Genomic DNA, 211,011 nt, shown 5'->3' with positions numbered 1-211,011 from the left:
ATCAGACCAAATTTACCCGGAAACCCTATGACCGCCCAAAATCTGACTGTCCGCTCGTTGTCGGCAACGCCTATCGCTGTGCCCATGGCCCGGCCACTCATCACCAGTGCGCAAACGATAAGAACCGCGCCGTTGCTGCTCATCGATCTCCAGACCGAGGAGGGGATTACCGGGCGTGCCTATGCGTTCTGCTATCTTCCGTCCGTCGCGTGCGCGCTGCAACGCGTGGTTACGGATCTCGGCGCATTCCTTGCGGGTCAGGCGGTCGCACCACTCGCGTTGTCGAAAGCCATCACGCGCTATTTCAAACTGACCGGGCTGAGTGGCCCGCTGGCGATGGTAGCCTCGGCCGTCGACGTAGCCGCATGGGATGCGTGCTCGATCGCCGCCGACATGCCGTTGGCGCGTTTTCTCGGTGCGAGTATGGATCCGGTGCCGGCCTATAACAGTAACGGCCTTGGTCTGATCGGTGCGCAAGCGGCGGCGGACGAAGCGCAAGAGCTACTCGAGGGCGGTTTCAAAGCGGTCAAGATGCGCATGGGTCGACCGAATTTTTCTGACGACCTTGCCGCTGTCAGGGCGGTTCGCAAGCGGCTCGCGGGCGACGTCGCGTTGATGGTGGATTTCAACCAGGCGCTCACGTTCGCTAAAGCCATGCAATATTGCCCGGCGTTGGACGGGGAGGGTGTTTATTGGATCGAAGAGCCGATCCGACACGACGATTACCAACACGCTGCGTTGATCGCCCAGGCCACCGAGACACCGATCCAGATCGGCGAGAATTTCCTCGGACTTGCGCCCACGCTGGACGCGATCAAGGCGTCGGCGTCCGATTACGTGATGTTCGACCTCGATCGTATCGGCGGGGTCACGGGTTGGCGTCATGCGGCAGGGATTGCGGCCGCCTGTGGACGAGAAGTGTCTACGCACCTCTTTCCTGAGGTCAGCGCCCATCTGCTGGCGGCGACACCGACGGCGCACTGGCTGGAATACGCAGACTGGATCAATCCTGTCGTGCAGGAGCCGTTGAAGATCGTCGACGGCAACGCCGTGATCCCGGACCGGAGCGGGAATGGCTTGGTGTGGGACGATGCGGCGGTGGCCAAATACAAACTGGCCTGACCCCACGACGCCCCGGAATTTAATGGGACCTGGTGACGCGCTTGTTTCTCAATGGACTTTTAGCAGGCGCAGATCCGTCGAGCAGTGCGGTGATGGGCTTTATCAGGCCTTCCAATAGCACCCGTTCAGGCCGAACACGCGCGAGCACTCGAATCGCCAAGAAAACGCCCAGCAACAGTCGCCCCAGATCTTCCGCGCTCTGCGCGCTCGAAATTGTACCGGCGCACTGGGCCGCCTGTACGCAGCGACGGAAAAAGTCTTCGACCCGGACAAGCACCTTGGCAATCGCACGCTGAAATTCCGGGTCGTGCGGTGCAACCTCCAGCGCGGAGTTTACCAACATGCACCCTTTGCGCTGGGCGTCGTTCAACGAGGTCTCTACGATTTCCCTGAAAAACGCATCAATGGCTTCGCGCGGAGGAAGGTGTCCTTCGAAGCGTTTAACTCGATCGCCGAAGCTACGCTCGACATAATGATCGAGCACACGCCGATACAACGAACGCTTGTCACCGAACGCGTTGTAAAGGCTGGCACCGGTAATACCCGTATTTTCAGCAAGGTCGCGCATAGACGTAGCCTGGTATCCGCGATCCCAAAAGCATTGAGCGGCGGCATCAAGAACGGCGGATTCATCGAATTCTCTGGGTCTTGCCATTCGTGCTATGCCTCTCCGTACAGAGGCAACACGACGTCGCCACTTTATTTCATGTAGTATATTCTAGAACAATCGTTCTAGAATATACCAATCAAAAACAAGCGCCAGCTAGGTGATGGACGCAGTCTATATGCATCACGAGACGCCCGGCGGACGCGGATATCCTCGCGGTCTCACACAACACGATATTCCCGCTGCTGCGCGCATCGTCGGGATCTGCGAGGCCTTCGATGCGATGACCAGCAACCGCCCTTATCGTCGGGGCATGCCGGTTGAAAAGGCGCTTGGGATCATTCGCGAAAACCTAGGCCGCCAATTCGACTCCCGGTTTGGCGAACAGTTCGTCCAACTCGGCGAAAGCGCGGAGTTGCACCATATCGTGGGTCACACCGATGAAGGTATCCCGCTGCAAGAATGCTTGATGTGCGGCCCGACGATCGTGCTGCAGCGCGATAGCGTTGCCGGGGACAATGTCTATTGCCGCGCCTGCGGCAGTGAGTATCGGCTCGAAGGAGCCGCATCTGAGCTCCATCCGGTGTTGACAGGAAAAAGAGGCAGCGCCTCGGCGCTCGAGGCTAAGCCAGATCACGATCTCATAGCGCGGTCGGTGTCGGTGTCGGTGTCGGTGTCGGAGTCGGAGTCGGAGTCGGAGTCGGAGTCGGCGCGCGCTCTGCATTTCGCAGCCTGAGGCAGGAGGTGTCGTGAGAACAAGCGATCGTGTAATGCTCGCCCGCGATGAAGCTGCGCCCTGCGAGCCGCCGATCGAGCACGCCGTAGAGTCGATTTGTTTCATTGACGTAGCGGGTGATCGCATAGGGTATCGTCTCTGGCTGTTCACGGAAAATCGGACGCAAATATCGCTATCGAGAGTTGCCATCTCGATGGCAGAAGTATATTCTAAATCGTTCGTTCTAAAATAAAACGCATTAATGTCGCAATCCGTTTTCCTTGGTGCGGCCGATCGAATCGGTTAGCACGCAAGCGGCGCGCGATTCGATCGGAGCAGGCACAAATGGGACTGGAAAAGGAACTGACCGACTTTCGTGTCGAGCATATACGCACGATGCCGGCCGGCCGAGCTGAACTATACGACGCGAAGGTTGAGGAGTTACGGGCGAACTTTCTCATCGAAAATACGCCAGCAATGGGCAGCGAAGCGCCGGAGTTCGCGTTGCCCAATGCGCAAGGAAAATCGGTTTCACTATCGCAAGCGCTGCGCGACGGCCCGGTGGTTGTCACATTTTATCGAGGTGCTTGGTGCCCCTACTGCAATCTTCAGTTGCGCGCTTATCAACGCTCACTGCCGGAGATCACGGCGCTGGGCGGCCGCCTGATGGCGGTCTCGGCACAGTTGCCGGACAAGTCGCTGTTCACCGTCGAACAAAATGCGCTGGAATTCGATGTGCTCAGCGATGTCGGCAACCGCGTGGCACGCGCGTTCGGGCTGGTGTACACGCTGCCCGATGAACTACGTGCGGCATTGATAGCGAATAATAAGGCGCTGCCCTTGTTCAACGGCGACGACAGTTGGGAGTTGCCGGTACCTGCGACCTATGTGATCGGGCGCGATCGACGTATCGTACTGGCCTCTGTCCAAATCGATTATCGTCAGCGGCTCGCTCCCGAAGCGATTGTCGCATCGCTGCAAAATATTCGAGCGGCCGGTACTCGCACCTCATGAGTCCAACTCGTGGTGGCGCTTCCCGATAGATCCACACAGCAGGCGAGGCGCTGTCCTCACCATACCCTCCCATAGACCATTCCGATTAGAGAGCGACATGATCCGTTTCTACTTTCACCCAACGCCGAATCCAGCCAAAGTTGCATTGATGTTGGAGGAGACGGGTTTAACGTATGAAGTCATACCGGTCGATACCAGCAAGGGCGAGCACCACACGCCAGCTTTTCGCTCGATCAACCCGAATGAAAAAGTGCCCGCGATCATCGATACGGAAGGCCCAGGCGGTGTCGATGCCCGGGTGTTCGATTCGAGCGCGATCTTGTTGTATTTGGGCGAGAAGACCGGACGTTTCATGGGATCGCCGGTCGACCGCCCGGAACTGTTGTCGTGGCTGTTTTTCCTGAGCAGCGGACTAGGGCCGTTCTCCGGACAAGCCGTGCATTTCCAGCACGCGGCGCCGGAAAAACTGCCCTATGTGATCAACCGCTATCGGCGCGAGGTCGAGCGGCATTATCGCGTGCTCGATCGGTCTCTGGCCGAGCGCGAGTACTTGGTCGGCCACGATTATTCGATCGCGGATATTTCGGCCTGGGGTTGGCTGGACCGCGTAGGCAGAGTACTGCCGGGCGATGCCGACCCGCTGGCCGAGTTTCCGAATCTGAAGCGCTTATTTCAGACCATCGATGCGCGGCCCGCGGTGCAGCGCGCACGTCAGGTCGGCAAGAACCACGTTTTCAAGAAAGAGATGGATGAAGAGACCCGTCGCGCGCTGTTCCCGTCGAATTATCCCGTGGTGAACTAAGGGAGCGCATCCGAAGGGCTCGTCGAGAGCGACGCGCTCAATTCACTGTCGTAGGTAGTGGTGCGCCAGCCGGCGGCGCAGCACTGTTCGCTGCGAGGTCGGATTGGACATCGCGAGCGACCTGAAGCAGCGCTGCACGGTCGATCCCTCCGGTTACGGCATAGCCGTAGTTACCGGCCATCCAATGAAACACCTTTACGGGGCCGTCCTTGTAAAGCGCGAACCCCGTCGTTACGGTACCGTCAGTCTTTCGACGCGAAATGCACAGTGTGACCCGCTCGCCTTTCTCGCCGTTATAAGTGAACTGTACAAATGGACCCTCACGTCCGGGCAACAGTCGTCCACCCATCAGCTTGTAACCTGCGTGCATCAGTACCGGCGGAACCACGTCGGTGCCCAGTTTTCCCGACACCCATTTGCCGAGATCGCGCTCGTGTTGCGGATCGACTAGCGCGGGGCGCTCCACGTCCGGGGAATACATCACATGCGCAAGCGCGGACTGCCGTGCGAACCCGGCAAGGCCGTCATCGGCGATGAGATGCGCAACGCCATCTTCATCGCCCCCCTGCGGGAACATGCTCAACACGTGTGTGCCGATGCCGATACCGAGCAAAAGTGCTGCGGCCATTCCCGCGAATCGAGGCATATTTGCGGCATCGAACCACCGGCGTTTGCTTGTCAGCTGCAAGCGCGGCGGCACAGGCTCGCGCAATACATGCACATGACGTTCGCGTATCATTTCGTTGAGCATGCGGTTATGGTTGACCCGCCGCTTGGCTTCGGCATTGGACGCAAGCATTCTGTCGACGTCTTCGCGACGATGCTCGGAAAGTAAGTCGTCGACGTACGCGTGCAGATCATCTTCGGTAACGGGATCGTTCTTGCGGTTCATGACACCACCTTTCTTTTTTCGCCGTACTCCGAGTCGGGCATCAACTCACGCAGGCGTTCACGAGCACGGGAAAGTCGCGACATTACAGTCCCAATCGGGATCTGTAGAGCGGATGCGACCTCGGCGTAGCTCATCTCATCCAGGGCGACCAGCAAGATAACTTCGCGTTGCTCTGTTGAAAGCTTCTGCAGCGCATCATCGATGTCACGTACTTCCAGCGACTGCGAATGGTTATCGTAAATTGCAAATTCGCTTTCCGCGACCTCTTCGACCTGTACGTGCGGGGCGTGCCATGCCAGTTTGCTGATCTGATTTACAAACACGTTGTGCATGATAGTGCTCAACCAGGCACGCAAATCGGATCCAGGACGAAACCGCGCCGTATTCCGTAAGCCGCGCTCGAGCGTATCTTGTACCAGATCGTCCGCGAGGTCGTGATCCCTGACCAACGCTCGCGCGTAACGCCTCAATCGCGGCACGTGCTGCATGATTTCTTCACGGACTCCCATCAAACATCCTTAACGAGTTGCTGACATCTTTCTTAAGTAGCACGTGATCGCAGACCAAACGGATGAGCTGCGCTCACTGATTCGAAGGCCACAACCGTTTCCTGAGAAATCCGTCCACGGCGAATGGCCCCGCGCCGCCCATGACCAGGGCGGCGAGGCCGGCCAGGTACAACAAGTCGGTCTCGTATCCGGGCCGCCCGAATTGGGGGCCGGCGGCGGTTACCGACATCAATTTGATCGACGTAAAGCCGAAGGGTAAATGCACCGTCAATATTGCGACCAGGAGCACGGCGGCCATCGGCACCGTCACAAGTGGAACAAGGGCGCCCAGCAGCACCGCCGCTCCTCCGAGTAGTTCGGTGAGGATGGTGACCCAAGTCATAAGGTGAGGGGCGGGGACGTGGAGCGCATACAAAATGGCGGTAAATGAATCAGGGCCTTTGGCCAGTTTGGCCAGTCCGTGGGCCACGAATCCGTAACCGACGATCAAACGGATTGGAATCGGCACCCAAGGTGCGAGATTCCAACTTCTCGGTAATCCGAAGGGAAGGCGAAGCAAACTGCTTTCCCCTTGAGTGGCTTGGTGAAAAGTTTTCATGCGGTGTAACCTCAAATTGAGATGTCCTTGGATGCGTTTCGGAACGAACGCGCAACTATCCGTTTAGGATAATTCGCTTGCTTACCAATATCGGTTACAGCAGGTTCGAAAAATTAATCTGTGTGCAGGACATCCGAGTGATAACGGCCAATCAAGAGCCAAAATAAGGGGTGCAAAAACTCACGGGTCCCACGCAGCCGTTCGCTTGGCTGTTGGTGGTGGGTATTGACGTGCAGCCCACGCAGAGCAGGCTGACAACGCCTACAAAAAACACCGCTCTTGCCGCGTGCAGCCTTTCCGATCGACGTTCGATCGGGGTCGATCGAAGGTCAGGTTGTGCGTTGAAATTTCTCATATGCTTACGCCTTGTAATGGGATGTGGAGCACACGCACCTTGAAATATCGTGTCTGTACTAATGCTAACCAGACGACGAGCGAACTTATTCCAATTCGGTATCGGCGACGAAACCTGGGGAGCGTATTCGCTCGTCGACTATCCGCAGATCGTGCTGGGGATGATCACAATCGGCGCCCTAGGTTTGACGTGGGCGGCGAGCCGTTCCGCGCTCTGGAAGGTGTCTCTTTGGATATTTCACCGGGCGAATTTGTCTCGATCATCGGGCCGGCCGGCCAGTGGCGCACGATAACCCGCTGGTTCGAGATTCTCATGCGCGAGCCGGCAGAGACAAATCAGAACCGCGTACGGATACCCACTCGACCGACGGCTTGATGTGGATTGGTCGACGGCGATACTCCGGCCACATTTGCCACTGCGACGCCGCCGGTCGAATCGCGTCCGCTGACCGTCTGGTAGTCGAGTACCGCATACACGTCCGTGCGCTTGGACAACGTGTAGTTCGCGCCGATGGCGAATTGGTTGTAATTCACGCCACCGACCTTGCCCGTGACCTCGCTGCCGCGCGTGTAGTTATATGACACGCCGGCCAGGAAGGTTTGCGTCAAGCGATACTGGAAGCTCGCTTCTGCATCGTTGAAGACTGCTGTGCTGCCTCCTAGCGCGGCGATATTTGCGAATCGGACATTCGAGTAGGTCGCACCGAGGACGGCCGCACCTAACGTATATGAGGCGCCGGTGCCTATCACTTGATACGACGTCGCTGTAGCGTAGCCGCTGTACACGGGCGTGGCCGTCAGTCCATTGGACGCGGCGGTATCGCTGGGGTTGCTGCCGAACAGCGAAGCCGCAGGGTTTTTCACGTTCAGGTAGGCGACCCCCAATGCGAGCGGGCCTTGCTTGTATCCTGCGCCCAATGAGTACACCTGGTTGGTAGTGAGCGACCCGGGTACACCGCCCAGGCTATACACGCCGCCGAACGTCAGCCCTGCGTAGTCGATACTTTTGAATTTGATCGCGTTATTGGTGCGGCGGCCGTTGTTGAAGTTGTCCAGGTCGCCAGGGTGCGCCGAGTGCCCGGTGCCGACGCTAGAATCACCGAATTCGAAACCGCCGAGATAATCCACCACGCTGTCGTACTGGCGGCCAAGCGTAACCGTACCCAGTTGGCGGCTGCTCAGGCCCACGAAGGCTTGTCGCCCGAATTCGGCGCCGCCCTGGCCCAACTTTCCACTATTGAGTTCAAAACCGTTCTCGAGCGTGAATACCGCCGCGAGGCCGCCGCCCAGATCCTCGGTACCTCTGAGGCCCCAGCGCGAACTGTTCAAGCCGTACGTCGCATCGAGTCGATATTGATGTCCGGTACTGCCCGCTACGTTCGTATTATTTATCGCTTCGAAACCCTCATCGATCAGGCCATACAGCGTCACGGTGCTTTGTGCATGTACAGCCCCGACAAGCGGGCACAACGCCACAAAGGCGAGAATATGTTTCTTCATTGAAGTCGTCTCAAAATGCTTTAAGTTTTCTTATGACTTTTCGTACCTGACCCGAAGTCGGGTAACTCCTTGCTTGCTCCTGGCGCGCCGTCTTCTGATCCCGCGTCGATCTCTACCTTCTTCAAGAACTGCAAGTTTTACGATAGGGATGGTGTTGCCGGTACGCTTTAATTTACTAAATTAGTAAAACTAAATATATTTTTAATTTCTATAAATTCCATAACCATCACGACGTGATTTTTCTCCCGAAATATGCCAAAAAAAGATGGCACTTGGTTTTGAGGCCAGTACCATCCAAGTCCAACTTCTCGCAAAAATACTTCGTTAAAGCATTACTACGGTGCTACGTTACTGCGGTACTTACTCTACTTTTCCACGTTCCGTTCTGAAGGTGCTCCGATGCCGGACAGAAAACTGTCCTGAAAGCGCCAACTAGAACCGATGCCGGATCGCAGCTCGGGCGACCGCCTGGTGGTTATTCGACGAGTCGCCGAGGTTGCCGATATCCGCCACCGCGATGGAGCCCAGGGAGTTGGTCCCGCTTGCCTGCTGGAACGTACCGAGTAGATAGACGTCGGTCCGCTTGGACAGCGCGTAATCGAGTTTCATCGAGAACTGGTTGTATTTTTGGTCACCTGTTTTTCCGGAGACGGCATTCCCCTTCGTATAGTTGTAATCGCCCGCTACGTAGAGCGACGGGTTGAATTGATATTTGGCGTTCAGTTCAAAATTGTTGATCGTTGCGGTGGCGCCGTGGAAAGCCCCGATGTTCAGGTACTTTGTGTTCGTATAAACCACACCCAATTTTGTCGCACCGATTTCGTAGCTGCCGCCAACGGCAATATTCTGCTGGGCACTGGCGGGGTTCGTTCCGAGATAACCGGCATTAAACGAATTCAGCGCCTGCAGTCCTGCCACGTTGTCGTTGAGAATACCGCCCGTCGCTGATGGCGATTTGAAGAACTCGTAACCAGCGCCTAAGCCCAGCGGGCCGCGATTATAAGCGGCGCCCAGCATATATGCGCTTGCCTGCGAAACCTGGCCGGCGACACCGCCAAGGCTTGCAGCACCGCCAAAGGTCAGGCCGTTGAAATCGGGACTGGTGTATTTGATGGTGTTGTTCAAACGGAAGGTATCGTTGATGTCATCGGTATTGCCCACATGCTCGGTAATCGAGCCGCCGTATGCCAGCGCGAAGCCAAAGGGGCCGACAAAATCCTTGATGCTTGTGTATTGGCGCCCAAGCGTTACCGTCCCAAACTTGTCGCTTCCCAGTCCAACGTATGCCTGACGCCCGAACGGCGTATTGCCTTGACCAAATGCGCCGTTGCTGAGATTCACCCCAGACTCCAAGGTGAAAACGGTGTGCAACCCGCCACCGAGATCTTCCGAACCCCGCAGGCCCCAACGGCTACCGTTGGTCCCCGAGACCGAATCGATTTGCAATTGCCGGCCGCCTATGTTCGTTCCGTTGACTACGTTTTTTGCGTTGGTGTTGAGCAAGAGGCCTTCGTCGACCAATCCGTACAGCGTGACGCTGCTTTGGGCGTGAACAGCACCGGCAGACAGGCACAGGGGCGCCAATACGAGAAGCATTCCTTTCTTCATTACATCGTCTCCGTCATTGCATTGATCGTTACCAATGTGCATGCGGCATTCCGCCATGCACATTGTTATCAACCGATGCGGGCAGGGGTTTATTCCGACGACAACGAGAAATTTTTAAAAGCCGGCGTTGCAAATCATTTTTTTTGGAAAGCGGGAATAGCGAAGGCCTGGGTCGGGTTTATTGATTTGCATACCGCACAATTTATGGAGTCGAAAATGAATAAATTCGCAATTGCAATTCTTCTGGCTACTCTCGCGTCGAGCGCATTTGCACAAGGGAAAACGCGTGCCGAGGTGTACCAGGAACTGATCGAGGCGCAGCAAAATGGCCTGAACTACGTCACGGATAACTCGTATCCAGACATCAACCCGATCTACGCGACAGTGGTTGCACAAATGCAGAAAGAACGCATGGCCCAGCAAGACGCAGCGAAGCAGCACATGGCGCAGCAGAGCGCAGAGAAAGCGACAAGCGAAAACAACTAGGTCGGCGTGTCGCCGCAGCGTTGACTTGACTGAGGATGCCGCGGCAACTTTAACTCTGGGGCGTCGCGACGTCAGCCTTTGAAGGATTTTCCCCCAGCCTGAAGATCGACACCATCTCGCGTAGTGTGCTGGATTGCGCTGCCATCGACTGCGCCGCGGCAGAGGCTTCTTCAACCAATGTGGCGTTTTGCTGTGTCACCCGGTCCATCTGTGCGACGGCGGTATTGACCTGCTCGATGCCAGTATGCTGTTCGAGAGACGCTGCAGTAATCTCCCCCATCAGGTCAGACACACGTTTGACTGCTACGACGACTTCGCCCATGGTCGTGCCCGCTTCTTCAACCAGAACCGAGCCGGCCTTCACGCGGTCAACCGAGTGCGTTATCAGCTCCTTGATTTCCTTGGCGGCACTGGCACTTCGTTGCGCGAGGATGCGTACTTCCCCGGCGACCACGGCAAAACCGCGACCCTGATCGCCAGCCCGCGCTGCCTCTACCGCTGCGTTGAGCGCGAGAATGTTGGTCTGAAATGCAATAGCTTCGATCACAGCAATAATATCGGCCACCTTGGTCGAGCTCTCCGCTATGGCTTGCATGGTATCGACCACCCGACCCACGACGTCGCCACCACGTTGTGCGATCTCGGAAGCGTTTGTTGCTAGCGTATTGCCTTGCCGGGCGCTTTCGGCATTTTGCTTGACGGTAGAGGTCAGCTCTTCCATGCTCGCTGCGGTTTCTTCAAGCGACGCAGCCTGTTCTTCGGTGCGCTGGCTTAGATCCGTATTGCCCGCCGCGATCTGCTCAGCGCCCGTAGCGATGCTCTCGCTGCCCGACCGTACGCGCCCAACCACTTCTGCGAGTCTCTCATTCATGTGTTTTAGCGCCCGCAGAAGCTGGCTCGTTTCGTCTTTGCCGCTCACTTCGATTCTCGAGGTCAGGTCACCTTGCGCAACCGTCTGTGCAATCTTCACGGATATGCCAATCGGAACCGTAATGGAGCGGGTGATGACGAACGCGACAACGAGGCTCACTGTGATAGCGATTGCGATCGGCACCCACGTGAACAGCAGGGCGCTGTGAAACGCGGCGGCGGCCTGTGCACTGGCGTCGTTTGCTCCCTGGCTGTTCAGCGCGATATCTTGCGCAACGAGTTCAGTGACCGCGGTGAACGCGCGCGAAGACTCGTCCCCGGCGAGAGATCGGGCGTCATTGAAATGCTCGTCTCCACTGTCGGAGAGATCGTTCAGTTTTTTGTCCAGAGAGAGATAGGTGTTCCATGCTGCCTTAATTTGGTTTGACAACTGCAGCTCCTCGGCGGAGCCTACTACCGCCTCGTACTGCGGCCACACTCGCGCAAGCTCACTAAGCGCTGCGTCATGCTTCGATCGTTGTGACTTGCGTTCCGAAGGGCTAGTTGCAATCAGATAACTTAAGGAAGTCTGGCGCGTCTCATCGGCTAGTGCCCGGATATTGCCTAGCCGCTGGACACTGGGAAGCAGGTTCGTCGCGAGATCCTGCGTGCCATCATAGATGCGAGAAGTCTGAAGCAGGCCTAGCGCGCCTACCAGGCATAGCAAAACGAGCGTTACGCCAAATCCAATACCAAGGCGAACACCGATCCTGAGGCTACCAATTGCTTTCACGTTATTTCCTTTGTTTGTCGACCGCTAGGGCGAGGGCCGATGACACGCCGGTGTCGACGGTCATGCTGGCGTTGACCGACACGCGGTTCAAGCTGGGTTACCACCGCAGGTAGACGGGAGCCAGCGCCGCGCCTATGCCGGCGGTTATGACAATCGCCAGTACATACCAGATACCCCAGAACGGCACTGACATCTCTGAGCAGTAAAGGGAGTACACAAGCACGCCCTGCGCACCAGCGAGCAGTCCAGCGCCGGCTCCCGCCGGCACAAGGCGAGTAGGGGCGAGGCCCTTCATGGCCTGCATCACCGTAGCAAGTGATGGCAGAGACAGCAGAACGACATTCGCTGTCGTTACTCGCCATGTTGTCCCCAGTATTAGCTGCAGACGATAGCCGGGTGGCGTCGCGAGCAGAATAAAGGCGGCCATAAGCAGCATGACCATGAAAGGCAGTACGGCCGCGAACCACGCAAGCTTGAGCGGCGCGCCGGGACGACCGAGATGTGCAGCGAGTTTCATTGCAGTTGCAACGATCGCTATCGGGAACGCAAGCCTTACCCAGAACATCGTCGTCAGTATCAGTTGCGGCATGTCGCTGCGGATGCCATAGAGCACCACCAGCAACGCCGTGCTGGCCGTTAGCCCGACTACCAGCGCCCGGTTGAGCCTCTTCGATACCGCATTCGATTCGACAGGAGTCAGATCCCTAGCTAGTCGAAATATCAGATCTCCAGTTTTCATGTCGCCTCTTCGTGTCGAATCTGGGAGCACTCCTAACCTGACGTCCCGCGATGGCTACATCGCTTGCCCGGTGCCGGCTGTATTCATCCGGATCATGACCTGAACGACCTGTCACCAAGCAGATAGTCAATCGATATCCGCCCCGGGCCCCAGGCGGCAATTCCCAACGCCATCGCTACCCAGGTCAGGTGGATCGGCCAGCCGTCCGGTATGGTCAGTTCGATGATGCACGTCATCAGTATCAGGCCAGCCGCGGCGAACCGGGTTCCTAGGCCAAGCACGAGCAGCACCGGGAACGTCACCTCACCGCAGCCCGACAGAAATGCAAAAACGGCTGGGGCTGGAAACGGATACGGACCACCCGGGAGATGCAACTGAAATTCCTGCGTGAACAGGTCGATGGCGGTATCGTTAAGTTGAAGGAATCCGTTCCATTTGAGAATGCCTGATTTCCAGAACGGCACGGCCAGCGCAAGCCGAAGCACGAGTTGAACAAGCCACGGTTGCGCGAACGTCTCGATCAGTCGCTTCGCTGCGCCTATCGTGGATGTGACTACATTGGGAAATGCGTGTTTTACGTCCTGTCGGTCCGACATCATGATCAATCTCCATGTTGAACGGCGGTAAACACGCCGGCTGAAATCATCCCCGCCAGGTTGGCCTGGAGATCGAAGGAAGGGGCCTCCTGGAACGCGGCCGCGACTGCTTCACCCAGTGATGCGCCATTGAGAAGATCGATGAGGAATGTCGCACCACCCGCCGGCAGGCGCGATACCATCACGTCCTGCTCGGGTCGCGTCACGAGTGCGTCCTCCGATTCGCTTGAGCACAGCGGAGAAACAGGGTCATCAGATCGGTTCATCGCAAAGATTGCGACGGCGGGATAGCGTGATCGTACGATCCGTGCGGCGGGGTGCGGCTTGAAATGCACACCCGCCAGCGACGATGGCTCGATACTTCCCAACGCTTGCACAGCAAGCACAGGCAGGTCCGCCGCATGATAGGCATCCAGCCATGCCCGCTCGATGCGCGCCGTATCCGCTAGCCAGGGCATGTCACGGGCATATTCGTAGGATTCGATGAACGCAGGGAAATCTCTTCCGTACTCGAACAGTAGGGGAGAAGCAGGGGGCGTTGCACGGGCGTGGAAACGGGCCATCGCCCTGAAGAATTCGACGCCGGTGATGCGCTGGATAGCGGGATAGACAGCAGCGAGCGCGTCGATCAGGCTGACCGTGACGTTATTGCGATAAACGTTATACCGCTTGACGACACCCTTTCCCGACGTGGCGACCACATCGTCCGGTGCCATGATCGCCGGGTCCGTCAAACCCGGCGCAAACGCCGTGGCGTACCCGCACGCACGATTTTCAAACCTCACGGCTGACCTCCTCGGCGAGTGACATCTCGCGTTCTGCCGTGATTCGCTGGGCTGTCAGTGCCTGTTCCCGCAACACGAGCCAGTCGGGAAGGTCGCTATCCCATTCGATCAGCGTTGGCTTTGGTCCAATACGTGATACGAGATCCCTGTAAAGATTCCAGACGGGATCGGAGATAGCACGGTCGTGACTGTCTATGAGCAGCAGTTCGTTCTCGTCGTCGCGTTGTTCGCTATGTCCGGCCAGGTGTATTTCACCGACCTGTTCAAGCGGGAATTCGGCAAGGTACGTTGCGGCGGAAAAACCGTGATTGGTCGCCGAAATGAAAACGTTATTAACGTCCAGCAACAAACCGCAACCGGTACGCCCCGCGACCGCTCTGATGAAATCGGTTTCACTCATTGTCGAGGATGCGAAAGCGACATAGGTCGACGGATTTTCGAGGAGGATAGGGCGCTTGATCGCTTCCTGGACCTGGTTGATATGTTCGCAAACATTCGCTAGCGTTTCTTTCGTGTACGGCAAAGGCAGAAGGTCGTTGAAGAATGTCCCGCCGTGCGAAGACCACGCCAGGTGCTCAGACACCAGCGCGGGCTCGTAGCGAGCCACCAGATCGCGAAAGCGCGCTAGATGAGTTACATCCAATGCTTCTGGGCCGCCGATCGACATGCACACGCCGTGAATGGAGAGCGGATAGTTCTCGCGAATAGCCGCAAGCGCCTGATGTGGCGGGCCGCCGGCACCCATATAGTTTTCTGCGTGAACCTCGAAGAATCCGTTGTCCAGTCCGGTCGCGAGAATCGCGCGCAGGTGGTCATGCTTGAAACTCGTCCCGGTGCGCCCCTGGGCGCCGGGCGTCCCGCCAGGGGGGCGACCCCGCTCACCAACTGCCGTAACCCTTGTGGAGTCATTCATGGTCGCCCCTATTCCGCTTGCTGTTTGCGGGATCAGGACTTCATCGGGGTGAGCGAGCCGTGGCCGCCACCCGGTACTTGGATACTCGAGCAGGTGCCGCCCTGAACGAATTTCCACGAGTTACCTTGGAAATCCACCGAGGAAGTCCCCTGACACGTGGTGCCGGGACCGGCGGCGCAGTCGTTTTGCCCCTTCAGCGCGACGCCGTAGCATTTCTCTTTGTGAGCAGCGACTGCAGCAGTGGCTTCGGCCTGCGTGAGCGGCGCTGCGTGGGCGACTGATGCGAACAGGCTCGCGACAACACCCGCGAGCAGGGCGGAGCTGACATTGATTTTTGCAGACATTGAATTTCTCCAATAGTTGGAAAGGAAGGTACCCGTGGCGGGTACGAGATCTATTTCGTGGGCGATAGAGGTTTGGTTACAGGGGGATCATTTTTTTTTGCCTTCAACGTAAGGAGCGATGAAATCAACCGTTTGATCAGTTGAATAGGCAACAGCCGAACCCTGTTCACGGAAATGCCAACCACGGAACTGGCATAGTGGTGCCGGTCGCGTTCGGCAGTTTGCTGGAGTCGTTGTTATTGCGCTGGTAGGGGGGGGACGTTGTCATCCCCTCTTGATCCGTGTATTCTAAAACGTCCGATCTAAAACGCGAAGTTTCTCCTAATGGGAGAACGTCCCGGCGCGCAGCGCCGCACACTTTTCGTCTATCGCCTATGCGGGCAGTCGGTTCGCCTAGCCGCCGCATTTTTAAAACGTGCTCTAACCAGCAGGCTCGATAAATCGAATTAAGGGGGTGGCGCGGTGCTTGCCGTTGAGGAGCGGTTGAAAGTCTTATTTGTAGCAGGCCTCGATGGAGATGCAGGGTGCTATCGCCAATTCCTGGATGATCTGAGTGGGTACTTGCGCGGGCTCTTGAGAAAGCGCTTGTATCATTTGCAGGATCATATCGAGGACATCGTCCAGGAAACCCTGCTTGCAGTGCATAACGGCCGTCATACTTACCGCGCCGACCAGCCACTAACGGCTTGGGTGCATGCGATCGCTCGGTATAAACTGATGGACTTTTTTCGAGCACGGGCGCGTAACGAGGCGCTCAACGATCCTTTGGACGATTATCTGGAAATCTTCGCTAGCTCGGATATCGAGCCGGCCGACGCCAAACGCGATATCGGCAAATTGCTCGAGCTACTGCCGGAGCGGCAGCGCTTGCCGATTGTGCACGTTAAACTGGAGGGATTGTCGGTGACTCAGACGGCGCAGCTTACCGGGTTGTCTGAGTCGGCCGTCAAGATCGGCGTGCACCGCGGTTTGAAGGCCCTGGCGGCGAAGATTCGAGGCGCATCATGAAGACACAGGATTTGGTCGCTCTGCTGGCGGCCGACGTAACGCCGGTCGACCCGCATATCATGAGCAAGCGCTTTAGCTGGGCGCTGCTGATGGGCGTGCTCGGCTCGACCGTGCTGATGGCTATATGGCTCGGCATTCGCCCCGATCTGGCACAAGTGGTGCGGACGGCCTTGTTCTGGTTCAAGCTGGCTTTTCCGCTGGCGCTGGCAGGCGCGTCGCTATGGACTTGCACCCGCTTGGCGCGGCCAGGCGCTGCGGTTGGAGCCGCCGGAGTGGCGGTGGCGTTGCCGATTGCCGCGGTGTGGCTGGTAGCCGCGTTGATGGTGCGGGGCGCGCCCGATACGGAACGAGCTGCGTTGCTGCTGGGGCAGACTTGGCGGGTTTGCTCCCGCAATATCGCGTGCCTGTCGATCCCTGGCTTGATCGCCGGTTTCTGGGCCATGCGCGGCTTGGCGCCGACGCACTTGAGGTGGGCTGGCGCGGCTTGCGGCTTACTCGCAGGCGCCACTGCGACGGTTGTCTACTGCCTACATTGTCCAGAAATGGGTGCGCCGTTTTGGGCCATCTGGTATCTATTCGGCATGTTGATTCCGACCTTGGGCGGGGCACTTCTTGGTCCTTATCTGCTGCGTTGGTAGCTGGCGGAGGGACGCGGTTAGCGAAGACGCCACGAGGGAGTTACTTAATAGTTCCTCGATCGGACCAACCAGCCATCTAGATAACCTTGTTAAATTTAACATAATACAAATTATCGAACTTTTTGTTGTAGTAGCTTTTTAGAAATGTCGTGTTCTAGCCATTTAGAAATGTCGTGTTTGGACCTCGGTAAGCTTGTCGGTTCCTCGTGGCACTACGGAGCCGGCCATGCATCGAGCTGCACTGGTGACATTGAACATGCGAGAACTCGATCGTCTGAAGATGATCCAGGCTGTTGTGGACATGGGACTCAAGCCTGGACGTGCCGCTGAACGGCTGGGCCTGACGGTGCGGCAGATCGAACGGCTAGTGATCCGTTACCAGGAATTTGGTGCGGCTGGACTGGCTTCCCGCAAGCGTGGCCGACGTGGTAACCGGCGGCTGGATGCGGAGCTCGCTCAACGGGCGCTTTCGATCGTCCGTGAGCGCTACGCAGATTTCGGTCCGACGCTGGCCTGCGAGAAGCTGTGGGAATGCCATGGCATCCGACTGGCGAAGGAAACGGTCAGGAGGCTCATGACGAACGCTGGGTTGTGGGTACCGCGGCGGCAGCGTCCACCGAAGGTCTACCAGCCGCGTGCGCGACGTGCATGCTTGGGCGAGCTGGTCCAGATTGATGGCAGCGACCATCGCTGGTTCGAGGAGCGGGCCCCGGCCTGCACGCTACTGGTGTACGTCGACGACGCGACGAGCCGGCTGATGCAGTTGCACTTTACGGCGAGCGAATCGACCTTCAGTTACTTCGAAGCGACGCGCGCGTACATCGAGCGCCACGGCAAGCCGGTGGCGTTGTACAGCGACAAGGCCAGCGTATTTCGTAGTGTCAAGGCTCACGAGACTGGTCGCAGCGTGACGCACTTCGGACGGGCGATGTACGAGCTGAACATCGACACGTTCTGCGCGAACAGTAGCTCGGCCAAGGGGCGCGTCGAGCGGGCACACCTGACCCTGCAGGACCGGCTCGTGAAAGAGATGCGCTTGCGCGGTATCAACGCGGTGGCTGAGGCCAATGCCTGGGCGCCCTCCTTCATCGCCGCCTATAACGCGCGTTTCGCGAAACCGCCAAAGAGCGACTTCGACGCGCACAGGCCGTTGCGGACCGACGAGAGCCTCGACTTGCTGATGACGTGGCGCGAGACGCGCCGTGTCACGAAGTCGCTGACCGTGCAGTACGACCGCGTGATGTACCTGCTGGATGACACGCCGGAGAACCGCAAGCTGGTCCATCGGTACATTGATGTGTGGGAGTACCCGGATGGACGCATCGAGATCCGTGCGGATGACCGTGTGTTGCCCTGTCGGCAATACGATCGGCTGGCCGAAATCGATCAAGGCTCAATCATTGAGCACAAACGACTCAGCCATGCCTTGCAGGTTGCACAGGCTATCCAGGCGCAGCGCGACAACCGGCGTATATCTGGCTCGCCATCGCGCACGAATCAGGGGCAGCCGGTACGCGCAATAGAACGTCTGGACGGCACGAAGAAACAACGCGAATTCACGCAGGGCGATGTCGAGCATGTAATTGTGGATCTTGCTCAACGCAGACAGCCAAAATCATCCAGAAAACCTGGCCGCCGGTCTGCGAGTACCGACTGAACGGACGTAAGCGCCCTGCTAGTTCAGGCTCTGTCCTTCAACAATATGTGATTTGTAACCCCTTAAAGGCACTTCTTTTAACCCTAAAAACACGACATTTCTAAATAGCTACCGCTGCGACATCTTGAAATGGCTACGACATTTGTTGTAGTAGCTTTTTAGTAATGTCTGGTTTTAGCTCATTAGAAATGTCCGCTTTTACGCAGCGTAAGCTGACACAAAGTCATCCAGTCGGTCGCTGACGGTTTGCTCAACCCCTGGCGTGCCGCGCAACGGCTTGAGCTGACGACGCGCCAGGTTCGTCGCTTGGTGGCGCGGCTGCGCGAACACGGGGCCGCCGCGCTGGTTTCTGGTAAGCGAGCCAAGCCCAGCAACGATCGAGTCGACGCCGGCATGACCGTGCACGCGCTGAGCAAGCGGGCGGAGATCACGGCGGCCCCAGGCGTGGCGCAATTCGCGCACGCCTTGTCTGAGCCATGGCGGTCAAGTTTTTGCCTCTCGCGCCGTTAGACAAATGATTGAAGCGAGCAGCGCATAAGCACCGAGTAAGCCCTCCAAATAAGAAACCTGGCGACCTACACCATGGCAACCGTATCCCCATTGAACGCTGCGCCCCTTCTGGCAAATGCCCTATCAGTACCTGCATCTCCCCTCCCCGTATCAACAAGCGCACTGGCACCGCCGAATCCAGCATTGCCAGAACCATCGAGCATCGTCACGATCGCCCCGGGAAATCTCACAAATTCACAACCCACGTACTCCATACCAAGCCAATTGACATTTTTGCCGCCCACCGTAACCTGGGCAAACGACTCAAGCGATGCAATTTCAGAGGCAATGGCAGGCGCTTACAAAACCGAAGCTATCACCAACCAAGCATTTTTTGGACTGGGAAACGTTGGGAGCGCGCTGCTGGATCGACTCGGGACCACCGATGGCGACTTTTCGCAGTCGCTGCAGGTGACGCCGGCAGACTCGTTGGGCGCACTCGGATCGACAGCACAAGGTCCTCAGGCCGACATCGAATTGACCATCGAGACAAAGAGCGGCGTGGAAGTTGATATCACCCTGCACAGCGGGGCAGACGGCATGACCGTCAGCGAGCACAGCAGCGGCAAACTCAGCGCTGCCGAGCAAAGCGCGCTTGGAAACCTCTCCGGTGCGTTCCAGGATGCCATCAACGGCCTTACGGCTATCCCGCCGACTCTTGACCTCAGCGGACTGACACAATTCGACCCCTCGGTACTGGCGTCGGTGCATTTGCAGTCCAATGTGACGGGCGAACAACCACCACAACCGATCCAGTCGATCGACTTTCAAGCTAACAGCGCCACAAGAACCGTCACCGTGGGCGGGACCGCCGGTACGCTGAACGTCAACGTGGACACGGCAGAGTCCGCTATCCTGGGTAATCGGGCGCAGCAAGCGGCGGCAATTGCCGATTATCTAAAGCAATTCGACGAAGCCGATTCGCGCGGCCGAGGCGACGCATCGTTTATGGCGATGTTCAAGGACGCTTTTACCCAGATGCTCAGCGGCTCTGACACATCACCGTCGCAATCGCTTCCGGGAACGACCTATGCGCCATCGCTGGCCGAAGTCGAGCACGCCATGCTAACGGGACTGCCCGATTTCAATGCTTCGATTACCGATGCGGCGCAATCGACCAATCCGATGCGTCTGAGTGAACAGGATACGTTCTCCTATCAGGTGTCCCAAAGCACTGACATCGAGGGGAACCAGCAGGGTGGGACCATTACTCAAAAGCAACAATCCCATCTGATCGCCAGTTATCACGAGTCGCTCACGGGTATGCCGCTGGCACTGACGTCCAAGATGAATTCGCAGACTTACGATTACGTGCAAATCAATGACACGGCCAATAGCACGACCGAGATCGACAACGAAAACGGGAAGCTTGTCAAAGCGTCGTTGAGTCAATCGGCCGATCAATCCACGCGAGATTCGAAGTACGAGATGGGTGAGCTGGTGTCGGACATCACAACACCGGCTGAAGAATCTCAGTCACGCGACCTGTTAGCACTTCTGAGACCTTTCTATGACGGCCGCCAGGTGGAGCAGGATAGCGGTAAATGGCAACAAGCCCTTTCCAGTTTGCACGATATGATCTTCCTGCAGCCCAACCCCGCCGATCTAAGTGCAAACTCCTCTGAATCAATATAAATGCCCTCATCAATTCCGCCCACGCGGATTTTCATCGCATCAAGATCGTACGCACGGGGAAGTTCATTTACGCCTTCCGTATCGCCACGCGTTGAGCGCAAGCAAGGCGGCTAACAGCCCTCACCTGGCCCCTCGGTTTGCACGCATGAGTCCATGCGCAGCATCAATCCGCCACGCACTGGCGACAGGCGCGCTCTACAAATAGACCAGACTGATCGTGGCCTGTCCATTCAGCAGCACGTCGCTCGTCAGAGCCGGCAGGTTGGCCGCGCGATCGATCGAGGCTTGCACTCGCAGAACGCTGGTGAATGTAGTATGCGCCATAGGAATCGTCTCGCTGGCCGCCGCAATACTGTATAGGGTCGACGCACTATTGCCCATCCCAGTGATACGGCTTGAAGTCCAAGTGCTGCCATTCGTTGAAACCAGTCCGGTTCCCGGATTGCCATCGGCCTCGAACGAGTCCATCGTCATCGCATAGGCGCCCACGTTCTTGCCGTCGACAGTACCTAAGCCGAACGCCGGATGGTCATCTGAACCCGCCGCCCTTAGCGAGACCCAAGCCGCAGTCCCCGGTTGATTGTCGAGTACCCGGAAACCGACTTTAGTCGGAGCCGAACATTTGACCGCGAAGGTCGCCGTCTTTTCCTGTAGTTGAGTGATGGCACTGCCGCGCAGCGCATCCGACGAAATATTACTGTAGTCGAACGCCCCGTCACTTGCGAGGGTGGGAACGCATGCGCCCGGCCTTATCCTGCCGGTCACGGACACCGTTACCGATTGAGCCGAAGCACAGGCACATGCAACAGCCAGAGTGGTCAGTACAAACACTTTGAAAATCAACATCATTTTCTCCTCCAATAAAAAGAAAACGGCGATTTAATTAGTTATCCTGAATTATCTCATTGCAACCAGTCCTAAAAAATGACATCAACAAACGAGGCTTCTGGAAAAAGAGTACCACACTGATTCGGCGGCAGGTGTTCCAAAAATAAGGGGGTGGATATTGAAAAAAATCGGTGGACTCCATGCAGAATATGGTGCTGGCCATGCATGGGCGAGAAGGTTCGCCGCTCGCAATGTCGAATCTTCGGCTTTGAATGCAGCCTGGATATACTAGATCGCAGCACGTACCTCCCGCAGGATCTCGTCCGACAGCTCCGCGTCATTCACCGCGCGTGCCAATATGACGGCCCCCACCATCGTCGACAACATGCGAATCGAGTCACGCCTCGCGGAACGCTTTGACGGCCATGGAAAATGCGCGGTCAGCTTCTCGATAGTCGTTCTAACGTAGGCGGTGAATCCCGATTGCGCCATGGGTTCACGAGGAATCTCCGAGCCGAGCGCAGTCATCAGACATCCCTCGCCCGGTGTGTCGCGATGCGCCGCGCTCAAGTACTTCTGCACGTAGGCGATCATTTCCTCTGGTGACTGCTGCGCCCGAGTCAAATCCTTCAGCGATTTAGACGAGGCATGAGCAAGGCTTTCCGCCATCAACGCGTCTTTCGACGCGAAATGGTTATAAAACGCGCCATGCGTCAAGCCGGTGGCTTGCATGATCTCGCTGACGCTGACGCCGGCCGATCCGCGCTCGCGGAACAGGCGCGCGGCCGCATCCAGAATTCGCACGTGTTTTTCTGCTGTTTCAGATGCCGGGTACCGCATGCCTACCCCCATTTATTTTTGGATAAAACGCTATTGACATTAAACATTATATACATCATGCTTCGTTCAGTCAAAGCATGACGGTCGTCATGCTTACCGTGCTTAAGCATGATGTCTGTCATGTTAGGCGACGAAATGGGCTCGGACCAGACGCCAGCGGTTCGGCGAATCCCGCCCTTCATCGCCGCCGTAGCACTGTTCAACCGCATTAGTTATGGACGGGAAATACGATGAGCAATTCCACACACGATAACGGCGCAAGCGTGACCGATTCTTCCTCAACCTTCTCCGCAACCCAAGGCACCGCAGTGGTGACGGGCGCGTCTGCTGGCCTGGGGAAGATTTATGCCGACCGTTTGGCCAAACGAGGCTACAACCTGATACTCGTGGCACGCCGCGGCGACCGATTAGAAACGCTCGCGAAATCGCTACGTGCCGACTACGGCGTGGCCGTGCGCTCCGTCGTAGCCGACCTGGGCGTCGCAGCAGATTTGGAACGTGTCGCCTTGGCCATCACCAGCGACAAGACCATCACCCTGGTGGTCAACAATGCCGGCACATCGACCTTGGGCTCCGTCGCCAGCGCGGCAACGGCGCAGCTTGAATCCATGACTAATGTGAATGTGACAGCGCTGGCCCGCCTCAGTCATGCGATCTTGCCGGCATTCAAGGAACGCAACCACGGTGTGCTCATTAACATCGGCTCCGTGCTGGGTTTCCACACGCTGCCGATCAGCAGCATCTACAGTGGTACCAAGGGCTACGTCCAGAATTTCACGCGCGGGCTTCAAGAAGAGGTCGCCGGAACCGGGGTCGTGGTACAGCTCGTTCTGCCGTCAGCCACCGCGACCGACATCTGGGAAATCTCAGGTGTTCCATTGGAACAGCTCGACTCGGCCTCCATCATGTCCCCTGAAGCGTGCGTCGATGCCGCTCTCGCCGGACTCGACCAAGGCGAGACCATTACGCTGCCCTCGGTGGAAGACAGTCAGCTGTTCGCGGCATATGACGCAGCACGCACGGCGCTGTTTGCTGCGTCCCAAAGTGGCAAGCCGGCCTCGCGGTATTTGACCGGCAAGTAATGCCCCGTTTGCGCGTCGGCAGCCGACGCGCGCTATTCGCCGCAACCGCGCGGCCCAAACATCCAGGAGAAGTACCATGCGTTTTACTGACAAGACCGCCTTGATCACCGGCGGAAACAGCGGCATCGGTTTTACGGTCGCCAAACTCATGATCGCCGAAGGCGGCCGTGTGGCCATCACCGGCCGCGATCGCGCCAAACTCGATGCGGCAGCTTTGGAGCTCGGCGATCGCGCGCTCGCGATCCACGCCGATCTTGACGATCCGGCGGCTATCGATGCGATGATCGAGCAAGTCAAACAGGCATACGGTTCGCTCGATATCGTTTTCGCCAATGCCGGAATTTCCGGGCCAACGCCGCTTGGCGGCACAAGCGCAGCGGCGTTCGAGGCTATCCTGCGTACCAATCTCACCGCGGTCTTCCTCACGGTTCAATCGGCGCTGCCATTGATGTCCGCCGGCGGCGCCATCGTGTTGAACGGCTCAGTCATGCGCGAGTTGGGTTCGGTGGGGTCCGCCGCCTACTCTGCGTCGAAGGCCGGCATCACCGGCATGGCGAAGGTGTTTGCGTCAGAACTCGTGCAGCGCGGCATTCGCGTGAACACCGTGATTCCAGGCGCCACGAGCACGCCGATCTGGACGCGTGGTGCGCGCGCCGGCGCAACCCTGGAAGGCACGGAGCAAGCGTTTGCACCACGCATTCCGATGGCGCGTCTGGCCGGCCCTGAGGAAGTCGCGCAAGCGGTACTGTTCCTCGCATCGGATGGAGCGTCAGGGATAACGGCTGCGGAGATCGTCGTCGATGGCGGCACGATCGGCGCACCGTGGGGTGCGCCCGTTTTCAGCAGCAAAAAGTAAGACGAGTCGGAAATCCGGGCGTAGCGGCGTCGTGCGAGGTTTACACCTTCGCGCGACGTTGCGGCTTTGCTTGCCACATCTGGGCCACCCGGTTCATGATGCAGGGCTCTATGCAAAGGAATTAGCCGTGTCGATGATAAATACCGCTTCAACAGATTCTGTTGCCCTGAATACGCCTACCTCTGCCCACGTGCTGGATAACGTCATCTGGTCTGCACTGACTTCGAGGCACCGTTCGCTCGCCCAAGGCGACGAGCTGGCCCGGCGCTATCCGGTCGAGATCGCCCGCTTCGCGGCAATGCGTGACACGTCGGCTGCGAGCTTGGCCTCGTTGACGCGACTGCCGCTGATTCCTGGCGATCAGCTTGCGTTGTTTACCGTTGACGAACTCGTCGGCGAACTTGCGCCGCCCGCGCAATTCGAGATCGTTCTCAAGAAAACCCTGGAGCAAATGGTTGGACCGACAACGCGCGGATTCGTCGATCGTTCGCTGATCGAGCCACTTGGTGCGCCCGACGCGCATGAAATGATGGCGCTTGTTGAGCTGACGAAGCCTGGGCCGTTTGCCCTACGAACCCATGAACTCGGTAGCTACTTAGGCATTCGGGACAACGGCAAACTTGTCGCGATGGTTGGGGAACGCATGCGCCTGGAGGGTTACACCGAGATCAGCGCGGTGTGTGCCCATCCTGACTATCGCGGACGCGGATATCCCTACGCTCTGATCACGGCGTTGTCGAATGACATTCTAGAACGCGGTGAGGTGCCCTTCCTGCACGTATTCAGCGACAATCAGTCGGCGATCGCTTTATACGAGAAATTGGGTTTCACGTTTCGGCAAACGCTACAGTTGACGGTCCTTTCCACCGTCAATTGACACTTAAAAATTGCCGATCAAGTCCGACGCGGCGGTCGTATCGATACGCGGTGATCGAAGCGCGATTTCGCGATACACCGCTTCAATGGCCGTGGCGAAGCGTTTTCCATTCATCAGTGGGCTAGCTTCAAAACGACCGCGCAACGTGCGGCGTAGCTCAGCCAGCCGAGGCAAATCGGCCGCGAGCGTGACAGCGATATCGATGAATGACTGCTCGTCCAACGCGACAAGCTCCGTCAGGTCCAGGTTGTTGAGTTGACTCCATCCCGCCCTTCCGACTACTGTACGGCCGATCTGGGTGACCACCGGCACACCCATCCAATAGGCGTCCAGGCTGGTGGTATGTCCGTTAGAGGGCAAGGTGTCGAGGCACACGTCGATGCGATGATACGTTTGCAGATATTGCACTCGCGGTCGGTATTCGACGAATTCGATACGTTGCGCGGCGACCCCGTATTGAGCGAGGATCTCGAGCACGCGCTGGCGGTGCTGTCCGACCGCAGCTAACAGGATTAGCCGCGACGACGGAACCCGCGCCATCACCCTTCCCCATTGATGCAAGGTGCTGTCGGACACCTTGCAGAAATTATTCAGACACCCAAAGGTGATAAATCCCGACGACAGTGCCGGCAAGTCGTTCGGTGCCAAATTAGACATTCCCGCGGATATCCCCGCGGATGCCAGTGGGTCGTAGCACCAGAAGGTGTCGGGAAGCCGGATCGACGTCTCCGTGTAACGATCGTCGCCAAGCTCGGCGGGATCCAGCCAGGGGTCGGTCAGTCGGTAATCGATGGCTGGAATGCCTGTGGTTCCCGGATAAGCCAGCCAGGCGACCTGCACCGGTGCGGGCTTGCTGGCAAACAACATGGGCCGGCCGTTATCCATATGCATCGTCAAGTCGACCAGGATATCGATGCCATCCTCGACGATCATTTCTGCCAGTTGCGCATCACTTTTCAAATGGGTGGAGCGCCATACGTCGGCGTGGCTGCGCAGACGGCGACTGACTTCATCGGGCTGTCTCAGATCGGCATAGCAATAGATTTCGAATTGCGCATGGTCATGATTCGAGAGCAGCGGCATCGTGAACAACGATTGGCAATGACTTCTGAAGTCGGGTGAAACGTAGCCGATGCGCAAGCGCCGCTGTGGCAAGTCTTCGCGGCGATTGTCCGAGTTGGCCCGGCGAAATCTCGGCATGCCGTCCGCGCACGAATCGGCGTAAGAAAACTGTTTCGCTTCCGCCAAGATGGCTCGTTCGTCGAAGGCAGGATGGAAGCTGAGCGTAAAGAGCAGATTGCTGCGCGATTGCATATCATGCGGGCTGAGCGCCACGGCACGACGAAAGCAGGCAATGGCCTCATCGAGCCGAGCGGCCTCTTTGAGCGCGTTGCCCAGATTGTTATACGCCACGGCGAGATTCGGCTGGATTTCGATCGCCCTGCCGTAGCTGATCAAGGCGTCGTCGAGTTGCCCGAGATTGCGTAAGAGAACGTTGCCCAGGTTGCTGTGCGCCTGAAAAAAATCTGAGTTGATGCTCACCGCATGGCGATAGCTTGCCACCGCATCGCCGAACTGCCCCAGGTCTCTCAAAACATTGCCTAGGTTAAAGTGTGCGATTGCATATGCCGGTTTGATCTGCAAGGCCACGCGATAGCAGGCCACCGCATCGTCGAGCTGCCCGAGATCTTTCAACGCATTGCCGAGATTGCTGTGCGCCTCGGCAAAATCGGGCTTGATCGATAGCGCTATCCGACAGCTTGCCGCAGCCTCTTCAGCGTGCTTGAGGTTGCGCAGGAGATTGCCCAGGTTATTGTGCGCATCGGCATCATCGGGCAGCAATTCCGTTGTTCTTCGCAGTGCCGCGAGTGCGTCCTTGCCCTGCGCCTGCAGGGCTGCTCCCAACACCTTCCATAGCAATCCCGAGTCAGGATACTGTTCTAGCAGTAGACGCGTCTGGTTTTCCAGGTCGACGTGGCGACCGGCATTGAACAAGGCCGCGAGCGCATTGAATGCGACGGCTGCCGGAGCCGATTGAGTCGCGGAAGTGGATGGCACATCCTGGCGTGCCGGGCCCATCCCCTCGGTCTTACCTTGGCAGCATTTCTTGTATTTCTCGCCACTGCCGCACGGGCACGGATCGTTCCTTCCTGCTTTCAATCAAACACTCCTCGATTCGCTCTGCCGGGGCTACAGTTCCGACTTTTGACGACGAGTCATATGATAAAGCAAGCAGGCATGAGGCGCGTTCCGAACCGGCTAGGTCCGAACATCTGCGACACGAACACGAAGAAAACGGATCAGGATACGCCGTAGTGCACCGCGAGCCAGACCGTCGGCGTGTCGCCGTCGGTCCATACAACGCGATGACGGCGATGCGGGGGAATATCGACGAAATCGCCGGCATGCATGACGCGTACTTCAGGATCCCCGTCAAATGCCAAACCGGCGGAGCCGACCAGCACGACGACCCACTCGCCATGCGGCTGGTCATACCAATAACCGTCGGGGCTGCATTGCCCGGTCGAAACGATGCGCTCGATGCGCACGCCCGGACGGCTCAGGATGTCTTCGAATGTTTCTTGTGCGGTTGTGGTGCCAGGAGTCGGCAAGTCGGCTAAAAGATTGACGGGCATAGATTGACGAGCCTAGATTGACCAGCCTAAGCGGAGCCTGGGCGGCGAGGGTCACGGCGATAGTGCGGTTAGAGCTGGATCTCACCGCTCGGAGTCGGATGTAAAGGGCCTGCGTCCAAGCCGTCTTTTTTCGACCGTTTGACCGTGAATTCGTCGGAGATTGGCCCCGCGCGGGCCCCCTCTTCGGAGGACGGGTGTTCCGTCGGGGCTTCCCGCCCGCTCACTCGCAATCCATGAGTGTGCATCAAGCGATACAGCGTCGCGCGGGACACGCCGAGCTCCTCGGCCGCTACGCTCAGGTGATTGGGATGACGCGCCAGCGCTTCTTCGATCGTGTGACGCTCGGCGGCTTCGCGCGCATCGATGAGCGTAAGCGCCGGCTCATCCTGGCAATGCTCGAGCCCGAGATCGTCAGGCGTGATGATGCGCCCCTCGGTCATGATGATGGCGCGTCTGACGCGATTGATCAGTTCACGAACATTGCCCGGCCATTTATAGCTATAGAGCGCTCGAATTGCCGGCGCCGAAAAGCCGCGAATACGGCGCGGGCTATCGGAACGAAACCGTTCGAGCATGTGGTACGCGAGGATTTCGATATCTTTGCCGCGCTCCCGCAGCGGCGGCTCCACGAGCCGCAATACGCACAGCCTGTGGTACAGATCGGCACGAAAGGTACCGAGCCGCACGGCCTCATCCAGATCGACGTGGGTTGCGGAGACCACTCGCACGTCCACCGGAACGGTTTCATGCGAACCCAAACGCTGGATCTTGCGCTCCTGCAGGAAACGCAGGAGGCTCACCTGGCTTTCGAGCGGCAGATCGCCAATTTCGTCGAGAAACAGCGTGCCGCCATGTGCCGATTCGACATGCCCTATCTGGCGGTGCTGGGCGCCGGTAAACGCGCCGCGTTCATAACCGAACAGCTCGGATTGCAGCAACGAGTGAGGAATCGCACCGCAGTTGATGGCGACAAACGGCCCTTTGCAGCGCAGCGAACGCTTATGGATCGCCGCGGCAGTCAATTCCTTGCCGGTCCCGGATTCCCCGCACACCAGCACCGGGGCGTCTGTATTGGCGACTTTGCCTATGGTTCGGAACAAACCCTGCATGGCATTGCAGGTCCCGATCATGTCGGTATCGTGGAATTGTGCCCCTTCGCTGCCGGTCATATCGAGCGCGATCATGGCATACGCATGATCGATGGCGTCGACCACATGCCGCAAGGCGCCAGGCAATGTGACGAAATCGAAAAAATGCAGCTGGATCAAACGCTGCGCTTGGCTTTGCGTGCGCTGGGCCCGCGATACCGTCGTAATCCAGCCCATGCCCGGCTCGGTAAAAATGCTTTCGAACGAGGCAACCTGCTCTATCGTGTAACCGCTGTAGAAATCGAATAAACCCACCGTAGGCGCAACGTGGGCGATCAGCCGCTGCGCATCGCGTAACGATTCCGCTGTTGAAACCGTCCAGCCTCGTTCGGTTAGAAGAGCGAGCAGATCCGGGTCTGGAGCCCTGGACACGTACAGTAGGTGTCGTGCAATTTTTACATTCATTACATGCGTCCTTCTTTCGATTGCTCCGTCGACGATTTCCGATCGACCGCGGCAATCCGGGGCGGTGGCTGAAACGAGTGTGGCGTAAGTGGGCGTCGTTTCCGCCAATCAATCCACTAAGCAATTTCCCTGCCAGTATAGGTAGCTTCCCCCGTGTTTCATGGCGTGTTCGTGTAAATGGGACATATAGACCACTGGTACGCTCATTTCCGCTGATATCCGTTCAGTCTGCGGACCCATGCCCGCCTACGCTGGCACATCGCTGTGATCCCTTTGACGAGTAATGCGTCGCCGATACAAGGTCGTCCAGACCGCGAGGCAGCCATATATCGCATAGCTCAAGGACGTCGACAGCAGTGGCGCCCTCGCGTCCGCCCATGCTTGACTGATCACCGTGCGCAGCAAATCTTCCAGAAGAAGGCCCGCGCCCCAGACAGCCGTCATGATCCGAAGCGCATGCCGAAACTCGGCTCGGGTGTTCCATAGTGTCTCGAAGCGATCGCCCCGCGCGCCATGCTCGCGCACCAGGGTGCTGCGCGCGAGGTAATAGATGAGCGGTCGTCGCAGCGCCAGCGACAACAAAAACGCAATGCCGATAATGCCGCGGATCACCGGTTCCCGCGGGAGCAGCGGCCGCGTCGGGTGATCGAATGCGATGAGCACGATGGCAAGACAAATAGAAGCGATCAGCGTAGCGCTTAAAGCATCGAATTCGCGATACCGGACCAGTATGGCGAATATCCACGCGAGCATTGGCAGTGCTGACGCGGCCAGCGCCCATGTCACGCCCACATGAGGAACCATCAGGCGGTAGGTCACCCACGGCAATATTGCGTTAACGAGCAGCGCGGCGAGAAATCGGAGAATGGGTTTCATTCCATTGCGCAAAGTCAGTGAGACGCGCCCTTAATCTACACCCGATACCGCCTGCAACGTGGACTCGAAGCGGGTTTCTTGATCAACCGCATATAAGCGATGCTTATTGACATAATAAAAAACCAGTCTTGGACGTTATAACTCCGTCGGTCCATTCTTGAGTCCTGGATTCATCACCGAGGAGAACACCATGCAAGACATCATCGACGGCTTTCTAAAATTCCAACGCGACGCCTTCCCGCAACGCTCGAAGTTATTCAAACAGCTCGCGACATCGCAAGAACCGACCACCCTGTTCATCGCCTGCTCCGACAGCAGAGTGGTCCCCGAGTTGCTGACTCAGCGTGAGCCCGGCGATCTTTTCGTGATTCGCAACGCCGGCAACATCGTGCCGTCCTATGGTCCTGAGCCGGGTGGCGTGTCGGCCACTGTCGAATATGCGGTAGCCGGCTTGGGCGTAACCGACATTGTGATCTGCGGTCACTCCGATTGCGGCGCGATGACCGCGATTTCCACCTGCAAGTGCCTGGACCATATGCCCGCAGTGGCGAATTGGTTGCGCTACGCCGAGTCGGCCAAAGTGGTCAATGCCGCTCGCAAGCACGCATCTCCGCAAGCCCGCCTCGATTCGCTGATCCGCGAAAACATTCGCGCCCAGTTGGCCAACATCAAGACCCACCCTTCCGTGGCGCTGGCCCTGGAAGAAGGTCGCCTGACCCTGCACGGCTGGGTCTATGACATCGGAACCGGCTCGATCGACGCACTCGACGGCGAAAGCAATCGTTTTGTCTCGCTGGCCGAGCATCCGCTGACCGCCGCGACCTCGCTTCAGCGCGAAGCCGTGACGGCCTGATTATTATCGTTGCCCACCTTACCTAGGCATTGACGTTCGCGTTGACCTCGTGTTGACGTCGCGTGACAGCTTCACCTTAATTTTTTAACCCCAAAGGAAATATCATGTTGCAATCACAATTCTCCCAAATCCCCCGCCAAGACCTGACCGCTGTTGTCGTCGAGGCCAAGGCGCGTAAAGACCTATCGTTCCAGGAACTCTCGGAAGGCACGGGCCTGAGCATTGCCTATGTGACCGCGGCTTTGCTGGGCCAGCACGCCTTGCCGGAAAAAGCCGCCAAGATCGTCGGCGAGCGCCTGGGCCTGGACGCCGACGCGGTGGCCTTGCTGCAAGCGATCCCGATGCGCGGCAGTATCCCGAATGGTATTCCGACCGATCCGACGATCTATCGTTTCTATGAAATGGTCCAGATCTACGGCACGACGCTCAAGGCACTTGTTCACGAGAAGCTCGGCGACGGCATCATCAGTGCGATCAACTTCAAGCTGGACTTCAAAGTTGAGGCAGACCCCGATGGCGGTGAACGTGCCGTGATCACGTTGAACGGAAAGTTCTTGCCGAACAAGCCTTACTGATCGAATACCGGGTCTGCGCATTGGGTGCAAGACCCGTCTACAATTGCGACGTCAATCACGCTTATGGGACGTTACAGTGATACTTCGTCATATCCGCTATATGCTTGCGGTCGCGGAACACCGCAATTTCACGCGAGCGTCGGAGGCATTGCACGTATCTCAACCGGCGTTGTCGCAGCAGATCAAACAACTTGAAGAGACCCTCGGCGTCCAGCTATTCGATCGAACCGGTCGCACGGTACGGCCCACCGATATGGGCACCGTGTACATCGAGTATGCACGCCGCGCACTGGTGGACCTTGAAGCGGGGCGGCATGCCATTCTCGACGTAAGGGATTTGTCCCACGGGGAGCTCAGACTCGCCATGACCCCTACGTTCACCGAATATCTCGTCGCACCCTTGGTTGAACGCTTTAGCGCCAAGTATCCGGGGATTACCTTGAGCGTGTGCGAAATGACGCTCGACAGCATTGAGCTGGCGCTCAGCGATGACCGCGTCGACTTGGGTATTGGATTCGCGTCTGTACGCTCCGACGAGATCGAAGTCCGGGCCTTATTTGACGAGAAACTCACCATCGTCGTCGGCAAAGGTCATCCGTTCGCGCGCAAGGGCACCACGGTGTCGCCGCAAGAATTGGCCGATGCCCCTTTGGCTCTCCTTACCCGGGATTTCGCTACGCGCGCGCATATCGATGCCTATTTTCAGTCGCATCGACTCTCGCCGAAAATCACGGTCGAGGCAAACTCGATCAGTGCGGTCGTCAACATCGTTCGTTATGGGCGCATGGCCACTATCCTGCCTGATGCGATTGCTCGCGAACACGGCGCGCTCAATCATGTCGAGTCGTCGGCTACGTTGCCCTCGCGTACCGTCGCGCTGCTCAGCCGAAAAGGTGCGTATCGAAGTGTCGCTTCGCAGGCTTTTGCGGCGTTGCTCGATGGCGTGCACGACGGCGATTCCCTCGCCAAATTCATCGGCAAGGTTGATTCCGAGTAAATCACTGGCCTGGTCGGCAGAAGAAGCCGATCAGGTTGTCACCTATATAAGTTATCCTAATCTATTTTTTACATAAAAATGTCATTAATGGACCGGCGGAAGCACTAGATTTCTGCTGCGCTCTCGTTGAATTCAGAAACCGACGGCGTATCGTCGTCGGCGTGGCATCTCTTTCAAAAAGCGCAATACACCATTCACTAAAAGCGTATTTCATGCGCTTCTCGGCTAGGTCATACTCCGCGTCATTGATTTCATCCGATCTGATCGGATCGAAGCAAACATCGAAACCACTGAATGGATTTGTCATGAAACGCGCTTTATTGACCGCTGCACTTTTCGCTGTCTCCACGTTGGCTGTAGCCCAAACGAGTAATCTCGCCGTCTCGGTGCCCGTCAATCCGAACGTCTCCTACGACGCGGCGCCGGCGGGCAAGACCCGAGCTCAAGTGATGCAGGAACTGGTTCAAGCAGAAAAAGCGGGCTTGGTTCCGAGCACGGAAGCGAACTACCCGCCCAGCGATGATGCAGTGCGGCTCAATCGTGCACGTTATGCGGTTCAGGAAAATTGGTTCGACCATCATAGTGTCAATTAAGATTTCCTGAGCGCGGCGAGTTTTGCGCGAGGTTGGCACGAATTTGGCCCGCCTGCAGCTTTGCCCGCCAGCGAGGCAGAGCCGCGCGCAGATGCAGATCGGCGCGGCCATCTGCCAGACTAGCCGAGCGACGCGGCCGCCAGTTTGGAGCGCGCCCAGTCTTCGGCTTCGCGTGCAGGGGCGGTACTGCCGCCGTGGATTCGGTCGATCAGTTCGGCCAGGCGCTCGCCTATGCGCATCACTTCGGCTGTCACCGAGGCTTCGTCGCCCTGCCCCAGCCACTCCCGGGCGACGCTGATAATGCCGCCGGCATTGACCAGAAAGTCAGGTGCATAAAAAATGCCTCGTGCGTGCAGCACTCCATCGATATCGGCATGGCTCAACTGGTTGTTGGCCGCACCCGCGATGATGCGTGCACGCACGGTCTGCGCGGTCTGATCGTTCAGCGCCCCGCCCAATGCACAAGGTGCCAGCACGTCAACCGGTTGTATCAGGATTTCACCGGGCGGCACGGCGCGTGCCGCGAATTTTTCGCGAGCCCGTTCGGCTCGCGTAGCATCGATGTCGGACACGGTCAAAATTGCGCCGGCAGCGCGCAACAATTCGCACAAGGTCCAGCCAACCGAACCCAGGCCTTGCACGGCTACCGTGACGTCTTCGAGCGTACTGCGGCCGAGCAGCTTGCCCACGGCGACCTGAATTGATACGAACACACCCAGCGCGGTCTTGGGCGATGGATCGCCGCCGAATGCTTGCTCGCGGGTAACTCCGCTGACAAAGTGGGTTTGGCTTTGCACATGGCGCATGTCGGCCACTGTGGTGCCGACGTCCTCAGCCGTGATGTAGCTGCCATTGAGCGATTCCACCACACGCCCGAAAGCCCGGAAGAATTGGCCGCGATCGGCCGGCTCCATGCCCTTCAATATCACCGCTTTGCCGCCACCGAACGGCAGATCGGCCAGTGCGTTTTTCAGGCTCATGCCTTGCGACAGGCGCATCGCGTCATGCAAGGCGGCAGTGTCCGAAGCGTAGTGCCAATAACGGCAGCCGCCGAACGCGGGCCCGCGGGCGGTGCTGTGTACCGCGATGATGGTCTTCAGGCCCGAGATGGGGTCGCTGCGCAGCGTAACCATTTCATGGTCCGCGTCGCCGCCGGTGCCGAACAGACGGTTGTTGAGCGCGCTGATGGTATGAGTCGTTTCGAAATTCATGGTGCATCCGGATAAGATGGGGAAAAAGTGTCGCCGCGGATTGTGTCCGCGGCAACGCATCGGGCCGGGTAGGCCCAAGCGGAGTATAGAAACGCGAGCGACGGTGCGCCATGGCAAAAAGCGCCAAACTGGTTGATGGAATCGGACAGATCAGGACGGTTCTGCCGCGAGATTCCTGCTGATTGGGCGTGCGCCGCGCGTAGCGGCGGTCCGGCTGATAAAATAGTCGCCATCGCAGCGCCCCGCCGCCCCGCCCTAACCGCGTGCAATCGGACACCATGAATAACAAGACTTCTCTGGAACTGCTCGAAGAACCGAACGGACGCTATGTCCGTTTGGACGACGGACGCAATGAATGGTGGCGCGTCACGCCATCCGAGCGCGATAGCCTGTTTCGCATCGAGCACGGTTTCGACAATGGCCCGGTCGATATCGAAACGGTCGTCGATAGCGAGAACCTGATCGCGAAATTTCGCAAATGGCAGCGCGAAGGGTTCCAGCGTGAAGGCGAGGCGGTGTCGCCGGAGATGGCGCCGGACCTCGGATTCATGCCCGAACTTGCGCGACTGCATGCTTTGGCGCAAGGCGCACGCCACGCCGCGGCACAGGCCGGCGCGCATGACACATCCTCCACCGGCACGCTTAAGGGACCCTTCGCCGGCACGCTTGAAGGATCCTCCGCCAGCTCCCGACAAGTCGCCATTGGTGGCGTCAATGTCGCGATGGGCCCAGGCGGCCCGCTCACGCCACAGGTGAATCCGGCGTATCTGTTCCCGGAGCGTTTCGACGAAATCATTGAAGACATCGTCGAAAATCGCCGCATCATGCTGATCGGCCATACCGGCTCGGGCAAGACCAGTTTGATCGAACAGGTTGCGGCGCGAGCGCATTACGGGGTGATCCGTTCCAACATGAACGGTCAGACGACCATCGGTGACTTCGTCGGATTCTGGACGGTCAAGGGCGGCGAAACCGTCTGGGTCGACGGCGTCTTGCCGGTGGCAATGCGCACCGGGGCGTGGTTGATCATCGACGAAATCGATTTTGCGGAACCGGCGATCCTGGCGGTTTTGACCGCCGTGCTCGAAACCTCCGGCCGGCTGATGCTCAAGGAAAAGGGCAACGAGATCGTTGCGCCCCACCCCAATTTCCGGCTTTTCGCCACCGCCAATGCGGTCGGCGCGATGAGCCAGTTTCGGCACTTGTACCAGGGTTCGAACCTGATGAACGAAGCGTTCCTCGATCGGTGGCGCGTGTATCTGATTGACTATCTATCGCCGCAAGAAGAGGCGCAAGTGTTGATGCAAACGCTCGCGCCCGCCATGACGATGCCGATGGCGCATACGCTTGCGGCTATTGCCGCGGACTGCCGCGCCGCTTTTGCGCGCGAGGATCTGGCCAGCGCATTTTCGACGCGACGCCTGCTCGACTGGGCGCAATTGATGGTACGCACCGGCGACCCGGAACGCGCGGCCGACCCCACCATTTACGCCAAGGTCAGTCCTGCCGACGCCGCATTGATACGCAGCGTGATACGCCAGCACATTGCGCCGGCGCAATAGCGGCCATGCGTCCCACGCAGCCCTTTCTCGGGTTCGACTTCGAGTCCACGCTCACCAAGGTTGCGCGCGTGCTCACGCGTCAATACGACGTGGAGATCGTATTCAGCCCGACCGGCCCGCGCGTCGAGCCGGGGAAAATCATTATTCCCGAGCTGGAATCGACCGACGAAGCGGGTCGCGATGTGCTGGTCGGGTACCTGGATTTGCTGGTCGCGCGCGCCAAGTATTCCGAATTGAAAGCGCTCGCGAAGCGCGGCCGCGCTCTGGAACAGCGGCTCGCTCAAATTATCGAAGATCGGCGCGTATGCACATTGTTGCTGCACGATTACCCCGGCGCGCAATGGTTTTTGCGTAGCCTGCGAGCCCACGCGGATACGCAGGCCAGCGCAAAATGGGACTCTCTCTCGTGGAGTGCGCGTTATCTGTGGTTGATCGAATGCGCGCTATGGGATGAGCCGATGCAACCACGTTACGCCAGCGCGTCGCTCGATTCGGGCCTGAGCGCGATCCAGGATGTGCTGGCTGACGCGAAACGCAGCGGCTCCACGCGCGCGAGCCTGGATGCAGCACGCCGGATCATCGAGCGCGTGCGTGCGCTGGGCGCCGGCCGCGTCAACAATATGATGCTGTCGGCGGATGCCGCGCACGGCTTTGAAGCCGAGCAAGGCGGTGCGCTCGACGACGACGAGCTTGATGACTCCGATGAGGACGACGACAGCAGCTTGGCAGGTGACCCGCTAGTCGAGCCGCCCGCGGGGGGCTCGACACTGGAGAGCGAGACCAGCGAAGCCATCGGCATGAGCGCGTCTGCGCCCGGCGTGAGCCAGCTCTCGCCTCAGGCCGCAGCCGCTGCCGCCCAGCAACAGGCGGTGTATCAACGGCCGATCTTGTCGATTCCCTTGTCGACTGAATTCGACACCATTACCGACCTCACCGGCCTGGGTGTCCCCTCGGCGTGGCAGCGGCTGCGCGCGGCGGCCAGAGCCGAAACCGGAGCACTGAAAGCCCGGCTGGAACGGGCATTGCGCGCCGATGAATGGACACACTGGCGGCGCGAGCAGGAGCGCGGCGAAATCGACCGGTCCGCATTGGCCAAACTGGTCACGGCGCCTGGTTATCGGACGCCGTTCAAGGTCAAACGCGCGCGCAAAGGCCGCGACACCGCGATTACGCTGCTGCTCGACCTGAGCGGATCAATGGCCGGCGACAAGATCGCACTCGCGCGTCTGTGTGCCGCGGCGCTCGCCGACGCGCTTGTCCAGCTCGATTTCGCATGCGAAGTGCTCGGCTACAGTTCGATCGAATCGGCCGATATGCGCGCGCTCTTCGAAGCGCGCAAAGCTGCCGGCGGCGATCTGCGGGGCTACAACCGCTTGGTCGAACGGCTCGACTTGCACATCTACAAGCGGTTCGATTCGCCCGATCTTTCGGGCATCGCACAGATCGAATGCGGTCACGAAAATCCCGATGGCGAGTGCCTGGCCTGGGCGGCCGGTCGCTTGGCCGAACATCCGGCGCAACGGCGTGTCCTGATGGTGCTCTCGGACGGTTATCCCGCCACGGGCGATGGCAATCCCGCCATCTTGCGAACCGACTTGCATGCGCGCGTCGAGGCGATTGCGAAAAGCGGCATCGAGTTGATCGGCATCGGCATACTCGACGACGCGGTCGACACGTTTTATCCCGACGCGGTGGTGGTGCGCACGTTGAGTGAACTGCCCGCCACGGCGCTGTCGGTGCTGAGCAAAACCTTGTTGAAATCCGGGCATCATGCCTGACAAAGCGGTCCAGCGTGCCTGACACAGCGGGCCAGCGTGCCCGATTAACCAATCGGTCATATTTCTAGCGTAGTCTCCGTTCGGGGTATAGCTGGCACGTTTTCTACGTCCCGTTTTTCCCCTATCATTGGTGGTCGTGCGGAACGTTTAGTTGTCCATGCCTTGCTTGCATCGGCTGTCGTCGTCCTTCGTATCCTTAGAGCGCATAAAATATGACATCCAAAGACCAGGATTTGCCTGCAGACACCCCAGCAGACGATGACGTCGTTTTGAACCCGAACCGGCGCAAGATACTCGGCGGCATCGCGGCATTGGGCTTGGGTGTTGCAACATACAGCGAGGACGGGCTGGCTGCCGGTCTGCCGGCGAGCGAAAAACGCACCAACGCGTTGCTCAAACAGCATGTGAAGCACATTGTCGTGATCTATGCGGAGAACCGCAGTTTCAATAATTTGTTCGGCAATTTTCCGGGTGTGCAGAGTCCGCTTGACGATGTGTCGGAGCACCGCTCAGTGCAACTCGACCGTGATGGTCTGACGCGGCTGCCCACCCTGCCGAAAATTTGGGGCGGCTTGGTGCCCACAGCACAAACCGTCGACGGCAAGACGTTCAAGATCGGCGAAAATGATATCAGCGGGCTGGCCAACAAGCCGTTCAAACTCAGCGACGCGCAAGGCGAACCGTTGCCCGAGGCTGTCGTGACCCAGGATCTCTGGCATCGTTTTTACCAAAACCAGATGCAGATCAACGGCGGCCGCAACGATCAGTTTGTCGCCTGGGCCGACAGCGGCGGCCTGGTCATGGGGCACTACGGCAATACCGTGAATAGCCTCCAACTGGCGAAACTCGCGCGCGAATACACGCTGTGCGACAATTTTTTCATGGGCGCGTTCGGCGGCTCGTTTATGAACCACGTCTACCTGATTTCGGCGGCTCCTCCGGTTTATCCGAACGTCGCCAACAGCCCGGCAAAAAAGAAGGTCGCGGTGCTGGACGGTGACGACCCGCGCGGTACCAGCCTGAAGGTTGCCGCAAACTCGCCGCGCTCGGCGCTCGACGGCGTGCCCTTATTCGTCAACGACGGCGCAATGACCCCCGATGGGTACGCAGTCAACACGATGCAAACGCCCTATCAGCCGAGCAGCGTGCCACCAGCCAAAGGCGGCGATCCGCGTTACGCCGATCCCGCCAATCCCAACACGCTGCCGCCGCAAACCTATGCCACTATCGGCGACCGGCTTTCGGATCGCGGCGTGGACTGGGCGTGGTACGCAGGCGCCTGGCAGGCTGCCATCGATGGCGGTAACAAGAGCCCGGTGCCCAATTTCCAGACTCATCACCAGCCGTTCAACTATTTTGCCAATTACGCCCCGGGCACCGCGGCACGCGCGCGCCATCTGCGCGACGCGGGCGAAGGCGATACGGTAGCGACCAATCATTTCCTGGCCGACGCTGCAGCCGGCAAACTGCCCGCGGTGACGTTCTACAAGCCGCAGGGGAATTTGAACATGCACGCCGGCTACGCGGACGTGGCGTCTGGCGACCAGCATATCGCACACGTGGTCGAGCAATTGCGGCAAGGTCCGCAATGGCAGGATATGGTGGTCATCATTACCGTCGACGAAAATGGCGGCTGGTGGGATCACGTGTCGCCGCCCAAAGGCGACCGGTGGGGCCCGGGCTCACGAGTCCCTGCCCTGATCGTGTCCGAGCACGCACGTCGCGGCTATATCGACCATACCCCCTACGACACGATATCTATCCTGCGATTTATCTCGCGCGTCCACGACTTGCAGCCGCTTGAAGGGGTTGCGGCGCGCGATCGAGCGTTTCGAGAGGACAATCGCGAACCACTGGGCGATTTGACCGGGGCGCTCGATTTCAGCACCCGCCGCGTCTGATCTGTACTGCTGGACTATGGGTGGCGAATCTACGTCAGTCTCTTGGGGCTTGGGGGAATAACGCGGCGCGCAGCTTTCATCCGAGCGCGGCGGGATGGTAATCTTGGCTAGTCGTTCGGCGCTGTAGTGTTTCGTGCGCTGCGCTGCTGCTAAATGTTGGTCAATCCTTAGGCCAACCCTCTCGCCAACCTTTTTGTGCCCTGCCCCATGAACTCACCCGCTGGACCGGCTCCGCTGTCGCACGTCCTGTTCGAATTGATTCTGCGCGTGTGTGCTGCGCTCGCCGGTATGGTTTTCGCGGTCGCTGCGTTCAAGCAATGGCATCTGGATCCGGGGCGGGTGACGGTGTTGTTGTTGCTCGTAGGCGAGATCGCGAACGTGGTGCTGCTGTTGTGCACACGCGTGCCCAGCAAGCGTGATTGGAGCCCGCTCGCCCTGATTTCCACGCTCGTTGCCACCTATTATTTTCTTGGCGTGAACTTGCTGCCGGGTATACATCTCATTCCCGAACGCATTGCGACCGTCATGCAGGTCTTGGGGCTTGGGCTCGCGCTATACGCGAAAGTCTCGTTGCGGCGCTCGTTCGGCTTGTTACCGGCCAATCGTGGCATCGTCACGACCGGCGCGTACCGATTTACGCGTCACCCGATGTATAGCGGCTACTTCCTGAACCACGTGGCATTTTTGCTGGCGAATTTCAGTGTTCAGAATTTCCTGGTCTATGTTGTGCTCTATGTGTTTCAGGGTTACCGGGTACTTCGCGAAGAAGCCTTGTTGAGCCAAGACACGTCATACCAGGCGTATCGACGCCAAGTGCGCTTTCGCGTACTGCCGGGCGTGTTCTGAAGCCACCTCATTCAGCTCGACCCAGCCAGCTCGACCCAGCCAGCTCAACGCACCCGGCTCAATGCACCCAGCTCAACCCGCGCAACTAAACCCGCACAGGTTGCCGCTGCGGCTCGCACTCGTAGCGCTGCCTGACCACGCCGTTTTCGTCGATACTTTCCAGATGCACTGTGAACTGCCACAGGCGCGCCATGTGCTTGAGCACTTCTTCGGTGTCGCCGGCCAGCGGTCGGTTGTCCGTGCGAAAATGCCTGAGCATCAAGCTGCGATCGCCGCGCGTGTCGACCGACCAGACCTGGATGTTGGGTTCTCGATGGTGTATATCGTATTGCCGCGACAAGGCCTCGCGCAGGTATTGATACCCGGAGTCGTCGTGGATCGCCGAGACTTCAAGCGCGTTGCGCGTATCGTCGTCGAGCACGGCAAACAGGCGCATATCGCGCATCAGCTTGGGCGATAGATATTGCGCGACAAAGCTCTCGTCCTTGAAGTTGCGCATCGCGTAATGCAGGGTATCGAGCCACGGCGTGCCGACCAGTTCCGGGAACCAGCGGCGGTCTTCGTCGGTCGGGTGCTCGCAGATCCGGCGCAGGTCGCTCATCATCGAAAAACCCAGCGCGTATGGGTTGATGCCGCTGTAGTAAGGCGCGCTCACGGGCGGCTGAAACACGACATTGCTGTGCGAATGGAGAAATTCCATCATGAAGCGGTCGGCCAGCTTGCCCTCGTCGTAAAGCGTATTGAGCAAGGTGTAGTGCCAGAACGTGGCCCACCCCTCGTTCATGACCTGAGTCTGCCGCTGCGGATAGAAATACTGGCCGACCTTGCGTACGATACGGATGATTTCCCGCTCCCACGCGTCGAGCAACGGTGCATTCTTCTCGGCAAAATACAGTAGATTTTCTTCAGGCTCGGCCGGAAAACGCTCCTCGGCGTAGGGCGTGGCTTCGCCTTTTTTCTGCGGCACCGTCCGCCATAGTTCATTGACCTGCAACTGCTGATAGGCCTCGCGTTCACGTTGCCGCACCAGCTCTTTGGCCAACGAGGGTTTTTGCGGGCGTTTGTAGCGATCGACACCGTAATACATCAATGCATGGCAGGAGTCGAGCAGCAGCTCGACCCGTTCCAACCCGTAGCGCTCTTCGCACTCGGCGATGTAATTCTTGGCATAGACCAGGTAATCGACGATGGCGTGCGCATCGGTCCATAACTGGAACAGGTAATTGCCCTTGAAAAACGAGTTATGCCCATAAGCGGCATGCGCAATCACGAGCGCCTGCATCGTCATCGTATTTTCTTCCATCAAATACGCGATGCAGGGGTTGGAATTGATCACGATTTCGTAGGCCAGGCCCATCTGGCCGCGGCGATAACTCTTCTCCGTCGACAGAAAATGCTTGCCGAACGACCAGTGGCGGTAATTGACCGGCAGGCCAACCGAGGCGTACGCATCCATCATTTGCTCGGCCGAGATGATTTCGAGCTGAATCGGATAGATATCGAGCCGGTAATTGGCCGCGACCCGCGCGATCTCCTGATCGTATTGTTCGATGAGCTCGAAGTTCCAGTCGGACGGGCACGGTAACTGGGTTCGTTCCAGAGTTTTCATGTGCTGCTCCTAGGCAATACTCTCATGCAATACGTCGGGACTACGCCGCGAGCGCTACTTGACGCTCAACTCGACGTTCAACTTTGAAGCCCCGGTAAATCGAAGCGCGCCAGACCCGCCAGAAGACCGATCAGATCTGCTTTTCGAACAACTCCCTGAACACCGGGTAGATGTCCGACGCCGCGATGACCTTCTTCATGGCGAATTGACCATAGCTTTGCGCGAGCGTCTGATACTCCATCCACAGATTCTGCTCCTCCTGAGCGACCTGGATATAAGCGAAATAACGCGTGCGCGGCAATATGCGCTCGGCGAGTAAAGCACGGCATTGCGGCGAATCGTCGCCCCAGTTATCGCCATCGGACGCCTGAGCTGCGTAGATATTCCAGGCGCTCGGATCGTAGCGCTGCGTGATGATCTGATCCATCAACTCCAGCGCGCTGGAAACGACGGTGCCGCCGCTTTCCGTCGAATGGAAAAAGGTATCTTCATCGACTTCGTCGGCACGGGTGTGATGACGGATAAAAACCACCTCGATCTTTTCGTAGTTGCGCGTCAAGAACAGGTACAACAGGATGAAAAAGCGCTTGGCCAGATCCTTGCGCTGTTCGTCCATCGAACCCGATACGTCCATCACGCAAAACATCACCGCTTGACTCGATGGCGTAGGTTGACGGATGCGATTCACATAGCGCAAATCGAACGGGTCGATAAAGGGAATGCGCCAGATCTTGCCCTTCAAATGGTGGATCGCTTCCGCAAGCTCTTCAATCTCGATGCGCCGGTCGCCGGTGTCCGCCTTGATCAGCTCCAGCTCGGCTTCAAGACGCGCCAACTCGGTGACTAAGGGCGCGCCCAGCGCAATGCGTCGACCCAGCGCGCTGCGCAGCGAACGCACGATGTCGATATTGTTCGGCGTGCCCTCGGCCGCGTAGCCCGACCGGACATTTTTCACATCGGGCACGGCGCTTAGCTGCGTCTTGACCAAATGCGGTAGTTCGAGGTCCTCGAAGAAGTACTGCATGAATTCTTCTCGGCTGAGTTGAAACACGAAATCGTCTTCGCCGTCGCCCTCGTTGCTGGCCGCGCTTCCCCCTTGTCCAGCACCCCCCGTCGGGCGATCGATCTTGTCGCCTTTCATGTATTGGTCGTTGCCGGGGTGGATCATTTCGCGCTTGCCGCCCGGGCCGTGCCGGAACACGGGTTCAGAAATGTCTTTGCGAGGGATGGAAATGCTCTTGGAGTTTTCGATCTCCTTGATACTACGGTCGCGCACCGCGTCCGACACGGCACGCCTGATGTGGCTGCGGAACCTGCGCAGGAAGCGCTCACGGTTCGCAATACTCTTGTTTTTCCCCGCAAGCCTGCGGTCGATTATTTGATGCAGCACTGTAGATGTCTCCCGCGCGCAGGCGCCCGATGTGATCCGATGAGCGGCCCGCGTCCGGCGGCCCCGACTTGTTGCCACCGGACGCGATTCAGGCGAGCAAGATCAAGACGATTTGCGCACCCGCAGATACCATTCACATAACAGACGCACCTGCTTTGGAGTATAACCTTTGGTCACCATGCGGTTTACGAAGTCCTCGTGCTTGCGCTGCTCCTCGGCCGACCCCTTGGTGTTGAACGAAACCACCGGCAACAGTTCCTCGGTATTCGAGAACATCTTCTTCTCGATCACCACCCGCAATTTCTCGTAACTGGTCCATAGCGGATTCTGTCCCGCGTTGCCCGCCCGAGCCCGCAACACAAAATTGACGATCTCGTTGCGGAAATCTTTCGGGTTGCTGATGCCGGCCGGTTTTTCGATTTTCTCAAGTTCTCCATTCAACGACGCGCGATCGAAACTTTCGCCCGTGTCGTGATCGCGGTACTCCTGGTCCTGGATCCAGAAATCCGCATACGTCACGTATCGATCGAAGACGTTTTGGCCATATTCCGAATACGATTCAAGATACGCAGTTTGAATCTCCTTGCCGATGAATTCGACATAGCGCCCGGCCAACGTATCTTTGATGAATGCCAGATAGCGTTGTTCCAATTCCGGCGGAAATTGCTCGCGCTCGATTTGCTGCTCCAGCACGTACATCAAGTGCACCGGGTTCGCCGCCACCTCCGTGGTGTCGAAATTAAACACCCGCGAGAGGATCTTGAACGCAAACCGGGTGGACACACCCGTCATGCCTTCATCGACGCCGGCAAAATCCCTGTACTCCTGATACGACTTGGCTTTCGGGTCGGTATCCTTGAGGTTCTCGCCGTCGTAGACCTGCATCTTCGAGAATAAGCTCGAATTTTCCGGCTCCTGCAAGCGCGTGAGCACCGAGAACTGCGACATCATCTTCAGCGTGCCCGGTGCGCAAATCGCTTGTGCCAGCGACGAATTCCGAATCAATTTTTCATAGATCTTGATTTCTTCGGACACCCGCAAGCAATACGGCACCTTGACAATGTAGATACGATCGAGCAATGCCTCGTTGTTGCGATTGTTACGAAACGCCTTCCATTCCGACTCATTGGAGTGCGCCAGAATAATGCCGTCGAACGGAATCGCCCCGAAGCCTTCCGTGCCTTTGAAGTTGCCTTCCTGAGTGGCGGTCAGCAACGGATGCAACACCTTGATCGGCGCCTTGAACATTTCGACGAATTCGAGCAAGCCCTGATTGGCCAGGCACAGGCCGCCCGAATAGCTGTAGGCATCGGCATCGTCCTGGGCATACTGCTCGAGCTTGCGAATATCGACCTTGCCGACCAGTGCCGAGATGTCCTGATTATTCTCGTCGCCCGGCTCCGTTTTGGAGATCGCGATCTGGCGCATGATCGACGGATAACGCCGCACTACCCGGAAGCGTCGGATATCGCCGTTGTACTCGTGCAGCCGCTTGACCGCCCATGGGCTCAAGACGCTACGCAAATAGCGCATGGGAATGTCGTATTGCTGCTCGAGTATCGGGCCGTCTTCGTCGTGGTCGAACAGACCGAGCGGCGATTCGTTGACCGGCGAGCCCTTGATCGAATAGAACGGCACGCGCTCCATGAGCTGCTTAAGGCGTTCGGCGATCGACGACTTGCCGCCGCCTACCGGCCCAAGCAAGTACAGGATCTGCTTGCGTTCTTCAAGCCCCTGCGCCGCGTGGCGAAAATACGCGACCACTTGTTCGATGACTTCTTCGGCACCATAGAACTCTCGGAATGCGGGGTACACCTTGATCACCTTGTTGGCGAACAAGCGCGATAAGCGGGAGTCGTTACGCGTGTCGATCTGCTCGGGTTCGCCGATTGCCATCAGCATGCGTTCACCTGCAGTCGCATAAGCCGAGGGGTCGGTTTTACAAATATCAAGATATTCCTCGAGCGAAAATTCGTCCTCGCGAGTCTTATCGAAGCGGGCTGAAAAACTGCCGTAGATATCCATGCCACCTCCTAACTTGCACCCTACATATGCCCGGACGGTTGCCGCGCAGCCCAGGGTCGAGAGCCGCGTGTCCAACGGTGCGCAAGCATGGGTCGGTTCCCTGGTTCCCTGGGTTGGTCCCCGCCTGCGCTTTGATTGTGTCGTTTGGTATGCGGGTCAGCATCGGTGCTTTCCCGCACACGTTTTCGACTACGTCCGATACCTATACTTACCACCTTCGTAACGATGTGTTTACACGGGTCGTTGATGCATCCTAGCAAGCCGAATAATGAATGTCTGCCACTGTTACTAAAGTACAAAATAAATATTGCTTTAGCTGCATAATTCCAGCGTTTAGTTCATTATCAAGGTTCCCCCATGCGCGAACGCTATCTATCAAACTTGCGCGATACCATCGCGCAGATCAAAGCGGACGGGTTCTACAAATCCGAGCGTGTCATCGCAACGCCTCAGTCCCCACAAATTCGACTTGCGGCAGGCCAGCAGGTTCTCAATTTCTGCGCAAATAACTATCTCGGTCTCGCTGACGACGCACGCCTGATCCAGGCGGCCAAGGACGGCTTGGACGCCGATGGTTTCGGCATGGCTTCAGTGCGTTTCATCTGCGGTACGCAAAGCGTGCACAAGACGCTCGAAGACCGTCTGGCGGCCTTCTTAGGTTTCGAGGATACGATTCTCTACTCCAGTTGTTTCGATGCGAACGGCGGCCTTTTTGAAACATTGCTGGACGAATCCGATGCCGTCATCAGCGATGCGCTCAATCACGCGAGCATCATCGATGGCGTGCGGCTTTGCAAAGCACGCCGCTACCGCTATCAAAACAACGATATGAGCGATCTCGAAGCGCAACTGCAGGCGGCCGACGCCGCGGGTGCGCGCTTCAAGCTGATCGCCACCGATGGCGTATTCTCGATGGACGGCATCATCGCCAACCTGGGCGCGATTTGCGATCTGGCGGATCGTTATGGCGCGCTGGTGATGGTGGACGATTCCCACGCGGTGGGCTTTGTCGGTGAAAACGGTCGAGGCACGCCGGAACTTTGCGGCGTCGAAGGCCGCATCGATATCCTCACCGGCACCCTGGGCAAGGCCCTGGGCGGTGCATCGGGCGGCTACGTCGCGGCGCGTCGCGAAGTCGTCGAGTTATTGCGCCAGCGCTCGCGCCCTTACCTTTTCTCGAACTCGCTCGCGCCCAGCATCGCGGCAGCCTCGATTCGCGTGCTGGAGCTTCTTGCCAGCGATGAAGGGTTGCAACTACGCCACAGCGTGCGCCAGAACGCGGAACGTTTTCGTGACGGCATGAGTGCCGCAGGCTTTACGCTGGTTCCGGGGCAACATCCGATCATTCCCGTACTGCTCGGGGATGCGCAATTGGCCGGACGCATGGCTGAAGCCCTGCTGACCGAAGGGATATACGTGATTGGATTTTCGTACCCGGTTGTGCCCAAGGGACGCGCCCGGATACGCACGCAGATGAGTGCCGCGCATAGTCCGGCGCAAATCGACCAGGTGGTGGCGGCTTTCACACGGGTCGGCCGCATGCTCGGAGCGATTCCGGGAGCCTAGCGCGCCGGGCGTCACCGCATTATTACCCTCAGCACTGAATGGGAGCCCTCTACATGAGAGCACTTGCCAAACTAGAAGCCGCGCCCGGTCTCACGCTGACCCGCGTGAAGAAACCCGAGGTCGGGCACAACGATGTGATGATACGCATCCGTAAAACCGCGATTTGCGGCACCGATATCCATATCTGGAAATGGGACGAATGGGCCCGCCAGACGGTGCCGGTCCCGATGCACGTCGGCCACGAATATGTCGGCGAAATCGTCGAAATGGGCCAGGAGGTGCGCGGATTCAAGCTCGGCGACCGGGTTTCCGGTGAGGGCCACATTACCTGCGGATTTTGTCGCAACTGCCGTGCTGGGCGGCGCCATTTGTGCCGTAACACGGTTGGCGTGGGCGTGAATCGCGAGGGCGCATTCGCCGAGTATCTCGTGATCCCGGCTTTCAACGCATTCCACATCCCCGACGATATTTCCGACGAAATGGCATCGATTTTCGACCCGTTCGGCAACGCGACCCATACCGCACTGTCATTCAACCTCGTCGGCGAAGATGTGCTGATTACCGGTGCGGGGCCGATCGGCATCATGGCGGTCGCGATTGCACGCCATGTCGGTGCCCGCAACGTGGTGATTACCGACGTGAATGAATACCGGCTCGACTTGGCACGCAAGATGGGCGCCACACGAGCTGTCAACGTGACGCAGACCCCTTTGCGCGACGTCATGGCCGACCTGAAGATGACCGAGGGTTTCGACGTGGGCCTCGAAATGTCGGGCGTGCCGAGCGCGTTCGTCGATATGCTGGAACACATGAATCACGGCGGCAAAATCGCGCTATTGGGCATTCCGCCGTCCAATACCGCGATCGACTGGAACCAGGTGATCTTCAAGGGCCTGGAGATCAAAGGCATCTACGGACGTGAGATGTTCGAGACCTGGTACAAGATGGTCGCGATGCTGCAAAGCGGACTGGACCTCTCGCCTATCATCACGCATCGCTTCTCGGTCGATGATTACGAGGCCGGATTTGCGGCAATGCTATCGGGGCAAAGCGGCAAAGTCATTCTGGATTGGACCGGCTCGCCCGCTACCGCGACGGCTTGATCCGGTAGCGGGTTGGCCACGAATTTGCGGCAGATTTGCCCCGCATTTGCGGTGAGTTCGCCGTGAGTTCGCCACGCGTTTGCCCGTCCCGCTGCACCCCGATCGGCCGATTCTGCGGCAAATACCCGCATGCTGCGCCTATCGTCGTGCGCACTGGTAAAATGGCGGACGACTTTCACCGGTATCGCGTCCCGCCAGGGTCGCAGCGCAATCTCCATGTCCTTGCTTGATCTCCTGACCCCTTGGGAACCGTCCCCGCCTCTGGTCCTGCTGTTTATCGCGGCGGGGCTATTGTTCCTGCGCGGCAGTCGGCGCCAGGCGGTCAGCGTCGCTCGGCAAATCGCGTTCTGGACCGGTTTTGCACTTTTTTATCTCTCGTTGCACACCCGTCTCGATTACTACGCCGAGCATGAGTTCTTCATGCACCGGATCCAGCATCTGGTCCTGCACCACCTGGCTCCGTTGATCATCATGTCCGCTTTTCCCGGAATGGTGATGCGCGCAGGCCTGCCACGCCGCTGGCGTACTGCCCTGCGTCGAGCTGAACACACGACGGCATGGCGCCGCACCAGTGCCGTGGTCATGAACCCGACGCTGGTATCGCTGCTGTTCCTGATTTCGGTGCTGATATGGCTGGTGCCTTCGATCCAGTTCGTCTCGATGCTCGACTGGCGACTCTACGTCTTGATGAACTGGTCGGTCTCCATCAGCGGTTTGATGTATTGGTACATGCTATTGGACCACCGGCCCAGCCCGCCCGGGCGCATGCGTCCCGGGATGCGAGTGATGTCGCCCGCCATCACGATGACACCGCAGATCATCGCCGGTGCTTATATCACCTTCACGCAGACTGATCTGTATCCAATCTTTTCTCTGTGCGGGCGCGCTTATAACATGGCGCCGCTGGTCGACCAAAGCCTGGGTGGATTGATCATGTGGGTGCCCGCGGCGCTGCTCGAGGCTATTGGCGCGATGCTGGCGTTGCGACAGTTAATGCGCTTGTCGGAACGCGGGCGTATCCGTTCGCGGCGAACAAAGCGGCCCGCGTTGCGTCCGGGTTTGCCTAGCGCGCCAGCGGCTTCGGAGCCGGGCTGATTTAGCGGGCTGATTGAAGCAGCCTTCGGGCGTTCAGCCCGCGCATTCCACATCGATCCGGGTCACCTGCCCTGGCTTGTTCGTGTTTTCCATGACTCGCTTGAGCGCGTAAGTTGCCACCCCCGTTGCCACCCCCGTTGCCACCCCCGTTGCCACCCCCGTTGCCACCTCCGTCGTCCCGCCCGCCTCGGCTTTAGGCGCGAGCGGGTTGAGCGTACGGCCGTTGGCGGTCACGCGGCAAGCTCGCGCGTTGGCGAGCGTAAAGTTGGGTGCCACGTAAGTGCGCAAGTCGAAGCTCAAACCGTTCGGCTTGCGTGTGAAATCGGCGATCGAGCCGTTGGCCTGCTGGAGATAGGCAATTCCCGCGTTCGGGTCGGGCATCCCGGCGCGCGTCTCGATCACGTTGAAACGAGCCTGAGCTCCGGTGAGATTGACGTAGACGCCTCCCGGTCCTGGCGCGTAGCCAGCCACACCGACGCTATCGGCCAACTCAGGCGCCTGGCCCGGCGCGAGCCGCACCGTACGCAAATAACCAGCGTCGCGGACTTGCCATGTATCCCCGTCCCGAGCGATCGCTACGCGGTCGAAGTCGATGGCTTTGGCAGCATATTCCGATGAAAAAATAGGATTGAGCGGCTGGCGGGACAGCGTGTCGTACATCGTATCTAGTGTTTGTACGAAAGCGTACTGGCTCCCTGCTAGCATCGAGTAACGCACATCCACAGGCTCGAAACGGATAGGCTCGTCGGTCCGTTGAAACGTCGCGAGCGCGCTATCAAGACCGGAGAGCGACCCTAGCCGCGACAGCATGGTGGGTGCGCCATTGCCGTTGACCGTCGTGGAAGATGCGCTGGAAGACGAATCGGAAGACGAATGAGCGGCCATCTCGACGTTGGGTAGCGCGAATATTTTTTTCGCCGTGGCGCGCAAGGCGGGCGTCAATGTCTTGAGCGGATCTTCGTTTGAACTCGCATTGTCGACGACCGAAACCGTGGTCGGGAAACCGTATTTCTGTATCACGCGATAGAGAACGTCGCCCGAATAAACACTGCCCCACGCATCCTTGAATGCGGCTTTGCTCGTAAACCCGTCGCCATCGACGCGCGCAGTCATCAGGCGACGACCGTTCTCGGTGGTGATGTCCGGCACCGGCATCGACGGCAGACGCAAGGCCTGCTGCAACGATGCGACGGGCGGCACAATCGAACGGTCGAGCATCGCGATCGGCAGGCCCGCATCAGTCGCGTGCGTAATCCAGGCGCGCAGCGCGTCCGGGCGCGGCGAGTCGCTGTTCATTCGGACCACGATGCCGGCGTAGCGATCGCGGCTCACGTCATCGGGCAACGGCTGCGCGATGTCGGCGAATTCGGTCCGATAGCCGAGGTAACCGAGCGCAGCGGAAAGCGAATGCGGCCCGTCGGAAGTCCGTAGACCCGCAGAAGCTTCTGGACCTGCCGTGGGCAATCCGTCCTGCAAGACCAGCACACTACGTGGCATCGTTTCGATCGAGCCGAGCCCGACAGTACTTAATAGCGGATCGGTGATGTAGGGGATTACGCCCAACGCCTTGATCTTCGTCGCCGTGGCGCGGGCGCAGTCGCGGTCACCCGGCGCGCAATAGTCGATAGCGATCGCGGGCAAGCCATAGCTGTTGACCATCTTGACTTGTGCCATCAGCCAGTCGCGGTCCGCTTGCGGCACCTCGGCGTAGCGTTTATCCGCCTGATTCCAGCCTTGGAACAGCGACTCGAAAGCTACCGCATAGACCTGCTCATGAACTTGCGGAAGGATTTCGAAACCGCGATTGAAGATCAGCCGCGCGCGCGGATAGCGGTGCTTGATGGCGTTGACGACCGCTACCAGCCCGGCTTGTGCGCTGGCGCGATCGGCATCGGTTTTGGCGTAAAGCTGATAGGAATCGAGGGTGTCGAGGAAAAAGCCTCGATAGCCTTTGTCCCATAGCGGCGCGATCACATGATTGACGTAAAACTGCGGCCAGCCGGGTGCCGTCTGGTTCACCACGGCGGAGTTCCAGGCCGAGTTGGAGCCAACCAGCCAGTCCTTCGGAATGTCTTTGAAATAATCCGCGCTTGCCAGCACCTCGCCGACGCTGACATACGCAAACCATGCGGTATTCGGTGTCTGCGCCTGACGCGGATCGAAACTGCTGGTCGGCTCGACCGCGACCGCATCGAATGAGGAAAGCTCGGCCACGGGCGGATTGGCGCCATAGTAAAACGCAAACGTTGGCGCACGCACGCTGCGTCCTGCGAGCTGGTCGCTGGCGGTCGCGACGGAGCTAGCCAGGGCCAGGGCCGCAAATATGGCCACAATCCTGGCCCACCGACCAGGACGACGCGGTCGATACGCGGCGCCCGGGTCACCCCAACGGATTGCGGTTGTTATGAGATGGAGGAGATCGAGAGTCGCTGTCCGCATCGATGCGCCAGTATGCTGATCCGGTTCGCCATAGAGAACATCACGCATGGTCCGGACGGGCTGGATAGTTGAGTCTTGTCGGTTTTCCGACTTGACCGGGGCGACGCTATCGTATTACAGCCCTCCTACAATCAGGAAACATTTTTCATCGCGGCGATGGCAATAAAAACTTCCTTAGCCGCCCGTCTTCGGTGCAGCGGCTTTCTTCGCGCGCTGATCAAGCACCTCGTGCGCTCGTGCATCCAGCGCATTGGCCAGATCGGTATTGTTATTTTGCCGCGCAAAATCGGCGGCACTGATGCCCAGTTGGTTCTTCAGCGTGGGATCGGCTCCGCCATCCAACAGGACATTAACGGTCGAAACCGACCCGGCCCGGGCTGCCATCATCAACGGCGTGGTGCCATTGGGCGAGGCGGCGTCCACATACGCGGACTCATCGAGCAATAGCTTGATGATCTCGTCAGCGCTCGAAGTGGCCGCGTAATGCAGCGGCGTCCAGCCCTGTTTGTTGACTTCCGCGTCCTTGTCGATCAACGCCTTGACCAGCGGCAAGTCGTTGTTGAGCGCGGCGAACATCAATGCATTCTCTTGGGCTGCATCCAGCGCGTCGACATCGGTTTTCGGGTTGTTGATCAGCAGTATCGCGACGTCGTCGGATTTTTCGCGCGCGGCGATCATCAATAGCGGCGTCCCGGTTTTGTCCACGGTGTTCGGGTCCATGCCTTTTGCTATCGCTTGTTTGACGCCTTTGACGTCGTTAAACGTTGCGTCCTTGACCAACTGCTCGACGGGTGAAAGCGCTGCGGCGAAATCCGCATGCAGCAGCATGGCGGCTGCGATGGCCAGTGCCTGTACAGCCTTCCGACGCGGGCTACAAGTACGAGCCACGCGATTGCGCGCGATTGCGCACAAAGCTTTTATTTGAGATATTACTTGCATAATCATATCTAACCTTATGATTTATATAGATTTAATTCTGGCTTCAGAAGTGTGCTCGCCCCGCGTCGTTGAAGCTTAAGGTCAAATCATTGAAACAAGCTCCAACGGTTTGAAAAGATTGAAGAAATTCTGGCTGGTGGCAGTTCCAATCGCTTCATCCGAGCTTTCGCGCAGTTTTGCCATGAAACGCCCAACATGGCTGACATAAGCCGGCTCATTGGTCTTGCCCCGAAACGGCACCGGCGCCAGATACGGCGAATCTGTTTCGATCAGCAATCGTTCGAGCGGCACGCGGCGTGCAACGTCCTGCAGTTGTGTCGCGCTCTTGAATGTCACGATGCCCGAAATCGAAATATAAAAATTCAACGCCAAGGCGCCCTGCGCGACCTCCCAGCTCTCGGTGAAACAATGCATCACGCCGCCCGGTGCATCGGCGCCTTCCTCGCGCATAATGCGCAACGTGTCTTCGGCCGACGAGCGCGTGTGGATGATCAACGGTTTGTCGACTGCCCGTGCGGCGCGGATATGCGTGCGAAAACGCTCGCGCTGCCATTCCATTTCGTCGAGCGTGCGTCCTTCGAGCCGGTAGTAATCGAGCCCGGTCTCGCCGATCGCCACGACCTTCGGGTGCTGCGACAGTTCGACCAGTTGCGCGACGCTCGGTTCGGCGCAATTCTCGTGGTCCGGATGTACGCCGACCGAAGCGTAAATGTTCGGGTAACGCTCGGCCACCGCCAGTACCGACGGCAGAGATTCCAGATCGACGCTCACGCACAGCGCGTGGGTTACCGAATTCATCCGCATGTTGTCGAGCAACTGATCGAGTCGCTCGACCAGTCCTTCGAAGTTGATATGGCAATGCGAATCGATAAACATGGTCCAAATCCTATAAGCGTTAAACCCGCGTGCTCGCATGGAGAACGGGTTTAATCGTGTTGTCGACCCGTCGTGTTGTCGACCCGTCGACCCATGATGATCAGGTCGCGCTCGATACCGTCGAGCACCGCGACGCGCTCGAGCGTGCCCCAGGGCGTGAAGCCGAAGCTGCGGAACAGGCGCAGGCTAGGTTCGTTGTGGCCAAAAATAAAACCGAGCACGGTTGAAATACCAAGGCCTGGAGCCGCCGCCAAGGCCTGTGCGAGCAAGGTGCGCCCGAGCCCGCTGCCGCGCGCGGTTTCTGCCAGATAAATACTGACTTCGGCGGTCGCCCGGTAAGCGGGTCGGCCATAGAAGTCGGAAAAGCTGACCCAGCCGTCGAGTTGGTCGGTATCGGTGCGCTGCGCGACCCACAACGGCCGTGTCTGCGGCCCGTGCGCGTGAAACCATGGCAGGCGGCTTTCGGTCGATACCGGCTCGGTGTCGGCCGTGACGGTACGCATCGGCACGGTGGAGTTATAAATGTCGACGATGGCCGGCAGATCGGCGAGCGTTGCATCGCGTAATCGCAAATGCGCGGGCAGCGGCCGGGCAAGAGGGTTTGAAACGTCCGGATTGGGATTGTTTAGAGGCAGCATGGGGCTAGTCGTGTGTTCGCTTATGCGTGTTCGTTTAGGCTGTTTCGTTTAATGCGTAAAGACGTCTCGATAAGCGAGCATCAGTTCTTCTATCACGAGGCGCGCGTTTAACGGATGGTTTTCCGCGGCACGCTGTCGATTGACCTGCCGCACAAACCGCGCCAACAGGATCGCATCGGCTTGCGCAGCGCATCGCGCGAGCGCTGCCGCCGCGGCCGGATAGTAACGTGTTTGACCGGCGTTTTTGACCGCCATCAAATCGAACAGCCAGCGTTGCAGCCAGCCCAGCACCAGGGGGATGGGGGCTTTCTGCAGCGCTTCGCCGCATGCAAACGCGTCGCAGGCAGCGCCTGCCGCAAGCTGCTCCAAAGTCTGACGGCGCAACACGTGACTCGGCTCTCGCGCCAACGCCAGCGCACTCAGCGGCGCCTGGCCCGCCTCTGCCAACAAGCCTGCGGCGTCGTCAACGCCCTGCGCTTTTAGCCAACCCAATGCCGCCTCGGGCGCGGGTGCGGCCAATGGCCATTGCCGGCAGCGGCTGACGATCGTGGGCAGCAACCGATCGAGACGCGCCGACACCAGCAAAAACACCACACCGGCCGGCGGCTCTTCGAGCGTCTTGAGCAAGGCATTGGCTGCGGCGCCATTGAGGGCTTCAGCCGGGTACAGCACGATAACCCGTGCGCCGCCCCGGTGCGATCCCACGGCGCAAAAGCTGAGCAAAGCCCGGACCTGTTCGATCTTGATTTCGCGGCTCAGCGTCTTGGTCTTTTTCCCCGACTCGCTATCGACCGACTCGCCAGCGGTCTCGTCGACACTACCGGGCGCGAGCTCGGCGGCCATGCTTTCGGGCACGACGATCCGATAATCGGGGTGATTGCCTTGGGCAAACCAAGTGCATGCCACGCAATGCCCGCAGGGCTCGCCGTTGGCGAGCGGCGTTTCGCACAACAGGCCCTGGGCCACGTGGCGTGCAAACTCGGCTTTGCCGATGCCGGCCTGGCCATGCAGCAGCAGCGCGTGCGGCCAGTGGCTGCGTAGCGCTTGAATACGGGTCCAGTCGTCGTGTTGCCACGGATAAATCATCAGAATTCCATGTAAAAATCTAATTTTAAATTAGATACTTGCGGCAATCTGTTCAAGTTCTTTCTTGATTTCGGCTATGCTGCGGGTGGCGTCGATCTGCACAAAGCGCGAACCGGCTTCTGCGGCACGTCGCAGATATTCGTCGCGGGTGCGCTCAAAAAAGCCGTCCGATTCGCTCTCGAACTTATCGGGCGCTCGCGCGGCGCTGCGGCGCTTGCTGGCGGTTTCAGTCGGCACGTCGAAGAGCACGGTCAGGTCGGGTTGCAAACCCTCTTGCACCCAGGTCTCCAGCACTTCCAATTTCTGCCGTGCCAGCCCACGTCCGCCGCCCTGATACGCAAAGGTCGCGTCGGTGAAACGATCCGACAACACCCAATCGCCTCGGTTCAGCGCGGGTACGATCACCTGTTCCAAGTGCTCGCGACGCGCGGCGAATGCCAGCAAGGCCTCGGTTTCCAGATGCATCGGGTGATGCAGCAGCAGCTCGCGCAGCTTTTCGCCCAATGGCGTGCCACCCGGTTCGCGCGTGGTCACGACCTGCCGCCCCGAACCCGATAGGCGTTGCTCCAGCAGCTCGCGAAATCCGCTCAAGTGAGTCGTCTTGCCCGCTCCGTCGATGCCTTCAAAGGTAATGAACTTGCCGCGCGTCATGCTATTGGCCTCGAATATATTTATTGACCGCGCGATTGTGCGCTTCGAGCGTATCGGAAAATGCACTGTACCCATCGCCACGCGCCACGAAATACAGCGCGGTACTCGGTGTCGGATTCATCGCCGCCTCCAGCGCGGCGCTGCCGGGCAACGCTATCGGCGTCGGCGGCAAGCCTTGCCGGGTGTAGGTATTGTACGGACTGTCGGTTTGCAGGTCTTTTTTGTGCAGATGCCCCGCATACTCAGCGCCCATGCCATAGATGACACTGGGATCGGTCTGCAAGGGCATGTGCAGTTTGAGTCGGTTGACGAACACGGAGGCCACCATCGGCAAGTCGGACGCGCGCCCGGTTTCCTTTTCGATCAACGAGGCCATGATCAGCGCCTCGTAAGGCGAGCGGTATGGCAAGTTGGGCGCCCGTGCGGCCCATGCCTGCGAAACATGCTCCTGCATCAACTTGAAGGCGCGCTGGTATAAGTCCAGATCCGAGGCGCCCTTGTCGAACAGATAGGTGTCGGGATAAAACAGTCCTTCAGGGCTGCCATCGGTTACACCCAGCGCCTTGAGTAGCGCCTCGTCCGTCCAGCCCGCAGTGTCGTGGCGTATCGCAGGGTTGCTGTCCATCTCGGCACGCATCTGCCGGAAATTCCAGCCATCGATGAACGTCACGAGCGACTCGTTGACGTCGCCGCCGGCCACCTTCTGCAGCACCTCATACGGCGTAATACCGCTTTGGAACTCGTAACTGCCCGCCTTGAGTTGCGACGATAAGCCCATCAGGCGAGTCAACGCCTCGAACAAACCGGGATGCATGGGTAGGCCGGCGCGCACCAACTGATACGAGACGCCCCGCAGGCTGCTGTGGTTTTTCACCGCCGCATCGATCCGCACAGGGGTGAATATCAGCGGCGTATTGGCCCAGCGATAGAACGCGTAACCGGCTGCGCCGCCCGCGATCAGTATGCACAGCAATACGCGGGTAAAAAACTTTTTCAGCAGGAGCATCAGCAAAAGCGGCAGGAAGGAGGATGAGTATGAGTATGGGAAACGCTAAGCAACCAGACCTCATATAATACTTGCTTGGCGCTTCGCGCACACCAGAATCCACTTATCGGCCACGCTTATGAATCCGCTTACCGCACCCGTCGATACCGCTGCGCCGACTTATGCTGCTGCCGCAGCAGCGCTCGGCGACGGTGCCTACATGCTGCTCGATCAATACGGGCTGATAGTCGTCAGTGGCGATGATGCCGCCAGTTTTCTGCATAACCTGCTGACCAACGATATCCAGACGCTGTCGAGCGGCGAGGCTCGGCTGGCCGGTTTTTGCACGCCCAAGGGTCGGTTGCTGGCCAGTTTTCTCACTTGGCGCGACGCTCAATCGGTGTCCCTGATGCTGTCGGCCGACATCCTTGCGCCAATTCAGAAGCGTTTGTCGATGTTTGTGTTACGCGCCAAAGCGAAGTTGGTGGATGCGAGTGCGTCTACCCGCCTGATCGGCCTCACGGGGAATGTGGCGGGCGTGTTGGCGCCACTGTTCGGCGGCGAGTTACCCACACAGCCCTACGGCGTGATCCACGGCGACGCGGATGCGCAAGCCGGCAGCTTGATACGCTTGCCTGACGCGGCGGGTGTTTCGCGTTATGTGTGGGCCGTACCCGCTCAGACATGGGCGCAGTATGCCAGCGTATTCGGAGCCAAATTACGGCATGAGCCGGCTTCGACCTGGGATTGGCTCGCGGTGCGTGCCGCAGAGCCGCGTATCAGCGCGGCGACACAGGAAAAATTCGTTCCGCAAATGATCAATTTCGAAGTCATTGGCGGCGTCAACTTCAAGAAAGGATGCTATCCGGGTCAGGAAATCGTCGCGCGCAGCCAGTATCTGGGAACGGTGAAGCGGCGTGCGGTCATTGCCCATGTCACGCAGGCGGAGCCGGTGGCCGCCGGTACCGAAATCTTCAGCGTCGACGAGCCGTCCCAGCCATGCGGGATGGTTGTCAATGCGGCGGCTGTCCCTGGTACGGAAGGCCTGGCGAGCGGCATCGATTGTCTGGTCGAAATCAAGCTGGACGCCCTTAATCGCGGTACGGTCCATCTAGGGGCGGCCGATGGTAGCGAGCTCAGTTTTAGCGCGCTTCCGTATGCTTTTCCTGTGCAGGAAGCCGGTTGAATCCGCACCGGAAGCCGTACGCGAATCTGCGGATGAGTTTGCGCACGAATGCGCGGATGAGTTCGCGGATGAATTCGCGCCACCGTTGCTTGACGCCGGGCAGCGGTGTGAGCGCCATGTCGTCGCCGAGGAATGGCTCGTGTGCCTGATCGTATTCGACTGGCGCCCTCATGCGTCGCAGGGCGCGTTGCTCACGCTCGCGGCCAATCGTGACGAGTTTTATGCGCGCCCGGCGGCGGCTATGGGCTGGTGGCCCGATGTGCCGGAGCTACTCGCTGGGCGCGACCTGCAAGGCGGCGGTACCTGGATGGGTATTACCCGTAGCGGTCGCTTCGCCGCACTGACCAATTTCAGAGCGCCGGGCGCGACGAATCCGACGGCGCCGAGCCGCGGCGAACTGGTCGCGGGCTTCCTCAGGGAGCAGGCGTCGCCTGCGGACTATCTGGCCGGTTTAGGCCCACGCGCCCACCTCTACAGCGGTTTCAATCTGCTCGTCGGCGATCTGGCAAAGCGCGATCTGAGATGGTTCAGCAACTGTGCGGACATTCCGGCAGGCGGCGCGCCAGCTCTACCCGCGGGTAGTTATGGTCTGTCCAACGCCTTGCTCGATACCCCCTGGCCCAAGGTCGTAGCGAAGAAAGCGGGGATGCTCGCGTGCATGGAAGCGTTCGGGGACGCCCCCGCCGCACAACGCGATGCGCTGCTCGATCTGATGCGCGACCCGACCACGGCACCTGACGAGACGTTGCCCAGCACGGGCCTGACGCTCGAGCGCGAACGCGCGCTTTCCGCGGCGTACATCCGTCTGCCCAACTACGGCACGCGCTGCACCACCGTTTTGCAAGTGGGCAGCGGCGGTTGCGTCAACGTCAAGGAGTTGGGCGACAGCATGGCAGACGGACGGCACGAGGATACGGCGTTGCAGTCCAGTGAGTACCAGTTTCAGATTCAGCTCGCCGACCTGGCCCAAGGCTAGTCTGCCTGCGCGGCAAAGGCCCGCCGCAAAGCGGCTACGGCATCCGCATGTGCCGCACTCACCTCTGGCACATAACGCCGCATCTTGAAAAATTCGTGAATCATGCCGGCATAGTCGACGAGTTCGACGCTATTGCCGGCGTCGCGCAGCTTGCGCGCGTATGCGACGCCCTCGTCATGCAAGGGATCGTATTCGGCGACAGCGATCCAGGCGGGGGCCAGACGATCGAATGCGGGAGCGTCGCGTTGACCGTCCAGGGGTGCGAAACGCCAATCTTCGCGCTCGGACGCTTGTGATAGATAGAGGTTGAAAAACCACTGGATCGTCTGCGCTGACAACAAATACCCCTGCGCCAGGCGCTGATGCGACGCATTACGCTGGTGTGCAGAGGTGCCCGGATAAATCAGCAACTGCAACGCGAGCGGAATCTGCGCGTCGCGTGCCAACACCGCGCACACGGCGGCCAGCGTCCCCCCTGCACTGTCTCCACCCACCGCAATTCGGCCCGGTGCGATGCCCAGGGTGTCGGCGTTGCGGTACAGCCATTGCAATGCGTCGAATGCGTCGTCCACGGCAACCGGGAATCGAAACTCGGGCGCCAACCGATAATCGACCGACAGCACCTGGCATTCGGCTAGGCTCGCAAACATTCGGCACAACGCATCGTGCGTATCCACGCTGCCCACTGTAAAGCCGCCGCCATGATAGAAGACCAACGCCGGTGCGCTGCTGAACCAGTTAGGCTCGACCGGCTGGTAAAGGCGTGCGCGTATCGTGGCGCCATCGCGCATGGGCACCGACAGATCCTCCACGCGATGCATCGGCGCTGGATCGAGATCGAGGATTTGTGCACTCTTCTCGTAACTCAGGCGCGCGGCCTGCGGGCTTAGCTCATGCATCGCCGGGCGTTGGGCCCGCGCGATCATCGCCAGAATCTGCTCGATCTTGGGGTTAAGCGGCATCCATGATCCTTCAATGCGGCTTGACGTCCGGCTTATAGGTGTAGGGGTCGCTGGGGTTGCGCTCAAGGGCTAAGTCTTCGAGGCGCAATTCGATGGCCGGCTTGGCCGCCGCATGAGTCAGGATGTAAAACTGGCCGGCACCGATCGCGTCGAACGTCTTTTCGGCGACTTGCTCCGCGCTGAGCTTGCCAGCTTTCACCGCCTTGCGCAGTTGGGCGCTGGCAACCCGTTGCGAAGCGGTCAACGCCGTATCGTTCTGCAATTCAGGCGGCCGCGTGCGATCCGAACTTGCAATGCCGGTATCGAAGAACGCGGGACACAACACCGAACATTGCACCGGCGCACCGGTCATTTTCAGGTCATTGTAGAGCGTCTCGCTCAGGCCGATCACCGCATGCTTGGTCGCGTTGTACAGGCCCAGCATCGCCGGCGCGAGCAGGCCCGCGACCGAAGCTGTGTTGACGATGTGGGCGGGCTCGCCCTGCTTGAGCATGTGCGGCACGAACGCGCGCAGGCCATTGACCACGCCAAGGACGTTCACGCCCCATACCCATTGCCAGTCGTTGGCCGTGTTCTCCCAGACAAAACCGCCCGCCCCCACGCCCGCATTGTTGAACAGCAGATGGATGGCGCCAAACGCATCGAGCGTGGCCGCTGCGAGCGCGTCGAGTTGTGCGGGATCGGACACGTCTGTCACGATGCCGATCGCTTCGACGCCCTGCGCGTGCAAGGACTCGACGTTGGCGGCGAGCGCCTGGCGATCGACGTCGGCCAGCACCAGTTTCATGCCGCGCTTGGCGGCTTGGCCCACCAGCGCCATGCCCAGACCGCCCGCAGCCCCCGTGATCACCGCGACCTTGCCAGCAAAGTCTTTCATGATTTCGCGCTGTCTGACGTCGGCGGCGCGTCACCGGCAGTCAAGGCGCTCGCTTGTCGCGTAGCTCGCCCTACCGTCACGGCGCGCACATATTTGAACGTGCCCAGTGCCTTGGCAACCATGCGATTCTGCAGATCGAAAATCTCCGCTTCGCAGTAGGCCATCGTGGTCGATTTATGCAGCACACGTCCCACGCCACGTAACTCGCCACTGCCCGGTTGCATGAAATTGGTTTTCATTTCGATCGTCACCGGGCCGCAGCCATCGGTGGCGAGACTGCGCGCAGCGCCGCCCATCGCGATATCGAGCATGGTCATGATGACGCCGCCATGGGCAATGTTCCAGACGTTCAGGTGGTGCGGGTCCAGCGGCAACACCACATGCGCCTCGCCATGGATCGCGCTGACGGTACGGATTCCGAGATATTCGATGAACGGACTATGGATAGGAGCAACGATAGACTCGGTCACGCTACGCCTCGAAGTCGAGACAGTTGCGCGTCAAGCGCACTGCGGCCACGAATGGTGAGATGGCTTTATGAGCGGGATGCGTTTGATAGGCCTGCAGTGCCGCCATGTCCTCGAATTCCGAATACAGCGCAATATCGGCGGTGAGTTCTGCGCCTGCGGTGGCGGCTGTCACGACGTCAAACGCGTGCATGCCGGGTACGATGCCTCGGCAACTCTCCAGTTTGGCGGCAAACGTTTGGATATTGGCGGCTTTGTCGGCGCCCTCGGCGTGGTCCTTGAGTGTCCACATCACAATATGCTTGATCATGTTGCCTAATTCCTGAGACAAAGGTAAAGGGTGAATCGGGTAATACGCGAAGAGTCATACTACCGGTTGAAGCCGCTCCCCGCCGCAATGCGCTCGCTCAACAACGGCGCAAGCTTCCAGGCAGCACCGTTGGGCTGCGCCATAAAGCCGCGCACCGCAGCTTCCACCTTGGGCAATCCAATCGTGTCGGCGTAGAACATCGGACCGCCGCGCCCGGGGGGGAAGCCATAGCCGGCGAGGTAGACCAGATCGATATCCGAAGCGCGCGCGGCAATACCTTCCTGCAAGATCCACGCCCCTTCGTTGACTAGCGCGAAAACCAGCCGCTCGACAATCTCTTCGTCGCTGATGATACGACGCATTACACCTTGGGCTTGCGAGTGCGCCAGTACCAGCGCATCGACCTCGGGTGCACTCAACGCTTCGCGCTCACCGGGGGCGTAGTTATACCAGCCTGCCTGGGTCTTTTGCCCGAACCGTCCTTGCTCACACAGTCGATCGGCAACCTTCGGATAGACGAGCCCGGGTTGCTCCAACGCGCGCCGTTTGCGTATCGCCCAGCCGATATCGTTGCCTGCCAAGTCGCTCATCCGGAATGGCCCCATCGCGAAACCAAATTGTTCGATCGCGTGATCGATCTGCTGCGGCAACGCGCCCTCTTCCAGCATGTAGAACGCTTGTCGCACATATTGTTCGATCATCCGGTTGCCGATAAAGCCGTCGCACACGCCCGCCACCACGGCTGTCTTGCCGATCTGCTTGGCCAGTTTCATGACGCTGGCAAGCACCTCAGGGCTGGTCTGGGCGCCACGCACGACTTCGAGCAATTTCATCACTTGCGCCGGGCTGAAAAAATGCAGGCCCACCACATCGCTTGGCCGTCGAGTGAAGTTAGCGATGCGGTTCAAATCGAGGGTCGAAGTGTTCGACGCCAAAATGGCGCCTGCTTTGGCGTGCGCGTCGATCTGAGTAAAGACCTGCTGCTTGACGTCGAAATCCTCGAATACCGCTTCAATGATCAGGTCGGCATCCTGCAGTGCGTCGAAGGACAAACTGGTGGTGATTGATGCCTGGCGCTGGGCCGCGGTCGCCGCGTCAAGCCGGCCCTTGGCCAGTGCGCGCTCGTAGTAGCGTGCGATCGCGGCCAGCCCACGCTGCACTTGAGCATCGCCCGCCTCGATCACCGTGACTGGCAAGCCCGCATCGGCGAAGGTCAACGCGATACCCACACCCATCGTGCCGGCGCCTACCACCGCGACACGTTTGATCGTGCGCAGCGGCGTTGCCGAGTCGACGCCGGCGATTTTGCCCGCGGCCCGTTCAGCTAGAAACGCGTGACGCAATGCGCGGCTTTCGGATGACGCGACCAGTTCGACAAAGCAGGCACGCTCGAATTTGAGGCCGGCATCGAAGCCGTGCGACACGCCGTGCTCAATTGCCGCGATACATTTCAGCGGTGCCGGCAAGCCCCGTGCGCTGCGGCCGGCCTGGGCGCGGGCCGCCTCGAACAAGGCTGCGGCGCCGGCGAGCTCGGCGGATTCGAAGGCCCGCTCGCGTAGTTTGGGATACGCCACTGCGTGCTGCGCCGAGCGTGTTGCGGCTTGCGCGTTTGTTTGCGCCACCACTTCGCGGGCAAACGCGAGCGCCGGTTCGAGCACTTCGCCATCGACCACGCGGTCGAACAGCGTGCTATCGGCCAACGCTTGTGCGCGTCGCGGCGTGCCGCTCGTGATCATCTCGAGCGCCGTCGCAATGCCGATCGCGCGAGGCAGCCGTTGCGTACCGCCTGCGCCGGGCAACAGGCCAAGCTTGACTTCGGGCAACGCGATTTGTGCACCGCGCGCGGCCACCCGGTAGTGCGCGCCGAGCGCGAGTTCGAGCCCACCGCCCATTGCCACGCCATGGATGGCGGCGACGATAGGCTTGGTACTGGCTTCCAGCGCGGCGATCACTTCGCCCAGCATCGGGCTTGCGACCGCTTTAGGCGTATTGAATTCGGTGATATCGGCACCGCCGGAAAAAGCCCGGCCCGAACCGATGATGACGATGGCCGCAATGGCCGGGTCGCTTTGCGCCCGCTCCAGCCCCGCGACGATGCCGCTGCGCGTGGCGTGGCCGAGGCCATTGACGGGTGGATTATCGAGGGTCAACAATGCCACTTGGTAGCGGCTTTCATATTGAACTGTCATGCGTGTTCCTGATAAGAATCCTGACTATGAATACGGTTCTAATAGCAGATTTTACCAGCGGGTTTCAACACTTCAGCTTAGTATCAGGGCGCGATGCGATGCTAGGCAGCACATAGCCCTTGAACTGCTCGCGCAGCTTGAGCTTCTGAATCTTGCCCGTGGCGGTATGCGGGATCTCGTCGACAAATGCGACATCCTCAGGCGTCCACCATTTGGCGACGCGGCCCTCAAAAAAGGCGAGCAATTCGCCGGCGCTGACACTGGCACCCGGCTTGCGCACGACCACCAGCAATGGCCGCTCGTCCCATTTCGGATGCGCACACGCGATGCATGCCGCCTCGGCCACCGCCGGATGCGCCATCGCGACGTTCTCGATCTCGATCGAACTGATCCACTCTCCCCCCGACTTGATCACATCCTTGCTGCGATCGGTGATGTGCATATACCCATCGGCGTCGATGGTCGCCACATCGCCGGTCGGAAACCAGCCGTCGATTAGCGGCGAACCGGTTTCGCCGAAATAGCGGTCGATGACCCAGGGGCCTCGGACATGCAAATCGCCAAATGCCACGCCATCCCACGGCAGCTCTTGGCCCATCGCATCGACAATGCGCATATCGACGCCGAAAATCGCATGGCCTTGCTTTTCCAGAAGGTGACGCTGCGCCTCCATGGGTAAGCTCAGGTGCTTGGCGCGCAGATTGGCCAGCGTGCCCAGCGGCGACATTTCGGTCATACCCCAGGCGTGGATCACATTGACGCCATAGGTGTCCTCGAAGGTTCGCAGCATCGCGGGCGGACAGGCCGAGCCGCCGATCACCGTGCGTCGCAAGGTCGAGAACTTGAGCTCATGCTGGCAGATGTGATTGAGCAGCCCCAGCCATACCGTGGGCACCCCCGCCGAAAAGCTGACGCCCTCGCTTTCCATCAACTCATACAGCGATTTACCGTCCAGATCCTTGCCCGGCATCACCAGCTTGGCGCCGACCAGCGGCGCTGCGTAGGGAATGCCCCAGGCGTTCACATGGAACATCGGTACGACCGGCATGATGGTGTCGCGTGCCGAACATCCCATCGCGTCGGGCAGCGCGGCCCCGAAAGCGTGCAGCACCGTCGAGCGGTGGCTGTACAGCGCGCCCTTGGGATTACCGGTCGTGCCCGACGTGTAGCACAGGCTCGAGGCGCTGCGCTCGTCGAATTGCGGCCAGTCGAAATTGCCGTCTTGCGACGCGAGCCAGTCTTCATAAAAAACCACCGGCGTTTGCATGTCGGGGGCATGCTCGCGGTCAGTCAGCACTACCCACGATTGAACTTGGGGGCACTGCGCGGCGAGTTTGTCGACCAGCGGTGCAAAGTTCAGGTCAAACAGTACGAAGCGGTCTTGCGCGTGGTTGACGATCAGCGCGATTTGCTCGGGGAACAGGCGCGGATTGATTGTGTGGCAGACGGCGCCCATGCCCGACGTGCCGTAATACACCTCCAGATGCCGATAGGTGTTCCAGGCCAGCGTGCCGATCCGTTCTCCGGCCTGCACGCCCTCAGCGCGCAAGGCTTGGGCAAATTGCTTGGCGCGGATTTCGCAATCGCGATAGGTATAGCGGTGTAAATCGCCCTCGATGCGCCGCGTCACGATCTCGGTGTCGCCGGCATGGCGCGCGGCATGGCGCAACAAGGACGAGACAAGCAGGGGCACTTCCATCATGCGCGCCATGAGCGGCGGGCCCGGTACCGAGCCCGCGGATGACGGCGTCGCACGCGCTTTCGGGTCCGAATGTGCCCGAGAAGGTGCTCCCGAATGCGGCGCTGAATCGCCTTGCGTCGGCGTAGCAATAGCCATAACCCTGGTCTCCTGAGTGGTATCGCTGCGTTGATTATGTTGAAACTTCGTTTTCAAGCAGTCGTACCTGGGGATTCTTGGGGGCGCGCTACGAGGCGTCAATCTCTTTTTTGCGCCGGTGGCGCGCCGAGCGACCGGGATGCCAGGCGCTGCGACGCGCGCTGCGCAAGCTTGCCCGGCGGTGACAGCGTCCCCGGCTTACAATAGGGGCTTACCCAGGATCCATTTATGTCACAGCCTTTCCCGCTTTCCGAACCGGCCAGTTTGAGCGCACGCATCGCACAAGATTTGCCGGGCAGCTTTGCCGCGCTGGGCGACGCGTTCTACACCCGCTTGCCCGCCACGCCGATCCCTGCCCCCTATGTGGTCGGGTTTTCGAGCGAAACCGCGAATTTGTTGGGTTTGCCCGCCGATATCGCCAGCTCTCCCGAGTTCGCCGATTACTTCGCCGGCAATTTGAGCCGCGGACTGCCCCGCGCGGCTTTGCCGATCGCGACCGTCTACTCCGGGCACCAGTTTGGCGTGTGGGCCGGCCAACTTGGCGACGGACGTGCGCTATTGCTCGGCGAAATTGAGGTACCCCGCGACCGATCAAGCGGGGGGCCGGGCGAGACCGCAGTCGGGGCAGCAGGCGAAGCGCCAAGCAGCGCCTACGAATTGCAGCTCAAAGGCGCGGGGCTCACGCCCTACTCCCGCATGGGCGATGGACGCGCGGTATTGCGTTCTTCGGTCCGCGAGTTTCTCGCCTCGGAGGCAATGCAGGCCTTGGGTATTCCAACCACGCGGGCATTGTGTGTGATCGGTTCGGACTTGCCGGTGCGGCGCGAAACGCTGGAAACCGCAGCCGTTGTCACGCGCGTGGCGAACACTTTCGTGCGCTTCGGCCATTTTGAACACTTCTATTCAACGGACCGTCCCGACCTGCTTAAACAACTCGCCGATCATGTGATCGCGCGCGCGTATCCGGCCTGTCGCGACGCAGCCGATCCTTACGCAGAGTTGCTGGAAATGGTGACCTACCGCACCGCGGATTTACTCGCCCAATGGCAAAGTGTAGGGTTTTGCCACGGCGTGATGAATACCGACAACATGTCGATTGCGGGCCTGACGATCGACTACGGCCCATACGGCTTTCTCGACGGCTTCGACGCAGGCTATATCTGCAACCACTCCGACACCGGCGGCCGCTATGCGTATGCACAACAGCCGCAAGTCGCTTACTGGAACCTCTTCCGCCTGGCGCAAGCGCTGTTGCCCTTGATCGGCGGTCCGGGCGTCGACGGCGAGCGTGACGAGCAAGCGGCAATCGAAGCGGCGCAGGCGGCGCTCGAACCGTTCAAAGCGCGCTACAGCCAACAACTCGCCATGCGTTTGCAAGCCAAGCTCGGACTCGCTTCGGTGTTACCGGACGACACCGCGTTGACCGACCGTCTGTTTGCGCTCATGCAAGCGAATCGTGCCGACTTCACGTTGACGTTCCGCAATCTTGCTGCGCTTTCGCGGTACGACGCGAGCGGGGACGCCGCAACCCGCGATCTGTTCATCGATCGCCCCGCCTTCGACGGCTGGGCGGCCGATTATCGCGCGCGGCTGGGACAAGAAGCACGCGACGACACGGTACGCGCGGTGGCGATGCGCGCCGTGAATCCGAAATACATTTTGCGCAATCATCTGGCCGAGCAGGCAATTCGGCAGGCGCAGCAACAGGATTTTTCCGAACTCGCCCGTTTGCAGCGGGTGCTGAGCCGACCGTTCGACGAGCAGCCCGAAGCCTCGGCAGCGTATGGCGGCTTGCCGCCTGACTGGGCGAGTTCGCTCGAAGTATCGTGCTCCTCATGAAACCAGCGCGTAGCCGCACCGCGTTGGCATCGACGTTGGTGCCGACATCGGCACTGAAATTGACGCTGACTTCGGCACTGACGTCGGCGCCCCGGTCCGCCGCTATGCGTGTCAGGAATCGGGCGCGGCCGCGACTAACCTTTACCTGTAACCCGGATGCGCTCAAGCGGCGCGGTCCGATGAATCCGAGGGGAATAGCATGAGCGATGAAAAAACTGCCAAGGTCGTCAAGACGGATCAGGAATGGCGCGACAACTTGTCTGGCATCGAATACGAAGTGACCCGCAATGCGGCCACTGAGCGGCCATTTACCGGCCGCTTTTGGGATCATTGGGAAAAAGGCGTCTATCACTGCGTGGGCTGTGGCACGCCGCTGTTCGAATCGACCACCAAATTCGATGCGGGCTGCGGCTGGCCCAGCTACTTCAAGCCCTTGAACGGCGAAGTCATCGAAGAGAAAACTGACCGTGCCCACGGCATGTTGCGTATCGAAGTGCGCTGCAAGGTGTGTGACGCGCATCTGGGTCATGTTTTCGAGGATGGCCCGCAACCGACCGGACTTCGTTACTGCATTAACTCGGCTGCGTTACAATTCGATCCCGACCCGTCCAACCCGTCTGAATGAATGATCCGCGCCGTTTTGGCGCGGGCACTCCAGGCTCTTTCGGAACTTGCATGAAATTCTTGTTCGACCTTTTTCCGGTCATTCTGTTTTTCGTCGCTTTTAAAATCGCCGGCATTTACGTCGCCACCGGCGTGGCCATCGCCGCGACGCTGGTACAGATTGCCTGGACTGCCTATCACCATCGCAAGGTCGACGCCATGCTGTGGGTCAGTTTCGGGGTCATCGTGGTGTTTGGCGGCGCGACCCTGGCGTTTCACAACGACACGTTCATCAAGGTCAAGCCGACCGCGTTGTACTGGATCTTTGCAATCGGCCTGATGGTGTCGCAACTCGGGTTCGGGAAGAATATGATGGAAGTGATGATGGGCAAGCAGATCGAGCTACCGCACAAGATCTGGGGCCAAATTAATCTGGCCTGGGCCGCATTCTTCACGGTACTCGGCATCCTGAATTTGATCGTGGTGTTTGTGCTGCACGCGACGGACAGCCAATGGGTGAATTTCAAGTTATTTGGCTGCACGGGGCTGATGATCGTTTTTATTATCGCCCAGAGCCTGTGGCTGGCCAAATATATCAAACACGACGAGTCCTGATGAACCATTCCCCCGCTTCTAATCCCGCTTCTAATGCCATTTCTAAAGCGCCACGCGGCGAACGCGTGCAGATGATAGAAACCCGGTTGACCGAAGCGCTCGCCCCGGTTCACCTGTCGATCGAAGACGACAGCGCGAAACACGCCGGCCATGCGGGCGCCTCCGAGGGTGGCCATTACCGGGTAGTCATCGTATCGACGCGATTCTCCGGTATCAACCGGGTAGGACGGCACCGCTTGGTATATGATGCCGTCGCGGACGCGATGCAACGCGGGATTCATGCTCTCGCGATCTCCGCTTATACGCCGGAAGAATTTGAGTCGCTGAATTTGAGTTGATGAATGAGTCGCTGAATTTGCCGCTCAGTTCTTGAGTTGAATCCCCTGGGTTGAAAATCCCGGGTAGAAATCCCCGGGTTCGCGCCCTGGGCTAGATCCTGGGGCTAAACCCCTGAGTTAATCGTGCACGTTAGGACGTTCCTATGACTTTGAAAAATGCCCGTTTGTGGGTTTTGCTTGCTTCCTTTGCTGCAACGCCGGTGTTTGCGCAGAATATCGCCGTCGTGAACGGCACGCCGGTGCCCACCGCACGCGCCGACGCCCTAGTGACCGAGTTGGTCAAGCAGGGCCAGCAGGACACGCCCGAGTTGCAAAACCTGGTGCGCCAGGAATTGATCAATCGCGAAGTCCTCTCGCAGGAAGCGGCACGCGAAGGCATTACCCGGCAGCCGGACGTGAAAGCGCAACTGGCCGTCGCCCAGCAAAGCGTGATCGTTCGCGCCTTGATCCAGAATTACATCGAGAAAAATCCGGTTACGGACGCTGAGCTTAAAGCCCGTTACGACTCGCTCGCTTCGCAATTTGGCGGCAAGGAATATCACCTGCATCACATCCTGGTCGATAACGAGCAGCAGGCCAAAGACCTGATCGCGAAAATCAAGGCCGGCGGCGATTTTGAGGCCTTGGCCAAGCAATATTCGAAAGATCCGGGTTCGGCTCCGCAAGGTGGCGACCTGAGCTGGTCAGATCCGAAGGCCTACGTGCCCGAATTTGCCGACGCTGCGCTCAAGCTTCAGAAGGGCCAGATGACCGATGCGCCGGTCCAGACGAAGTTCGGCTGGCACATCATCCGGCTCGATGACACGCGCCCCGTTCAGCCGCCCGCGCTGGCCGACGTCAAAGACCAGTTGAGCAAACAGCTCGAACAGGAAAAACTGCAGCAGTGGGAGCAGACCCTGCGCGCGCAGGCGAAGATTCAATAGTTGAAGCCTACCGTCGAGGCTTGTGCGGTTGAGCTTCGACGGCTGATTTGGCCGCCGATTCAAAGGCCGATCTGAAAGCTGAAGTTCACGAAGTTCGCAGCGAAAAAAATGCCCGGTCTAAAAAACCGGGCATTTTTTATGAACCAACGCGCTGGAAAATCAACCTAGCCATTTCCGCGCATTACGGAAGATGCGCATCCACGGACTATCGCCCGCACCTTCGTGCCATCCGTGCGGCGCCCAGCTCATTTGCACCGCGCGGAAAGCGCGCTCCGGGTGCGGCATCAAAGCGGTAAAGCGTCCATCGGGCGTGGTTACGCCGGTCAGTCCTTGCGCGGAACCATTCGGATTGAACGGGTAGCGCTCGGTGAGCGTGCCTTGATTGTCGACGAAACGCAGCACCGAGCTGACTTCGCCGGCGTTGCCCTGCTGCGAGAAATCCGCGTAGCCTTCGCCATGCGAGACCACTGTCGGGATCCGCGAACCCTCCATGCCGGCAAAGAACAGCGACGGCGACGGCTGCACTTCGACTGTTGCCAAGCGCGCCTCGAACTGTTCCGACTTGTTGCGCGTGAAGCGCGGCCACGCCTGTGCGCCAGGAATCATCTCGGCCAGCGCACTCATCATCTGGCAGCCGTTGCACACGCCCAGCGCGAACGTATCGCCACGCGCGAAGAACGCATTGAACATATCGGCCAGCACGGGGTTGAACTGGATGGTCTTGGCCCAGCCTTCGCCGGCACCCAGCACGTCCCCGTAGGAGAACCCGCCACACGCAATTGCACCGGTAAAGTCCGCGAGTGTTGCCCGGCCATTGAGCAAATCGCTCATATGCACGTCGTACGGGTCGAAACCGGCCCGGTCGAATGCATAGGCCATCTCCAGATGCGAGTTGACGCCCTGCTCGCGCAAGACCGCCACGCGCGGACGAGCTCCGGTCGCGATCATCGGCGCCGCGATATCCTCGTGCACGTCAAAACTCAGCACTGGCGTCAAGCCGGGGTCGAGCTCGGCGAGCGCCGCGTTTTCGGCATCGGCGCAAGCCGGGTTGTCGCGCATGCGGGCAATCTGCCAGCTCACTTCGTTCCATGCCTGATGCAGCTCGGTGCGCGTTGCCCCGTAGATCTTTTTCGCGTCGCGATAGATTTCGATATCGTCGCGCTCGTTGGGCTTGCCGATGACATGGCTGCACGCGGCCAGGCCGAATTTGCGCAAGGCCTGCAGCACCGCGTCGCGCTCGCTGGCGTGCACCTGGATCACGGCACCGAGCTCTTCGGTGAATAGCGCACGCACGGTGGCGTCGTCGCGGCGACCGCTGGTTTGCTTGGCCCAATCCTTGGCGTCGCCATAGTCGGACTCATGGCCCGGTTCGAGCGTAAGCATATCGACATTGAGCGAGACGCCTGTGTGACCGGCAAACGCCATCTCGCATACGGTGGCGAACAGGCCGCCATCGGAACGATCGTGGTAAGCGAGAATCTTGCGCTGCGCGCTCAAGCTTTGAATGGCGTCGAAGAATTGCTTCAGGTCCTGCGCATCGTCGAGGTCCGGCGTGACGTCACCGACTTGCTGGGTGACTTGCGCGAGGATACTGCCGCCCATGCGATTGCGTCCGCGCCCCAGATCGATCGCAATCAGCACCGTCTCGCCCACGTCCGCCGTGCGACGCAGTTGTGGCGTCAGGTGCAGGCGGACATCGTCCACCGGTGCAAACGCCGAAATAATCAACGAAACCGGCGCGCTGACTTCCTTCGCGCCTTCGAGATCCTGCCATTGCGTGCGCATCGACAAAGAATCCTTGCCCACCGGTATGCCCAGCCCCAGGGCAGGACACAGTTCCATGCCGACGGTGCGCACCGTGTCGAACAGCGCGGCGTCTTCGCCCGGGCTTCCGCACGCGGCCATCCAGTTGGCCGAGAGTTTGATTTTGTCGAGGCCAGCGATAGGCGCCGCCGCAATATTGGTTATCGCCTCGCCCACAGCCATGCGGCCCGAGGCTGGCGCGTCGATGACAGCCAGCGGCGCGCGCTCGGCCATCGTCATCGCTTCACCGTGGAAACCGCTGTAATCCATCGAGGTAATTGCGCAATCGGCAACCGGGACCTGCCACGGTCCGACCATCTGGTCGCGCACGGAAAGGCCGCCCACGGTGCGGTCGCCGATCGTGATCAGAAACGATTTGCTGGCTACGGTCGGGTGCTTCAGCACATCCACTGCGATTTGGGCGAGCACCAGGCCCGTCACGTCGACCGGCGCCAGCGCGATACCGACCCGCTTCACGTCGCGATGCAGTTTAGGGGTCTTGCCGAGCAGCACTTCCATCGGCATATCGACGGGCGGAACAGCGCTTTCTGCTGAACCCGAAGCGATATCCGACTTACTACCCGACTCATTATCCGACTCATTATCTGAATCAATGAGCTGCAACTGACGCGCTTCGGTGGACACGCCCACGACTGCCACGGGGCAACGCTCGCGCAAGCAAATGGCCTCGAACGCCGGCAGGCTGGCCGGTGCGATCGCGAGCACGTAGCGTTCCTGCGCTTCGTTGCTCCAGATTTCGCGCGGGCTCAACCCGCTTTCCTCCAACTCGATCTTGCGCAGATCGAAACGCGCTCCGCGTCCGGCGCCATCGACCAACTCGGGGAAGGCATTCGAAAGGCCGCCAGCACCCACGTCATGGATACTCAGGATCGGGTTGTCCGCGCCCTGCTGCCAGCATGCATTGATCACTTCTTGCGCACGCCGCTGGATTTCAGGGTTGCCGCGCTGGACTGAATCGAAGTCGAGCTCCGCCGTGTTGGTGCCGGTGGCCATTGAGCTCGCCGCGCCCCCACCCATGCCGATCCGCATGCCGGGGCCGCCGATCTGGATCAGCAAGGTGCCGGGCGGCAAATCGAGCTTGTGCGTATGGATATCGGAAATACTGCCGATGCCGCCGGCGATCATGATGGGCTTGTGATAGCCGCGCACGCGTCCGGCAACGTTCTGTTCATAAACGCGGAAATAGCCGCCCAGGTTCGGCCGGCCGAATTCGTTATTGAACGCCGCGCCACCGATGGGCCCGTCGGTCATGATTTGCAGTGGCGACGCGATCCGTTCTGGGCGTCCGTATGCGGTGAAATGTAGGCCCGGGTTGCGCTCGCTCACGGGCTGCGCGGCATCGCGCGCGTTTTCCCAATACCGCGTGGCTTCCGGCAACTCCAGGTTCGAAACCGAAAAACCCGACAAACCGGCTTTGGGCCGTGCACCACGACCGGTCGCGCCTTCGTCGCGAATTTCGCCGCCCGCGCCCGTGGCCGCACCCGGGAATGGGGAAATCGCGGTCGGATGATTGTGTGTCTCGACCTTCATCAAGGTATGCGTAAGTTCGACGGTACGGCCGTATTGCTGCATATTTTGGCCAATACGTTGCCCCGTATTTTGCTCAATACCGCTGCGCGGGAACCAGCGCTCGGCGACCGCCCCGGCCATCACCGCGGCGTTGTCCGAATAGGCCACGATGGTGCCCTGCGGACTGAGCTTGTGGGTGTTCTTGATCATCTGGAACAGCGAGATGTCCTGCGCCACGCCGTCGATCGTCCAGTCGGCGTTGAAAATCTTGTGCCGGCAGTGTTCGCTGTTGGCCTGGGCAAACATCATCAGTTCGACGTCGGTGGGATTGCGTTCCATTTGCCGGAACGACTCCACCAGATAATCGATTTCGTCATCCGCCAACGCAAGCCCCAGCTCGGTGTTGGCGGCGATCAGCGCCGCCCGGCCCTCGCCCATGACATTGACGGTCTGCAGCGCCTTGCCCGGCAATTCGTCGAACAGGCGCAACGCGTCATCGGTGTGCGCCACGACAGTCTCGGTCATGCGGTCATGCAAGGCCGCGCTAACCTGGGCGCGGCCCTCCTGGGTCAGGGTCCGCTTGCCACCGAGCAGGCCGGTCTTGAGTATGACCGTGTACTCGATGCCGCGCTCTATCCTGCGTATCGTGTCGAAGCCGCAGTTATGCGCGATGTCGGTCGCTTTCGAGGCCCACGGCGAAATCGTGCCGAAACGCGGGATGACGAGAAATTCTTCGTGCGTGCCCTTGGCTGGCAACTCGCGCGCCGGATCGCCGTAGTGCAGCAGTTCCGCGATTCGGGTCGTCGTTTCAGTGGAAAGGGGCTCGGCGCTGTTGACGAAGTGCACGAAACGTCCGCTGATTTCGCTGATGTTCGAGTCGATGGCTTGCAGCGTTTGCAACAGGCGGGTCTGACGGAATTCGGAAAGCGCGGATGCGCCGGCTAAGCACGAGAAATGGGCCATTTGGCTAAAGCGTCTGATGAGGCCACGCAAGGCAGCCCCGTGGGGAAAGGAGACCAGAATTATACCCCGAGCGGCACCTTTGCCGGGCAGCCAGTCGCGCTATCTTGAGCTCGCGCTTTCGGCTTGGCTACTTTGGCGCTATCATGGCGCGCTCCCCAAGCACCGCGCCAGTCGCGCATCCGGTGCCGGTCAGCATTCCGATTCACCCCGTGTTCTGGAGCAGTGCCGCTTACGGCAGGTCTTTGCTATGGATGTCATCGTAATCGGCGGCGGCGTTGCCGGCGTTAGTACCGCGCACGCTTTGCGTGAAGCCGGCCACCAAGTCTGCGTGGTTGAGCGTCACACCACGCTCGCCCAGGAAGCGACCTTCGGGCGCGACTCGCTATTGCTGCCCAATGCGCTGGGCGCCTGGTTCGGCCCGGGCGTTCCCGGCGCGCGCAACTGGTTTGGTCTGGGCGGCACGCGTGGGCACAACGGTGTGTTGTATCGGCCAGGCTTTAATCTCGAGCTGCGCAACTGGGTGCACCATTGGCGCGCCGAGCGCAAACCCGAGCGTTTCACTGCGCAGTATGCGCGGCTGCGCTCGCTCAACGAACTGTCGGCGAACGCGCTTGTAGAGCTGGAAACGTCGGGAGACCTCGACTTCGAGCAGCGCACCGGCGTACTGCACCTGTTTGCCCATGCGCATGGCCTGAAGCAGGCGGCCACCGCGTTGACTCTGCTCAAGGAGACGGAGTTCCCTCATCGCATCCTGAGCGCGGCCGAATGCGTTGCACTCGAGCCGTCGATTCCCGCCCAGCAGCCTCTGGCCGGCGGCGTCTTGCTGCCGGGCGAGCGCAGCGGCAATTGTCCGCTCTTTGCCAAGCAGCTTAAACAATTGCTCAGCGACAAGGGCGTCACGTTTCGTCTGGAATCGACCGTGCTGTCGATCCAGATGAGTTCAGGCGGTGCGCGTGTGAGCCTGGGCAATCGCGAGGCGGACTCGTTGTCGGCCTATGCGCCTGGCCATCGCGGCAGTGAGGAATTGAGGGCTGACGCGGTGGTGGTGGCGGCCGGCGCGGGCAGCCTGCCCTTGCTCAACGAGGCCGGCATCCGCCTGCCCTTGCAGCCCGTGCGTATGCATGCGCTGATGGCGCCGATCCTGCACGAGGAACTGGCGCCGCACGTTACTCTGGTCGATACGGAACGCCGCATCACGATTGCGCGGCTGAATAATCGCATGAAAATTACCGGCGCGGCCGTGTTGCAGAGTCGCGCCAAGACGCTGCGCGGCCTGGACGCCGGCTTGCGCGCTCAAGCACTCGATATGCTGGCGCAAGCCGCGCACGATTGGGCGCCGGGGGCGGTGAAGTTTTCTTCGGCGCGTCACTGGGATGGTGTCAGCTTGTTGTCGCCCGATGGTTTGCCGGTGGTCAGCCGCACCTCGCATCCGCGGCTCTATCTCAATCTGGCTCACGGGCCGGTGGGCTGGGCATTGAGCAGCGGCTCGGCGGAATTGATCGCGGCCATGGTCGGCGGACAGACCGATGGAGATTACGACGAGTTGATCGCGGCGCTCAGCGTGGGACGTTTCAGCCACTAACATTGCATTGAAGCGGCGTAGGGGTTGCACCTGACATGTGCCCGTGACACAGTGACACAGTGACGCAACCATCCGTCGACGTCCTATCCGGGTTGCCCGATATCATGACTCTCGCGCCTACAGACTTGCAAACAGACCCACCTGGCGATCCGATGCCCTCTGTATTCCTGGCAAGCTCGGCGCACACCCTACCCCTCTATACCGCGGCGCAATTGCGCACGATAGAACAACACGCGATGCGCGATCTGCCCGCGCACACACTGATGCAGCGCGCAGGCACGGCCGCCGCCGATTTTCTCGCGCGACGCTATAGCACGGGCGACACGCCGCAGCGACGCGTCGTCTGGCTGGCCGCCGGCCCTGGCAATAACGGCGGAGACGCGTTGGTTGCCGCCACCGAGCTGCATCGGCGCGGCATTCCTGTCGAAGTCTTTTTACCTGTGGAATCGCGACCGCCCGACGCTCGTTGGGCATTGGCCAACGCGCAGAGCGCAGGCGTCAAGATCAGCCCGCAGTGGGACGGATCCTGCGACGGGCACGCTTACGACTGGTGCGTCGATGGCATGTTCGGCCTGGGATACGCGCGTCCACTCGAAGGCGTGTTCGCTGCGGTAGCGCAGCAACTCGCGTTACGCACACGCAACGGTGCCAAGGTACTGGCGCTCGATATACCGAGCGGCCTGAATGGCGACACCGGTACCGTTGCGCGCGGCGCGCAAGCCGTGATGGCCACCGAAACCTTGAGCTTTATCGGCGCCCAGCCGGGCTTGTACACGGCGGACGGCAAAGATGCCTGCGGCTCGGTGTGGATCGCGCCGCTGGGCCTGAGCATGGACATCGGCGCCGCTATTGACACAGGCGTCGACACGGACATCGGCACAGCAGACGCATCGTCGCATCCGCTTTGGCTCAATACGCTCTCGGTGTTCAAGCCCAGCCTGCCGCCACGTATCAATGCCAGCAACAAGGGCACCTTCGGTTCGCTGGCCGTGGTGGGCGGTGCGACCGGCACGGTCGGTGCGCCTATCCTGTCGGCACGCGCGGCGCTTTACGCCGGTGCCGGCAAAGTGCACGTGGCGTTGTTGAGCGAACAAGCGCCGCCTTACGATCCGCCGCATCCCGAATTGATGCTGCACCCCGGCACCGCCATGCCGCAGTGGGCGAGCATCAGCGCTATCGCTGTGGGCCCGGGGATGGGGCAGGATGAGCATGCGAAAGATCTGCTCGTGCAAATTATCGAACAGGAGCTGCCCACGGTGCTCGATGCCGATGCGCTGAACCTGATTGCGAGCGAGGACTCGCTGGCGACGCTGGTCGTCGCGCACGGCCGCCGAGCGGTCATGACGCCGCATCCGCTCGAATGTGCTCGTTTGCTGAAGACGGATACGGCGGCGATACAAAGCGACCGTCTAAAGGCCGCTCGCTGCCTCGCACGCCACTATGGGTGCGTGGCGGTGCTCAAAGGTAGCGGCACCATCGTCGCACGTCCGGATGGTGTGGCCTGGATCAATCCGACCGGCAATGCTGCACTTGCCACCGGAGGTACGGGCGACGTCCTGAGCGGCTTGATCGGGGCATTTTTGGCGCAAGGGTGCGAACCGCATCTCGCGGCGCTGACAGCAGTCTTTTTACATGGATTGGCGGCCGAACAACTGTGCACACTGGGGTGCGGCCCCGCCGGGTTGACCGCGGGTGAACTCGCCCCGATGGTCCGTACGCTACTCAATCGGTTGTGTTACGACGCGCCGGATCGAGATCTGTCCGGCCACTGAGCGCTTGCTTAAACGCATTCAAAGGCGCTTGATCGCGGCTCTTGCTCTTGATTCCGCTCTTCATCCCGCACTTGATTCACACCGCGCCGCTCATCGATGCTCAGGCGGTACCCGATTGCGCTGTCGGCTGCGGCACGATGCGGCCCGCCTCGATGACAATCACCTGCTCGCAGCGGCGTGCCAGTTCCGTATCGTGTGTCACCAGCACCAGCGTGGCACCGCTGGCCCGGTTCATTTCGAACATCAAGTCGATTACCGCATGCCCATTCGCCGCGTCCAGGCTGCCGGTGGGCTCGTCCGCGAACAGGATCTCGGGCCGCGTGACAAACGCGCGAGCCAGCGCCACACGTTGTTGTTCGCCGCCCGACAGCAGCCGCGGATAATGGTTGATCCGAGCGGCCAGACCGACTTGCTCCAGCAGCGCACGCGCTTGTTCGCGTGCTTCCCGCCAATCGCTGGCGCCCCCTCGGAGTTCCAGCGGCAACAAGACATTTTCGAGCGCGGTAAGATGCGGCATGAGCTGGAAGGATTGGAATACGAAACCGATCCGGCCGCTGCGCAATGCGGCTCGGCTATCTTCGCTCAAGCCGTTGAGCTCCGTGCCCAGCAAGCGAACTGAACCCGTCGTGGGGCTATCCAATCCCGCTAGCAACCCCAATAGCGTGGACTTGCCCGAACCGGAGGCACCGACGATGGCCGCGCTGCTGCCGCGCCGAATGTAGAGATCGATGTTCTCCAGTATGCTCAACGCACCGCTCGTATCCTGGACAACCTTGCTTAAGCCCTTGACTTCAATGACCGATTCGATAGTAGTGTGCATGCTTAGAGATAAGAGGATGTTGATCGTCGCGGCCGTGCGTGCTGCATCACGGGTAGCTGGCGTGGCTAGCGTGGCTAAGTGGAGGGCCGCGCGATTCGTCGATTTTATAGCGGTCGTCGTCTCTGTTTGCGTCGCATCGGCCGCGCATGCGGCTGCAATGACGGATGCGTCTCAAGTCGCCGTTGCCGCTCGCCCCACGATCGTGGTCCTCGGCGATAGCCTATCAGCGGAATACGGCCTCGCGCGCGGGACCGGATGGGTCGCCTTGCTTCGACAGCGACTGGCACAAACCGGTTCGAATTACGACGTGATCAACGCCAGCATCAGCGGCGACACGACCAGTGACGGCCGCGGCCGCCTGCCGGCAATCCTCGCGCGCGCGCATCCGGCCATCGTCATCATTGAGCTTGGCGGCAACGATGCGTTGCGTGGCATCCCGCTCGCGGTGACAGTCGAAAACCTGCAGGATTTGATCGCGCGTTCGCGTGCGGCCGGCGCCAAGGTGCTGTTGGTCGGGATGCAGATTCCGTCCAACTATGGTCCTGACTATACACAGAAATTCCGGATGCTGTATCCGCAGCTCGCGCAGCAGACTCGGGTCGCATTCGCGCCGTTTTTGCTGGAGGGATTAGCCGATCAGCCGCAGATGTTCCAGGCCGATCAAATCCATCCGATCGAAGCTGCGCAACCGAGGCTGCTCGATAACGTTTATCCGGCGCTAAAGCCCTTGCTGACGCTTCGGCGCCAATAGCACCCGTGGTCCATGATGGAGGAAATGAAGCGCGAGGCCGCTGAAAATAAATGAGGCACGGCACTGCCAAAGACAAATGAGGCGTGGCGCCGCTGGAGACAAAGAGCCGTGGTGCCGCCAAAGTCAAAGAGGCGTGGCGCCGCCCAACACGTGACGGCCCTGCAGATACCCGCGCGCTTAAGCCGGTATGGCGCCAGTCGCATGACCCTGGCGCCACAGCCGCGCGAAGCGGCTATTGATTGTCCGGACTGTCCGGCGTTGCAGCCAGCGAACCGTAATATTTGATCTTGGAACGCGCTTTCAGCGAAGCGTAGTAAGCGGTCAACTCGCTTTGCGCGTCGATCTGCGCGATTTGCTGCTGAGCGGCTGCCAGCTTGCTGGGATCCACGGCGGCAGACTGATCGATCGCGTTGATACGATAGATTGCGTAGCCGGCATCGCCCAGATCAGTGCCGACGTATTGCGGCAGATGCTCGCCATCGACCTTGAAGATCGCTTGGAGTGCATTACCCGGTACACCTTGGGCATCGGTACGCGAGACCTTGAGTACCGGCGAAAAACCGCTGGTCGAAGGTGTCTTTTGCAGCACGGCCAATTGTGCTGCGCCGGCATCGCGCGCCTGTTTCGCCGCTTGTTCCGCGACGTACTTCTGCTGAACCTGGGCCTTGATCGTATCGAGCGGCGGGACGGCCGCAGCTTGATAGTGGGTCACATGCGCCGACATCAGCGTGCTCGGTCCGATCTCGACCGCCGCCGTATTGTGCTGGGCCTTCACTGCATCGTCGGCAAATACCGCGGCGAGGAATTTCGGGTTATTCAGGGGGTCGGTCGGCGCAAGAGCCGGGTTCGGCGTGCGCGTTACGGTCGCCTGATGGATCGTCAGATGATATTTATCGGCCGCCGGCTTCAGGCTGTTCGCCGGCGCTTCATAGACCGCATTGGTAAAGCCGTCTACGCTATCGGCAAACAACTTGGCGGCTTGCTGATTACGCAAGTCGGTAACGATACTGCCCTTCACGTCGTCGAACGATTTCGTCACAGCCGGCTTCACGTCGGTGACCTTGATGATGTGAAAGCCAAAATCCGACTGCACCAGATCGCTGATCTCGCCTTTCTTGAGCGCGAAGGCGGCATCCTCGAACGGCTTGACCATCATGCCGTGGCTGAAGAAGCCAAGGTCACCGCCATTGGCGGCCGAACCCGGATCCTGCGAATCCTGTTTGGCCAGATCGGCAAACTTATCCGGATGTGCACGCACGTCGGCCAGGATCGCCGTGGCTTTCTGCCGCGCTTTGTCCAGATCGGCAGCGCTACCGCTTTTCGGCGCAACGATCAGGATGTGGCTGGCGCGCACTTCTCCATCGGTACTGTAATGAGCGAGGTTGTCCTGGTAGTACTTGTGCTGATCGGCGTCGCTAGGTTGATACGCTGCCGCGAGCGCCGTCTGGTCCAGCGTCACGTAGTCGATCTGTGCCGACTCCGGGGTCTGGAACGCCTGGCCATGGGCGTCGTAGTACGCCTTGAGATCGGCGTCGCTCGGATGCACCTGCGCTGCATAGTCGGCCGGCTTGAACGTCAGGCCCTGCACTTCGCGCTGTTGACCGGCCAATAGCGATATCTGCTGCGCAACGGTTTTCGACGCCATGGCGCTGGTCGCGATGCTTTCGCCGATCTGCTGCTCGGCGATCTCATACTGCACGCGGGCATCGAACTGGGTCGGCGTCATGCCCTGCGCTTGCAGCAATTGACGGTATTGCTCCAGATCCATCGTACCGTCCGGTTTGCGCAGTTGTGCGATGGCCGGGACGCTCAGCTCGTACTTGAGGACAGCGGCGTTCGATGCCGTCAGATTCAGACGCTGTGCTTCGTCTGCGACGATGCGTTGCTGAATCATTTGATCGAGTACTTCGGAGCGAATTTTCGGAGTATCGAAAACCTTGGGATCGAACGAGGCGCCCAGCATCTGGCGCGCGCGGTCAAGCTGGTCGCGCACCGCGCTGTCGTAGTCCTGACGCGAGATCTTGTGCCCGTTGACGCTCGCAACGTTCGCGTCGTCATCGAAGAAACCTCGGAAACCCTGAATGCCGACCAAGCCTAATCCGGGCAGGATGAACAAGGCAAGGATGGCCAAAGCCCAGCGTTGATGATTACGAATAAAGTCGAACATGCGTAAGCGGCTCTCTGATCAAAACCGCCCGATATTACTCTATCGGGCAATAAAAAAGGCGAACCTAGGTTCGCCTTTCGGATCTTGGCGGAGTGGACGGGACTCGAACCCGCGACCCCCGGCGTGACAGGCCGGTATTCTAACCAGCTGAACTACCACTCCCAAATGATGCATGATGTGCGGAACTGGTGGGTGCTGAGAGGCTCGAACTCCCGACCTACGCCTTGTAAGGGCGCCGCTCTACCAACTGAGCTAAGCACCCGTTCCGACACGCTGGGCAGTGGATTTATCCGGCGAACTACGCGATGCATCGCGTCGGAAAACCTTGTTAATCAACTGCACCAAGCCAGCTAGTTTACAGCATCCTTCAGGCCTTTACCAGCGCGAAATTTAGGTACCTTCGCAGCCTTGATTTTGATCGCGGCTCCCGTGCGAGGGTTACGGCCGGTGCGCGCGGTACGTTTGCCCACGGCGAAAGTGCCGAAGCCCACCAAGGTCACCGTGCCGCCTTTTTTGAGTGTCGCCTTGACGCCTTCTATCATCGCGTCCAGCGCGCGGCCGGCGGATGCTTTCGTAAGGTCTGCCTCGGCGGAAATGTGGTCGATCAATTCTGATTTATTCATTATGGGCACCTGAGATGGGTTGGGCGACGGACCGCAGGCCTCACCCGGGTGCTTATCGAATGCACCACGACGACGGCAGATGGGAAGCAGACCGGCGGTATTAAGCGCAGCAATTTGCTGGCGATCTGATTAGACAAGTGCGAAAAAAAGGTGTCAAGCAATTTACGCCGCTCAGGCAATACTGGCGAGGCTTTGCGTTGGTCAGCACTACTTTGTGCCGGGTCTTTTTGTCGAGCGGCTCCGGCCATGCTTCGCCGTGACCCAAAAAAAAGCCCACGGACACGCCGTGGGCTTTTCGTGAGACATCGCTCGGAGGCGATCAGCGCATCATCAATGCTTGACCACTTCCGTGCTGCCAGCTACCGGCGCGGCGGGTGTAGCCGCAGGTTCCGCTGCCGTAGCCGCTGGCTTGACTTCTTCGTCAGCCAGCGCCTCGGGCACCCGTTCCAGCGCAAGCTCGAGCACCTTGTCGATCCAGCGAACCGGAACGATCTCGATGCTGTTCTTGACGTTGTCCGGAATGTCCGCCAAGTCCTTGACGTTTTCTTCCGGGATCAACACGAGCTTGATGCCGCCGCGGTGAGCCGCCAGCAACTTCTCTTTCAAGCCACCGATAGGCAGTACTTCGCCGCGCAACGTGATCTCGCCGGTCATCGCCACTTCTGCACGCACGGGAATGCCCGTGAGCACCGACACCAGCGCCGTTGTCATCGCGACACCGGCGGACGGTCCGTCCTTCGGCGTTGCACCTTCAGGCACGTGGATGTGGATATCCTTCTTTTCAAAGGCCTCATCCTTGATGCCCAACCGGCGCGAGCGCGAGCGCACCACGGAACGTGCCGCCTCAACCGATTCCTTCATGACGTCGCCCAGCGAACCCGTACGAATCACGACGCCCTTACCCGGCATCACTGCGGCTTCGATGGTCAGCAAATCGCCGCCCACTTCGGTCCACGCCAGGCCGGTAACCTGCCCGACCTGATTCTGCTTCGCGGCCAAGCCGAAATCGTACTTGCGCACGCCCAGGAACGTATCGAGATTGCTGCCGTCGACGGTGAGCGCATGATCCGATTTCTTCAGCAGCAGGATCTTGACGACCTTGCGGCAAATCTTCGAGATTTCACGCTCCAACGACCGCACGCCAGCTTCACGCGTGTAGTAGCGGATGATGTCGCGCAGCGCTTCTTCCGCGACGACAATTTCCGATTCCTTCAGGCCGTTGTTCTTTTTCTGCTTGGGCAGCAAGTAACGTTGCGCGATGCTGATCTTTTCGTCTTCCGTATAGCCGGACAAGCGGATCACTTCCATCCGATCCAACAACGGAGGCGGAATATTCAGCGAGTTCGACGTCGCGACGAACATCACGTCCGACAAATCGAAATCAACTTCAACGTAGTGATCGGCGAACGTATGGTTCTGCTCGGGATCGAGCACTTCCAGTAACGCCGACGACGGATCGCCGCGGAAGTCTTGCCCCATCTTGTCGACTTCGTCGAGCAGGAATAGCGGATTGCGCACTCCGACCTTGGTCAGGCTTTGCAAAATCTTGCCCGGCATTGAGCCGATGTACGTGCGACGGTGACCACGAATCTCCGCTTCGTCACGCACGCCACCCAAGGCCATGCGCACGAACTTGCGGTTGGTCGCGCGAGCAATCGACTGCCCAAGCGACGTCTTGCCGACACCCGGAGGCCCGACCAGGCACAGGATAGGCGCCTTCAGTTTGTCGACACGCTGCTGTACTGCCAGATACTCGAGAATCCGTTCCTTGACCTTCTCAAGCCCGAAGTGATCCTGGTCGAGTACCTTCTCGGCATTCGACAGCTCGTTGTTCACCTTGCTTTTCTTGCGCCACGGCAGGCCGATCAAGGTGTCGATGTAATTGCGCACGACAGTGGCCTCGGCCGACATCGGCGACATCAACTTGAGCTTCTTGAGTTCGGAATCGGCCTTCTTCTTGGCTTCCTTGGGCATGCGTGCGGCAGTGATGCGTTTCTCGAGTTCTTCGAGATCCGCGCCTTCTTCGCCTTCGCCCAATTCTTTCTGAATCGCCTTGACCTGCTCGTTCAGGTAGTACTCGCGCTGGCTCTTTTCCATCTGGCGTTTGACGCGCCCACGAATGCGTTTTTCGACTTGCAGAATGTCGATTTCGGCTTCGAGCTGGGCCAGCAAATGTTCCAGACGTTCGATCACCGGCAGCATCTCGAGGATGTGCTGTTTCTGATCGAGCTTGAGCGGCAAGTGGGCCGCAATGGTGTCGGCCAGCCGACCGGCTTCGTCGATACCGGACAGCGAAGTCAGGATCTCCGGAGGGATTTTTTTGTTGAGCTTTACGTATTGATCGAATTGCGAAACGATCGCACGACGCAGCGCTTCGGTCTCAGCACTATCGGCCTGATCGGGCTCGAGCGGCATGACTTCGCAAGAAAACTGCGTTTCGCCTTCTTCGATCGAAATCGTGCGGGCGCGTTGCAGCCCTTCGACCAGCACCTTGACGGTGCCGTCCGGCAGCTTGAGCATCTGCAAGATGTTCGCTACGCAACCGACGTCATACATGTCTTTTGCGGTCGGTTCATCCTTCGCAGCCGTTTTCTGGGCGACCAGCATAATGTGCTTGCCGCCTTCCATTGCCGTCTCGAGCGCTTTGATCGACTTTGGACGGCCCACGAACAGGGGAATCACCATATGTGGAAATACCACCACGTCGCGCAGCGGCAGCAGCGGAAGTGAGGTTTGTTCCGTAGGAAGCAGCTGGGTTCCTGACATTTCATTTCCCCGTGAGTAAAAATGCTAAAGCAACTAAATTGCGACTAAAACCTTAGGTCCGACACGGGTATACACCCTCTGTCCTGAGACCTACATGCGGTCGACTACGGGTATTACAAGCCACGTTATCGCAGAAATAAGTAATTCGAAAAACAATTTTTACGCGCCGGGCACGGCGCTGTGGTTATGTGACGATTCCAGCGCCGATATCGCCATCAAACCACAGAAACAAAAAGCCGTTCACGTTGCCATGAACGGCTTTCCAGATGGGCAGCTTCCGAGTTAGTTGGATCCCGCCACTTTAGGCGTATCCGAATAAATCAGCAGCGGCTTACCTTCGCCATTGATCACGTTGTCATCAATAATGACCTTGGTGACCCCTTTCATCGTTGGCAGCTCGTACATCACATCCAGCAACGCCTGCTCGAGAATCGAACGCAAGCCGCGTGCGCCGGTCTTGCGGCGTATGGCTTTACGTGCAATTTCCTGCAACGCGTCGGGACGGATTTCGAGTTCGACATGCTCCATGGCAAAGAGTTTGTGATATTGCTTCACGACGGCGTTTTTCGGCTCGATCAAGATCGTCATCAGAGCGGCTTCGTCGAGCTTGCCCAAGGTGGCGACTACCGGCAAACGTCCGATCAGTTCGGGAATTAAACCGAACTTGATCAAATCCTCCGGTTCCACATCGCGCAATACCTCGCCCGAATCGCGTTCCTGCTTTGATTTGACTGTTGCGCCAAAGCCAATACCCGTTTTCTCGGTACGGTCAATAATGACTTTCTCGAGACCGTCGAACGCGCCACCGCATATAAACAAGATATTGGTGGTGTCGACCTGGATGAAATCCTGATTGGGATGCTTGCGCCCGCCTTGCGGCGGCACCGAAGCCATCGTGCCTTCGATCAACTTCAGCAGAGCCTGCTGCACGCCTTCGCCCGATACATCGCGGGTAATCGACGGGTTGTCCGATTTGCGGCTGATCTTATCGATTTCATCAATATAAACAATGCCGCGCTGGGCCTTGTCGACTTCATAGTTGCAGTTCTGCAGCAATTTCTGAATGATGTTTTCGACGTCTTCGCCGACATAGCCGGCTTCCGTCAGCGTGGTCGCATCGGCGATCACGAACGGTACGTTCAGCATGCGCGCCAGCGTTTGCGCGAGCAAAGTCTTGCCGGAACCGGTCGGTCCGATCAGCAGGATGTTGCTCTTCGCAAGCTCGATCTCGTCTTTACGCTCGAGATGCTTGAGGCGCTTGTAATGGTTGTACACCGCGACAGCAAGAATTTTCTTGGCGCGTTCCTGACCGATCACGTATTGGTCGAGGATATCGCGAATTTCTTGCGGGCTCGGCAGATCGGACCGGTTGATGCCGGACTCCGAACCTGTGCCTTGCGCTTCATCGCGGATGATCTCATTGCATAAGTCGATACATTCATCGCAGATGAACACCGACGGACCCGCAATGAGTTTTTTCACCTCATGCTGGCTCTTGCCGCAGAATGAGCAGTACAGCAACTTTTCGCTGGGGGCGCTCTTTTTGTCCGCCATATAGTTTCAAGCCTCCGGACATGTAATCTACATAATACGCCGATTGCCTGCTGCGGGGGCACTGGCCCCACACAGCGCAGCGATCGGGTCGCGCTAGCCGCTCTGAAATCCGACCTGGGAAATCAGGTCCGTTTGAGCAGCACCGAATCGATCAATCCGTAACTCTTGGCATCTTCCGACGACATGAAATTGTCGCGGTCGGTGTCGCGGGCGATGCGATCGACAGATTGGCCGGTATGCTCGGCCAACAGATTGTTCAGACGCTCTTTCAAATACAATATTTCGCGCGCCTGAATTTCGATATCGGACGCCTGTCCGCGTGCGCCACCCAAAGGCTGGTGGATCATCACACGGGCATTGGGCAGCGCAAAACGCTTGCCCTTGGCACCTGCCGACAACAGAAAAGCGCCCATGCTAGCAGCCAAGCCCATGCACAGCGTTGAAACATCGGGCTTGATGAACTGCAGCGTGTCGTAAATTGCCATGCCGGCCGATACCGAACCGCCAGGGCTATTGATATAAAGATTGATGTCCTTGTCAGGATTTTCGCTTTCGAGGAACAACAACTGGGCGATCACCAGATTGGCGGTCTGATCATTGACCTCGCCCACCAGGAACACCACGCGCTCTTTGAGCAAGCGCGAATAAATGTCATAGGCGCGCTCGCCGCGGCCGCTGGTCTCGACGACCATCGGTACGAGGCCCAGCGACTGAGTATCGAGAGCGGAAGATTGAGCCGCCATCTGGTTTAGCAAATCGGTGCGAAACGTCATGCAATCAGTCCTTAAATTTGAAGGGGCCCGCCGGCAAATGCCAACGAGCCCTGTCATGACAAGCATGGTCGAACAGCACCGCAGGTGCTTCGTGCCGCCTCTTCGGAGTCGGCACGAAAACCGTGGGGCATGACCCCTTAAGAAGCGGCTTGACCAGCGAGCTCCTCGAACCCGACCTGCTTGTCGCTTACCTTGGCCTTACCAAGCACGAAGTCGACGACGTTGCTTTCGACGACATAGGCTTCCATCTCGGCCAGGCGCGTTTGATTCGAATAATACCAGCGCACGACCTCTTTCGGGTCTTCATAGCTTTTTGCGAATTCGTCGACTTCGGCGCGGATCTGTTCCGGCTTCGCTTCCAGGCCATTCGCCTTGACCAGCTCAGCCAGCACCAGGCCCAGCTTCACACGTCGCTCGGCCTGATCCTTGAACATTTCAACCGGGATCGGTGCATCAGCCGCGTTCGGCACGCCGCGTTGCTCGAGATCCTGGCGCGCCATTTCGACCAGACGCTCCTGATCCTGCTCGATCAACGCTTTCGGCGCTTCGAGTTCCGAGATGCTTAACAGTGCGTCCATCACCTGATTTTTCAAGAGCGATTGGGTGCGACGCTTGGCTTCGCGTTCGAGATTGTCGTGAATTTCCGTGCGCATCTTGGCGATGTCGCCGTCTTCAATGCCCAGCGTCTTGGCGAATTCGGCATCGATTTCCGGCAAATGCGGCCATTCGACCTTCTTGAGCGTGACCGTGAATTGCGCGGTTTTGCCGGCCACATCCTTGCCGTGGTAGTCCTCGGGGAACTTCAGGTCGAACTCGCGGTTTTCGCCGATCTTCAAGCCCGTCGCCGCTTTCTCGAACTCGGGCAACATGCGGCCTTCACCGAGCACAAACGCGAAATCTTCCGCCGAGCCGCCCGCGAATGCCACGTCGTCGATCTTGCCGACGAAGTCGACGGTCACGCGATCGCCTTCTTTTGCCGCCAGTTCGCTGCCGCCATCGCCATGCTCACCGGCTTCGCCGCGAGCGTGATAGTGCACGCGCTGCTTGCGCAGGATTTCCAGCGTGCGGTCGACTTCCGCGTCACCGATCGTGGTCACGGTGCGGGTGATCTCGGCGCCCGACACGTCGCCCAGCTTCACCTCGGGGTAAACCTCGAAGGTCGCGTCGAACGTGTAGGTGTTTTCCGGCTGCTCTTCCTTGGGCGCAAAACGCGGCTGTCCGGCGACCTTGAGGTTTTCGGTGCGGCTGATCGCGAAAAATTCCTTGCCGACGCGATCGCTCAAGACTTCCGCCTCGACCTGGCCCGCGTACTGCTGAGTGACCATTTTCAGCGGTACCTTGCCTGGACGGAAACCCGGCATCTTCATATTCTTTGCCAGTTGGCGAATGCGGGCATCTACGTCCTTCAGAACCGCGTCCTTGGGCAAGGAGATCGTGATGCGACGTTCGAGTTTGCCGAGGTTTTCTACAACGTTAGTCATGAATTCAATCCGTCCTAAAGTGATCATGCCGCAGTAATGACCGTGCCTAATGCAGCCCTTCAACAGGTGCTGCGCAGGTCAAGCCGCGCCTTATTGGTGTGTCCAGTTTATCCAGGCAAGTCTGGAAAGCCTGATATTTTAGCAAAGTATTGCCTTCCCACACCGAAATCGCAGTTTTGATCGCAAACGCCCGGACTTTGTTACATTATCGGACGCTGCGTTGTTGCGCTCATTATTACGCCATGCGCCCCATTCGACTCTTCGCAACCGTCCCTTATGCCCAATATGCCGTCAGCACCGATCATCGTTCTTGCCCCTGATTCGTTCAAAGGTTCGCTGAGCGCCGAACAAGCGTGTGCCGCGATGAGCGTGGGCCTGCGCCGCGTCTTTCCGCACGCTACGCTGCACGCTTGCCCGATGGCCGATGGCGGCGAAGGCACGCTGGCGGCGCTGCTCTCGCGCGGCGGCACCACACGTCAATTGACCGTGCGAGGCGCCACAGGCGTGCTGCGGGAAGCCGCCACGGGGCTTTTCACGGATCAGGCGCAGGTCGTTACCGCGGTCGTCGAGACGGCCGAGATCGTCGGCATCACCGATCCGGTGGGCATGGCCGAGCCGATCGAAATGCGCTCGAGCATCGGCCTGGGCGAAGCGATCAAGACCTTGCTCGATGCGGGCGCGACCCGTTTCCTGATTGCGCTGGGCGGCAGCAGCACCAACGACGCCGGCGCGGGCATGCTCGCGGCATTAGGTGTGCGCTTTTATGATGCCGAGCGGCGCTTGCTCGAACCTCATCCTGCAGCCTTGGCTCGCTTGAGCAGCGTCGACGTCAGCGAGCTCGATCCTCGTCTGGCTCAAGTCGAATTGATTGCCATGTCCGATGTCGACAATCCCTTGTGCGGATCACTCGGCGCAACAGCCATTTTCGGACCACAGAAAGGCGTGCGGCCCGAGCAGGTCGAGCAGCTCGATGCGGTGCTCCAAGCGTGCGCTGACTTGCTTGAATCGGCGCTAGGGCGCAGCGCTCAACGCTCGCCCGGAGCGGGTGCTGCCGGTGGATTGGGCTTTGCGCTGCAACTGCTTGGCGCCCAATTTCAGCATGGCGCCGATGTCGTGGCGCAACACGTGGGACTGCCCGATTTGTTGCGCGGCGCCGACTGGATGATTACCGGCGAGGGGCGCAGCGATGCGCAATCTCTGCATGGCAAAGCGCCTTACGTGGCGAGCCGTTTCGCACGCGAAGCCAACGTGCCGAGCACCCTGCTTTCCGGCGCGATCGACGCGCGCGCGCTCAATGCGTTGACGCAACATTTTGCCGGGTGTTTTTCGCTGACGGCCGGCCCCATGACCTTGCAGGAATGCGTCGCACAGGCGCCGGATTTGCTCGCCAATGCAGCCCAGCAGATTGGGCTGCTATGGCAGGCGGCGCAACAACGCTAGAGATCAGTGCGCGCCACGCCACGTCAGCCACAGCATGCGCAAAGGCGTCAGGAAAATCTGCTGATGCAAGACCTGAAAGTGTGAGGCCTCGATTTCGCCTAGCGTCGCCAATGCAATCGCAGCCTGCGCCCCCAGCGTGGCTCGCGCGGCACGGGACGTGGCCGGATCCGTCCGCAGTTTGACCAGTGCGGTTTGAATCGCGTCGCGCGCGCGCGTGACCTGGAATGCCATTAGCGCTGAAAAAGCCTCGCTATAGCGGCGATTGACCACATCGGCCGCGGTTACCCCAAAGCGCTGCAACTCGTCGACCGGGATATAAATTCGGCCATGCCGGGCGTGTTGACCGACATCGCGCAGCAGTTGTGTGAGCGTCAGTGCGTGACCGAGCTGAGCGGCGGCCTCAAGCCCCGCGCTTGAGCGTATGCCTGCGCCGCGCGCTATCAGCAGCGCGCCTTGGCCACCCACCTTGAGCAAGTATTGATTGAGTCCCGCGTAGTCAAGATAACGCGCTTGTTCGAGATCCATCGCGTATCCGTCCGCCACCGCTTGCAAGGCGGCCAATTCGCTCGCGGGTTCCCGTAGATGTGCGGCTAGCGCGCGCGTCACCGGATGGGCCGGCGCGGCGCCGGCGCCACCTGCCAGGCTTTGCAGTTCGCGCTGCCACCACACGAGTTTGGCTTGCCCGACTGCGACCTCGCTGCAGGTCTCGATCGTCTCTTCGAGCTCGCGCCGATATGCGAATAGCGCGGTGAGACCGGGCCGGTCGGCAGCCTTCGCCTGGCGCAAGGTGTAATACACGGCGGAGCCGGCAGGCGCGGCTTTTTGTTGGCAATAGTGGTCGAAGTTCACGCGGTCGTGGGTAAGATAAGTGGGAAGCGGTGATGATAACCGCGGTTGGCCGCGCCATCCCACTACATGAAGTGCACCGCATGGTGCTGGATTTAGCAGGTGTTCACAGGGTATAATCTCGCGCTTCGGGCGACCGTGGCGAAATTGGTAGACGCAGCAGGTTTAGGTCCTGCCGGAAGCAATTCTGTGGAGGTTCAAGTCCTCTCGGTCGCACCACCCGAATTCCTCGATTGCTGGCAATTCTGCAATATCAATGGCGCGCGCGGCGAATTGGCCGTGGAAGTCGACGGCGTACACAGCGAGATATTTCTACGTCAATGAAAATTCGAATCTTGCTTGGAATAGTGGCCGCGTTGGCAACGCTTGCGAGCAGCGGATGCGCCATCGATCGATACTCGCTCGATAGCAGCAATCTTGCCGCTTGCAAACAAGCGGTTCAGGCAGATGATCAATGGCGCACCGACCCCGCCTTCAAGATCGTTTATGCCACGCAGAGCCACGACGGCAAGCGGGTTTTCATCGGCGCCGAGGTCGAAGGCAATTCCGGTGCGATTGCGCGATTCTTCTACTTCAAAACTCCTACCCCGAAAAAAACCGCCTCGGCGGAGTGTCTTTTCGATGGCGCCAAGTTGAGTTCATGGCACTGGGTTTCGGCGCCCCCGAAAGTCGTGCCGAAATCCGATGTGCCGGAACCTGCGCCCAAAACATCGGCAAACGAACCGATCCAGATCAAGCCCGCAGCAAAGGCATAGGCGTGAAGCGTTTTTCGAGCACCTGCAACGAATCCAAACCCCACCAGCGCTCCAGCACGGTCGCATAAATCGAACGAAAGTCGACGCCTACCGGCAAGTTGCCGCTACCGTCCAGGCTCGCCAATACGGGCGGCACGCCGTGCAAGCCTCCCTGTACCCGACCGCCCGCTACAAAATGAGGCGCGACCGTACCGTGATCGGTGCCCTCGCTTTGATTTTCGCGCGGCCGCCGTCCGAATTCCGAGTAGGTCATGATCAAGGTCGATTGCCAGCGTCCGAGTTCGCCCAGCGCCGAGCGCAGCGCGACCATACCGTCCGCCAGCTGCTTGAGTAGGCTCGCTTGTTGTCCCAACTGATTCTGATGCGTATCGAAGCCGTTGAGCGTGAGCCGGATCACGCCGACGCCCTGCCCCGCGATGGGCTGGCCTGTCGTGGTGTCGGCCGCGCCCAGCACCTGCATCGCCGTCCTCACTGAGGTACCGAATGCACCGCCAGGGAAACTGGTTTTGAATGCATATTGGCCTTCGCGCGGTCGCAGCCCGTCAGCGGCTTTCAGGATATCGTTTTCGACCAACAGGATATGTTCGAGCGAGGGATTCGTTTCGTGGATACGGGCCGGCATCGCCAAACGCGATTGCCGCAAAAATTGCTCCGGATTGACCAGTGCAATGGCACGTGCCCCATTGGCCAGCGGCCCCATCTCCGCGCTGCCGATTACCACGCCGTCAGCAGCAAAACCATGCGGCACGGCGCGCTCGGAAAAAGCGCGCGTCAACCAGCCCTGCGTGAGGAATTCGTCTGAGCGCGAACCCGTATCCCAGATCTCGATCGAGCGGAAGTGCGAAAGATTGGGTGCAGGGTAACTGACACCCTGGACGATCGCCAGTTCACCGCATTTCCACATCGGCATCATGGCCTGCAGCGATGGGTGCAGCCCCGTACGCTCGTCAAGCTGGATGACCTGCCCGCGCACAATACCTACTTTGGGACGCAGGTTGTAGTACGCCGGGTCCGCGTACGGAATGACGGTATTGAGTCCGTCGTTGCCACCCTTGAGTTCGATCAGAATCAACAGGTTGTCATAGCCGGGCGTCAAGCGCCTGTCCGCGGCGTTAGCGTCAGCGTTGGCCGCCGAAGACCAGCTCAGCGGCACGCCGAGGCTCGCTGCAAGCGCAATAAAGTCACGTCGATTCATGAAACACCTCGCTAGCACAGCACCGAGCGCCCACCCAGGCGACAGCCACGCCGGGCGTCCTATGGGTCAACAACATTTACTTGAGTTGATACGTGGGATCCATCAGCAACGCTTGCAAATAGGCTTCGCTGGTCACGCCATCTTCGACAGGATCGAACGGCGTCGTTGGCAGCACGGCCTTTTGCATCTGCAGCTCCCGCGATAGCGACGGTTGCTGTTGCGGTTGCAGCTCAAACTGCGCCAGCCACGCGTCCAGGTCGAAGCGGATGCCGGCACGCACGCTGGCCGCGCGACGTGTGGACTCCTGCGCTGCGGCGCGGGCCGACAAGCTGTTCGCTGCACTCGCTGCGACCGCGACCATGGCGGCTTGCGTACGCGCCCCCTCGCTGGCCCGCATCCATTGTTCGGTGAGCTGTTTGCGCGCGAGCAGTGTCGAGCTGTCGATCCAACTGGAACCGCCAGGCCAGCCCTTGACGTTGGGTGGGTAGAAGAGGTTTTGGCCCAGGCTGCGCATGGCATTGGCCAGGGGCTGCGTGCTGTCGTAGCTGAAATTGAATTGACGCACCGTGCCTACGACGAATTCTGCCGGCGATTTCACGAGCGCTGCGCGATTGTCGAGTGCCCAGAAACCTTTGCTCAGAAACAAGCGGCGCAACACGACCTTGATATCGTAGTGGCTGGCGCGAAACGCATCCGCTATCGGCGTCAATTCGGTGTAGTCGACAGTAGGTGAAACGAATTCACGCCACAATTTGGCGCTAATCAAGGTTGCGGTTTCCGGACGGCTGAGCAAAATATCGAGCACCTGGTCGCCATCGAAATCGCCGGTCTGCCCCAGCACGGTTTTCTCGCCCGTATCATGAAACTGAGGCCGCCACATATAAGCGAGCGTATCGGGATCGATGCTCCAACCCGTGTAGGCGCGTGCCGCTTCCTTGATATCCGCTTCGCTGTAGTGCCCTTCGCCCAGCAAGAACAACTCCATCGCCTCGCGCGCGAAATTCTCGTTGGGACGGCCTTTGCGGCTGTTCGCACCATCGAGATAGATCAGCATGGCCGGATCTTTGGCCACCGCGTGCAGCATGTCGCCAAAATTGCCGAGCGCGTCGCGGCGCAGCAGTACGTTTTGCTGATACATCAGCTGTGGGCGCCGGACCTTGTCCTGCCCGGAGGTGAAATGGTTATGCCAGAACAAGGTCATGCGTTCGGTCAGCGGCGACGGCGTCACGATCATTTCGCGCACCCACCAGGCTCGCAATTCCTCATAGCGTTTGGCGCGTAGACGCTGACGGTCGCGTACCTCATCGGGTGTGTACTTATTTCGTTCATCCCGATTTGCGGCGGGTTCGTTGACCCAATCCGGCGGCAGAGTCACGGCTCGCGTGAGCGTGCCCGTGAGCAGCCGATCGACCGCCTGCTCACGGCTCAGGCCGACAAACGGACGTACCTCGTTCTCGTCGGGCTGAAAACCGGTTCGCGCCAGCAAGAAGCGCGCGTCGTCGGTATCCAAGCCTATGGCCGCGACTGCCACGGCCTTGCGATGTGTCTTGGCCTGTCGTGCCGGTTGCATGGCAGTTGCCATCGCCGTGCCGGAAATCAGCAGGCACGCGCTAAAAAGAGCCGCGATTAATACGGTCGCTCGGTGCGATGCTGGGAAAACCTTGCTGCTCATGTTGGTCGATGCGAGGGATAACACTGACTCGGATAACATGCCCTGGATGGAGCCAAATTCGGCAACCCAATTCAGAGCCACATTCTCTTGTACGAGACTATCGAGGTTGAGTTCCGTCAGCGCTTGTAGCCTTCGCGCGCGGCGTCTTCAACGTGCTGGCGCAATAATTTGCGTTCCGCCACATTCATATGGCCGGCGCGTCGTTGCGCGACTTCCGCATCGCTCGCGTTGGTCGGGCCCGAAAGGAAGCGATGGCTGCCGGCCGTCGGCGCAGAAGCTGCGCCTGGCGTGTCTTCAGCCGCTTGTGCCGACCCTAGCCCTGCGTTGAGCACCGCTACGGATAAAATCAGAATTGCGAGGCCCAGCTTGTAATGCGCCAACATGATTAGCCTTGAAATGACTTGTCCAGCATTAAACGTTTATCAACCGGCGGAATCAATACACCTAACCGACCTGCGTGATGGAGCCACGTAGCGAGCCACCTAAGCGAGCCAGGTAAGCAGGCCACGTTTTTAACCCAAGCTTTTAACCCAGCTTCACCCCGAAATGAGTGTACGCGCCACGCCGTTTTCGGTTAGAAGTAGGCTGGTAAAGTGTGTAACCCTTTGTTACCCCTAGCCTCGCCAAAATAACGGCGGAGGCGAACCACGCTAAGATGACACTATGGAAACCAAAAACCCATCAAAAATTCTGGTCGTCGACGACGATCCGCGCTTGCGTGATTTGCTGCGCAGGTATCTCGGCGAACAGGGCTTTAACGTCTACGTCGCCGAAAGCTCCACGGCGATGAACAAACTTTGGGTGCGCGAGCGCTTCGACTTGCTGGTGCTCGACCTCATGCTGCCAGGCGAAGATGGCTTGTCGATCTGTCGCCGGCTACGCGGCAGCAACGATCGCACGCCTATCATCATGCTCACCGCCAAAGGCGAAGACGTCGACCGCATCGTTGGCCTCGAAATGGGCGCGGACGATTATCTGCCCAAGCCGTTCAACCCCCGTGAACTGGTCGCTCGCATTCACGCCGTACTGCGCCGCCAAACCCCGGCCGAATTGCCGGGCGCGCCGTCCGAAACCGCCGAAGTGTTCGAGTTCGGCGATTTCGCGCTCAATCTCGCCAATCGTACCCTGACCAAAAGCGGCCAGGAAATTTCGCTCACCACAGGTGAATTCTCGGTGCTTAAGGTGTTTGCGCGCCATCCGCGACAACCCTTGTCACGAGAAAAACTGATGGAGTTGGCACGGGGCCGCGAATATGAAGTATTCGATCGCAGCCTGGACGTACAGATCTCACGGCTACGCAAGCTTATCGAGCCTGATCCAGGCAGCCCGCGCTTTATCCAGACGGTGTGGGGCCTGGGCTACGTGTTCATCCCCGATGGCGCTGCGTGAAACCCGAGGTGAAATTCAGCGTGAAATTGAGCATCAAGATCGCATGAGGGCCCGCGTGACAGGCTGCACGGCGTCGCGGGCGCGGGTGTGGCCGCTGTCGTGCACGCGAGCGCGCGTTGCCGCGCGGACGACACCGCGTGCGGCCCTGTGTCGTAAGCGGATTTGCGCATGCTGACAGGTCGCCGTACGATCACGCTCGCGTTCGGCGGGCTTTTTTGGCGCACCTTCCTTTTGATCGCGTTGCTGATTTCGGTCAGCTTGGCGGCCTGGTTCCAGAGTTTTCGCGTGATCGAGCGCGAACCCCGCGCACAGCGCGTTGCCTTGCAATTGATCAGCGTGGTCAAGCTGACCCGCACCGCACTGCTTTATTCCGATCCCGATTTACGCCGTGCTCTATTGCAGGATCTCGAGAGTAACGAAGGCGTGCGCGTTTACCCGCGCGAGGCCACCGACAAATACAAACTGCAGCCCGATCAGTCGGAAACCCGTTTGATCGAAGCGAACGTGCGCAGCCGGCTCGGTGCGGACACCGTGATTGCGGCCTCGGTCAACGACATCCCCGGCGTGTGGATCAGCTTCAAGATCGACGACGACGATTACTGGGTGGCGCTGGATCGCGACCAGCTCGATAACGTCAGCGGCTTGCAGTGGGTAGGCTGGGGTACGTTTGCGCTCGGTCTTTCCCTGCTGGGCGCAGCGTTTATCACGAGTCTTGTCAATCGGCCGTTCGGCCGTCTTGCCTTGGCGGCCCGCAAGCTGGGCGCGGGTCAGATACCCGATCCCTTGCCCGAGCGCGGCATGGGGGTCGCGGCCGAGACCAATCGCAGCTTCAACCAAATGGTCAGTGCCTTGGCGCAGCTTGACGCGGATCGTGCGTTGATGCTGGCCGGCATTTCGCACGACTTACGTACGCCGCTCGCGCGGTTGCGGCTTGAAACCGAGATGAGCCCGGCCGACGAAGCGACCAAAGATGCGATGGCCGACGATATCGAGCAGATGGATAAAATCATCGGCTTGTTCCTCGATTACGCACGACCGGCGCAGCGCATCCCGGAAGCCGTCGACTTGTCCGCCTTGGCGGCAGACAGCGCGTCGCGGCTGGGTAGCGAAGAAGGCGTTCACCTCACGCTGGTGCTGGCGGAGCGCGCCATTATCGAGGGTGACCAGACCGACATACGACGGCTGCTGGGCAATCTGATCGAGAACGCTCGCAAATACGGGCGTAGCGCCGAGGACGGAGTTGCCCACGTAACCATACGCACGTCGGTTTCGTTTCAGAGAGTCGAATTGTCCGTGCTCGACGAAGGCGCGGGTGTCCCCGAAGACCAGCTTGAACTCCTCACCCGCCCGTTCTATCGCGTGGAGGCGGCGCGAACCCAGGCGGACGGGACGGGCCTGGGCATGGCAATCGTGCTGCGGCTGGTCAATCGCCATCGCGGCATTTTGCGCATCGCCAACCGCGATCCCGGCCCTGGTCTGGAGGTCACCGTGACCTTCCCTGCCCGGATTGGCATATAAATCGGCACATGAGTTGGCACATGACTTCGGTACAAGCGATACGTTCGTGCCCCCGAGATTGCCTTCGGATATCGTTAAACTATCGAGTGATTGATAAAAACTATTGAATACCATCATCAATAGATGTATAGTTGTCGGAGTGTAACGTTTCCGTTATGTCCACGCAGTAAAGTGGATATCCCACTTTACTCACTATCCCCAGGAGCATTTGCATGAAAACAGTTGGCGATAAACTCGAAGCGTTCAGCGTTGGTGCGGCCAAGCCGGGCTTTAACCATCACGAAGAAAATGGCGTATCGGCGTTCGAAACCATTACCGAGCAGTCGTTTCCGGGCAAGTGGAAAATCATCTATTTTTACCCGAAGGATTTCACCTTCGTGTGCCCGACGGAAATCGTCGAATTCGGCAAGCTGGCCAACGATTTCGCAGATCGCGACGCGGTTCTGATGGGCGGCAGCTCGGACAACGAATTTGTCAAACTGGCATGGCGTCGTGAGCACCCGGACCTGAGCAAGCTGAACCACTACTCGTTCGGCGACGTGCAAGGTCAATTGATCGACCAACTCGGCGTGCGCGACAAGGAAGCCGGCGTGGCATTGCGTGCGACCTTCATCGTCGACCCGGATAACACCATCCAGCACGTTTCGGTGAACAACCTGAACGTCGGCCGTAACACCGAAGAAATCCTGCGGATTCTCGACGGCTTGCAAACGGACGAACTGTGCCCATGTAACCGCGCTGTTGGTGGTTCGACGCTGTAATATAGCGAGCAGGCCCGCTACGGCGGGCTTTTTTTAACTTGGACCGATAGGAGCTTTCAATGGAATTCCTCGCTTCGATTAAAGAATTGATTCCCGACTATGCCAAGGATATTCGTCTGAACCTCGACGGCACGATCGCGCGTTCGTCGCTGGAAGGCAATGATGCCGTCGGCGTGGCACTGGCTGCGGCGTTCGCCGCCAAGAGCCCGCAGATCATTGACGCGATTCGCAATTCAGGTGTGCTGTCGCCGGAAGAGACCCAGGGCGTGCTCACCGCCGCGGCGCTGATGGGAATGAATAACGTATGGTATCCGTACGTTGAAATGGCCGAGAACAACGATTTGAAGGGGCAACCCGCTGGTCTGCGGATGAATGCCTATGCGACGCACGGCGGCGTCGACAAGCGCCGCTTCGAGATGTTTGCCTTGGCCTCGTCCATCATCGGCAAGTGCCATTTTTGCGTGAAATCGCACTTCGACACGCTGGTGAAAGAAGGCATGAGCTCGATGCAATTGCGCGACGTCGGTCGCATCGCGGCTGTTGTCAATGCAGCCGCGCAGGTTATCGCAGCGGAACAACGCTAGTCTTACACCCCTCTCACAGGGGTGTTTTTTTGCCGATGGGTTTTGAAGTTACTCCGCGGTAGACCATTTGCTTTGAATCTCAAGAAGCTCGGGTAGCTTTTCAGAGAAAACGCTCACGAGCTTCGGATCAAAGTGTTTCCCGGCGCCAGCATTGATGTGCTCGACGATCCGCTCGATTGCCCACGGTTCCTTGTACGGACGCTTCATGCTGAGCGCGTCAAACACATCTGCCAGCGCGACAATACGTGCCGACTCAGGTATGTCTTTTTCGCTCAGACCGTCTGGATAGCCGCTGCCGTCCCATTTTTCATGGTGACGCAAGGCAATTTCGGCAGCCAACTGAAATATCGGCGCATTGCTCTTGCTCAGAATGTCGTATCCGATTTGCGGATGCGTTTTCATGACAGCCCATTCTTGCTCATTCAACGGCCCCGCTTTGCACAGAATTTCCCGCGGTACGCCCAGCTTACCTGTGTCATGCATGGGGGCGGCCAATTCCAGGCGCGCGCTGCTCTCGGCATCCCATCCGCAGCCTTGCGCCAAAGCGCTGGCATAGGCTGCCATTCGCCAAATGTGCGCACCCGTATCGGTATCGTTGTAATGTCCGGCCTGACCTAGCATTAAAATCGCGTCACGGTAACTCTGTTCCAGCACCGTGGCGCGCACCATGGAGAGATGTGCGGCCACGCGCGCGCGGACAATCGATGGCGAAACCGGTTTGACGATATAGTCGACGCCACCGGCCTCGAAGCCTGCCGTTTCATGCGCCATATCGGTGTAGGCGGTGACGAAAATAATCTTGATGGCATGGGTTGCGTCGATCTGTTTGATCTTTCGGCAAAGATCAAAGCCGTCGATATCAGGCAACCCGATATCGAGCAACGCCATGGCCGGGCGGTGTTTCACAACTGCCGCCAGCGTTTCGCTGCCGTTACGCGCAAACACCAGCTTGTAACCGTCCGCCAGGATTTCTCCCATGACGGCCAGATTCCCGGGCTCGTCGTCAACGACTAGAATGGTTTGACCGCTCACAAACTATCCCTCCAGAATGATTCCATGATCCATGGCGAGCTTGATGGTCGCGGTCTCGGCTCGGCGAAAATCGAAGTCGTGCACGCACTCCTGAATGTCCGTCAGCTCCTGTGGTTGCAACGCCGTCAAAAGCTTGGCCAAGACCGGTTTGATCGGAGCGGGACTGTCTTTATCCAGCGCTTCGAGTAGTTCCACGAACAGTACTTTGAGTTCAACCTGAGACTCGAGCGATATGTCATCACTCGTCGCCGATGAGGCGGCCGAAGCCTGCGACGCGACGCGTGGGGCAAACCGTTCGATCGCCATCATTGCCTGTTCCAGCGCATCTCTCAGACGGGCCAATACGAATGTCGGATCGTATCCCGTGGACAAAATCCGCTCGGTCTCGGTCGCCAGCCGCTGTGTATCAGGCAAGGCCAAATTAGCAGCAACTCCCGCGAGTTTATGCGCCAACATTGCCGCCGCCTTATGATCATTGATGGCGAGGCTGGCGTTGATTTCCTCCACTGCGTTGCCGTAGCTGGAAGCAAATCGTCGCAAATAGTCGCGGTAGGTTTGCACGGCCGACCAGATTTTCAAGCCGCGGTTGATGTCGATGACAGAAAAATCCGATGATGGCTCCAAGTCCGGCTGATCCGCCTGACTCTCGCCTACCGACATGCACGCATCGCCGTCGGCATTCGTTTGTTTACGTCTGATCCGCTGTATCAACGCGATGGTCGACGGCACGTCGAACGGTTTGCTGATGAAGTGCGTCATGCCGGCCGCGCGTGCGGCATCCTGCTGCTCCTTGAAAGCCCCGGCCGTCAACGCGACGATAGGAAGGTCATTGAACTGCGGCATAAGGCGCAACTGGCGCGTAGCCTCGATGCCGTCCATCACCGGCATCTGCACATCCATTAACACCAGGTCGACGTCATCGGGGTGCGCCAGCAACCAGTCCAGAGCAGCTTTGCCGTCAACCGCGAGCGACGAGATCGCGCCTTGTGCGTCCAGTATGCGCTGCGCCACGTCGCGATTGATCTCGCTGTCGTCGACGATAAGCACTCGAACGCCTGCCAAGCTTGGAATGGCGGATTTTGGTACGACGTTCGGCATGTCGATGTCGGTCGCTCTCTTGCGTTGCGCCTCGACCGTCGCATTGTAAAGAGTCGATGAGGTAACCGGTTTGCTCAGAAATGCATCGACCAATTCAGCACCCGGTTGACTTGCCAGCTCCGGGAGCGAATAGGCCGTGGCCATGATAACGATGGGGCACGCACCTACCGTCGTGCGTGCACGGATTGCGCGTACGGTGGCTAAGCCATCCATGCCCGGCATTTTCCAATCGAGCACCACCACGTCAGGCAATTTTCCGTCGCCGCGCTCCAGCAATTGCGCCAACACCGCCTCGCCCGAGCGCACGGCACTGACCTGCCAACCCAAGCCCTCAGCCGTATTAGTCACCGCCCGCAATGCGATCTCGCTGTCGTCGGCGATCAAGGCGTCAATCCGGACCATATCCGGAGAAGAAAAGGCGGTGCTGGGGATCAGTTGCAGGGGCACCGTGAACCAGAATTCGCTGCCCTGGCCAAGCGTGCTGTTCACGCCAATCTCGCCCCCCATCAAGCTCACCAATTGGCGGCAAATGGTCAGCCCAAGACCGGTGCCGCCGAAACGGCGGGTGGTCGAGCTGTCGGCTTGCGTGAACGCCGAGAACACGTCGCTTTGCAGCACGGGCGCGATGCCGATACCGGTGTCAAGGACGGCAAAACGGAGCATGACGTTCTCTTCATCCCGGGACACCAAAGAGATACGCAGCTCGACCTGACCAACCTGCGTGAACTTGATGGCGTTGCTGGTCAGGTTATTCAATACCTGCTCCAGCCGCAACGCATCACCCCGTACTGACGAAATGCCTGCCGGCAGGGGCTGGATGATCAACTGGATATTTTTGTCTGCGACAGCGAGACCCATGGTAACGGCAAGATTGTCGATTACATCGTTCAGACGAAATGGCGCCTGTTCAATGACCAGGTGGCCGGCTTCGATTTTGGACACATCCAGAATGTCATTGATGATGCTCAGCAACATACGCCCCGACGCCACGATTTTGCGCACCATGCCGCGAGCGTCCAGATCGAGCCGTGCCTGTTCCAAGAGGTAAGCCAGGCCGAGAATGGCGTTGAGTGGCGAGCGGATCTCGTGACTCATGTTGGCCAGAAAATCGGCTTTGCTGCGATTGGCGGCTTCTGCGGCATCGCGCGCCTGCAGCAATGCGGATTCAGCGTGTTTCTGAGCAGAAATGTCCTGTGCGAAAACCAGCGTAGCAGGCCCATCGACCAACTCGACGCGGGCGGTAGTTTTGAAAACGGGTATCAGACGGCCTTCCTTGCCGAGTCCTTGCGCCTCGAACATTTGCTCGATCGGAGAGTCTTCAATAATCGACATCCCTTGCTCGTGCAATATCTCGCGAGACTCGGGCGAAATCATGGCGCTCCAAGGCAGACCCGTCAGGTCGTCTTCGGGCAGATAGCCGTGCAGATTACGGTAACGCGGGTTGGAGTACACAAAATAGCCGCCACGGAGAATAGCGATCGCCAGCGGCGCATCTTCAATCAGAGTACGAAATCGCGCCTCGCTCTCGCTGAGCATCTGATTGTGTTTCGCCTGCTCATCCGCATCACGCCGTTCTCGTTCCAAATCGGCGGCTAACGACTCGGCGTAAGCACGTCGCTTTTGCACCCAGAAGAGTCCGCCGCAGCAAACCAAGGCGATGCCGGCGTAGAGCAATCCATAGACCAGGGCCTGGCGTTGCAGCGGCTGCGCAATAGCCGCCTGCGAGCGGCTGAGCCCGACCACGATTGCCTTGTCCATGTTTAACGAAGCAGGCTGGATGGTTTGCAACGTCATTAACCGGCGCTCACCGGTGTCGCGCACCGCCCCCGTCAGCACGCTCTCGCCCCGCCCGCTTTGAAGATGGCGACTAAAGAAGGTACCTGGCTGGCTGACGTCGTTGCCATCGATACCAGGCCGCGTCGGGAAATTGACCAATAGCCGACCGTCGCCATGCACCACGAAACCCCAGGCATCGGGCGCGTAGCCGACAGGCAAAAAAGAGTCAGTGAAGAAAACTTGATTGAGCCCTGCGACCATCAGGCCTGCAAATTCACCGTGGGTGCCGGGCACCATCCGGGAGATAGTGATGAGCAAGCCACCGCCCTCTTTATACAACTGGAAAGGTGCGGAAACATACAAAGTACGCTCGCTAGGATTATCCCTGGCAGCCTTAAAGTAGGCTTCGTTACCTAAATCCTTGCCTAGCAAGGCAAGTTCGGAGGTCGCGGTGACGTGGCCGTTGGCATCCAGCACGAGAAAAACACACGCGCCTTGTATCGCGGTCTGCAGTGTTTCCAAACGTAGCGTTAAACCGCTCGGCGAATGTGGCCTGATAGGCGCAGTCAGATAATCCTTGATTACCTTTTCCAGCGTCAGGTTTACCGTCGTCAGATTGCTTGTAATATCGTTGGAGACGATTCTTGTAAGCACGTGCAGGCGGTCGCGTTCAGTCACATCGACACGATGAATCTCGGTGACATGCACGCTCGTAAAAACCGCGCCTACAAATAGCAGCGCGGTAATCAGCAACAACCATTCAAGATTCTTTCGTCGCGAGAAAAGACCGGTCAGTGAATTCTGCATATGCGACGTTATGCCATTTTTACTTACGAACTAGTTATCGATGGGAATATTGCACAAGCAACGCTCGACCGAAGAAAACGAAAAATTAGCGCACGACAAAGAATTCAAGAACGTAGCAAAGGTCAGTTAGCTGACCAATTTTCTCGAAGCTGCTCGCCTTTCGGCACCAGGGTAAACCATTGAGGGTACGTCCCTATTCCAGCCGACATACCGATTCTTGAACAGGTCTGGTAAGGCACATACGTCGACAACGATAACAACAGTTGCGTCAGACCTGTAACAATGACAGCAAGCCAAGTTGATAGCTTTGTCGTCGCTATGTAATTCGGAGTGCTTGTATATCTCGATCTCAGCAAGACTGAAAGTAAGGATAGCTCTGTCCGTTAGAAACGAACAATGACAGGCGTGTGCAATATAAATGACGCAATCATTTGCTAGCGCCTTTTCCGCGTAAGATTTAAAAACAGCAGCGCCAGCAGGTCGGGAAGCCTTTTTGCCCATCAGCCCTGGCGCCGTTGAGATCATTATGCCCTTAAACAAATAATACTTTGTTAATTCGATGCTTTTGATTTTTAGTTTTTACACCGATGCAGCTGGAAACCCCTATTGATAATTGATGAAACGATGCCCATCCAATAACTGATTGCAGTAAGAAATTTTAAGAAGCACGCGTTAAGCTGTCCACGTTCTCAAATAAACTGGTGAGACCGCCGGGGAAATACATCTATATTGGCTTTTCGAGCGGTGTCACGTGGACGAGCGGCAAGCCTGCGGTGCTCTTGCACCGCCTATGTCAACTAATGAACCCGCGCTTGATCAGCACCACCGCTTCGGCCGCGATCCCTTCGCTGCGGCCCAAATAGCCGAGTTTCTCGTTCGTCTTGGCTTTCACGTTGACGCAATCGGCCGGTAGATCGAGATCGTGCGCCAAGTTCTCGCACATCGCCGCAATGTAGGGCGCCAGCTTGGGCGACTGCGCGATCACGGTGCTGTCGACATTGACGATTTGATAACCGGCCTGCGCCACACGCGCCACCGCTTCGCGCAGCAAGGTACGGCTGTCAGCGCCGGCAAAGGCCGGATCGGTGTCGGGGAAATGGCGACCGATATCGCCCAACGCTGCCGCACCGAATAGCGCGTCGGTAATCGCATGCAACAGCACATCCGCATCCGAATGGCCCAGCAAGCCGCGCTCGTAAGGGATCGTTACGCCGCCGATAATGAGGGGCCGGCCCGGAACCAAGGCGTGGACGTCATATCCCTGACCTACTCGAAAGTTCATAATTTAGTCCGTTCAAGAAACCATGTTGAAAAGGTAATGGAGGCGCGATGGAGAGGCACGATAGTGACTCGATTTAACCGTGCTCCGAAGACTTGCCGAGAATCGCCTCGGCAAGCGCGAAATCTTCCGGATAGGTCACCTTGAAATTGCGCAAATTGCCCTGCACCAGACGCGGAGTGTGGCCGAGCCGCTCCAGCGCACTGGCTTCGTCGGTCACATTGAAACCGTCGCGCTGTGCACTTTCGAGCGCATCGCGCAACAGCCCTAAGCGAAACATTTGCGGCGTTTGCGCAAGCCAGAGGCCATCGCGCGGCTCGGTGCGCGCAATGCGTGGGCCGCTGTGGGCGACGTTAATCGCATCAGTTGCGTCGGGCTCGTCCGTTGCGTTCGCCGCGGCCGCCGCGTCCGTTGTATGGGCCACATCAGGCGCAGCACGTTTAAGCGTGTCGGCTAGCGGCAACGCCACGATGCCGCCTACGGGATCATCCTTGACTTCGGCGACCAGCTTGCGTATCAACGTGGGCGTGATGCCGGCCCGCGCAGCGTCATGCACCAGCGCCCAGTCGTGATCGCGCGCACCGAATTCACGCAGCGCGTACAGGCCGTTGAGCACCGTCGCATGGCGACTGTCGCCGCCACACCGGCGCACCGCAAAGCGCAAGCCGTTAAAGCGGCGCGGATCGAAATGCGTGTCGTGCGGCGCGAGCACCACGAGTGTCTGGGTCAGTTCGGAACACGCGTCGAATGCGGCCAGCGTGTGATGCAGCAAATTGTGCCCTGCCACCGTCCGGTATTGCTTGGGCAATGGCGCACCGGAACGCGCGCCTATACCGGCGCAGGGAATCACAGCAAAAAGACGAGATGGAGTCACGCAGCTTCAAAGCCTGAAAAGAGGTCGGCGACGCTCATTTGAGCGGTACCGTCGGTGAAAGTCGAAAACGGATTCTATAATAACGTTCTTTGTTCGCGTGCTGCCGGGCAAGAGCATCTGCCTTCCAGCGTTTCTTTCTGCGCGTCTTGCAGTGCTTCTGCCCGCTTCGCAGTTGTTACACGGTGTCCACGCTGCCCACGTTTCGCGACGCCCGCAGCGATGCGCCCAGAGGCTTTTCCAGCCACGCCCAGCAAGCCAGGCATAGCATATCGTGCCTCGTGCGCCTAACCCGATACCCCGCAACTCGCCTTTATGTCAGATCATCTTCCAGAAACCGCAGTGACTCGCACGGCGCCGCTCGCGCTGGTCAAAGCTGGGCAGCGCTACGCGTTCGATGGCGTCCACGGTTCAGCGGACGCGCTGATGATCGCACGCTACTTCGAGAGCTATCGCAATCAAGTGCCATTGCTGGCGGTGATTTGCGCCAGTGCGGCGGATGCGCAACGGTTGCGCCATGAAATCGCGTATTTCGCACCGCTGGCGCGCGTGCGGCTGCTGCCCGATTGGGAAACCCTGCCCTACGACACGTTCTCACCGCATCAGGATCTGGTCTCCGAGCGGCTCGCGACGCTCCATGACCTTGGCGAAGGGCGCTGCGACATCCTGCTGGTGCCGGCCACGACCGCGTTGTACCGGATGCCGCCGGCTTCATTCATGGCCGCGTACACCTTCTCGTTCACCCAGGGCGAGAAACTTGACGAAGCCAAGCTCAAGGCGCAATTGACGCTGGCGGGCTACGAGCACGTCAGTCAAGTGATGCGCCCCGGCGAATATTGCGTGCGCGGCGGCTTGATCGACCTGTTCCCGATGGGCTCGCCGCTGCCGTATCGCATCGATCTGTTCGACAATCAGGTCGAATCGATACGCGCGTTCGACCCCGACAACCAGCGCAGCCTGTATCCGGTGCGGGATGTCCGGCTGCTGCCGGGGCGCGAGTTTCCGTTCGACGAAGCGGCGCGCACCGCGTGCCGCAGCCGCTGGCGCGAGACCTTCGAAGGCGATCCTAGCCGCAGCTCCGTCTACAAGGATATCGGTAACGGCGTGCCCGCTGCCGGCATCGAATACTATTTGCCGCTCTTTTTCGATGAAACGGCCACGCTGTTTCACTATCTGCCGGCGAACACGCAACTGATCCTGGTCGGCGATCTGGACGCGTCGATCCGACGATTTACCGCCGATACGCGCCAGCGCTACAACTTTCTTTCGCTGGACCGGGATCGGCCGATTCTGGAGCCACAGCGCTTATTCCTGAGCGACGAGGATTTTTACACGCTCGCCAAGCCGTTTGCCCGCCTGGTTGTCCCGAGCGCCGGCGGCGGCGCCTGGAGCGTGCCGCTGCCCACGCTGGCGGTAGACCGGCACGCTGAGGACCCGGCTTACGCGCTACGGCGTTTTCTGGACAGCACCTCGTATCGAGTCTTGCTGGTGGCCGAATCAGCGGGCCGCCGCGAGACGATTCTGCAGTGGCTGCACGACAACCAGCTCAAGCCCGCCAATTGCGAATCGTTCGAAGATTTCTCGACGGCTGCGGCGCCCTTCACGCTCGGGGTTGCCGCGCTGGCCAACGGCTTTGCGTTGCCCGAAGAGCAACTCGCGATCGTCACCGAAAATGAGTTGTACGGCTCATTCGCTCGCCGTAGCTCACGCCGCCGCCAAGAACAGGCCAGCAACGTTGACTCGATGGTGCGCGATCTTTCGGAGCTCAAGATCGGCGATCCAGTGGTGCACAGTCAGCACGGTATCGGCCGTTACCACGGCCTGATCACCATGGACCTCGGCGAAGGCGAAACCGAGTTGCTGCATCTCGAATACGCGAGCGAAAGTAAGCTTTATGTGCCGGTCGCGCAGTTGCACGTGATTTCGCGGTATAGCGGCGCCGACCCCGACACCGCACCGCTGCATACGCTGGGCTCAGGTCAATGGGACAAAGCGAAGCGTCGCGCCGCGCAGCAGATTCGCGACACCGCCGCCGAGCTGCTCAACCTCTACGCACGCCGCGCGGCGCGCCAGGGTCACGCGTTCGAACTCACGCCGCGCGATTACGATCGCTTTGCCGAAAGCTTCGGTTTTGAAGAAACGCCCGACCAGGCCGCGGCGATCCAGGCCGTGATCGGCGACATGACCAGCGGCAAGCCGATGGACAGGCTGGTCTGCGGCGACGTCGGTTTCGGCAAGACCGAGGTGGCGTTGCGTGCAGCGTTTATTGCGGTGATGGGCGGCAAGCAGGTAGCGATCCTGTCGCCCACCACGCTGCTGGCCGAGCAGCATTTCAATACGTTTTCCGATCGTTTCTCCGACTGGCCTGTGCGCATTGCCGAGCTGTCGCGTTTCAAGAGCACCAAGGAAATCTCGTCGGCGATCAAGTCGATCAACGACGGCACGCTGGACATCGTGATCGGCACGCACAAGCTGTTGTCCTCGGACGTGCAGTTCCAACGGCTAGGTCTGGTCATCATCGACGAAGAGCATCGTTTCGGCGTCAGGCAGAAGGAAGCGTTGAAAGCGCTGCGTGCGGAAGTCGACATCCTGACGCTGACCGCAACACCCATTCCCCGCACGCTCGGCTTGGCCCTCGAAGGGTTGCGCGAATTCTCGGTGATTGCAACCGCGCCGCAAAAACGGCTCGCCATCAAGACCTTCGTACGGCGCGAGGACGCCAGCACGATACGCGAGGCCATGTTGCGCGAGCTCAAACGCGGCGGCCAGGTCTACTTCCTGCACAACGAAGTGGAGACCATCGAAAACCGTCGCTCGATGCTCGAAGCGCTAGTGCCCGAGGCACGCATCGTGGTGGCTCATGGGCAGATGCACGAACGCGAGCTGGAACGCGTCATGCGCGATTTCGTCGGGCAGCGCGCCAATGTGCTGCTATGCACGACAATTATCGAAACCGGCATCGACGTACCGAGCGCCAATACCATCCTGATGCATCGGGCTGACAAGTTCGGGCTTGCGCAGTTGCACCAATTGCGCGGCCGCGTAGGTCGATCGCACCATCAGGCCTATGCGTATTTACTGGTGAACGACCCGCAGGCGCTGACCAAGCAGGCCAATCGTCGTTTGGAAGCGATTCAGCAAATGGAAGAACTGGGCGCCGGCTTTTACCTGGCGATGCACGATCTTGAAATACGCGGGGCGGGCGAAGTACTGGGCGACAAGCAATCGGGCGACATCCACGAGATCGGCTTCCAGCTTTACACCGACATGCTCAACGATGCGGTCAGGTCGCTCAAGGCCGGCCACGAACCTGACCTGACGGCGCCGCTGAGTGCGACTACCGAAATCAATCTGCATGTGCCGGCTATTTTGCCCACGGCGTATTGCGGCGACGTGCAGGAACGGCTGTCGCTCTATAAGCGCATGGCCAACTGCGAGCGCGCCGATGCGATCGACGCGATTCAGGAAGAGCTGATCGACCGTTTCGGCAGATTGCCACCGCAAGCGCAAGCGTTGATCGAAACGCACCGCTTGCGCCTGAACGCCAAACCACTAGGCATCGTGAAGATAGATGCCTCGGAAACGATGATCTCGCTGCAGTTCGTCGCGCAACCGCCGATCGACGCCATGCGCATCATCGAGATGGTGCAGAAAAACAAACACATCAATCTGGCGGGCCAGGACAAACTGCGCATTGAAACGCGCACGCCTGACCTCAGCGTCCGCGTTTCGACCTTGAAGGACGTGATGCGCTCGCTGGGGGCTCCGGTAAGCCGGGATAAGGGGCCAGCGGTGACTGCCCGCTGAATGTCGCGTGACACATAGCCTCACGACCCCGTCACGCCGGGCCACGCGTGCCTGGCGCGCGCATCGCATAGACTCTCTATCGGCCTAAATTTAAGATATTATTTAGTAATAGTTAATCAGAATTAGCGGAGTCAGCGGAGCCATTTATGTCAACCATCGTCGGGACCATCGCCAATCAAGCCAGCGCAAACGCGGCTTCGCCCTCCTCCGCGGGCCGTTCTGCCGTGCCGCTATCGCTGCCGTGGATCGAAAAGCTGATCGGGTTCGACACGACCAGCCGTGAATCGAATCTGGGCCTGATCGAAACAGTACGCGATTATCTCAAGCAAGCCGGCATCGACGCGGTGCTGACTCATGACGCCGCTGGCCGTAAAGCCAATTTATTTGCAACCGTCCCCGCCCACGATGGCCACACCGACGGCGGCATTGTGCTTTCGGGGCATACCGATGTCGTGCCGGTCAATGGCCAGCCCTGGGACACCGATCCGTTCAAGGCCGTCGTCAAGGACGGCAAGCTTTACGGCCGCGGCGCTTGCGACATGAAAGGTTTCATCGGCGTGAGCTTGGCGTTATTACCCGAGATGCAGGCGGCGCGCTTGAAACAACCGTTGCATTTTGCGCTGTCTTATGACGAAGAGGTGGGTTGCGTCGGCGCACCGGTCATGCTGGCCGACCTGAAGCGCCGGGGCATTCGGCTCGATGGTTGTATCGTCGGCGAACCCACCACGATGCGCCCGATCGTCGCGCATAAAGGCATCAACGCCTATAAATGCTGTGTACGCGGTCATGCCGCACATTCGTCGTTGACGCCCAAGGGCGTGAACGCGATCGAATATGCGGCTCGGCTGATTTGCCATATCCGCGACCTCGCGGACCAGATGCGCGCCCAAGGCCCCTTTGACGAAGAATTTGACGTACCGTTCAGCACCGCACAGACCGGTTTGGTCAGCGGCGGGATCGCGCTTAATACCGTGCCTTCGCTGTGCGAATTCACCTTCGAATATCGCAATTTGCCACCGGTCGATCCGACCGGACTTTTCGAGCAGGTTGAGAAATACGCGCGCGAGCAGCTTGAGCCGGCCATGCGTGCCGTCCAACCGCATGCCTCCATCGAGTTCACGCAGATATGCGCCGCGCCGGCATTCGATGGCGTCGAGCAGGAGGCGATCACGCAATTGGTGCGCGCGTTGACCCAAAACCAGGTACGGCGCAAAGTCGCGTATGGAACCGAAGCCGGACTGTTTCAGTTGGCCGGCGTGCCCAGTATCGTGTGCGGCCCCGGCGATATCGAGCAGGCGCATAAACCCAACGAATACGTGGCAATCGAGCAGATTGAAGCGTGTGAATCCTTCACGCGGAAATTGATTGCCAGCTTGGTCACCCATTCATGAGCGAACACGTGCCATACGAGATTCGCGAAGTGCCGGGCATGAAGACTGAGCACGACCACCCCGCCGTGCTCGAAGGGCAAAAGGTCCCGGATCTCGACGCCATTGCAGCTCAGCACATGACCTTATCGGTCTGGGCGCGTCGCACGCCCGTGTTCGACAAAGACGATTTCGCGTCGCTACATGGCACCAGTATCAATTTCAAATTCGAGTTGTTGCAGGCCGGCGGTACGTTCAAGATCCGCGGTGCATTTTCCAATTTGCTCGCGCTTGACGACGGTCAGCGCAATGCGGGCGTTACCTGCGTGAGCGCCGGCAACCATGCGGTTGCAGTGGCTTATGCCGCGCAGCGTCTCGGTATTGGCGCCAAGGTGGTGATGTTCAAGCATGCGAATCCGGCCCGCATCGCGTTGTGCCGTAATTTTGGCGCTGAGGTGCGTCTGGCCGGGAACGTGGCCGAGGCCTTCGATCTGGCGCGCCAAATCGAAGCCGAAGAGGGGCGCAGCTTCGTGCATCCGTTCAATGGGTACCACACCATCTTGGGCACGGCGACGCTTGGCTATGAATGGATAACGCAGGCCAGCGAGTTGGATGCCGTGATCGTCCCGGTCGGCGGTGGAGGATTGGCCGCCGGTATTGCTACCGCGATGCGGCTCGCCAATCCGCGTTGCAAAGTGTACGGCGTCGAACCCGTGGGTTCAGACGCGATGAGCCGCAGCTTTGCGGCCAGTCATCCGGTTACCATGGGCCAGATGCATTCGATCGCCGACAGCTTGATGGCCCCTCATACGGAGGCCTATAGCTACGAGCTGTGCCGTCGCTACGTGGAAGAGATTGTGACGGTAACGGACGATGCGCTGCGGCTTGCCATGCTGACACTGTTCGATCAACTGAAACTCGCCGTCGAGCCGGCCTGCGCCGCCGCGACTGCCGCCCTGCTCGGCCCGCTGCGCGAGCGTTTGAGCGGCAAGCGTGTAGGTGTGCTGTTATGCGGAACCAACACCGACGTGCCAACCTTCGAGCGGCATATCAACGCTGCAATGGGCCTGCAACAGTTGCACGCTTAACGTTTCGCTTAAATGTTTCCGTGCGGTGTTTTGGACCTGTATTTCGCTCATGCGCGACATTGAGCGTTGCCATTCCATGCGCTAGATCGCCAGCGCCATACGCTTACGCTCGGCCGATTGCATCACATGATTCGCTATCACCACGCCTGCAGTCACGACCGAGATAAACAGTGTCGCGAGTGCGTTCATTTCGGGATTGAGCCCGAGCCGCACCCGCGAGAACACCACCAACGGCAGCGTCGTGGACCCCGGGCCGGAAAGAAATGCCGACGTCACCACATCGTCGATCGATAGCGTAAACGACAGCAACCAGCCCGCGATCAGCGCCTGGGAAATGATCGGCAAGGTAATGCTGAAGAACACCCGTAGCGGCGTGGCGCCCAGGTCCTGCCCTGCTTCTTCGAGCGAAGGATTCAAATCGCGCAAACGCGACTGGACGATAATCGCGACATACGAAATGCACAGCATGACGTGACCGATCCAGATCGTAAAAAAACCGCGCTCCGAAGGCCAACCGAACAGCTTGCCCATCTCGACGAACAGCAGCAGCAAGGAAATGCCCTGTATAACCTCGGGGATCACCAGCGGCGCGCTGATCAACCCGTTGAACAGCGTGACGCCTTTGAAACGCCCCATGCGCGCCAGCACGAAGCCCGCCCACGTCCCGATCAGGACCGAGGCGAATGCGGTCATTAACGCCACCTTCAACGATAACCACGCTGCGTCGATCAGCTCGTCATCCTGCCAGAGCGCCGCGTACCACTTTAACGAAAAGCCGCTCCAGACTGTGACCAGTTGCGATTCGTTGAACGAATACACCACGAGACTGATGATCGGGATGTACAGAAACAGGAAACCGATGCCCAGCACCGCGACCTGCAAACCTCGATTGGGCTTGATCATCGACGCTGCTCCAGTTGCTTGGTCTGGAAATGCTGGAACAGCACCATAGGCACCAGCAGCAGCAACACCATCGCGCAAGTGACGGCCGAAGCCATCGGCCAATCGGCATTGCTGAAAAACTCATCCCACATCACGCGCCCTATCATCAGCGTGTCGGCTCCGCCCAATAACTCTGGGATCACGTATTCCCCGACTGCCGGGATGAACACCAGCAGGCAACCCGCGATGATGCCGTTTTTCGACAGCGGCAATGTCACGTGGACAAAGGTCTTCCAGGGCCGTGCGCCGAGGTCGTAAGCGGCTTCCAACAGCGTGAAATCCATCTTCACCAGGTGCGCATACAAGGGCATCACCAGGAACGGCAGGTATGAATACACCATGCCGATATAAACCGCGTAATTGGTGTGATAAAGCTCGATCGGGCTATGAATCAGGCCCATCGAAATCAGCGCGTTATTGAGCAGGCCGTTGTTTTTGAGGATGCCTATCCAGGCATAAACGCGGATCAGGAACGAAGTCCAAAACGGCAGCATCACCCCCATCATCAGAAGGTTGCGCGTGGCCGGATTGGAGCGCGCGATGTAATACGCCATCGGATAGCCGATCAGCAGGCAGAACGCCGTTGAGATCGCGGCGATCTTGATCGAACTCAGATAGGCGTCGAAGTACAGGCTGTCGGTCAGCAAAAAGGCGTAGTGCGTGAAATACAGCGTCACGTCGGCCACGCCATCCTTGAACGCGATCAGTTCGGTATAAGGCGGTATGCCGAGTCGCAAGTCGGCAAAGCTGATCTTCACAACCAACAGGAACGGCACGAAGAAGAACAGCAGCAGCCACAGATACGGGCCGGCAATCACCGCGGTACGTCCCGCTGGCCGGTTGCGTGCCCACCAGGAGTTGGGCTTCATGAGGGGCTTCATGCGCGGTTTCATTGCGTGAGCACTACGCTGGAGGACGGGCTCCAGCTCACCACAACCTGTTCATCGACTTGCGGTGTGCCCATCTCGGAAAGCACCAGGCTGGACACATTGGACACCACGGTTTTGCCCGAAGCGAGCGTCACGTGATAGAGCGAGTAGCTGCCCATGTAAGCGATGTGGGTAACAACGCCAGCGGCCCAGTTATACGCAACCTCGGGGCGCTGGCGCCTGAGCGTGACCCGCTCGGGCCGGATCGATACGCCGACTGGCATCCCCAGCGGCCCTGTAATGCCATGATTGATGTAAAGCGGTTGGGCCAGATCGGGGCTTTCGATCAAAACGTGATCGGCTGCGTCCTCGACCGTCCTGCCGTCGAACAGATTGGTCGAACCGATGAACTCGGCAGAAAAGCGGCTGTTCGGATATTCGTACACCTGATGAGGCGACCCGATCTGGACTATCTGACCTTCGCTCATGACGGCGATCCGGTCGGCCATCGTCATCGCCTCTTCCTGATCGTGCGTAACCATGATGCAGGTGACGTCGACCTGATCCAGAATGTTGACCAGTTCCACCTGGGTGCGCTGACGGATCTGCTTGTCGAGCGCCGACATGGGCTCGTCGAGCAGCAGCAACTTGGGCCGTTTGACCAGGCTGCGCGCCAGCGCCACGCGCTGCTGTTGACCGCCCGACAATTGATGCGGCTTGCGCTTGGCGAAACGGGTCATTTGCACCAGATCGAGCACCTTCGCCACGCGCTCGATGATTTCGTCCTTGCGGCAGCCCTCCTGCTTCAGGCCAAACGCCACATTGCCTTCGACCGTCATGTGCGGAAACAAGGCATACGACTGGAACATCATATTGACCGGGCGGCGATACGGCGGCAGTGTGGCCAAATCTTCGCCATCGATCAGGATTTGTCCTTCGGTGACCGATTCAAAGCCGGCCAACATGCGCAGCAAGGTGGACTTGCCGCATCCGGAACTGCCCAGCAAGGCAAATAGCTCGCCCTTCTTGACCGACAGATCGACCTGCCGTACGGCGACTGTTTCGCCAAATTTTTTCGCGACACCGACCATCTGCACGAAATGGCTGTCACGATCCTCATCCGGCTGGCCCGGGCGTTGCAGCGGGTCACTCATGGTTTGCGACTTCACCTCTTATCGACACAAACAAAGCCCCTGGCAGGCCAGGGGCTCGTCTTGAAACGGATGGGCGCTGCGCGCGTTCGGCGCTCAGTGGCCCGTCTTGAACTCAGTCCACAAGCGTGTTTCCAGACGCTGGATATCGACGGGCAATGGCTTCAACAAGAACAGCGTCTTCACGACATCAGGCGGCGGATAGACTGCCGGATCGTCGGCCACATCCTTGCTGACATATTTGCGCGCTTCCAGGTTTGCGCTCGGATAATAGACTTCGTTGGTAATCGCCGCATGGACTTGCGGCGTTTCAATGTAGTTAATCCATTGCAACGCGGCGTCCTTATGCTGGGCATCTTTCGGAATCGCCATCACGTCGAACCACACCGGCGCGCCGCCCTTGGGAATGTAGTACTCGATCTTGTATGGCTTCTTGGCCTCGTCCGCGCGATGTTTCGCGATCACGACGTCGCCAGACCAGCCATAGGCAAAACAGATATCGCCGCCAACCAGGTCGTTGATATAGCCCGACGAGTTAAATTGCGTGATATACGGACGAATTTTCTTCAAGGTCTCGAGCGCCGCGCGATAGTCGTCGGGCTTGGTGCTGTTGGGGTCGCGGCCGATGTAATGCAGCGTGGCGGCGAATACCTGATCGGGGGCATCGAGCAGCGATACGCCACAGCTCTTGAGCTTGGAGATGTTTTCGGGTTTGAACAGAATGTCCCAGTTATCCAGCGCTACGCCCTTGCCTAGCGCCTGCTGCGCCTTGGTCACGTTGTAGCCCAGGCCGGTCGTACCATAGGCCCAAGGCACGACATACTGGTTGCCCGGGTCGGCGCCCGCCACCAGCGCCATCAACTGTGGATCCAGATATTTGAGATTGGGGAGTTTGGATTTGTCGAGTGGTGCAAAGATGTTCGCGGCGATCTGCTGTCCGGCATAGTTGCTGGTCGGCACCACGATGTCGTAGCCCGAATTGCCGGTGAACAATTTGGCCTTCAGCGTATCGTCGCTGTCGTACACGTCGTAACGCACCTTGATGCCCGTTTGCTTCTCGAAATTCGGAACGGTGTCCTTGGCGATGTAATCGGACCAGTTATAGACGTTTAGGGTGGTGTCTTTGGCCGAGGCTGTCAGCATCGGGAGCGCGCAGGCGACACATACGCCGATCCGGATCAGGCCCAAGGGGCCGCGCTTTACCTTTTTTTCCATTCCGTTCTCCGGTTGCAGAAAATCCGATTTTTAAACTCTTCTGGTGGAAAGTCGACCTGCGCCTGTGCCAGGACGAGTCCCTAAGTGTGCGTCACCCGCGCTTCACTCGCGTTTTACTCGCCTATTGCTGTCGGGCACCGCAACGGCTGACCTACCATGGTCGAAAACAACGAAAATTACCATCAAATGCGCCGCTTTCAAAAATATTTTCGGCTGCATGACGCCAAATAGACCTCACGCATGCCCAGGCTTCGGCAGCGGGCTTTATTATTGTTTAAAACACGCAGTAATTGAAGCGGAATGGCCGATCGATATCCAAATACGCGACATATCCCCATATCGCCCGACGCACGGTCGGGCCATTCGGCCGGTGTCAGCGGCAATCGGATAAAATAGCGCTTGTGGTCTGAGAATGCGCGTTGCGTGCGCGCCGGATGCCAGCATTGGGCGCCGGATTCGCGTATCCAGACTGTTGTCGACGCCCCGCGTCCCCCATTGTTTTCAAGTCTACCCAACCCCTCATGTCCAACTTGCACGACCTCCCTGACAGCCCCTGCATCGGTATTTGCTCTACGCTCTTCGACGAGGTGTGCACAGGCTGCGGGCGTACGGCCGGCGAGGTATCGAACTGGGTTTTTCTGAGCGATGCGGAAAAAGCGAGTGTCTGGGAACGTATCGTGCGCGAGGGCACGGCAGTGCGCTTTACTCGGCCGACGTCAAGTTAGTCAGCCGTTTGAAATCACGTATTTGACGCTGTGGCTTCAAACCCGACGCGGGCTTCCGGGGTGTTCCCGGATACCTGCGCGGGGTTGTTGATGTTGAGTCGTGATCCATGCACGATTAACGCACGACCCGAGCCGGGGCCTTAGTCGATCCCCTGGCTGCTCAGGTAGTCTTCATAGGTGCCGAGGTAGTCGTTGACCGTACCGGTAGCCTTGACTTCTATGATGCGGTTCGCAAGACCATTAACGAACTCACGGTCGTGGGAAACGAATACGAGCGTGCCCGGAAATTTCTCCAGCGCGATCTGCAGCGACTCGATCGATTCCATGTCCATATGGTTGGTCGGCTCGTCCATCATGAGCACATTGTGGCGGCCCAGCATCAGCTTGCCCCAGATCATCCGGCCTTTTTCGCCGCCCGAGAGCACTTTCACCGATTTGCGGACGTCGTCGCCGCCAAACAGCAGACGACCCAGCGTGCCGCGCAGCACCTGATCGTCGTCGCCTTCCTGAGCGTATTGCTGTATCCAGTCGGTCAGCGTCAAGTCGTCCGGAAACGCTTCGGAGGTGTCCTGCGGCATATAGCCGACGCTCGCGTGCTCCGCCCATTTGACCGTGCCTTCATCCACCGGCACTTGCGTGAGCAAACTGCGCAGCAGCGTGGTTTTGCCTGCGCCGTTCTCACCGATGATCGCGATCTTTTCTCCGGATTGCACCGACAGGTCCAGCTTGTTAAATATCACCCGGTCGTAAGTCTTGCGCGCCCCTTCCATATTCACGGCGAGGTTATGCAGTTTCTTGTCGAAGTCGAAGCGGATAAACGGGTTCTGGCGCGACGACGGCTTGATGTCCTCGACCTTGATCTTTTCGATCTGCTTGGCGCGGCTGGTGGCTTGGCGCGCTTTCGATTTGTTGGCGGCAAAACGCCGCACAAAATCCTGCAGTTCGACGATCCGTTCCTTAGCTTTCGCGTTGGCGCTCATCTGCCGCTCGCGCGCCTGCGCGGAAGCCAGCATGTAATCGTCGTAATTGCCGGGATAGACCTTCAGCGTTCCGTAGTCCATATCGGCCATATGGGTACAGACCTGGTTCAAGAAGTGCCGATCGTGCGAAATGATGATCATGGTCGAATTGCGCTGATTAAGCACATCTTCGAGCCAGCGGATCGTGTTGATGTCGAGGTTGTTGGTCGGCTCATCCAGCAACAGCACATCCGGATTAGAGAACAGCGCCTGCGCCAGCAATACGCGCAGCTTCCAGCCTGGCGCTACCGCGCTCATCGGGCCGCTGTGCTGATCGATGCTGACACCCACGCCCAGCAGCAACTCGCCGGCACGCGCCTCGGCGGTATAGCCGTCGAATTCGGCAAAACGCGCTTCGAGGTCGGCGGCACGCATGTAGTCGTCGTCGGTCGCGTCGGGATTGGCGTAAATTTCATCGCGCTCCGCCATGGCGGCCCACATTTCCGTGTGGCCCATCATCACGACGTCGAGTACGCGCATGTCCTCGTAGCCAAATTGATCCTGCTTGAGTTTGCCCAGGCGGATATTCGGTTCGAGCATGACCGTGCCACTCGAGGGCTCGAGGTCGCCGCCGAGGATTTTCATGAAGGTGGACTTGCCGCAGCCGTTCGCGCCGATTAGGCCATAGCGGTTGCCTTCACCGAATTTGACCGAAATGTTCTCGAACAGGGGCTTGGGCCCGAACTGCATGGTGATATTGGCGGTAGACAGCACTGCGCGTCCCTTTAGAAGTCAGCAGAAAAACCCTGAATTATAGCACCGGCGCTGGGCGTCAGTTGTGCATGCCGTGTTTGGTCGGCAAGTTCGGGGCGATATAGGCCTGAGTGGGTCCCTACCGGTTAGTGTAGGCGAGATGCGTTTCGATGCTGTGAAGGCCGTGTGGTCGCGAGGCGGTCACGGGTGTCGTTATTACGCATGGCCGGCGCTCGCCGCCGGCGACAGGCTTCGGCGACGTCCCCGAGGACGGTTCCCCGGCGGCATCCCAGTTAAGCACTCGAGTTTGAGTCTTTATAAGGATAACCCGAGAAGCTCAGCGTAAATCCGCTCGCGTCGGCGCTCAGTTCCGCTGGCGCGCCGACCGGCAACGTCAAAATCCGGGCCACATGACCAAACGGCAAACCGGTCAAAAATGGTATCCCGAATTGGGAGCGCAGATGGGCGATCATGGAGTCGAGCGTGAAGCCGTTGTCGTGCGTGGCCAGCCGATATTCGGTGAATTCGCCCAGTATCACGGCCTGTTGGCGCGCGAGAATGCCGGCGTGATGCAACTGATACAGCATCCGTTCGATGCGAAACGGCGGTTCGTTGACGTCCTCGAGAAAGAGGATGCCGCCATCGATATGCGGCATATAGGGCGTGCCGATAAGCGCCACGACGAGCGCCAGGTTGCCACCCCACAGCGTGCCTTTCGCCTCGACCGTATCGATCTGCGGCGTGTCGAAACGCAATGTGGTGGCTGGCTCACTCAGCGTGCGCCAAAAGGCGTCCCAGGTGTAGGTTTCGAGCTTCTCCGCACCGAAATGGGCGGTCAACATCGGGCCGCCGAAAGTCACGAGGCCCGCTCGCGCCAGCAACGCCAACTGGATCGCCGTGAAGTCACTGTGTCCGATGAAAGCCGTGCCGGTACCGGCTAGCCGCTTTTGCAAGCCGGCGTAATCGAGATCGGCCAAAAGCCGGCTCGCACCGTAACCGCCGCGTACCGCCAGCACGATATCGGGCAGAGGTTGCGAGGGATCGGCTAGCTGGTTGAGGTCGGCCAGACGCTGGTCGTCAGTTCCAGCAAAACGTTGCATCTGGCGACGCGCCACCTCGACGCCGTCGACCCGGTGTCCGGCTGCGCGGAGCCGGCCGATACCGCGTTCGACCGCGACCGGATCGACCGGGTAACCGGAGGGGGCAATCAGACGTATCGTTCGGGCTGCAATCATCAGGGCGCTTTTTTCAAGGTGGGGGAAACCGGATCTGGGATCGTATCTGAAACTGCATCGGGACCATGACCTGCCGTGACGGGTGACCCAGCAGCGGATGATCCGGCTTGCGCTGCGCGATCGGCTTTCGCCGCCTGCCGCCGCGCTGCGAAAAACGAACTCAGTGTGCTCGCACATTCGGCTTCCAGTACTCCACCCTGGACGTCCGCATGGTGATTCAATCGGGTTTCGGCAAAGACATCGACAACGCTGCCGCACGCGCCGGTTTTGGGATCGCGAGCGCCGTACACCACGCGCGAAACGCGTGCATGCATGATGGCGCCGGAGCACATCAGGCACGGTTCAAGAGTGACATACAGTTCGCAGCCCGGCAGGCGGTAGTTGCCCAGCACTTGAGCCGCCTCGCGCAGCGCCACCATTTCCGCGTGGGCCGATGGGTCGTGCGCAACGATAGGATGATTGTAGCCGACGGCGACCACTTCATTGCCCAGCACGACCACGGCGCCGACCGGAACCTCGCCCGCGGCACGGGCGTGTTCGGCCTGAGCCAGCGCCAAGCGCATGAAGTGCGCATCGCGCGCCGACGCATCGGACCACTGCGCAGATTCAGAGCTGGGCATCGAACAAACTACGGAAAAGAAGTGAGTTGCGCATGAAACCGAATGCGGCCCAAGGGCCGTCGCTCAGAAAAGGTCAGCCCGCATTTTCGCATTCGTGCGAGTTGGCCGCCACGCTTTTTTGTGTCGCTGCGTTCAACGTCTTTTAGCCTTGCTCCGAGGCGGATTTATCCGTGACTACGTCGACCGATTTTTTTGGGGCTGCGCAGATATCGCGGCGACACAAGAAAGTTCCCCAGACCTGGCCCAGCAGCCAACATCGCCCCAACCGCCTGGATTCACGCCATAATGATTCATCGAGATCGCCCACCGCCGACAACAATCGGCTCAACGCCGCTATCAAGCGCGATGGAGTTGGATTTGCTGCCTTTTCAGCGCTACCCGTTGTTCCTGGCACGCATGAGCGTACTCTTATGTGCCGTATTATTGGCGGCCTGCGCAACCCGACCACCCGCCTCACATTTTGTCCGCACGACCTCCCAGGCGATAGCAACATCCGAAGTGACCGACTTGGGCCAGGCGCTGGCGACTGACGAAACAGCGCATCCCGATTTGTCGGGTTTCAAATTATTGCGTACCGGCAACGAAGCGCTACAGACGCGCCTCGCGCTGGCTGCCAGTGCGACCAAGACCCTGGACTTGCAGTACTACAGCGTCACCGAGGACAACTCCGGCAAGCTGATACTCGAGGCCTTGCTGCGCGCAGCGGATCGTGGCGTGCGCGTGCGCCTGCTGGTCGACGACTTGAATTATAAGGATGTCGATCTATCGCTGGCAGCGCTCGATGCGCATCCGAACATCGAGGTGCGGATCTTCAATCCATTCTCGACGCGCAACCAAAACATCTTCGAAAGTTTCGGCAACCTCTTCACCGAACTCGACACGCTCGATAAGCGCATGCACAACAAGGCCATGATCGCCGACAACCAGGTGATGATCGTGGGCGGTCGCAATCTCAGCGACGAATATTTCGGCACCGGCGATGCGCTCAGCTTTCGCGATCTGGACGTCCTGGTTGCGGGCCCGTTGACTGCTCATGTCTCGTCGAGCTTCGACACGTTTTGGAGCAGCGACCAGTCGTATCCGCTGCGCACGTTGAGCAAGCAGAAATTCGAAGCTGGCAAGCTCGCCGGCGCTCGCGAAGAATTGCACAAGCACTGGTCGGAAATGTCGGATATTACCGACGCGCCATTGGTCAGCGGGCAGCCGCTCTCGCAACTGATCGCGACGCATGCGCTGCCGATGGTCTGGGCGCCAGCTCAGTTGTGGGTGGACACACCGCAAAAGGTTGCTGAAAACGATCCGAACTATCAAAGCCCGCCGTCGGTCCGGTTGTTGAAAGCGGCGAGTCAGGCACAAACCGAATTGCTGATCGTATCGCCCTACTTCGTCCCCGCAGGCAACGACGTGCAGTTGCTGAGCGCAGGCGTCGCCCGGGGCGCACATGTCGACGTGCTGACCAACTCACTGGCAGCCACCGACGCCGTAGCCGTGCATGCCGGTTACGTTCGTTACCGGGTTGCCATGCTGCAGGCGGGCGTTAATCTGTATGAATTCAAAGCCATACACGATACGCCCCGCGCCAAGCTCGAAAACGAAGAGAAAAGCCAAGGCAATGGCATCTTCGGATCCCAGTCCCGCTCTTCGCTGCACGCCAAAGTGTATGAGATAGACCGCCAACTGCTCATCATCGGCTCGATGAACCTCGACCCCCGTTCGCGCAACCTGAATACTGAGTTGCTGGTGGTAATCCACAGCCCGGAACTGGCAACACAGGCATCCGAGCTGTTCACACGGGCGCTCAATCCGACGCAGAGCTATCACGTAACCCTCGCGCCGGTACCGGCCGGTGTCAATCCGATGAGTTCCGCTTCGCTGGTCTGGATCTCTCAAGAGGATGGCAAGCTAGTCGAATACCATCATGAACCTGGGGCTGACCTCTGGCGGCGGTTGGTAGCGGGAATTTTCTTCGTCTTGCCAGTGGAAAATGAGCTGTAGTCTCTTATCGATCAGCGGGTTGCGACGATGAACAATCTTGGGAACGGCAACAGCACCGTGCCATCGGATAGCGCAGGATAGGCTTGCTCGACGGCCGCCCTGTACTGCTCCAGATAAGCTGCCCGTTCGGTCTCGTCCAACGGGTCGAGGAACGGTCTCAGGCCGGAGCCTTTAAACCATTCCACCACGGCGTCGGTCCCGCCTGCAAGCGCATGACAGTACGTGGTGCGCCACACATCCACTTTGGCACAATGCGGATGCAACAGGCCGTAATACCAACCGGCGCCGGCCAGCGTCGTACGCATCCGCACGACATCGGCGAGTTTCGCGGCCCATGGGCCGTCGGCCGCGACTTCGCGCATGAGTCGGTGTGCCGGCTCATCGAGGTTATCGGGCATCTGGATGGCGAGGCTGCCACCCGACGTCAGCTTGGCCACGAGCGTGGGCAGCAAGGTGGCGTGGTCCGGCACCCAGTGGAGCACCGCATTGGAGAGGATGACGTCGAACGGGCCGGGATCATTCCATGCTGCGAGGTCGCCCATCTCGAAGCGAGTTTGCGGCAACCGTTTGCGGGCCGCGGCGAGCATGTCGGGCGAGCTATCCAGGCCACTCACGGTGGCGTCGGGAAAACGCGCCATCAGCACCTCCGTCGAATTTCCGGGGCCGCAACCGAGATCGACAGCAAGCCGCACCGCCAAACCGGGTACCGCTGCCAGCAAATCCCTGACTGGGCGGGTCCGTTCATCTTCGAAAGTCACGTATTGTTTTGCAGACCAACTCATCGCTTGCTCCTGCCTATGTGTTTGCATGAGGCGTCGGATAGCCCCATCCGAAATTTGAGCGTTGCCGCCCCTATCGATCTGCCGTGAGGATACCGAAAATCGGTCAAATAGTCAGTGATGGCCGGATGCGGAATCGGACGCAGCCCGATTCCGCATTGACCTGCTTATCGACCTGTGAAGCGATTGATTACTGTTCTCGGTTCGCATCTACCACGGTCAGCGCAGCCATATTGATGATGCGCCTTACCGTTGAGCTCGAAGTCAGGATGTGCACCGGAGCATTGACGCCCAGCAGGAACGGGCCGACCGCCACGTTGCTGCCCGCCGCCGTCTTGAGCAGGTTGTAGGCAATGTTGCCCGCATCGACGTTAGGGCAGACCAGCAGATTAGCGGCGCCTTTCAACCGAGACGTCGGCAGGATACGCGAGCGCAGCGCCTCGTCCAGCGCGCAATCGCCATGCATCTCGCCGTCGACCTCGAGATCGGGCGCGCGTTCGAGCACCAGCTCGAGCGCACGACGCATCTTGGCGCCGGAGGCAGAGCTGGCCGAGCCGAAATTCGAACGCGAAAGCAGCGCGACCTTGGGCGTCAAGTTCAACCAGGCCATCTCCTGCGCCGCCGCGACGGTAAATTCGGCAATCTGTTCCGCTGTCGGATCGTCATTGACATGGGTATCGACCAGTGCCACGGTACGACCATCGAGCAGCAGGATGTTCATGGCCGCATAGCTTTGCGAGCCCGGCTTCTTGCCGATGACCTGATCCACGAATCGAAGATGATCGTGATAGGCACCGACCGTGCCGCAAATCATGCCGTCCGCATCGCCGAGACGGACCATCATGGCGCCGATCAATGTGAGCCGACGCCGCATTTCGACGCGCGCCATTTCCTTGGTGATACCGTCGCGGCACATCAACTCCCAGTACGTCGTCCAGTACTGATGGAAGCGGTCGTCATATTCGGGGCTGGTGACCTCCACGTCGTGGCCCAAGCGCAGCCGCAGGCCGAATTTTTGGATACGCGATAACAGCACTTCAGGACGTCCCACCAGGATCGGACGGGCCAGCTTTTCATCAACAATGACCTGCACGGCGCGCAGCACGCGTTCGTCCTCGCCTTCGGTGAAGACGATGCGCGTCTTGCCACCGTCGCGTACCCGTTGCTTGGCCGCGGCGAACAGCGGCTTCATGAATGCGCCGGAATGGTAGACGAACTGCTGCAGTTGTTCCACGTAGGCATCGAGATTCGCCATTGGACGCGTGGCCACGCCGCTTTCCATTGCCGCTTTTGCCACGGCGGGAGCGATGCGCACGATCAGACGCGGATCGAATGGCTTGGGGATCAGATACTGCGGGCCAAATGGCAGGCCGTAGCTGCCGTAGGCCGCCGCTACGACATCGTTTTGCTCCTCTTCGGCCAGCCCCGCTATGGCGTAGACCGCCGCTATTTCCATTTCGCGCGTGATCGTGGTGGCGCCCACATCCAGCGCGCCGCGGAAGATGTAGGGAAAGCAGAGGACGTTATTGACCTGGTTCGGGTAGTCGGAACGGCCCGTTGCCATGACGACGTCGTCGCGCACGGCATGAGCGACCTCGGGCAGGATTTCTGGCGTAGGGTTGGCCAGGGCCAGAATCAGCGGCCGCGCCGCCATGCTTGCCACCATCTCGGACTTAAGCACGCCGCCAGCGGACAAGCCCAGGAATACGTCGGCGCCCTCGATGACCTCGGCCAGCTTGCGCGCCGCGGTCTTCTGTGCGAACCGCGCTTTGTCGGGGTCCATCAGGGTCTTGCGGCCCTCGTAGACCACCCCCTCGATGTCGGTCACCCAGACGTTCTCCAGCGGCAGGCCCAGATGCACCATCAGATCCAGACAGGCCAACGCCGCCGCGCCCGCCCCGGAAGCCACCACCTTGACCTGGTTAATATCCTTGCCTACCACTTTCAGGCCATTGATGAAGGCGGCCGAAACGGTGATCGCCGTGCCATGCTGGTCGTCGTGAAAGACGGGAATCTTCATGCGCTCACGCAACTTGCGCTCGACGACGAAGCATTCAGGGGCTTTGATGTCCTCCAGGTTGATACCGCCAAACGTAGGTTCCAGGCCGGCGATGATATCCACCAGCTTGTCGGGATCGCTCTCGTTGATCTCGATATCGAACACGTCGATACCGGCAAACTTCTTGAACAGCACCGCCTTGCCTTCCATGACCGGCTTCGAGGCCAGCGCACCGATATTGCCCAGCCCCAGCACCGCGGTGCCGTTGGTGATCACACCCACCAGGTTGCCGCGCCCCGTAAAACGGAAGGCGTTGAGCGGATCAGCCGCGATTTCCTCGCAGGCGGCCGCTACGCCCGGTGTATAGGCCAACGCCAGGTCGCGCTGTGAAACCAGGGGTTTGCTCGCGGTGACCGCGATTTTTCCTGGCGTCGGGAACTCGTGATAGTCCAAAGCTGCTTGCCGATCTGTGGTGTTCATGTTTTGCCCCTGTTAGTCGTACTGCCGTCGTTATGTCCCGATTTGCGACAATTCTAGGCACGATACATAAGGCAATTATTTTGATTTATGATGCCCTCATCACTTTTTCATGATGGAGTCGATTTTCCATGGAGGCATTTAATACGGGCGAGGTGCTCAGAATGTTGAGTGCGCGTCTGAAAATGCGACACCTGATCCTGTTGCTGCAAATCCAGCAGCACGGCTCGCTGACGCGCGTGGCCGAGCATATGGCGAGCAGCCAACCGGCCATCACCAATGCGCTGGCTGAACTGGAGAGCATGTTCGGTGCGCCATTGTTCGATCGTTCGGTGCGCGGCATGGCCCCTACGGCCTTGGGCCGGGTGGTACTAAGCCGGGCGCAGGCCATGATTCACGACCTCGGCCACTTGGTGCGGGATATGGAGACGGTCGCCTCCGGGCATGCCGCGCACCTCCACATCGGCGTGACCCCCTTCATCTCGGGCCAAATATTGTCGGCAGCGGTTCAGCGCACGCTTCCAGAAGCCGATCGGCGAGTGACCGTGACGATCCATGAGGGCACGAGCGACCAGTTGCTGTCCCAGTTGCGTGACCACACGTTGGACATGGTTGTCGGCCGCGCTTCTTCGTCGGTCGATTTGGCGCAGGTCAGGTTCGAGGTGCTGTACCGCCAGCAGCCACGGCTGATTGCCAGCCGCCGATTGGCGGCCCAGTTGGGACGCATTCGTTTGGACTGGCGTAAGTTGGTCGATCTGGACTGGGTATTGGGTGCGCCGCATACGCCTATGCGCGAGCAGGTGGCCGATATTTTTCTCGGTGCGGGTCTTGTTCCACCGACTCCTATCGTGGAAAGCTACTCGTCCAAACTGATAGGCGAAATGATCGTTGCGAGTGAGAGAGCGGTATCGATCGTGCCGGCGGATATTGCCGAGGAATTGGTGCGTATTGCGGGCGTTGCGATCGTGCCGTATTCGTTTGACTGGACGTTGCCGCCGATCGCGATGTTCACGCGTGCACAAGGACTGCATCGTACGGCAGATCAGTTGTTTGCGGCGTCGTTGCGGCAGGTCTGTCAGGAGACCTATGCTAAGCCCGGGTTGTAGTGCCGGGCATCGCGATAATGCAATAAGTATTCGGCTTGGCCTGTCGCCAGACCAGCACCAAGTCAATTAAATGGAAGAATAGGTCCCCTTTATTCCACTCGGTTGTCAACAGGCCCCCTAAGCCGTCATGGTCAAAAGCGTTTGACGATGATTGATCTGATGCTTTCGCAGCATCGATTTCAAGTCGGATAACTTCCTCACGACGTTGCTCGAACACATCGGAACATCGCTTGAGAAACAGCATCCCAAAGATATATTCCTTGAACTCGGAGGCGTCCATCTTGCCGCGCAGGATAAATGTGTTGAATAGTATTGATCTGATCGTTATTTATGCATGCACGGCAAGACGAAAAGCAGCTCCCATCTGTTGTTGTTCTCTGTGAGAGATTGAAAGAGAATCGGCGATCGCCTGCCACTGCGAAACAACATGAATCTGGTTCGAAATAATTTCTTCGGCCTGCTCAACGGATACTCTGAAGTAAGGCGCGACGGACTGTGCCAACTCCAGATCCATCGCGTTGTCCGACTCGCTGATATTAAGCTTCAGCCCGTGGGCGCGGGGTACCGGGTTCATATCGAATACGGGAGAAAGTGCCCACCCTCGTCCCGGTTCCAGCAAGAAACCGTGGTTGCGCAGATGGTCATCGGTATTGGACACGAGCAGATTGAAGACAATGCGCGACCACAGCTCTCGCAGATTGGCATCGGTGCTCGCGCCGTCGGTCATCAACACCTGCGCGATTTCCAGGTAACTGGCGCCTGTCGAGGCGTCATCACCATCCTGGTGGCCAGTCAGGTTCATCGCGGAAGCAAAGTGCCGCCGCCGACCCTGCAACGTACGATCGAACCGCTTAACCAGGAAGGTGCTGTGAGCACTGCCGAACCGCCGGACCAACGCATCGGGCACGTCAAGCCCGCAGGCCTTGGCCAAGGTGTACAGCACCATTTCCCAGGCTCCGACGTCATAGTCGTCCCGTGCACTGGGAAACTTTGCGATCCAAAGGTGTCCTGTTGGATCGACCACGCTGGCCTTGGGACGTGCCCCCCCCAATGAACCGCCGGGTGCGATCAGCATGCGCAGCCATTCGTCGGCTTCGCGCGCCGTATTGTCTTCATCGCGCTCGAGGGCCAGGCTTGCGGCCTCTAGCGCGCGCAATTGCACAAACGGAGGCGCTGCAATGTCGTGCTGGTCGTCCAGGAACGGTCCTTCGTCGTCACGCCGAAAGCGCAGCGCACCGACGCGATATGCGTCATGAACACCCATCAGGTAGTCTGATTCATAAAGCCGCGCCTTGGGGTCGGCCCGGCCGGCGCGCTGCGCCCGCTCCAGCCGCCGGCGCATCAACAAGCGCCCCCATCGATCCGGGCTGGCGTCACTGAATGCACCAAACGTCTCCTGTCCCTGTGGCGGATACTGTCGGCCCGTGAACCAACCGAGCCGCGGGTCGAGCTTGAGACCGGCCATATCTGGCAGATTCAGCGCTTCATCGTCGAATTCGTATTCGAAGACTTCCTGGGCAGCAGCGGAGTGCGTGTAAAGCCTACCTAACCTCAGAGGCTCGGCAAGGCCGCCCCAATCTCCATAGACGGCAATAAACCCGTTGTTCATCTCGCCGGCCCCTTCTTGTCCGACGTGGACATCTTGATGAGAGAGACTAGGTTGTCTGCACTAACGAACGTGTCATCTGCCGTCCAATTGCTCGCGACGTAGGGCTCTGTCTTTTCGGAGGGAGCAGACGTAGAGGCCCGACGCTTTGGCGCCGGGGGTGCAATTTGCTTTGTAGCGCGTGACTGCCTTGGCAGCGCAGCATCCTGCAGGTTTCGGCCGAGGAGGTCGTCCTTCAGGAGGAGATCTAGGTCTTTGTCCGCGCCCAATACCTGCATGACGGCCAAATAGGCGCCTATCGTGACTCCGGAACTGCCCTTCTCCAAGCTCCGCAATGTTACTGGCGTCATTCCCGCCCGTTCCGCGACCTGCTTGCCGGTCAGGCGCCGACGCAGGCGTCCCAAGCGTAAACGCTCCCCGAGCTGCTGCAAACGCAGCTCGGTACCGGGTAGCAAGGGAGCGGTTTTTTTGGCCATAAGAGCAATATTACTACTCTAATTAGCCAAAATGGAAAGAATATTATGCTTTTATTCCCACTCAATCGTCGCCGGCGGTTTCCCCGAAATGTCATAAACCACCCGGTTAATCCCGCGCACTTCATTGATGATGCGGTTCGACACATGCCCCAACAACTCGTGCGGCAGATGCGCCCAGTGGGCGGTCATGAAATCCTGAGTCTGCACCGCCCGCAACGCCACCACATACTCGTACGTGCGGCCATCACCCATCACCCCCACGCTCTTGACCGGCAGGAACACGGCAAACGCTTGACTGGTCAGGTCGTACCAAGACTTGCCGGTCTGCGGATCGACGAAATCGCGCAGCGTTTCGATAAAAATAGCATCGGCGCGACGCAGCAGTTCGGCAAACTCGTGCTTCACTTCGCCCAGGATGCGCACCCCGAGGCCCGGCCCTGGGAACGGGTGGCGGTAGACCATCGCCGGCGGCAGACCTAACGCCACGCCCAACTCGCGTACTTCATCCTTGAACAGTTCGCGCAACGGTTCAAGCAATTTGAGTTTCAGATCTTCGGGCAAGCCACCGACATTGTGATGGCTCTTGATGGTTGCCGTGCCCTTCTTGCCCTTGCCCGCCGACTCGATGACGTCGGGATAGATCGTGCCTTGCGCGAGCCATTCGGCATCGGTCAGCTTGCCCGCTTCCGCCTTGAACACTTCGACGAATTCGCGGCCGATAATCTTGCGCTTCTGTTCCGGGTCAGTCACACCCGCAAGCTCCGACATGAACGCCGCCGTCGCATCGACGTGGATCACTTTCACGCCCAGGTGCTCGGCGAACGTTTCCATTACCTGGGTCGCTTCGTTCAGCCGCAACAAGCCGTGATCGACGAACACACAGGTCAGTTGATCGCCGATCGCGCGGTGCAGCAAGGCCGCGGCAACCGACGAGTCGACGCCGCCCGACAGACCGAGAATCACGTGCTCATGGCCGACCTGCTCACGAATTTTTGCGACCGCTTCGTTGATGTAATCGCCCATCTTCCAGTCGGCGCGTGCGCCGCAAATGTCGAGCACGAAGCGATTCAGAAGCGCAGTGCCCTTGAGCGTGTGCGTCACTTCAGGGTGGAACTGCACGCCATAAAACCGGCGCGCCTCATCGGCCATGCCCGCCACCGGGCAAGCCGGAGTCGAGGTCATCAATTTGAAGCCTTCCGGCATGGCCGTGACCTTGTCGCCATGGCTCATCCAGACTTTGAGCATGCCGTGCCCTTCGGCTGTCTGGAAATCCTCGATGCCTTCGAATAGTTTCGTGTGACCGTGGGCGCGCACTTCCGCGTAGCCAAACTCCCGCACCAGGCCTGGCTCAACCTTGCCGTCCAATTGCACGGCCATCAATTGCATGCCGTAACAAATGCCCAACACGGGCACGCCCAGCTCGAACACCGCTTGCGCCACGCGCGGCGAACCGGCTTCGGTCACCGAACTCGGGCCGCCCGACAGGATCACCCCTTTGGGCGCGAAGGCGCGGATAAACTCGGCATCGACGTCGTACGGATGAATTTCCGAATACACATGGGCTTCGCGTACCCGGCGGGCAATCAGTTGAGTGACCTGGGAGCCGAAATCGAGAATCAGAATTTTGTCGTGCATGAGGAAGGGCTGCTAGAGAGGGTTGGCAAACGGTAAATGCGGTAAGGCGCTAACGCCACAATGCGGTGTAAGCAATGAAGCGCAAGTAAAGCGGCAAACGGTCGGGCAGATGTGCGAGCTGGAATTCGCCGCCGCATGTTTAGGACGAAGACAGTCATGGACCGGGATTGCCGCAGCGCGGCGCCCCCGAAACCTGCCACACTTCGGCTCGCGCTCGATCGCCGCGCGCAAGCCGGAGTGCAGCGCCCATCTCACAGGGCTTTCCGGGGTAAAGAACCTACGTGATGGCAAAAGGCTCGCATGACGCCTGGTTTCCTCACTTATTCACTTACTCGACGTGATAGTTCGGCGCTTCCTTGGTGATCTGCACATCGTGGACGTGCGACTCGCGGATGCCCGCCGAAGTGATTTCGACGAAACCCGCCTTATCGTGCATTTCCGCGATGGTGTTACAACCGCAGTAACCCATGCTTGCGCGCACACCTCCGGTGACCTGGAACAGAATCGCGTTGACGCTGCCCTTGAACGCGACGCGCCCTTCGATGCCTTCCGGAACCAGCTTGTCGATATTGGCAGAATTGTCCTGGAAATAACGATCGGCGGCGCCGTCTTTCATCGCGCCCACCGAACCCATGCCACGGTACGATTTGTATTGGCGGCCTTGATACAGGAACACGTCGCCCGGCGATTCCTCCGTGCCGGCGAGCATGCTGCCCATCATCACGCAACTGGCGCCTGCTGCCAACGCCTTGGCGACATCACCCGAATAACGGATGCCGCCGTCGCCGATCAGCGGCACGCCGGTTCCTTTCAGGCCTTCTGCCACGTTGGCGATCGCGGTGATTTGCGGCACGCCCACGCCGGCTACGATCCGGGTGGTACAGATCGAACCGGGGCCAATACCGACCTTGACCGCGTCTGCACCGTATTCAACCAGGGCACGGGCCGCATCGGCGGTGGCGATATTGCCGCCGACCACGTCGATGTGCGGGAACTGCTGCTTGACCCAGCGCACGCGCTCCAGCACGCCCAGACTGTGGCCGTGTGCGGTGTCGACCACGATGACGTCCACGCCGGCCTGCACCAGCAGTTCGATGCGTTCGATATTGTCGGCGCCCACGCCGACTGCTGCGCCCACGCGCAATTTGCCGTCGCTGTCCTTACAGGCATCCGGGTGCTCGGTGGCTTTCAGGATGTCCTTGACGGTAATCAGACCGCGCAATTCGAATGCGCTGTTGATCACCAGTACCCGTTCCAGGCGATGCAAGTGCATCAACGCCTTGGCCTCGGCCAGCGGCGTGCCTTCGGTCACGGTGACCAGGCGCTCGCGCGGCGTCATGATGGCGCGTACCGGCTGATCGAGACGTTGCTCGAAACGCAAGTCACGATTGGTCACGATACCGATCAGTTGGCGGCCTTCGACCACTGGGAAGCCCGAAATGCCATGCTGGCGCGACAGTTCGATGACTTGCGCCACCGAAAAATCGGGCGGAACGGTAATCGGATCGAGCAGAACGCCTGACTCGAAGCGCTTGACCTTGGCCACTTCGCGAGCTTGTTCAGCCGGCGTCAGATTCTTGTGAACAATCCCGATACCCCCCTGCTGCGCCATGGCGATAGCGAGCCGCCCTTCAGTCACCGTATCCATGGCAGCGGATACCAGCGGCATATTGAGCGAAATGTTGCGGGTAAATTGGGTTTTGAGGCTGGTGTCGCGTGGCAGCACGTCCGAAAACGCTGGCAGGAGTAGCACGTCATCGAACGTGAGTGCTTTCTGGATTAAACGCATGGCAAATCCTATGGGCGCAAAATCGAATTATACGCGAAAGTTCCGAAATGTTTCAGCACCCGATCGGACAAGCCACGCGCCCGGAAGGCCATGAACAGGCTCGCGCAGCCACCCGCGCTGAATATGGGATGCCGCGCGCAGCCTGCCCATGCTATGCTCGCGGGCTGTTTTGCAAGCCACAATCATCCGGGATCAAGCGGATTAAATTGGAAACAACGTGGAGACGAGGGGATGCGGCGAGGTGTAGCGTATGGCGTGATGGCGGGGGCTTTCTGGGGCTCCGTTTTTATCGCGCCTCGCCTGCTGCCTGACTTTTCGCCACTGGCGCTCTCCGCGGGCCGCTATGTCACGTATGGATTGGTTTCGCTGCTGGCGGGTTTGCCGATCGCGCGCGCCTTGCTGGGCAAGATCACCCGGCGCGACTGCATAGCGTTGATCGGCCTCGCTCTGACCGGCAATATTGTCTATTACGTGTTGCTATCGGCTGCGATCCAGCGAGTCGGGATCGCGCCTTCGTCGCTGATCGTGGGCGTGTTGCCCGTGACCGTTACCCTGGTCGGCCATCGCGATCACGGCGCGGTATCGATGCGCAAGCTGGTATGGCCGCTGGCGCTGGTGCTCGCCGGCATTGTCTGCATCAATGTGGATGTGTTCAACGCGCCGATAACGGGCGGCATGAACAGCTTGAGTGAGCGCATCATCGGCCTGTTGTGCGTGACCGGCGCGCTGGCGAGCTGGACATGGTTTGCGGTCGCCAACGCGCGATATTTGAAAGAGCATGTGCGCTATAGCGGCAACGAATGGTCGGTGCTCAGCGGTGTGATGACTGGTTTGCTCGGTGTATTGCTCGGCATCGCCGCGCTGACCGTGCCCGGCTCGCTACACCAGGGCGCCATGGCCTTGCCGCGCTGGCATATGTTCTGGGTGGTCAATCTGGTGCTGGCGGTGGGTGCTTCGTGGTTGGGCAATGGTCTATGGAACGCCGCAAGCAAGCGGTTGCCGCTGACGCTGTCGGGGCAGATGATCGTCTTCGAAACCTTGTTCGCACTGCTATACGGGTTTATCTACGACGATCGGCTGCCCCGTTCGCTTGAGGTTGCGGCAATTGCGCTATTGATGTTGGGCGTGACGTGGTCGGTCCAGTTGCATGCGTCCGATCGATCCGCGAGCAAGGATGCGGTAGCGGGTGAACCGCCGTTGCACTGAGACGGATCGGGTCGATGAGTCGAGTGGTTCAGTCTGGTCGATGAGTCGCGTCGATGAGTGGGGGTGCTTAGCGCGTTTCCTTGGACTGCCACTTCCGCCCTTCCGTCGAGCCGGCCGCGCGGATTTTTTCTACCCGGCGCTGACGTGCAACCTTGGGGTCCACTGTCAACGGCCGGTACAGTTCGACCCGGTCGCCCTGAGTCAGCACCGTGTCGGGCGACTGGACCTTGCCGAAAATGCCGATTTTGCAGGCTAGCGGATCCAGCTCCGGATAGCGTTCCAGAATTGCGCTGGCACGAATCGCCTGGATTGCGGTCGAACCGACGGGTAAACGACATTCGATCGAAGTCTGGACGTCCGGCAAGGCGTAACATACGGTCACCGTCAGGCTACTCGCAGTCGGAGACGACGCGTCGCTCGCGCCCGCGTCATTTTGAGCCATAGATCACCTCGGCGCGTTTGACGAACGACTCGACGAACGTGTTGGCGATATGGTTGAACACCGGGCCGATGATCTTCTCGAGAATGAAGTTGGCGAATTCATAGTGCAATGCGAATTCGATCTTGCAGGCATCTTCGCGCAATGGCACGAAACGCCAATAGCCGGTGAATTTCTTGAACGGCCCATCGGCAAACTCCATATTGATGGAACCGGGCCGCTGATGCGTATTATGGGTAGCAAAGTGCTGCTTGATACCCTTGAAGTTGATATCGATTTTCGCGTCCATGCCCTGTTCGTCCGCGCGCGTGATTTCAACGCCACCGCACCAGGGAAGAAAGTTGGGGTAGTCCGCGACATTGGTTACCAGGTCGAACATCTGCTCGGCCGAATGGCGAATTAAAACCGTTTTTTGCACATCTGCCATAGATATTAGGCTGCTTGGCGAAAAACGAACGGAGAACCTATCGCGCCTTCAAGACTGGCGCAAAAGTCGGATGTACGGCGCGTCTTGCAAAAACCCAAGGCACGATTCGTACATGCTGGCAGCTAGGGGCCGCTCGCTTTGTTAAAATCGTATTTTACTGGTTTATTCGGCCGGAACGTTTATCGGCTTATCTTTAATGTGCAGGCAGCTTTCCATTCATGACCATCAGCGATAACAGAAAAGCGTTTTACGATTATTTTATCGAGGATCGATACGAAGCCGGCGTGGTGCTGCAGGGCTGGGAGGTCAAGGCGATCCGGGCTGGCCGCGCGCAAATCAAGGAAGGCTATGTCGTGATCCGCGACAACGAATTGTTCTTGATCGGCGCTCACATCAGCCCGCTGCTATCCACGTCGACCCACGTGCTGCCGGATCCGGTGCGCACGCGCAAACTGCTGCTGCACGCCGACGAAATCAAGAAACTGATCGGCAAAGTCGAGCAGCGCGGCTTCACGCTGGTCCCGCTGAATTTCCATTACAAAGGCGGTTTGGTCAAATGCGAGGTTGGGCTGGCAAAGGGCAAGAAACAACACGACAAACGGGAAACCGAGAAAGAGCGCGACTGGAACCGCGAGAAAGCGCGGCTGATGCGTTCGGGTTCGAAGTGAGAGGCCACCCTTCTACACTGCGGAACAAAGCGAGGAACAAAGCGAAGGACTGAGCGTGCGCGGAGTCAGGAAAGCATGCCATGCAGAAGTGCGTACAAAAAACGGCTTATAAAATACTTTTAAAAAAAACCCCTGGTTCGCAAACCAGGGGTTTTTATTTGTCCACCGCTTATTTGTCCACCACTTACTAAGCTAGAACGCTGTTCCCGCCTTGTTCAAGGCCGGAACACACACAGTGCGTTTAGATCAGCTTCGCCAGTGCTTGCCAGGTTGAGACTACCGTATCCGGATTGAGCGAAATCGACTCGATACCTTCGCGGGTCAACCATTCGGCAAAATCCGGATGGTCGGACGGGCCTTGACCGCAGATACCGACATACTTGCCCTTGCTCACGCAAGCTTGAATCGCGCGCCGCAACAAGAACTTAAGCGCAGGATCGCGCTCGTCGAAATCGGCCGCCAGCAGCTCCATCCCTGAATCGCGATCCAGGCCCAGCGTGAGCTGGGTCAAGTCGTTGGAGCCGATCGAGAAGCCATCGAAATGCTCAAGGAATTCGTCGGCCAGGATGGCATTCGACGGAATCTCGCACATCATGATCAGGCGCAAACCGTTCTCACCGCGTTTCAAGCCGTATTTCGCCAGCAATCCGATCACGCGTTCCGCTTGCTTCACCGTACGCACGAACGGCACCATGATTTCGACGTTGGTCAGACCCATATCCTCACGCACGCGCTTGAGCGCAATGCATTCCATCTCGAACGCTTGTGCAAAGTCGTCAGAGATGTAGCGCGACGCGCCACGAAAACCGAGCATGGGATTTTCTTCGTCCGGCTCGTAACGCGAACCGCCGATCAGCTTCTTGTATTCGTTCGACTTGAAGTCGGACAAGCGCACGATCACGGGCTTCGGATAGAACGCAGCCGCAATCGTCGCAACGCCTTCAGCGACCTTGTCGACATAAAAAGCGCGCGGTGACGCGTGGCCCCGAGCGACGCTCTCGACCGCCTTTTTCAGATCCTGGTCGATGTTCGGATATTCGAGAATCGCCCGGGGATGCACGCCGATGTTGTTATTGATGATGAATTCCAGGCGCGCCAGACCCACACCGGCGTTGGGCAACTGGCTGAAGTCGAACGCCAGTTGCGGATTGCCGACGTTCATCGTGATCTTGACGGGAATCGGCGGCAATTCGCCACGTTCCACTTCGGTCACCTCGGTTTCGATCAGACCGTCGTAAATCTTGCCTTCATCGCCTTCCGAGCACGACACGGTCACGAGCGCGCCATCCTTGAGCACGTCGGTCGCGTCGCCACAGCCGACCACGGCCGGCACACCCAGTTCACGCGCGATAATCGCCGCGTGACAGGTACGGCCACCACGATTGGTCACGATAGCGGCAGCGCGCTTCATGACCGGCTCCCAGTTCGGATCGGTCATATCAGCCACGAGCACGTCGCCGGGTTGGACCCGTTCCATTTCGCTCGGATCGTGAATCACGCGCACGCGCCCTGCGCCCACTTTCTGGCCGATTGCGCGGCCGGTGGTCAGCACTGGCGCCGAACCCTTCAATTTGAAGCGCTGCTCGGCCTTGTCGCTCGCCTGGCTCTTGACCGTCTCGGGACGCGCTTGAAGGATGTAAAGCTTGCCGTCCTGGCCGTCTTTACCCCACTCGATGTCCATCGGGCGCTGGTAATGCTTTTCGATGATGACGGCGTATTTCGCCAGTTCAATCACATCGGCGTCAGAGATCGAATAGCGATTACGCAACTCGGGCGTAACGTCGACCGTTTTGACGCGGCCTTCTTCGCCAGCCGCGGTGAATTCCATCTTGATCAGCTTGGAGCCGATCGAGCGACGGATGATCGGGTATTTGCCTGCCGCCAGCGTCTGCTTGAACACGTAGAATTCGTCGGGATTGACGGCGCCCTGCACCACTGTTTCGCCCAAGCCGTAGCTCGACGTAATGAACACCGCATCGCGGAAACCCGATTCGGTATCCAGCGTGAACATCACGCCAGCCGCACCGGTGTCCGAGCGCACCATGCGCTGGATACCGACCGACAGCGCCACTTCGGCGTGCGTGAAGCCTTTGTGGACGCGATACGAGATCGCGCGGTCGTTATACAGTGAAGCGAAAACGTGTTTGGTGCGATCCAGTACGTCGTCGATGCCCACCACGTTGAGGTAGCTTTCCTGCTGTCCGGCGAACGACGCGTCGGGCAAGTCTTCGGCGGTCGCCGACGAGCGCACGGCAAACGACAGTTCGTTGGGCGAACCGGCCTGCAGGCGCGCGAACTGCTCGCGAATTTCCTGTTCCAGACGCGGCTGCAACGGTGCCGCGATGATCCACTCGCGGATCTCGCGACCGGCTTCGGCCAGCGACTTGACGTCGTCGATATTCAGATTTTCGAGGCGCTTGGCGATGCGATCGGCCAGCCCGCTGACAGCGAGAAAGTCGCGGAACGCCAATGCGGTCGTGGCACAGCCGCCCGGTACACGCACGCCAGCGCCAGCCAGTTGGCTGATCATTTCGCCCAACGATGAATTCTTGCCGCCGACGATTTCGACGTCGCCCATCCGTAGTTGCTCGAATGGCACGACGTACGCGCCATCATGTGCTGCTTGGGTCATGGAAAGTCCTAAAGTGAGAAGAAATTCGAGGGAGCGCCAACGACCGTTCGTACGCCGCAGCAATCGTCAAGGAGGCCGTCCGTGACGGCGGCCATTGACGACGCGCAGGCTGTATAGCCAGGTGTCGCGCTTCAACCCGTTGGATAAGAAATCGCCTGATCTGCGCCCGCCCCGGCTTCCTGCACAGGGTTGGCTACGCAACGACGGGGCCGCAGCGTGGCAGTGAGCACCGCGCCGCAAACCGCCTGGGCCATGCTTCAGCCCGCCAGACGGGCCTGAGCCCGCCGCGGGTGACGATTGCTTATCCAACAAGTTGCCGCTATTCTACCGTGCCAGGTATGCGGATGTGTCCGCTGCATGAAATTACCGTCGGCATTTATGCGTTTTACACGCAACCACGCAGCTCCAACGCCATCATCGCCATGCCACCCACCGTTTTCATTGTCTCAGACGGCACCGGAATTACCGCCGAAACCTTCGCGCACTCGATCCTGTCCCAATTCGACTTGAAGTTCCGGCTGCTACGCCTGCCGTTCATCGATTCGCACGAGAAGGCGTACGAGGCGGCCGATAAGATCAATTCGGCAGCGGTGCTGGATGGACGACGCCCGATCGTATTTACGACCTTGGTCAATTCCGAGTCGAACGAGATTGTAAAAAAATCGCAGGCGTTGGTGATGGACATGTTCCAGACCTTTATTGTTCCGCTCGAAGAGGAGCTACAGGTCAAATCCAGTCATGCGATGGGCCGCGGCCACCAAGCAGCAGACACGGACGAATATCGGAACCGGATCGAAGCGATCAATTTTTCGTTGGCGCATGACGATGGCCAAAGCAACCGCAACCTCGAAGACGCGGATGTCATCCTTGTGGGCGTTTCGCGTAGCGGCAAGACCCCGACGAGCTTGTACCTCGCGATGCAATACGGCGTCAAATCGGCTAATTATCCGTTGATTCCGGAAGATTTCGAGCGAGGTCGTCTGCCGACGCCGCTGATGCCGCACAAAAGCAAAATGTTCGGCTTGTCGATCGATCCGCTGCGGCTTTCCGAAATTCGCAACGAGCGGCGTCCGGGCAGCAAATATGCGGCGCTGGAGAACTGCCGCTATGAGATCAATGAAGCCGAAGCGATGATGCGTCGCGATGGTATCAAGTGGCTCTCATCGACTCACAAATCGATCGAGGAAATTGCTACTACTGTGCTGCAGGAAATCAAACTGGATCGTCGCAATTATTGAGCGTAGGCGGGGGTCGTGCGGTGTTCGGTAGTGGCTGCGCCAGCCGCGCGGCCAGCAAGATCAGTGACCTGGGGCTACCTGCGGCGGCGGTGCTATGCGGCCGAGTGATTGGTATCGAAAGCGCTCGCGATGCGGTGCCTGACGGCATCTTAAAGTAGGACTACTTCTTAAGCAAAATTCTGGCACCGTAAGACCCTGGGTACTGGTAGGGGAAGAAGGACTCGAACCTTCGAATGTCGGAATCAAAATCCGATGCCTTAACCAACTTGGCGACTCCCCTATCGATGCGGCAGCAAAAATTCTAACACTCTGCCATCTATCGCTGCAATGACCGAAGTCATTAAAGTCGCGAATATTCGCCTCAACTATCGGTGCTTTCCACCACCTTGCCTGAGCGGTGCGCGCTCTTCAATTTGCCCGTTGCGATAAGCTAATAGAAGCGCTGATCGATACCGCATTTCCTGAACATGGGCCGTGCCCGACGCGGCTTTGACGATGGCCATCGGTGCATTGGTCGGGCTTTTGATCGTTCCTGACTGGACGGCCCCGACACCAGACTATGGTGTAGGTCAATCCGACCGTGAGAGGTGCTATTTGGCTGATAAAAAATGTAGCGAGGATGCCGTTCAATTTCGTTTGGCGGCCCCTGACGACATCGAATCACTTGCAGACCTCCGTTGGAGGCTCAGCACGGGTGACCTGCCGACAAACACTTCCTTGGAGCGAAAGGAGTTCATCGCGGCATTTTGTTCTGCGCTGCCTAGCATCGAAGCATGCGACAGCCTCGTACATTTCTTGGCAGAGCGTGAAGGTCAGGCAATCGCGGCCTTATCGATAGTCAAGGTAATGAAGATCCCTCGTCCCGGAAATATCAGGGGCCAATGGGGATATCTCACCAATGTCTACACTTTGCCGGAATTTCGTAACAAGGGAATCGGCGCAGGTTTGCTCGCCGCAGCTCGAAATTGGGCCAAAGCCCAACAACTGGAGTTGCTGCTTGTCTGGCCAAGTGACAGGAGCTATCAATTCTATGAGCGAGCGGGCTTTCGTCGCGAGACGGATCCGCTAACGCTCAAGATCTTCGTGGAAAATTGATGAGACAGCATCAAGAACTGGCCGAGGCAAGTCGAGATCGTCGCAGAAGCGGCCTGTCTTGATCGTCATCGCCTTCTCGCGTGGATCGCATCCTGGGCAGCATTGTCCGCTGCTTGGCATGTAGAAGAGGATGTAGGGAAACCGGATGCTGCGTTGGCTGTCGCAGAGACCGTCCTTAACGAGTTGGGCCTAAGCCTTCACACCGCATTCTGCCGCCAAATACGGCTTTGGATGATTGCCTAATACCAATTCGTCGCTAGACAATGAAAATACACCATACAAAAACCCGGCATAAAAAGATACTTCATCCGATATCATGTTAATAATATTCATATTACTGAAAATTTCTCTGAAAACCACCTTGATCAGACTTTTATCATTCTTAATAAATGTAACGTACCGATCAAAATTGATATTTTTTATACGAAAATCCCCAGCGATTTCCATCTCTTCGAAATTGTATTGACACAGCAATTTTGCATTACCACGCGCAACCTTCCCCGCTACAACACCAACTAGCAATAGTTCCTCCTTTTCCAGTCCCAGAATATCTGAAAATTTCACCACTCTATTAAAATTTATTCTGAAAACGTGACTAGTTCCTATTAATCTAATAGATACCGCTTTGTGCGAAATTTCCTCTATGGTGAGCGTTCTCATAACACTCCCAATATCAACGATGCCTTCGCGCGTAACTCATCACTCTCCAATTGAGGTTTTGAGTATTTTGTGATTGTGCTCCCGACTCTCGTTGTAGCAACCCCTTTGTAAAGAGCGGCGCACCGTATCATAGTTCCGAAGTCAACCTTGTTATTCATTAAAATATATCCGAATGCTCCACCATACCAATTTCTCACCTCATTTTCGGCGATCAATCTGGCAGCAGTAGCTACGGGCGAGCCGACGATCGTAGACGGCCACAGATGATCTTCAATGACGTTGCCGATTGTTTTGTCGGACCGAAGCAGGCCCGTTATATGAGCAGAAGTGTGAAACACATTCGTGAATTTCTCGATCTCTTTCCCGCGAACCAATGTAACCCGATCACAGCTAATTTTTTTTGCCTCCATGTCGCAGCGGATACACTGCGACAATTCATAATCATCCTTCTCCGACTCAAGCAACCTTTTTGTTTTTGAAAAATCTTCTTCGTCTGTTTTTCCGCGGGCGATGGTGCCACAAATTGGGCTGCTCTCGACAAAATTTGATTTGATTCTAATAAACATCGCTGGCGATGAGCCGACCACGTCAAATCCGTAATAAGAGATATAAAAATTATACGGCGCCAAGTTTTGGGACTTTAGTTTTTCGTATATCGTATAAGAATTGATTTTTATTTCTTTTGATATCGGGAAACTTGGATTAAGTGATTTTATTTTTCTAGACGAAATATTGTTTTGAGAAAGATCGTATAACTGCTCGTATACGCCAGACTCGCCTTTCGAAAATTTTTGCAGGTCGAAGGAGCCCTCATGACTTAAAATAATTGGCTCGGAGATTTTCACATCAGCACCGCCATGCCCTTGCATGGAATATTGAAAAACTGGATCTCGATTGACGGACATCACTTCTGGCAAGTAGAAAATTCCGAGTGGCAGATCTGGAATTTCCATGCCCAACTTCATATTTATGAGTTCGTAAGAAAAAAATCCATAAAGACCAAAATCGGCGTCCGCTTCGAAATTTTCTAGCAGATAAGTAATTTGGTCTACATAATCGCTTACGCTGATGTATTTTCTGACTATTAGGCTCTGCGCTGAAACGATTCTTCTGTCGTCTTTCAAATCAATCATTTTTTTCAACGCGTCGATGATTCCAGTACCTTCGCGTGTGCACGGGACCAGCGCTATACGATCTGAGAATAGCAATATTGTTACAGATGCTCTGTAGATGACCCTCTGCCAGCATGAATATTTACTCGTGAAACAGTAGTTGCTTTCAAATGCATATACAGGGGCCATCGGAATCGATAACGACTTTAAATCGACAGTGCGCTCCAAATTGATTTTTTTCATATTTGCATATGCCTGGACGAAAATTTTACCGTTCTGATCGACGATATGGATTCACTCCAATTTTTATGTTCGGTAAACAGCTGGACTGCAATTTTAGATATCCAAGACAAGAGGAGGGTGGCAAATAATTTGAAAACCAAACTGAAGGCGGATATTTTGACTATGGTCAAAAATGGAAACACGCCGTAGAAAGCCAATGTGAAACATATAGCGGTATATATGACCTCACCGACAATCGATGAGGACACGTTTCTCACATAAAATTTCTTGATTGACCATAGACGTTTAAGATATAAAAGAAACACTGAGTTCAAATAGCCACCGACGATAAATCCGACAGAAAACGATATCGAACCTCTAATAATATTCTGACTGACGATTGTATGCGCTAGGTTGATTGCTTCGCATTTGCGGTGATCCGCGTCTCCCTGAAGGAGTGTGCAGTCATTTTGCAAGTGGCTTAATGCAACAAAAATCACGGAAAAACATACTTCCAACACACATATCGCGATCAATATCTGATTCGATTTCTCTCTACCGTAAACCTCCGCGACTGGATTAAGTAGCATCAGAATTATCGGCATCGTGAGTGTTCCGATACTGGCTTGAACTCCGACGAATTCGACTATTTTGTATGACGTGAGATTTGATACAATCGCAGCCAGTAGTATGAAAAACGATGCCATCGCTACGGGATCAAAAATTTGGAATATTTTATTTTTTAGCGAATGACTCATCTTGTGCCCCGAAAAATAATTTCGACGAGACTGCCTAACCTGGAGCCACCTTCGAAGATCAATGATAATTTTTTACCGAAAAAATAGACTGCGTTTTTTTCGCTGAAATCCTTTGTGTTGATGACCAGCAGCGATTGCTTCGGCGCAATTCTTTTCTCAAGTAGACTTTGGTCGACCACTATGCAAGATTCTTTTAAATTGATGTCGAGAGTGGCATATTCGTCCCATATAGATAGATCTGACTCATTGATCAAACTCAGTTGAGTCAAATTTTTTATTACCGGAACGATGTCGAAATTTGTTTTTTTTGTTTTAAATAGCTCTAAACCTAAAGCTTTACCGATGGATGTTGCATTGCTGAATGTCAATTCTCTTTCTCCATATAATCCTTTATGTAATGTCGGCTGTTTAATTCCGGTTATTCTCGCCAACTCGCTTATGGAAATACCATCATCTTTTATTATCGAGAATACGCGGCTTTTGAATTCGTTTAATGAGATAGATGGGTCAATGTCGTTCATTTTTTAAATTATATCCGGCCCTCACGAATTCGCAATCACGCCTCGCTATCTCACTTAAGAATGAGACCAAGAGATAATGAGATAAGACTTTCTCTGTTCCACCGTTTCATTATCGAGATACCTCACTTCGACGATTCCTTGACAACAGAATGTCTTATGCTAAGCTCGCCTCTTATGACAAAAGTCATAAGCACAGCATCTCGAATTTAACCAACAAGGGGAACGACCGTTGAATTGAATTGAGTAAATAGCCGGTTTTATTATTAATAGTCCTAACTACTCGGTCAACCCACCCGTGTTTTCTGACGGATGGATCACTGACTACGGCCTAGACGGGCGCGAGATGAAGATGATGGGTGATTTCCCGCGGCTGGCGACCTTGTTTAGTGTTCAGCTATGGGAGATTGCCGTTCCAGAGCGGCTAGTCATGCGAGCAAGCGGGTTCACGTCGCATGGGCCGCCCCGCTAGATCGGCGATTTGCCGCTCAGCAACTGGACGCCGGGGTGGGCCCGGCGATCAGCGACACCTGCTGGCGTACCGGCTCATGCACGGGCCGAACAGAGAAACCTACATTGGAGCGAATATGCGAACCCTGGAAGAAATTGATGCCTACCTCAACACGCATGTCTCGATCGATCAACTGAGTAAGCTGGAATCTGCGCACATGCTCTACATGCACTTATGCGGAATTGCGGGAAGAAGTATCACCCAGGTAGACCGGCTCGATGCACAGGTGCGCGCCTGCACACAGCTTATCCAGCACACCGCGGAAGGTCGGCCGATATTCAACATCGACAATTGCATCGCGTTTATGGCCAGCGTCACCGGTGCGCCTGCGCAATGCTGCCGGGCGTGGCTGAAGAGAAATTTTCTAAGCGCGATGCTCGACGAACCTGCCAGCTCGCCCGTGCTTCACTGACGCAACAGCGGCGGCGTCAGACGCGCCGCTGACGCACCTGTTCGAACAAGCAGACAGCCGCCGCCGCAGCGACGTTCAGCGATTCCATCCCACCAGGCTGCGGAATCGTGACCCGATGCGTCGCCGCGCTGCGCCACTGTGCGGAAACTCCGGCTCCTTCATTGCCGAACACCCAAGCCAGCGGTCCTTGCAACGGCGTATCGAACACGGCGCGTGCACCGTGCGAATCGGTGATTGCCACCGGCACCGCCAGTTGCGTCAAAATATCAGCCACCTCCACCCCTTCGACGATATCGAGCATGAAGTGCGCACCCATGCCGGCGCGTATGACCTTGGGCGCCCAGGCAAACGCCGTGCCGCTAACGCAGAAAATCGCACGAATATTGGCCGCCGCGGCACTGCGCAAGATCGAGCCGACGTTACCGGCGTCCTGCACGCCATCAAGGATCAAGCAATCGCCAGTAATCGGCGCAGGCCATACCGGTGCCGTCAACGGTGCCAACAGAATCAGCCCCACGCCATTGGCCACCGTAGACAGCGCGTGATAAAGCGCATCCGGCAGCACGGTCACGCGGCTGCTATCGAGCCGCGCCGTGATCGCCTGCACTTCTGCAAGCAGTAACGCGCTTTCACTCACCACACATTGATCGGGTTCAAGGCCGCGCTCAAGAAAGGCCTGCGCCAAATGCACGCCTTCAAGCAATATGACACCGCTTTTGCGCTGTTGCTGAACCGAACCGGTTAGCGCTTTAAGGCGTTTATAAAAGGGATTGTCACGCGAAGTAAGCCGCTTCATCAGATGGTCAAAATAAAGGCGGCTGCGTGTCTTGCGGCGTCGCCAACGAGTCCGCAACATGTGCGCCGCGCTCGGCAGACGCCAACGGAACAGCGAGCGTGAGGTCTACACGCGTCGTTTCAACGACTATTTCCGCGAGCGCGCCCGTCCGGGTTGCCATCCTGGCCCATGCTTCGCGCACCGGCGCAAACGAACGACGATGATGAATACAGGGACCATGCTCATGCAGCGCTGCCAAATGGCGCTGCGTGCCATATCCGGCATGCTGGTCGAAACCGTACACCGGATGCTGCTGATGTAAGTCCACCAGCCACCGGTCGCGCGTGACCTTGGCAAGTATCGATGCCGCCGAGATGGCCGGCACCAGTGCGTCGCCGCCAATGATTGCTTGTGAAGAGATAGACAGTGTCGGACAGCGGTTGCCGTCGATTTGCGCCAGCACTGGCGTGATCGCAAGCCCCTGCACGGCCCGCTGCATTGCCAGCATCGTGGCCTGCAGAATATTCAGCGTATCGATTTCCTCGACGCTCGCCGATGCGACGCAATAAGCGAGCGCATGGGCGCGGATTTCGACAAACAGCGCTTCTCGCTTCTTGGCCGACAACACTTTGGAATCGTCCAAACCCATGATCGGACGTGCCGGATCGAGAATCACAGCGGCGGCCACCACGGGCCCCGCCAGCGGACCTCGCCCCGCTTCGTCGACGCCGCAAACCGGTCCGATCAATGGGTTCAAGTCAAAGCTGCTTTGAAGCTTCGCGGCACTGGAGCGCCCCGAGCCGGGCGCCATGCGCTTGCCCGAGGGAGCGCCCGCTGCTTTACGCGAAGCGTCGTCGCGTGGTGTGCGTACCGTCGTGCTCATTTGCGCTTCTTTCCATCCATGGCCACCGTGGCGATCACTTCGGCCGCCCTTTCGCCTGCTCCATGGCGCAGGGTGTGATGCATCTCGGTAAACACCTGTTCGAGCGTGCTCCGGTTGGCTTCGTCGTTGAGCTGGCGCAGCACCGCATCCGCAAGCGCTTCCGGGGTCGCGAAGTCCTGCAGAATTTCCGGCACGACAAACCGTCCAGCAAGAATATTCGGCAAACCGACATAAGGCAAATAGCCCTGGCGCTTCATGATCTGGCCCGTCAGCCAGGGCACCTTGTAAGAAATCACCATCGGTTTTTTATACAACGCGGCTTCCAGTGTGGAAGTGCCGCTTTTGATCAGGACGGCGTCCGATGCCTCGATCGCCAAGTGCGAGCCGCCATCCGTCATCGTCAGCGACAACTGCGGATTAGCTGCTGCCAGCGTGTTTAGCACTTCATGAAGCGCGGGCGTCGCCGCCGGCACCACGAACTGCACGGCGGGCTCGCGCTGCTGCATCAAGGCCATTGCCGCGAAAAACACCGGCCCGATGCGCTCGATTTCGGAGCGTCGGCTGCCAGGCAATACGGCCACGACCGGTCCCCCCGGCGCCATGCCCAGTTTAGCGCGTGCACCCAGCGTGTCGGGTTGCAAGGGGATGGTATCGGCCAGCGGATGGCCCACATACGTCGCCGCGATCCCGGCTTTTTCATAGATAGCAGCTTCGAACGGGAACACGCACAGCATGTGGTCGACTGCCCGCGCGATACGCTTGATCCGCCCACCGCGCCAAGCCCAGATCGACGGGCTCACGAAATGCACGGTCGGCACCCCCGAGCGCCTCAGCTTCTCTTCCAGGGCGAAATTGAAATCGGGTGCATCGACACCGACGAATACGTTGGGCGGATCGACCATCAATTGGTGAGCGATGCCTCGGCGTATCTTGAGGATATCGGGAATATGCTTGAGCACCTCCAGATAACCGTTGACCGTGAGCGTACTCATTTCGAAATGGGTATCGAAACCGGCCTCCAACATGCGCGGACCGCCGATCCCGTAAAACTGCGTGCCGCTCGGCAGATCGGCATGCAGCCGCTGCAGTACCGAGGAGGCCAGCAGATCGCCGGAGGGCTCGCCTGCCACCATCGCAATACGCAATGGCAATAGTGGCTGTAGCGGCAGCCCGCCATCGGACTGGAGCGACGGCAGCGTCTGGCCGGGCGTCGTGGACCCCAGGGTCGATGACGAACTCATGCGCTCAACTGCCGCGTCGCACCGATGCGTGACATCAGCGTATGATGCCGCGCTTGGCGGTGTCGATGAAATTGACTAAGGCGCTCACATGCTCGTCGCCATCGCCGCCCTGCTGTGCCAATGCGCGCAGTTGAACCTTGGCGTCATCGAGCGACAGTCCCGACTTGTAAAGATGCCGGTACGCAGCCCGCAGTACCGCAATCGCGTCGGCGGAGAACCCGCGGCGACGCAAACCTTCGACGTTCACGCCATGAGGTTCGGCTTTGTCGCCCGCGGCGATAACGAACGGCGGCAGATCCTGAACCAGCGCGGAAGCCCCGCCTAGCATCGAGTGCGCACCAATGCGCACAAACTGATGAACACCGCACATACCGCCGAGGATCGCCCAGTCGCCCACACTCACGTGGCCGGCAATCTGCGCGTTGCTGGAAAATATCGTGTGGTTGCCGATGTGGCAATCGTGCGCAATATGCACGTAGGCCATGATCCAGTTGTCGTCGCCGATGTGTGTCACACCGGTGTCTTGCGCAGTGCCGACGTGGATCGTCGTGAATTCCCGGATCGTATTTCGATTGCCTATTTCAAGACGAGTCGGCTCGCCCTGATACTTCATATCCTGCGGATCGCCGCCGATGGAAGCGAAGTGGCCAATGCGGTTGTCTTCGCCCAGCGTCGTATGCCCCTCCACTACCGAATGCGAACCGACCTTGGTTCCCGGGCCCATCCGTACGTGCTCGCCAATCACGGCGTAGGGTCCGATTTCAACGCTGGAGTCGAGTTCCGCGCCTGGGGCAATCAATGCGGTCGGATGGATTTTCGCTTGAGTCGTTATGCCGTTCATACGCGCTGCTCGCTATCTTTGTCGCCTTCCTTATCGAAATGCTTGACGGTGCACATCAAAGTCGCCTCGCAAGCAACCACGTCGTCGACCGTTGCCTTGGCACTGAACTTCCAGATGCCGCGCATATAGCGCTCGAAACTGACGTTCAGGATCAATTGATCGCCCGGTTCCACGGGTCGCTTGAATCGCGCGCCGTCGATACCGACGAAGTAATACAGCGTCGTCGCCGCGTCGTGCGGCGCCTCGGAAAAGGTCAATAATGCTGCGGTCTGAGCCAGGGCTTCGAGAATCAGCACACCCGGCATGACCGGCCGGCTCGGGAAGTGCCCAACGAAATACGGCTCGTTGATCGTGACATTTTTCAGCGCCTTGATGCTTTCGTGCGGTACCAGCTCGAGCACGCGATCAACCAACAGGATCGGATAGCGATGCGGCAGCAGCTGCAGGATCTTGTGGATGTCGAAGTTGAGTTTTTCTGTATTCATAAAGTTGTCAGGGTCTCAGGCCTAGGCCTTTGAATTAAGCGCAGTCTCGAGCTGCTTGAGCCGATCACGCATCTTGTCCAGATTGCGCATCAGTGCCGCGTTGCGATTCCAGTCCACACTGGGAATCGCTGGGAAAGTGCTGGAATAAACACCGGGTTGAGTCAGCGATTTGGTCACCGAAGACTTACCCGCCACCGTAATGCCGTCGGCCAGTGTCAGGTGACCGCCAATGCCCACTCCGCCACCTATCACGCAGTGCCGTCCGATCGTCGTGCTACCTGCAATGCCGGTACAGCCGGCGATAACCGTGTACGCGCCGATCCGGCAGTTGTGGGCGATCTGCACCTGGTTGTCGATCTTGACGCCCTGCTCGACCACGGTATCGGCCATCGCGCCGCGATCGATCGTGGTATTAGCACCGATCTCGACGTCCGACCCGATGCGCACGCGCCCGACCTGTGGAATCTTGACCCACTCGCCGCCATCGCGGTTGAAATCGGGCGCAAAACCGAAGCCGTCGGCACCGATCACCGCACCCGAATGGATGATGACGCGCTCACCCACTTCGCAGCCGTGGTAGATCGTCACGTTCGGATAAAGCCGGACGTCCTTACCCAGACGAACGCCGTGCCCGATATAGACATTCGCCGCCAGCCTCACTCCTTCGGCTATCACTGCACCGGCTTCGATCACGACATGCGGACCGACACTGGCGTTGGCCGCAACTTGCGCGCTCGGATCGATCACCGCGCTCGGATGAATACCCGCCACCGGTGCCGGCTCCGCCAGCGCGACAAAAAGCTGAGCCACGCGCGCAAAATAGGCGTACGGGTTCGGCGTAATCAAAAACGAACGCCCGACGCGATTCGAAATTTTTTCGAATTCGGCTGGCGCGATCAATACCGCAGCTGCGCCTGTCGTTTCGACTTGCGAGAGATACTTCGGATTAGCGAGAAAGGAGAGTTGCTGTGCAGCGGCCTGATCGAGCGGCGCGAGCCCGGTCACCTGGCAATCCGGGTTCCCGATCACAGTGCCCCCGAACCGGCTGACTAACTCATCGAGCGTGAATGCCATGCGTTCAGTTTTCCTTCAGCGATGCGACTGCGTCGGACACCCTTTTGAACTATCGATCATCGGCGTGTTTTTTAGCGACGGCAGCGCCCGGCTATGTCGATCGTGTTATCAGTTACCTGCTCAGTTGCCCGCTGTAGCGGGGTTCGCGAGCGCCTTCAGCACTTGGTCCGTGATATCGATGCGCGGGCTGACGTACACTGCTTCCTGTACGATCAGGTCGTAGTGGTTTTGCTCGGCAACTTGCTTGATGACCTTGTTGGCACGTTCCAGCACGGCCGCGAGTTCCTCGTTGCGGCGTTCGTTCAAATCGTCCCTAAACTGACGCTGCTTGCGCTGGAAATCGGCATCGAGCTGCGCCAATTGCTGTTGTCGCTGCGTACGGTCGCTGGCCGATAAGGTCGCGCCGCTTTTGTCCAGTGCGTCGGACATGGTCTTCAACCGCGCAGCCATATCCTGAAGATCATGGTCGCGCGCCGAAAACTCCTGCTCGAGCTTGGCTTGAGCGGCTTTGGCCGGCAACGATTCACGCAGGATGCGATCGGAATTGACCGCCGCGACGCGGGCTTCCTGCGCTTGCGCCGCGGTAGCACCGAAAGCGCTGAAAGCGAGCAGGCCTGCGAGGCACCACCCAACGGGTTGTTTCATGATACTAGTTCGCAAAATCACCCTCTCTTGCGTAATGAGGCTAGTGAATCGAGCTGTTTATGCGGGGCTACAGCACGTAGCCCCCCTGACTCTCGACGTAGCCGTTAAAACGCGGTTCCGATCTGGAACTGGAATTTCTGATACTGGTCCCCGTCGTGCTTCACAAGCGGGAAGCCCAAGCTGATCTTAAGCGGCCCGACCGGCGAAATCCACGCCAGACCGACACCATAACCGTAGCGCAGTCCATTGGCGCCGACGCTGCCGCCGGTGTCGCCCCAGACGTTACCGCCGTCGAGGAAGGTGAAGACCCGCAACGTGCGGTCATACCCGGTTCCCGGCAACGGGAAGGTCAGCTCGATATTGCCGACCAGCAATTTGTCGCCACCGATCGGGTCACCCGTCGTCGGGTCGCGCGGCCCCAGCGAACTAGGCTGGTAGCCCCGCACAGAACCGATACCGCCCGCGAAGTAGTTCTTGAAAATCGGGAACGGCTTGCCGCCGATACCCTGACCATAGCCTGCCTGTCCGTTCAAGCCCAACACGAAACCGCGTGCAAACGAATAATAATACTGCGTCTGCAAGTCGACCTTGTAGTATTGGGTATCGCCCAGCGGCGTGCCCAGTTCGCCATTGGCCTGTGTATAGTAGCCGCGGCTCGGGACCAGTGCGCTGTCTCGACTGTCTCGCGACCAGCCTATGGTGACCGGGACGTTGTTGACCGACGTACCGAACTGCTGGATATAGTTCAAGTAGGTCTGCGGGGTTGCCGCGTCAGGCTGGAAGCGGTCGTTTTCGAAACCGATCCCGAAGAACACTGTATCGAGTTCGGAAAACGGCACGCCGAACTTCAAATCCGCGCCGGCACTGATGATCTGGAAGCTGCTCGATGTGCTATACAACAGCGGCTGGTACGTCCGATAAAACACGTCGGTAATACGCTTGATGCCGTCCACCGTAAAGTACGGGTCGACCTGCGTCACCGTGACGGTACGGTACGACTTTGCCGTATTGGCGTTCACCGACAGGCTGGTGCCCGAACCGAACACGTTGTCCTGCGAAATCCCGGCCGACAGCACCACCTTGTCGGTCGACGAAAAGCCCGCACCGAGTGTCACTGCGCCGGTCGGCTTTTCCGTCACCTTCACATTGACGTCGACCTCGTCCTGCGACCCTTCGACAGGCGCTGTAGTCACCTTCACGTCGGTGAAATACCCGAGGCGGTTAAGCCGGTCTTCCGACAGTTTCAGGCGCGAGCTGTCGAACCACGAGCTCTCGAACTGGCGCATTTCGCGGCGCATGACTTCGTCGCGCGTGCGCGTGTTGCCCGTGATGTTGATGCGTCGCACATAGACGCGACGGCCTGGATCGACCTGCATCGTGAGTGCGACCGTGTGATGCGCTTGGTCGATCTGTGGCTGCGCGTTGACCGAGGCAAAGGCGTAACCGTATTGCCCCAGTTTATCGACCACCGCTTTGGTCGACGCTTGCAGCTTCTCGGCCGAGAAGGTATCGCCCGCTTTGAGCGTGAGCAATTTCTGCAATTCCGCCTGCTTGTCGAGCAGATTGCCGGCCAGCACGATCGAGGAAATCTTGTACGGCTCGCCTTCATGCAGCGTCACCGTCAGATACATACTTTGCTTGTCGGGCGCGACCTGGACCTGGGTCGACTCGATGGAGAACTCAAGATAGCCGCGATTCAGGTAGTAATTGCGGATATTTTCGAGGTCGCCCGCCAGCTTGTCCTTGGCGTACAAGTCGTTCTTCGTGTACCAGGAAAACCAGTTCGGCGTCGACAACTGCATCTCGTCGTTCAGCGTGCTGGCTTTGAAGGTCTTGTTGCCGATAAAGGCAACCTGCTCGATCTTGGCCTTGGGGCCTTCGATCACCGAAAACAGCACGTTGACGCGATTCGCATCGACCGGCGTGATCGTGGTCGTGACTTCGGCGGCATAGAAGCCATGCGACAGATATTGCCGCTTGAGCTCCTGCTCGGCCTTGTCGACCAGACTCTTGTCGTAATATTGACCCGGCGACAGACCAACCGCTTTCATGGCCTTGGTCAAGGTTTCCTTGTCGAATTCCTTGTCGCCCGAAAAGTCGACGCCCGAAATCGCCGGGCGCTCCTGCACCCTGACGATCACGACGTTACCTTCGGTCGCAATCCTCACATCGTTGAAGAAACCTGTGGCAAAAAGCGCGCGGATCGCTTCAGAGCCCTTATCGTCGGTGAAGGTGTCGCCTTTCTTGATCGGCAGATAGGCAAACACCGTACCGGCTTCGACGCGTTGCAGGCCTTCGATGCGTACGTCCTGTACGACGAAGGGTGCTGCAGCATGGGCCATCATGCTATATGCGGCAACTACCGCAACCGCGACCGTCTTTGGAACAAAGCGATGTGGTTTGAACAACTTGCTTCCCCAGGGTTTAGCTTTATTTGGGCTGTCACGTCAGAGTGGAAGCGACTCGCGCTCCACTGCTACACTGTTTGCCGGGTTTTATTGCTAGAAATGAATCAACCGCGTCAGGTCGTTAAAGAGCGCGATTATCGACAATGCGAGAATGCACACTATTCCGGCCCGCTGTAAAACACTCTGTACACGAACCGACACGGCTTTACCCGTGATGGCTTCAGCCGAATAATATAACAGATGACCACCGTCCAAAACGGGAATCGGCATAAGGTTGAGTACTCCCAGACTAATACTCACCAATGCGAGGAAGGAAATGAAGGAGGACAGGCCCAGCCGAGCACTGCGACCGGCATAGTCGGCGATCGTGACGGGACCGCTCAGATTCTTCAACGAGGCTTCGCCCGTAAGCATTCGCCCGAAGATCCTGACCGAAAATTTGGAAATGTCCCAGGTCTTCTCGACGCCCATACGCAGCGCTTGCAGAGGTCCGTAATGCACCGTAACCGAGCGCAGTTGGCCGGACATCTCCGCGCCGATTCTTCCGACCGTTTTACCGGACGTACTATCCACTACGGTCGCAGGCGTTACCTCGAACGTAAGGCGCTGCTTATTGCCCTCGATATTGCGCTCGACCTGCAAGGACAAGGGTTGGGAACCGTGTGCTTGAACTGCCCGCACGAACGCGCTGACGTCCTTGACCGGCACACCGTCGATCGCGATCACCCGATCCTGCGCGGCCAGTCCGGCTCGCTGCGCGGGGCTACCCGCTTCCACTGCGGCGATGGTTGGCTCCATGCCGCCGGGAGAAAACCCCAGGATGTCCACCACATCATGATCGGGATCCGTTTCGACACCAACCGGCATCTGGCTGAAATCGAGCGGATAGTCGTGCGAGTCCTGCACGTGGCCGGCCGTCTCATCGGCTCCCGATTTAGTCTGTAAGACAGCGGTGCTGCGGTCCATGGCAGCGTCCAACAACTTCCAGTGCAGATCGGCCCACGATACCACCGGCTGGGTTTGCGCCGTGGCATTGCTACGAAAGCCGGTCACCAACTCGCCGCCGGTCAATCCGGCGCGCGCGGCCAACGTACCGGCGGGCGGCGTCGCCAACTGCGCAACGGGTTCGCTTACACCGCCAACGAAGGTCGCGGCGAACAATACGATCGCGAGCAGAAAATTGGCGACCGGGCCGGCCGCCACGATCGCAATGCGCTTGCCCACGCTTTGCCGATTGAAGGCATAAGGCAAATCGGCGGCAACCACCGGCGACTCGGTTTCGCGCTCATCGAGCATCTTCACGAAGCCACCGAGCGGTAGCGCCGACAACGTCCACTCGGTGCCTGTCTTCGGGCTTTTCCAGACTAGCAAAGGCTTGCCGAAACCGACCGAGAATTTCAGTATCTTGACCCCGCACCAACGCGCCACGGTGTAATGGCCCAATTCGTGGACCACCACCAAAATGCCAATAGCAACGGCGAACGCTGCGAGCGCGGTCAGGAAATTCATGGATGCGCTGTTGCGGCCGACAGTCGTTCGATTTCGACTTGCGCCAAGCGGCGCGCCTGCGCGTCGACAGCCAGGACATCGTCCAGGCTATCGGCACTGCCCGGAGCGATTTTTTCCAGCACCTCGGCAACCACTTCGGCAATGCGCATGAAACCGATGCGGCGCTCAAGAAAGGCCGCAACGGCCATTTCGTTGGCCGCGTTCAGCGTTGCACTTGCGGTTCCGCCTTGCTTGAGCGCCGCAAAGGCATGCGTGAGGCACGGGAAACGTTGTTCATCGGGGTGTTCGAACGTCAGGGTCGCGATCGCAGCCAGATCGAGTTGCGCAACCCCCGAATCGATACGATTCGGATAAGCCAGTGCGTGGGCGATCGGCGTGCGCATATCCGGATTGCCCAGCTGTGCGAGCACCGATCCGTCCGCATACGAAACCATCGAGTGAATCACGCTTTGCGGATGAATCAGCACGTCGATGCGCTCCGGCGATAAGCCGAATAACCAGTGCGCCTCGATGACCTCAAGCCCCTTATTCATCATGGTGGCCGAATCGACCGAAATCTTGCGGCCCATCACCCAATTGGGGTGGGCACAGGCTTCGTCCGGCGTCACGGCGGCCAGCGTGGCGGGCTCGCGAGTCCGAAACGGACCGCCCGACGCGGTGAGGATGATGCGCGTGACACCGCCGTGCTTCTCGCCGGCACCGTTCACCGCTGGCAGGCACTGGAAGATCGCATTGTGTTCGCTGTCCACCGGCAACAAGGTTGCTCCGTGGTCATGTACGGCGTCCATGAACAGCGCGCCCGACATCACGAGCGCTTCCTTATTGGCCAGCAGGATGCGTTTGCCCGCGCGTGCAGCAGCCAGCGTGGGCTTCAGACCTGCCGCACCGACGATGGCGGCGACCACGGTATCGCATTCGGACGCGGCGGCCACGGCCATCAGCGCCTCTTCTCCATACGTCACTTCGGTGGCGCTACCGGCCGCGCGCAAAGCGGTTTGCACTTGCTGGGCAATGTGCGCATCGCCCACTACCGCGCATTCCGGTTTGAATCGCAGGCACTGCTCGATGAGCTTCGCGGCGTTGCGGTGAGCCGTAAGGGCAAAGATCGAGAAGCGCTCCGGATGTCGGGCTACGACGTCCAGGGTGCTGTCTCCGATCGAGCCGGTCGACCCGAGCAAAGTCAGCCGTTCTATTTTGTGTGTTTGAATAGTCATGAATTACCTGAGTACTAGCCGGCGCTAGGCCCGATTAGTAGCATTGCCAGCGGCAACACCGGCAACAACGCATCGATCCGGTCGAGTACGCCGCCATGACCGGGCAGCAAACCGCTGGAATCCTTTACGCCCGCCTGCCGCTTTAACAAAGATTCGAATAGATCGCCGACAACGCTGAAGACGACCAGCAACGTGATACCTATCAACGCACGCAGCATGCCCGCTGTACTAGCGTAGACCGAAAACAGCGTCGGCGCGAATGTCCCTGTGGTTGTTCCCGCCGACATGCCTACCGAGGCACCTACGGACGTACCTACCAACCCACCTGCGGATGCGCCCGCCGACACACCAGCGGCACCGGCGACCATCGCCGCCAGCGCCAGCACCATCACCAGCAACCAGCCGCCGATGGCGCCTTCCCAGGTTTTACCCGGGCTGATCGCTATCGCCAGTTTGTGACGGCCGAACGCCTTGCCGGCGAAATATGCGCCGATATCGGCACACCAGACCACCAACATCAAGGACAGGACAAACGCGACACCTTCGACGCGCGCGGCTCTCAACGCGTACCAGCAAGCGATCAGCAACACCACGCCGGCCACCAGCAGAAAAGCGCGCCAGGCGCCGCGCACCAGCGTCGGCTTGCGCAACAACATATACGGCGCGCCCACTATCCAGAATATCGCCGCGGCCTTGTAGAAGCCGGTGGTGCTGGTATAAAACAGCCGTGTGCTCAACAACAAGGCCATCGCCGTGACGGCCGCGTAAAGCACGGTGCCGCGTGAGCTCAGTCCAAGCAGTCGAGCCCATTCCCAGGCCGCGAACGTAATCACGAGGCCGATCAGCGCGGCGAACACCCCGACCGGCGCAAATAGCGTCACGGGCAGGAAAACCGCGAGCAGGACCAATGCCGTCAAAACACGGGTTCTTAGCATGACAAGGAGTCAGCACCCTGCGCCTGAGCAGCAAGCTGCTCGCTGGTTCGTCCGAACCGACGCTCGCGCTGCTGGAACCAGCCGATCGCCTGTTCCAACATCGCATCGTCGAAATCCGGCCAGTATTGATCGGTAAAGTACAACTCGGTGTAGGCCAATTGCCAAAGCAGAAAATTGCTCACGCGTTGTTCGCCGCCGGTACGAATAAACAGATCGGGTTCGGGCGCATAAGCCATCGCCAGATGCTCGGCGAACTGCGTCTCGTCGAGCGGACCGGTAATGCCAGTAGCGGCCGCTTGGGCCATCAGTTTGCGCGTGGCCTGCAGCATGTCCCAGCGGCCGCCGTAGTTGGCCGCGATGGTCAGCGTGAGTCGATCGTTTTGCGCCGTCTTGAGTTCAGCCCGCCGGACCAGATCCTGGATCCGGTCGTTGAACATCGACAGGTCGCCGACCACCCGCAAGCGTATGCCATTGGCATGCATGCGCGCCACTTCGCGCTCCAGCGCAGACACGAACAATCTGAGCAAGAACGACACTTCGTCGGTCGGGCGACGCCAGTTTTCCGAGCTGAAGGCAAACAGCGTCAGGTATTCGACACCGCGTCGGGCGCAGGCTTCGACGATACCGCGCACCGCATCCACGCCTTTCGTATGGCCAGCCGCACGCGGCAGCCGGCGCTGGGTCGCCCAGCGGCCATTGCCATCCATGATGATCGCAATGTGCCGCGGCACCTCTGCCGTCTCGGGTACGCCGATGGAAGAACTCATATGGGCCATATTCGCCAGAACGCTCCGGTCGTCGAGAAATAACGGCTTTAAACCGTCATGATCTCGGCTTCTTTGGTCAGGACGAGCTTGTCGATTTCGGTAACGAATTTATCCGTCAGCTTTTGTACGTCGTCTTGCGAACGGCGTTCATCGTCTTCCGAGATCTCTTTGTCTTTCAACAGTTTTTTCAGTTGCTCGTTTGCGTCGCGGCGCAGATTGCGTACGGCAATCTTCGCGGTTTCGGCTTCATTCTTGACGACCTTGACCAATTCCCGGCGGCGCTCTTCCGTCAGCGCTGGCATCGGTACACGGATCAGGTCGCCCTGAGTCGCAGGGTTCAGACCCAGGTCAGCGTCCCGAATCGCTCGTTCGACCGCCTGCACCATCTTCTTTTCCCACGGCTGTACGCCGATGGTACGCGCGTCGATCAAGCTCATGTTGGCGACTTGCGAGATGGGCACATTCGAGCCGTAGTAGTCGACCTGGATGTGATCCAGCAGCCCCGTATGCGCACGTCCCGTACGAATCTTCGCCAGATCGCTCTTGAACGCTTCGAGCGAACGTTGCATCTTCTGGTCGACGCCCGATTTGATTTCAGCCAATGTCATAAAAGCTCCCAGCCTTTTAGATCTTGATTACCTGTTTTGCCCGCGTGCGGGCCCACCCGATCGGTCAAACGTGCACCAGTGTGCCTTCGTTTTCACCTTCGACGATACGCCGTAATGCACCGGGTTTATTGATAGAAAACACTCTGATCGGCAGCTTCTGGTCGCGGCACAGCGCAAAAGCGGTCGCGTCCATGACCTGCAGATTGCGACCGATCGCCTCGTCAAAGCTGATGGTCGTGTAACGGGTCGCCGCAGGATCGATTTTGGGGTCGGCTGAGTAAACGCCATCGACCTTGGTCGCTTTGAGCACCACCTCTGCGCCGATTTCCGAGCCGCGCAATGCGGCGGCGGTATCGGTCGTAAAAAACGGGTTGCCGGTACCAGCGGCAAAAATTACGACACGCCCTTCTTCGAGCTGGCGTATGGCGCGAGGACGGATATAGGGTTCGAGTACTTGGTCCAGGCGCAACGCGGATTGAACCCGCGCTTCGATCCCGGCGTGGCGCATCGCGTCCTGCAGCGCCAGCGCGTTCATCATGGTGGCAAGCATCCCCATGTAGTCGGCCGTCGCGCGGTCCATACCGGCGGCGCCACCTGCGACGCCGCGAAAAATATTGCCGCCGCCAATCACGACGGCAAGCTGCACACCTAACTTCACCACTTCGGCGATATCGGCGACCATGCGTTCGATCGTCACGCGATTGATGCCGAACGTGTCGTCACCCATCAGGGCTTCGCCGGAAAGTTTTAGTAAAACGCGTTTATAGGCAATTGGCATAGGGGATCGTCCGTTCGCATCGAGCAAATTTGCAAGCATGGCGGCACGCGGCCGCGCCGTATCGGCGCTTGGGATGCCGCCCGTGCGGCGCTGGAGTAGCAGGCCCGAAAGCCCGCCAGCGCCGTACTACTGAGGCAGAATAAAGGGAAATAAACAGTTTGACTCTGCGTTATTTCCCTCATTTCGCCGGAAAAAATCCGCGGGTTGCGTGCGCCGCAGTCGGGCCAGCTACAGCCCATCTACGGTTTCGCGCATGCAACCCCAGGGCGTAGCCCAAGGTGTTCAGCAGGTTGGCGTTGTTTAGCTCTGCTTTTCAGCCTTGCGTTTTAGCCTTGCTTCGCAGCAGCAACTTGCGCTGCCACTTCTGCCGCAAAATCATCGGTACGCTTTTCGATGCCCTCGCCCACCACAAACATCGTGAATGCTTTGACCGTGGTGCTCGCGGCCTTCAGCATCTGTTCAATGCTTTGCTTGTCGTTCTTCACGAACGGCTGATTGAGCAACGACACTTCTTTCAGATACTTCTGCACGCTGCCATCGACCATCTTGGCGACGATTTCGGCCGGCTTGCCCGATTCGGCCGCTTTCTGTTCGGCAATGCTACGCTCTTTCGCAATCAAATCGGCCGGCACTTGATCCGCCGACAACGAGACAGGCTTCATGGCCGCGATGTGCATGGCCACGTCTTTGCCGACTTGCTCTTCGGCGCCGTCATATTCGACGATCACGCCGATGCGCGTGCCGTGCAGGTACGAGGTCAGCTTGTTGGCCGTTTCGTAGCGCACGAAACGACGGATCGAAACGTTCTCGCCGATTTTGCCGATCAATGCGCTGCGCACCGTATCCACGGTTGCACCGCCGAGTTCGAGCGACGACAAAGCCGCCACGTCGGTCGGGTTCTTCTGAGCGACCAATTCGGCCACGTTCTTCGAAAAAGCCAGGAAATCGTCGTTTTTGGCAACGAAGTCGGTTTCGCAATTGAGTTCGACCAGCGCACCTACCTGGCCCGAGATAAATACCGAGATCACGCCTTCTGCTGTCACTCGCGAGGCTGCCTTGCTTGCCTTGCTGCCCAGCTTCACGCGCAGCAACTCTTCAGCGCGCGCCATATCGCCTTCGGCTTCGGTCAACGCCTTCTTGCATTCCATCATCGGCGCATCGGTCTTCGCCCTGAGTTCCGCCACCATGCTTGCAGTAATAGCCGCCATTCGTCGCTCCTGAAATCTGTGAATCAAAACACACACTGATTGCATGCGATGGTTCGCTGCGCAAACCATCATCCTAAATCCTTATGACACCCGGGGAAACACGCCGGCGCCAAATCCTTCAACCCAGGGTCAACCTCGTCAACCCCGGCCAACTCGGCACAACCGTGCCAAACCGGCCATCAACGCGGGCACCTCGCTGTGCCACGCCCTGATTCAAAAAAAGGGGGCTGTGCAAGAGCCCCCTTTTTGGTCGGAAGCAAAAATACTTATGCCTCTGCGTTGACCTCGACGAATTCATCGCCGCCTTCATCGCCGCGCACTGCTTCCACGACATTTTGCACTGCGTTGGCGCGACCTTCGAGGATCGCATCCGCCATGCCCTGCGTGTACAGCGCAACAGCCTTGCTTGCGTCGTCGTTACCCGGGATCACGTAATCCACACCTTCCGGCGAGTGGTTCGTGTCGACCACTGCGATAACCGGCACGCCGAGCTTATTGGCTTCGGTGATCGCAATTTTGTGATAACCGACGTCGACTACAAAGATCGCGTCCGGAATACCGCCCATGTCCTTCACGCCGCCGATCGATTTTTCCAGCTTGATCATTTCGCGTTCGAACAGCAATGCTTCCTTCTTGCTCATGCGCTCCAGGTCGCCGGCTTCTGCCTGGGCTTCCATATCCTTGAGCTTCTTGATCGACGACTTCAGCGTCTTGAAGTTGGTCAGCATGCCACCCAACCAGCGGGTGTTCACGTACGGCATACCCGAACGATTCGCCTCTTCGGCGATGGTGTCGCGCGACTGGCGCTTGGTGCCGACAAACAAAATCGTGCCACGATTGGCTGCCAACTGGCGCACATACTTCAGCGCGTCGTTGTACATCGGCAGCGTTTTTTCGAGGTTGATAATGTGAATCTTGTTGCGGTGACCGAAAATGAACGGTGCCATTTTCGGGTTCCAGAAGCGGGTCTGGTGACCAAAGTGGACACCCGCTTCCAACATCTGACGCATGGTTACTGCCATGGTAATTCTCCAAAAGGGTTCAGTCTTAAACCGGCAGCGACATCCTTGGACACTGTATGTGCGAAGGACACCCTGGAAGCGCCGGTTTGCGATTTTGACTACTTACACACCACGTACTATCTACGACAACTACAGCTGCGGGACCAATTGGCCCCGCTAACCAGATCGGCCGAATTCGCTGATGCACGTGCTACGCGAAGAACAGCGGCAAAAGCCACCCTCACCGCTTAGAGGCCCACCCACACTGGCTTAGGCCCAGCACACACGCCCACCATAGCTTTTCCACCAAACTAGCCAAAGATTATACCATCCAGACGGCCGGATTCTCAAGGATCACTTCCAAAAGCTGCACGTGCGGGGATGACGCGAACATGGTGTTGGCACGAACTCATAGCTTGGCTCGTGCGAGACAAAGCAATCGGCCTTTCGGCCACAGGCGCGCCCCGGGCCCAGACAATCGGCTCGATTATGCCAATGTTGGTTGCCATTGGCGTGTCGTGGCTGCAATTTAGTCGCGCCCGCGCGCTGAATGAGCAGCGCCGCCAACAGGAACCTAAGGCATTCTTGCAGGCAATACACGCCGAATTAGGGAATCCGCGGAACGAATACAAGGTACACGTCGGCAAAGGTCTGGGGGATCGGCGCGATCTCACGCCATTTATCATGATCTGGCCGGCGACCACTGATGCCTTGACTATCTACAACGATCATTCGGCGTTCGCCGGAAAAATCGAGGATGCGGAATCATGAAAAATGCTCATCGAGAGCTTTGCGCGGTTCAAAGGAATGATTCTTTCGATAAATCTCAACGATCGCCCAAATCAAGAACGCAAGAATTCTCACTCCATTGGGGACCAGCGATTTAGAGCGAAAGCGAAAGAAGCGTTGCGCGAGCAAAGAGATATCAAGCACTTGGCCATAACAGCGGCCAGCGCTTGAAGATTTTTCTTGGACCGCTACCCAGTTGTGCAGGCAAGCCGACCGGACGCCGGATCAAACCGCGAAACCCAGTTTCGAACCGGAATCAGGAAGAGCTGCCGCCTGCAATGGTTGTCGAGACAGTGCTCGTCAACGCGGTGTAGATGCCCGTCAAGCTGCTGGTGAAAGTCGTACCCACTGCGACCAGCGCCACAACGATAATGCCTGCCAGAATCGCATACTCAAGTGCGGTGACACCACGTTCGTCGCGCTGGAAAAATTTAAAAAATTGCCGCATGTTAACCCCCGATTTTTAAAAAATACCTTCAGTTAGCTCGACAAGCACGTGCGACATTTATTGTTTCGACGCACGCGGGCATAGTGTATTAGATAATTGCGATGAACTAAAAAAATTAGAGTAAGACATGCGTTAATCTAACAACAGTTCAACTCCTGCTGGTGAAGTTCGCGCACAAAAACCTTTCGGCCATAGATTATTTCATCAAGTTGCAAACTTGAATACGAACTTTAGCCGGCTTTTTGACACCCAACCCCGTTTGCTCCATTTGTTTTAAGTACACCGACTATCCTGGAGTCGACTGCACAGCCGCTGCAGTTAATTGCGAACGGCCATAAAAAAGTGCGCCCCAAGGCGCCCAGGAACCTGCATATGGCGGGGGCCGCGTTTTATGTTTAAGCCCAGCGCTTTCGGTTTGCCCAGGTCGCCAAGCTCTGCAGTTGTGAATGCCATGCTATTTCCTCTGCTTTCAGGTTAAAACCAGGGCATAGGCGTGAATTTTTGGGCAACCTCGAACGTTTTTCGCGTTATTTCAAAATTACATGACGGACCTGTTCGCGCTGCCGTCGTCATCGGCTCATGGGGAATTCCACCAAAAACTCCACCACGCCAGCGTCGGCAGGGCCAGACATCCGCAATCAATTGCGGAAACGCCCCACAAAAAGGGGCATCGGCAGACGCCCCGTAGGTGCTGCTGGCTTATAATGCTTGGATTCGGCCTGGAAATAGAGGGTTTTGCCCGGTATGCCAGTGAGAGTTTTTCACTGGTGGTCCGCAAAGCCCGACTGGCTGGGGTTGTCTAGCGTGTCTGATGGAATTTTGGTGGAACTTCCCAAATTCACGGATATGGCGAAAGGCGAAAACCCTTATTGCTCAAGGCTTCTGAGGAAAATATGTCTATTACGCTGAAAAACGAACACGATATCGCCAAAATGCGAGTGGCCTGCAAGCTCGCCAGCGAGGTGCTCGACTATATCACGCCGTTTGTGAAGGCCGGGGTAACGACGGGCGAGCTCGACCGCCTTTGCCATGAGTACATGACGAACGTGCAACAGACGATTCCGGCCCCGCTGAATTACCAGCCGCCCGGTTATCCGCCGTTCCCCAAGGCGATCTGCACCTCCGTCAACGATGTGATCTGCCACGGCATTCCCGGCGACAAAACCCTGAAAAACGGCGACACCGTCAACCTCGACATTACCGTGATCAAGGAAGGCTACTTTGGCGACACCAGCCGTATGTTCATCGTCGGGGAAGGCTCCATCCTTGCCAAACGACTGGTCCAGACCACTTACGAATGCATGTGGCTAGGTATCGATCAAGTTCGGCCCGGCGCCCGCCTGGGCGACATCGGCCATGCCATTCAGCGGCATGCCGAAGCCCAGGGTTATAGCGTCGTGCGCGAATATTGCGGTCATGGCATCGGCACGGTATTCCATGAAGATCCGCAGGTGGTTCACTACGGGCGACCGGGCACGGGCCTCGAACTCAAAGCGGGCATGATCTTCACGATAGAGCCGATGATCAATGCCGGGCGCCGCGACATTCGCACAATGCCCGATCAATGGACAGTCAAGACCCGCGATCGCAGTCTGTCCGCTCAATGGGAACACACCGTGCTCGTGACGCCGACGGGCTACGACGTACTGACGGTTTCAGCGGGAACGCCTGCGCGCCCGGCGATACTCGGCACGACGGCCTCGACGGCCTGATCAGCGCCACACCCTATGAGCAGCCTAGTCTCGAAGCCACCCGTCTGCGCCCCCTCTGCCGCCTCGGCGAACACCATCGCGGCGAACGCCACCGCGATCATCCGCTCGGAATTTCGCAGCGCCAAAGCCGACCTGCTTGCTCGTTTCCAGCGCACCGGCAAGGTCGATGGACTGACCCGCGCCCTCGCCCGCCTGGCCGATCGCACACTGGCTTGCGCTTGGCGCGAGTGCAATCTACCTGCCACGCTGACGCTGGTTGCCGTGGGCGGCTTCGGACGCGCCGAGCTGGCGCCCAGTTCGGACGTCGACATCTTGATTTTATTGCCGAGCGATCCCGATCCCGACCTCGAATTGCGCCTGGAGCGTTTTATCGGCATGGCATGGGATCTCGGCTTAGAGATCGGCAGCAGCGTGCGCACCGTCGAGCAGTGCATCGATGAAGCCAGGCAAGATGTCACCGTGCAAACCTCGCTGCTCGAGGCACGCCAGTTATTCGGCAGTAGCGCCCTGTTCGAGCAATTTTCGCGCCGCTTCAACGAGACCTTGGATCCGCGCGTTTTTTTCCAGGCCAAGTTGCTGGAAATGCGTCAACGGCATGCCAAGTACCAGGACTCCCCGTACAGCCTGGAACCCAATTGTAAGGAAAGCCCGGGCGGCTTGCGTGACTTGCAGTTGATCCTGTGGATCACTCGCGCAGCCAACCTCGGCAATAGCTGGAAGGAACTCGACACGCGCGGGCTGATTACCTCACACGAAGCCAATGAACTGCGTCGTAACGAGAATTTTCTGAAAACGCTGCGCACGCGCATGCACCTGATCGCCGGACGCCGCCAGGACATCCTGGTGTTCGATTTGCAAAATGCGCTCGCGGAGAGCTTCGGCTACGCGTCGACGCCGACCAAACGCGCCAGCGAACAGTTGATGCGCCGGTACTACTGGGCCGCCAAAGCGGTGACGCAGCTTTCGACAATATTGTTGCAGAACATCGAGGCACAACTGTTTCCGAAGACCAGCGGCGTTACGCGCGTGCTGTCAGATCATTTCGTCGAAAAGCAGGGGATGATCGAAATCATCAGCGACGATCTTTTCGAACGCGAACCGACCGCGATCCTGGAAGCGTTCCTGCTCTTCGAAAAAACCCCAGGCGTGAAAGGCCTTTCGGCGCGCACGCTGCGGGCGCTGTACAACGCGCGCAAGCTGATGAACCAGAAGTGGCGGCGTGATCCGATCAATCGCCAGCTTTTTATCGAAATTCTCAAACAGCCGCAAGGCGTCACGCACGTGATGCGTCTGTTGAACCAGACGAGCGTGCTGGGGCGCTATCTGCTCAACTTCCGACGCATCGTCGGCCAGATGCAGCATGATCTTTACCATGTCTATACGGTCGATCAGCACATCCTGATGGTGTTGCGCAATATCCGGCGTTTTGCCGTCGCCGAGCACGCGCACGAATACCCGTTTTGCAGTCAGCTGATTTCCAACTTCGAGCGGCCATGGGTGCTCTATACGGCCGCGCTGTTTCACGATATCGCCAAAGGCCGTGGCGGCGACCACTCGACGCTGGGCATGGCCGACGCCCGCACATTTTGCAACGAACACGGTTTCACTGAGGAAGACTCGGATCTGGTGGTATGGCTGGTCCAGCATCACCTGACGATGAGTCAGGTTGCACAAAAGCAGGACACCAGCGATCCGGAGATCATCACCGAGTTTGCCAAGCTGGTCGGCAGCGAGCGTCGGCTCAGCGCGCTGTACCTGCTCACGGTGGCGGACATCCGCGGCACCAGCCCGAAAGTGTGGAATGCCTGGAAAGGCAAGCTGCTCGAAGATCTCTATCGCAGCACTATCAACGTGCTGGAAGGTGCGCGCCCGGATGCCCATTCCGAGATGCGTGCACGAAAAGAAGAAGCGCTTACGCTGCTACGCTTGCAGACGATTCCGCCCGGTACGCAGCAGGCCTTGTGGGATCAGCTCGATGTCGCCTATTTCCTGCGTCACGATGCGCAGGATATCGCCTGGCAGACCCGGCTACTGTATAAACATGTCGAAACCCCGACGCCTATCGTGTGCGCGCGCCCGTCGCCGATAGGGGAAAGTTTGCAAGTACTCGTGTATTGCAAGGATCAGCCCGATCTGTTTGCGGAGATTTGCGAATACTTCGATCGCAGCGGGCTGTCGGTGCTCGACGCGCGCGTCCACACGACGCGCCATGGCTATGCGCTCGACAATTTCCTGGTTGCCGACAGCCGCATGGATTCCCACTATCGCGACATAGCGAACCTGGTCGAAAAACAACTCACCGGACGCCTTATGGCGCCCACCGTCCCACTGCCGGAACCGTCGAAGGGACGCTTGTCTCGACTGTCCCGCACTTTCCCGATCTCGCCCAGCGTCGATTTGCGCGCCGACGAGCGAGGCCAGTATTACATCCTGTCAGTTTCGGCAAACGATCGCCCCGGCCTGCTCTATACCATCTCGCGTTTACTGGCGGAACACCGCGTCGGGCTGCATGCCGCGCGCATCAATACGCTCGGCGAACGCGTCGAAGACGTATTTTTGCTCGACGGTGCACGCCTATCTGACAGCCGTCTACAACTCCAACTAGAAACCGAACTGCTGCGCGCGCTCGCCGTATAGGCGACGTGTCTGCCTGTGAGAATTTATGCGTGACAAATTAACCGCCAAGCATCCGCGGCCGGCTTCGCCGGCGCGCGCCCCTGTACGCCCTGGCTTGCGTAAGAATCCGAATTCGAGCCTGCGTTCAGGGCCCAAAGACGCACCGGCTGCCAGCAACGCTTCATCGCAAGATCGCGGCGCTACGCCGGGAAAAAGCGATACCTACGGCGCTCGTGCCGGCTCAGACAAACCCCGTGCCGCAAGCGCAGGCGCTAGATCCGATAAACCACGCACGGCCGGCGCCGGAGCGCGCTCGGACAAACCGCGCGCCGCAGGAACGAGTTGGGATAAGCCCCGCGCAGGCGGCACCGGCGAGCGTTCGGACCGACCTCGTGCAGCCGGCGCTGGAGCGCGCTCAGACAAGCCGCGTGCCGCAGGAGCAAGTTGGGATAAGCCCCGCGCAGCCGGCACCGGCGAGCGCTCGGACCGACCACCGCGTGCAACCGGTGCGGGGGCACGCTCAGATAAGCCGCGTGCCGCAGGAGCGAGTTGGGATAAGCCCCGCACCGCCAGTACCGGCGAGCGCTCGGACAAACCGCGCGGCGCAGGTGCAGGAGCACGTCCTTCCGGCCCGCGCCCATCGACGCCGCGCCCCGCCGCGCCGCGTGACGGTGCCCGCAGCCCGGCCAGTCGAGAGCGCTCGTCGTCGCGCTCCGGTACCGAGACCGAGCGCGAGCGCAGCCCGAGCCACGCCAGGTCCGATGCACGCCCCGCCGGCGATCGCCCCAGAGCTTCCGCGCCGCGCAGCGGGGCCGCAACATCGAGCTCGGCCGCGAGTTCGGCCAATCGCCAAGTCGACGAAACCGGCATGATGCGTTTGTCCAAACGGATGTCCGAACTCGGCTTGTGTTCACGCCGCGAAGCCGACGAATGGATCGAACAGGGCTGGGTAAAAGTCGATGGCGTCAAAGTCGACACGCTGGGCGCCAAGGTCCATGCAGAGCAGAAAATCGACGTGATGCCGGCTGCGCGCGCCGACCAGGCAAAACAGGTAACCATCCTGCTGCACAAGCCCGTGGGTTATGTGTCAGGACAACCGGAAGACGATTACAAACCCGCAGCGGTTTTGATCAATCCCGCCAATCAGTGGGAGCTCGACGAAAGCGGTCGCCGTTTCCATCCGTTCAACCTTCGCGCGCTCGCTCCGGCCGGACGGCTGGACATCGATTCGACCGGCTTGCTGGTCATGACCCAGGACGGTAGGATTGCAAAACAGTTGATCGGTGAAAAAAGCGAAATCGACAAGGAATATCTGGTGCGCGTGTCCTACAACGGACACGAAACCGATGTGGAAGCGCATTTCCCCGCCGAACAACTGGAGCGCCTGCGTTTCGGATTGGAGCTGGATGAGCAGCCGCTCAAGCCCGCTCAGGTTGAGTGGCAAAACGGCGAACAATTGCGCTTTGTTTTGCGAGAAGGGAAGAAGCGCCAGATCCGCCGCATGTGCGAGCTGGTCGGTCTCGAAGTGGTGGGCTTGAAGCGTATTCGTATCGGCCAGGTCGTATTGGGCAACTTGCCCGCCGGCAAATGGCGCTACCTACTGCCCAGCGAAACGTTCTGAGCGTGTAATGAGCGTCGGGGGCGGCGCAGGGATCAAATCAGTCAGATAAGTCCCGCGCGTCCAGGCCCCCGAATCGAGTCGGCCACGATCAAGCCGCACTCCCCGATGTTGGGGCTGTGCCGGGTTCCCGACCTAATCGTCGCCTTCCGGATCCATGCCGGGAAACAACACGTCAAGATAGCCGAACTTCGAAAAGTCCGTGATGCGCATCGGGTAAAGCTTGCCGATCAGATGGTCGCATTCGTGCTGCACTACCCGCGCATGAAAACCTTCAGCGATCCGGTCGATAGGCGCGCCATACTGATCGACGCCCTGATACCGGATTTTCGTATGTCGGTGAACCATGCCGCGCAGTCCGGGCACGGACAAACAGCCCTCCCACCCTTCTTCCATGACGGGTGAAAGCGGCGTAATCACGGGGTTGAGCAGTACCGTTTCCGGAACCGGCTTCGCGTCGGGATACCGGTCGCTACGGGTGAAACCGAAGATCACCAGTTGCAGATCAGCACCGATCTGCGGCGCAGCCAAGCCCACACCCTTGGCGTCGCGCATCACTTCAAACATGTCCGAAATCAGTTCATGCAGCTCCGGGGTATCGAACTTTTGCACCGGTTGAGCGACACGCAACAGGCGCGCGTCGCCCATCTTTATAATCTCGCGAATCATGGATTTTTGCCCTCCAGAAGCAAACGCAGACCGTCCTCATCCAGCACTTTGATACCCAGTTCCTCGGCCTTGACCAGCTTGCTGCCGGCCTCGGCTCCCGCCACCACGTAGTCGGTCTTCTTCGAGACCGACCCCGCCACTTTAGCGCCCACGGCTTCGAGCATGGCCTTCGCATCGTCGCGCGACAAATTCGGTAGCGTGCCTGTCAAAACCACCGTGCGACCGGCCAACAAACCGGGCTCGGCTTTCTGCGCCGGCGGCCCCTCCGGCCACTGCACGCCCGCCGCGCGCAATTGTTCGATACATTCGACGTTGTGCGGTTCAGCAAAGAAATTCACGATCGCTTCGGCCACGACAGGCCCCACGTCATTCACTTCCAGCAACTCTTCTTGCGTGGCGACCATGATCGGGTCGAGCGCGCCAAAATACCGCGCCAGATCGCGCGCGGTCGCCTCGCCCACATGCCTTATCCCCAACGCATAAATCAACCGAGGTAAGGTGGTTTGACGCGCGTGCGCGATCGAGTCGAGCAGATTCTGCGCGGATTTGTCGGCGAAGCGCTCCAATGCCGCAAGCGTGCCGAACCCCAGTTTGAACAGATCCGCCGGCGTGCGTATCAATTGCTGCTCGACCAATTGATCGATGATTTTCTCGCCCAGCCCGTCGATGTCCATTGCCCGGCGCTGCGCGAAATGCCAAAGCGCCTGTTTGCGTTGCGCGCCACAGATCAAGCCACCGGTGCAGCGCGCGATCGCCTCATCGGGTAATTTTTCGATTTTTGAGCCGCATACCGGACAATGCGTGGGCATGACAAATGCACGGGCATCGGCGGGCCGACGTTCGAGAACGGCACCGACCACTTCGGGAATCACGTCGCCGGCGCGACGCACTATCACGGTATCGCCGATCAGCACATCCTTGCGCCGAATTTCCTCTTCGTTATGCAAGGTGGCGTTGGTCACCGTCACGCCGCCGACGAATACCGGTTCAAGACGCGCCACCGGCGTCACGGCTCCGGTGCGGCCGACGTTGACATCGATACCGATCAAACGGGTCAGCGCTTCTTCGGCCGGAAATTTGTGCGCGAGTGCAAAACGCGGTGCCCGCGACACAAATCCGAGCCGGTCCTGATCGGCACGCCGATTGACCTTGTACACCACGCCATCGATTTCGTACGGCAGCTCGGCTCGGCGCTCGCCGATCGACCGGTAAAAGTCGAGCAAGCCCGCGGCCCCCTTGACCAGTGCACGTTGCGGGCAAACCGGCAGGCTCAGCGTCGAGAACCAGTCGAGCACCTCCCCATGCGTCGGCGGCATCTCTACGCCCGTGAGCGTGCCAATGCCATAGGCAAAAAACGACAATGCGCGGGTTGCTGTGATTTTCGGATCGAGCTGGCGCAGGCTGCCGGCGGCGGCATTGCGCGGGTTGGCGAACTCTTTTTGCCCGGCATCACGCTGGCGTTGATTCAGCCGCGCAAAATCGCGCTTGAACATCAGCACTTCACCCCTGACTTCCAACACTTCGGGTAACTGACCGGTAGGATTGGGTTGGAGCTTGAGTTTGAGCGGAATCGATTTGACGGTGCGGATGTTTTCCGTCACGTCCTCACCGGTCGCGCCGTCACCGCGCGTCGCGGCTTGCACCAACACCCCATTTTCGTAACGCAGCGAAATGGCCAAGCCGTCGAACTTGAGTTCGCACGCGTACTCGACCTCATCGCCGCCCAATGCCTCGGCCGTACGCTTGTCGAACGCTTCCACGTCTGCGTCCGTGAAGCCATTGTTGAGCGACAACATCGGCATGGAATGCGTGACGGAGGCGAAACTGTCGAGCGCCACGCCGCCGACGCGCTGGGTCGGCGATTCGGGGGTGATCAGATCGGGATGATCAGCTTCGATCGCCACCAAATCCTGGTACAGCTTGTCGTACTCGGCGTCCGGCAATACCGGCTCGTCGAGCACGTAATAGGCATAGTTATGGCGTTCGAGTTCGGCGCGCAACCAGGCAGCGCGCTCGGCAGCGCGTTCGGCAGATGCCGCGAACAGATCGGGAGAAGAAGGCATGCGTAGATGCAGGATGAATTCAGACTATTAATTATCGCAGCCTACGCCGCCAACGGCACGTCACATTTCGCCGCTGCGGCCGATGTGCCGGCCGCCCACAGATCAGTTGCTGAAAAGGCGCCGCGCGATCGGCGAACCCGCCGAGATACCGGCTTGTTCGAGCCGCGCGTATAACGTCATCAATTGTTTTTCGATCGCGAGCAAGGCGCTTTCCGATAACGGGCGGCGTTGATCGTCGACCACATGCGCGCCGATGCGCTGCGACAGCGAGACCGCATAATCGCACATCAGCCGGAACGGCAAGATGTCTTCATCGGCAACCGGCACATCCAGCAGCAACGTGATCATTTCGCCGCCCTTGTAAGTCAGATCGTCGCGCAGGAAGTTGGTGTCTTCGAATTGCAGCATGAACACAGGGTTCTGACGTGCATCGAGCTTGACGAAGCGCGTGCCGTCACGCGAGAGCAGCAAGCCATCCTGCGAAGCGATCGCCTGGACGTAATTAGCCGACCAGGGTGCGCCGTCCGACACGACATTGACCGACAGTTGGGCGTCGCATTGCGCCGCAAAACCGTCCAGTTCACGCGCCATCTGGACCGTTTCCAGCATATCGGGAAAATCGGGGCCGCCGTCCACGGCTTCGACGATGAATTGCACGCCCGTGACGAATTCGGAAAACTCGAGCTCGTTGAGCGCGCCCGAGCGATTGGCTAGTTGCACGCCGACCCGAATCTCGTCATAGCGACCGCCGGCCTGTAACGCTTCCCAGGCTTGCGGCTCAGCGACTTGTCCTTCGGGTCGTCCTTCAATAACTACCGGCTTGCTACCGGCACGGCGCAGGCGTTGCGCGAGGGGCGCAAGCTTTTCATACGAAACAGGGCCACCCAGACGGATTGGCACGATGCAATCGATACGCCGATCGAGAATACCGGTCGAAATCGGAGCCACTGGCGGCGCAGTAAGCGCGTCGGCAACTTCCGCCTCACCGGCGGCTTCCTGCGCGGTCTGATCGATCGGTGGTTGCGCACCTCCGGCCAGTGCTACCGCAGGCACGGCAGCCGCATCGAGCTCTTGCGTTCGAGTGAGATCGCCGCCGCTCCCGCCGCCTCCGAAAGACGGCTCGCGACGCGCTTCCTGGACATCGACTGTGCTTGCGTGACGCAGCGGACTCACTGCGGGCTCGATAAACGGACGTTCGTCGTTGAAGTCACCGGCCAATCCCGTGCCGGGAACCCGGCCGACCGTGGTCTCGGCGTCCGTCGGCGTAGCCTGCTGCGGTAATCTGCGCCGGACCTTCGCACCCTGCCAGGCGTTATAGACCATGACTCCGGCGATCACCACAGCGCCCGCTCCTCCAACTCCGAGATACAGCTCGTTCATGCAAACTCCGCTTATTATGTTGCGAACCTAGGGCGCCGCCTCCGCTTCAGCAACGGCTGGACCGTCGCATCGAGCGCACTGGCAACGCCGTCGGCTCATCGTTGATCGACTCGGCGACTCGCGCCTCAGACCCCGTTCTGCGAAAAACTCGAGGCGGCTTCCATATCGACCGCGACGATGCGCGACACACCTTGTTCCTGCATCGTCACCCCAATCAATTGCTGAGCCATTTCCATCGCAATCTTGTTGTGCGAAATAAACAGAAATTGCGTTTTCTCGGACATCGCCCGAACCAGGTTGGCGAAACGCTCCGTATTGGCATCGTCCAGCGGCGCGTCCACTTCGTCAAGCAGACAGAATGGCGCGGGATTGAGCTGGAACATCGCAAACACCAGCGCGGTTGCGGTCAAGGCCTTCTCCCCGCCGGAGAGCAAATGGATCGTCGAATTCTTTTTGCCCGGCGGCTGCGCCAGCACCTGCACGCCCGCGTCGAGAATTTCCTCGCCGGTCATCATCAACTTGGCTTGTCCGCCACCGAACAGACGCGGGAACAATTCGCCGAAATGGCGGTTGACCTCGTCGAACGTGCCCTGCAGCAAGGACCGCGTTTCCTGGTCGATGCTGCGTATCGCGTCTTCCAGCGTCTCGATCGCGCTGTTCAGATCGGCCGATTGCGAGTCGAGGAACTGCTTGCGATCGCGCGCTGTCGTCAATTCGTCAAGCGCCGCCATATTGACCGGGCCCAACGCATTGATCGCATTATTCAGGCGCGTGACCTCGCCTTGCAAATAGGACGCCTTGAGTTCAGGCGCGAGTTTGGACTGCAACTCGGCTTCATCGGCCCCCGCCTGCACCAGTTGCTCGGCGAATTGCTCGAAGTTCAGGCGTGCGGCCTGTTCCTTGAGCTGTAACTCGGTGACCTTGTCGCGCAAGGGCTGCTGCGAGCGCTCCGTCGTCAGGCGCTGCTCGTCGAGCTGGCGCAGGTTCGCGGTCAGTGCATCGGATTCGATGCGCACCGTCGCCAGCGCCGCCTCTTTCTCGCTGCGGATCTCCAACGCATCCTGCAAACCGGTATGCGCCGTTTGCTGATTGATGGTCTCGAGTTCGGCGCGCGTGTCTTCGAGCGCTTGATCGAGGCGCTCGGCTTGTTCCGTGGCGGTCTCGATCGTGCGCTTGAATTCGCCGATCCGGTTGGCGGCATTATGCTGTTCGTATTGCGCCTGTTGCGCCGCGCGCTCCAGGTCGCGAGCCAATTGACGCGCGTCCGTGAGCGTTGCGTCGAGATTTTCGAAGGCCAGTTGATCGTCTTCGAAACGCGCCTGGAGCTCGGCCAGTTGCATATCGAATTGCTCGAACTTGGCTTCGGACTCGGCGCGTTGGGCACGCTGCTCGTCGATCTGTGCGGCGATCTCTTCGAGCTCGCCGCTGATCTGCGTACTGCGCGCCATATAGCGTTCGTGGGCTTGCGCGAGCTTGAGCACATCGAGTTGCAGCGCATGAACCCGCTGGGTCGCGCGTTCAGTCTGGGCACGTGCGTCGGTCAGCGCCTGAGCGGCTTGGCCATAAGCGGCTTCGGCACGCACTGAAGCGCTGCGCGCTTCGTCGGCCAACAGTGCCTGCGCCCTGACCTGGCGGCCCAAATTCTCGATTTCCTGCGCGCGAGCCAACAGACCGGCCTGCTCGGAATCGGCTGCATAGAGCTGTACCGCCGAGCGTGTGACGACGTGTCCGCTAGGCACGACGAACGCGCCGCCCTCGGGCAATTGCGATCGCGTCGCCAAGGCCTGAGCCAAGTCATCGGCGATAAACACGTTCGACAACCAGTCATTGAGCACCGCGCGCAAACCGGGATCGTCGATGCGCACCAGCGTCATCAATGCGCGCATGCCCGCCGGTGCCTCAAACGGCCGGCCAGCCGGTGGCGGGCTGAAAAACGCCAGCTTGGCGGGCGGCGCATCGGTGGCGAAGGCCTTGACCCAATCGAGATTGGAAATTTCGAGTGCGGCCAAACGTTCGCGCAGCAAGGACTCGAGTGCGTTTTCCCAACCGGCTTCGACGTGCAGTTTTTTCCACAGGCGCGGCAACGCGGCCAGTTCGTGCTTTTCCAGCCAGGGCTGGATCTTGCCCTCGGTCTGGACGCTTTCCTGCAACTGTTTGAGCGCGGATAGGCGTGCCTCGAACTGGGCGATTTGCGCGCCTTCGGACTGCACGCGCTCCTGCGCGCTACGGCGTTCGGCATCGAGTCGCGGCAAGGTGTGCTGCGCCTCTTCAAGGCTATCCTGCGCGTTGTGCAGGATTTCCTCATGCTCGGCCAACTGCGCGCGCGTGTTTTCGAGCAAGACTGCATCGGGTTCGTCCAGCCCGCGCGATTCGAGCTTCAGACGTTCGTCGCGTTGCTGCAATTGTTGCAACTGCTGATCGGCATTGCGCTGATGCACCGACTCCAGCTTGAGCGCCTGCTCGACCTGCGCGATGCCGGCGCGCTGCTCGCTCAGACTGCTCTGGGCGTCGCGCCAACCGGCTTCCATTGCCGGCAGAGCATCATGCGCGTTCAGCGCTTCGCCATGGGCGCGCACGCTGGTTTCTTCGGCAATCGCCAACGCTTCTTCAGCCAGTTCCAGATCGCCACGCGCTTTTTCCGCCTGCGCCAACCACTGTTCGCGCTGCGCTGTCAGCGCGGCCAGTTGGGCCTGCACCCGATTGCGCGATTCAATAATGAATTTGATTTCGGCTTCGAGCCGGCTAACTTCCGAATTGGCCTCGTAGAGTGCGCCTTGGGCGCCCTGCATCGCGTCCGTGGCCGCGTAGTAAGCGACTCGCACTGTCTCAAGCTGGGCTTCCACTTCGCGTAATTTCGCGACCTGCGCCTCGAGGTCCACCTGCCCCAATTCGATCGCGCGCTGCTGGCGCTGCTGCTCGGCGTGCGCTTCGTTCTTGCGCAACAGCCAGAGCAGGCGCTGCTTTTCTTCGCCGTCTGCGCTGAGCTCTCGGAATTTCTGCGCAACGGTTGCCTGCGCTTCCAGCTTTTCGAGGTTGCTACCGAGTTCGCGCTGAATATCCTCGACCCGCGTCAGATTTTCGCGCGTGTCGTGCAGACGGCTTTCCGTTTCGCGGCGTCGCTCTTTGTACTTCGAAACACCCGCCGCCTCTTCAAGGAAAATCCGCAACTCCTCGGGTTTGGCTTCGATAATCCGCGCAATCATGCCCTGCCCAATGATTGCGTAGGCGCGTGGCCCCAGGCCCGTGCCGAGGAAAATATCCTGGATATCGCGCCGGCGGGCGGGCAGATTATTGATGTAGTAGCTGGATGTGCCGTCGCGGGTCAGCACGCGCTTGACGGCGATTTCGCTGTATTGGCTCCATTGTCCGGCCGCGCGCCCTTCGCCGTTGTCGAATACAAGTTCGACGCTGGCCCGGCTGCCTGGTTTGCGCGATGTGGAGCCGTTGAAGATGACGTCCTGCATCGACTCGCCGCGCAGCTCGGAAGCGCGCGATTCGCCGAGCACCCAGCGCACGGCATCGATGATATTGGACTTGCCACACCCATTGGGTCCGACCACGCCGACGAGTTGGCCTGGCACCTGGAAATGGGTGGGATCGACGAATGACTTGAAGCCAGCGAGTTTAATCGAGGTCAGACGCACGGCGATATCGCTGTTTAAAAGTAGAAACCTAGGTAAAAAAAACCGGTTGCAACCTATGGCCGAAATGCAGGATTGAAACGCATGGCCCAGGCACAGGGCTGAAACAATATCAGTCCAACGCCAAGGCTATCAGTCCAGCACACTAAGCAATCCAGCGAGTCGCAAACCGGGCGTGAGCAACATTTCGGCGGCAAAAAACACCGGTCCGGCATGCGCATTATCCATGCTGCGCATCATACCACCGCCCGTTTGGCCGGCGGCTCCTGTGAGCCGCTCGCGCTGCTATTTTCTCGGTGAAACCAGCTTGCCAGCACCGCGGAGAGCACAATGCACCCGCCGCCGAGCCATTCGCGCGTGCCAGGAACTTCATCGGCGAGCAACCAAGAAGACAGCGCCGTCACGACGATTTCGAACAACATCACCAGCGACGCCCGGTTGGCCGCGACGTGCACCAGCCCATGCTGGATCAGCAGATTGTTCAACGCCAGCGCCACGCCCATGCCGACCACCAGCTCGATCGCCAGCGTCAGATGGGGCATCGATAGCGCCAATGAGTGCAAGGGCACCCCGGCCGTCTTATCGAAATGCATCGTCACGAAACCGAGCACGGCGCTCCCGGCAAATACCAGGAAGGTTCTGATCTGAGGCGTAACGCTAGGCAAAGTACGGGAAATACGCAAGGTCAGGACGTTGTTCATCGCGAAACCCATCCCCGCGATCAGGCCGCACCATTCGGCGGCGTTGTTCGGTAATGGCAGGCCGCTAGCGGGCGTCCATAGCATCAATCCTGCGCCGGCCAGCGAAAGCGCGGTCAACAGCAGCGCGCTGCGCGTGAGCCGCTCATGCAACAAGCCGTAGGCTAGCAGCGCCGTCCACGCGGGCGAAAGATAGAACAGCAGCAGAACCCGCATCACTTCGCCGTGGATCACGCCCCACGTGAAGCCGACGTTGGTCACACCGGCCGCCACCGCGAGCACGAACACCAACGGGTTCAGCGGAATCTTCAGCAATCCGCCACGGATGAACAAGGCCATGAAGACACAGGCGGCGAGCCCCGTCAGCGCGCCGGCCGCTGTTGCGCTCACGCCCAGGCCGGCAAGGATGCGCAGTGGATACCAGATCACGCCCCATACCGCGGAGCCGATCATGATCGCGGCGAGTGGCCACAGTGCGCCGCGGTGCGCGCGGTGCATCGTCATAGCGCCTCCCGCATGGCGTGTCTTGCAGCAACTCGGGACAATACGGGCGTGACAAACGCGCAGCCCGGCGCGCAGCCCGCTTTCGCCGGCAAAAAGACGTACAAGCGGACGTACAAACGGACCCAGAAGCGCACGCACGAGCGCATCCCTAAGCTTGCGCTCACGGACCAGCCCCGGCGCAAGGTATAATTTTCCACTACTTTCAGCATTCATTCCTCTGTCAGGCGGATTATCGCCGCTCGCACGCGAAAGGCCGCGCACGTGAATCCACTACTCACACAACTTCATACCTATCCATTCGAAAAACTGCGCGTGTTGTTTGACGGCATCACGCCGGACGCGGCCAACCGCCCGATCAGCTTCGGCATCGGCGAACCCAAGCATCCCACCCCGCAATTGATCAAGGACGCGTTGATCGCAGCGCTGCCGGGACTGTCCGTCTACCCCGCGACGCTGGGCAGCGACGCCTTGCGCCGTGCCATCGCCGCCTGGCTGGAAAGCCGCTACCACCTGCCGCCGCTGGATCCCGTCACGGAGGTGTTGCCGGTTGCCGGATCGCGCGAGGCGCTTTTTGCATTTGCCCAGACCGTGGTCGATCGCAGCCGGCCGGACCCGATCGTACTCTGTCCCAACCCCTTCTATCAAATTTACGAAGGGGCCGCGTTGCTGGCAGGCGCGCAGCCTTATTTTGCCAATAGCGATCCCGCACGCAACTACGCATGCAACTACGCAGAGATCCCTCACGATGTGTGGGCTCGGACTCAGCTGGCGTATGTCTGCACACCCGGAAACCCAACCGGCGCCGTAATGACGCTGGAAGACTGGCGCGAACTGTTCGCGTTGTCCGACCGCTATGGCTTCATCATCGCATCCGATGAATGTTACTCGGAAATCTATTTCGACGAATCGCGCCCGCCGCTGGGAGCCATGCAGGCCGCACACCGGCTGGGCCACAGCTACGCGCGTCTGGTGGTGTTCTCCAGCCTTTCCAAACGCTCGAACGTACCGGGCATGCGCTCGGGCTTCGTGGCCGGCGATGCCAATTTGCTCAAGCAATTTTTCCAATACCGGACCTATCACGGCACGGCGTTGAGCCCGGTGTTTCAGAGCGCCAGCGCCGCGGCATGGCAGGACGAACTGCATGTGATCGAAAATCGCCGCAAGTATGTGAGTAAATTTGCGACCATCACTCCCATGCTGGCCGCGCACCTCGACGTCAAGCTGCCGGATGCCGCGTTTTATCTGTGGGCTCGCGTGGATGGCCTGGGCCTGGACGATACGGAGTTCGCCCGGCGGCTGTACGCCGACTATAATGTGACCGTCTTGCCGGGTTCTTTCCTCGCGCGCGACGCGCACGGGATCAACCCCGGGCGCAATTTCGTCAGACTTGCGCTGGTGGCCGACGTCGAAGAATGCATAGAAGGTGCCCAGCGTATCGTGGAATTCTGCAAACACCTATAGCCTGCTTTTCGGCTTGATTCCGGGGCACGGGTTTAGGCCACATGTTTTAGGCCGCCTCAATGTTTCGGCCCGCGAAAGGTTCTAGGGTCGGTTGCACGCGTTGCCCACGGTTAGAGCGGGCAACGCACGCGATGATGCGGGGCGCGGGCGGCAGCCAGCAGGCGGCGGCCAGCACCTCGCCGGCAACGACCCACCGCACAAAAATTGGCAAACGTCCCACTGACACAATGAAAAGGCAAGATCGATGACTATGGTTGTGTACGGAATTCCCAATTGCGACACGGTAAAGAAAGCACGTACTTGGCTAGCCGATCGAGACGTCGACTTCGACTTCCATGATTTCAAAAAACGGACATTGTCCGCGGCCTTGCTGCAGCGCTGGCTCGACGACGTGCCGTTGGACATTTTGCTGAACCGGCGTGGCACGACCTGGCGGGCGCTCTCCGATGCGCAAAAGGCCGCGGCGCAGACCTCAGCCGGCGCGATCGCCGTCATGATAGAAAACCCTTCCGTGATCAAGCGTCCGGTTGTCGAAGTCGATGGCCACGTGGTTGCAGTCGGATTCATCGCCGATGAATATGCCGCGCGCTTTAAATGAGCTGGGCGCCCATTCGGTGCCGCGAATCACACTATTCGGTGCCGCGAATCACATGATGCGGCGTCGCGAACACATCTCACGCAGCAACCGTAACGGATCTAACGGACTTATCTGACGCACTATGTCGAGTACTCTCGCTCTTACCGAAACATTGATCGCCCGTTCCTCAGTGACGCCTGAAGACCGCGATTGCCAGGCACTGGTTATCGAGCGCCTCGAAAAAATCGGCTTTACCTGCGAGACCCTGGTCTCGGGCGGTGTCACCAACTTGTGGGCCGTGCGGCGCGGCAGCGCTGCCGCGCCGAAAATCCTGGCCTTCGCGGGGCACACCGACGTCGTACCCACCGGCCCGCTGGACGCCTGGAATTCAGACCCGTTCGTGCCGACCCATCGCGACGGCAAGCTCTACGGGCGCGGCGCAGCGGACATGAAAACCTCGTTGGCGGGCTTTGTCGTCGCCAGCGAAGAATTCGTCGCTGCGCATCCGCAGCATCGGCATTCGATTGCATTTCTATTGACCAGTGACGAAGAAGGGCCGGCCATCCATGGCACGGTCAAAGTGGTCGAACTGCTCCAAGCACGGGACCAACACCTCGACTATTGCATTGTGGGTGAACCAACTTCGGTCGATACCCTGGGCGACATGGTCAAAAACGGCCGGCGCGGTTCGCTGTCCGGCAAGCTGATCATCAAGGGCGTGCAAGGGCACATCGCTTACCCACATCTGGCGAACAACCCCATCCACCTGGCAGCGGCGCCGCTCGTGGAGCTGGTGGGTGTCGAATGGGATCGCGGCAACGACTATTTCCCGCCCACGACTTGGCAAGTGTCGAACATACATGCAGGTACGGGGGCCACCAACGTGATCCCCGGCACGATCGAAATCGATTTCAATTTCCGCTTCTCGACCGAAAACACCGTCGACACCTTGCAGGCGCGCATGCATGCGATTCTCGATCGGCACGGTCTGGACTACGAGCTGAAATGGACGGTCGGCGGCTTGCCGTTCTTGACGCCGCGTGGCGACTTGTCGGAGGCGCTCGAGCGCGCGATCAAAGACGAAACCGGTGTGCAGACCGCGCTTTCGACGACGGGTGGCACCTCCGACGGCCGCTTTATCGCGCGCATTTGCAAACAGGTGATGGAGTTCGGTCCACCCAATGCCAGCATCCACAAGGTCGATGAAAACGTCGAACTCGCTTTTATCGACCCGCTGAAGAATATTTATCGACGTGTGCTTGAACTCTTGATCGCCTGAACGCGCTCAAGCAACTCACGCCGCTCCATTCACGTAACCGCCGCGCCCTGGCCTTCACCTTACGAGCTGCCTCATGACCCATCCTTTCAACACGGTACGCGACCTGATGCGCTACGCCGTGAGCCGTTTTACCGAAGCCCAGGTGTCGTTCGGGCATGGCACGGCCAATGCCTACGATGAAGCCGCGTACTTGATCCTGCACACGCTGCACTTGCCGCTGGACATGCTGGACCCGTTTCTCGATGCGCAACTGCTCGACTCGGAGCGCGATACCGTCATGCACGTGATCGAGCGACGCGCCACCGAACGGGTACCGGCTGCCTACATCACCGGCGAAGCATGGATGCATGGCTACCGTTTCACGGTCGACGAGCGCGTGATCGTGCCACGCTCATTGATCGGCGAAGTCCTTCATGAACGCCTGCACCCGTGGATCGACGAGCCCGAAGCGGTCAGCGCGGTGCTGGAACTGTGCACCGGCTCGGGATGTCTGGCGATACTCGCGGCCGACGCGTTTCCGAACTGCGAAGTCGACGCAGTCGATGTATCCACCGATGCACTTGAGGTCGCTCATCGCAATGTCACCGACTACACGCTGGACGACCGCATCGCCTTGTTTGCCGGCGATTTGTACGAGCCCTTGCCGCCGCGCCGCTACGATCTGATCATCAGCAACCCACCGTACGTCAACGCGGAGTCGATGCTCTCGCTGCCCGCGGAGTACCGTCATGAGCCGACACTGGCGCTGGCCGGCGGCATGGACGGCATGGATCTGGTGCGACGTATCATCGGCCAGGCGCGCGAGTGGCTCACCGACGATGGCTTGCTGGTGATCGAAATCGGCAACGAGCGCGCGAACGTCGAAGCGGCCTTTGGCGGACTCGATCTGACTTGGCTGACCACCAGCGCAGGCGACGATGCGGTGTTCCTGATTCACGCCGCCGACCTGCCCGCTTGAGCCCGCGGCGCCCGTCTAGCCATGTCCTTCGCCGCGCTGCACACACCGATGCTGTTCGCCTCGGATCTCCCCCTGCTGGGCATCGTGGTGGGTACCTGCCACCTGCTGGGCCTGATTGCGGCCGGCCACGCTATCTTGCATACCCGCACCTCGCAAGGTGCCGTTGCGTGGGCCGTATCGCTGGTAGCCATGCCTTACCTGACGGTGATCCCCTATCTGTTTCTCGGGCGCAGCCGGTTCGAAGGCTACGTCAACAGGAGACGGCTCGGCAATAAGCGCATGCGCTCGAACCTGGGCGTGGCAGAAAGCGGCCACGTCCCGGCCAATCTGCAAAAGCCGATCGAATTGATCGGTCAGCGCGCGACCCGCGCGCTGGTTGGTCTGGCCGGCACACCGTTTGTTTCGGGCAACCGGGTGCGCCTGCTGATCGATGGCGAGGCCACCTTCGACGCCATTTTCGCCGCGCTGGAGACGGCGCAACGCTACGCCATCCTGCAATTCTTTATCGTGCGCGACGACATCCTGGGCAGACGTCTGAGCGAACTATTGATCAGAAAAGCGCAGCAGGGCGTAAAAATCTATTTCTTGTACGATGGGATCGGCAGCTATGAGCTGCCGGGCAAATACATCGCTAAATTGCGCCTCGCCGGCATCGACATGCGTGCATTCGCCACTTCGCGTTTCATCAATCGCTTCCAGCTGAATTTTCGCAACCATCGGAAAATCGTAGTGGTCGATGGCCGCATCGCGTTCGTCGGCGGCTTGAATGTCGGCGACGACTACATGGGCTTGGAGCCTCCGCTGGCGCCCTGGCGCGATACGCATATCAGCGTTGAAGGGCCGGCCGTGGGCATGATCCAGATGTCGTTCATCGAAGACTGGTATTGGGCCACCCAAAGCATGCCGCGCTTCGACGCACCGCTGCCGATCGAGGGCGGCGACATGCACTGCCAGGTAATCGTGAGCGGGCCGGCCGATGCGCAGGAAACCTGTTCGCTGTTTTTTGTCGAAGCGATCAACTCGGCCAAAGAGCGGCTATGGATGACCACGCCGTATTTCGTGCCCGACGAAGCTGTGTTCGCCGCACTGCGGCTCGCGGCCTTGCGCGGCGTGGACGTGCGCATCCTGATCCCGAGCCGCGCCGATCATTACGTGGTTTTCAAGGCTTCGGAACTCTACGCCTACGACGCCGTGCGCGCGGGAATCCAGATGTACTGCTACCGCCCCGGCTTCGTGCACCAGAAAGTGGTGTTGATCGACGACGTTGCGGCTTCGGTGGGCAGCGCCAATCTCGACAACCGTTCGTTCCGCCTGAATTTCGAAATCACCGTGCTGACGGTCGACCGGAAGTTCGCGGCCGAGGTCGAGACGATGCTGACCCACGATTTCACCCTCGCCCGCCGCATCGAGCAGAACGAATATAGGCGCGGCACGACACTCAATCGCATCATCATGCACGTAGCGCGCTTGTTCGCGCCTATCCTTTAGGCGCGCTTGCTTACGCCCATTCTTTAAGCGTGCTTGCTTGCGCCTATCCTCCAGGCGTTGCCCGCACCGGACTTACAGCAATGCCGCAATATCGGCGGCGATCGCCGCGGGTTTAGTGCTTGGGCCATACCGCTTGACCGGCTGTCCGCTACGATCGACCAGGAATTTGGTGAAATTCCATTTGATGCGCTTAAGCCCGAGCATGCCGGGCTTTTGCGCCGTCAGATAACGATATAGCGGGTGCGCATGCTCGCCGTTGACATCGATTTTCTCGAACATCGGAAATGACACGCCGTATTTGCTGTCGCAAAACTCGCCGATAGAGGCAGAACTGCCCGGTTCCTGGTGGCCGAACTGATTGCAGGGAAACCCGAGCACCTGTAGGCCGCGCTCCGCAAATTGCGTATGCAGCTTCTGCAGGCCTTCATATTGCGGCGTAAAGCCGCATTCGCTCGCCGTATTGACGATCAACAGGACCTGCCCCCGGTATTGCGACAGCTCGACGGGCTGTCCGGCCAGGGTCCGAGCTGAAAATGCATACAGATCCGACATGAAAACTCCCCGATAGAAGCTGAAATAACGATTGAAATAACGATTAAAGCGACGAGTACCGTATGGGTTTGCCCGCAACAGTCTAGAATAGCGTTTTTTCCAAGCCGGTTCCCGTTGTGATTCGCTTTAATCAGTTTAGCCTTGCTCGCGGCGTCAAGCCGCTTTTCGAAAGCACCACGTTTTCCCTCAATCCCGGCGAGAAAGCAGGCCTCGTCGGCGCCAATGGCGCAGGAAAATCGACTTTGTTCGCCGTGTTGCGAGGATTGCTGCATTCCGACGGCGGCGACGTCTCGGTGCCGCCGTCATGGCAAATCGCCCACGTCGCGCAGGAAACCCCCGCGGTCGACCGCAGCGCGGCCGACTATACGCTCGACGGCGACGCCGTGCTACGCAAGATCGAAGCCGAGATCGAGCGAGCGGCGGCGGCTCACGATGGCGCAGCCGAAGGCAATGCGCACGTGGCCTATGCCGACGCCGACGGCTATACCGCTATACCGCGCGCCGAAGCCTTGTTGCTCGGCCTCGGGTTCACGCTCGAGCAGACCCGCCAGCCTGTCAGCAGTTTTTCGGGCGGCTGGCGCATGCGGCTGAATTTGGCGCAAGCGCTGATGTGCCGCTCCGACCTGCTGCTGCTTGATGAGCCGACCAACCATCTGGATTTGGACGCGATCGTCTGGCTCGAGGATTGGCTGCGCCGCTATCCGGGCACGCTGATCGTGATTTCGCACGATCGCGAATTCCTGGACGCGATCTGCAACGTCACGCTGCACCTCGAAAACAAGCAAATTAAGCGCTACGGCGGCAATTACAGCCAATTTGAAATCTTGCGCGCGCAGCAACTGGCGTTGCAGCAAAACGCCTACGAAAAGCAAAAGCGCAATATCGACCACCTACAAAGCTTCGTCGATCGCTTCAAGGCAAAGGCGAGCAAGGCCAAGCAAGCGCAAAGCCGAGTCAAGGCCCTGGAGAAGATGGAGCTGATCGCGCCGGCGCACGTCGCCTCGCCGTTCACCTTCGAATTCAGGACCCCGGCCGCAGCCCCCAACCCGATGATGGTCATGGAGTCCATCCGCTGCGGCTACAAGAACACCGAAAGTGCGGACGCGCCCGATATCGTGATCGTCGATGGGATCACGCTATCGATCACCAATGGCGAGCGCATCGGTTTGCTCGGCGCAAACGGCCAGGGTAAATCGACCTTGATCAAAACGCTGGCCGGCACGCTGGCGCCGTTGTCCGGCGAGGTCACGAACGGCAAGGGCCTGCAAGTGGGCTATTTCGCCCAGCACCAGGTGGAAACCTTGCGCGATGGCGACTCCGCCCTGCTCCATCTGAGCCGACTCGCGGGGAACGCCCGTGAGCAGGAATTGCGCGATTTCCTCGGCAGTTTCAATTTCCGCGGCGAGATGGCGACGGCGCCCATCGCACCGTTCTCCGGCGGCGAGAAAGCGCGTCTCGCTCTGGCTCTGATCATCTGGCAAAAGCCCAATCTGTTACTGCTGGACGAACCGACTAATCACCTCGATTTGGAAACGCGTCATGCGCTGACCATGGCACTTGCCCAGTTCGAAGGCACCTTGATCGTCGTGTCGCACGACCGGCATCTGTTGCGCGCCACGACCGATCGCTTCATGCTGGTGGCGCATCACGAATTGCAGCCGTTTGATGGTGACCTCGACGACTATCGCGATTGGTTGCTGCAGCATGCCGCGGCACAACGCGCAGCGACCAAGGGCGAACGCTCGGCGAAGGCTGAAAAGGACAAGACACCGCGCGCCGCGGCGCCTGTCGCCGTAGCCGCGTCGGCGCCGACACTTGCCGCAGGCGACAGCGAAAACGATATCGCCAAACGCAAGGAACAAAAGCGCGAGCAGGCCGATGCTCGGCAGAAGGCGGGGCAATTGCGCAAGCCGCTGCAAAGCCGGCTGACTCAGCTTGAAAAGCAGATGGCGACCTTGGAAGCGGAAAAGGCCACGCTCGATGCCGTGATCGCAGATCCGGCAAGCTACGATGCCGAGCAAAAAAACCGGCTGACCGCGACGTTGAAACGCCAAGGGGAAGTGGTAAGCCTGCTCGCCGAAACTGAGGCAGCCTGGTTGCTCGCACAAGAAGAGCTCGAACAGCTCGGGTAAAGAAGCGCTCGAACAGCGCAGGAGAAAGCGGGCCGATCAAACTGGCCCGCCCATCCGTCAGGCCAAGCCACGTACCCGGTCGATCGCCTCTTCGATACGGTCCACGGCGATGATCTGCAAGCCATCGATCGCTTGCTTGGGCGCATTGGCTTTCGGGATCAAGGCGATCGAAAACCCCAGCTTCGCGGCCTCCTTCAAACGGTCCTGACCGCGCGGGCACGGCCGGATTTCGCCGGCCAGGCCGACCTCACCGAACGTAATCAGTCCTTTGGGCAACGCCTTGTTGCGCATCGACGAATGAATCGCCAGCAAGATCGCCAGGTCGGCTGCGGGTTCGGTGATTTTTACGCCCCCCACTGCGTTGAGAAACACGTCCTGATCGAAACACGCAATGCCCGCATGCCGATGCAATACGGCGAGCAGCAGTGCCAACCGGTTTTGCTCCAGCCCCACCGCCAGTCGGCGCGGGTTGGGGACATGCGCTGTATCGACCAGTGCCTGGATCTCCACCAACAGGGGACGCGTGCCCTCCTGGGTGACCAGCACGCATGATCCGGGTACGGTCTGCTCATGGTGCGACAGAAACAACGCCGAGGGGTTGCTCACGCCGCGCAGCCCCTTCTCCGTCATCGCGAACACACCCAGCTCGTTGACTGCGCCGAAACGGTTCTTGAATGCCCGCACCAGCCGAAACGCCGAATGCGTATCGCCTTCGAAGTACAACACTGTGTCCACGATGTGCTCCAGAACGCGTGGGCCGGCCAGATTACCCTCCTTGGTCACGTGGCCGACCATGATGATCGCCACACCGGTTTGTTTGGCCAACCGTGTCAGTTGCGCCGCACACTCGCGTACCTGCGCCACCGAACCCGGGGCGGAACTCAGTGCGTCGGAATAAATGGTCTGGATCGAATCGATCACTGCGACTTCGGGTCGTTCGGCCTCGATCGTCGCTTGAATTTTTTCCAGTTGGATTTCGGCAAAAAGCCGCAAATCCGCGGCCGGCGCCCCGGCCTCGAGCAGGCCCAAGCGCTGCGCACGCAGCGCGATCTGCGCCGACGACTCCTCGCCGCTGACATAGAGTGCGCGGCGCGAGCGAGCGATTTCGGCAAGCGACTGCAGCAACAACGTCGATTTGCCGATGCCCGGATCTCCGCCGATCAGCACCACCCCGCCCGGCACTAGGCCACCACCCAACACCCGGTCGAATTCGCCCACGCCTGTCGAAAAACGCGGCACGTCGGCGGCCTCGATTTGCGCGAGCGTCTGCACCGGCGCCGTGGCGGCCAGCGCTTGATACCGATGCGCGCCCGGCGTCTGCGCCACGGTTTCGACCAGCGTATTCCAGGCGTTGCATGCGGGGCACTGGCCCTGCCATTTGGGCGATTGCGCCCCACATTCGGTGCAACTGTAGAGCGTTTTTGTTTTGACTACCGCGACTTTGGCCATGTCTTAATCGGCCCGCATCGGAACGCGTGGCGCCACCGCGCACATCAGCTCATAGCCTACCGTGCCGCTGGCGAAGGCAACGTCGTCGATCGGCAAGGCTGCCCCCCACAGTTCGACTGCCGTGCCGACTCCGGCGCCCGGGCATGGCGTCAAATCGACCGTGACCATGTCCATGGAGACTCGTCCGACGATGCGTGTGCGCACGCCGTCGACAACCACCGGCGTGCCATTCGGCGCATGCCTCGGATAGCCGTCCGCGTAACCGCAAGCGACCACGCCGATGCGCATCGCGGTGTCCGCGGTAAAGGTCGAGCCATACCCCACCGTGTCGCCCGCCCGCAGATTTTGTACACCGATGATCTCACTGGCCAAAGTCATGCTCGGTTGCAAACCGGTGCCTTGCAGCGCACTGACCTGCCCGGAAGGCGAGGCGCCATACAGAAGGATGCCGGGACGTACCCAGTCGAAATGCGTCTGCGGATGCCACAGCGTGGCCGCCGAATTCGCCAGACTGCGCGCCCCCGCGATGCCTTCCGCGCCGCGCTCGAACGCTTCCATTTGATGCGCCACGGCGCGCTCGCCATCGGCGTCGGAAAAATGCGTCATCAACGTGATCTGGCCTATGCAGGAGCAACTGCGCGCACGCTCCCAGGCCGCCCTGAAACGCTCTGGCGTGTAGCCGAGGCGGTTCATGCCGGTATTCATCTTGAGCTGGATGTTGATGGGTTTGGTCAGGCGCGCGACCTCGATCATCCTCAATTGCTCGTCGCAATGCACAGCGGTCGTCAGGCTATAGCGCTCGACGACGTCAAGATCGGCCGGCCGGAAAAAACCTTCCAACAGCAAAATCGGTCCAGCCCAGCCACATTCGCGCAGTCGAACCGCTTCATCGAGGTCGAGCAAACCAAAGCCGTCGGTGCCACGTAAGCCAGGAAAGGCACGCGCCAAACCATGTCCGTACGCGTTAGCTTTGACGATCGCCCAAACTTTCGAGTTAGGCGCACAGCGCCGGGCCACAGCGAGGTTGTTAGCCAGGGCGGCGGTATGAACGACGGCGGAAATTGGGCGCGGCATAGTGTGAGGTCAACCGGTTGGGGCGGTGCACTTGTTTATTTGGGATCCAACGCAAGATCTAGCGCGAGATCGAGCAGTATCGCTGCACGCTCACGACCTGCATAATGCGATTATCGCAGGATCTCGGCCATACCCTCGCGTTAGCCAGCACTTAAAAGTGCTGGCCGAAAGGCCGGGCGCTGCAGTGCAACATGAGGCGATATCAAGGAACTGCCTGATTACCTGGCGGATCAAGGTTAGTGTTAATTCGGCAGCAGGTATTTTCATGTTATAAAGCCGAGCGCACAACCCATTTCAGCAAGAGGGGCAGCTCGTTCAACCATGGGCGTCCGAACCCCACGCGAGGAAAGCATAGCAACAGATGAAAAAAGGTTTTTACACGATTATGGCGGCGCAGTTTTTCTCGTCGCTCGCCGACAATGCCTTGCTGATTGCTGCCATCGCCTTGCTCAAGGATTTGCACGCGCCGCAGTGGATGACTCCGCTGCTCAAGCTTTTCTTCGTATTGTCATACGTGGTGTTGGCTGCCTTCGTGGGCGCCTTCGCCGATTCGCGCCCGAAAGGCCGCGTGATGTTCATGACCAATACCATCAAGGTGCTGGGCTGCATGACGATGCTGATCGGCGCGCATCCACTGCTCGCTTATGGCATCGTGGGGTTTGGCGCCGCCGCCTATTCGCCCGCGAAGTACGGCATTCTGACCGAGCTGCTACCGCCTGAACGGCTGGTGGCCGCCAATGGCTGGATCGAGGGCACGACGGTGGGCTCCATCATCCTGGGCACGGTCATGGGCGGAGCGCTCATCGCGCCCAATATCGCCCACTACACATTGCACTATTCACTGCCTTTCGTTCACACTGCCGCCCAGGCGGCGATGGTGATCATCATGGTGGTGTATGTGATCGCAGCGCTTTTCAATCTCGGTATTCCCGACACGGGCGCTCGCTATCCGCAGCAGCAACACGACCCCATCCGCCTGATCACCGATTTCGCCGATTGTTTTACCGCGCTGTGGAACGACAAGCTGGGACAGATATCGCTGGCGGTGACGACCTTATTCTGGGGCGCCGGAGCGACGCTGCAATTCATTGTCCTGAAATGGGCCGAATATTCGCTCGGCATGAATCTGTCACAAGGCGCGATACTGCAAGCCGTCGTGGCGGTCGGGGTGGCCGCGGGCGCGATGATAGCCGCGGCGCGCGTGCCCTTGAAGCGCTCGCTGTCCGTGCTCCCGGTGGGCATCCTAATGGGCGTGAGCGTCATGGCGATGGCGTTCTATACTCGCTCGCTGTTTCCCCACGGTTTCGGTGTGCACATGGGCCACATGTACCTGCCCGCGTATTTGATCGTCGCTTATTTGTTCTTGATGTTCGTCGGCGCGCTGTCTGGTTATTTTGTCGTGCCGATGAACGCGTTGCTGCAACATCGCGGCCATGTGCTGCTTTCAGCCGGGCATTCGATCGCGGTACAGAATTTCAATGAGAATCTTTCGGTGCTGGTGATGTTGTGTCTCTACGCCGTGCTGATCTGGCTCAACGTTCGCGTCGAATTCGTGATCGTGCTGTTCGGCACCTTTGTTTGCCTGATGATGTGGCTGGTGATGCGGCGCCATCAAGCCAACCAGCGCGAATTCGATTCGATCGCGCTGATCGGCGAACAAAAACATTGAAATGGCTGATCGCATCGCAAACGTATTGACCATCGCCGGTTCCGATTCAGGCGGCGGCGCAGGCATCCAGGCCGACCTCAAGACGTTCTCGGCGCTGGGTGTCTACGGCGCCAGCGTGATCACCGCGCTGACCGCGCAAAACACCCGTGGCGTGCAGGCGATACATATCACGCCGCCCGAATTCGTCGCGGCACAACTCGCGGCCGTGTTCGAAGATATCCAGATCGACGCCGTCAAGATCGGCATGCTCGCCAACGCCGAGACGGTTCGAGCGGTCGCCGAAAGCCTGCGCCGCTATCAGCCCAAGCAGGTGATCCTCGACACGGTGATGATCGCCAAAAGCGGCCACGCGCTATTGGCGCCCGATGCGGTGGCCGCGTTGCGCGATGAGCTGTTGCCGCTGGCTGATCTGGTAACGCCGAATCTGCCGGAAGCCGCAGCACTACTGGATATGCCGCAGGCCGATGACGAGGACGGCATGTTGCGTCAAGGAGAAGCGCTACGGGCATTGGGCGCTCGTGCGGTCCTGATGAAAGGCGGTCATTTGAGCGGCACGCAAAGCCCCGACTGGCTAGTCCAGGCCGATGGCTCGCAACGTTTGAACGTGGCACGCGTGCAGGTAGTTAATACGCATGGCACCGGTTGCACCCTGTCGGCCGCGATCGCTGCATTGGCGCCTCAACGCAGCCTGCTTGCGCAGGCGGTGAGCGACGCGAAGATTTATCTGACGCAGGCCTTGGTTCAAAGCACACGGCTTTCGGTAGGCCACGGCATCGGACCGGTCCATCACTTTCATCGCTGGTGGTAGCGCGAACAGTATCTGGCGCTCAGGGGTATTGCTTGTGCTGCCTATTAGTGACCTCGCGTCACCTCGCATCGCGTCGTCTACCCGCGTGGCTGACTGCCGGGTTCGCTCGCTGCAAAACTGACCGCCCGCGCTACCCACTGCGGCTCGACCACGAAACCGCGTGAGCGCTCCTGCCAACCATCGCCGTTTCTGACCATTGCCGCTATCAGCACCGGACTGGTCAAGTTGCGCAAGACCGTGGCGTCGTTTTCATCGTCATCCACATCGTCTATCTGCACTGGCATCGGCGCAAATTGCGCGGCAAGAAAAGCATCCAGCGCCGCGTCGTCCAGTATCGGGGCGTCCGTATTGGCCTGCCGCGGCGCCAGCCACGAACGCCGGGACAGCACCAGCCAGCCTTGTGCAGCGAGCACCGAGCGCTGCTCGCGCCACGCTTGAGGCGTCACCCACCAGCCGCGCAGATGCCGGGGTTCGACCCATCGGTGCGGCTCACTGGCCGGTTGCGCCAACGGGTAGAACAACCACCCTTTTAAAAACAGCTCGGGTCGCCATGGACCGGCATCGATCTGTGCGGCAAATTCAGGGCGCGCGGATAGCGGCAACTGGTGATCCACCATGTGGCTGAGCTTGCGATCGAAGCGATCTGTCAAATCGGGTCCGACATACTGGGCCAACTCCGCGTAGGGCGCGTAGGGTGCAGCATTGCCCGGTTCATCGACAGATTCATCCGCCAAACGTGCTCCGGCGTAGAGATAGCATTTGACTGCCAGTTCCCAGTGCACGAGAGCGCCATCGGGGTCGCTGAGCAGAAAGTCACATTCGCCCAACGTCCGATTGCCGTGCCGCACGGCGAGGTTGGCTGCGATCAAGCGACCGACCTTGCCGTGGACCAGAAAATAAGCGAGCAATTGTTCGGCATAATGGCCGAGCCGCTTTTGTGGCAAACGCAGCAATTCGGCATGCAGCGCGGCGGGTTCCCGGTCGAGCTCACATAACCATTGCCGGATCTCGACCATCTGCTGCGTATCCCATTGCGCCTGTCTGATCGAAGACTGCTGCGCGCGCAACAAGCCGGGCGAGGTCAACAGCCACGCCAGATCCCGCACCGCTGGGTCGGTCAGCGTAGCGAGCAGTTCATCGTAAAGGCGGCTCATGCTCAACCGCGTAGTTTCTCGTAAGTGGCCTTTGCCATGCACAGGTCGCTCCAGGCTTTGGCCTTGTCGGGCAGGCTGCGCAGCAAATACGCGGGATGGTAGGTGACGATGACGGGGACGTTCTGGTATTCGTGCAGACGCCCGCGCAGCGACGCAATACTGGCAGTGGTTTTGAGCAGGCTCTGCGCAGCAAATCGCCCCATGGCCACGATCAGCTTCGGCTGCACCAGCGCCACCTGGCGCTGCAGGTAGGGCTCGCAGCGTGCGACTTCTTCGGGCTCGGGGTTACGGTTGTTGGGCGGACGACATTTGATGACGTTGGCGATATACACGTCTTGTCCCCGCTGCATTCCCAACGAGCGCAGCATATTGTCGAGCAGTTTGCCCGCTTGGCCGACAAAGGGTTCGCCCTGCTTGTCTTCGGTTTCGCCTGGCGCTTCGCCTATCAACATCCAGTCGGCATTGGGGTCGCCCACACCGAAGACCGTTTGCGTCCGCTTCTCGCATAGCTTGCACGAGGTGCACTGCGACACGCGCTCGGCAAGCGCCGGCCAGTCGAGTTGCTCCACCGGTGGCAACACTATCGGTGTGTGGCCCGGTGCCTCGATAGGCGCGACGCGCCCCCCCGCCGGCATATTCGTCGCCAAGGCATCGGGCGCGATAGCTTCAACCGCGGGCGCGCGATGGGGCGCATCGGCGGGTACGCTAGCGGTCATGATCGCGGAGCTGGGTTTGACGGGCGCCGAGTCTCTCGGCACTGGAGCGGCCCTCGCCACTGACAAGTCGCCCAGGACATTGGCGGGTGTGCCGGCAACGCGGCTGACCCAGACAGGCCCAAGCCCAAGCTCGTCGAGAATACGGTCAGATCGCGCCATGCGATGTCTCCGATGGAAAATGGGACGGCCACTTGAGCCGCATAACCAATGCGTCTTCGCGGCCACGCTGCGGTGCTGGGTAATAATTTTTACGGCGGCCGATCAGCTCGAAGCCAAACCGTTCATACAACCGCAGCGCATTTTCGTTGCTGGGACGCACTTCGAGCAGCAAGGCACTGAAGCCGCTGCCGCGCGCCGTTTCTATCGACCAGTTCAGCAAGCGTGCGCCCAGGCCTTGGCGTTGCCAGGTCGGTGCCACACAGAAATTTAGCAGATGCGCTTCGTCCACGACCGGCATCAAAACGCTGTATCCCAGCAGATGGCCGCCGTCGTCACGAATGCACAGTCCTGTATAGCCGCTGCCCAGCGAATCTTCGAAATTGCCGCGAGTCCAGGGATACGTATAAGCACGCTGCTCGATCTCGGCAACTTCGTCGAGGTCGGCCATGCTCATCGTGCTCAGATGCACGGTGAGCCCGGCATGCCCATGCTGCGCAGGCATGCCGGAATCCGGCATCGAGTCGGACGACGCGTTCATGCGCGTGTCACTCCGTGCGAGACGGCTTGGACCGCGTGCGCCGCCGCTTCGGTGGCTGCTTTTTCGGCATCTTTACTCGCGCGCGCAGCTTCGCGCTCGTGCGTGGTTTGCGCGACGTTGTCGCGCACATAGAGCGGCGCGGCCAGTGCCGCATCGATCGCCATGCCACGGCTCCAGCCGCGCCAGCCCAGCGCGGCGATCGCCACGGCATTGGGCAACGCGTTCGCGGCTACCTGAGCCGCGCCCGCCCATACCGACAGCCGTTCGCCAAATGCCGCCGCTGCGTTACCGGCCAGCGTATACGGACGCGGCGGCGCCAGCAACGCTTGCGGGGCGTCGAGTGCAGCGGCTGGCGCGCACAGCCAACCCATCGGGGCCGACTCATGCGCCGCACCCTGCCAATCGAACAGCCCCCAGTACGCTTGATCCATGCGCGCATCAAGCGCGCTCACCACACAGTTTGCCCGCGTGTCGGCAACACGCGCCGCTTCGGCACAGGCCATCAGGGTGCCAACCGGCACCACCTGCAGACCCAGTCCAAAGGCCAGGCCCTGCGCCACGCCGGTAGCGGTGCGCAGCCCCGTGAACGAGCCCGGCCCTGCGCCGAATGCGATCGCGCTGCAGTCCCCCAGGGAAACCGCCGCTTCGCCAATCACGCTCTGGATCAACGGCAACAAGCGCGCACTGGACACGGCGCCGGTATGTTCGTGACGGGAATAGACGACACACTCTCCAGCGCCGCTCGCGCCGTCGTGCGGCTTGAGCGGGGACTGGAACGGGTCTGCCTCGGCCGGGGCCACCAACAAGGCAACCGAACAATACTCGGTCGAGGTATCGAGTGCGAGGATAATGGTGCGCTCACTGCGCACTCGCGTGGAAGGGATAGTCACGGGGTTGGACGAAGGATTCATTGCGCTATTGTAATGCGCCGCGGCAATCGGTCGATATCGGAACGCACCGTTTTAAACGACCCGCCGGCCCAACTGCCCGCTCTTTGCACCGTTACACCACGGAACAGGACGAATCCGAGGATCGCGACTCTCCTGAGCCAGATTAGACTTGCCGCAGCGCAGCAAAGCACGCTATACTCCGTCGGCTGTTGGGGAGCATTTCCCGGCAGCACGATTGCGTTTTGCTCCAATCCAGTTTAGAAACTGTCCCCTTCTGCTCCAGCCCTGCTCGCGCACTGTGCACGACAACGACTTCGTTAAGGCTGGCGACAGCGCCCTCACCCGGCCTGCTTGCATCCGATACAGTATCTAACGAAGATCCGCTTGCTTTGCAGTGCGGGTTGCGCCCCGTTTTTCGATTTGTTTTGCCGAATCCGATGACTTGGGTATGCCGATTGGCGCCGACGCCTTATTTCTCCTATCCAAGGACGCTTCATGAATTCGAGCAATCCGCTTGCAGCATTGGCACAAAAAATTCTTCCCGGCGAGCTGGCTGACGCCCCCGCAGTCCAATCGCTATCAAGCGCACTCGCAGGTGAACCTGCGGTAGCGCCGAGCGGCCCCACGTTCGCTGAGCTTGGCCTTTCGAGCGATATCGTCTCCGCGCTGGTCGCCACCGGCTACACCACCCCGACGCCCGTGCAAGTACGCGCCATCCCGGCAGCGTTGGCAGGCCGCGACCTGTTGGTTTCGAGCCCGACCGGTTCGGGTAAGACCGCAGCCTTCATGCTGCCGGCCATCGAACGCTTCGCACAGTTGCAAAAGCAGAATGCGGCCGGTGGCGAAAGCCGCGCGCCGCGCGACAGTGGCAATGGCCGCCGTCCGTCGTCGTTCCAGGTTGCGCGCCCCGCGCTGCTGGTGCTCACGCCGACCCGCGAACTGGCACTGCAGGTAACGACTGCTTCGGAAACCTACGGCAAGCACTTGCGCCGTCTGCGCACTGTCAGCATTCTCGGCGGTGTCCCGTATCGTCAACAATTGACGCTGTTGGCGAAGAACCCGGAAATCCTGGTAGCCACCCCGGGCCGTTTGCTGGACCACCTCGAACGCGGCAAGATCGACCTGTCGCAGTTGTCGATGCTGGTGCTTGACGAAGCCGACCGCATGCTGGACATGGGTTTTATCGACGACATCGAAACCATCGTAGCGGCAACGCCGCAAAGCCGCCAGACCTTGTTGTTCTCGGCCACGATCGACGGCAAGATCAGCTCGCTGACCCAGCGCCTGTTGCGCAATCCCGAGCGCATTGAAATCATGCAGCGCCCGGAACAACGTGCCAACATCGCCCAATCGATGCACTGGGTTGACGACCGCGCTCATAAGGACCGGTTGCTGACGCATTTGCTGGCCGATCAGGGCCTGGATCAAGCGATCGTCTTTACGGCGACCAAAAGCGATGCTGACCAGCTCGCTGGCCGTCTGAGCGACGCCGGATTTGCCTCGGCCGCACTGCACGGCGACCTGCCCCAGGGCGCGCGCAACCGTACGATTCGCGACCTGCGCGAGCGCAAGGTGCGCATTCTGGTGGCGACCGATGTCGCGGCGCGCGGCATCGATATCCCCGGCATCACACACGTATTCAACTATGACCTGCCGAAGTTTGCTGAAGATTACGTTCACCGCATCGGTCGTACCGGCCGCGCCGGTCGGTCGGGTTCGGCGGTGAGCCTGGTCCATCATGCTGAAATGCAGGCCGTCAAACGGATCGAGCGCTTCACGCACCAGCCGTTGCCTGTCAACGTGGTAGTTGGGTTCGAACCGCGTCGCACGCCGGCTCCGGGTTCGGCACGTCCGAGCACCGGGCGCCCACGTTCGGGTGCAGGCGGCGGCAAAGGTTATGGCGCTAACAAGCCGGCCGGCGGTACTCGCGGTAGCTGGGGCAAGCCGGGTTCGGGCGCATCGCGCGACGGGTATGCAGCACGCCGTTCAGCCGATGCGGGCCGTGGCCCGAGCCGTCGTACTGACTAATACGCATTGCATCGTTGCGCTTCGGCGCAACCGCAGTACGCTAACGCCGACCTCACCGTCGGCGTTTTTTTTCTCTACCGCTTGCGAAAATGATCGTGTCGAACTGACTTTTAAGAAATCACGGCATAGGGTGGGTCCTATTGTGACGGAGGGCGCGTTTGCGGTTCAGAAGTATTGCTAGAGTGCGTTTCAGCCGATAGTGGCGCACGGCACGTAAAGCAACGAAGTCGGCGTCGACGAAGTTGTTTTATTTGATAGCACAACTAAATGGATTGCAATATGAAAAAGACATTTCTTGCCCTAGCCGCTTTGGGGACCTTCACCAGTGTTGCTCAGGCACAAAGCTCCGTCACGCTCTACGGCATTGTTGACGAAGGCTTGAACGCCGTTAGCAACGTGCAAACAGCACCGGGTCAGGGCGGTCGGCAATATGCTCTCGTATCGGGCGTCATGCAGGGTAGCCGTTGGGGCTTGAAGGGTGCAGAAGATTTGGGTGGCGGCCTGCAGGCGGTTTTCACCTTGGAGAATGGATTTGACCTGAATACCGGCGCATTCGGCCAGGGCGGCGCAGAATTCGGCCGTCAAGCTTATGTCGGTCTGAGCAGCGCTCAATACGGCTCACTCACACTTGGCCGGCAATACGACGCCGTGGTTGATTTTGTTGGCCCACTGAACGCAGGCGACCAGTGGGAAGGCGGTTACGCGGCACACCCCGGCGATCTTGATAACTTCAACAATTCGGTTCGTGTCAATAATGCGATCAAGTATACGAGCGTCAACTACGGCGGCTTGACGTTCGAGGGCCTGTATAGCCTGGGTGGCAAAGCGGGCAGCTTCTCGCAAAATCAAGTGTATTCGTTCGGCATGGGTTATTCGCAAGGCCCGCTGAACTTGGCGCTGGCCTACCTGAACTCGAAGAATCCGAACCAAAGCTTCTTCGGCGACAACCCGAATGGCAATGCAACCGGTGGATCGAACCTGTCGTCGCCCGTGTATTCAGGCTATGCGTCGGCCAGTTCGTATCAAGTTATCGGCGCGGGCGCCTCTTACGCATTCGGTCCGGCCACCGTCGGTCTGACCTATTCGAATACGCGTTTCGGTAACTTGGGGGAGACCGCCTCCGGTCCCAATCCCGCTGCGTACACCGGCTCGGCCAAATTCAACAGCATCGAAGCCAATTTCAGCTATCAGTTGAGCCCATCGTTGGTGGCGGGCGTCGCCTATAACTACACCAAGGGCGACGGCGCTCACACCTCGGGTGGTGCCGGCACCGGTAGCGCAAAATATAACCAGTTCGCGCTTGGCGCGGATTATTCGATGTCCAAACGCACGGACGTCTATGTTCAGGGCGTTTATCAGTCCGCACTCGGCAACGACTCCACCGGTGGCAAGGCAGTCGCCGCAATCGCTGGGTTGAGCCCCTCTGCGAACAATCACCAAGCCGTGGCGCGAGTTGGCATACGTCATAAGTTCTGAGCTCCAACCGATTGTGCGCCGCTTGAGTGCGCACGATTGCCTGCTGCGGTAATGCGTTTCTTGTAGTGCGTATCTTGTAGTTGTACCTCTCGTAGTAGCGTCTCTTTGGCCCTCGCCCTAAGCGAGGGCTTTTTTTATGCGCATGACGCCAAAGGGTTGATTTTTCACATAGAGATAAATTTCATAATGCGAAAAAATATTGCATGGCATAAAAAATCCTGCTGCATGGCACAACGAAAGGTGTTGCGGATCAAGAGAAGGCTTTCCGCATTGCAAAATTTAAATTTAACCAATTGTTTATAAAAGATTATTTTTTAATAAAAAACTAAATTTCAGCCTGTCTCGATGCCTTTTCTTTCCCTAGACTCTTATATAAGAGTTCGCGATGTTAGGGACATTACCCCACTCCGACGAACGACCGCCTTATCGACCGATCTTTTTACCCTTGTTTTTTTAGTCCCTAGGAGATTGCCATGACCCGCCAACAAGAAGCCGCTCAATTGCAACAACAATGGAACGAAGACCCGCGCTGGAAAGGTGTCAAGCGCACTTACACCGCCGAGGACGTGATTCGTCTGCGCGGCTCCTTCCATGTCGAGCATACCTTGGCTTATCGTGGCGCCCAGCGGCTTTGGGAGCAGCTCAATAACGAGCCTTTCGTCAATTCATTGGGCGCGCTCACCGGCAACCAAGCCATGCAGCAGGTCAAGGCTGGCTTGAAAGCCATTTACCTGTCGGGCTGGCAAGTTGCGGGCGATGCCAATAACGCGGGCGAAATGTATCCGGACCAGTCGCTTTATCCGGCGAATTCGGTGCCTACCGTCGTCAAGAAAATCAACAACACTTTGACGCGTGCCGACCAGATCCAATGGTCCGAAGGAAAAAACCCCGGTGACGAGGGTTATATCGACTACTTCGCTCCTATCGTTGCAGACGCTGAAGCGGGTTTCGGCGGGGTGCTGAATGCGTTCGAGCTGATGAAATCGATGATTGAAGCAGGTGCTGCCGGCGTGCATTTCGAAGATCAATTGGCTTCGGTAAAAAAATGCGGTCATATGGGCGGCAAGGTGCTGGTGCCGACACGCGAGCAAGTCGCCAAACTGACGGCCGCGCGCCTCGCCGCCGACGTTTCCGGTACGCCGACGATCGTATTGGCTCGCACCGACGCGGAAGCGGCCGATCTGATCACCTCCGATGTCGACGACAATGACAAGCCCTTCCTGACCGGGGAGCGCACTGTCGAGGGGTTTTATCGCACCCGCCCGGGTCTGGAGCAAGCGCTGTCTCGCGGCCTCGCCTACTCACCGTTCGCCGATTTGATCTGGTGCGAGACAGGCAAGCCGGATCTCGAATTCGCGAAAAAATTTGCCGACGGCATCCACAAGCAATTTCCGGACAAAATGCTCGCGTATAACTGCTCGCCGTCGTTCAACTGGAAAAAAAATCTCGACGACGCAACGATTGCCAAGTTCCAGAAAGAACTCGGTGCTATGGGTTACAAGTTCCAGTTCATTACGCTGGCCGGCTTCCATAGCTTGAATTACTCGATGTTCAATCTGGCCTACGGTTACGCACGTAACCAGATGAGCGCCTTCGTTGAGTTGCAACAGGCCGAATTCGATGCCGCAGAGCGTGGTTTCACCGCGGTGAAACATCAGCGCGAAGTGGGTACCGGCTATTTCGACGCCGTAACCCAGACAGTGGAGCGTGAAGCCTCGACGACCGCCCTGCACGGCTCGACTGAGGACGAACAGTTCTTCGAAAAGAAAGTGACCATGAAGGTGGCTTGAGAGGTGGCTTACTACAGAGGCCTTTAATACAGAGGGCTTAATGCAGGTGGCCTAATCCGGGCCACCCTGGTGCGATCGACCGCCCACCACCCCGTGGGCGGTTTTTTTATTCCGCGATGAAACCTATCGGTAGACGATGACGGGAATATCGGTGTGAGTCAAAACGCGCTGTGTTTCGCTGCCTATCAGTAGGCTGCCCAACCCGCGACGGCCATGCGAAGACATCAAGATGACGTCGCAAGCATGGTTTTGCGCCGCCTCGATGATGCCCAGGTAAGGTGATGGATGCACGCTGCGGCAGGTGCTGCACTGCACGCCGTCGCGCGCGGCAGCTTGCTCCACCTCGGTCAAATGATCCTGTGCTTCGCGTTCGCAGCGCTGCATATACTCTTTGGGCGGTTCGGTCGCGAAATCCGAGAACGGCGAATAAGGATACTGAGGCAGACAAGCGTACGCCGTGACGCGCGCACCCAGCGATCTGGCCAACTCAATTCCACCCGCGATCGCTTTATGCGACAAGTCTGAGCCATCGGTTGGAATCAAAATATGCTTGAACATAACGCGACTCCTTCAATGTGGACGCGCCCGACATACCTATGCGACGCCGACCGGCATGGCAACGCGGCGCTAATCGCGTCGGCACGTTGGGACTTGCCTTATTTTAGGCGGAGCATTTTCGCTTGCCACTCGGCTATTACCCTGTTTCACGGGAGCAAAATCGGGGGAAGGAAGCGGAATGTGCGAGCGAGCGCCCTAGTCCAGCGGCACTCGAACCGATGACGCTTCGCGGTTTTGGCGATGCACCACCCAGTCGCCGCCCTCGATAACGAGCTGCTGAGCGGCAGCCGCTGGCGTGATCGGGTAAAACAGGCAATCGCAGGGCCTCGGCAGCCCATCGCCGAGCGGCTCGACGCGAATCTGCTGGTGGAGAAACAAACCTTGCTGCCCTGGATACACCTCTTCGATTTCATCGAGCACGGGCACGAGCGCAGGGTCGATCCGGTAGACGTCGCCTAGCACGTCCACACCGCTGGGATCGGGGATCAGTCCGGGGTAATTACCGAAGTCGTACAGAATGCCCTTCACGGTCGCGCGGCCCAGCAATTCGGGCGTCGCGATGCCGTGGCGCGTTGCCGCCGAAACGATATCGTTGGCCTCGCCGCGGCGTAGCGTGCCATACACGAAAACGGTAATCATGTTTGTAATCTGAACAGGAGCGCCGGCAAATCAGGTCAAGCTCGGCGTGATTAAAGTCGGAGGGATTAAGGTCGTGAGGTTAAAGTCAACGTGACCAAATGGCAATAAGGCCAGGTACCTCGTTATTTCGGCCTATGCGAGGTTTCATATCACCTCGCATTCCATTCTGAGTATCGGGCCGAAGTGACGCTCCTGGCCTACCACTCGATATCCGTGCCGTCGATAAAGCGCTGCCGCCGGATTATCGACGAAGACGCGCAAGCGCAGCTTCTTCAGACCTCGGATCTCGGCAAATTGGTGCGCGCGCTTGAGCATGAAAGACCCCGCGCCCAGGTTACGATGCGTGGAAATGATGTGGATATCGCGCACATGCAAGGCGTCACCCTCGACATCCAGACGCAGCACGCCGATCGCAATTTCTGCCCACTCAAGAATATAGTTTTCCGACTCGTTCCAACTCGCCAGAAACAGATCGCTGCGCCAAGTCAGCCCATGGCGGCGATAGTAGCCCAGCATATTGGTACGGGTCAGCGCTTCGCCAAAGCCAAACTCGTCGCGACGCGCAGCACGTAAGTTGAAATCCGAGGCATCGATCGCGGGGTTGAACATAAAAACGTCCGAATTACGCGTGGCATGACTAACAGTAACCTGCCCGGTGGCGACTTGGCAACCGGACGACCGCAATATCGACCGCGCTCAGCCTCATGCACCTCATTGCTCAGGCCGTCCTATGCCTGGTCGTATGTCTGGTCCCATGCCTCTTCCCGCGCCTCGTCCTATAACCCACTCCCCGCGCCACGCAAAAAAAGACCCCGCATAGAGCGAGGTCCGAGGCGCCTATACCGCCAACCATCGTGGCGTAAATCGACTTTAGTGCACGACGCGATCGAACACGAAATGATCGTCGGTGTAATCGACAGGAATCACATCCTTCGGCCCGAACTTGCCCGACAGAATCAACTTTGCGACCGGGTTTTCGATCTCCTGCTGGATCGCGCGCTTCAACGGCCGAGCGCCAAACAGAGGATCGTAGCCTTCCAGCGCAATCTGGGCGAGTGCCGCCGGCGAGACCTCGAGCTGCATCTCGAGCTTGGACAGCCGCTCGGTAAGACGGCGCAACTGAATCTGCGCGATCGCCTCGATATTGCTGCGATCCAGCCCGTGGAATACCACGACCTCGTCGATCCGGTTCAAAAATTCGGGCCGGAAATGCAACTTCACCTCGGTCCAGACCGCATCGCTGATTGCCTCATGCGGTTCGCCCACCATCGCCTGGATCGTCTGCGAGCCCAGATTGGAAGTCATCACGATCACCGTGTTCTTGAAATCGACCGTGCGCCCCTGGCCGTCGGTCATCCGTCCGTCGTCGAGCACTTGCAGCAAGACGTTGAACACGTCGGGATGGGCCTTTTCGATCTCGTCGAGCAAAATGACACTATACGGCTTGCGGCGCACCGCCTCGGTCAAATACCCGCCCTCCTCGTAACCGACATAACCGGGCGGCGCGCCGATCAAACGCGCGACGCTATGTTTCTCCATGAATTCACTCATGTCGATACGGATCAGGTGATCTTCCGAGTCGAACAGGAAGCCGGCCAGCGCCTTGCACAGCTCGGTCTTGCCCACCCCAGTCGGGCCCAGGAACAAGAAAGAGCCGTACGGACGGTTGGGATCGGACAAACCCGCGCGCGAACGCCGAATCGCGTCGGCCACCGCCACCAGCGCCTCTTCCTGCCCGACTACGCGCTCGTGCAACTTGGCTTCGATATGCATCAGCTTGTCGCGCTCGCCCTGCATCATGCGCGACACCGGAATCCCGGTCGAACGCGATACCACTTCGGCAATCTCTTCAGCCCCGACCTGTGTGCGCAACAAGCGCGGACGATCCGCCGCGACGCCGCCGGCTTCCCCCGTGACTTCGGCCTGAGTGACATCTTTAAGCCGGGCTTCGAGTCGCGGCAGTTGCCCATATTGCAGCTCGGCCACTTTGTCGAGCTTACCCTCGCGCTGCAGACGCGTCATCTCGGCGCGCACCTGTTCGATTTCCTCTTTCAGATGAGCGCTACCCTGCACGGCCGCTTTCTCGGCTGTCCAGATTTCCTCGAGATCGGCATATTCGCGACCCAGCCGATCGATCTCATCTTCGATCAGTTGCAAGCGCCGTTGCGAGGCCTCGTCTTTTTCTTTCTTGACGGCTTCACGCTCGATTTTCAGTTGAATCAGGCGACGGTCGAGACGGTCCATTTCCTCAGGCTTCGAATCGATCTCCATTTTGACTTTCGACGCCGCTTCGTCGATCAAATCGATTGCCTTGTCCGGCAAAAAACGATCGGTGATATATCGATTACTGAGTTCCGCCGCAGCAACAATCGCGGGATCGGTAATCTCGACACCGTGGTGTAGTTCGTATCGCTCCTTCAAACCGCGTAAAATGGCGATCGTCGCTTCGACCGAGGGTTCGCCGACCAGCACCTTCTGAAAACGCCGCTCAAGCGCGGCATCCTTCTCGATGTATTTGCGATATTCGTCCAGCGTCGTCGCGCCGATGCAATGCAGCTCGCCGCGCGAGAGCGCCGGTTTGAGCATGTTACCGGCATCCATTGCGCCCTCGGCCTTGCCAGCGCCCACCATAGTGTGAAGCTCGTCGATGAAGACAATGGTTTGCCCTTCATCCTTGGCGACATCGTTCAACACCGATTTCAAGCGTTCCTCGAATTCGCCGCGATATTTCGCGCCGGCCAGCAAGGCCGCCATGTCGAGCGAAAGCACACGTTTGTTCTTCAGGGTTTCCGGCACTTCGCCGTTGACGATGCGCTGCGCCAAGCCTTCCACAATCGCGGTCTTGCCCACGCCGGGTTCGCCGATCAGCACCGGATTATTCTTGGTGCGACGCTGCAGGATCTGGATCGAACGACGGATTTCGTCGTCGCGTCCGATCACCGGATCGAGCTTGCCCGCGCGCGCGCGTTCGGTCAGATCGACGGTATATTTCTTCAGCGATTCGCGCTGGCTTTCGCTGTCTTCGCTCATGACATTCTGGCCGCCCCGCACCGCTTCGATCGCGGCCTCCAACGCTTTGCGCGTCAGGCCGTGCTGGCGAGCCAATTTGCCGATTTCGTTTTTGTCTTCGGCCACCGCCAGCAGAAACATTTCGCTGGCGATAAAGCTATCGCCCTGCTTCTGAGCCTCTTTATCGGCTTGATTGAGCAAGCCCGTCAGTTCGCGGCTGAGTTGGACGTTGCCGTCGTGCCCACTGACCTTGGGCAAGCGGTCGGCCGCTTCGCTCAACGCCTTTTGCAAGGCCGGCACCTGCACGGCCGCGCGCTGCAGCAGCGAACGCGACGAACCGTCGTGCTGCGCTAGCAGCGCCAGCAGCAAATGAATCGGATCGATATACTGATTATCGCGGCCAACGGCCAAACTTTGAGCGTCTGCAAGCGCTTCCTGCAATTTGGTCGTAAATTTATCAATACGCATAAAAGCCTCCGCCAAGTTGGACTGTCGATGTACTCATAACAGTCTAGATGAGGACAGGGTTATATTTTTCAAGCGGCGTGGCTCGCGTAAAATGAGGCCCATGCTTAATCCAGATCAAGATCCCGGTGTTCAATCCGTGGCACCCCACGCGCAGGCCGACCGCGAAAATATCGCCGCCTTGGTCGATGCCTTTTATCTCAAGGTGCGTGCCGATGACCTGCTCGGGCCGATTTTCACCAGTCGCCTCGACGGACATTGGGAGCAGCATCTGCCGAAGATGATCGACTTCTGGTCCGGGCTGGTACTGCGCGAAAAGGGCTATCAAGGCAATCTTAAAGCCGTGCATCAGGCCTTGCCTGATCTGACCCCCGCTCATTTCAATCGTTGGCTGAAGCTGTTCGTTGACACGGTTGAATCGCACTATCAGCCCGCGGCGGCAATCGGCTTCATGGAACCGGCGCTGCGCATTGCGCACAGCCTGCAGTTAAGCCGCTTTGGTTGGGACTTCAAAGTACCGGCGGTGCAACTCGAATTGCTGGAAAGGATCAATCCACGCAAAACGCGCGAAGCCGAGGCGCGGCACGTGGATGGCTCAGCCGCAACGCCCATTGCGCTCGATTAGCGCTCAGCACGTTTAATCGGCCTTCGGCGGCCCGGGCTCAGCCCATTTGTCCAGCGCGGCATGATCGTGCACGCGCGCGTCGACCCAGCGCTCGCCGTTCTCGAGTGTTTCTTTTTTCCAGAACGGGGCCACCGTTTTGAGGTAATCCATGATGAATTCGCAGGCCGCAAAGGCATCGCCACGGTGCGCGGTCGCGACAGCCACCAGCACAATCTGGTCGGTGGGCGCGAGCGGTCCGTAACGGTGAATGACCACTGCATCCGCGATCGGCCAACGCTCGCGTGCCCGCTCGATGATGGCTTCGAGTGCTTTCTCAGTCATGCCCGGGTAATGCTCGAGCACCATCGCGCTGACGTTCTCGCCGTCGTTCAAATCGCGTACCGCGCCGATAAAACAGGCCACCGCGCCGACCTTCGGGTTGGCACGGCGTAGCACCGCAACTTCAGTGGAAAGATCGAAATCTTCGAGCTGTACCTTGACTGTCATGAGGGTTCCTTTCCCGGCATAGCTCGTTTCAATAACCTATCTCAACCGCCAGTGACCGGCGGGAAAAACGCGACCTCGCAGCCTTCGGTGAGACGTGTTTCGGGCGCCGTCATCTCGTGATTGCACGCCATACGCAAGGTGCGCCCCGCGGCGAGCGTCTCCGCCCATGCGCCACCGCGCGCCTGCAACCAAGTGCGGACATCGCCCACGGTTACCACGGCGGCCGGCACGTCGGCCACTTCGTCAGCGACGCCCAGCGCTTCGCGCACGCTCGCAAAAAATTTAAGTTGGATCTTCATGGCTTAATTCAACAGCTCGGAAAACGGGATGAAACGGACCATCTCGCCCGCCTGGATCGCATGCCCCGGTGGGTTGTCGATCAGACCGTCAGCCCAAACGGTCGAGGTGAGCACCGACGACGACTGGTTCGGAAACAGCGACAAGCCGCCATCGGCATTAAGGCGCGCCCTCAGGAATTCGTTACGCCGATCGGCCTTGGATTGACTGAAGTCGGCACGCAACTGCAAGACGCGTGGCGTCACGTCGAGCACGCCGGCCAAACGCAGCAAAAACGGCCGCACAAACATCAAAAAGGTCACGAAACTAGAGACCGGATTCCCCGGCAGCCCGATGAAAAATGTGGGTGCGGCGTCGGCCCGGTCTAGTTCGCCAAAGGCCAGCGGCTTACCGGGTTTCATCGCGATTTGCCAAAGATTGAGCCGCCCTTGCGCGAGCACCGCAGGCCTGACGTGATCTTCCTCGCCGACCGATACGCCGCCCGAAGTCAGCACCAAATCGTGCTCGGCGGCCGCCGCGCGCAGCGTATCGCGCGTCGCCGCCAGGGTATCGGGAACAATGCCGAAGTCGCTGACCACGCAACCGAGGTTTTCGAGCAAAGCACGCAAGGTGTAGCGGCTCGAATTGTAGATCGCGCCCGGCCGCAGTGGCTCGCCCGGCATCGTGAGTTCGTCGCCAGTAAAGAACACGGCCACTTTGGGGCGGCCTACCACCGGCAAGCTGGCCCGACCAACCGATGCCGCGAGCCCCAGCGATTGGGCGTCGAGCCTGCGCCCGGCAGGAAGGATCACCGAATCGGTTTTGATGTCGGCACCTTGTGCCGTGATCCACTCGCCTCGGGCTGGCATGGCCGCGAACCTGACCCTATCGCCCTCCACTTCGGCCTGCTCCTGCATCACCACGGCGTCGGCGCCCGGCGGCACGGTGGCACCGGTGAAAATGCGCGCCACGCTAGCCTCGGCGAGCGGTTGAGCGGGATGTCCGGCGGGAATCCGCTGCGAGATGGGTAATTGACGCGTTACCTGCAAATCGGCCAGCCGTACCGCGTAACCGTCCATTGCGCTTGTCGCCATGCGCGGCACGTCGATCGGTGAGGTGATATCCGCGGCCAGCACCCGCCCGCGTGCGGCAAACGTGTCGACTTCTTCGATCCGATCGAGCGGGCGTGCGGCACCCAGCAGGATTTCGAGTGCGGCCGCGGTACTCAGCATAGGAACAGGTGCAGTAGGGGTGGTTGTGTTCATACCAGGAGCTCGTGCTTTAAGTTTGCGCAACAATTGCGCTGCCCGGCAGCTATAGCCGCGCGGCAGCCCCCGCGCGCTTTACAGACCAGTATGCGCCGCAATGAATGCCTTGACCTGCGCAACGTCATTCGACACCACCTCGAAGTGTTGCGGCCGTGATTCGATATCGTCAAACCCGGCCGGCCGGTCAGCCTCGCGTCCCAACGCTTCGCGTATCGTCTCGCCAAATTTGGCCGGCTGCGCCGTTTCGAGAACGACCATCGGGACCCCAGTTTCGAGATGCTCGCGCGCCACTTTGAGGCCGTCAGCGGTATGCGTGTCGACCATCGTGCCATAGCGTTCGAACACGTCGCGAATCGCGTTGATACGGTCGGTATGGGTGCTACGGCCCGAGACAAAACCAAACGCCTTTACCCGTGCAAAAGCCTCGCTGCCCGATAGATCGAAACCACCGCTATGCTCGACCTCGTGAAACAGGTCGACCAGGCGCCGCGGATCGCGGCCCAGCAAATCGAAGACGAATCGTTCGAAATTGGACGCCTTCGAGATATCCATGCTCGGGCTGGTGGTATGGAACGTTTCCGATGACTTGCGCACCCGGTACGCACCCGTGCGGAAGAATTCGTCGAGCACATCGTTTTCATTCGTGGCGACGACCAATTTTTCGATCGGCAACCCCATCATGCGGGCAATATGCCCTGCGCAAACGTTGCCGAAATTGCCCGACGGCACCGCGAACGATACTTTGGGCAGTGCCGCGCCGGGCGCCGGCGGCTGTTGCGGGGTCGCCGCAAAATAGCCTTTGAAGTAATAGACGACTTGCGCCACCACGCGCGCCCAGTTGATCGAATTGACCGTGCCGATCTGTTGACGCGCCTTGAAGCCATGGTCGTTCGATACGGCCTTGACGATATCCTGGCAGTCGTCGAAAACGCCGGTCACCGCCAGGTTGAAAATATTCGGATCCTGCAGCCCGTACATCTGCGCGGCCTGAAATGCGCTCATCTTGCCGTGCGGCGACAACATGAAAACGCGCAGGCCCTGCTTGCCGCGCATCGCATATTCAGCCGCACTGCCAGTGTCGCCCGAAGTCGCGCCCAAAATATTCAGATGAGCGCCACGGCGGCTCAACGCATATTCGAACAGATTGCCGAGCAACTGCATCGCCATGTCTTTGAACGCCAGCGTCGGCCCGTTGGACAGCTCGAGCAATGCGAGCGGTGCACCCTGCTCGATGCCCAGCACCTTGAGCGGCGTGATGTCGGCAGCCCGGCCTGGATCGCGGCCGTTGCAATACGTGGCGGCCGTGTAAGTCTTATGCGTGAGCGCGCGCAACGCGTCGCGTGGAATGTCGTCGGCAAATTTGGCCAGTATCTCGAAGGCCAGATCTGCATAGGACAACGTGCGCCAACGCGTCAATTCGGCAGCGTCGACCTGAGGATAAGCGCTGGGTAAAAACAGGCCGCCATCCTTGGCGAGGCCACCCAGCAGAATGTCCGAAAAGTTTTGCGGCGCCGCGTTGGGGTCGGTGCCACGGGTCGAAATATAGTTCATTGCAGTTTGCATGGGTAACGCCACTCGGGCGCCGGGGTTGAGCCGGGAGTTCAGCCCTGGGGGGGCAGTCATTAAGGTAACACGAGGCGTAACACAAGATGAAACGCGGGACGTGATGCAGGCCGAAGCGCGGGACAAAGCGCAAGCACGAGGCCTGCGCGCACCGCGACCAGCGCGGGCAGTCAAGAATACGCGCCCGCGCCGCCGTTCAGGTCAAGGTTTCCATGCGCAATTTGATTACCTTGGAGCGCACCGTTGCCAGCGCCTCGATGCGCGCAATCGCCGCATCGATGCCTTTTTCCACGGTCACATGGGAGATCAGGATAATGTCCGTTTCGCCTTCGCCTTGGGCATTCGTCCCATTCGACTCTTTCTGCAGCAACGCATCGATCGAGATGCCGCCATCGGCGAGAATCTTGGTAATGTCCGCCAACACGCCCGTGACATCGGCCACGCGCAGGCGTAGATAGTAGCCACTGCGCACTTCGGAGATCGGCAGAATCGGCGTATTGGCCAGACTATCTGGCTGGAACGCCAAATGCGGCACGCGATGCTCCGGGTCTGCGGTATGCAGGCGCGTCACGTCGACCAGATCGGCCACCACGGCCGAAGCGGTCGGCTCGGCACCGGCGCCCTTGCCATAGTAGAGCGTAGCGCCCACGGCATCGCCCTGCACCAGCACCGCATTCATCGCGCCTTCGACATTGGCCAACAGCCGCTTGGAGGGAATCAAGGTGGGATGGACGCGCAGTTCGATGCCGTGCTCGGCGCGCCGGGCGATGCCCAGTAATTTGATGCGATAGCCGAGTTCCTCGGCATAGCGGATATCGATCGCGTCGAGTTTGCTGATCCCCTCGATATAGGCATGCTCGAATTGCATCGGCACGCCGAACGCGATCGCGCTCATGATCGTGGCCTTGTGCGCCGCATCGACCCCTTCGATATCGAAAGTAGGATCCGCTTCGGCATACCCCAGGCGCTGCGCGTCGGCGAGCGCCGTGGCGAAATCGGTGCCGCGATCGCGCATTTCGGACAAGATAAAATTGGTCGTGCCGTTGATAATGCCGGCGATCCACTCGATCCGATTGGCTGTGAGCCCCTCGCGCAGCGCCTTGATGATAGGAATGCCGCCGGCTACCGCCGCTTCGAAGGCAACCATGACGCCGCCTGCCTGCGCGGCCTCGAATATTTCGGTGCCATGCACCGCCAGCAGGGCCTTGTTGGCGGTGACCACGTGCTTGCCATTGGCCAGCGCGCGCAGCACCAGCTCACGAGCCAGATCGGTCCCGCCTATCGTTTCGACAATGATGTCGAGTTCGGGATCGTCGACCAGCGCAAACGGATCTGCGCCGACCTGAGCCGCGTCGCCAACGATGGCCTGAGCGCGCGCCACATTACGCACCGCTATGCGGGTAATTTCGATCCCGCGCCCGGCTCGCCGCCGAATTTCTTCCTGGTTGCGCCGTAACACCGCGAAGGTTCCGCTGCCGACCGTACCCAGGCCCAGCAGCCCTACTTTGATTGATTCCATGCGTAATTGTCAGTTATTGAAGCGAGTGTTTTAAAGCGGGTTTTAGTTACGAAACTTAGTTTCGAAATTTAGCTACGAAATCAAGCGTACGCTCAGGCCGCGTGAAGCTTGCGATAGGAATCGAGAAAGCGCGCGATCCGCCCCACGGCATCGTGCAGGTCGTCCACGTTGGGTAGAAACACCACGCGGAAATGGTCCGGCGACGTCCAGTTAAAGCCCGTGCCCTGCACGATCAACACGCGCTCCTGCAGCAGCAAGTCCAGAATGAACTGCTGATCGTTCTGGATCGGATACATCTTGGGGTCGAGCTTGGGGAACAGGTAAAGCGCAGCCTTGGGCTTCACACACGTTACGCCCGGAATCGACGTCAACAAGTCGTACGCAACCTCGCGCTGGCGGTACAGGCGTCCGCCCGGCAAGATCAGATCGTTGATGCTCTGGTAGCCGCCCAACGCGGTCTGGATCGCATATTGCCCGGGCACGTTGGGACACAGCCGCATCGAGGCGAGGATATTGAGCCCCTCGATATAGTCCGTGGCATGCCGCTTGTCGCCTGAGACAACCATCCAGCCGGCCCGAAAACCGCACGAACGATAGCTCTTGGACAGACCGTTGAAGGTCACGGTCAGCACGTCATCGCTTAGAGAGGCGATCGACGTATGCGTGAGGCCGTCATAGATGATCTTGTCGTAGATTTCGTCGGCGCAAACGATCAGCTCATGCTGGCGCGCGATCTCGACAATGCCCTTGAGCAGGTCGTCCGGATAAAGCGCACCGGTCGGGTTGTTCGGATTGATCACGACGATGGCGCGCGTATTGGGCGTAATCTTGGCGCGAATATCGTCAAGATCGGGCAACCAGCCGCTGCCCTCGTCACAGATGTAATGCACAGGCGTGCCGCCCGAGAGCGATACGGCGGCGGTCCACAGCGGATAGTCGGGCGCCGGCACCAGCACTTCGTCGCCATCGTTGAGCAGCCCCTGCATGGCCATCACGATCAGCTCGGAGGCGCCATTGCCAAGGTAGATGTCGTCCAGTTCGACGCCGGCGATACGTTTTTGCTGCGTGTAATGCATGATCGCCTTGCGCGCGGCGAACACCCCTTTCGAATCGGAATAGCCTGCCGACGCCGGCAGGTTAAGAATCATGTCCTGGACGATTTCGTCAGGCGCGTCGAAGCCGAACGGTGCCAGGTTACCGATATTGAGTTTGATGATCCGATGGCCTTCCTCTTCCAGCCGCTTGGCCTCCTCCAGCACGGGCCCTCGGATGTCGTAGCACACATTGAGCAGCTTGTTCGATTTTTGAATAGGTTTCACGGCGGTAGCAGGCAGTAGGATTGGAAAGATGGCAAAGAGCGCGCGGCCCCGAGCGCCAAGCCAAGCACGGGAACGACGGGCCAGCAACCACAGGACTAGTCACGCGACGGCCCGTGCAGAGCGCACCGGGCACAGGACACGCCGTACGCTGACGGCGCAAGAGCCAGCCTGACGCCGCGCGACGCTGCGTGCTCGACGCCCGCAAAGGCTCGACAAAAAGTTATAATTTAGCGGATTATCGCATGGTTAGGCAACGATACTTCGCCGCCCGATGTGCGTCCCGATGTACATCCTAGCCCCACCTGAGTACTTCAAGCGGCCATTGGTCGCCGCACTCGCACCCGGAATACCGCTTTGAAATTACACCCGGATTCGC

The 211,011-nt window shown here is 59.1% G+C and carries 182 protein-coding genes, 4 tRNA genes and 2 pseudogenes (1 of these 188 cut by a window edge); 71 read left to right on the top strand and 117 right to left on the bottom strand.

The genetic code is table 11. From position 1 onward, the window contains the following. Positions 1-27: 27 nt before the first annotated feature. On the top strand, positions 28-1,122 hold the full coding sequence (locus GSQ77_RS14750) for an enolase C-terminal domain-like protein (protein ID WP_158903482.1): 1,095 nt from the start codon (positions 28-30) through the stop codon (positions 1,120-1,122). A gap of 19 nt (positions 1,123-1,141) precedes the next feature. Here the strand turns inward: GSQ77_RS14750 and GSQ77_RS14745 are convergent, their stop codons facing one another. Further along, the gene (locus GSQ77_RS14745; protein WP_158903480.1) at positions 1,142-1,777 is read right to left on the bottom strand and encodes a TetR/AcrR family transcriptional regulator; all 636 of its coding nucleotides are present in this window, start codon (positions 1,775-1,777) and stop codon (positions 1,142-1,144) included. Between the two features lie 115 nt (positions 1,778-1,892). Between GSQ77_RS14745 and GSQ77_RS29805 the strand changes: the two genes are divergently transcribed. Continuing rightward, complete coding sequence (locus GSQ77_RS29805; RefSeq protein WP_158903478.1) at positions 1,893-2,465, top strand: HD-GYP domain-containing protein; 573 nt, start codon at positions 1,893-1,895, stop codon at positions 2,463-2,465. A 22-nt stretch (positions 2,466-2,487) separates the two neighbouring features. Here GSQ77_RS29805 and GSQ77_RS29520 read toward each other — a convergent pair. Beyond that, positions 2,488-2,607: pseudogene (locus tag GSQ77_RS29520) on the bottom strand (thiol:disulfide oxidoreductase); the annotation flags it as partial. Between the two features lie 182 nt (positions 2,608-2,789). Here GSQ77_RS29520 and GSQ77_RS14730 point away from each other — a divergent pair. Next, positions 2,790-3,458, top strand: a complete 669-nt coding sequence (locus GSQ77_RS14730; RefSeq protein WP_158903476.1) for a peroxiredoxin-like family protein — start codon at positions 2,790-2,792, stop codon at positions 3,456-3,458. A gap of 97 nt (positions 3,459-3,555) precedes the next feature. Beyond that, positions 3,556-4,260, top strand: coding sequence for a glutathione S-transferase family protein (locus GSQ77_RS14725; protein WP_158903474.1), 705 nt, complete (start codon positions 3,556-3,558; stop codon positions 4,258-4,260). 37 nt (positions 4,261-4,297) lie between these two features. Here GSQ77_RS14725 and GSQ77_RS14720 read toward each other — a convergent pair whose 3' ends face one another. The 5 genes from GSQ77_RS14720 to GSQ77_RS14700 form a co-directional block, all read right to left on the bottom strand. Further along, a complete protein-coding gene (locus GSQ77_RS14720; RefSeq protein WP_158903472.1) occupies positions 4,298-5,152 on the bottom strand; it encodes an anti-sigma factor in 855 nt (284 codons plus the stop codon). Further along, on the bottom strand, positions 5,149-5,661 hold the full coding sequence (locus GSQ77_RS14715; protein ID WP_158903470.1) for an RNA polymerase sigma factor: 513 nt from the start codon (positions 5,659-5,661) through the stop codon (positions 5,149-5,151). Before GSQ77_RS14715 ends, GSQ77_RS14720 begins: the two co-directional genes overlap by 4 nt. A gap of 73 nt (positions 5,662-5,734) precedes the next feature. Continuing rightward, positions 5,735-6,259 (bottom strand): DoxX family protein, encoded by a 525-nt coding sequence (locus tag GSQ77_RS14710; protein WP_158903468.1) that lies wholly within the window; start codon positions 6,257-6,259, stop codon positions 5,735-5,737. Between the two features lie 690 nt (positions 6,260-6,949). Then, positions 6,950-8,113 carry a porin gene (locus tag GSQ77_RS14705; protein WP_158903466.1) on the bottom strand — a complete coding sequence of 388 codons (1,164 nt, stop codon included), beginning with the start codon at positions 8,111-8,113 and terminating at the stop codon, positions 6,950-6,952. 432 nt (positions 8,114-8,545) lie between these two features. Continuing rightward, complete coding sequence (locus GSQ77_RS14700) at positions 8,546-9,709, bottom strand: porin (RefSeq protein ID WP_367889677.1); 1,164 nt, start codon at positions 9,707-9,709, stop codon at positions 8,546-8,548. Positions 9,710-9,937: 228 nt separating this feature from the next. Here GSQ77_RS14700 and GSQ77_RS14695 point away from each other — a divergent pair, with 228 nt between their 5' ends. Next, the gene (locus tag GSQ77_RS14695) at positions 9,938-10,207 is read left to right on the top strand and encodes a DUF4148 domain-containing protein (RefSeq protein ID WP_174246454.1); all 270 of its coding nucleotides are present in this window, start codon (positions 9,938-9,940) and stop codon (positions 10,205-10,207) included. Between the two features lie 49 nt (positions 10,208-10,256). Here GSQ77_RS14695 and GSQ77_RS14690 read toward each other — a convergent pair whose 3' ends face one another. The 6 genes from GSQ77_RS14690 to GSQ77_RS14665 all read right to left on the bottom strand — a co-directional run bounded on the left by GSQ77_RS14690 (position 10,257) and on the right by GSQ77_RS14665 (position 15,226). After that, complete coding sequence (locus GSQ77_RS14690) at positions 10,257-11,849, bottom strand: methyl-accepting chemotaxis protein (RefSeq protein ID WP_174246443.1); 1,593 nt, start codon at positions 11,847-11,849, stop codon at positions 10,257-10,259. Positions 11,850-11,946: 97 nt separating this feature from the next. Beyond that, positions 11,947-12,588: a DUF1109 domain-containing protein gene (locus tag GSQ77_RS14685; RefSeq protein WP_158903462.1), complete on the bottom strand. Its 642-nt coding sequence runs from the start codon at positions 12,586-12,588 to the stop codon at positions 11,947-11,949. A 92-nt stretch (positions 12,589-12,680) separates the two neighbouring features. Next, positions 12,681-13,184 carry a DoxX family protein gene (locus GSQ77_RS14680; RefSeq protein ID WP_158903920.1) on the bottom strand — a complete coding sequence of 168 codons (504 nt, stop codon included), beginning with the start codon at positions 13,182-13,184 and terminating at the stop codon, positions 12,681-12,683. Between the two features lie 5 nt (positions 13,185-13,189). Continuing rightward, complete coding sequence (locus GSQ77_RS14675; RefSeq protein ID WP_158903460.1) at positions 13,190-13,969, bottom strand: DNA-binding domain-containing protein; 780 nt, start codon at positions 13,967-13,969, stop codon at positions 13,190-13,192. Continuing rightward, positions 13,959-14,882 carry a DUF692 domain-containing protein gene (locus tag GSQ77_RS14670; protein WP_158903919.1) on the bottom strand — a complete coding sequence of 308 codons (924 nt, stop codon included), beginning with the start codon at positions 14,880-14,882 and terminating at the stop codon, positions 13,959-13,961. The genes GSQ77_RS14675 and GSQ77_RS14670 overlap by 11 nt, the downstream gene beginning before the upstream one ends. A 32-nt stretch (positions 14,883-14,914) precedes the next feature. Continuing rightward, the gene (locus tag GSQ77_RS14665) at positions 14,915-15,226 is read right to left on the bottom strand and encodes a DUF2282 domain-containing protein (protein WP_158903458.1); all 312 of its coding nucleotides are present in this window, start codon (positions 15,224-15,226) and stop codon (positions 14,915-14,917) included. Positions 15,227-15,688: 462 nt separating this feature from the next. On the opposite strand from GSQ77_RS14665, the gene GSQ77_RS14660 reads away from it, so the two are divergent. From GSQ77_RS14660 to GSQ77_RS14640, 5 genes are all read left to right on the top strand, one after another. Further along, on the top strand, positions 15,689-16,234 hold the full coding sequence (locus GSQ77_RS14660; protein ID WP_158903456.1) for a sigma-70 family RNA polymerase sigma factor: 546 nt from the start codon (positions 15,689-15,691) through the stop codon (positions 16,232-16,234). Continuing rightward, positions 16,231-16,872, top strand: coding sequence for a DUF1109 domain-containing protein (locus tag GSQ77_RS14655; RefSeq protein ID WP_158903454.1), 642 nt, complete (start codon positions 16,231-16,233; stop codon positions 16,870-16,872). Before GSQ77_RS14660 ends, GSQ77_RS14655 begins: the two co-directional genes overlap by 4 nt. 226 nt (positions 16,873-17,098) lie before the next feature. Further along, positions 17,099-18,529 carry an ISNCY family transposase gene (locus GSQ77_RS14650; RefSeq protein WP_158903452.1) on the top strand — a complete coding sequence of 477 codons (1,431 nt, stop codon included), beginning with the start codon at positions 17,099-17,101 and terminating at the stop codon, positions 18,527-18,529. A 225-nt stretch (positions 18,530-18,754) separates the two neighbouring features. Continuing rightward, positions 18,755-19,039: a helix-turn-helix domain-containing protein gene (locus GSQ77_RS29515; RefSeq protein WP_301951164.1), complete on the top strand. Its 285-nt coding sequence runs from the start codon at positions 18,755-18,757 to the stop codon at positions 19,037-19,039. Positions 19,040-19,111: 72 nt separating this feature from the next. After that, positions 19,112-20,713 (top strand): hypothetical protein, encoded by a 1,602-nt coding sequence (locus tag GSQ77_RS14640; RefSeq protein WP_158903450.1) that lies wholly within the window; start codon positions 19,112-19,114, stop codon positions 20,711-20,713. A 195-nt stretch (positions 20,714-20,908) separates the two neighbouring features. On the opposite strand, the gene GSQ77_RS14635 is transcribed toward GSQ77_RS14640, so the two are convergent. Together GSQ77_RS14635 and GSQ77_RS14630 are read right to left on the bottom strand one after the other, a co-directional pair. Continuing rightward, positions 20,909-21,559 (bottom strand): DUF1120 domain-containing protein, encoded by a 651-nt coding sequence (locus GSQ77_RS14635; protein ID WP_158903448.1) that lies wholly within the window; start codon positions 21,557-21,559, stop codon positions 20,909-20,911. Positions 21,560-21,829: 270 nt separating this feature from the next. After that, positions 21,830-22,345: a TetR/AcrR family transcriptional regulator gene (locus tag GSQ77_RS14630; protein WP_254067627.1), complete on the bottom strand. Its 516-nt coding sequence runs from the start codon at positions 22,343-22,345 to the stop codon at positions 21,830-21,832. 266 nt (positions 22,346-22,611) lie between these two features. Here GSQ77_RS14630 and GSQ77_RS14625 point away from each other — a divergent pair, with 266 nt between their 5' ends. From GSQ77_RS14625 to GSQ77_RS14615, 3 genes are all read left to right on the top strand, one after another. Continuing rightward, positions 22,612-23,463, top strand: a complete 852-nt coding sequence (locus tag GSQ77_RS14625) for an SDR family oxidoreductase (RefSeq protein WP_158903444.1) — start codon at positions 22,612-22,614, stop codon at positions 23,461-23,463. A 76-nt stretch (positions 23,464-23,539) separates the two neighbouring features. Continuing rightward, positions 23,540-24,319 carry an SDR family NAD(P)-dependent oxidoreductase gene (locus GSQ77_RS14620; protein ID WP_158903442.1) on the top strand — a complete coding sequence of 260 codons (780 nt, stop codon included), beginning with the start codon at positions 23,540-23,542 and terminating at the stop codon, positions 24,317-24,319. A 133-nt stretch (positions 24,320-24,452) separates the two neighbouring features. Further along, positions 24,453-25,196 carry a GNAT family N-acetyltransferase gene (locus tag GSQ77_RS14615; RefSeq protein WP_158903918.1) on the top strand — a complete coding sequence of 248 codons (744 nt, stop codon included), beginning with the start codon at positions 24,453-24,455 and terminating at the stop codon, positions 25,194-25,196. Between the two features lie 3 nt (positions 25,197-25,199). On the opposite strand, the gene GSQ77_RS14610 is transcribed toward GSQ77_RS14615, so the two are convergent. The 4 genes from GSQ77_RS14610 to GSQ77_RS14595 all read right to left on the bottom strand — a co-directional run bounded on the left by GSQ77_RS14610 (position 25,200) and on the right by GSQ77_RS14595 (position 30,261). Beyond that, on the bottom strand, positions 25,200-27,356 hold the full coding sequence (locus GSQ77_RS14610) for a tetratricopeptide repeat protein (protein ID WP_158903440.1): 2,157 nt from the start codon (positions 27,354-27,356) through the stop codon (positions 25,200-25,202). Positions 27,357-27,496: 140 nt separating this feature from the next. Next, positions 27,497-27,832, bottom strand: a complete 336-nt coding sequence (locus GSQ77_RS14605; protein WP_158903438.1) for a cupin domain-containing protein — start codon at positions 27,830-27,832, stop codon at positions 27,497-27,499. Between the two features lie 68 nt (positions 27,833-27,900). Next, positions 27,901-29,385: a sigma-54 dependent transcriptional regulator gene (locus GSQ77_RS14600; protein WP_158903436.1), complete on the bottom strand. Its 1,485-nt coding sequence runs from the start codon at positions 29,383-29,385 to the stop codon at positions 27,901-27,903. 246 nt (positions 29,386-29,631) lie between these two features. Continuing rightward, the gene (locus GSQ77_RS14595) at positions 29,632-30,261 is read right to left on the bottom strand and encodes a VC0807 family protein (protein WP_158903434.1); all 630 of its coding nucleotides are present in this window, start codon (positions 30,259-30,261) and stop codon (positions 29,632-29,634) included. Between the two features lie 190 nt (positions 30,262-30,451). On the opposite strand from GSQ77_RS14595, the gene GSQ77_RS14590 reads away from it, so the two are divergent. From GSQ77_RS14590 to cynR, 3 genes are all read left to right on the top strand, one after another. Then, the gene (locus GSQ77_RS14590) at positions 30,452-31,114 is read left to right on the top strand and encodes a carbonic anhydrase (protein ID WP_158903432.1); all 663 of its coding nucleotides are present in this window, start codon (positions 30,452-30,454) and stop codon (positions 31,112-31,114) included. Between the two features lie 104 nt (positions 31,115-31,218). Next, the gene (gene cynS, locus GSQ77_RS14585) at positions 31,219-31,689 is read left to right on the top strand and encodes a cyanase (protein ID WP_158903430.1); all 471 of its coding nucleotides are present in this window, start codon (positions 31,219-31,221) and stop codon (positions 31,687-31,689) included. Positions 31,690-31,765: 76 nt separating this feature from the next. Continuing rightward, positions 31,766-32,686, top strand: a complete 921-nt coding sequence (gene cynR, locus GSQ77_RS14580) for a transcriptional regulator CynR (protein WP_158903428.1) — start codon at positions 31,766-31,768, stop codon at positions 32,684-32,686. A 61-nt stretch (positions 32,687-32,747) separates the two neighbouring features. Here cynR and GSQ77_RS29185 read toward each other — a convergent pair whose 3' ends face one another. Beyond that, the gene (locus GSQ77_RS29185) at positions 32,748-32,993 is read right to left on the bottom strand and encodes a hypothetical protein (protein WP_174246438.1); all 246 of its coding nucleotides are present in this window, start codon (positions 32,991-32,993) and stop codon (positions 32,748-32,750) included. On the opposite strand from GSQ77_RS29185, the gene GSQ77_RS14575 reads away from it, so the two are divergent. Beyond that, positions 32,992-33,279 (top strand): DUF4148 domain-containing protein, encoded by a 288-nt coding sequence (locus GSQ77_RS14575; RefSeq protein ID WP_254067626.1) that lies wholly within the window; start codon positions 32,992-32,994, stop codon positions 33,277-33,279. The genes GSQ77_RS29185 and GSQ77_RS14575 overlap by 2 nt on opposite strands. Before the next feature lie 119 nt (positions 33,280-33,398). On the opposite strand, the gene GSQ77_RS14570 is transcribed toward GSQ77_RS14575, so the two are convergent. Continuing rightward, positions 33,399-34,490 (bottom strand): Glu/Leu/Phe/Val dehydrogenase, encoded by a 1,092-nt coding sequence (locus tag GSQ77_RS14570; RefSeq protein ID WP_158903426.1) that lies wholly within the window; start codon positions 34,488-34,490, stop codon positions 33,399-33,401. Between the two features lie 278 nt (positions 34,491-34,768). Here GSQ77_RS14570 and GSQ77_RS14565 point away from each other — a divergent pair, with 278 nt between their 5' ends. The 4 genes from GSQ77_RS14565 (at position 34,769) to GSQ77_RS14550 (ending at position 40,577) form a co-directional block, all read left to right on the top strand. Then, the gene (locus tag GSQ77_RS14565; RefSeq protein ID WP_158903424.1) at positions 34,769-36,052 is read left to right on the top strand and encodes an AAA family ATPase; all 1,284 of its coding nucleotides are present in this window, start codon (positions 34,769-34,771) and stop codon (positions 36,050-36,052) included. 5 nt (positions 36,053-36,057) lie between these two features. Then, entirely contained in the window at positions 36,058-37,830 is a 1,773-nt protein-coding gene (locus GSQ77_RS14560) for a cobalamin biosynthesis protein CobT (RefSeq protein ID WP_158903422.1), read from the top strand. 212 nt (positions 37,831-38,042) lie between these two features. Beyond that, positions 38,043-39,731, top strand: coding sequence for an acid phosphatase (locus tag GSQ77_RS14555; RefSeq protein ID WP_158903420.1), 1,689 nt, complete (start codon positions 38,043-38,045; stop codon positions 39,729-39,731). Between the two features lie 207 nt (positions 39,732-39,938). After that, the gene (locus GSQ77_RS14550) at positions 39,939-40,577 is read left to right on the top strand and encodes an isoprenylcysteine carboxylmethyltransferase family protein (RefSeq protein WP_158903419.1); all 639 of its coding nucleotides are present in this window, start codon (positions 39,939-39,941) and stop codon (positions 40,575-40,577) included. A gap of 85 nt (positions 40,578-40,662) precedes the next feature. Here the strand turns inward: GSQ77_RS14550 and GSQ77_RS14545 are convergent, their stop codons facing one another. The 3 genes from GSQ77_RS14545 to GSQ77_RS14535 form a co-directional block, all read right to left on the bottom strand. After that, positions 40,663-42,186 carry a SpoVR family protein gene (locus GSQ77_RS14545; RefSeq protein ID WP_158903417.1) on the bottom strand — a complete coding sequence of 508 codons (1,524 nt, stop codon included), beginning with the start codon at positions 42,184-42,186 and terminating at the stop codon, positions 40,663-40,665. A gap of 130 nt (positions 42,187-42,316) precedes the next feature. Continuing rightward, entirely contained in the window at positions 42,317-43,576 is a 1,260-nt protein-coding gene (locus GSQ77_RS14540; RefSeq protein WP_158903415.1) for a YeaH/YhbH family protein, read from the bottom strand. Between the two features lie 102 nt (positions 43,577-43,678). Further along, positions 43,679-45,601 (bottom strand): PrkA family serine protein kinase, encoded by a 1,923-nt coding sequence (locus tag GSQ77_RS14535; protein WP_158903413.1) that lies wholly within the window; start codon positions 45,599-45,601, stop codon positions 43,679-43,681. 357 nt (positions 45,602-45,958) lie between these two features. Between GSQ77_RS14535 and GSQ77_RS14530 the strand changes: the two genes are divergently transcribed. From GSQ77_RS14530 to GSQ77_RS14520, 3 genes are all read left to right on the top strand, one after another. Continuing rightward, positions 45,959-47,167, top strand: coding sequence for a glycine C-acetyltransferase (locus GSQ77_RS14530; protein ID WP_158903411.1), 1,209 nt, complete (start codon positions 45,959-45,961; stop codon positions 47,165-47,167). Between the two features lie 53 nt (positions 47,168-47,220). Beyond that, complete coding sequence (tdh, locus tag GSQ77_RS14525) at positions 47,221-48,270, top strand: L-threonine 3-dehydrogenase (RefSeq protein WP_158903409.1); 1,050 nt, start codon at positions 47,221-47,223, stop codon at positions 48,268-48,270. 216 nt (positions 48,271-48,486) lie between these two features. Further along, positions 48,487-49,365 (top strand): cytochrome c oxidase assembly protein, encoded by an 879-nt coding sequence (locus GSQ77_RS14520; protein ID WP_174246442.1) that lies wholly within the window; start codon positions 48,487-48,489, stop codon positions 49,363-49,365. A gap of 33 nt (positions 49,366-49,398) precedes the next feature. On the opposite strand, the gene GSQ77_RS14515 is transcribed toward GSQ77_RS14520, so the two are convergent. The 7 genes from GSQ77_RS14515 to mltG form a co-directional block, all read right to left on the bottom strand. After that, the gene (locus tag GSQ77_RS14515) at positions 49,399-51,624 is read right to left on the bottom strand and encodes an endo alpha-1,4 polygalactosaminidase (RefSeq protein ID WP_254067625.1); all 2,226 of its coding nucleotides are present in this window, start codon (positions 51,622-51,624) and stop codon (positions 49,399-49,401) included. Positions 51,625-51,978: 354 nt separating this feature from the next. Then, a complete protein-coding gene (locus GSQ77_RS14510) occupies positions 51,979-52,692 on the bottom strand; it encodes an ankyrin repeat domain-containing protein (RefSeq protein ID WP_367889669.1) in 714 nt (237 codons plus the stop codon). 132 nt (positions 52,693-52,824) lie between these two features. Further along, the gene (locus tag GSQ77_RS14505; protein WP_158903405.1) at positions 52,825-53,619 is read right to left on the bottom strand and encodes a TatD family hydrolase; all 795 of its coding nucleotides are present in this window, start codon (positions 53,617-53,619) and stop codon (positions 52,825-52,827) included. A gap of 50 nt (positions 53,620-53,669) precedes the next feature. Continuing rightward, complete coding sequence (locus GSQ77_RS14500) at positions 53,670-54,257, bottom strand: GNAT family N-acetyltransferase (protein ID WP_158903403.1); 588 nt, start codon at positions 54,255-54,257, stop codon at positions 53,670-53,672. 48 nt (positions 54,258-54,305) lie between these two features. Then, the gene (locus GSQ77_RS14495) at positions 54,306-55,343 is read right to left on the bottom strand and encodes a DNA polymerase III subunit delta' (protein ID WP_158903401.1); all 1,038 of its coding nucleotides are present in this window, start codon (positions 55,341-55,343) and stop codon (positions 54,306-54,308) included. 30 nt (positions 55,344-55,373) lie between these two features. Then, positions 55,374-55,994 (bottom strand): dTMP kinase, encoded by a 621-nt coding sequence (tmk, locus tag GSQ77_RS14490; RefSeq protein WP_158903399.1) that lies wholly within the window; start codon positions 55,992-55,994, stop codon positions 55,374-55,376. Position 55,995: 1 nt separating this feature from the next. Next, on the bottom strand, positions 55,996-57,000 hold the full coding sequence (gene mltG, locus GSQ77_RS14485) for an endolytic transglycosylase MltG (RefSeq protein ID WP_158903396.1): 1,005 nt from the start codon (positions 56,998-57,000) through the stop codon (positions 55,996-55,998). A gap of 118 nt (positions 57,001-57,118) precedes the next feature. On the opposite strand from mltG, the gene GSQ77_RS14480 reads away from it, so the two are divergent. Beyond that, positions 57,119-58,165, top strand: a complete 1,047-nt coding sequence (locus GSQ77_RS14480) for a folate-binding protein YgfZ (protein WP_254067624.1) — start codon at positions 57,119-57,121, stop codon at positions 58,163-58,165. Next, the gene (locus GSQ77_RS14475; protein WP_158903394.1) at positions 58,137-59,141 is read left to right on the top strand and encodes an NRDE family protein; all 1,005 of its coding nucleotides are present in this window, start codon (positions 58,137-58,139) and stop codon (positions 59,139-59,141) included. The genes GSQ77_RS14480 and GSQ77_RS14475 overlap by 29 nt, the downstream gene beginning before the upstream one ends. On the opposite strand, the gene GSQ77_RS14470 is transcribed toward GSQ77_RS14475, so the two are convergent. From GSQ77_RS14470 to GSQ77_RS14445, 6 genes are all read right to left on the bottom strand, one after another. Then, complete coding sequence (locus GSQ77_RS14470; RefSeq protein WP_158903392.1) at positions 59,138-60,103, bottom strand: alpha/beta hydrolase; 966 nt, start codon at positions 60,101-60,103, stop codon at positions 59,138-59,140. The two genes, GSQ77_RS14475 and GSQ77_RS14470, sit on opposite strands and share 4 nt — an antisense overlap. 10 nt (positions 60,104-60,113) lie before the next feature. Beyond that, positions 60,114-60,980, bottom strand: coding sequence for an SDR family NAD(P)-dependent oxidoreductase (locus GSQ77_RS14465; RefSeq protein WP_158903390.1), 867 nt, complete (start codon positions 60,978-60,980; stop codon positions 60,114-60,116). Then, positions 60,977-61,450 carry a PaaI family thioesterase gene (locus GSQ77_RS14460; protein WP_158903388.1) on the bottom strand — a complete coding sequence of 158 codons (474 nt, stop codon included), beginning with the start codon at positions 61,448-61,450 and terminating at the stop codon, positions 60,977-60,979. The genes GSQ77_RS14465 and GSQ77_RS14460 overlap by 4 nt, the downstream gene beginning before the upstream one ends. Before the next feature lies 1 nt (position 61,451). Beyond that, positions 61,452-61,757 carry a Dabb family protein gene (locus GSQ77_RS14455; RefSeq protein WP_158903386.1) on the bottom strand — a complete coding sequence of 102 codons (306 nt, stop codon included), beginning with the start codon at positions 61,755-61,757 and terminating at the stop codon, positions 61,452-61,454. Between the two features lie 59 nt (positions 61,758-61,816). Next, entirely contained in the window at positions 61,817-63,946 is a 2,130-nt protein-coding gene (locus GSQ77_RS14450) for a 3-hydroxyacyl-CoA dehydrogenase NAD-binding domain-containing protein (protein ID WP_158903384.1), read from the bottom strand. Positions 63,947-64,010: 64 nt separating this feature from the next. After that, on the bottom strand, positions 64,011-65,657 hold the full coding sequence (locus GSQ77_RS14445; protein ID WP_254067664.1) for a 3-(methylthio)propionyl-CoA ligase: 1,647 nt from the start codon (positions 65,655-65,657) through the stop codon (positions 64,011-64,013). Between the two features lie 420 nt (positions 65,658-66,077). Here GSQ77_RS14445 and GSQ77_RS14440 point away from each other — a divergent pair. The 5 genes and pseudogenes from GSQ77_RS14440 to GSQ77_RS14420 all read left to right on the top strand — a co-directional run. Next, positions 66,078-67,622, top strand: a pseudogene (locus GSQ77_RS14440) (YdiU family protein); the annotation flags it as partial. Positions 67,623-67,821: 199 nt separating this feature from the next. Next, positions 67,822-68,247 (top strand): peptide-methionine (R)-S-oxide reductase MsrB, encoded by a 426-nt coding sequence (gene msrB, locus GSQ77_RS14435; RefSeq protein WP_158903378.1) that lies wholly within the window; start codon positions 67,822-67,824, stop codon positions 68,245-68,247. 50 nt (positions 68,248-68,297) lie between these two features. Beyond that, on the top strand, positions 68,298-68,840 hold the full coding sequence (locus GSQ77_RS14430; RefSeq protein WP_158903376.1) for a septation protein A: 543 nt from the start codon (positions 68,298-68,300) through the stop codon (positions 68,838-68,840). Continuing rightward, positions 68,840-69,178, top strand: a complete 339-nt coding sequence (locus tag GSQ77_RS14425) for a BolA family transcriptional regulator (protein WP_158903374.1) — start codon at positions 68,840-68,842, stop codon at positions 69,176-69,178. The genes GSQ77_RS14430 and GSQ77_RS14425 overlap by 1 nt, the downstream gene beginning before the upstream one ends. A gap of 143 nt (positions 69,179-69,321) precedes the next feature. Next, positions 69,322-70,101 carry a peptidylprolyl isomerase gene (locus tag GSQ77_RS14420; protein ID WP_158903372.1) on the top strand — a complete coding sequence of 260 codons (780 nt, stop codon included), beginning with the start codon at positions 69,322-69,324 and terminating at the stop codon, positions 70,099-70,101. A gap of 159 nt (positions 70,102-70,260) precedes the next feature. On the opposite strand, the gene purL is transcribed toward GSQ77_RS14420, so the two are convergent. Beyond that, positions 70,261-74,397, bottom strand: coding sequence for a phosphoribosylformylglycinamidine synthase (gene purL / locus GSQ77_RS14415; RefSeq protein ID WP_158903370.1), 4,137 nt, complete (start codon positions 74,395-74,397; stop codon positions 70,261-70,263). A 247-nt stretch (positions 74,398-74,644) separates the two neighbouring features. Between purL and GSQ77_RS14410 the strand changes: the two genes are divergently transcribed. Further along, entirely contained in the window at positions 74,645-75,979 is a 1,335-nt protein-coding gene (locus tag GSQ77_RS14410; protein ID WP_158903354.1) for an FAD-dependent oxidoreductase, read from the top strand. 152 nt (positions 75,980-76,131) lie between these two features. After that, positions 76,132-77,751 (top strand): NAD(P)H-hydrate dehydratase, encoded by a 1,620-nt coding sequence (locus GSQ77_RS14405; RefSeq protein WP_254067623.1) that lies wholly within the window; start codon positions 76,132-76,134, stop codon positions 77,749-77,751. A gap of 100 nt (positions 77,752-77,851) precedes the next feature. Here GSQ77_RS14405 and GSQ77_RS14400 read toward each other — a convergent pair whose 3' ends face one another. After that, the gene (locus GSQ77_RS14400) at positions 77,852-78,571 is read right to left on the bottom strand and encodes an ABC transporter ATP-binding protein (RefSeq protein WP_158903352.1); all 720 of its coding nucleotides are present in this window, start codon (positions 78,569-78,571) and stop codon (positions 77,852-77,854) included. 157 nt (positions 78,572-78,728) lie between these two features. On the opposite strand from GSQ77_RS14400, the gene GSQ77_RS14395 reads away from it, so the two are divergent. Continuing rightward, positions 78,729-79,322 (top strand): arylesterase, encoded by a 594-nt coding sequence (locus GSQ77_RS14395; protein WP_254067622.1) that lies wholly within the window; start codon positions 78,729-78,731, stop codon positions 79,320-79,322. A gap of 232 nt (positions 79,323-79,554) precedes the next feature. Here GSQ77_RS14395 and GSQ77_RS14390 read toward each other — a convergent pair whose 3' ends face one another. The 8 genes from GSQ77_RS14390 to tig all read right to left on the bottom strand — a co-directional run bounded on the left by GSQ77_RS14390 (position 79,555) and on the right by tig (position 88,686). Continuing rightward, a complete protein-coding gene (locus tag GSQ77_RS14390; protein ID WP_158903348.1) occupies positions 79,555-81,489 on the bottom strand; it encodes a SurA N-terminal domain-containing protein in 1,935 nt (644 codons plus the stop codon). Between the two features lie 85 nt (positions 81,490-81,574). After that, positions 81,575-81,651, bottom strand: a tRNA-Asp gene (locus GSQ77_RS14385). Positions 81,652-81,675: 24 nt separating this feature from the next. Continuing rightward, positions 81,676-81,751 (bottom strand) — tRNA-Val (locus GSQ77_RS14380). 88 nt (positions 81,752-81,839) lie between these two features. Next, entirely contained in the window at positions 81,840-82,112 is a 273-nt protein-coding gene (locus GSQ77_RS14375; protein ID WP_158903346.1) for an HU family DNA-binding protein, read from the bottom strand. 330 nt (positions 82,113-82,442) lie between these two features. After that, a complete protein-coding gene (lon, locus tag GSQ77_RS14370; RefSeq protein WP_158903344.1) occupies positions 82,443-84,878 on the bottom strand; it encodes an endopeptidase La in 2,436 nt (811 codons plus the stop codon). 282 nt (positions 84,879-85,160) lie between these two features. Next, entirely contained in the window at positions 85,161-86,432 is a 1,272-nt protein-coding gene (clpX, locus tag GSQ77_RS14365) for an ATP-dependent Clp protease ATP-binding subunit ClpX (RefSeq protein WP_158903342.1), read from the bottom strand. A gap of 122 nt (positions 86,433-86,554) precedes the next feature. Then, on the bottom strand, positions 86,555-87,205 hold the full coding sequence (gene clpP, locus GSQ77_RS14360) for an ATP-dependent Clp endopeptidase proteolytic subunit ClpP (protein ID WP_158903340.1): 651 nt from the start codon (positions 87,203-87,205) through the stop codon (positions 86,555-86,557). Between the two features lie 137 nt (positions 87,206-87,342). Beyond that, positions 87,343-88,686 carry a trigger factor gene (gene tig / locus GSQ77_RS14355; RefSeq protein WP_158903338.1) on the bottom strand — a complete coding sequence of 448 codons (1,344 nt, stop codon included), beginning with the start codon at positions 88,684-88,686 and terminating at the stop codon, positions 87,343-87,345. A 276-nt stretch (positions 88,687-88,962) separates the two neighbouring features. Between tig and GSQ77_RS14350 the strand changes: the two genes are divergently transcribed. Continuing rightward, positions 88,963-90,126: a glycerate kinase gene (locus GSQ77_RS14350; RefSeq protein ID WP_158903336.1), complete on the top strand. Its 1,164-nt coding sequence runs from the start codon at positions 88,963-88,965 to the stop codon at positions 90,124-90,126. A gap of 3 nt (positions 90,127-90,129) precedes the next feature. Here the strand turns inward: GSQ77_RS14350 and GSQ77_RS14345 are convergent, their stop codons facing one another. Further along, entirely contained in the window at positions 90,130-90,975 is an 846-nt protein-coding gene (locus GSQ77_RS14345; protein WP_158903334.1) for a squalene/phytoene synthase family protein, read from the bottom strand. Positions 90,976-91,104: 129 nt separating this feature from the next. Between GSQ77_RS14345 and GSQ77_RS14340 the strand changes: the two genes are divergently transcribed. After that, positions 91,105-91,191: transfer RNA gene (locus tag GSQ77_RS14340), tRNA-Leu, on the top strand. 101 nt (positions 91,192-91,292) lie between these two features. Beyond that, positions 91,293-91,727 carry a hypothetical protein gene (locus tag GSQ77_RS14335; protein WP_158903332.1) on the top strand — a complete coding sequence of 145 codons (435 nt, stop codon included), beginning with the start codon at positions 91,293-91,295 and terminating at the stop codon, positions 91,725-91,727. Here the strand turns inward: GSQ77_RS14335 and GSQ77_RS14330 are convergent. The 3 genes from GSQ77_RS14330 to GSQ77_RS14320 all read right to left on the bottom strand — a co-directional run bounded on the left by GSQ77_RS14330 (position 91,705) and on the right by GSQ77_RS14320 (position 94,977). Beyond that, positions 91,705-92,922 (bottom strand): DUF1501 domain-containing protein, encoded by a 1,218-nt coding sequence (locus GSQ77_RS14330; RefSeq protein ID WP_158903330.1) that lies wholly within the window; start codon positions 92,920-92,922, stop codon positions 91,705-91,707. The genes GSQ77_RS14335 and GSQ77_RS14330 overlap by 23 nt on opposite strands. Before the next feature lie 76 nt (positions 92,923-92,998). Next, complete coding sequence (locus GSQ77_RS14325) at positions 92,999-94,492, bottom strand: DUF1800 family protein (RefSeq protein ID WP_254067621.1); 1,494 nt, start codon at positions 94,490-94,492, stop codon at positions 92,999-93,001. Between the two features lie 218 nt (positions 94,493-94,710). Beyond that, entirely contained in the window at positions 94,711-94,977 is a 267-nt protein-coding gene (locus tag GSQ77_RS14320) for a hypothetical protein (protein ID WP_158903326.1), read from the bottom strand. A 280-nt stretch (positions 94,978-95,257) separates the two neighbouring features. Here GSQ77_RS14320 and ompR point away from each other — a divergent pair, with 280 nt between their 5' ends. From ompR to GSQ77_RS14300, 4 genes are all read left to right on the top strand, one after another. Then, positions 95,258-95,983 carry a two-component system response regulator OmpR gene (gene ompR, locus GSQ77_RS14315; RefSeq protein WP_158903324.1) on the top strand — a complete coding sequence of 242 codons (726 nt, stop codon included), beginning with the start codon at positions 95,258-95,260 and terminating at the stop codon, positions 95,981-95,983. Between the two features lie 168 nt (positions 95,984-96,151). Continuing rightward, entirely contained in the window at positions 96,152-97,501 is a 1,350-nt protein-coding gene (locus GSQ77_RS14310) for an ATP-binding protein (RefSeq protein WP_158903322.1), read from the top strand. 212 nt (positions 97,502-97,713) lie between these two features. Next, the gene (locus GSQ77_RS14305; RefSeq protein ID WP_158903320.1) at positions 97,714-98,262 is read left to right on the top strand and encodes a peroxiredoxin; all 549 of its coding nucleotides are present in this window, start codon (positions 97,714-97,716) and stop codon (positions 98,260-98,262) included. 59 nt (positions 98,263-98,321) lie between these two features. After that, positions 98,322-98,846: a carboxymuconolactone decarboxylase family protein gene (locus tag GSQ77_RS14300; RefSeq protein ID WP_158903318.1), complete on the top strand. Its 525-nt coding sequence runs from the start codon at positions 98,322-98,324 to the stop codon at positions 98,844-98,846. Positions 98,847-98,894: 48 nt separating this feature from the next. Here the strand turns inward: GSQ77_RS14300 and GSQ77_RS14295 are convergent, their stop codons facing one another. The 4 genes from GSQ77_RS14295 to GSQ77_RS14280 form a co-directional block, all read right to left on the bottom strand. Next, positions 98,895-99,878 (bottom strand): HD-GYP domain-containing protein, encoded by a 984-nt coding sequence (locus tag GSQ77_RS14295; RefSeq protein WP_158903316.1) that lies wholly within the window; start codon positions 99,876-99,878, stop codon positions 98,895-98,897. 3 nt (positions 99,879-99,881) lie between these two features. Beyond that, a complete protein-coding gene (locus GSQ77_RS14290; protein WP_158903314.1) occupies positions 99,882-103,559 on the bottom strand; it encodes a response regulator in 3,678 nt (1,225 codons plus the stop codon). Between the two features lie 793 nt (positions 103,560-104,352). Beyond that, positions 104,353-104,841 (bottom strand): 2-C-methyl-D-erythritol 2,4-cyclodiphosphate synthase, encoded by a 489-nt coding sequence (gene ispF / locus GSQ77_RS14285; RefSeq protein ID WP_158903312.1) that lies wholly within the window; start codon positions 104,839-104,841, stop codon positions 104,353-104,355. A 73-nt stretch (positions 104,842-104,914) separates the two neighbouring features. Next, entirely contained in the window at positions 104,915-105,712 is a 798-nt protein-coding gene (locus GSQ77_RS14280) for a 2-C-methyl-D-erythritol 4-phosphate cytidylyltransferase (protein WP_158903310.1), read from the bottom strand. Positions 105,713-106,024: 312 nt separating this feature from the next. On the opposite strand from GSQ77_RS14280, the gene mfd reads away from it, so the two are divergent. The 3 genes from mfd to GSQ77_RS14265 all read left to right on the top strand — a co-directional run bounded on the left by mfd (position 106,025) and on the right by GSQ77_RS14265 (position 111,971). Next, entirely contained in the window at positions 106,025-109,516 is a 3,492-nt protein-coding gene (gene mfd / locus GSQ77_RS14275) for a transcription-repair coupling factor (RefSeq protein ID WP_158903308.1), read from the top strand. 146 nt (positions 109,517-109,662) lie between these two features. Beyond that, entirely contained in the window at positions 109,663-110,907 is a 1,245-nt protein-coding gene (gene argE, locus GSQ77_RS14270; protein WP_158903306.1) for an acetylornithine deacetylase, read from the top strand. 38 nt (positions 110,908-110,945) lie between these two features. Further along, positions 110,946-111,971 carry a threonine/serine dehydratase gene (locus GSQ77_RS14265; protein WP_158903913.1) on the top strand — a complete coding sequence of 342 codons (1,026 nt, stop codon included), beginning with the start codon at positions 110,946-110,948 and terminating at the stop codon, positions 111,969-111,971. A gap of 81 nt (positions 111,972-112,052) precedes the next feature. Here the strand turns inward: GSQ77_RS14265 and GSQ77_RS14260 are convergent, their stop codons facing one another. The 4 genes from GSQ77_RS14260 to GSQ77_RS14245 form a co-directional block, all read right to left on the bottom strand. Continuing rightward, positions 112,053-112,871 (bottom strand): ABC transporter permease subunit, encoded by an 819-nt coding sequence (locus GSQ77_RS14260; RefSeq protein ID WP_158903912.1) that lies wholly within the window; start codon positions 112,869-112,871, stop codon positions 112,053-112,055. Further along, positions 112,871-113,794 (bottom strand): ABC transporter permease subunit, encoded by a 924-nt coding sequence (locus GSQ77_RS14255; protein WP_158903304.1) that lies wholly within the window; start codon positions 113,792-113,794, stop codon positions 112,871-112,873. Before GSQ77_RS14255 ends, GSQ77_RS14260 begins: the two co-directional genes overlap by 1 nt. 8 nt (positions 113,795-113,802) lie before the next feature. Continuing rightward, the gene (gene potA, locus GSQ77_RS14250) at positions 113,803-114,936 is read right to left on the bottom strand and encodes an ABC transporter ATP-binding protein (protein WP_158903302.1); all 1,134 of its coding nucleotides are present in this window, start codon (positions 114,934-114,936) and stop codon (positions 113,803-113,805) included. Positions 114,937-115,029: 93 nt separating this feature from the next. After that, positions 115,030-116,076: a polyamine ABC transporter substrate-binding protein gene (locus GSQ77_RS14245; RefSeq protein WP_158903911.1), complete on the bottom strand. Its 1,047-nt coding sequence runs from the start codon at positions 116,074-116,076 to the stop codon at positions 115,030-115,032. 593 nt (positions 116,077-116,669) lie between these two features. On the opposite strand from GSQ77_RS14245, the gene GSQ77_RS14240 reads away from it, so the two are divergent. Continuing rightward, positions 116,670-116,873, top strand: a complete 204-nt coding sequence (locus GSQ77_RS14240) for a DUF1289 domain-containing protein (protein WP_158903300.1) — start codon at positions 116,670-116,672, stop codon at positions 116,871-116,873. Between the two features lie 140 nt (positions 116,874-117,013). On the opposite strand, the gene GSQ77_RS14235 is transcribed toward GSQ77_RS14240, so the two are convergent. From GSQ77_RS14235 to tadA, 3 genes are all read right to left on the bottom strand, one after another. Then, positions 117,014-118,606 carry an ABC-F family ATPase gene (locus GSQ77_RS14235; RefSeq protein WP_158903298.1) on the bottom strand — a complete coding sequence of 531 codons (1,593 nt, stop codon included), beginning with the start codon at positions 118,604-118,606 and terminating at the stop codon, positions 117,014-117,016. 272 nt (positions 118,607-118,878) lie between these two features. After that, the gene (gene ldcA / locus GSQ77_RS14230) at positions 118,879-119,820 is read right to left on the bottom strand and encodes a muramoyltetrapeptide carboxypeptidase (protein WP_158903296.1); all 942 of its coding nucleotides are present in this window, start codon (positions 119,818-119,820) and stop codon (positions 118,879-118,881) included. Then, entirely contained in the window at positions 119,820-120,440 is a 621-nt protein-coding gene (tadA, locus tag GSQ77_RS14225) for a tRNA adenosine(34) deaminase TadA (protein WP_158903294.1), read from the bottom strand. The genes ldcA and tadA overlap by 1 nt, the downstream gene beginning before the upstream one ends. A gap of 357 nt (positions 120,441-120,797) precedes the next feature. On the opposite strand from tadA, the gene GSQ77_RS14220 reads away from it, so the two are divergent. Beyond that, entirely contained in the window at positions 120,798-122,435 is a 1,638-nt protein-coding gene (locus GSQ77_RS14220; protein WP_158903292.1) for a phospholipase D family protein, read from the top strand. An 11-nt stretch (positions 122,436-122,446) separates the two neighbouring features. Here the strand turns inward: GSQ77_RS14220 and tam are convergent, their stop codons facing one another. Then, complete coding sequence (gene tam, locus GSQ77_RS14215; RefSeq protein WP_158903290.1) at positions 122,447-123,217, bottom strand: trans-aconitate 2-methyltransferase; 771 nt, start codon at positions 123,215-123,217, stop codon at positions 122,447-122,449. Positions 123,218-123,404: 187 nt separating this feature from the next. Further along, the gene (locus GSQ77_RS14210; protein WP_158903288.1) at positions 123,405-125,693 is read right to left on the bottom strand and encodes an NADP-dependent malic enzyme; all 2,289 of its coding nucleotides are present in this window, start codon (positions 125,691-125,693) and stop codon (positions 123,405-123,407) included. Between the two features lie 128 nt (positions 125,694-125,821). On the opposite strand from GSQ77_RS14210, the gene GSQ77_RS14205 reads away from it, so the two are divergent. Further along, positions 125,822-126,796 (top strand): LysR substrate-binding domain-containing protein, encoded by a 975-nt coding sequence (locus tag GSQ77_RS14205; RefSeq protein ID WP_158903286.1) that lies wholly within the window; start codon positions 125,822-125,824, stop codon positions 126,794-126,796. On the opposite strand, the gene GSQ77_RS29510 is transcribed toward GSQ77_RS14205, so the two are convergent. The 5 genes from GSQ77_RS29510 to guaB all read right to left on the bottom strand — a co-directional run bounded on the left by GSQ77_RS29510 (position 126,780) and on the right by guaB (position 132,302). Then, positions 126,780-127,088 (bottom strand): type I restriction-modification system subunit M N-terminal domain-containing protein, encoded by a 309-nt coding sequence (locus GSQ77_RS29510; RefSeq protein ID WP_301951163.1) that lies wholly within the window; start codon positions 127,086-127,088, stop codon positions 126,780-126,782. The genes GSQ77_RS14205 and GSQ77_RS29510 overlap by 17 nt on opposite strands. Before the next feature lie 36 nt (positions 127,089-127,124). Then, positions 127,125-128,405, bottom strand: coding sequence for a type II toxin-antitoxin system HipA family toxin (locus tag GSQ77_RS14195; protein WP_158903284.1), 1,281 nt, complete (start codon positions 128,403-128,405; stop codon positions 127,125-127,127). Beyond that, entirely contained in the window at positions 128,402-128,878 is a 477-nt protein-coding gene (locus tag GSQ77_RS14190) for a helix-turn-helix transcriptional regulator (protein ID WP_158903282.1), read from the bottom strand. Before GSQ77_RS14190 ends, GSQ77_RS14195 begins: the two co-directional genes overlap by 4 nt. A gap of 51 nt (positions 128,879-128,929) precedes the next feature. Further along, positions 128,930-130,513: a glutamine-hydrolyzing GMP synthase gene (gene guaA, locus GSQ77_RS14185; RefSeq protein ID WP_158903280.1), complete on the bottom strand. Its 1,584-nt coding sequence runs from the start codon at positions 130,511-130,513 to the stop codon at positions 128,930-128,932. A 328-nt stretch (positions 130,514-130,841) separates the two neighbouring features. Continuing rightward, complete coding sequence (gene guaB, locus GSQ77_RS14180) at positions 130,842-132,302, bottom strand: IMP dehydrogenase (protein WP_158903278.1); 1,461 nt, start codon at positions 132,300-132,302, stop codon at positions 130,842-130,844. A 231-nt stretch (positions 132,303-132,533) separates the two neighbouring features. Between guaB and GSQ77_RS14175 the strand changes: the two genes are divergently transcribed. After that, on the top strand, positions 132,534-133,508 hold the full coding sequence (locus GSQ77_RS14175) for a DMT family transporter (protein WP_158903276.1): 975 nt from the start codon (positions 132,534-132,536) through the stop codon (positions 133,506-133,508). A gap of 67 nt (positions 133,509-133,575) precedes the next feature. Here the strand turns inward: GSQ77_RS14175 and GSQ77_RS14170 are convergent, their stop codons facing one another. Together GSQ77_RS14170 and GSQ77_RS14165 are read right to left on the bottom strand one after the other, a co-directional pair. After that, positions 133,576-133,950, bottom strand: a complete 375-nt coding sequence (locus GSQ77_RS14170) for an RnfH family protein (protein ID WP_158903274.1) — start codon at positions 133,948-133,950, stop codon at positions 133,576-133,578. After that, the gene (locus tag GSQ77_RS14165) at positions 133,937-134,374 is read right to left on the bottom strand and encodes a type II toxin-antitoxin system RatA family toxin (protein WP_158903272.1); all 438 of its coding nucleotides are present in this window, start codon (positions 134,372-134,374) and stop codon (positions 133,937-133,939) included. The genes GSQ77_RS14170 and GSQ77_RS14165 overlap by 14 nt, the downstream gene beginning before the upstream one ends. A 218-nt stretch (positions 134,375-134,592) precedes the next feature. On the opposite strand from GSQ77_RS14165, the gene smpB reads away from it, so the two are divergent. After that, a complete protein-coding gene (gene smpB / locus GSQ77_RS14160; RefSeq protein WP_158903270.1) occupies positions 134,593-135,042 on the top strand; it encodes an SsrA-binding protein SmpB in 450 nt (149 codons plus the stop codon). 241 nt (positions 135,043-135,283) lie between these two features. On the opposite strand, the gene ppsA is transcribed toward smpB, so the two are convergent. Then, positions 135,284-137,674, bottom strand: coding sequence for a phosphoenolpyruvate synthase (ppsA, locus tag GSQ77_RS14155; RefSeq protein ID WP_158903268.1), 2,391 nt, complete (start codon positions 137,672-137,674; stop codon positions 135,284-135,286). 422 nt (positions 137,675-138,096) lie between these two features. Between ppsA and GSQ77_RS14150 the strand changes: the two genes are divergently transcribed. Then, the gene (locus GSQ77_RS14150) at positions 138,097-138,912 is read left to right on the top strand and encodes a pyruvate, water dikinase regulatory protein (protein WP_158903910.1); all 816 of its coding nucleotides are present in this window, start codon (positions 138,097-138,099) and stop codon (positions 138,910-138,912) included. A gap of 203 nt (positions 138,913-139,115) precedes the next feature. Here the strand turns inward: GSQ77_RS14150 and GSQ77_RS14145 are convergent. After that, positions 139,116-139,192, bottom strand: a tRNA-Gln gene (locus tag GSQ77_RS14145). A 194-nt stretch (positions 139,193-139,386) separates the two neighbouring features. Here GSQ77_RS14145 and GSQ77_RS14140 point away from each other — a divergent pair. Beyond that, positions 139,387-140,007 carry a GNAT family N-acetyltransferase gene (locus GSQ77_RS14140; protein WP_158903266.1) on the top strand — a complete coding sequence of 207 codons (621 nt, stop codon included), beginning with the start codon at positions 139,387-139,389 and terminating at the stop codon, positions 140,005-140,007. 9 nt (positions 140,008-140,016) lie between these two features. After that, entirely contained in the window at positions 140,017-140,250 is a 234-nt protein-coding gene (locus tag GSQ77_RS29800; RefSeq protein ID WP_158903909.1) for an aminoglycoside phosphotransferase family protein, read from the top strand. Here the strand turns inward: GSQ77_RS29800 and GSQ77_RS14130 are convergent. Genes GSQ77_RS14130 through GSQ77_RS14115 form a run of 4 tightly spaced genes read right to left on the bottom strand, consistent with a single transcriptional unit; the run spans position 140,197 to position 143,280 of the window. Continuing rightward, the gene (locus tag GSQ77_RS14130) at positions 140,197-140,667 is read right to left on the bottom strand and encodes a hypothetical protein (protein WP_158903264.1); all 471 of its coding nucleotides are present in this window, start codon (positions 140,665-140,667) and stop codon (positions 140,197-140,199) included. The two genes, GSQ77_RS29800 and GSQ77_RS14130, sit on opposite strands and share 54 nt — an antisense overlap. Next, positions 140,664-142,022 carry a chorismate-binding protein gene (locus GSQ77_RS14125; RefSeq protein ID WP_158903262.1) on the bottom strand — a complete coding sequence of 453 codons (1,359 nt, stop codon included), beginning with the start codon at positions 142,020-142,022 and terminating at the stop codon, positions 140,664-140,666. The genes GSQ77_RS14130 and GSQ77_RS14125 overlap by 4 nt, the downstream gene beginning before the upstream one ends. Beyond that, entirely contained in the window at positions 142,019-142,708 is a 690-nt protein-coding gene (locus GSQ77_RS29960; protein WP_367889676.1) for a queuosine precursor transporter, read from the bottom strand. The genes GSQ77_RS14125 and GSQ77_RS29960 overlap by 4 nt, the downstream gene beginning before the upstream one ends. A 47-nt stretch (positions 142,709-142,755) precedes the next feature. Then, on the bottom strand, positions 142,756-143,280 hold the full coding sequence (locus tag GSQ77_RS14115) for a helix-turn-helix transcriptional regulator (RefSeq protein WP_158903258.1): 525 nt from the start codon (positions 143,278-143,280) through the stop codon (positions 142,756-142,758). 584 nt (positions 143,281-143,864) lie between these two features. Here GSQ77_RS14115 and GSQ77_RS14110 point away from each other — a divergent pair. Then, on the top strand, positions 143,865-144,200 hold the full coding sequence (locus GSQ77_RS14110) for a hypothetical protein (RefSeq protein WP_158903256.1): 336 nt from the start codon (positions 143,865-143,867) through the stop codon (positions 144,198-144,200). A gap of 16 nt (positions 144,201-144,216) precedes the next feature. Here the strand turns inward: GSQ77_RS14110 and GSQ77_RS14105 are convergent, their stop codons facing one another. From GSQ77_RS14105 to rpsB, 16 genes are all read right to left on the bottom strand, one after another. Further along, positions 144,217-144,996: an RNA methyltransferase gene (locus GSQ77_RS14105; RefSeq protein WP_158903254.1), complete on the bottom strand. Its 780-nt coding sequence runs from the start codon at positions 144,994-144,996 to the stop codon at positions 144,217-144,219. A 7-nt stretch (positions 144,997-145,003) separates the two neighbouring features. Further along, complete coding sequence (gene rnhB / locus GSQ77_RS14100) at positions 145,004-145,786, bottom strand: ribonuclease HII (protein ID WP_158903908.1); 783 nt, start codon at positions 145,784-145,786, stop codon at positions 145,004-145,006. A 68-nt stretch (positions 145,787-145,854) separates the two neighbouring features. After that, the gene (gene lpxB, locus GSQ77_RS14095; RefSeq protein WP_158903907.1) at positions 145,855-147,027 is read right to left on the bottom strand and encodes a lipid-A-disaccharide synthase; all 1,173 of its coding nucleotides are present in this window, start codon (positions 147,025-147,027) and stop codon (positions 145,855-145,857) included. Positions 147,028-147,133: 106 nt separating this feature from the next. Further along, positions 147,134-147,940 (bottom strand): acyl-ACP--UDP-N-acetylglucosamine O-acyltransferase, encoded by an 807-nt coding sequence (gene lpxA / locus GSQ77_RS14090; RefSeq protein WP_158903252.1) that lies wholly within the window; start codon positions 147,938-147,940, stop codon positions 147,134-147,136. Continuing rightward, the gene (fabZ, locus tag GSQ77_RS14085) at positions 147,937-148,425 is read right to left on the bottom strand and encodes a 3-hydroxyacyl-ACP dehydratase FabZ (protein ID WP_158903250.1); all 489 of its coding nucleotides are present in this window, start codon (positions 148,423-148,425) and stop codon (positions 147,937-147,939) included. Before fabZ ends, lpxA begins: the two co-directional genes overlap by 4 nt. Before the next feature lie 21 nt (positions 148,426-148,446). Next, positions 148,447-149,499, bottom strand: a complete 1,053-nt coding sequence (lpxD, locus tag GSQ77_RS14080; RefSeq protein WP_158903248.1) for a UDP-3-O-(3-hydroxymyristoyl)glucosamine N-acyltransferase — start codon at positions 149,497-149,499, stop codon at positions 148,447-148,449. 120 nt (positions 149,500-149,619) lie between these two features. After that, entirely contained in the window at positions 149,620-150,144 is a 525-nt protein-coding gene (locus GSQ77_RS14075) for an OmpH family outer membrane protein (protein ID WP_158903246.1), read from the bottom strand. Between the two features lie 104 nt (positions 150,145-150,248). Next, positions 150,249-152,552: an outer membrane protein assembly factor BamA gene (bamA, locus tag GSQ77_RS14070; RefSeq protein WP_174246440.1), complete on the bottom strand. Its 2,304-nt coding sequence runs from the start codon at positions 152,550-152,552 to the stop codon at positions 150,249-150,251. A gap of 93 nt (positions 152,553-152,645) precedes the next feature. Next, positions 152,646-154,061: an RIP metalloprotease RseP gene (rseP, locus tag GSQ77_RS14065; protein WP_158903244.1), complete on the bottom strand. Its 1,416-nt coding sequence runs from the start codon at positions 154,059-154,061 to the stop codon at positions 152,646-152,648. Then, entirely contained in the window at positions 154,058-155,275 is a 1,218-nt protein-coding gene (locus GSQ77_RS14060) for a 1-deoxy-D-xylulose-5-phosphate reductoisomerase (RefSeq protein WP_158903242.1), read from the bottom strand. The genes rseP and GSQ77_RS14060 overlap by 4 nt, the downstream gene beginning before the upstream one ends. A 14-nt stretch (positions 155,276-155,289) precedes the next feature. Continuing rightward, on the bottom strand, positions 155,290-156,210 hold the full coding sequence (locus tag GSQ77_RS14055; RefSeq protein WP_158903240.1) for a phosphatidate cytidylyltransferase: 921 nt from the start codon (positions 156,208-156,210) through the stop codon (positions 155,290-155,292). Then, positions 156,204-156,986: a polyprenyl diphosphate synthase gene (gene uppS / locus GSQ77_RS14050; RefSeq protein ID WP_158903238.1), complete on the bottom strand. Its 783-nt coding sequence runs from the start codon at positions 156,984-156,986 to the stop codon at positions 156,204-156,206. The genes GSQ77_RS14055 and uppS overlap by 7 nt, the downstream gene beginning before the upstream one ends. A gap of 38 nt (positions 156,987-157,024) precedes the next feature. Then, positions 157,025-157,585: a ribosome recycling factor gene (gene frr / locus GSQ77_RS14045; protein WP_158903236.1), complete on the bottom strand. Its 561-nt coding sequence runs from the start codon at positions 157,583-157,585 to the stop codon at positions 157,025-157,027. Positions 157,586-157,649: 64 nt separating this feature from the next. Further along, a complete protein-coding gene (gene pyrH, locus GSQ77_RS14040; protein WP_158903234.1) occupies positions 157,650-158,363 on the bottom strand; it encodes a UMP kinase in 714 nt (237 codons plus the stop codon). 326 nt (positions 158,364-158,689) lie between these two features. Beyond that, positions 158,690-159,571, bottom strand: coding sequence for a translation elongation factor Ts (gene tsf, locus GSQ77_RS14035; protein ID WP_158903232.1), 882 nt, complete (start codon positions 159,569-159,571; stop codon positions 158,690-158,692). A 266-nt stretch (positions 159,572-159,837) separates the two neighbouring features. Then, positions 159,838-160,593 (bottom strand): 30S ribosomal protein S2, encoded by a 756-nt coding sequence (gene rpsB / locus GSQ77_RS14030; RefSeq protein ID WP_158903230.1) that lies wholly within the window; start codon positions 160,591-160,593, stop codon positions 159,838-159,840. A 474-nt stretch (positions 160,594-161,067) separates the two neighbouring features. On the opposite strand from rpsB, the gene GSQ77_RS14025 reads away from it, so the two are divergent. Together GSQ77_RS14025 and GSQ77_RS14020 are read left to right on the top strand one after the other, a co-directional pair. After that, positions 161,068-161,343, top strand: a complete 276-nt coding sequence (locus tag GSQ77_RS14025; RefSeq protein ID WP_158903228.1) for a hypothetical protein — start codon at positions 161,068-161,070, stop codon at positions 161,341-161,343. 3 nt (positions 161,344-161,346) lie between these two features. Next, positions 161,347-161,532: a hypothetical protein gene (locus GSQ77_RS14020; protein WP_158903226.1), complete on the top strand. Its 186-nt coding sequence runs from the start codon at positions 161,347-161,349 to the stop codon at positions 161,530-161,532. Between the two features lie 85 nt (positions 161,533-161,617). Here GSQ77_RS14020 and GSQ77_RS14015 read toward each other — a convergent pair whose 3' ends face one another. Then, positions 161,618-161,809 (bottom strand): Flp family type IVb pilin, encoded by a 192-nt coding sequence (locus tag GSQ77_RS14015; protein ID WP_158903224.1) that lies wholly within the window; start codon positions 161,807-161,809, stop codon positions 161,618-161,620. An 893-nt stretch (positions 161,810-162,702) separates the two neighbouring features. On the opposite strand from GSQ77_RS14015, the gene map reads away from it, so the two are divergent. Continuing rightward, on the top strand, positions 162,703-163,521 hold the full coding sequence (gene map, locus GSQ77_RS14010; protein ID WP_158903222.1) for a type I methionyl aminopeptidase: 819 nt from the start codon (positions 162,703-162,705) through the stop codon (positions 163,519-163,521). A 15-nt stretch (positions 163,522-163,536) separates the two neighbouring features. Beyond that, positions 163,537-166,158, top strand: a complete 2,622-nt coding sequence (locus tag GSQ77_RS14005) for a [protein-PII] uridylyltransferase (protein WP_158903220.1) — start codon at positions 163,537-163,539, stop codon at positions 166,156-166,158. 201 nt (positions 166,159-166,359) lie between these two features. Here GSQ77_RS14005 and GSQ77_RS29955 read toward each other — a convergent pair whose 3' ends face one another. Next, positions 166,360-167,022 carry a hypothetical protein gene (locus tag GSQ77_RS29955; protein WP_367889668.1) on the bottom strand — a complete coding sequence of 221 codons (663 nt, stop codon included), beginning with the start codon at positions 167,020-167,022 and terminating at the stop codon, positions 166,360-166,362. Here GSQ77_RS29955 and GSQ77_RS29950 point away from each other — a divergent pair. Beyond that, positions 167,006-167,758 carry a pseudouridine synthase gene (locus GSQ77_RS29950; RefSeq protein ID WP_367889667.1) on the top strand — a complete coding sequence of 251 codons (753 nt, stop codon included), beginning with the start codon at positions 167,006-167,008 and terminating at the stop codon, positions 167,756-167,758. The two genes, GSQ77_RS29955 and GSQ77_RS29950, sit on opposite strands and share 17 nt — an antisense overlap. 132 nt (positions 167,759-167,890) lie before the next feature. Here GSQ77_RS29950 and def read toward each other — a convergent pair whose 3' ends face one another. The 5 genes from def to GSQ77_RS13975 form a co-directional block, all read right to left on the bottom strand. Then, entirely contained in the window at positions 167,891-168,424 is a 534-nt protein-coding gene (gene def / locus GSQ77_RS13995; protein ID WP_158903216.1) for a peptide deformylase, read from the bottom strand. Beyond that, complete coding sequence (gene ligA / locus GSQ77_RS13990; RefSeq protein WP_158903214.1) at positions 168,421-170,487, bottom strand: NAD-dependent DNA ligase LigA; 2,067 nt, start codon at positions 170,485-170,487, stop codon at positions 168,421-168,423. Before ligA ends, def begins: the two co-directional genes overlap by 4 nt. A 102-nt stretch (positions 170,488-170,589) precedes the next feature. Further along, on the bottom strand, positions 170,590-171,867 hold the full coding sequence (locus GSQ77_RS13985) for a cell division protein ZipA C-terminal FtsZ-binding domain-containing protein (RefSeq protein ID WP_158903212.1): 1,278 nt from the start codon (positions 171,865-171,867) through the stop codon (positions 170,590-170,592). Between the two features lie 125 nt (positions 171,868-171,992). Continuing rightward, complete coding sequence (gene smc / locus GSQ77_RS13980; protein ID WP_158903210.1) at positions 171,993-175,511, bottom strand: chromosome segregation protein SMC; 3,519 nt, start codon at positions 175,509-175,511, stop codon at positions 171,993-171,995. A gap of 233 nt (positions 175,512-175,744) precedes the next feature. Beyond that, the gene (locus GSQ77_RS13975; RefSeq protein WP_158903208.1) at positions 175,745-176,710 is read right to left on the bottom strand and encodes a DMT family transporter; all 966 of its coding nucleotides are present in this window, start codon (positions 176,708-176,710) and stop codon (positions 175,745-175,747) included. 261 nt (positions 176,711-176,971) lie between these two features. On the opposite strand from GSQ77_RS13975, the gene dapC reads away from it, so the two are divergent. The 5 genes from dapC to cls all read left to right on the top strand — a co-directional run bounded on the left by dapC (position 176,972) and on the right by cls (position 182,473). Further along, a complete protein-coding gene (dapC, locus tag GSQ77_RS13970; RefSeq protein WP_158903206.1) occupies positions 176,972-178,171 on the top strand; it encodes a succinyldiaminopimelate transaminase in 1,200 nt (399 codons plus the stop codon). 244 nt (positions 178,172-178,415) lie between these two features. After that, the gene (locus GSQ77_RS13965) at positions 178,416-178,769 is read left to right on the top strand and encodes an ArsC family reductase (protein WP_158903204.1); all 354 of its coding nucleotides are present in this window, start codon (positions 178,416-178,418) and stop codon (positions 178,767-178,769) included. A 121-nt stretch (positions 178,770-178,890) separates the two neighbouring features. Beyond that, a complete protein-coding gene (dapE, locus tag GSQ77_RS13960) occupies positions 178,891-180,027 on the top strand; it encodes a succinyl-diaminopimelate desuccinylase (protein ID WP_158903202.1) in 1,137 nt (378 codons plus the stop codon). Between the two features lie 73 nt (positions 180,028-180,100). Next, a complete protein-coding gene (prmB, locus tag GSQ77_RS13955; RefSeq protein WP_158903200.1) occupies positions 180,101-180,985 on the top strand; it encodes a 50S ribosomal protein L3 N(5)-glutamine methyltransferase in 885 nt (294 codons plus the stop codon). A 48-nt stretch (positions 180,986-181,033) separates the two neighbouring features. Continuing rightward, entirely contained in the window at positions 181,034-182,473 is a 1,440-nt protein-coding gene (cls, locus tag GSQ77_RS13950; RefSeq protein ID WP_158903905.1) for a cardiolipin synthase, read from the top strand. A 72-nt stretch (positions 182,474-182,545) separates the two neighbouring features. Here cls and GSQ77_RS13945 read toward each other — a convergent pair whose 3' ends face one another. Next, complete coding sequence (locus tag GSQ77_RS13945; protein WP_158903198.1) at positions 182,546-183,025, bottom strand: glutathione peroxidase; 480 nt, start codon at positions 183,023-183,025, stop codon at positions 182,546-182,548. A gap of 116 nt (positions 183,026-183,141) precedes the next feature. Between GSQ77_RS13945 and GSQ77_RS13940 the strand changes: the two genes are divergently transcribed. Continuing rightward, positions 183,142-185,157, top strand: a complete 2,016-nt coding sequence (locus GSQ77_RS13940) for an ATP-binding cassette domain-containing protein (RefSeq protein ID WP_158903196.1) — start codon at positions 183,142-183,144, stop codon at positions 185,155-185,157. A 57-nt stretch (positions 185,158-185,214) separates the two neighbouring features. Here GSQ77_RS13940 and radA read toward each other — a convergent pair whose 3' ends face one another. Further along, positions 185,215-186,606, bottom strand: coding sequence for a DNA repair protein RadA (radA, locus tag GSQ77_RS13935; RefSeq protein WP_158903194.1), 1,392 nt, complete (start codon positions 186,604-186,606; stop codon positions 185,215-185,217). Positions 186,607-186,609: 3 nt separating this feature from the next. Then, positions 186,610-187,680, bottom strand: coding sequence for an alanine racemase (gene alr / locus GSQ77_RS13930; RefSeq protein ID WP_158903192.1), 1,071 nt, complete (start codon positions 187,678-187,680; stop codon positions 186,610-186,612). A gap of 361 nt (positions 187,681-188,041) precedes the next feature. On the opposite strand from alr, the gene lplT reads away from it, so the two are divergent. Further along, positions 188,042-189,349, top strand: coding sequence for a lysophospholipid transporter LplT (gene lplT / locus GSQ77_RS13925; RefSeq protein ID WP_158903190.1), 1,308 nt, complete (start codon positions 188,042-188,044; stop codon positions 189,347-189,349). 1 nt (position 189,350) lies between these two features. Continuing rightward, positions 189,351-190,157 (top strand): bifunctional hydroxymethylpyrimidine kinase/phosphomethylpyrimidine kinase, encoded by an 807-nt coding sequence (thiD, locus tag GSQ77_RS13920; protein WP_158903188.1) that lies wholly within the window; start codon positions 189,351-189,353, stop codon positions 190,155-190,157. Positions 190,158-190,234: 77 nt separating this feature from the next. On the opposite strand, the gene GSQ77_RS13915 is transcribed toward thiD, so the two are convergent. Genes GSQ77_RS13915 through tsaB form a run of 4 tightly spaced genes read right to left on the bottom strand, consistent with a single transcriptional unit; the run spans position 190,235 to position 193,635 of the window. Then, a complete protein-coding gene (locus GSQ77_RS13915) occupies positions 190,235-191,311 on the bottom strand; it encodes a DUF1853 family protein (protein WP_158903186.1) in 1,077 nt (358 codons plus the stop codon). Between the two features lie 2 nt (positions 191,312-191,313). After that, complete coding sequence (locus GSQ77_RS13910) at positions 191,314-192,186, bottom strand: uracil-DNA glycosylase family protein (RefSeq protein ID WP_158903184.1); 873 nt, start codon at positions 192,184-192,186, stop codon at positions 191,314-191,316. Next, positions 192,173-192,688, bottom strand: coding sequence for a ribosomal protein S18-alanine N-acetyltransferase (gene rimI / locus GSQ77_RS13905; protein ID WP_158903904.1), 516 nt, complete (start codon positions 192,686-192,688; stop codon positions 192,173-192,175). The genes GSQ77_RS13910 and rimI overlap by 14 nt, the downstream gene beginning before the upstream one ends. 32 nt (positions 192,689-192,720) lie before the next feature. Then, on the bottom strand, positions 192,721-193,635 hold the full coding sequence (gene tsaB, locus GSQ77_RS13900) for a tRNA (adenosine(37)-N6)-threonylcarbamoyltransferase complex dimerization subunit type 1 TsaB (protein WP_158903182.1): 915 nt from the start codon (positions 193,633-193,635) through the stop codon (positions 192,721-192,723). Between the two features lie 474 nt (positions 193,636-194,109). On the opposite strand from tsaB, the gene GSQ77_RS13895 reads away from it, so the two are divergent. The 3 genes from GSQ77_RS13895 to aceA all read left to right on the top strand — a co-directional run bounded on the left by GSQ77_RS13895 (position 194,110) and on the right by aceA (position 198,908). Next, entirely contained in the window at positions 194,110-195,642 is a 1,533-nt protein-coding gene (locus tag GSQ77_RS13895) for a DEAD/DEAH box helicase (protein WP_158903180.1), read from the top strand. A 279-nt stretch (positions 195,643-195,921) separates the two neighbouring features. Next, a complete protein-coding gene (locus GSQ77_RS13890) occupies positions 195,922-197,118 on the top strand; it encodes a porin (protein ID WP_158903178.1) in 1,197 nt (398 codons plus the stop codon). A 473-nt stretch (positions 197,119-197,591) separates the two neighbouring features. Further along, positions 197,592-198,908: an isocitrate lyase gene (gene aceA, locus GSQ77_RS13885; protein ID WP_158903176.1), complete on the top strand. Its 1,317-nt coding sequence runs from the start codon at positions 197,592-197,594 to the stop codon at positions 198,906-198,908. Positions 198,909-199,031: 123 nt separating this feature from the next. Here aceA and GSQ77_RS13880 read toward each other — a convergent pair whose 3' ends face one another. The 4 genes from GSQ77_RS13880 to clpB all read right to left on the bottom strand — a co-directional run bounded on the left by GSQ77_RS13880 (position 199,032) and on the right by clpB (position 203,582). Further along, positions 199,032-199,466, bottom strand: a complete 435-nt coding sequence (locus tag GSQ77_RS13880; protein WP_158903174.1) for a universal stress protein — start codon at positions 199,464-199,466, stop codon at positions 199,032-199,034. A gap of 195 nt (positions 199,467-199,661) precedes the next feature. Then, positions 199,662-200,105, bottom strand: coding sequence for a gamma-glutamylcyclotransferase (locus GSQ77_RS13875; RefSeq protein WP_158903172.1), 444 nt, complete (start codon positions 200,103-200,105; stop codon positions 199,662-199,664). A 144-nt stretch (positions 200,106-200,249) separates the two neighbouring features. Further along, complete coding sequence (locus tag GSQ77_RS13870; RefSeq protein ID WP_158903170.1) at positions 200,250-200,714, bottom strand: N-acetyltransferase; 465 nt, start codon at positions 200,712-200,714, stop codon at positions 200,250-200,252. Positions 200,715-200,975: 261 nt separating this feature from the next. Continuing rightward, complete coding sequence (gene clpB / locus GSQ77_RS13865; protein WP_158903168.1) at positions 200,976-203,582, bottom strand: ATP-dependent chaperone ClpB; 2,607 nt, start codon at positions 203,580-203,582, stop codon at positions 200,976-200,978. Between the two features lie 100 nt (positions 203,583-203,682). Between clpB and GSQ77_RS13860 the strand changes: the two genes are divergently transcribed. After that, positions 203,683-204,204 (top strand): group III truncated hemoglobin, encoded by a 522-nt coding sequence (locus tag GSQ77_RS13860; protein ID WP_158903166.1) that lies wholly within the window; start codon positions 203,683-203,685, stop codon positions 204,202-204,204. Between the two features lie 12 nt (positions 204,205-204,216). Here the strand turns inward: GSQ77_RS13860 and moaE are convergent, their stop codons facing one another. The 6 genes from moaE to GSQ77_RS13830 form a co-directional block, all read right to left on the bottom strand. After that, the gene (moaE, locus tag GSQ77_RS13855) at positions 204,217-204,690 is read right to left on the bottom strand and encodes a molybdopterin synthase catalytic subunit MoaE (RefSeq protein WP_158903164.1); all 474 of its coding nucleotides are present in this window, start codon (positions 204,688-204,690) and stop codon (positions 204,217-204,219) included. A gap of 41 nt (positions 204,691-204,731) precedes the next feature. Beyond that, entirely contained in the window at positions 204,732-204,989 is a 258-nt protein-coding gene (gene moaD, locus GSQ77_RS13850; protein WP_158903162.1) for a molybdopterin converting factor subunit 1, read from the bottom strand. Between the two features lie 3 nt (positions 204,990-204,992). Then, positions 204,993-206,198: a gephyrin-like molybdotransferase Glp gene (glp, locus tag GSQ77_RS13845; protein WP_367889675.1), complete on the bottom strand. Its 1,206-nt coding sequence runs from the start codon at positions 206,196-206,198 to the stop codon at positions 204,993-204,995. A gap of 111 nt (positions 206,199-206,309) precedes the next feature. Next, positions 206,310-207,785, bottom strand: coding sequence for a threonine synthase (gene thrC, locus GSQ77_RS13840; protein ID WP_158903158.1), 1,476 nt, complete (start codon positions 207,783-207,785; stop codon positions 206,310-206,312). Positions 207,786-207,993: 208 nt separating this feature from the next. Next, positions 207,994-209,316: a homoserine dehydrogenase gene (locus GSQ77_RS13835; RefSeq protein ID WP_158903156.1), complete on the bottom strand. Its 1,323-nt coding sequence runs from the start codon at positions 209,314-209,316 to the stop codon at positions 207,994-207,996. Between the two features lie 92 nt (positions 209,317-209,408). Beyond that, on the bottom strand, positions 209,409-210,635 hold the full coding sequence (locus tag GSQ77_RS13830) for a pyridoxal phosphate-dependent aminotransferase (protein WP_174246439.1): 1,227 nt from the start codon (positions 210,633-210,635) through the stop codon (positions 209,409-209,411). 354 nt (positions 210,636-210,989) lie between these two features. Here GSQ77_RS13830 and GSQ77_RS13825 point away from each other — a divergent pair, with 354 nt between their 5' ends. Further along, on the top strand, positions 210,990-211,011 hold the 5' end (the start) of the coding sequence (locus GSQ77_RS13825; protein ID WP_158903154.1) for an Mth938-like domain-containing protein. Its footprint extends 356 nt past the window's final position; the window shows 22 of its 378 coding nt (coding positions 1-22); its start codon is at positions 210,990-210,992; the stop codon falls past the right edge of the window.

It is taken from the genome of Burkholderia sp. L27(2015) (assembly GCF_009765705.1).
Classification (GTDB): Bacteria; Pseudomonadota; Gammaproteobacteria; order Burkholderiales; family Burkholderiaceae; genus LMUX01.
The sequence above is the reverse complement of the archived record's forward strand: the minus strand, read 5'-3'. Positions and strand labels throughout refer to the sequence as shown.

What these genes read in the sequence shown, in the direction of transcription:
- GSQ77_RS14750 (WP_158903482.1), top strand. Translation starts at nt 28, where the DNA reads ATGACCGCCCAAAATCTGACTGTCCGCTCGTTGTCGGCAACGCCTATC.
- GSQ77_RS14745 (WP_158903480.1), bottom strand. Translation starts at nt 1,777, where the DNA reads ATGGCAAGACCCAGAGAATTCGATGAATCCGCCGTTCTTGATGCCGCC.
- GSQ77_RS29805 (WP_158903478.1), top strand. Translation starts at nt 1,893, where the DNA reads ATGGACGCAGTCTATATGCATCACGAGACGCCCGGCGGACGCGGATAT.
- GSQ77_RS14730 (WP_158903476.1), top strand. Translation starts at nt 2,790, where the DNA reads ATGGGACTGGAAAAGGAACTGACCGACTTTCGTGTCGAGCATATACGC.
- GSQ77_RS14725 (WP_158903474.1), top strand. Translation starts at nt 3,556, where the DNA reads ATGATCCGTTTCTACTTTCACCCAACGCCGAATCCAGCCAAAGTTGCA.
- GSQ77_RS14720 (WP_158903472.1), bottom strand. Translation starts at nt 5,152, where the DNA reads ATGAACCGCAAGAACGATCCCGTTACCGAAGATGATCTGCACGCGTAC.
- GSQ77_RS14715 (WP_158903470.1), bottom strand. Translation starts at nt 5,661, where the DNA reads ATGGGAGTCCGTGAAGAAATCATGCAGCACGTGCCGCGATTGAGGCGT.
- GSQ77_RS14710 (WP_158903468.1), bottom strand. Translation starts at nt 6,259, where the DNA reads ATGAAAACTTTTCACCAAGCCACTCAAGGGGAAAGCAGTTTGCTTCGC.
- GSQ77_RS14705 (WP_158903466.1), bottom strand. Translation starts at nt 8,113, where the DNA reads ATGAAGAAACATATTCTCGCCTTTGTGGCGTTGTGCCCGCTTGTCGGG.
- GSQ77_RS14700 (WP_367889677.1), bottom strand. Translation starts at nt 9,709, where the DNA reads ATGCTTCTCGTATTGGCGCCCCTGTGCCTGTCTGCCGGTGCTGTTCAC.
- GSQ77_RS14695 (WP_174246454.1), top strand. Translation starts at nt 9,938, where the DNA reads ATGAATAAATTCGCAATTGCAATTCTTCTGGCTACTCTCGCGTCGAGC.
- GSQ77_RS14685 (WP_158903462.1), bottom strand. Translation starts at nt 12,588, where the DNA reads ATGAAAACTGGAGATCTGATATTTCGACTAGCTAGGGATCTGACTCCT.
- GSQ77_RS14680 (WP_158903920.1), bottom strand. Translation starts at nt 13,184, where the DNA reads ATGTCGGACCGACAGGACGTAAAACACGCATTTCCCAATGTAGTCACA.
- GSQ77_RS14670 (WP_158903919.1), bottom strand. Translation starts at nt 14,882, where the DNA reads ATGAATGACTCCACAAGGGTTACGGCAGTTGGTGAGCGGGGTCGCCCC.
- GSQ77_RS14665 (WP_158903458.1), bottom strand. Translation starts at nt 15,226, where the DNA reads ATGTCTGCAAAAATCAATGTCAGCTCCGCCCTGCTCGCGGGTGTTGTC.
- GSQ77_RS14655 (WP_158903454.1), top strand. Translation starts at nt 16,231, where the DNA reads ATGAAGACACAGGATTTGGTCGCTCTGCTGGCGGCCGACGTAACGCCG.
- GSQ77_RS14650 (WP_158903452.1), top strand. Translation starts at nt 17,099, where the DNA reads ATGCATCGAGCTGCACTGGTGACATTGAACATGCGAGAACTCGATCGT.
- GSQ77_RS14640 (WP_158903450.1), top strand. Translation starts at nt 19,112, where the DNA reads ATGGCAACCGTATCCCCATTGAACGCTGCGCCCCTTCTGGCAAATGCC.
- GSQ77_RS14635 (WP_158903448.1), bottom strand. Translation starts at nt 21,559, where the DNA reads ATGTTGATTTTCAAAGTGTTTGTACTGACCACTCTGGCTGTTGCATGT.
- GSQ77_RS14625 (WP_158903444.1), top strand. Translation starts at nt 22,612, where the DNA reads ATGAGCAATTCCACACACGATAACGGCGCAAGCGTGACCGATTCTTCC.
- GSQ77_RS14620 (WP_158903442.1), top strand. Translation starts at nt 23,540, where the DNA reads ATGCGTTTTACTGACAAGACCGCCTTGATCACCGGCGGAAACAGCGGC.
- GSQ77_RS14615 (WP_158903918.1), top strand. Translation starts at nt 24,453, where the DNA reads ATGATAAATACCGCTTCAACAGATTCTGTTGCCCTGAATACGCCTACC.
- GSQ77_RS14605 (WP_158903438.1), bottom strand. Translation starts at nt 27,832, where the DNA reads ATGCCCGTCAATCTTTTAGCCGACTTGCCGACTCCTGGCACCACAACC.
- GSQ77_RS14600 (WP_158903436.1), bottom strand. Translation starts at nt 29,385, where the DNA reads ATGAATGTAAAAATTGCACGACACCTACTGTACGTGTCCAGGGCTCCA.
- GSQ77_RS14595 (WP_158903434.1), bottom strand. Translation starts at nt 30,261, where the DNA reads ATGAAACCCATTCTCCGATTTCTCGCCGCGCTGCTCGTTAACGCAATA.
- GSQ77_RS14590 (WP_158903432.1), top strand. Translation starts at nt 30,452, where the DNA reads ATGCAAGACATCATCGACGGCTTTCTAAAATTCCAACGCGACGCCTTC.
- cynS (WP_158903430.1), top strand. Translation starts at nt 31,219, where the DNA reads ATGTTGCAATCACAATTCTCCCAAATCCCCCGCCAAGACCTGACCGCT.
- GSQ77_RS14575 (WP_254067626.1), top strand. Translation starts at nt 32,992, where the DNA reads ATGAAACGCGCTTTATTGACCGCTGCACTTTTCGCTGTCTCCACGTTG.
- GSQ77_RS29185 (WP_174246438.1), bottom strand. Translation starts at nt 32,993, where the DNA reads ATGACAAATCCATTCAGTGGTTTCGATGTTTGCTTCGATCCGATCAGA.
- GSQ77_RS14570 (WP_158903426.1), bottom strand. Translation starts at nt 34,490, where the DNA reads ATGAATTTCGAAACGACTCATACCATCAGCGCGCTCAACAACCGTCTG.
- GSQ77_RS14565 (WP_158903424.1), top strand. Translation starts at nt 34,769, where the DNA reads ATGAATAACAAGACTTCTCTGGAACTGCTCGAAGAACCGAACGGACGC.
- GSQ77_RS14560 (WP_158903422.1), top strand. Translation starts at nt 36,058, where the DNA reads ATGCGTCCCACGCAGCCCTTTCTCGGGTTCGACTTCGAGTCCACGCTC.
- GSQ77_RS14555 (WP_158903420.1), top strand. Translation starts at nt 38,043, where the DNA reads ATGACATCCAAAGACCAGGATTTGCCTGCAGACACCCCAGCAGACGAT.
- GSQ77_RS14550 (WP_158903419.1), top strand. Translation starts at nt 39,939, where the DNA reads ATGAACTCACCCGCTGGACCGGCTCCGCTGTCGCACGTCCTGTTCGAA.
- GSQ77_RS14545 (WP_158903417.1), bottom strand. Translation starts at nt 42,186, where the DNA reads ATGAAAACTCTGGAACGAACCCAGTTACCGTGCCCGTCCGACTGGAAC.
- GSQ77_RS14535 (WP_158903413.1), bottom strand. Translation starts at nt 45,601, where the DNA reads ATGGATATCTACGGCAGTTTTTCAGCCCGCTTCGATAAGACTCGCGAG.
- GSQ77_RS14530 (WP_158903411.1), top strand. Translation starts at nt 45,959, where the DNA reads ATGCGCGAACGCTATCTATCAAACTTGCGCGATACCATCGCGCAGATC.
- tdh (WP_158903409.1), top strand. Translation starts at nt 47,221, where the DNA reads ATGAGAGCACTTGCCAAACTAGAAGCCGCGCCCGGTCTCACGCTGACC.
- GSQ77_RS14520 (WP_174246442.1), top strand. Translation starts at nt 48,487, where the DNA reads ATGTCCTTGCTTGATCTCCTGACCCCTTGGGAACCGTCCCCGCCTCTG.
- GSQ77_RS14505 (WP_158903405.1), bottom strand. Translation starts at nt 53,619, where the DNA reads ATGTTTATCGATTCGCATTGCCATATCAACTTCGAAGGACTGGTCGAG.
- GSQ77_RS14500 (WP_158903403.1), bottom strand. Translation starts at nt 54,257, where the DNA reads ATGCTGCCTCTAAACAATCCCAATCCGGACGTTTCAAACCCTCTTGCC.
- GSQ77_RS14495 (WP_158903401.1), bottom strand. Translation starts at nt 55,343, where the DNA reads ATGATTTATCCGTGGCAACACGACGACTGGACCCGTATTCAAGCGCTA.
- tmk (WP_158903399.1), bottom strand. Translation starts at nt 55,994, where the DNA reads ATGACGCGCGGCAAGTTCATTACCTTTGAAGGCATCGACGGAGCGGGC.
- mltG (WP_158903396.1), bottom strand. Translation starts at nt 57,000, where the DNA reads ATGCTCCTGCTGAAAAAGTTTTTTACCCGCGTATTGCTGTGCATACTG.
- GSQ77_RS14480 (WP_254067624.1), top strand. Translation starts at nt 57,119, where the DNA reads ATGAATCCGCTTACCGCACCCGTCGATACCGCTGCGCCGACTTATGCT.
- GSQ77_RS14475 (WP_158903394.1), top strand. Translation starts at nt 58,137, where the DNA reads ATGCTTTTCCTGTGCAGGAAGCCGGTTGAATCCGCACCGGAAGCCGTA.
- GSQ77_RS14470 (WP_158903392.1), bottom strand. Translation starts at nt 60,103, where the DNA reads ATGCCGCTTAACCCCAAGATCGAGCAGATTCTGGCGATGATCGCGCGG.
- GSQ77_RS14465 (WP_158903390.1), bottom strand. Translation starts at nt 60,980, where the DNA reads ATGAAAGACTTTGCTGGCAAGGTCGCGGTGATCACGGGGGCTGCGGGC.
- GSQ77_RS14455 (WP_158903386.1), bottom strand. Translation starts at nt 61,757, where the DNA reads ATGATCAAGCATATTGTGATGTGGACACTCAAGGACCACGCCGAGGGC.
- GSQ77_RS14450 (WP_158903384.1), bottom strand. Translation starts at nt 63,946, where the DNA reads ATGACAGTTCAATATGAAAGCCGCTACCAAGTGGCATTGTTGACCCTC.
- GSQ77_RS14445 (WP_254067664.1), bottom strand. Translation starts at nt 65,657, where the DNA reads ATGGCGCGCATGATGGAAGTGCCCCTGCTTGTCTCGTCCTTGTTGCGC.
- msrB (WP_158903378.1), top strand. Translation starts at nt 67,822, where the DNA reads ATGAGCGATGAAAAAACTGCCAAGGTCGTCAAGACGGATCAGGAATGG.
- GSQ77_RS14430 (WP_158903376.1), top strand. Translation starts at nt 68,298, where the DNA reads ATGAAATTCTTGTTCGACCTTTTTCCGGTCATTCTGTTTTTCGTCGCT.
- GSQ77_RS14425 (WP_158903374.1), top strand. Translation starts at nt 68,840, where the DNA reads ATGAACCATTCCCCCGCTTCTAATCCCGCTTCTAATGCCATTTCTAAA.
- GSQ77_RS14420 (WP_158903372.1), top strand. Translation starts at nt 69,322, where the DNA reads ATGACTTTGAAAAATGCCCGTTTGTGGGTTTTGCTTGCTTCCTTTGCT.
- purL (WP_158903370.1), bottom strand. Translation starts at nt 74,397, where the DNA reads ATGGCCCATTTCTCGTGCTTAGCCGGCGCATCCGCGCTTTCCGAATTC.
- GSQ77_RS14410 (WP_158903354.1), top strand. Translation starts at nt 74,645, where the DNA reads ATGGATGTCATCGTAATCGGCGGCGGCGTTGCCGGCGTTAGTACCGCG.
- GSQ77_RS14405 (WP_254067623.1), top strand. Translation starts at nt 76,132, where the DNA reads ATGCCCTCTGTATTCCTGGCAAGCTCGGCGCACACCCTACCCCTCTAT.
- GSQ77_RS14400 (WP_158903352.1), bottom strand. Translation starts at nt 78,571, where the DNA reads ATGCACACTACTATCGAATCGGTCATTGAAGTCAAGGGCTTAAGCAAG.
- GSQ77_RS14395 (WP_254067622.1), top strand. Translation starts at nt 78,729, where the DNA reads ATGACGGATGCGTCTCAAGTCGCCGTTGCCGCTCGCCCCACGATCGTG.
- GSQ77_RS14390 (WP_158903348.1), bottom strand. Translation starts at nt 81,489, where the DNA reads ATGTTCGACTTTATTCGTAATCATCAACGCTGGGCTTTGGCCATCCTT.
- GSQ77_RS14375 (WP_158903346.1), bottom strand. Translation starts at nt 82,112, where the DNA reads ATGAATAAATCAGAATTGATCGACCACATTTCCGCCGAGGCAGACCTT.
- lon (WP_158903344.1), bottom strand. Translation starts at nt 84,878, where the DNA reads ATGTCAGGAACCCAGCTGCTTCCTACGGAACAAACCTCACTTCCGCTG.
- clpX (WP_158903342.1), bottom strand. Translation starts at nt 86,432, where the DNA reads ATGGCGGACAAAAAGAGCGCCCCCAGCGAAAAGTTGCTGTACTGCTCA.
- clpP (WP_158903340.1), bottom strand. Translation starts at nt 87,205, where the DNA reads ATGACGTTTCGCACCGATTTGCTAAACCAGATGGCGGCTCAATCTTCC.
- tig (WP_158903338.1), bottom strand. Translation starts at nt 88,686, where the DNA reads ATGACTAACGTTGTAGAAAACCTCGGCAAACTCGAACGTCGCATCACG.
- GSQ77_RS14350 (WP_158903336.1), top strand. Translation starts at nt 88,963, where the DNA reads ATGCCCAATATGCCGTCAGCACCGATCATCGTTCTTGCCCCTGATTCG.
- GSQ77_RS14335 (WP_158903332.1), top strand. Translation starts at nt 91,293, where the DNA reads ATGAAAATTCGAATCTTGCTTGGAATAGTGGCCGCGTTGGCAACGCTT.
- GSQ77_RS14330 (WP_158903330.1), bottom strand. Translation starts at nt 92,922, where the DNA reads ATGAATCGACGTGACTTTATTGCGCTTGCAGCGAGCCTCGGCGTGCCG.
- GSQ77_RS14325 (WP_254067621.1), bottom strand. Translation starts at nt 94,492, where the DNA reads ATGCAACCGGCACGACAGGCCAAGACACATCGCAAGGCCGTGGCAGTC.
- GSQ77_RS14320 (WP_158903326.1), bottom strand. Translation starts at nt 94,977, where the DNA reads ATGTTGGCGCATTACAAGCTGGGCCTCGCAATTCTGATTTTATCCGTA.
- ompR (WP_158903324.1), top strand. Translation starts at nt 95,258, where the DNA reads ATGGAAACCAAAAACCCATCAAAAATTCTGGTCGTCGACGACGATCCG.
- GSQ77_RS14310 (WP_158903322.1), top strand. Translation starts at nt 96,152, where the DNA reads ATGCTGACAGGTCGCCGTACGATCACGCTCGCGTTCGGCGGGCTTTTT.
- GSQ77_RS14305 (WP_158903320.1), top strand. Translation starts at nt 97,714, where the DNA reads ATGAAAACAGTTGGCGATAAACTCGAAGCGTTCAGCGTTGGTGCGGCC.
- GSQ77_RS14300 (WP_158903318.1), top strand. Translation starts at nt 98,322, where the DNA reads ATGGAATTCCTCGCTTCGATTAAAGAATTGATTCCCGACTATGCCAAG.
- GSQ77_RS14290 (WP_158903314.1), bottom strand. Translation starts at nt 103,559, where the DNA reads ATGCAGAATTCACTGACCGGTCTTTTCTCGCGACGAAAGAATCTTGAA.
- ispF (WP_158903312.1), bottom strand. Translation starts at nt 104,841, where the DNA reads ATGAACTTTCGAGTAGGTCAGGGATATGACGTCCACGCCTTGGTTCCG.
- mfd (WP_158903308.1), top strand. Translation starts at nt 106,025, where the DNA reads ATGTCAGATCATCTTCCAGAAACCGCAGTGACTCGCACGGCGCCGCTC.
- argE (WP_158903306.1), top strand. Translation starts at nt 109,663, where the DNA reads ATGTCAACCATCGTCGGGACCATCGCCAATCAAGCCAGCGCAAACGCG.
- GSQ77_RS14265 (WP_158903913.1), top strand. Translation starts at nt 110,946, where the DNA reads ATGAAGACTGAGCACGACCACCCCGCCGTGCTCGAAGGGCAAAAGGTC.
- GSQ77_RS14255 (WP_158903304.1), bottom strand. Translation starts at nt 113,794, where the DNA reads ATGAAGCCCCTCATGAAGCCCAACTCCTGGTGGGCACGCAACCGGCCA.
- potA (WP_158903302.1), bottom strand. Translation starts at nt 114,936, where the DNA reads ATGAGTGACCCGCTGCAACGCCCGGGCCAGCCGGATGAGGATCGTGAC.
- GSQ77_RS14245 (WP_158903911.1), bottom strand. Translation starts at nt 116,076, where the DNA reads ATGCTGACAGCCTCGGCCAAAGACACCACCCTAAACGTCTATAACTGG.
- GSQ77_RS14240 (WP_158903300.1), top strand. Translation starts at nt 116,670, where the DNA reads ATGTCCAACTTGCACGACCTCCCTGACAGCCCCTGCATCGGTATTTGC.
- ldcA (WP_158903296.1), bottom strand. Translation starts at nt 119,820, where the DNA reads ATGATTGCAGCCCGAACGATACGTCTGATTGCCCCCTCCGGTTACCCG.
- tadA (WP_158903294.1), bottom strand. Translation starts at nt 120,440, where the DNA reads ATGCCCAGCTCTGAATCTGCGCAGTGGTCCGATGCGTCGGCGCGCGAT.
- tam (WP_158903290.1), bottom strand. Translation starts at nt 123,217, where the DNA reads ATGAGTTGGTCTGCAAAACAATACGTGACTTTCGAAGATGAACGGACC.
- GSQ77_RS14210 (WP_158903288.1), bottom strand. Translation starts at nt 125,693, where the DNA reads ATGAACACCACAGATCGGCAAGCAGCTTTGGACTATCACGAGTTCCCG.
- GSQ77_RS14205 (WP_158903286.1), top strand. Translation starts at nt 125,822, where the DNA reads ATGGAGGCATTTAATACGGGCGAGGTGCTCAGAATGTTGAGTGCGCGT.
- GSQ77_RS14195 (WP_158903284.1), bottom strand. Translation starts at nt 128,405, where the DNA reads ATGAACAACGGGTTTATTGCCGTCTATGGAGATTGGGGCGGCCTTGCC.
- GSQ77_RS14190 (WP_158903282.1), bottom strand. Translation starts at nt 128,878, where the DNA reads ATGGCCAAAAAAACCGCTCCCTTGCTACCCGGTACCGAGCTGCGTTTG.
- guaA (WP_158903280.1), bottom strand. Translation starts at nt 130,513, where the DNA reads ATGCACGACAAAATTCTGATTCTCGATTTCGGCTCCCAGGTCACTCAA.
- guaB (WP_158903278.1), bottom strand. Translation starts at nt 132,302, where the DNA reads ATGCGTTTAATCCAGAAAGCACTCACGTTCGATGACGTGCTACTCCTG.
- GSQ77_RS14175 (WP_158903276.1), top strand. Translation starts at nt 132,534, where the DNA reads ATGCGGCGAGGTGTAGCGTATGGCGTGATGGCGGGGGCTTTCTGGGGC.
- GSQ77_RS14170 (WP_158903274.1), bottom strand. Translation starts at nt 133,950, where the DNA reads ATGGCTCAAAATGACGCGGGCGCGAGCGACGCGTCGTCTCCGACTGCG.
- GSQ77_RS14165 (WP_158903272.1), bottom strand. Translation starts at nt 134,374, where the DNA reads ATGGCAGATGTGCAAAAAACGGTTTTAATTCGCCATTCGGCCGAGCAG.
- smpB (WP_158903270.1), top strand. Translation starts at nt 134,593, where the DNA reads ATGACCATCAGCGATAACAGAAAAGCGTTTTACGATTATTTTATCGAG.
- ppsA (WP_158903268.1), bottom strand. Translation starts at nt 137,674, where the DNA reads ATGACCCAAGCAGCACATGATGGCGCGTACGTCGTGCCATTCGAGCAA.
- GSQ77_RS14150 (WP_158903910.1), top strand. Translation starts at nt 138,097, where the DNA reads ATGCCACCCACCGTTTTCATTGTCTCAGACGGCACCGGAATTACCGCC.
- GSQ77_RS14130 (WP_158903264.1), bottom strand. Translation starts at nt 140,667, where the DNA reads ATGAGAACGCTCACCATAGAGGAAATTTCGCACAAAGCGGTATCTATT.
- GSQ77_RS14125 (WP_158903262.1), bottom strand. Translation starts at nt 142,022, where the DNA reads ATGAAAAAAATCAATTTGGAGCGCACTGTCGATTTAAAGTCGTTATCG.
- GSQ77_RS29960 (WP_367889676.1), bottom strand. Translation starts at nt 142,708, where the DNA reads ATGGCATCGTTTTTCATACTACTGGCTGCGATTGTATCAAATCTCACG.
- GSQ77_RS14115 (WP_158903258.1), bottom strand. Translation starts at nt 143,280, where the DNA reads ATGAACGACATTGACCCATCTATCTCATTAAACGAATTCAAAAGCCGC.
- GSQ77_RS14110 (WP_158903256.1), top strand. Translation starts at nt 143,865, where the DNA reads ATGCGAACCCTGGAAGAAATTGATGCCTACCTCAACACGCATGTCTCG.
- GSQ77_RS14105 (WP_158903254.1), bottom strand. Translation starts at nt 144,996, where the DNA reads ATGAAGCGGCTTACTTCGCGTGACAATCCCTTTTATAAACGCCTTAAA.
- rnhB (WP_158903908.1), bottom strand. Translation starts at nt 145,786, where the DNA reads ATGGCGCCCGGCTCGGGGCGCTCCAGTGCCGCGAAGCTTCAAAGCAGC.
- lpxA (WP_158903252.1), bottom strand. Translation starts at nt 147,940, where the DNA reads ATGAACGGCATAACGACTCAAGCGAAAATCCATCCGACCGCATTGATT.
- fabZ (WP_158903250.1), bottom strand. Translation starts at nt 148,425, where the DNA reads ATGAATACAGAAAAACTCAACTTCGACATCCACAAGATCCTGCAGCTG.
- lpxD (WP_158903248.1), bottom strand. Translation starts at nt 149,499, where the DNA reads ATGGCATTCACGCTCGATGAGTTAGTCAGCCGGTTCGGGGGCACTGTG.
- GSQ77_RS14075 (WP_158903246.1), bottom strand. Translation starts at nt 150,144, where the DNA reads ATGAAACAACCCGTTGGGTGGTGCCTCGCAGGCCTGCTCGCTTTCAGC.
- rseP (WP_158903244.1), bottom strand. Translation starts at nt 154,061, where the DNA reads ATGAATTTCCTGACCGCGCTCGCAGCGTTCGCCGTTGCTATTGGCATT.
- GSQ77_RS14060 (WP_158903242.1), bottom strand. Translation starts at nt 155,275, where the DNA reads ATGACTATTCAAACACACAAAATAGAACGGCTGACTTTGCTCGGGTCG.
- GSQ77_RS14055 (WP_158903240.1), bottom strand. Translation starts at nt 156,210, where the DNA reads ATGCTAAGAACCCGTGTTTTGACGGCATTGGTCCTGCTCGCGGTTTTC.
- uppS (WP_158903238.1), bottom strand. Translation starts at nt 156,986, where the DNA reads ATGGCCCATATGAGTTCTTCCATCGGCGTACCCGAGACGGCAGAGGTG.
- frr (WP_158903236.1), bottom strand. Translation starts at nt 157,585, where the DNA reads ATGACATTGGCTGAAATCAAATCGGGCGTCGACCAGAAGATGCAACGT.
- pyrH (WP_158903234.1), bottom strand. Translation starts at nt 158,363, where the DNA reads ATGCCAATTGCCTATAAACGCGTTTTACTAAAACTTTCCGGCGAAGCC.
- tsf (WP_158903232.1), bottom strand. Translation starts at nt 159,571, where the DNA reads ATGGCGGCTATTACTGCAAGCATGGTGGCGGAACTCAGGGCGAAGACC.
- rpsB (WP_158903230.1), bottom strand. Translation starts at nt 160,593, where the DNA reads ATGGCAGTAACCATGCGTCAGATGTTGGAAGCGGGTGTCCACTTTGGT.
- GSQ77_RS14025 (WP_158903228.1), top strand. Translation starts at nt 161,068, where the DNA reads ATGTTGGTTGCCATTGGCGTGTCGTGGCTGCAATTTAGTCGCGCCCGC.
- GSQ77_RS14020 (WP_158903226.1), top strand. Translation starts at nt 161,347, where the DNA reads ATGCTCATCGAGAGCTTTGCGCGGTTCAAAGGAATGATTCTTTCGATA.
- GSQ77_RS14015 (WP_158903224.1), bottom strand. Translation starts at nt 161,809, where the DNA reads ATGCGGCAATTTTTTAAATTTTTCCAGCGCGACGAACGTGGTGTCACC.
- map (WP_158903222.1), top strand. Translation starts at nt 162,703, where the DNA reads ATGTCTATTACGCTGAAAAACGAACACGATATCGCCAAAATGCGAGTG.
- GSQ77_RS14005 (WP_158903220.1), top strand. Translation starts at nt 163,537, where the DNA reads ATGAGCAGCCTAGTCTCGAAGCCACCCGTCTGCGCCCCCTCTGCCGCC.
- GSQ77_RS29950 (WP_367889667.1), top strand. Translation starts at nt 167,006, where the DNA reads ATGATGCGTTTGTCCAAACGGATGTCCGAACTCGGCTTGTGTTCACGC.
- def (WP_158903216.1), bottom strand. Translation starts at nt 168,424, where the DNA reads ATGATTCGCGAGATTATAAAGATGGGCGACGCGCGCCTGTTGCGTGTC.
- ligA (WP_158903214.1), bottom strand. Translation starts at nt 170,487, where the DNA reads ATGCCTTCTTCTCCCGATCTGTTCGCGGCATCTGCCGAACGCGCTGCC.
- GSQ77_RS13985 (WP_158903212.1), bottom strand. Translation starts at nt 171,867, where the DNA reads ATGAACGAGCTGTATCTCGGAGTTGGAGGAGCGGGCGCTGTGGTGATC.
- GSQ77_RS13975 (WP_158903208.1), bottom strand. Translation starts at nt 176,710, where the DNA reads ATGACGATGCACCGCGCGCACCGCGGCGCACTGTGGCCACTCGCCGCG.
- GSQ77_RS13965 (WP_158903204.1), top strand. Translation starts at nt 178,416, where the DNA reads ATGACTATGGTTGTGTACGGAATTCCCAATTGCGACACGGTAAAGAAA.
- dapE (WP_158903202.1), top strand. Translation starts at nt 178,891, where the DNA reads ATGTCGAGTACTCTCGCTCTTACCGAAACATTGATCGCCCGTTCCTCA.
- prmB (WP_158903200.1), top strand. Translation starts at nt 180,101, where the DNA reads ATGACCCATCCTTTCAACACGGTACGCGACCTGATGCGCTACGCCGTG.
- cls (WP_158903905.1), top strand. Translation starts at nt 181,034, where the DNA reads ATGCTGTTCGCCTCGGATCTCCCCCTGCTGGGCATCGTGGTGGGTACC.
- GSQ77_RS13945 (WP_158903198.1), bottom strand. Translation starts at nt 183,025, where the DNA reads ATGTCGGATCTGTATGCATTTTCAGCTCGGACCCTGGCCGGACAGCCC.
- radA (WP_158903194.1), bottom strand. Translation starts at nt 186,606, where the DNA reads ATGGCCAAAGTCGCGGTAGTCAAAACAAAAACGCTCTACAGTTGCACC.
- alr (WP_158903192.1), bottom strand. Translation starts at nt 187,680, where the DNA reads ATGCCGCGCCCAATTTCCGCCGTCGTTCATACCGCCGCCCTGGCTAAC.
- lplT (WP_158903190.1), top strand. Translation starts at nt 188,042, where the DNA reads ATGAAAAAAGGTTTTTACACGATTATGGCGGCGCAGTTTTTCTCGTCG.
- thiD (WP_158903188.1), top strand. Translation starts at nt 189,351, where the DNA reads ATGGCTGATCGCATCGCAAACGTATTGACCATCGCCGGTTCCGATTCA.
- GSQ77_RS13915 (WP_158903186.1), bottom strand. Translation starts at nt 191,311, where the DNA reads ATGAGCCGCCTTTACGATGAACTGCTCGCTACGCTGACCGACCCAGCG.
- GSQ77_RS13910 (WP_158903184.1), bottom strand. Translation starts at nt 192,186, where the DNA reads ATGGCGCGATCTGACCGTATTCTCGACGAGCTTGGGCTTGGGCCTGTC.
- rimI (WP_158903904.1), bottom strand. Translation starts at nt 192,688, where the DNA reads ATGCCTGCGCAGCATGGGCATGCCGGGCTCACCGTGCATCTGAGCACG.
- tsaB (WP_158903182.1), bottom strand. Translation starts at nt 193,635, where the DNA reads ATGAATCCTTCGTCCAACCCCGTGACTATCCCTTCCACGCGAGTGCGC.
- GSQ77_RS13895 (WP_158903180.1), top strand. Translation starts at nt 194,110, where the DNA reads ATGAATTCGAGCAATCCGCTTGCAGCATTGGCACAAAAAATTCTTCCC.
- GSQ77_RS13890 (WP_158903178.1), top strand. Translation starts at nt 195,922, where the DNA reads ATGAAAAAGACATTTCTTGCCCTAGCCGCTTTGGGGACCTTCACCAGT.
- aceA (WP_158903176.1), top strand. Translation starts at nt 197,592, where the DNA reads ATGACCCGCCAACAAGAAGCCGCTCAATTGCAACAACAATGGAACGAA.
- GSQ77_RS13880 (WP_158903174.1), bottom strand. Translation starts at nt 199,466, where the DNA reads ATGTTCAAGCATATTTTGATTCCAACCGATGGCTCAGACTTGTCGCAT.
- GSQ77_RS13875 (WP_158903172.1), bottom strand. Translation starts at nt 200,105, where the DNA reads ATGATTACCGTTTTCGTGTATGGCACGCTACGCCGCGGCGAGGCCAAC.
- GSQ77_RS13870 (WP_158903170.1), bottom strand. Translation starts at nt 200,714, where the DNA reads ATGTTCAACCCCGCGATCGATGCCTCGGATTTCAACTTACGTGCTGCG.
- clpB (WP_158903168.1), bottom strand. Translation starts at nt 203,582, where the DNA reads ATGCGTATTGATAAATTTACGACCAAATTGCAGGAAGCGCTTGCAGAC.
- GSQ77_RS13860 (WP_158903166.1), top strand. Translation starts at nt 203,683, where the DNA reads ATGCTTAATCCAGATCAAGATCCCGGTGTTCAATCCGTGGCACCCCAC.
- moaE (WP_158903164.1), bottom strand. Translation starts at nt 204,690, where the DNA reads ATGACAGTCAAGGTACAGCTCGAAGATTTCGATCTTTCCACTGAAGTT.
- moaD (WP_158903162.1), bottom strand. Translation starts at nt 204,989, where the DNA reads ATGAAGATCCAACTTAAATTTTTTGCGAGCGTGCGCGAAGCGCTGGGC.
- glp (WP_367889675.1), bottom strand. Translation starts at nt 206,198, where the DNA reads ATGCTGAGTACCGCGGCCGCACTCGAAATCCTGCTGGGTGCCGCACGC.
- thrC (WP_158903158.1), bottom strand. Translation starts at nt 207,785, where the DNA reads ATGAACTATATTTCGACCCGTGGCACCGACCCCAACGCGGCGCCGCAA.
- GSQ77_RS13835 (WP_158903156.1), bottom strand. Translation starts at nt 209,316, where the DNA reads ATGGAATCAATCAAAGTAGGGCTGCTGGGCCTGGGTACGGTCGGCAGC.